Source organism: Massilia sp. H6 (assembly GCF_024802625.1).
Taxonomy (GTDB): Bacteria; Pseudomonadota; Gammaproteobacteria; order Burkholderiales; family Burkholderiaceae_D; genus Telluria.
On sequence record NZ_CP103371.1, the window covers coordinates 1,772,503 to 1,999,414 of the forward strand.

The following is a 226,912-nucleotide window of genomic DNA, read 5'->3' on the forward strand; positions in this document are numbered from 1 at the left end:
GCGGCCGAGAGCCGGGCCCATGCCGAATCGCGCGCGCGTACGCTGGCCGAGGAGCGCGCCGCGCTGGACGCGGCGGCCACCGCAGCGGCGCTGGCCAATGCGCAGGCATCCGAAGAAGCGATCGCCGCCAACCGCGAGCGGCTCGATTCGCTGCGCGCGGCGGCCCAGGCATCGAGCGAGCGGCTGGAGGCGATTCGCCAGGAAACCGCCGAGTTGCGCGCCCGCGTGCAGCGCGAGACCGAAACCCGCAAGGCCTGCGAAGCGCGTTCGCGGGTAGAAGACGAATCGCGCCGGCGCGCGGCGGCCCAGGTGGAGGCGCAGGCCGAAATGGCGGTGCAGGCCGAAAAGGCGGCCGATGAGTTGATGGTCCAGACCGAACGCGCGCGCCAGCAGGCGCTCGAGCGCATGGCGGCGGTGGAGGCGGCGCGCGAAGAAGTGCTGCACACCGCCAGCGCCGACGCGCGCGTGGCGATCCTGGCGCGCGAGCGCGAGCGCGCCGAGCACGGCGCCCGCCAGACCGCCGAAATGCTGGCCGAAGCCGAGGCCGAGGCGCTGGAACTGACGCTCCAGCGCGAGCGCGCCGACCAGGTGGCGCTGGCCTCGAGCTTCGCGCGGGCCGCAGCCGAGGCGCGCGCGCTGGAAGAGGCGCGCGCCATGGCCCACATCGAGCAGGAACGTGAAGCCATCGCGCTGGCCCAGGCCGAATCGGACCGGGTCGCGGCGCAGTCGATGCGCATGCGCATGCAGACCGAAAAAGAACTGCGTGACGCCGCTACCCACCGGCTACGCCTGGAACAGATGGCGGCCAGCGGGGCGCAGGCACGGCGCGACGCCGAGGCCCGCATCCTGGCGGCGACCGAGGCGCGCATCGAGGCCGACCGCCAGTTGCGCGAACTGGCCGGCGAACGCGCGCGCGCCGAAGAAGACGCCAGCGTCCAGGTGCAGGCGCGGCTGGAAGCCGAAGCGGCCGCCGCCGACCATGCGCGCGCGCGCGCCGCGGCCGACGAGGCGGCCGCGCAGGCTGCCCAGCGCGACGCCGCCGAACACGAGCGCGAACGGGCGCTGGCCCTCGAGCGCGCCGCCCTGCTGCAGACTGGTGCCAATGCCCGCGCCGCCGAAAACGCCGCGCAGGACGCGGCCTTGCAGGCCGAGCGCGAACTGGCCGCGGCGCAGCAGCAGGCGTTTGAGGCAGCCGAGCGCCGCAGCGAAGGGGCGCAGCGCCTGCTGCAGGCCGAGCGTGCGCGCGCGGCGGCCGAAGAAGCCGCACTGGCAAGCCAGCAAGAACAGGAACAGGCCGAGCACGCGCTGGCGCAGGCAGCGACCGCCCGCGCCACGGCGGCCCAGGCAGCGGCGGCCCAGCTGCGCGAGCAGGCCGAGGCCGAACGCCGCGCCGAGGCGGTCCAGGTGGCGATGTTCGAGGCACAACAGGAGCAGGCCCGCGCCGCCATCGACGAGGCCGAGCATGCCGAAGCGGCGGCGGCGGCCCAGCAGGCGCAGGCGCAGCGCGCGGCCGAACTGGCTGCGGAGCAAGCCGCGCGCGCAGCCGCCGAGCAGCAGCAACTGGCGCTGACCGAGGCGGCCATCGCGGCCGAACGCGCCGCCACCGAGGCTGCGCGCGAAGCGCTGGTGCTCATCGAGCGCAAGCTGGCCGCGCAGCGCCTGCAGGCGGCGGCCGATGCGCGCGCCAGCGAAGCGGCCAGCGCGCGCCTGGCCTCGGAGCAGGCGGCCGCACAGGCTGCGCTAGCCAGGGCGGCGGCCGAAGAAGAGCAGGCACGCCTGGCGCGCGAGCGCGAAGCGGCCGAGCAAGAAGGCTTGGCGGCAGCGGTGCACAAGCGCGAGGCCCAGCGTGCGCTGCTGGAACACGCGCAGCGCCACGCCGACATGCAGCACAAGGCAGCCGAGGCTACCGAGCGCATGGCCAAGGCGCGCAAGGTGCTGGCAGACCTGGAAACGCAGCGCTACGAAGATGGTTCGGCCGACCTGGCGGCGCTGGGTCGCGCCATTGGCTCGCGCACCGAGGAAGCCGAGCAGCGGGTGGCATCGGTCAATATCACGCGCGAAGTGCTGGGACGCTTCAAGCAAGCCGCACCGGCATCGGCCTCGCAGGCCGCCACCCGGCTGGCGGAGGTGATCCTGAACCAGCGCAAGAACGAACAGGAATAAGGCCGGGCGCGCTGCAACACGTCAGCCGCGCTGGCTATCCCCATGCTGTGATATCTCAGGCGTATCACAGCATGGGAATCAATATGAAATGTGTATTACTGCGCCGACGGCGCATCGCTAGGGGCTACCGGATTGACCGGCCCGGTACTGGCCCTGGTGGCGAAATACTCGGTCTCGCCGAAGCAGGAGCTGGGCACGCCACGGTGCTGTTCATAGGTTACCTGCACGCGCTGGCCCATCGCGGCGAGCAGCTGCTTGGCCACCGCGTCGTCGCGCACCGTGAACGAGAAGCGTTCAGGAATCGCTCCCGGCATGCTCGAGAGAAGGATTTCGCCTTCCCAGGTCTTGCACAGCCAGCCTTTTTTCGAGAACTTCTGCAGGTAGCCTGCGCGCTCGCCTTCGGAATAAGACCAGCTCAGCGTAAACCAGGTGTACAGCGCGAACAGCACCGTGACGGCGGCGATGGCCGCGAGCAGAAGGACGGAGGTACGTTTTGGCAGGGCGTTGGGCATGGGGCGGCTATCGTAAAAGTAAAGGTCGGATTAGAACTGGCTAGTGGGCGGGGACCGGGCACCGATGCGATGCTGGCCCGGCACAGCCGCGCCCATTCTGCCACGGCTTGGCAGAATAACAAAATGGCGCTGTCGGTTCAGGGCGCCGCGCTCTCGAGGCGGCGCCGGTAGCGGATCGAGGACCACAGCGACACCAGGATGAACGCCAGCCCCGACAGCCCGGTGAACCATTCGGGGATGTGATAGTGGACGCTGGCGAACATGATCAGCGCCAGGATGCCGATCGCGTAATGCGCGCCGTGCTCGAGAAAGACGAATTCTTCGAGCGTGCCCTTGTAGACCAGGAATACCGTCATCGAGCGCACGAACATGGCGCCGATCGCCAGGCCGAGCATGATGATGACCACGTCGTTGGTGATCGCAAATGCACCGATCACGCCATCGAAGCTGAACGAGGCGTCCAGCACTTCAAGGTAGAGAAAGCCGCCGATGCTGCCCTGCGAGAGCATCTTGCCGACCGCCGGCTCGTCTTCCTGGTGTTCGAGCAGGCCGCTGAGCCATTGCACCCCTATATAGATGAGCACGCCGGTAACGCCGGCCACCAGCACCGGCAGCTTGCGCGCAACCGGCATCAGCGACATCGCGCCGCACACCGCCGACAGGGTGATCAGGATGGCCAGGCCCTCGGTGCCATACTTGCCGACTTTTTCCTCGACCCAGCCGAGCCAGTGCAGCTGCTTTTCCTGGTCGAACAAAAAGTTCAGGAATACCAGCAACAGGAAGGCGCCCCCGAAAGAGGCGACCTCGGCATGCTTTTCGGTGAGGTGGCGCGAATATTCGCGTGGATTGTCGATGGCCAGTTGCCATACCTCGATCAGGCCGAGCCCGGTTGCGGCCGAGACGATCACGAGCGGGAACAGCAGCCGCATGCCGAACACGGCCACCAGGATGCCGACGGTGAGGAATAATTTGCGCCAGAACTCGTTCCAGCCGCGCAGCACCGAGGCGTTGACGACCGCGTTGTCGAAAGAAAGCGACACTTCGAGTACGCCCAGCACGGCGGTGATTCCGAGCGCGTGCAGCATGCCGGCGATGCCACGGTGCTCGTAACCCCACCAGCCGGCAAGGCCCATCAGGATGAGCGTGACCGCTATCGACAACCTGAAATGCCGCATCACGCCCCCTTGGCTGTGCATTCGCGTTGTATCAATAGTACCGTTCCGGGCACCGGGGTGGCGCGGGAATGCCGCCGCGACCGTTCGAATAGGTATCGGCTAAGGCTTGCATCTGAGATAATTCTGGCCGGCATCAATTCACCTGGACCGAGACATGGATCTTGTTTACCTTGTAACACCCGTGCTGACCTGGATGGTGGTCGGCCCGATCAAATTCTTGATTACCAGCCTGCGCCAGCGGCGCTGGGCATTCAACCTGGTGGGCAACGGCGGCTTTCCCAGCAACCATAGCTCCGTCGTTAGCAGCATGGCCACCCTGATTGCCTTGCGCGAGGGCCTGGACCATCCTGCCTTCGGGGTCGCCGTGACCTTGGCCTTTATTGTGATGATCGACGCCAACAGCTTGCGCCAGCACGTCGGCCGCCAGGCGGCGGCGATCAACCAGCTGGCGTGCGACACGGTCGGACACACGGTCCTGCGCGAGCGCATGGGCCATACCTTGGTAGAAATTACCGGCGGAATCGCCACCGGCATCGGCATGGGCTTTCTGATCCATGCGGTGTTGGGCGCCGCTTAAGCGGCGCGCAGCGCAGGCAGGGCGGGCCGGCTCGGTCCGCATTCTGGTGTTGTTGCCATGCATCCTGGTTGTCCAGAATGCAGCTCATCGCGAAATTCCGCAGTTCATCCCACGATTTCCGCGTTATGCAGAGTCGTCAATTGACGCTGCCCGGGCGCTAATCGATACTGCGCGCTGACTATCCATCTACGCATTTTTACAAGATTACCGAGTCCTTCTCTGGAGACCCACCATGCTGCGCACATCACTACTCGTTCTTGCCATCGCCACGGCGCTTGCCGCCTGCGGCAAGGATTCCAAGGATTCGGCCGAGTTCAAGGACAAGCGTCCGTCGCAGCTGAAGGTCGCTTCCGAAGATGTGCTGACCATCCAGAGCGGCACCCTCAATAGCGGTCCGGTGGTCACCGGCTCGATCCAGCCGGAGCGCAAGGCCGACCTGCGCGCCGAAGTGTCGGCCGTGGTCCTTGAGGTTCTGAAAGACAATGGCCAAGCGGTCAAGCGCGGCGACGTGCTGGTGCGCCTGGACGAGACCGCGATCCGCGACAGCCTGGTGTCGGCCGAAGCGGCCGTGCGCTCGTCTAGCCTGGCGCTGGACCAGGCCAAGCGCCAGCTCGAGCGCATGCAAACCCTGCGCGCCTCGGGCATGGCCACCGCCGTCGGCCTGGACGATGCCGAAGTGCGCCGCAACAATGCCCAGAGCGAATTGTCGGCCGCCAGGAGCCGCGCCGCGAGCGCGCGCCAGCTGCTCAGTCGCACCGTGGTGCGTGCGCCCTTCGACGGCATCGTCTCCGAGCGCAAGGTGTCGGCCGGCGACACCGCCAACATTGGCAAGGAACTGGTCAAGGTGATCGATCCGACCAGCATGCGTTTCGAAGCGCGCGTGTCGTCCGATGCGATCGCGACCCTGAAAGTCGGCCAGAAGGTCAATTTCCGCGTCAATGGCTATGGTGACCAGCAGTTTGCCGGCGTCATCAAGCGCATCGACCCGGCCGCCAATGCCATCACCCGCCAGGTCGAATTGCTGGTCGAGTTCGCCGACAAGGCACAGCCGCGCGTGGCCGGCCTGTACGCCGAAGGCCGGGTCGACGCCCAGAGCAGCACCGCCCTGATGCTGCCGGAAGCGGCGCTGGTGAAAGCCGGCGACAAGGCCTATACCTGGCGCATCAAGGACAAGACCCTGAACAAGGTTCCGCTGGTGGTCGGCGCGCGCGATCCGCGTACCGGCAATGTCGAGATCAAGCAGGGCCTGCTGGCCGGCGACGTGGTGCTGCGCTCGCCCACCTCGAACCTGAAAGACGGCCAGAAGGTCGAGATGCCGTCGGCGCGCATGGCCAGCGCCGCCAGCGCCACGCCAGTGCAAGGGAAATAAACCATGTTCCTGTCTAATTTCAGCGTCAAGAAGCCGGTCGCCACGGTCGTGGTGATCCTGGCGATGATGGCCATGGGCCTGCTTGCCCTGTCCAAGCTCAAGGTCAACCAGAATCCGGACGTCGAGGTGCCGGTCATCGTGGTCGACATCCCGTATCCGGGCGCTTCGCCCGAAACCGTCGAGCGCGAGATCACCAACCGCCTCGAAAAGCAGATGCTCGCGATCCAGGGCGTGACCGAGCTCAATTCCAACTCCTACGAAGGCGGCGTGTCGATCTGGATGGAATTCGACTTCGACCGCAATGTCATCGAAGCCTCGGACGACGTGCGCAACGCCATCGCAGCGGTGCGCTACAAGCTGCCGATCGAGATGCGCGAGCCGGTGCTGCGGCGCTGGGACCCGGCTTCGGAGCCGGTGATGCAGCTGGCGCTGTCCTCGAGCAGCCAGTCGCATGCCGAGATCTCGCGCTATGCCGAAGACGTGCTGGCCGATCGGTTCCGCGCCATCGAAGGGGTCTCGACCGTAAACGTGAACGGCGCGCTGCGCCGCGAACTGTCGGTCTTGCTGCGCGCCGAGCAGCTGCGCGAATTCAATGTGTCGGTGTCGGAAGTGACCAGCGCCCTGCGCACCCAGAACACCAATGCCCCGGTGGGCAAGCTGCGCAGCGAGCTCGACGAGAAGGGCATCCGCCTGGTCGGCCGCATCGAGCGTCCGGAAGACTTTTCGCAAATCGTGGTCAAGCGCAGCGGCGACCAGATCGTGCGGCTGGGCCAGGTGGCCGAGATCAAGGACGGCTTCGCCGATGTCAACAGCCTGTCGATTCGCAGCGGCAAGCCCAACGTCGGCCTGCAGATCGCCCGTTCGCGCGACGCCTCGACCGTATCGCTGGCCAAGAAAGTCCATCAGGTCGTCGAAGAAGCCAACAAGGAAATGCCCGAAGGCACCAAGCTGGACGTCGTGCGCGATGGCGGCGAAGAAGCGCAGAGCAGCCTGAACAATGTGATCGAATCGCTGGTGCTGGGCGCCGTGCTGACCGTCTTCGTGGTCTACGCTTTCCTCAACTCCTGGCGCTCGACCCTGATTACCGCGCTGTCGCTGCCGACCTCGGTGCTGGCCGCCTTTATCGCGGTCTGGCTGAGCGGCTTCACGCTCAACTTCATGACCCTGCTCGGCCTGTCGCTGGCGATCGGGGTGCTGATCGACGACGCGATCGTGGTGCGCGAGAACATCGTGCGCCACATGGAAAAAGGCTCCGACCGCCGCACCGCCGCGCTCGAAGGCACGGCCGAGATCGGCATGGCGGTAGCCGCCACCACGTTCTCGATCATGGCCGTGTTCGTGCCGGTGGCCTTCATGCCGGGCGTCTCCGGCGAATGGTTCCGGCCGTTCGCGCTGACCGTCACCTGCTCGGTGATCGTATCGCTGTTCATTTCGTTCACGCTCGACCCGATGCTGTCGGCTTACTGGGGCGACCCGGCCGACTACCACCACCAGCCGAAAAAAGGCCTGAGCCGCCAGCTCGAGCGCTTCAACGTCTGGTTCGACCACCAGGCCGACCGCTACGGCAACGTGATCGCCTGGGCGCTGCACCACCGCAAATGGATGGCCGTCATTGCGGTCGGCAGCCTGATCGGCGCGTTCACCTTGCACCATTTCTTTGGCGGCTCGAGCTTCCTGCCGAAATCCGACGGCGGTAACCTGATGGTCGAAGTACGTACCCCGGCCTCGTCGAGCGTCGAGTATGCGCGCCGCAAGATCGAAGCCGCCGCCGAGATCGCCCGTTCGATCCCGGAAACCAAGGACACCAACAGCTCGATCAACCCGAACGGCGGCCGCATCTATATCGACATCGGCAAGCGCGGCAGCCGCGAGCGCAGTGCGACCGAGATCGGCGCCGAACTGCGCAGCAAGATCGCGCCGCTGGTGGGCGCCGAATACGTCGTCATCGACGACCTCAGCGGCGGCGGCAAGCCGGTCCAGGTCGAGTTCACCGGCCCCGATTCGCGCAAGCTGATGGAACTGACCGCCGCCTACATGGAAAAGCTGCGCCAGGTGCCGGGCGCGGTCGACGTCACGCTGTCAGAGCAGGACCCGAAGAACGAGCTGCAGATCGTGCTCGACCGCGGGCTGGCCAACGCCATGGGCATCTCGGTCAACGACGCCGCCCAGGCGCTGCGGGTGGCCTTTGCCGGCATCGAGGTGGGCGACTGGGTCGACCCGACCAACGAGACCCGCGACGTCGCCGTGCGCCTGCATCCGGACGACCGGGTCAATACCGGGAACATCGAGCGCCTGCCGATCGCGGTGGCCGGCACCGGCATGATGGTGCCGCTCGAGCAGATCGCCACCATCACCATGGGCAAGGGCCCGGCCGGTATCCGCCACAAGGATGGCGAACGCATGATCACGGTGTCGGCCAACGCCCAGGGCCGCTCGGCCGGCGAAGTCACTGCCGACGCCATGAAGCTGGCCAAGACCTTTGATTTCCCGCCGGGCTATGGCCTGGCGCTGGGTGGCCAGGGTGAAGACCAGGCGGAGCTGTTCACCCAGATGCTGATCGCGCTCGGCTCCGGCATCGGCCTGATGTACCTGATCCTGGTGATGCAGTTCGGCTCGTTCACGGCGCCGCTGGGCGTGATGCTGTCGCTGCCGCTGTCGCTGATCGGGGTGGTGCTGGCCCTGATCCTGACCAAGAACACCCTCAACCTGATGAGCATGATCGGCGTGTTGATGCTGATGGGCCTGGTGGCGAAGAATGCCATCTTGCTGCTCGACGCCGCCCGCGTGCTCGAACACGAAGGCATGGACCGCGAAGAAGCATTGATGCAGGCCGGCCGCAAGCGCCTGCGTCCGATCCTGATGACCACGTTCGCCCTGATCGCCGGCATGTTGCCGGTGGCCCTGGCGCTGGGCGACGCCGGCCAGTTCTACCAGCCGCTGGCGATCGCGATCATCGGCGGCACGATCACCTCGACGCTGCTCACGCTGCTGGTGGTGCCGACCTTCTACGACAGCATCGAGATCGCCCGCGACCGGATGTTTGCCAAGTTCCAGCGCCGCGCCGCGCGCTACAACGTGTTGGCCGCGTTCTTCGTGACCTTTGTCGAGGCACTCCTGACCTTGCTGATGGTGCGCTTGCTCGTGCGTACCGTGGTGCGCATCGGACGCTACTTGACTGGCCGCGGCCGCGGCAAGGCGTTGCCAGCCTGACCCACGCCCGGGCATGAAAAAAGCCAGCCCGGCGGGGCTGGCTTGTGGCCGATGAGCTCTAGATGAGCTCTAGATCAGCTGTATCGGGCAGGAACCCTTTATTAGCCGATCACTGGCCACTCACTGGCCACTCACTGGCCACTCACCGGCGGCGTGGTGGTGCCGGTGGCGCTGTTGCCCACTGGCGGCGGTGCTGCCGGATCGGTTGGCGTGGTCATGGCCGGATCGGTCACGGTGCCAGTTGGCGTGGTCGCGGGATCGGTCATGGTGCCGGTGGTGCCAGTGGTGCCGGTGGCGCCGGTACCGGTAGCGCCAGTGCCGGTGTCACCCATGGTGCCGGTGGTGCCGCTGGTGCCCGAGGTGGTGCTGGGGACGGTGGCCGACATGTCGCCGGTGGTGGTGGCATCGGTGACCGGTTCGTTCTTGCGGCATGCGCCGAGCAGGGAAGCCAACACGGCAGCAGTCAGCAGGATTTTTGGTGCTTGGGTCAGTGCGTTCATTGTTTAACTCCTCGTTCACGTCTATCTTGTGCCGCGCGCACTCCGGATGGAGCCTTGGAGGCTTGCGGCGCCAGGGTTAGGTCCTCCGAGGGTCCATTGGAACCCAGCAGTGGAACCATCAGGGAACCGACGCAACACGCGGCCCCATCAGCGCACGATACGACGGTGAAACCTACTGGCGGCAGCTGTGCCAGTTCGCCGGATCGCAGGCCTCTTGCTTTTCTGCTTGTTGCTAACTACTTGCTGCTTGTTTCCGCGATGCAGGCTGCGGATCGGTCGGAGCATGGGTGTCAGCCACCCATTGCTCCATCCACCGGCTAAGACCGGATGGTTGCTGCGCCGCCGGCATCGGTGCCCGCGACCTGTTCCAGTAGCGCGGGGATTTCCTGAGAAATTTCCCGCGCGAGATAACCGAGCCTTCCCATGCGCGCCGCCAAGCGTTCGCCGGCGCGTGCGTGCAGTGCCACACCCCAGCACGCGGCTTGCGCGAGTTGCGCGCCGCGCGCCGCCAGCCCTGCGATGATCCCTGCCAGCACGTCGCCCGAACCAGAGACCGCCAGGCCGATATTGCCGCCCTCGTGCTGATACAACGTTCCATCCGGCGTTGCGATGACAGTGCGCGCACCTTTTAATGCGACTACCGCATTCCAGTCGTGCGCCGCAGTCCTGGCCGTGGTGTCGGGGGCGCTGCAGACAGCCTCCTTGCCGGTGCCGGTCAGGTGCGCCATCTCGCCCGCGTGCGGGGTGAGCACCACCGGCCGCGCGAAACGCCAGGGCGCGCCCGCAGCGTGGGCCGGGGGCGGATAGAGCAGGGCGCTCATGGCGCACGCATCGAGCACCACGGCAACGCCTGCCTCCATCAGGCGCGGCAGCAGCGCATGCACCAGTTCGGCGGTAGATGCTTCGTCTTGCATGCCGGGCCCGATCAGCACGGCGTCGACACGGTCGGCCAGCGGCAGCAGGCTGGCGACGGCGCTGATGCACAGGCCGGCACTGGCGTGCTCTGGCAAGCCGATCACGCGCGCCTCGGGCATGGCCAGCGCCACGAGCTGGGCCACGCTCTGGCCGGTGGCGATGGTCAGCTTGCCGGCGCCTGCACGCAGCGCGGCGGTGGCCGCCAGGATGATGGCGCCCGGCATCTCGCACGACCCGCCCAATACCAGCACGTGTCCGCGAATTTCCTTGTCGCCATCGACGCCAGGCATCGGCACAGGCCAGCTGCGCAGCAGGGTGCTATCAACGTTGTGAACGGCGGCGTCGCAGGCCAGGGCGCGGGCGCCCGAGTCAGTCAGGGTGTCCATGGCGGATACTAGGCCTTCGGAGCCGCCGGCAGATCCTTGCCGGCGGTAACTGGGGTGCCGCTCGCCTCGAGTGGCGCGACGAAATTCACGAGGCGCAGGGCAGGGTGGCCGCCCTTGCCGAGCGCGGGATCGAATTCGTAGGACGTCACTGAACAGTTCGGAACATCGCCGGCCCGGTCGGCATCGAGGATGGCCTTTTCACTGAGATGCTCGAACAGGTAGCGGAAGCAATTAACCGTGACCTGATGCGCGACGATCAGGACGCGCTCTTCGCGATATTCGCGATTGAGCGTGTCGATCACGCTGCGCAAACGCAGGATGACGTCGCACCAGCTTTCGCCGCCGGGAGGGCGAAAATAGAATTTGCCGACGTGCTGGCGCTGCTCGTACAGCTCGGGGAAGTGATGGGCAATGCCATGGGTGGTGAGCCGGTCGAGGACGCCGAACTCTTTCTCGCGCAGGCGTTCGTCGGATTCGACCACCAGCCGCTCGCGGCTGTCCTGATCGAGGCGCTGCATCATGATGTTGGCGGTGTCGGCAGCGCGAACATAGGGCGAGTGCAGCACCACGGTTGGCCGCTGCCCGGGCGGCAGCGCGGCGAACCACGCACCGAGCGCCTCGGCCTGTCGTTCGCCCAGCTCGGACAGCGGCACGTCGACGTCACGGTCGGCAATGTCGATATGGTGTCCGGCGGCGGCCTCGGCCAGGTCACGTGCGACGTTGCCGGCGCTTTGACCATGGCGAACCAGCCAGATTTCTTGAGGCCACTGCTGTTCCATTACCAGTCCGTCCACGATGTTGACATGAAGTCATCATAGACGGATTCGACGGCCCCAAAGCGCACGATTGGCGTCCTTGCGCGACGGCTCGCGGCGGCGTCGGCGGGTTCTTACACAGCGCCCGCCGGACCCTCAAGCGACCTGTTCGTCGCCGTCCAGATTGATCTCCGCGTCGTTCTCGAATACCCGCATGTCGGTCTGGCCGAGCACGCGGCTGGTGACGGTGCCGGCGGTGATCGAGCCGCTGACATTGAGCGCGGTACGGCCCATGTCGATCAGTGGCTCCACCGAAATCAACAGGCCCGCCAGCGCCACCGGCAGGTCCATCGCCGACAGTACGATCAGCGCCGCGAAGGTAGCGCCGCCGCCGACGCCGGCCACCCCGATCGAGCCGAAGGCAACCACCGCCAGCAGCGGCAGCAGGAAAGAAGCGGTCATCGGGTCGATGCCGACCGTGGGCGCGATCATCACCGCCAGCATCGCCGGATAGATGCCGGCGCAGCCGTTCTGGCCGATGGTGGCGCCGAACGAGGCGGCGAAATTGGCGATGCCCTCGGGCGTGCCCAGCCGCGAGGTCTGGGTGGCAACGCTCATCGGGATCGACCCGGCGCTGGTGCGCGAGCTGAACGCGAAGGCCAGTACCGGGAAGATCTTGCGCACATAGCGCAGCGGGTTCAGGCCGCTGCCGGCGATCAACAGCAGGTGCACGCAGAACATCAGCGCCAGCGCGCAATACGAGGCGACCACGAAGTTGGCCAGGCTGAGAATATCCTGCCAGCTCGAGCCGGCCACCATCTTGGCCATCAGCGCGAACACGCCGAACGGGGTCAGGCGCAGCACCAGCGTCACCATGCGCATCACGATCACGTGCGCTACATGGACGAAGTCGCTGAACGAGCGGAATACTTCGGGTTTCTTGCCGGCGATGCCGGTGGCCGAGATACCGATAAAGATCGCGAACACCACCACCGCGATGGTCGAGGTCTTGCGCGCGCCTGTCATGTCGAGAAAAGGATTGGCCGGAATGAACGACAGGATCATGCTCGGCATCGAGATGTCTTTCGCCGCCGCCAGGTTGCCCTGCAAGTATTCGCCGCGTGCAAGCTCGGCACTCGACGCGGTCAGCCCGACCGCGCTCAAGCCGAACAGCTTGGCCATCAGGATGCCGATCGTGGCCGCCACGATGGTGGTCAGGATCAGGATGCCGATCGTGAGTGTGCTGATGCTGCCGAGCGAGGCGGCGTCGCGCAGTTTCAGGATGGCCTGGACGATCGACACCATGATCAGCGGAATGATGATCATCTGCAGCAGCTTGACGTAGCCGCTGCCGATCACGTCCAGCCAGGCGTTCGTGGCCGCGATCTCGGGCGAGGTCGCGCCATAGATCGCCTGCAGGGCCGCGCCCAGCGCAATACCCAGGCCGAGTCCGGTGAAGACACGCTTGGTGAACGATGCATGGCTTGCCTGCATGCGGTAGAGCAGAGCGCAGCCAGCCAGCGCCACCGCCAGGTTGAGCAGAAGAGGAAAGTTCATTCGAGCCTTGGTGTCGAGCGGTGACGAATAGGTAATGCGCGAATAGGTAATGCGCGAATAGGTAATGCGCGAATAGGTAATGCGCTATAGAAATCTATCGCCAGCATTTTATAGGCAAATCGATATTGCCGCCCGGCGCGACACCAGCGCAGCGCCGGTGCTTACTCCATGGCGACGACCAGCGCTGCCACGCCGACGCCAAGGCCAAGGGCCACGCCCATGCGCTGGCGAAGGCGACGGCCCTTGGCGACGATGCCCCTGGCGAAGCTGCGCTTGGGCGCGGCCGGCTTGCTGCGGTCGATGGTGGCTGGATGGATGCTTTCGTGCGGATGGTCGGTATGCATGATCGGTTCCTGTCGCAGTCTCCAGCGGAGACTGCCTTGATGATGTGTTGGGTGCGAAGTATCGCGCCTTGTATGGGCGGCATGAATGTTGTCTATTTTACATGAATGATCAGCAAACTCGGCGCGCACGCTGCGTTACATGTGAGATAAGTTGCCTTAGATAAACAATATCCAGCCGTCAGTGGATAAAGTCAAGTCCGCAAGCGCCGCCAGCGGGCGCACTGGCTAATACGATACGAAAAATCGGCAGGAGCGCCAGCTTATGCATCATGTCGTCCCGATCTGACTTACGGCAGTTAGCTATCGTTTCGTGATGTGGACGATCAAGCCCTTGTGTACCACCAGCGCCGCCCTAGACTGGATCTACCGCCCCCGGCCACAAGACCGGGGTTGCGCTACCGTCCGGCAGGCATCGCCGCTATTGGCGCCAATGCCGCCAGTGCCCAAATTTTTGCGAAGGAGCTAACATGCGTTCCCTATCTTTGGCGGCTTGCGCCAGCGTGCTGGTACTGGCAGTCGATGCCAGCGCCCAGGCACCGAAATATCCGATCGCTGGCGACAGCGCCATGTCGAGCGTCCAGGTGATTGCCCCGGCGCGCCGCGTCTTCCAGGAAGACCTCGACACGGTGCGTGGCCAATATGCCCTGTCCAATGGTTGGCGCCTGAAGGTGGATTCGGCCGCCAACGGAATCAGGGCGACCATTGACAACCAGCGCCCGATCTATCTGGTCGCACTATCGAAGGATAAATTCGTCTCGCCCGATGGCAACGTCGACATGGTATTCAACCGCGGCGACTATGGCGAGGACATGGTGATGAGCTACGTTCCCGATCCGCGCTTGGCACAGGTCATCGTGGTCCGGGCCACCCTGGCACAACGCTGAACTGGCAAGGGCCTGCGCTGGTCAAAGCAGCAACGCCAACCCGCAGGTTGGCGTTGCTTGACCCCACCTGGCAAGAGCGCCGCGCCAGCTATTGGCTCTATTGGCCGACGCAGATAATCTTGGTCGCGTACTCCTGCGCATTGCCTTTTTTCGTGGTCGCCCACTGGACCACTTCTTGCGCCTGGGCCACGGTCATGATGGTCGCCTTGTCCTTGTTCCGGATAAACGACACGCCTTCGAACTTGCCTTCCTTGCTGCGCATTACCTTGGCGAACACGGGCGCCGTCTTGTCGCCGGCGAGCTTGTTTTGCTGGACGAGGTAGCGCTGGTCCTTGGTTTCCATACGGGTGACTGATCGATAAAAGAGGAAAGCCGTATTCTACGGTGTGTCGACAATTGACGCGAGGGCACGGTGACGCTGGAGCGGGTCGCAGCGCGCGCCGGATTCAGGTCTCGGGTAGTCGTTGCGCAGCCGAGCTGACGCGTGCGATTGTCTGGATCAGTTCTTCCGCCAGAACCGGCTTGACCAGGTGGGCAACAAAGCCTGCTTGCTGCGACAGTTGGCGATCCTGCTCCTGGCCGTAGCCGCTCACGGCAATGAGGGCGACACCTGTCATCCCCGGGAGCTGCTTCAAGGCCCTGGCCAGTTCATGCCCGCCCATGTCCGGCAAACCGATATCGAGCAGCATGACTTCGAACGTTTGCCGCTCGGCCGCCGCGAGCGCGGCGTGCGCCGTGTGTTCGGTGCTCACCAGATGCCCGGCGGTTTCGAGCATCATGGCAAGGGTAGTTGCAGCGTCGACATTGTCGTCGACGACCAGAATGCGCCCTGGCTGCGTGATGGATCGACTAGCGCCGGGGCCTGGGGCCGGGATTGGCGCAGGGGTACGGTCCAGGAGCGGCAGGCGCACCACGAAGGTGCTGCCCTGGCCCGCGCCGGCGCTGTGCGCCGCGACACTGCCCTCGTGCAATTCGACCAGTTTCCTGACCAAGGCCAGGCCGAGCCCGAGTCCGCCCTGGCTGCGATCGGGGGTGCGCTGGCCCTGGGTGAACAGGTCGAATACAACTGGCAGCAGGTCGCTTCCGATGCCAATGCCGGTGTCCTGCACCCGCAGGTTCACGTAGTCGCCCTGCGGGTGCAGGCTGGCGTGGAGTTCTCCGCCGTCGGGCGTGTACTTGGCCGCGTTATTGAGCAGATTGGCCGCCACCTGGATCAGCCGGGTCCGGTCTCCGCGAACATGCAGTTCGCCTGCCGGAATGTCCAGCCTCAGCCGGTGCCCACGGGCCTCGATTACCGGCGTCATCTGTTCCACCGCCTCGCGCAGTACGGCCCCGAGTTCGACGTCGGTCTTGTCGATGGTGACCAGGCCACGTGTCACGCGTGACACATCGAGAAGGTCATCTACAAGGTGCGTCATGTGCGTCACCTGACGCGAAATCACATCGCTGGCCTGCCTGATCCGGGGCTCGTTCGCGTAGAGCGCACGCAACAGCTGCGCAGCGCTGCTGATGGGAGCAAGCGGATTGCGCAGTTCATGCGCCAGCATGGCCAGAAACTCATCCTTGCGCTGATGCTCGCTCTGTAAATGTTCCTGCTGCCGATGGAGGCGGTCAAGCATCTGGTTGATGGACCGTGCAAGGGTGATCGTTTCGCTACTGCCTGCGAGTTCAGCACGATGCTCACTGATGCCTTCTTCGCCGAGTTTCCCCGCGAACTGCTCGAGCGTTCGCAGGTCCCGGGTCAGGCCAAGGGAGAGGCGCGAACCAAACAGGAAAACAAGCAAGGCAAGCAGGGCTGCAATGCCGCCAATGAGGCTGTACTGCGACCAGGGTGTCTTAAGGATCTGGCCCACCGCAGAGGTGTCCGATCGCAGGACCAGGCCGAGGTGCGCGAGTTGGGCAGGCGCGACGATCGGCGTCTCGAGGATCGCTTCGTTCAGCGCGGTCGGCGCTTTTCCTTTCCACGCCAGTCTCGCGGACGCCACCGGCCGCAGGTCGCGCAGATTGATCTTGTAGACCAGAGCGCCCTCGGGCGTATTGGTGCGCGAGTAGCGCAACAGGCTGACACCGACCAGTTCGGCTCCAAGGGGCCGGTCAAAAATGGCCGCGCTTTCCTGGCCCTGGTCGATACGCGCGCGTAACCAGGACAACTGATCCGGATCGAAGCGATCAATCCCATTGGTGGCGATGGGCTTGCCTTCGAAGTCGGTAAACAACACCTGGACGGGAATGCCATCGATCTGCCGGACACCATTGAGAAAGGGCGTCAGGTAGGTGTCTCGTCCAGCACTGTCGACCAGACCAGTGGCCAGGATTGGGCTGGACGCGACCTCGTCAACGCGTGCCACCAGTGTCGCAAGGGTGTCGCCGACCGTACGCGAGTTGAAAGTCGCCTCCCGTTGCTCGAGCAGTGTGACGGCCGCGTCATGTTGGCGAGTGACCAGCCAGAATGAGGTGCCCGCCACCAGCACGACGGCCAGGCCGGAGAGAATGGCGGACGCGATGGCGAAGCGACGCGAGAGACTGCCTGCCTGCAGTGGCGACCAGAAATTCATCACTCGCCGGTCGGCACAAGCACACCGTCTGCGCGGTAACGGGCGATGAGCAATTCATTCACGCCCAGCGCTTCGTGGCGGGCCGGCGTGAACGCAGGCACGTAGTTCTTGACCAGTCCGCGATGCTCGCGCACCTTTTCCATCGCATCTCGAACCTTCTTGCGGTCCGTGCTTCCTGCCAGGTTGATTGCCTTGGCCAGAATGTGCATCAAGTCGTAGGCATGCGCCACGCCCACCGGGCCATGGATGTCTTCAATCCGGCGAATGGGAGACACGAGCGCCAGATTTGCCATGAACCGTGCAAGTTGTGCCCGGTTCGCCTTGAAAAACGAAAAGGTCTGGATCACGGAAAAGTCGACCTGGCGCAGGGCCGGTCCAGCTTGCGCGGTGAACTCGCCGCCGGTCACGCCCCAATGGCTCAGGATGGGAATGCGCTGCGCTTCGGGCAGGGCAGCTACCTCGCGCACCAGGACCGCTGCCTCGTCGTCATTTGCGACCAGCACAATGGCCTGTGCTCCCGCATTGCGTAACGCCTGGTACTGGGCCACCAGGGTCTGGTCGCGCCAGTTGTACCAGGCTGTCTGCACGATCTTGACGTCCTTGTTACGGTCGGTGAATTTTTCCGCCGCAGCCAGGTTGCTGCGTCCCCAAGAGGTATTCGTCAGCAGCAGGCCAACCCGGGGCAGGCCGCGCTTGCGCGCCGTGCCCAGCAGCTTCGGCATGGCCAGGCTGTCGCGCAGGGACAGACGATAGACATAGTTGGGCGTCATGCCGTTGTCGACAATGCCATCGGCAGAAGACCACACGGCAAGGAACAAGGTTTTTGTCGCCTTCAAGGTCGGCAACTCTTCGATCACTACCGGGCTGAACCTCCCACCGAATACGGCGACCAGGTCGGGCATGCGCGCGAACTCTTCGACATTGCGGATGCCGCGGGCGGGAATGGATCGATGATCCCGGGTAACCAGTTCGAGGGGCCGGCCCCCCAGTACGCCGCCGGCCCGATTGATTTCGCCAATCGCGGTGCGCAGCCCCAGTTCGATCGCCTGGGCCGAGGTGCTGCGATCCAGGCCAAATTCGGCATCGAGACCGATGCGAACCGGCGTCGGCTCGGCCCTCAGATCAGTGCCGGCAATGCCGAGTGCGGCAATAACGAAGCCGGCGGCGAAGCGGGCAAATATTCTGCCAGGACGGGGGAAGATCAAGTTCAGCATATCAATCCAAGCGGGAACAAACGCGCATTCTAGCCGCTAAACGCCGGCGCACGCCGCTTATGCAGTCTGCGCGAAGCTATCGACCTGGATGACCTTGTCGAGGGCGACGAGAAATGCCAGCGCCTGGGGCGCGCTCGATTCGGCAGCGATCTCTTCGAACGGGCGACGCTGGCGGATCGCCTTGGCCAGCCGCTCGCTTTCTTGCTCGCCGATTTCCTGTGCCAGGAGCAGCAGGTCTCGGAGGTCGCGCATGCCGCCGCGGGCAGGCGCCTCGACTTCCGGACACAGCAGGGCAATGACCGGCGCCTGGCGCAACAGCGCGGCAATTTCCAGCTTGTCGTGGTCGCGAAGCGCATGCAGCGGGCGCAGTCCACCCAGCGCCACCTTGGCCGCTACCCGCAGCAGCGGGTTGTGCAGGTTGTCGAACAGGGCGTGCAGCGCCGAACTGGCAAGCCAGATCTGGCGCCGCGCCGCGGCGCGCGCAATCACGGCCATCTCTTCATTCTCGTGCTGGGCATAGCGCCACAGGCAGGCGCTGGCCATGTACAGATGCGACAAGACGTCTCCCAGGCGCGAAGAGATCAGTTCCATCCGTTTGAGTTTGCCGCCGAGCACACCCATGCACATGTCGCTGGCAAACGCGAATTTCGCGGCCAGGCTGGCAATGGTGCGCGCCTCGCGCTCGAGCGCGCGCGGCGGCTTGCCCACCAGCGGCGCCTTGACGATGCTGCGCCAGGCGTTGCGCGCCAGGTGGGCGCCGTGTCCGAGCAGGGCGCGGCCCAGCGCCGCACCGTCCTGGCGCTCCACCGCCTCGATTTCCGACAGCACGAACGGATGGCAGCGAATCGCCCCCTGGCCGAAAATGATCAGGGCGCGCGTGAGGATGTTGGCGCCTTCGACCGTGATCGCGATCGGCGTATTGCGGTAGGCCCCGGACAACAGGTTCGACGGCCCGGCGCAGATGGCCTTGCCGCCAAGGATATCCATGCCATGGTTGATCGCGCGGCGTCCCGCTTCGGTGACGTGGTATTTCAGGATGGCGCTGGCGACGCTGGGCTGCTCGCCCTGGTCAAGGATGCTCGCCGTCAGGCGCCGCGCCGAGTCGCTCGCATACAGGTCGACCGCCATCTCGGCCAGCAGGGCGGCAATATTGTGGAAGCGCTGGATCGGCAAGCCGAACTGGTTGCGCAGGCCGGCGTAGCCGTTCGCTACGTACAACGAGCTTTGCTGGAGCGCCGAACCGAGCGCCGGCAGCGAGATCGCACGCCCCGCGGCCAGGCACTGCATCAGCATGCTCCACCCTTTGCCGATATTGTCGGCCCCGCCGATGACCCAGTCGAGCGGAATGAACATGTCGCTCGCCTCTACCGGGCCGTTCATGAAGGCGCTGTCCATCGGGCGGTGGCGCGCGCCGATCACCAGGCCCGGATGCGGAACCGGAATTAGTGCACAGGTAATGCCCAGGTCTTGCCGGTCTGCGGGCAGGGCCGGATCGATGGCATTGAACGAGATGCCGACCACGGTGGCGACCGGCGCCAGCGTGATATAGCGTTTCTTGAACGTCAGCGCAAAGCCCCGCGTCATGACGCCATTCCATTCGCGTTCGACCAGCACGCCGACGTCGGTCATCGAGGCGGCGTCCGAGCCGGCGTAGGGCGAGGTCAGGGCGAAGCAGGGCAGTTCCTGGCCGCTGGCCAGGCGCGGCAGATAATGGTCTTTCTGCGCCTGCGTGCCATAGCGCAGCAGCAGTTCGGCCGGCCCCAGCGAGTTCGGCACCATCACCGTCACGGCGGCGGGAATGTTGACGCTGGCAATGCGCGTGACCACTTGCGCGTGGACCGTGTGACTGAACTCCAGGCCACCGTAGGCGCGCGGAATGATCATGCCGAAGAAACCATGCTGGCGCAGGTAATCCCAGACTTCTGCCGGCAGGTCGCCGGCCTGGTCGATCTCGAAATCGTCGAGCATGCGGCACAGGGCCGGCACCTGCTCGTCCAGAAACGCCTGCTCGTGCGCCTGCGGGCGCGCTGGCGCAATTGCCGCCAACGCCGAAAAATCGATCTTGCCTTCGAAAATACGGCCCTCGAATCCCACCGTCCCGGACTCGAGCGCGGCACGCTCGGTGGCGCCAATCGTCGGCAAGGCTTTCTTGAACACCGGTAACATCGTCCGTCCGAGCAGGGCTGCCAGCATAGTCATCTCCTTGTTAATCTATAAACATGATGATGAGGCCCATCTGGATCTATGGCAATGTTTTTCGATAGGCCCGCGAGCCCCCTAGCGCAAGCTCAGCGCAGCGATAAACGCAACGATCGCAGCCAGCGGCAGCGTCACCACCCATGACAACAGCACGTTTTTCAGGGTCGCGCGGTCGATCGTCGCGGCGCCCGTGCCAACGCCGGCAATGGCACCGACGGCCACATGGGTGGTCGATACCGGCAGCGCGACACTGCTGGCGAGCAGTACCATGCCAGCGGTGATCAGGTTGGCCGTGGTGCCCTGCGCATTGTCCAGGCGCGCCAGGCGCTTGCTCATGGTTTGTGCGACCCGGCGCGCGTACAGCAGGCCGCCGGCGGCCATCGCCACGGCAATGATGAGCATCGAGTCGCGCGCGCCAGTGACGCTGGCCGCCAGCAGCAGCGCGGCCAGCTTGGGCGTGTCGTTGACGCTGCGTGCAAAGCAGATCAGGGTCGCCGACGAGACATGCACCAGGTGGGCACCGGCGCGCAGCCCGATGCGCGCCGGTGCCGGCAGCGCGTCGCAGCTGCCTTGTTCGCCCATCACCAGTCTGGCCGGTGCCGGCAAGGCGCCCTGCATGGCGATGGCGCCGCCGGGTGCCGGCTGGGGCGCGCCCGGCACCAGGCACAGGCAGTCCTTGTCGGCCAGGCGGCGGCCAATGCCGCGGTAGGCCAGCAGCCCGAGTGCGGCGGCCAGCAGCGGACTGAGTAACAGTGGCAAGAAGAAGCTCGAGCCCAGGCGTGCCAGCGCAACCGCGCCTGCCGGCGCGGCCAGTCCGGCCCCGATCAGGCCGCCGATCAGCGCATGGGTTGTCGAGACCGGAAATCCGGCCCGGGTCGCCACCAGGATGGTCAGCGCCGCGCCTGCCGCGACACTCTGGATGAACCAGGGCGCCGCCGCGATCGCGTCCGGCACCAGCCCGCGTCCCGAGAATTGTTTCACCAGGCCGTCGGCGAGGTAAAGCGAGGCGATGCTGCCCGCGACGGTGGCCACCGTCGCCAGGGTCAGCGCCTGGCGATAAGTGAGCGTGTCGGCGCCCCAGACGGTGGCAAACCCCTTGAAGTTGTCGTTGGCGCCGTTGCCGAAGGCAAGCAAAACGACCACCAGAACGAAGGCGTACTCCATGGCGCTTAGCAGCAGGGCGCGGCGGAGGCCGCGTCCGGGCCGTCAAAGGGGAGTTCGCCGCCGCAGCCCGGGAACAGGCCGTAGTGCCGGCTGAAGTCGCCAATGAAATCGAAATGCCCGTGCAGGCGGGTGTCGTGCAGCATGCGCCAGGTGTTGCCGCATACCGGGAACACGCGCCCGGTCTCGATCCGGTGATGCTTGTCGAGTGTAAAGTGCTGCGCCTGGCCGGGAATGCTGCCACGGTAGACGACGGCCTGGCCATAGTCTTCGCAGGCAGGTTCCAGGCCGGCCAGCTTGAACAGGCGGTAGGTGGCCGAATAAAAGCCGACGCCGCCGGTCCGTTCGGCCAGCGCCGGATTGGTGACAACCAGGGGCCGGTCTTCGAGCAGGCGCGGATCGTCGAAGCCATGCTGCTTGGCCAGGGTGAGAAAATCGTTCCAGTACAGGGCGCCGCCCAGGCATTCGCCATACAGGAGCGGGTCGTCGCGTACCGCTGCCGGCACCCGGCGGTCGGCGTAGACGTCGGAAAAATAGAACTCGCCGCCGGGTTTGAGCAGGTGCTGCACGCCGCGCAGCACGGCCGCCTTGTCGGGCGAGAGGTTGACCACGCAGTTGGAAACAATCACGTCGAAGCTCGCCGCTTCCAGGCCGAGTTCGTCGAGGCGCTCGATATAGCCGTGCAGGAAGCGCACGTTGTCGTAGCCAACGCTGTCGCGGTGGTAACCGGTGTGGCGCTGGGCCACTGCCAGCTGCTCCTCGGTCATGTCGACCCCGACCACTTCGCCGCTGGCGCCGGCCAGCTGCGACAGCGCGTACACGTCGCGCCCCGAACCGCAGCCGAGGTCGAGGATGCGGCAGCCTTCGAGTAGCGGCGGGCATACCAGGCCGCAGCCGTAGTAGCGCTCCATGACTTCCGGGTGGATCCGCGCCAGCAGCGGTTTCAACCAGCCGGGCACGGCGCTGATATCGCAGCAGGCGCTGGTCTGGAGATCGGCAGTGGACTGCAGGGTGTGGCCGTAGTATTGCTGGACGATGTCGTGCATGTTGTCTCCTGTGTGATCATGCGGGCCGTGGCCCGCCGTTGTAACGGGCGAGGAAGCGGCGGTCGATCCGCTCCTTCCAGCGCCATACCCATTTTCCCTGCCATGCGAACGGCCCCCAGGCGGCGATCGCGTGGCGAGCGCCGGTGCCGAGCAAGAACAGGTTGCGCCGCTGCGGCCGGTAAGGCGCGAGCGGCAGCTCATGCAATGCTGCGTGCAGGTTGTGCGCCAGAACCGGCCCCATGCGTACGGCGAAGACGCCGGCTTTCGGCACCGGCGCCGGCAGCCCGGCGCAGTCGCCGGCGGCAAATATGTCCGGATGCGATACCGAGCGCAAGGTCGCATCGACACGGATGAAACCGGCTTCGTCGAGTGCTAGTCCGGCCGCGCCCGGCCAGGCGTGGGGCGCAGCGCCGGTGGCCCACAGCACGACGTCGGCGTCCAGCCGGCGGCCGTCGCATCCGCGCACCCCCATGGCGTCGACTTCAGCCGCTTCGAAGCCGCGCACGACCTCGATATCATGGGCGCGCAGGTGGCGCTGCACCAGCCTGGCCGCGCGTGCGGCCAGCGCCGGCAACAGGCCCGCGCCGCTGGTGGCCAGCACGCAGTCGAGACCGACCGCTGGCGCCCAGGCGGCCAGTTGGTGGCGCACGGCCAGCAAGGCTTCGATCCCCGCCGCGCCGGCGCCGACCATCACCACCCGCAACCGGGCGCCGGCCGGCAGCGCCTGCACCTGGTGGCGCAGCCTTTCCCAGTGCGCCTCGAGCCGCTCCAGCGGCCGCATCGCCACCAGCGGGGTGCCGGCGCCGGCCAGCGGCAGGGCGGTCGAGCCGATATCGAGCGACAGGAGGTCGTAGGGCAGGCGCGCGCCGTCGGCCAGTTGCACCGTCCGGGCGTCGGCGTCGATGGCGCTGGCCAGGCCGCGCACGAAGCGCGCGCCGGCGGCGCGGCACAGCTGTTCGGCGTCGATGCAGCACTCGTCCCAGTCGTAGTGCCCGGCCATCCATCCCGGCACCATGCCGGAATACGGGGCCAGGGACGCGGGCGACACCAGGGTGACCTCGAGATCGCTACTTGCGCGCGTGCACAGGTCGCGCAGCACTTGCGCATGCGCATGGCCAGCGCCGATGAGTAGCAGGCGCTTCATGGCGACGACGGGCCGGAGGCCGGCAAGAATTCGATATCGCCGAACCAGGCCAATGCCCGGCCCTTGGTGTTGTCGGTGTCGGTGGCCAGCGCCAGGCCGACCACATCGGGTGCTTCTTCGCCAAAGGCGGCGCGGAAATCGGCGCGCAGGTCGCGTGTCTCGGTGTGCCACTGTCCTTGTCCGGCGCTGCCGCTGCGTACCACCAGCATGCGTGCGCGGTCGGTATAGGCGTTGGCACGAATGGTGCCGACCGGCTGGCGGTTGTCCCAGACATAATTCAGGGCCGCTGTCGGGATCGACTGCCGATAGACCGATTCGGCCACCGCCATGCCGAGCCGGGTCGACAGCGACAGGCGCGCGCGCGGGTAGTCGAACAGCACATACACGCGCGCCGCGTAATCGTCGCCCGCCTTGCTGGTCATGTCGGCGCCGGCAACTGGCGCGGCAATTTTCCAGCGCCAGCGCAGCAAGGGGAAGCGGCGCGTGTCGACCCGCACTGTATAGGTCAGCGCCGACATGGCGTTGTCGGCCTCGGCCCGCAGTACCGGCGCGCCGCCATCGGCGACCAGGCTGTAGCGGGTGTCGGCCGCTTTCGGCGCGGGCCGCATCGGCCGCCAGTGCTCGATCGGGCCGCCCACGGTCATCTGCGAGAAGGGCGGCACGGCCGGCTGGGCGGCGGCGCCGGCCCCCACGCAGCACCCCAGCACCAGTGCCAGTGCCCTCGGCACGCGCATCATGGCAGCCACCCGGACGGTAGGTGCACCAGGTCGGCCGGTTCGTCGACATCGTGCAGCGTCGCCAGTTCGAGCAGGCGCAGGCCCAGGGTGTCGGCGCGGGCGCGGGTCTGCGCCATGACCGCGTCGGTGCTCCAGGCCACGTCGGCGAACAGTCCGGGCGCCGGCACCGACAAGCCGATGAGCACATAGCCGCCGTCGCTGGCCGGCGCGGCCACCACATCGTGGGTGCGCAGGCTGGCGCCGGCCTGGCGCAGCACGCCGGCGTCCAGGCCGGGCGCATCGGTGCCGATAAGGATCACCGAGCGGTGCCGTTCCAGGCCGCGTGCGCTCGCGCGCGCCATGCGCTGGCCAAGATCGCCTTCGCCCTGGTCGCTCAGGTGAACAGCATGGCGCTGGTGCGCCAGCGCAAACTGCGGATGCCCGGTATCCGGTGCGCAGCACAGCTCGATCGGGCCGAGCGCGGCGGCCCGCGCTGCCTCGAGCGTGTGCTCGAGCATGCGCGCGGCCAGGCGCGCCGCGCCGTCGGGACCGAGTCTTGCGGCCAGGCGCGTCTTGGCGTAGCCAGCCACAGGCGCCTTGGCGAAAATAATCAGGAGGCAGTCGGATGTCATCGGCGGTATCGTTGTGCAAGCAGTTCGGGGCTGGCGCCGAGCCAGTATTGCAGGCGCAGGCGCCACATCAGCAAGATGGTGCGCCACAGCCCATTGGTTTCCCATCGCCGTCCCGAGGTCGTCACGCGCGCGGCCAGGCACAGGGGGGAGGACAGCCGTTTCAGGCGTCGCGACAATTCGATGTCTTCCATCAGGGGTTGCGCCGGGAAACCGCCGGCGTCCTGGTAGGCGGCCCGGGTGGCGAACATGGCCTGGTCGCCGGTGGCGATGCCGCTCAGGCGCGAGCGCAGGTTAATGAAGGCGCCGACCACGCGCAGCATCGGCGCGCGCCCGCTGATGCGCACGTCGAAGCGCCCCCACACATGCGCGCCAGGCGCCAGGCCGTCGAGAATCAGGCGGTCGGCATTTTCTGGCAACAAGGTGTCGGCATGCAGGAACAGCAGCACGGCGCCGCGCGCGGCGCGCGCCCCGGCCTGCATCTGCAGCGCGCGCCCGCGCGCGCTGGCCAGCACCTGGTCGGCCAGCGGCGCGGCCAGCACGGCGGTGGCGTCGCTGCTGCCGCCGTCGGCGACGATCACCTCCACGCCGCGTTGGCGCAGCGGCGCCAGCGCTAGCAGGCAAGCTTCGATGCCAGCCGCTTCGTTCAGGGCCGGCACGATGATCGACAGGCGGGGTGCGTGCCTGGCACTCATGCGTCGCCGCCGAGTCCGTGACCACGGCGCCAGCTGTGGAAGCGCCGCGCCAGGGCCAGCAGGCGTTCGGGCGCATGGGCGCGCTTCCAGGCGCCCGCGGCGTATTTGTTGGCTTCCGACATGGTCGGGTAGACATGGATGGTGCCGAGGATCTTGTTCAGGCCGATGTTGTGCTTCATCGCCAGCACATATTCGGCCAGCATCTCGCCGGCGTGATCGGCCACGATGGCCACTCCCAGAATCTTGTCGCTACCCTTCTTGGTCAATACCTTGACGAAGCCGCGCTCGGCGCCGTCGGTGATTGCCCGATCGAGTTCGCCGATATCGTAGCGCGTCACCTCGACCTCGACCTCCTGCTCGCGCGCTTCGTCCTCGGACAAGCCGACCCGCGCCGCCTCGGGGGCAGTGAAGGTACACCACGGAATGACACGGTAATCGGCCTTGAATCGCTTGACCACGCCAAACAGGCTGTTAACGGCCGCATACCAGGCCTGGTGCGCGGCAGTGTGAGTGAACTGGTAAGGACCGGCCACATCGCCGCAGGCATAGATGTTCGGAAAGCGCGTCTGCAGGAACTCGTCGGTATCGACGGTTTTCTTCGCTGTCAGGGCGATACCGAGCGCTTCCAGCCCGAAGCCCTCGGTGCGGGCCACCCGGCCAACCGCGCACAGCAGGGCGTCGAAGGGCAGTTCGCTCTCGCCCTGGGCGTGGCGCACCAGCAGGCGCTTGCCGTTTTCATCCTGGATGCAGCGAACTGCTTCGTGACCGGGCAGGATGCGCACGCCATCGCCCTGCATGGCCGTGGCCACCGCCTGCGCCACATCCACGTCCTCGCGGGGCAGGATGCGCTCGCCGCGTTCGACCTGCATGACCGTCGAACCGAGGCGGGCAAAGGCCTGGGCCAGTTCGGAGCCGATCGGCCCGCCGCCGAGCACGATCAGCCGCTCGGGCAGGGCAGTGAGCTCCCACAGCGAGTCCGAAGTATAGAAACCGGTCTCTTTCAGGCCGGGAATCGGCGGCACCATGGCCTGGGCGCCGCTGGCGATCACGATCGAGCGGGTGCGCAGGCGGCGGCCATCGACCTCGACTTCCCATGGCGAGACGATGGTGGCCTTGCCCTGCACCACGTCGACCCCAAGCCCGGTATAGCGTGCGACCGAATCGTTGGGCGCGATGCGCGCGACAACGCGCTGCACGCGCGCCATGACGGCGCCGAAGTCGACCTGTGGGTCGAGCGCGCCAACGCCGAAGCTGTCGGCACGCCTGGCCTGGCTGACGAAGGCGGCGCTGCGGATCAGCGCCTTGGAAGGCACGCAGCCGGTATTGAGGCAGTCGCCACCCATCTTGCCCGCTTCGACCAGCGCTACCTTGGCTTTCACCGCAGCGCCAATGTAGGACGTAACCAGTCCGGCTGCGCCGGCGCCGATGACGACCAGGTTGTAGTCGAAGGCAGCGGGTTTCTTCCAGCCGCGGTAAAGCTTGCGCGTTCTGACCATGCCAAGCCCGAACTTGGCCACGATCGGCAGCAGCCCGAGCACGGCAAAAGAGGCGAGCACGGCGGGCGAAAGGATGCCGGCCAGGCTGTCGATACCGGCCAGCTGGGTGCCGGCGTTGACGTAGGCGATGGTGCCCGGCAGCATGCCGAGCTGGCTGACCCAGTAATAGGTCCAGGCCCGGATCGAGGTCAAGGCCACCACCAGGTTGGTCAGGAAAAACGGAAACAGTGGCACCAGGCGCAAGGTCAGCAGGTAAAAAGCGCCATCCCTGGCGACATTCTTGTCGATGGCGTCGGCCTGGCTGCGGAAATGTTGGCGCGTCCAGTCGCGCAGAAAGTAGCGCGACACAAAAAAGGCGAGCGTGGCGCCGATGGCAGAGGCGAAAGAGACGATCAGGGTGCCGGCGCCCAGGCCAAATAGTGCGCCGCCGGCCAGGGTCATGAGCGCCGCGCCTGGCAGCGAGAGCGCGGTCACGAGCACGTATAGCCCGAAAAAGACGCCGATGGCGCGCACCGGGTTGGCGTCGTAATAGGCCTGGAATGCCTGCTGGCGCGCTTTCAGGAACTCGAGCGTGAAATACTGGCCGAGATCGAAGGCGAAATAGGCGCCGATCGCGGCCACCAGCAAGGCAATGAAAATGAGTTGTTTGCGCCCGATCATGCCAGTGCACCGCCGCAGCTGCTGCCCTGGCCGGCCGTGCAGCCATAGCAATGGTCGGCGATGGCAATCGGCAAGCCCTCGACTTCCTCGCGCAGCAGATCGCGCAAGTGCGGGCGGCCCCCGGCGCCGATGGGCGCGCGCATGCCCAGCATCTGGTTGAAGTCGCAGTCGTACAAGAAGCCTTGCCAGTCGACGCTGACCAGGCTGCGGCACATGACGCTGTCCAGATTCTGTTCCAGGTAATTGGCCTTGAGCAAGTCCATATAGCCAGTAAACTGGCCTTTCGACACCAGGGTGGAGCCGAAGCGCTGGATCGGCATATTCACGATCACGAACAGTTCATTGAAGACGATGCCGAAATGCTCGGCAAGTTCTTGCTTGTAGGCCGCTTCGAGCTGCTGCTGGCCGGGCGGCAGCACTGCGCCCTGCGGATTGAAGACCAGGTTCAGCACCAAACCAGTGCCGGGCTTGCCATAGCCGAGCGCGTTAAGCGCCTGCAAGGCGCCAATGCTGCGCTCGAAAACGCCGTCGCCGCGCTGCTTGTCGACGTTTTCCTGTGAATAGCAGGGCAGCGAGGCGCATACCTCGACCCGGTTGGCCGCCAGGAAACCGGCCAGGTGCTCGTAGCCGGGTTCGGACAGGATGGTCAGGTTGCAGCGGTCGATCACCCGTACGCCGAGCGCGCGGGCCTGCTCCACCAGGTAGCCGAACAGCGGATTCATTTCCGGTGCGCCGCCGGTCAGGTCCAGGGTATGGAGTTTTTTCGCCGCCAGCACCGCCAGCACCGCGTCGATATTGTCGCGGTCCATCAGCTCCTTGCGGTTGGGCCCGGCGTTGACATGGCAATGCAGGCAGGACTGGTTGCACAAATAGCCCAGGTTCACCTGCAAGGTGTCGAGTGCGCGGCGCCGCAATGCCGGAAAATCAGTCTTGCGTAACAGTGGGTAGGTGGCGTGCATGATGGGTCCGATCGATGGAAACAGGGGAAGGATCAGCGGCGCAGCACCGACATCCAGGTGCGCTGCTCGTCAGAGAGCGCGCTATCGGGCGTGAGCATGGCATAGGCCAGTGCGCCCCGGATATCGGCCTCCTCGGCGGGACGCTGGTCGGCCAGCATGGCCTGCAGCAGGCGCTGGACGCGCGCCAGGCTGCTGCGATACAGGCCAAAGATCTCGGTGGCCTGCACATGCTTTGCCGGGTCGTCCATCCAGCAGTCGTAATCGGTGGCGATGCCAATCGTGGCGTAGCAGATCTGCGCCTCGCGCGCCAGGAACACTTCGGGCACATTCGTCATGCCGACCAGGTGGCAGCCGGCCTGGCGCAGGAAATGGCTCTCGGCCCGGGTGCCGAGCCGGGGGCCTTCGACGCAGGCATAGGTCACGCCGGTATGGAGCGCCATGTCGAGGGCGGCGGCGTGGCGCGCGATCCATTGCACCAGGTTGTCGCTGACCGGGTTGGCGGTCGACACGTGCACCGCGATGCCGTCGCCAAAGAAGGTCGGCGCGCGGCGTCCGCGGGTCCAGTCGAAATACTGGCTGGGAATGGCCAATTGGCCTGGTTCGATCGGTTCGGACAGGCTGCCGACGGCGGACACGCCGACGATCTGGGTGGCGCCGAGCGCCTTGAGGGCAAAGATGTTTGCGCGGTAATTGACTTCGTGCGGCAAGAACTGGTGCTGGGCGCCATGGCGCGACAAGAACAGCACGTCCTGGTTAGCCAGGCGCCCGTGCACGATGTCGGACGACGGTAGTCCGAACGGGGTCGCGGGCCGGCTGACGTGTGTCACTTCGAGCGCGTCGAGCGCTGCCAGTCCGGTGCCACCTATGATTGCAAGCATCTTTTGTTTCCTCAATAAACAGGTCGGTTGCTGCGCATGGCAGCGTCACCAGGCTTAGTCGTCTCCCATCCGCTTTTCTTACAACATTTTGCGAAAAAAGCAAAAATCGGGCGACTGCCGCCGGTGGCGCCGCCGCCATCAACATGGATGTATGCTTAATTTACACGCAATGTTGCGTTTAATCCTGGAGTCGTTGATGAAGAAAATATTGTTTGCACTTCTGCTGCTGACGTCGAACGCGACGGTCCTGGGCGCCGATAACGGTGTCATCTCAACTGCCAGCCGCTTCAGTACCGGCGACACCGTGGCGCGTCTCGAGGCGGCGCTCAAGGCAAAAGGGATGACGGTGTTCGCCAAGATCGATCATGCACAGCAGGCGCGCAAGGCCGGCTTGACGATGCGGCCAGCCCAGCTGCTGGTGTTTGGCAATCCGGTGTCGGGCACGCCAATCATGCAGGCCGCACCGCAGGCGGGCATCGACCTGCCACTCAAGGCGCTGGTGTGGGAAGATGCGGCTGGGAAAGTCTGGGTGAGCTACAACGATCCTGCCTGGCTGCAAGAGCGCTTCGGACTGAGCGATGAGCTCGTGAAACCGCTGGCCGGGGTGCGCACCCTGATGGAATCCGCCAGTCGTTGACAGCGGCCGGCCAGTCGCTTTTGCCAGTTGCTTATGCCAGTTACTTATTTCACCGCCGTGACGACATAGTTCGACCCGTCCTGGACCAGCGCCACGTCGACTTGCTTGCCCACGACGAGCTTGTCGAACAGGGATTTGTCCTTGACCAGGAAGGCCATCGTCATCGACGGCCATTGCAAGCTCTTGATTGGTCCGTGGGCAAGTGTGACCTTGCCGCTGTCGCGGTCGGCAGATTTCACCACGGCAGCGGTCTTGTGCAACACTTCGGTCTTGGCGCCTTGCGCGAGCGTGACGGTAGCTGGCGCTGCAAGGGCGGCGATGAGCATGAAGCGATAAAGAGGTTTCATGTGTGGCTTCCTTTATTGAAAGTATGCAAGTATTTGGCCGGCACCGGCCAGTCGATGGGGTCATTCTAGCGCTGCCCGTCTGACGCGGCGGTGACGGCTGAATGACAATCTGGTCATCTACAGCCGCCCGCGCCGGCGCTGGCAGGGCCGAACGATTTCCAGGGAACGAATGAAAATACTGATAGTCGAAGACGAGCCGCGTGCGGCCGAGTACCTGGCGCAGGGGCTGGTCGAGCATGGTTACAGCGTCGAGACCGCCTTGAACGGCATCGATGGGCTGCATCTTGCCGTCGAGGGCGACCATCAACTCGTGCTGCTCGATGTCATGCTGCCGGGCGTGGACGGCTTTGCGCTGCTGTCGGCCTTGCGCACGGTAAAACAGACCCCGGTGCTGATGCTCTCGGCCCGCGGCGAGACGCATGAGAAAGTCAAGGGTTTCGACCTTGGCGCCGACGATTACCTGGTCAAGCCGTTCCAGTTTCCGGAATTGCTGGCGCGCGTGCGCGCGCTGCTCAAGCGCGGACAGCCGATGTCGGCCGATCCGGTGCTGCGCGCGGCCGACCTTGAAGTCGATCCCATCCGGCACCGGGCCGTGCGTGCGGGCAATCCAGTTGACCTGTCGGCGAAGGAACTGGCACTGCTGGTATTCCTGATGCATCGTGGCGGCGAAGTGCTGTCGCGCACGCAAATTGCGTCCCAAGTGTGGGACATCAACTTTGATTCCGATACCAACATCATCGACGTCGCCATCAAGCGCCTGCGCGCCAAGATCGACGATCCCTATCCGGTCAAGCTGATTCATACCGTGCGCGGGGTGGGGTATGTGTTCGGGCTGCGCGCATGATCCTGCGCAGTCTCAGGTCGCAGCTGGCCTTGCTTGTCGGACTGCTCGGGCTGGTGCAGGCGGTGGCGATCCTGGCGTTTTCCTACTTTACTATCGCCAGCAAACTGGAACAGCAACGACGCCAGCAGCTCACCTCGACGCTGGCCGAGGCGCGCCAGGTGCTGGGCAATGCCGACAGCCTCGCGACGATCGGGCAGTCGGCCCACCGCCTCGCCGATCTGGTGGGCAGGCATGAAGGCATGCACGCCGCCGTGGCGCGGCCGGCAGACTACGCCGCGCTGGTCGCGTTCAGTCCGGTAAGCGTGCAATCGCTGGCGCGGCTGCGCAGCGATACCTGGGGCCCGGATGCCTTTCTTGACTGGAATAGCATGCCGGGCGGGGCGCCGATGTTATCCGTGGTCACCCTCAGTTCGGTGCGCAACGGCGACGATTACGTGCTCATGCTCACGGCCGATCGCAGCAGCGACGCCGAAGTATTGTCGAATTTCCTGCGCGTCGCCTTAAGCGCGGCGCCGTTCGCGCTGGCGCTGGTGTCGTTCGGCGCCTGGCTGATCGTCAACGTCGGGCTGCGCCCGCTGAACCGCCTGCGCGAGGCAGCCGTCGTGCTTTCGGCAAAAAACATTCCAAAGCGGATTGATCCTGCCGGCATGCCGCTCGAGCTGATGCCGCTATGCCAGGCATTCAACGGCATGCTCGATCGCCTGGAAGATGGCATCGAGCGCCTGTCGCAGTTTTCGGGCGACCTGGCGCACGAAATGCGTACCCCGCTGGCAACCTTGCTGGGGCGAACCCAATCGGTGCTATCCCAACCGCGCAGCCATGAACAACTGATCCAGCTGTTGGCAGACAATGTCGAGGAGCTCGAGCGCCTGACCCGGATCGTCGCCGACATGCTGTTCCTGGCGCAAGCGGACGCCCCCAGCGCGCAGCTGCACGCCGTCGCTGTCGACCTGACGCAGGAAGCGAAGAAAATCGCCGACTACATCGGGCTGCTGGCGCAAGAGCGCAACATGGTATTCCGAATCCAGGGCGAGGGCACGGTATGGGCCGATCTTGGCCTGGTGGACCGCGCCATCACGAACCTGCTGTCGAACGCGGTGCGCTACGGCGCGCCCGACAGCGTCGTCGATATCGTCGTCGGCAGCGTAGCCGATTGCGTCGAACTGCGGGTGATCAACTGCGGCCAGCCGATCCCGGCCGAGCACCTGCCACGCTTGTTCGACCGCTTCTACCGGGCCGATTCGGCACGTTCGCGAGAAGCGGGCGGGACCGGCCTGGGCCTGTCGATTGTCGCGGCCATCATGTCCCTGCACGGTGGACGGGCAGCCGTCGCCAGCGGCGTGGACGGGCGTACCATATTGACGCTGAGCTTTCCCCTGGCGCACGCGCGCCCTCGGCCTGGATGACAATTTCGTCATCCGGGCGTCAGAATCGTGAAAGCCGGCCTGTTGTACGATTGCCAGCTTCCCCCACCGGCATACCTGCCTCCAACCGAAGTTGACGCCGCCATGAAGAAGTCTTGTAGATTGCCGCTGCTGGTCCTGGCTGCCCTGGCGCTGGGCGGCCCCTCTCTGGCGCAAGCGGCGGGCGATCCTGTCCTGAGCTTGCAGGCGGCGCAGCAGCGCGCCGTTGACCGTTCGCGCCAGCTCGTGGCCAAGGATCATGCCGCCAGCGCGGCGCGCGACAGGGCAGTGGTCGCCGGGCAGCTGCCCGACCCGGTGCTCAAGTTCGGCATCGAGAGCTTGCCGGTCGACGGGCCGCAACGCTGGAGCCTGGGCGGCGACTTCATGACCATGCGCCGGATTGCTGTCATGCAAGAACTGCCGCGGGCCGAGAAGCGCCAGCTGCAGTCGCAGCGCTTCGAGCGCGAGGCCGAGCTTGCCGGTGTGGAAAAGACCGCGGTCGCAGCAGTGATCGCGCGCGATACCGCGCTGGCCTGGCTCGAGCGCTTCTACACTGAACGGATGGCGGCGCTGATCGCAGAGCAGGTGACGCTGGCAGCTGAGGAAATCAAGGCCGTCGAGGCTGGCTATCGTGGCGGACGCAACAAGCAAGCCGAGGTCTTGGGCGCCCACGCCAGCCTGGCGCTGCTCGAAGACCGCGCCAGCGATATCCGGGGCCGCGTGCGCGCGGCCACCATCGCCCTCGAACGCTGGATCGGCGCGTCAGCGCACCTGCCGCTGGGCGCCGCGCCGGACATGGCGGCAATCCCGTTCGACCTGGCGCGGCTGGAAACGCAAGTGCAGCGCTTGCCCGAGCTGGCGATACTGGACAAACAGATCGAGGTCGCCGCGCTTGAAACCGGGCTGGCGCGTGCCAACCGCAAAGCCGACTGGAGCGTCGAACTGGCTTTTTTGCAGCGCGGGTCGAACTATTCGAACATGGTATCGGTCGGCTTGTCGCTGCCGCTGCAGTGGAACCGTGGAAAGCGCCAGGATCGTGAACTCGCGGCGCGCCATGCCCAGCTCGACGGCCTGGGCGCCGAACGGGACGACGCCTTGCGTGCGCAGGTGGCCGCGGTACAAGACCTGGCCAATGAATGGACGACTTACCGCGAGCGCCTGGCGCGCTTCGAGACGGTGCTGGTGCCGCTGGCGCGCTCGCGCGTCGATGCAGAGATGGCGGCCTACCGCGGCGGCGCCAGCCGGCTCGACGCGGTGCTGGCGGCCAGCCGCGGCGCGACCGATGCCCGCCTGCAGGCGGTGCAGCTAGAACTCGAGGCGGCCAGGCTATGGGCGCAGCTTGCCTACCTGGTGCCGGCTACGCGCAAGGAGGGACGATGACCTCGAAGCAGCGGGTGCTGGCCTTGGGCCTGGCCGCCCTGGTTGCAGGGGGCGGCGCTGGATTATATTGGCTGGGCATGCACCGCGGGATGGGCATGGCGGCGCCTGCCGCCGAGCCGGGCGCCGCAGCTGGCGAGCGCAAGGTGCTGTACTGGCACGACCCCATGGTTCCCGGGCAGCGGTTCGACAAGCCAGGCAAGTCGCCCTTCATGGACATGCAGCTGGTTCCCGTATACGACGACGCTGCCGGCGATGGCAACAGCGGGACGGTGACGATCAGCCCGCATCTCCAGCAAAACCTCGGCATGCGCGTGGCCAAGGCGCGGATGGACAGCTTTGCGCCTGAACTTTCCGCCGTCGGCAGCGTCGCCTACAACGAGCGCGACGTCGCCCTGGTGCAAGCGCGCGCCAGCGGTTTTGTCGAACAGCTGTTCGTGCGCGCGCCGCTCGATCCGGTCAGGAAAGGCCAGGCGCTGGCGGCGCTGTACGTCCCGGACTGGGTGGCGGCGCAAGAAGAGTTCCTCGCTGCCAGGCGCATGGGCGATGGCGCTCCCGCGGGCCTGGTCGACGCGGCCCGACAACGCATGCGCCTGGCGGGGATGACCGACGCCCATATTCGCCAGGTCGAAGCACGCGGCCGGGTGCAGGCCCGCATCACCGTCACCGCACCGATCGCGGGCGTGATAGCGGAGTTGACAGCGCGCGAGGGGATGACGGTGAGCAACGGCGCCCCCCTGTTTCGCATCAATGGCTTGAGCACGGTCTGGATCGTTGCCGACATTCCAGAAACGCTGGCGGCCCAGGTGCAACCGGGCAACGCCGTGGAGGCGCGCGCGCCGGCCTTGCCTGACATGCTGTTCAAGGGAAAAGTCAGCACCCTCCTGCCACGGGTCGACCCGGCCACGCGCACCCTGCAGGCGCGCGTGGAAATAGCCAACCCAGGCCAGCGGCTGGTGCCGGGAATGTTCGCCAGCGTCCACTTTACGCCCGCGGCCCGGGCCGCCGTGCTGACCATCCCATCCGAAGCGCTGATCCAGACCGGCAAGCGCAGCGTCGTGATGCTGGCTTTGGGCGACGGCAAATTCCGGCCGGTCGAGGTCCGGGCCGGGGTCGAGGCCGATGGGCGCACCGAGATCCTGGAAGGCTTGCAGGAAGGTCAGGAAGTTGTAGTCTCCGGTCAGTTCTTGATCGACTCGGAAGCGAGCCTGCGCGCGACCCAGACGCGCGCCGCTCCGGCGCCGGCCGCGCCTGCGGACAAGGGCGCGACAACACATCGCGGCGAAGGCAAGATCGAGCGGATCGATCAGGACGAAGTCACTCTTTCCCACGGCCCGATCCCGAGCATGCAATGGCCGCCCATGACGATGGGGTTCAGCATTGGCGCCGCCACCTTGCCTGCGGGCCTGGCCGTTGGCGACACGGTCAGCTTCTCGTTCGAGCTTGCCAAGGACGGCACGTACAAGATCGTTGCCATCACCCCGATGCCGCCGGCACGGCCGGATGACAAGAAGGCGCCGCAATGATCGCCAGCATGATTCGCTGGTCGATCGTCAACCGTTTCCTGGTGCTGCTCGCTACCCTGGCCGTGACTGCCTGGGGCATCTGGTCGCTGCAGCGTACCGCGCTCGATGCATTGCCCGACTTGTCGGACGTTCAGGTGATCATCCGCACCCCGTTCCCCGGACAGGCGCCGCAGATCGTCGAAAACCAGGTGACCTACCCGCTCACGACGACCATGCTGTCGGTGCCGGGCGCCGTCACCGTGCGCGGCTACTCGTTTTTTGGCGACTCGTTCGTGTACATCCTGTTCGAGGATGGCACCGATCCTTATTGGGCCCGGTCGCGGGTGCTGGAATACCTGAACCAGGTACAGTCGAGGCTGCCAGACCAGGCCAAGCCGGCGCTGGGGCCAGACGCCAGCGGCGTCGGCTGGGTGTACGAATACGCCCTGGTCGATCGCAGCGGCAGGCACGACCTGTCGCAACTGCGCGCGCTGCAAGACTGGTTCCTCAAGTATGAACTCAAGACCGTGGCCAATGTGGCCGAAGTGGCCAGCCTGGGCGGCATGGTGCGGCAATACCAGATCGTGCTCGATCCGGACAAGATGCGCGCCTATCAGATCACGCACGCGATGGCGATCGAGGCGGTCGAGAACGCCAACCAGGAAGCCGGCGGCGGCGTACTCGAACTGGGCGAAGCCGAGTACATGGTGCGCGCCAGCGGCTTCTTGCAGTCGCTCGACGATTTTCGCAAGATTCCCTTGACGGTGTCAAACGCTGGGGTACCGGTGCTGCTGGGCGACGTGGCGCGCATCGGACTGGGGCCGGAAATGCGGCGCGGCATTGCGGAGCTTAATGGCGAAGGAGAAGTGGCAGGCGGCATTATCGTGATGCGCTCCGGGAAAAACGCGCTCGACACCATCGATGCGGTCAAGGCCAAGCTTCAGTTGCTCCAAAAAAGCTTGCCGGCAGGTGTAGAAATCGTGACCACCTACGACCGCTCGCGCCTGATCAAGGGTGCGGTAGCGAACCTGCGTAACAAGCTGATCGAAGAATTCATCGTCGTGGCCGTGGTTTGCGCGGTGTTCCTGTTCCATGTGCGCTCGGCACTGGTCGCGGTCGTGACTTTGCCAGTCGGTATTTTGATTTCTTTCATCGTCATGCACTATCAGGGTGTCAATGCCAACATCATGTCGCTGGGAGGAATTGCCATTGCCGTCGGCGCGATGGTCGATGCCGCCGTGGTCATGATCGAAAATGCACACAAGCACCTCGAAGCCTGGCATCGCGCCCATCCTGGCGAGCAGTTGCGCGGCGAGGCGCGCTGGCAGGTCATTGGCGAGGCCGCGGTCCAGGTCGGTCCGGCGCTGTTCTTCTCGCTCTTGATTATCGTGCTGTCTTTTATCCCGGTATTCACGCTCGAAGCCCAGGAGGGGCGGCTGTTCGCGCCGTTGGCATTTACCAAGACCTATGCCATGGCCGCGGCCGCGGTGCTCGCCGTGACGCTGATACCGGTTCTGATGGGTTACCTGATACGCGGGCGCATTCCTGCCGAGGAAAAAAACCCGCTCAATCGCTGGCTGATTGCCGCTTACCGGCCCCTGCTCGAGCGCGTGCTGCGGCACCCGAAACTGACCCTGGTGCTGGCTGCGCTGATCATCGCCATCACCATCGTGCCCATTACCCGCCTGGGCGGCGAATTCATGCCGCCGCTGGACGAAGGCGATCTGCTGTACATGCCTACCGCGCTGCCGGGCCTGGCGACCGGTAAAGTGGTGCAGTTGCTGCAGCAAACCGACCGCCTGATCAAGACGGTGCCCGAAGTGCACAGCGTATTCGGCAAGGCCGGGCGGGCCGATACCGCCACCGATCCGGCGCCGCTCGAAATGTTCGAGACCACCATCCAGTTCAAGCCGCGCGACCAGTGGCGAGCGGGCATGACGCCGGAGAAACTGGTCGAGGAACTCGACCGTGCAGTCCAGGTGCCGGGCTTGTCGAATATCTGGGTGCCGCCGATCCGCAACCGGATCGACATGCTCGCCACCGGCATCAAGAGTCCGGTGGGTGTAAAGGTCGCCGGCGCCGACCTGCAGACCATCGACCGCATCGCCAGCGACATCGAGCGCGTCGTCAAGTCTGTCCCGGGGGTCTCTTCGGCGCTGGCCGAGCGCCTTGGCGGCGGGCGCTACATCGACATCGACCTCGACCGCACCAGCGCGGCGCGCCATGGCCTGTCGATTCGCGCCCTGCAGGGCATCGTGTCGGCAGCGATCGGAGGCGACAACATCGGGGAAACCATCGAAGGCTTGCAGCGCTTCCCGATCAACCTGCGCTATCCGCGCGAATATCGGGACTCCGTGGAAAAACTGCGCCAGTTGCCGGTTCTGACGGCGCGCGGGACCCAGATCGTGCTGGGCGATGTGGCGCGTATCCGCATCAGCGACGGCCCGCCCATGCTACGCAGTGAAAATGCGCGCCTGTCCGGCTGGGTCTACGTTGACATCCGCGGACGCGATCTGCGTTCGGTGGTGCAGGAGATGCAGCGCGCGGTAGCGGCGCAAGTCGACCTGCCTGCCGCGTACTCGATTGCATGGTCCGGACAGTTCGAATACATGGAGCGCGCCACCAGCAGGCTCAAGGTCGTGGTGCCGGCAACGCTCTTGATCATTTTCGTGCTGCTGTACCTGACGTTCGGGCGTATCGACGAAGCCGCGCTCATCATGGCGACCCTGCCGTTTGCTTTGGTCGGCGGCATCTGGCTGCTGTGGGCGCTCGGCCACCATGTGTCGGTGGCCAGTGCCGTCGGCTTCGTCGCCCTGGCCGGCCTGGCGGCCGAGTTCGGGGTGATCATGCTGCTTTACCTGAAACATGCCTGGGACGAGCGGATCGCTGCCGGGCGTGTGTCGCAAGCCGACCTGGTCGAGGCGATCCGCGAGGGCGCGGTGCTGCGCGTGCGTCCGAAAGCGATGACGGTGGCCGTGATCGTCGCCGGCCTGGTGCCGGTATTGACCGCAAGCGGGCCCGGCTCCGAGATCATGCAGCGTATTGCCGCGCCTATGGTAGGCGGCATGATCACCGCGCCGCTGCTATCGCTGTTCGTGGTGCCGGCGGTGTATCTGCTCATGCGAAGAAAGGCTTGCCGGGAGCAGCAGGGCGCGGCGCTGCAAGATTGATACGGTAAGATCGACCGGCGCGGCATACGTACCGCCACGGCTTGGGGATGCCAGTCAGGGACGCTCACTTACTTTCAGGAGAACACCATGGATCAGCAATACGAAGACTGTATCGAGGCGTGCAACGATTGCGCCCTTGCCTGCGATGTGTGCGCCTCATCTTGCCTGCAAGAAGACGATGTCAAGGCGATGGCGCGCTGCATTGCCATGGACATTGATTGCGCGCAGTTGTGCAGGCTGGCGGCGGGCATGATGGCGCGTGGTAGCGAAGCGGCAGAACTGGTGTGCGAAGCCTGCGCCTCATTGTGCGACATGTGCGCGGATGAGTGCGGCAAGCACCAGATGCAGCATTGCCAGGACTGCGCCGCTGCCTGCCGCAAGTGCGCCGCCGCCTGCCGCCAGATGGTGCGCGCGTAAACCTGGCACGCCTTTCGTTCAATCGGGACTGGAGGCGCTGTCGCCGGCGTCTCCAGTCAGGCCCTGGCAGGCCTCGTGCAAGAACTGCAGGTTGTCCCGATAATTGGTGCAACCCTCGCATAGCATCAGGTGAAACCGCATCGACAGGCGTTCGCGGGTAGTGAGCTCACGGTCCAGGCTTTGCGAAATCAGGCCAGTCATCTGCTTGCAAGACATCATGTGTGTGCATCCTTTCCAAACCAGCGCTGCTGCAGGCATAGTCGAAGCTGCATGCGCGCACGATGCAGTATCACCCAGCAGTTAGACGCGCTGATGCCGAGTTCCTTACAGATGTCGTCGGCTTCGAGGCCGAGAAATTCGCGCATCGAGAAAACGCGCGCCATTGCCTCGGGCAAATTGTCCATGCAAGCTTCAAAGACGTCCCAGAACTGGCGGTCGGCCAGGGTCTGCTCAGGATTGCCCCAGGATGCCGGTTTCTCCTCGCGCCGCCAGTGCGCATCCTTGCGAAACAGAACATCGAAATCGTCCTCATCGGCATGCTCGGCCAGGTCGATCCTGTTCTTGTTCCAGCGATCCCTGAGCATATCCACGATCTTGTTCTTCAAGATAGAAAATACCCAGGTTTTCATCGACGCGCGGTGTTCGAAGCCGCCGCTGGCAGAAAATGCGGCCGCCAGTGCTTCCTGGACTGCATCCTCGGCCAGTTCATCGTTGCGCAGCTGGAGACGGGCAAAACGCAGCATGTCGCGGCGCAGTTGCACCATGCTGGCGTCGGACCAGGAAACCGGCGTTACGTCCGGCAGGGTGGTCGGGCTGGGTATCGGCATAAGCAAGCTCAAGGTAGGCAAGCGTCCGCTGCTCGCCCGTTGCGGGGAAACGCTATTTTAACCGGCGGCCGCAGGGGCACATCCTGGCCTCGATTCATGGGGGGGGCGCCGATGCATCCTATCGTGCAATGCACATCGGCGACACGGCATATGATGACAATCTTGAACTAAAAAAAAGGAGACCCCGATGTCGATTGCAAAAGGATTTGTCGCTGGCCTGGCCGCGACCGCGGTGCTGTCAGTGTTGATGGTCATGAAACAGGTAATGGGGATCATGCCCGAGCTAAACCTGCCGAAGATGATCGCCGGAATGATGGGAGCGCCCGACTCGCCGGCCATTGGCTGGCTGGTACACGTCATGATCGGCGTGCTGGGGTATGGCGCGGCGATCGCCCTGGTTGCCAGGCCGGCGCTCGGCAAGTCGGCCGTCAGTACCGGCCTGCTGATCGGCTTTATCGGCTGGATCATCATGATGGTCATGCTGATGCCGATGGCCGGTGCTGGGTTCTTTGGCATGAACATGGGCATCATGGCCCCGGTGATGACCCTGATCCTGCACCTGATATTCGGCGCCGTGCTGGGCTGGACCTATGACCGGCTGACCACGGCGGCGGCCAGAGGCCCTGCCGCAGTTCACTGAACCACATCTTGAAAGGATAAGCATGGCTTACAACAGTATCAATCCCTACAACGGCGAGACGCTCGGCAGTTTCGAAGAACTCGACGCCAAGCAGCTCGAAAGCACGGTACAGGCGGCGCAGCGCTGTTTCGAGCAGGACTGGCGCGCGCGCAGTTTTGGTGAGCGTGCCGCCGTCGTCAAGCGCGCCGCCGCGCTGATGCGTGAGCGCTCGGACGAGCTCGCTAAACTGATTACCCTCGAAATGGGCAAGCTGATCGCGCAAAGCGCCGGCGAAGTAGCGCTGAGCGCGGCCATTCTCGACTACTACGCCGACCATGCCGAGTCTTTCCTGGCGCCTGAGCCGCTGGAGTCGACCAATGGCAAGGCCGTCGTCGAAAGCTGCCCGGTTGGCGTCTTGCTCGGCATCGAGCCCTGGAACTATCCGTACTACCAGATCGCGCGCTTTGCCGCTCCTAATCTCATGGCCGGCAATGTTGTGATGGTCAAGCATTCTTCGAGTGTGCCGCAATGCGCGCTGGCGTTTGCACAATGCCTGGCCGACGCCGGCGCACCAGAAGGCGCGTACAGCAATCTGTTCATTTCCAAAGATCAGATCAGCCAGCTGATCGACGACCCGCGCATCCGCGGCGTCGCCCTCACCGGCAGCGAGGCGGCCGGGGCCGTGGTGGCAGCGCGCGCCGGAGAGAAACTCAAGAAGAGCACGCTCGAACTGGGCGGCAGCGATGCGTTCATCGTGCTCGACGATGCCAACCTCGAGAAGGCCGTCAAGAGCGCCGTAGCGGGGCGCATGGGCAATTCGGGCCAGGCCTGCACGGCATCGAAGCGCTTTATCGTGCTCGATGCACTGGCTGACCAATTCCTTGAAAAGTTCCAGCAAGCGCTAGGTAAGTTCAGTGCTGGCGATCCGCTCGATCCGGACACGACAATGGCGCCCCTGTCGTCGGCGCAAGCGCTGGATAATCTTGTCGAGCAGGTCGAGCGCGCCGTTGCCAGTGGTGCGCGCGTGGTCATCGGAGGCGAGCGCATCCCGGGCGAGGGCGCGTTCATGCAGCCGACCATCCTGACCGATATCGATCCATCCAATCCAGCTTACAAAGAAGAATTTTTCGGGCCGGTTGCCCTGTTCTTCCGGGTGGCGGACGAAGACGCGGCGGTGGCGCTGGCCAACGATTCGCCCTTCGGCCTGGGCGGCACGGTGTTCACCGAGGACATCGAGCGCGGCAAACGCCTGGCGCGCCGCATCGATACCGGCATGGTGTTCATCAACAGCGCGGCCGTATCGAAACCGGATCTGCCGTTTGGCGGCGTCAAGCATTCTGGCTACGGCCGAGAATTGTCGTGCGCCGGCATCCAGGAATTCGTCAATAAAAAACTGATCCGGGTTGCCTGACATGGCAGGGCAGGGCGCGCGCGCCGGTGGTGTGCGCCTGCCCTGCAGGTTTCAGCGTAAGCTAAGAAACATGTAGCAGTGACAACCTTGGCTGCTGCTTGCGATCATTATCAGCCGTTTAATTTACCTCAACAGGAGTTCTCATGAAGCATAAATTCTTAGTTCTGGCCGTCGCTGTACTGACTGCAAGCGGCGCGAGCATGGCGGCCCATCACGAAAAGTCCGATATGGCCATGGACAAAATGAAAATGATGGACACCAATGGCGACGGCATGATCTCGAAAGACGAGTTCATGAAGGCGCACGAAACGATGTACATGCAGATGAAAAAGAACGCGGCCGGGATGGTCGACGTCAAAGAAATGCACATGATGATGAAGAAAAAAATGGATAATAAGCACAAAGACATGCCGATGGGTCATCATGAAAAGATGAAATCTGACGGCATGGGCAAGTAAAACCAGCCGTCATCTTCGTGCCGGAGACACTCACCGGCGCAAGGCCTGGCACGGCTGCCCGGGCACGCGAACGGCTCGCCAGACAGGTGAGCCGTATCGCATTGAGCGTGCCACTCGGTCATTGATCCATCCACTCCCCGCCAACTGGGCATGCCAGCCGAGGCAAGGCCTGGTCCGGGTCCAGTCTTTAAAGAGAAATATATGCAAATGTTTTTGTCCGCAGGATTTATTCTGCTCATTGTGATTTGGGGAATTTTCTCTCCTGCGAGCATGGCGTCGGTCTTTGACTACCTGCTGGCGACGATTTCGCACAATTTCGGCTGGTTGTACTTGTGGGTCGTTCTCGGACTGGTGATCTGCGCCGGCATACTGGTGTTCAGCCGTTATGGTGGGCTCAGACTGGGTGGTGAAGACGAGGAGCCAGAATTCAAGCTCGGCAGCTGGTTCGCCATGCTGTTTGCCGCCGGCATGGGCATCGGCCTGGTGTTCTGGGGCGTGGCCGAGCCGATATCACACTACGGCACGCCGCCACCAGGTATCACGGCCGGCACGCCGGAGGCGGCCAATGCGGCGCTGCGTTATGTATTCTTCCACTGGGGCGTGCATCCCTGGGCCGTCTACAGCATCGTGGCCTTGTCGATTGCCTTCTTCCAGTACCGGCGCAATGGCGCGGCCCTGATCAGTACCGTGACCGAGGCATCGCCCTGGGCGCCGGTGCGGCGCATGTCCGGTCTGTTCAATGGATTGGCCGTGGTGGCGACCGCCTTCGGGGTGGCTGCTTCGCTCGGCATGGGGGCACTGCAAATCAACAACGGGCTGGGCGCCGTGTTCGGTGCCGAGGTGGGCGTGCCCTGGCAGGTCGGGATTATTGTCGTTACTGCCGCCGTCTTCATGATCTCGGCCGTGACCGGTGTTACCCGCGGCATTCGCTACTTATCCAACTTCAACATGGTGCTGGCTTGCATGCTTGCACTGGCAGTATTCATCCTGGGACCGACGGTAGCGATTATCGATACGCTGTCGAACACGCTGGGTAGCTACCTGAGCGACATCGTTCGCATGAGCTTGCGCGCCACGCCGTTCCGCGATAGTTCGTGGGTTGGCAACTGGACGGTCTTCTACTGGGCCTGGTGGATTTCCTGGTCGCCGTTCGTCGGTTTGTTCATCGCCCGCGTCTCGCGCGGACGCACGATCAGGGAGTTCATCCTCGGCACCGTACTGGCGCCATCGCTCGCGGCATTTATCTGGTTCTCGATCTTTGGCGGCACTGCGCTCTACATGGAAATCTGGCAGCAAGTGCCGATTGCGGCAGCAGTAAAAGCCGATGTGGCCACTGCCTTGTTCTCGATGTTCAGCGTCATGCCTTATGGCACGATCATGTCCATCGTCGCCACCGTGCTGGTGCTGGTCTTCTTTATCACCTCGGGCGATTCCGCGGTGCTGGTGCTGAGCATGATGAGCACGAAAGGCGATCCTAACCCGCCCAACAAGATCAAGCTGATCTGGGGAGCCTTGATTGCCGGCATTGCCATCAGTCTGCTCATCGCAGGCGGACTCAAGGCGGTTCAGACGGCGACGATTGTGTTTGCCCTGCCATTCGCCCTGGTGATCGTCTTGATGGTCGTCTCGCTGTGGCGCGGCTTGCGCGAGGACTGGGCCGTTGAAGTGCGCCGCGAGCGCGAACTGCGCCGGCGCATGCGAGAAATTGTCGGGGAAAAGTAAGATGACCGGCCGGTAGTAGTGGCCGGTAGCTTGAAGGCGAGGCCTGATTCAGATGTCAGGCCCCGCCGGTAGTGCGCAAGAGATCAGGCAGTGCCGCGAATGGGATACGATTTTCCGATAATAAACTGCAAGCCCTTGAGCAGCGACTCGAGATCTGGCCGGGCGAAGGGTGCGTTCGACACGTCGATGATCTGGGCTTCATTCTGCGGATTGATCACAAATAGCGCCGGTTCCGAAAACTGGCGATCGGTTTCTTCGGGCGAGCGTGGATCGGAGACATACAAGCCGAGTTCACGCATTTGCGGGATCGACAGGCCATAGCCGATTGGAAAGGTCCAGCCGCATTCTGCCGCCTGCTTCTCGGCTTTTTCCTGCGTATCGGCCGATACCGCGAAGACCGCCACGCCGGTATCCTTGAACTGGCCCTGCAGCTTTTCGAGCTGATCGAGATAACTCTTGCAGATTGGGCAGTGCTGGCCACGGTAGATGATCAGGGCGCGCCACCCCGACTGGCTCATCGGATCGACCTTGCCGCCACCAACGGCGTCCCATTGCATTTCTGGAAAAACTGCACCTGCACGCATTTTGGTATTACTCATCATTTTTACCTTTCAAATATCCGGAGCCGCGAATGTGCGTGACCGAGTAGGGATACCAGTTTCATGACAAAAGCCGCCATGGTCGGTGCGTATGCGAACGGATGCATATGATTGGCAAGTCGCTGCGAAACCACACATTCGCTTAATAAACTTCGCTGGCATTGACGTAACAGACACAACTCCCTAAGCTAATGTTGCCTTGCGTCAATTACTCGAGATTTATATGAAGTTTTATGGTGGTTTCTCTTCTTATCGTATGCTCGTGGCTTGCCTTGCCGGCATTGGCTTGCACGCTGCAGCGCGCGCAAACGAACCGCAAGACCTCACGGAAATTCCATTCGAGCAATTACTTAATCTGGAGGTCGTGACCGCATCGAGGATTCCGCAAAAATTAAGCGAAGCGCCAACCTCGGTCACCGTGATCACGGCGGAAGACATCAGGCATTTCGGTCACCGAACGCTGGCAGAAATCATGGAAAGCGTTCGCGGTATCTATGTCAGCTATGACCGTAACTATCACTATGTCGGTACCCGCGGGGTGGGGCGTCCCGGCGACTTCAATACCCGGTTGCTGGTCCTGATCGATGGCCAGCGGCTCAATGATGTGGTGTTTGACCAGGGCGCCGTCGGCACCGAGTTTCCGCTCGACGTCGACTCGATCGAACGGGTCGAATTTGTGGCCGGCCCCGGCTCGGCGCTGTACGGCAGTAGCGCCTTTTTCGGCGTGATCAACGTCATCACCAAAGGCATCGCCAGTTCCGGCACGGCCGTGAGTGCCGGTAGATCGAGTGCGGGGGGCAAGCAGGCGAGGGTGCATACAACCTGGCGTAGCGGCGACCTTGGCCTATTGCTGGCCGCCTCGCAATACAGCGCGGCGGGCAAGGACTTGTACTTCCCGGAATTCGATAGCCCGTCGAGCCATCATGGAATCGCGCAAGGCCTGGACGACCTGCGCTACCGGCGCCTGTTCACCAAACTCACTTTGCGTGGCCTGGCGGCGCAGGCCTGGTATTCGCGCCGCCTCAAAGGCACGCCTACCGCGTCGTATGGACAGGTATTTAACGACCCACGCAGCCGTATCGAGGACGCGTACATGGGGGCCAGGCTGTCGTACCAGGCCAAGCTGTCCGAGACGCTCGAGTTCTCTGGAAGCATAGGCGTGTCGCGTTACGATTACCTGGGCAGATATGTCTACGATCAGGGTGCGACGCTCAATATCGATAAAGGCGACAGCCAGACCACTAGCGCAGAACTACGCCTTCTGAGTACCGGCCTGCGCGGTCATAAACTGATCGCCGGAGCCGAATACTTGTGGGATAGCCGGCGGGCACTCAACAATTACGATGCCGGTTCCGACACTGCCCATCTGCGTGTCGACCGACCCAAGCATCGCGCTGGGGTGTACGTGCAAGACGAGATGCGGCTGGGCGAGCATGTCGTGCTCAACACCGGCCTGCGCCTTGACCACGACGCCGAAACTGGCAACATCGCCAGTCCACGCGCAGCATTGCTCTACAAAATGACTCCGGAACTCACCCTCAAGGGGGGGTATGGGGAGGCGTACCGTTCTCCCAATGCGTACGAGCGGTATTACGCTACTGGCTTCAATTACAAGCTCAACCCAGGATTGCGACCGGAACGAAACCGCACCTACGAGCTCATTGCCGAGTATTTTCCCATCGACCGGTTCCGTGCCAGCGCATCCGTCTACCAATATCGTTTCCGCGACTTGATTGCACTGACCACCGATCCGGACGATCTGTTGCTTTACTATTCGAATGTCGAAGCCGCACGCACCCGCGGTGCCGAGCTCGAGGCGGAGTGGCGCTACGACCATGGAGCGATGCTCAAGGCCAGCGCCAGCTTCCAGTCTGCACGCGATGGGCAGACGCGCGAGTGGCTCAGCAATTCGCCGCGGCGCATGCTGAAACTGCATTATTCTGCTCCGCTGGCCGGAGACCGCTTGCGCGGCGCATTCGAGTACCAGCTCACCAGTGATCGGCGCACCACACTTGATGAAGAGATTGGCGGTTTTGGTCTACTCAATGCGACGCTGCTCGGCGCACTGCCCGGCAATCGCCTGGAATTGTCGCTCGGTATCCGCAACCTGCTCGACAAGCGTTACGCCCATGTCGCCAGTGAAGAGCATTACGATGCCAGTAGCCCGGCGCGCCGCCTGCGAGCAATCGGGCAGGATGGTCGTAGCCTGCGCATGACGGTCACCGCCAGGTTCTGACCGTGTCTTGCTCTCGTTCGAAGTTCAAATGGATAAACCTGCTCGTTCTGAGCATGGCGGTGTTCATGGCCAGGCCGGCACAAGCACAGACAGTGTCGGAGTATGCAGCCAAGGCAGCCTTCATTTACAACGTGACCCGGTTCAGCAGCCTGACGCATGTGCATCCCGTCCTGCGGCTGTGCGTGTTCGGACGCGATCCGTTTGACGGCGCGCTGGACAGCCTCGAAGGCAGGAGCGTGGGGCAGTCGAAGTTGACGATCGCCTATCCACGTAGCGCCAAGCAAGCGCTCGAGCGCTGCCAGATCCTGTTCATCAGCGCGTCCGAAGAAGCCAGCATCGGCGAGCTGACCGAAGCCGCGGGCGCGGCCGCGCTGCTGACGATTTCCGACATCAAGGGCGCGGCGCGGCGCGGGGTGATGCTGGAACTGGCGTTGGAAAACAAACGCATTGCCTTCGAGTGCAATTGCAAGGCCATGCGCGCAGCCGGCATCGCCTTGAATGCAAGTGTCCTGCGGCTGGCGCGGGCCGTCTACTGAGCACAGCATAATGATCAACCGCATCGTCAGGTGGGCCGACCGGCAGACCCTCAGTACCCGGCTCAAATGGGTGAGCCTGGCGACAATTGCCAGTGTGACGCTTGCATACACGCTGCTGCTGATCGCGATCCAGGTGGGGTTTCTTACATCGTCGCTGTTGGCACAAAGCCAGGCGCAGGCAAGCGTGGTCAGCGAAAACCTGGCGGCGGCGCTGGTATTCGAAGACCACGACGGCGCCGCGGCGATCTTGACAGCCCTGCGTGTCGTCCCGGAAGTGGAATCGGCAACCGCCTACGATATGAAGCAGGCTGCGTTCGCCCATTTTGCGCGCACTCCCGGTGCGCCCGAAGCGTTCCTTGCCACGCCGGAGCGCCCCGACTACCTGCTCGACTGGCAGGCCATCCGGGTGTTCCAGCCGGTTTGGGTCGAGCAGCAACGGGTCGGCACCGTTGTCTTGCGCAGTTCGCTGGCGAGCGTGTATGCCAAGCTCGGGTTGAATCTGGCATTGACGGTTCCCTTGATGCTGCTGGCCATGGCCGCGGCCTGGGCGATACTGTCGCGGCTCCAGATCTTCGTGACCGCGCCGATCAATGCCCTGTCAAAAGTAAGCCAGGAAATATCCCTGCGCGGAGATTATTCCTTGCGCACGCGCGTGAGTCCGTCACCGGATATCGGCGCCCTGGCTACAGCCTTTAATGGCATGCTCGACCGGATCGAGCAGCGTGAGCGCGACCTGGAAGCTGAAATTGGCGAGCGCAAGCGTATTGAAGCCAGGCTCGACCGACTGGCGCATTTCGATCCAGTTACCAAATTGCACAACCGTCACTTTTTCAACGAACGGCTCCAGACGGCAATTTCGACAGCCCAGCAGACACGCCACTCGGCGGTGCTGATGTTTGTCGATCTGGACAATTTCAAGGCGGTCAATGACACGCTTGGCCACGACATCGGAGACGAGTTGTTGTGCCTGGTTGCACGCCGACTCGCGATCGAGCTGCGTTCGGACGACGTCATCTCGCGCATCGGCGGCGACGAGTTTGCGATTCTGCTGGAGAACGCGAGCGATCCTGAAGTCGGGCCCAGGATCGCGAAAAAATGCCTGGCTGCCCTTGGCGAGCCCATCAGTATCAATGGCAACGAGATCCACATCGGCGCCAGCATCGGCATGAGCATGTTTCCCGACCACGGGACCGACATCCATGCGCTGCTCAAGTACGCAGACATGGCCATGTACCAGGCTAAAACGAGCGGCAAGAATGCTTATCGTATTTTCACGCCCAGCATGCAAGACGAAGCGAAAAAGCGCTTTACGATCGATAACAACCTGCGCCGCGCGCTCGAGCGCGATGAATTCCTGCTGCTTTACCAGCCGCAGATCGACCCCTGCAGTGGCGAGATCGTCAGCGTGGAAGCGCTGATCCGCTGGCACCATCCTGAAGCAGGCATGATCAATCCGCTCGATTTCATTCCCATTGCCGAAGAGACCGGCATTATCGTGCCGATCGGTGAATGGGTGCTGCGCCAGGCATGCCATGACCTGAAATGCTGGCAAGCTCAAGGCTATGAGCTGGGAATCGCCGTTAACCTGTCCGGCCGCCAGCTTCGTGACGAAAGCTTCGTCGGCTCGGTCCTGGCAGTGTTGCAGGAAACCGGGATCGGTCCGCAATCGGTCGAGCTCGAGCTGACTGAAAGCATGCTGATGGATGCCGCTCCGGTCATCATGGAGCGGCTTCATGCGCTCAGAGCGCAAGGTATCGCGCTGGCGATCGACGACTTCGGCACCGGTTACTCGTCGATGAGTTACCTGAAGAACTTGCCGGTCGGGACACTGAAAATTGACCGCAGCTTTGTCAGCGGCCTGCCCGACCACGCCGAAGATGCAGCAATCGTGCGTGCGATCATCGCCCTGGCTGGAAGTTTGCAGATGGAGGTGGTTGCTGAAGGGATCGAGACCTTAGAGCAGGGGCAATTCCTTCAAACACTTGGCTGTAAAAAATTCCAGGGCTATTTCTATGGCAAGCCGCAATCCGCATCGCAGATTGGGCAATTGCTCGCGCAGCGAACCAGACCAAGTTCCGCTGGCCTTGTGCAAGCCTGAGTGCTGGCCTTACATTGACGCCATTCAATAGTGCGTCGACTAAGCCCATGCTTCGTGTACAGTCGATGCGTGAGGACTAGTGTCCTCCCCAGACACACGTGCCCCCCGTTTAAATTTTCATGAACACTTTGTCGTCGCGGCAGTGTTTTCTTTAGCCGATATGCAATCTCTCACTGGGGTTGAACGATGATGTACAAAGAATTTCGCCATTTACCTATACCGCACAGCATGGCCAAAGCTGCTGTTTCGCCGTGACGATCGAATTACTCGTTGCTTCGGCCAAAAGCTTCTTATTCGTGCTGGCGGCAATGCTGCCGATCTTGAATCCGGCCGCTACCGCACCAATTTTCCTGAGCCTGACCGATGGCGCATCGCCTGCTACCCGCATGTTGCTGGCGCGCCGTATCGCGCGCAATATGTTTTGGCTCATGGCCGGTTCCATGTTGGTTGGCTCGTATGTCCTGGATTTCTTCGGCATCTCGCTGCCGATTGTCCGGGTAGGGGGCGGCCTGCTGCTGGCTTCGGTCGCATGGCGCCTGCTGGGCGCAACGCCTACCACCCCTGACAGCCGGGCCGCGCTGGCCGAAACGTTCACGCCAGATCATGCGCACCGCCAGGCGTTCTATCCGCTAACCTTTCCGATCAGCTGTGGGCCGGCTTCCATTTCAGTAGCCATCACGGTTGGCGTGGCCCTGCACGATGTCGAGCTCGTTATATCGCTGGCACGCATGGGCGGGGCTTTAGTGGCGCTGGCAATCATCGGCATTCTTTTATATCTCGCCTTTCGCTATGGCGAACACTTCCTGCGGCTGATCGGTGAAGCCGGCACTGCCGTGTTTCTACGGCTGACTGCGTTCATTCTGCTCTGTCTGGGCGTGCAGATTGTCTGGGAAGGCATGCGCGAGCTACTGCTCGAAGTGACTTCTTTTTCTATGCACCCTGCGGTCATCCAGGCGCGCGTTCAATTTTCTAACAGGGAGATTTTCTTTGAATAACTTAACCGCCGCCACATCATTACGCTGTGCGCTTGCCGCAGCGGGCAGCCTGGTCAGCATGAGCGTTGCTGCACAAACCACGCCAACCGTCGATTTCTACGGCTCGCTACGCACGCAGATCGAGGCAGTCAGCCCCGATAACCAGGACCGGCTCGACTCGTACACGTCGGTACGCGACGCCTACTCGCGGCTGGGCGTGAAGATCGATTATCCGCTCAGCGCCGGACTCGCCCTGACTGGGCATCTGGAAATTCCGGTCGATTCGGCAAACTTGCGCTTGCGTGATTCCTACGACCAGGGAGATAGTGCGCGTCCCCACGGCCAGCGCGTCCGAATTGGTACGGTTGGCCTTCGTGGCAGTGCAGGATCGCTAGCTTATGGTCAGCAATGGATGCCTTATTACAATGCGATTGCGGCACCGGTGGATATGTTCAGCAGCTATTACAGCGGCTTTGCCACCTATACCGTGTTTCGGGTAGACCAGGCCATCGCGTACTCGACTCCGGAAATCGGGGGGCTGACACTGACGGCGGGTTATGCACCGAGCAGTGGCAACAAACGTTCTACCTCACGCATTGATGCATCGCGTAAACAGCTTGCTGCTGTCTATGCGTTTGGTGATACCCGCCTGGCAGCAAGCGTCGATGATCGCGGCAATGCGGGCTACGGCCGCAACCGGTTGTTTGGGCTATCGGCCAGTCACCAGATTGGCCCGGTTTATCTGGCGGCTAAATACGAGACATTTGACACAGGAAACCTCCGGCCGGGCGGCTTTTCGAGCGATGGCAACCAGGCTGTCAATCTGTTCGGCAGTTATACTGCCGGCGCCAATACGTTCAAGCTGATGCTCGCACGCGTCGAAAATTATGGCGACAATATTGTCCACCTTGGTATTGACCATCGCTTCACGGATAAATTCAAGTTGTTCGCGGAATACTATCGTGAAGGCGAAACGGCGGCCCTCACGCCGCGCCGGGGCGGCTTGAACGATTTCGATGCGAGTATCAGTGGCGGTCATGCAGTCGCTGTCGGCATTCGCCTCGATTTCTAAACGTTCGATCAGATGCCTCGCCATGTCGCGAGGCATGCATGCCATCACGAATGGACTTGATTGCGCCCCGCGTTCTTGGCGGTATAGACGCGGGCATCGGCAGTGGCGAGCAGGTCAGGCAAGGTTTGCTTGGGCATGAATGTGGCCACCCCGATCGATACGGTCACATGGATCACCGGCGCCTCCAGCAGGGGAGCTTGAGCCACGTTAACGCGCAAACGCTCTGCCACCTCGCGCGCTTCTATCATCGCTGTCCCTGGTAACACAACGACGAATTCTTCACCGCCGAAGCGCGCGCAAAAGTCTGTTGGTCGCAGGTACTCGACCATTCGTCGGGCGAAAACGCGTAGCACTTCGTCGCCGGTCATATGACCATGCCCATCGTTAATCGCCTTGAAAAAGTCGATATCCAGCATCAGGATAGAAAATGGTTTGCCACTGGAGCGATATAGCGACTCTTGTTGCTTGAGAAACTCCTCCAGTGCCCTGCGGTTCCCTTGCCCGGTCAGCGCGTCGGTGGCAGCATCGAGCTCCACCTTTTGCAAAGCCAGATGCAGTCGCTCGGCCAGCGAGGCATTGGCGCGTTGCAAGCGAAAGCCTTCGAGCAGGCGCTTCGACATCTCGTGCGTGTAATAGGCAATGAGCGTAATAAACACCGTCAAACCGGCCGCGTAATCCGTTGCACTCTTCTGGTTGGCAACATGTATCAGCAAGCCGACTACTGATACAGCCAGGATCGTGCAAATCTGACGGTAATACGCTACTGGATAGGTCGCATACGCCTGAGCATTGATCGCGATCACGCCGCACAGCAGCGCCATCAGCGTCGCGTCCAGCACCAGAGAGTGCCCCATCAGAAACCACGCCATCAATCCCCAGGCCAGCCCATCCAGGCCAGCAACGAGGTGAAGGCGCGTGCGATGACGCTCGAGTAGCGAGCCCTTCTTGATTACGTCTTGCAGGGTCCACAAGCTGAACGCCCACACCAGGGCAGCCGTACCGAGCCATCGAAAGAGTGCGGTGTTAGGAACGATATCCCAGCAAAACCACACGGCCAAGATCCAGCCGGCAGGCGTGGTCGTCAACGCGCGACGCAGCGTGATCACGCATTCCGAAAAGCCGGTGGCGCGTGCAAGGTCCAGGTCAGCCGCGCTATGTAACACCGCACTCATGCCATCCACGCGGATCGCGCGCTCATTGGAGCAGGCGACGTCAATATGCACATATCTTTGCGGGCGCGCTGGCGGCCTGGGCCTTTATTCAAGGTTTCACAGCAAATAGCGCGCGGCATGATTTGTATCCAGGGGGAAATAATTTCTATGGCGCGAGCTTACCGTAAAAACTCAGGATCATCAACGAGGGACGTTGTGAACACGCGTATTGACGCGGCTTGCCAGGCATAGCAGATGGATATCAATACGGCTTCGTTGCGCTTGCCTGGCATTGTAGAGAGCTAAAGGCCAAAGCTAGCGTGCTGCTTGCCGTGGCGGCCTTATTGCAGGGACTTTGTTGCTTTGGCACCGGCCTTTCCCGCTGCGAAGCGCCGATTCAATCGTGCTCCTTGAATCGAAATCTAGTCATTACAATCATGTCAACGCTGCTAATTAGCTAATTAGCTTATTGCTGTAGTGAATATTTCTCTGTCTGTACATGCAGATCCCATTCCTATAGACACGGAGGAATCATGTTCTTCGAAAGAGTAAAAACGGCAGGGCTGGGACATAACGCCTATATCCTCGGTTGCGGCGAAGGACTCGCTGTTGTCGTCGACCCGCGTCGCGATGTTGCCGAGTATCTCCAGATCGCCCGAGAAAACAACCTGAGCATTGCCTACTGCATCGAGACCCACCGCCAGGAAGACTTCGAATACGGCTCTGCCAGCCTGGCCGAGATCACGGGTGCAAAAATTTTGGCAGGAAAGCATCCGCTGTTTGGCCGCGCCGATGTGCGCCTTGGCGACGGCGAGGAAATCAAGATTGGCAGCACGCGCCTGGTCGCCCTGGCCACCCCGGGGCACACGCCCGAAAGCATGTGCTATGCGGTCTATCCGCAAGACGCGGGCGAGAATTGCTGGGGCGTGTTTACTGGCGATACCATTTTCGTCGGGGACACCGGCCGCACAGATTTGTCCGATCGGGAGCAGACTGCGGAAAACGCCGGGCTGCTCTACGATGGGGTGCATCAAAAACTGGCGCCGCTGGGCGACCAGGCGCTGATCCTTCCCGCACATGGTGCCGGCTCCGCATGCGGCGGCAACATTTCCGAACGCGACGATTCGACCATCGGGATCGAACGCGGGACAAATCCTGTTTTCAAGAAAAGTCGCGAAGCCTTCATGCAGCAGAAGGCCAGTGAGAACCTGCCGCGCCCACCGTATTTTTCGCACATGGAAGTGGTCAATCTCGAGGCCGGACGGCCCTTGCCGGCACCCGTCGGGGACCGCGTGCTGTCGCCTTCGGAATTCAAGAATCGCATGAAAGAAGGCATGGTGATCGATACGCGCTCGCCCGAAGCCTTCGCCGGCTCGCATATCCACGGTTCTTACAATGTCTGGCTGAAAGGACTATCGGCTTTCGGCGGCTGGATTGCAGATGACAAGAGCAGCATTTTCTTGATCGTCGACGAACCGGATCAGGCTCCGGTCGCGATCGCCTCGCTGGCCCGCATTGGTATCGACGGCGTCCAGGGTGTTCTGGTCAAAGGAGTGGAAGCCTGGCGCGAGGCGGGCTTCCCGATCGAAGCATTCGGTACGACCAGCGCCGAGGAAGCGTCGCAATGGATGAAGAATCGAGACATTCTTGTCCTGGATGTGCGCGACGATATGGAGTGGGAAGAAAAACATATTCCAGGCGCGCAGCATGTATTCGTCGGCGACCTTGAGGCAAACCTTCAGAAGCTTCCTAAAGACCGGACCATTGTCGCTCACTGCAGTGTCGGTCACCGCTCCGCCGTGGCGATGAGTATTCTGCGGCGAAATGGTTTTACCGACATATACAACATGTTGGGCGGCATCACCGCCTGGGAAAAACTTGGGCTACCCCTGAACAAGGGCGCCGCCAATTAACTGTCGAAGGAGACAAACATGAACCTTAGTAGCGGCGCATGGGATCCCTATCTGGTCGGCGCACTCATAGGTGTTCTGTCCATGGCAACATTTTATTTTTCGAACAAGCCGCTCGGCGTATCGACGGCTTATGCACGCGTCGCAGGCTTGCTTGGTTACATGGTGTCCAAGCCACATACAGACGCGCTTAAGTTTTATCAGGACAAAAGCCCGAAAGTCGAGTGGGAAGTCATGCTCTTGCTCGGCACCGTGCTGGGCGGTTTCATCGCCGCCTTTTCGGGCGGGGAGTTCAATGCGTCCTTCATTCCACCGATGTGGGCCGCCCAGTTCGGCAACGATTTTTCCTTGCGCCTGATCGTCGCCTTCGTCGGCGGTATCGTGATGGCCTTTGGCGCCAGGCTGGCAGGCGGCTGCACGAGTGGACACGGGATCAGCGGCACACTGCAGCTGTCTGTTGGTTCGTGGATCGCACTGGCCGCATTTTTTGCCGGCGGCGCCATAACGGCACGGGTGATGTATGGCTAAGAAGAGCGCACAGATGCCTGCAGAACCGCTTGCCGGAAAAGGGCAGGCCGGCGCCGATCATCCGGGCAAAGAGGCGGCCGACAGTGCCCCGGCGCCGCGGCAGCTGCTGCTTGGCCTCGTGTTCGGCATCATGTTCGGATTTTTGCTGCAAAAGGGCGGCGTAGCCAAATATGAGGTGCTGATGGGTGCATTGCTGCTGACAGATTTCACGGTCATGAAGATCATGCTCAGTGCGATCCTTGTCGGCATGATCGGCATTTTCGGCATGCACGCCCTTGGACTGGTAAAGCTCCATGTCAAGCCGACCAAATATGCGGCGAATATCATCGGCGGGCTGATCTTCGGCATCGGTTTCGCACTGATTGGCTATTGTCCGGGAACCGGTGCGGCAGCCTTGGGTCAGGGAAACCTCGATGCGATTCCCGGCATCGCTGGTTTGCTTGCGGGTAGCTACCTGTATGCGGAGTTCTCGAAGAAACTCAGCGCCACGGTGCTGACCTGGGGCGACCGCGGTTGCATCATGCTGCCAGAACTGATCGGGGTAGGGAGAACGGCCTTTTTGTTCGCTTTTGCACCGGCGATATTGGCAGTCCTGGCGGTGCTGTACTGGTTCGCACCCTAGCGCGATCGCGCGACAGGTCCTGGAAAGGACGCTGTACGCGCGACGTAAACATCAGGCGTCGATCAATGCGCGGACTTTCCTGGCAAGTGCGCTGATCTCGAACGGTTTGGTCAGCACCTCCATGCCAGCGTCGAGCTGGCCATTGCCGACAGCTGCCGTATCAGCATAGCCAGTAATGAACAGCACTTTGAGACCGGGGCGTTGCACGCGTGCGGCATCGGCGACCTGGCGGCCATTGAGGCCGCCGGGTAGCCCCACATCGGTCGCCAGCAAATCGATGCGTGTCTTGGAGTTGAGTATCTGCAAGCCCGTACGGCCATCCTGCGCGGTCAGCACGCGGTATCCAGCGTCGTGCAACACTTCTTCGATGATGTCACGCAAGGCACGCTCGTCCTCGATGAGTAGCACAGTCTCCCCTTGGCCTGATTCGACAGAAAACGCCTCGACAGGCTCATCGGCTAGTGCTTGACCGACATAGCGCGGCAGATAGATCGTCATGGTCGTGCCGGCGCCAACTTCGGACTCGACCCGCACTTGACCTCCGGACTGGCGCACGAAGCCATAGACCATCGACAGTCCCAATCCCGTACCTTCGCCCAAGGGCTTGGTGGTGTAGAACGGATCGAAAATCCGTTCCATGACTGTGGGGGACATTCCTGTGCCGGTATCGGAGACCCACAAGGTGACATACTGTCCTGGCGGCAGATCGCCGTCATTGCTGCGCTGATCGACGAGTTTATTGGTGGTTCCCAGGATCAGCTTGCCGCCGCCGGGCATCATCGCGTCGCGGGCGTTAATGCACAAGTTGAGCAGGGCATTTTCAAGCTGCGAGGAATCCACTTTCGTCAGCCAAAGATCGGGTGCCTTCACTACCGCGAGTTCCACCATGGGTCCGGCCGAGCGGCGCACCAACTCTTCCATGCTGGCAATCAGGCGGTTCACATCCGTGGGTTTGGGATCGAGCGTTTGCCTGCGCGAAAAGGCCAGCAAGCGCTGCGTGAGCGAGGCGGCCCGCCGCACCGAAGATTCCGCGATGTCGACATAATGCTCCAGCCCACTGTATTGGCCTCGCTGCAGTTTCAGCTTGAGCACCTGCAGGCCACCGCTGATGGACGCTAGCAGGTTGTTGAAGTCGTGCGCCAGTCCGCCGGTGAGCTGGCCGACCGCCTCCATCTTCTGCGACTGGCGCAAAGCTCCCCGCGCCGCCTCAAGTTCAGCCTCGCGCGCTTTGTTGACGCTAAGGTCGCGTCCCACGGCGATGAAGTTCGCGCCATCGAGTTCAGGAGTGACGGTCCACTCGATATACTTCCAATGCCCATCTTTTGTCGCGATACGGTTCTCGAACCGGGCCGGCTGGTGGGTCTCAGCCATGCGCGCGATCGCCTCCAGGGTCGGCGCCATGTCTTCCGGATGCATGAATTCGCCATAGGAACGTGTGAGCAGCTCCGTTTCGCTCCACCCCAGGACCTGGGTCCAGGCCGGGCTGACAGTCGACATTCTTCCTTCGTAGTTAGCCCGGGCCAGCATGTCCTGGGACAGATTCCAGAGCCGGTCGCGTTCCGCCGTGCGCGTTGCCAGATCCGCCTCACGCTCCTTTTCGCCCGTGATATCGCGGCCGGTCGCATAAATCATGTTGTTGGCCGGTGCCGCAGTCCAGGAAATCCAGCGGATCGAACCATTCTTGTGTCGGTAACGGTTTTCGATGGTGGGCCGCCCGCCCGACGCTGCCTTCTCGAACGTTTCAGCAGTCATGGCATGGTCGGCTTGTATCACGAACTCGTTGCTGTGTCGGCCGACGAGCTCCTCGGTCGCGTAACCAAGCAATACAGTCCAAGCCGGGTTCACCCGCCGGTAGTAGCCGTTGAAGTCGATCACGAGCATGAGGTCAGGAGACGTTTCCCACATACGGTCGCGCTCGGCCGTACGCTCCACGACCTGCGTTTCCAGTGTGTTATTGAGCTCTCGAAGATCCTGTTCTGCGCGCTGGCGAGCAGCGATATCCAGTGCTTGCTTGCGCTTGGCGAATACCTGTTTTGTCGTCTCGATGCAGGCACAGAACAAGCCGGCGACCCTGCCGCTCTCGTCGCGTACTGGCGTGTACGAGAACGAGAAGTGGGTCTCCTCGACGTAACCATTGCGCTCCATCAAGAGCTCGATGTCGTCCCAGTACAAGGGTTCACCCCGGTAGGCTTGCTCGACCAAGGGCACGAGGTCGCTCCTGATCTCGTGCCAGACCTCGAGAAAGTCCTTGCCGAGCGCGGGGTGTTTGCTGGCGAGTATCTCGACATAGCGATCGTTGTACAGCAGCGTACGTTCCGGCCCCCAGGCCAGGAATGACGGTTGCTCGGACACGAGCATCATGCCGACCACGGTTTTCAGTGATTGCGGCCACTCCTCGACTGGGCCAAGAGGGGAGGCTGACCAGTCATGGGCGCGGAACAGCGCGGCCATGTTGCCGGCTCCGGACAAGAAATCTGCCTGGGATTGACCCACCTCAGATGCGGGGAGCATGCAGCATCTCTACGAATGATGGGAGTGGCCAGATGACCTGACCGTCAAGTTGTCCAACGAGGACGTCGAACCGAGCTGGTCCGGGCCCGGACAGGATGTGACTGTGGCTGTATGAAACGATATTTTGCATGAAGATACATTGAAGCTAACTTGACTCATCTTACGGTTCGGGCCGAACCCAGGGAAGTATTGATTCATCGGCGCTCCAGCGCCTGCAGCGAGCTGAACTGCCACCCTGAATTATCGCATTTCCATCCGGTGGCACGCGTGAACGCACGCGTATTCAAAGATTGCCGCGGGTTCGCCGGCACCCCGAGGCAGCACAACCCAGCCGGTCGCCGTCGAGAATGGCGCGCACGATTGAGTAGCGCACAGAAGTTTCGTTTCATTGATGCTAATCTGCGGAAAAGGTGAGGAATCGTATAGAAATTGCAACTGTGCGATACCTGGAATCACCATTGCCGATTCGGACCCGATTGAACTTTTAACCCCTCACGGAGAACACCATGACCCAGAATTCATCGAACGACACCCAGAATCAACAAGCAGCTCCTGGCAGCGAGTCGGAAGCGGAAAAGGCCAAGCGCGAGGCCGGCGTCAACGTCGACAAGAGCAGCCACGACCACATGTCGCGCGACAAGGCCGGCAAAGAAGGTGGCGCAGGCGGCGGTGCCAAGCAAGAGCAGAAGCACTAAGTGTCAGTGGCGGCCAGCGCCTTGAGTTTGGCGCTGGCCGCATGTCCATGACCGCTGCCCAGAGGATCCCACGATGATGCAAGACAATCGCAGCATACGCGCGCATACGACTCCCGATCCGGGTGAAAAGCCCGAGCCAGTGCCGGTGCCGGACGATGTCCCGGCACCAGTGAACGCACCGGTGGAAGAGCCAACCCCGCCAGAAATTCCCATCAAGGCGAGCCGCGTGCATTGACACGGGCGTGCCCTTGGCGTGTTGAAACGGCCCCTTTCGAGGGGCCGTTGGCGTTTTTTGGCGTGTGTGTGACTTTGCGCGGCTATGGCTTCGCACCCGGGCTCGCTGGCGTGACCGGCGAGTTGGAAGAGACACGGCCCTGACCGGCGTCGCCGGACTGGCGCGAGCGATTGCTTTCGCGCTGGATCTGCCCGTGGCCGGCCTTGTCTCGTTCGGACGCCGTCTCGGCACCACGCTCAGCCTTCTCGACGGTGGGCGCGGGCGGCACCACCGGCGCGGCGCCGTCGGCCGGCGCTGGCGTATCCCTGGTGCCGGGTTCCGCGGGAGCGGATGGGCGGTTAATATCCTTGATGATATTGTCTGTTTCCACCTGACCGGGTGTGCGTTCGCCGCTGCCGACATCGGCTTCCTCGGCCGCGGTGCGTGAATGTGTCGGATGAGGTTCCGGTGTGCTGATCTGCATGATGTTCCCTCTCGTCTGGTCGACAGTCCTGGCATCCTAGCAGCGCTGCGTGGGAGGCGGCGCGCCGTTCGCCAGGAGGCGAGCCAATCACGCGGCGGTGGCAACATCGATGAGGCCGTCGATCAGACTTTGCCCGTGTTTTCAACGCGACCAGAGCGCAAAAAGCCCACGAACCGTAGTCGTGGGCTTCTTGTTTATTCGTGGTAGGCCGTGCGGGATTCGAACCTGCGACCAACGGATTAAAAGTCCGCTGCTCTACCAGCTGAGCTAACGACCCGAAGAAGCGAGATTATAAAGGGGCGGATGCCAGGCTGTCAATCCTGGCCCATACTGCCCCTCTCTCGGAAACTTATTTCAAGGAAGCGAGTCGGTCGCGCGCTGTCTTGGCCGCGCTCGAGTCCGGGTGCTTCGACACCAGCTGCTGCAGCGTTCGCTTGGCGTTCTTGCTGTCCTTGAGCAGGGCATAGCTGCTGGCGATGTTGAGCATCGCATCCGGCACCTTGCTGCTGCTGGCGTAGGTGGTCGTGAGGACTTCCTGGGCGGCGATCGCTTTCTTGTAGTCACCCAGCGCATACCACGCATTGCCGAGCCAGTACTGGGCGTTCGATGCATAGGCCGATTCGGGGTAGCGCCGCACGAAATCCTGCAGTGCGGTAGCGGCGCCCTTGTAGTCGCCCGACTGGAATTGGGCAGTGGCGCTCTCGTAGGCGGTTTTTTCCGAGGGCAGCACCTCGGCGGCCTGGCCGTCGATGGTTTCCTGTTGCGGCTCGATCTTCCTGATGCGCGCGTCGAGGTCGGCGTACAGCTGCTTCTGGCTGCTCTGGGCCTTGCTGATCTCATTGGCCAGCACTTCGACCTGGCCGCGCAAGCGCGCAATTTCGCGCATGGTTTGCTCGTGCTGGTTCAGCATGTCGAGCTGGGCTGTCTTGTCCGACTTGGTATCGATGCGGCTGTTCAGTTCGCGCGCGATCGTATCGACCTTGGTGCGCAGGTCGAGAATGGCCCGCCGCGCTTCCGCGTCATCGAGCAGGCCGGCGCTGGCCTGCAACGGCATCCAGGCCAGCAAAGCCAGGGCGCCAAGGCGGGATAGGGACAATTTCATCATGGCAGGAATCTTTCCGGTTGCAGAATAAAAACAGGGCGGATGCAGTCTGCACTGGCATCCGCCCCATTGTCAATCGGCATGGCCTAAGTACTTACCCACTCGGGTACCTGGCGCCGCATTGCGCGATTACTGATAAACGATATCGGCACGGCGGTTTTCAGCCCATGCCGCTTCGTTGCTGCCAGTGGCTTTCGGCTTTTCTTCGCCCAGCGACACGGCTTCCATCTGGTTGTCCGACACGCCCAGCGATGCCATCGAACGGCGCACGGCTTCGGCACGCTTCTGGCCCAGGGCCAGGTTGTACTCGGTGCCGCCGCGTTCATCGGTATTACCCTGGATCAGCACCTTGCGCGAACCGTTCTTGGTCAGGTAGCTCGAGTGGTTGGCGACGACCTGCTTGCCGTCTTCGCGCACGACGAAGCTGTCGTAGTCGAAGTAGACGCTGCGGTTAGCCAGCACGCCGCGTGGATCGTTCAGCGGATCGACACTGCCGGTTTCCACCGGACGAACGTCGCGCGGATCAGCCGCCTGTGCGACCGGGGTCGGGCTCCTCTCGACCACCGGGGTTTCGGCCAGTTTTGGCGACGAGCAAGCGGTCAGCAGGGCGGCCGAAGCGATAAGGGCTACTTTCTGAAAGTGGCGCATGGTTTTTCTCCTTGTCTAATAAAAAGTGAACTTCTTTACTGCATGAAAGGACCCCAGCTGGGCTCCCGGATGTTTCCCGCTTTTGTGGTCAGGCGCTGCTTTACCCGTCCATCCACCGACACCACGGCGAGCGCAACGCGGCCACCGGCCTTGGTTGCATACATGATGTACTTGCCGTTCGGCGAAAAACTCGGTTCGGTGGCCCCATCGGCCAGGCGCAGCTCCTGGCCACTGGCCAGGTCCATCGCATAAAGAGAGAAACTGCCGCCGCGCTGGGAAATCCATGCGAGGGTCTTGCCGTCCGAAGACACGCGCGGGCTGATGTTGTAGTTACCGTTGAACGTGACGCGGGTGGCATTGCCGCCCGCAACGCTCATCTTGTAGATTTGCGGACCGCCGCTGCGGTCGCTGGTGAAGTAAATGGTCTGGCCGTCGGCCGAAAATTGCGGCTCGGTGTCGATCGCCGCGTTGTTGGTCAGGCGGCGATGGCCGGTGCCGTCCGAACGTACGGTATAGACTTCGGTATTGCCATCTTTCGACAGGGCCACGGCCAGCGTATTGCCATCCGGTGCCCAGCTCGGTGCCGAGTTGTTGCCCTTGAGGTTGGAAATCACGTTGCGGCGGCCGGTCATCAGGTCTTGCAGGTACACCACGGGCTTGCGGTCTTCCATCGAGACATACGCGACCTTGCTGCCGTCCGGCGACCAGGCCGGCGAAATGATCGGCTCGCGGCCACGGGTGGCGATAATTTCGTTCTCGCCGTCGGCGTCGGCCACCGCCAGCGTGTAGTTGCGGCCGGCGCGGTCTTCCTTGACGTAGGCGATGCGGGTCGAAAAGATGCCGCGCGTGCCGGTCAGCTTTTCATAGACATCGTCGGCAATGCGGTGGGCCTGCAGGCGCGTGTACTTCGGCTGCACTTCGCCCCCTAACTGGGAGAGCTGGGTTCCGCTGACGGTGTCGTGCAGCTTGTAGCGCACGGCAAGACGGCCATCGGGCTGGCGTGTCACGCTGCCGACTACCAGTGCCTGGACACCGCGTGCCTTGAACGCCGCCAGGTCAATGTTCGCGCCGTCGCTGATGGCCTGGCCGGCATCGGTGACCTTGAACACGCCACTGCGCTCGAGATCGGCGCGGATGATGGCGGACACCTGTTCTGGAGCCACCGATTCGTCGGCGAAGGCCGCAACCGCTACGGGAATCTGGTTGCTGCCCACGCCGGCGATTTCAACCTTGAGCTGGGCCTGGGCAGTGCTTGCCAGGAGGGTCGCGCTAAACAGCAGGTAATGGAGTTTTTTCATAGTTGATCGTTTGATTGGACTAACCAGGTCAGTCGTAATCCTTCATCGAGAAATTAACGTCGAGTGTGCGTTCCACCGTCCCGTCCTTTTTGGTCGGGAGAGGAGATGATGCCTTGATGCCATTCTCCACTGCTCTGTCGAACTCAGGCACACCGCTGCTTTTTACCAGCCGCACCGACATGATGTCGCCGGTCGGCAGCTGTTCCACCTTGAACACGGCCTTCGGGTTACCCGGCATGGTGGTGCTGCCGGCATACGCGGTCTTGCTCTTGATCTTGGCAGTGATGGCGGCCACGTAGCCGGCATCGGCCTTGGGTGCGGTCGACTTGACGGCGCTGCCGCTGCTGCCCATGGCGCCGGCCATGCGTTTGAGGTCGTCGGCGCGGATCTTGGCGAGGCGCTCTTCGTCGGCCTTGGCCGCCTTGTCCTTGGCGGCCTTTTCGATTGCCAGTTTTTTCTCGGCGGCCTGCTTCTCGCGTTTCTTCTGGTCGTCGGCTTCTTTCTTGGCCAGTTCTTTTTCCTTGCGCTCGGCCTCGTCTTTTTTCTTCTGCTCGGCCAGTTCCTTGCGCTCGCGTTCGCGCTTTTCTTCGCGCTGCTCTTCGCGTTTCTTGGCCAGCTCGCGCTCGCGCGCTTCTTCCTTGAGCTGTTTCTCGCGTTGCAGCTTGATGTCCGACGGCGTGGGGGCGGGGCGCTCGACCGGCGGCGGCTCGGCCACGCGCGGCGGCGGCGGGGCAGGCTCGGGTTCTGGTTCGGGTTCAGGACGAGGCATCGGCTCCGGCGCAGGCGGGGGCGGCAGCTCGGGCGCAGCGGCGCTCTGGACCGACATGTCCCAGACTTCGGCCTCGACTGCTACCGGCTCGTTGTTCTGCCAGCTGATTCCGAACCACAAGAAACCCACCAGCACGGCGTGCACCGCCACCGCCAGCAAGAAAGCGGGCAAGCGGCTCGGCTCTGGCGGCACGCTGTAGGGCGCGCCGTTGGTGGCAGGACTCATGGCTGGCATCGCTGCATGGGAGTGGTCAATCCGGGCATCGTCACTTGGTGGCCAATCCCACCCGGTCGATGCCCAACTTCTTGGCTTCGGAAATCAGCTGGATGACATCGTCGTATTTGCTGTCACGGTCTGCCGCGATCAAGACCGGGTAGTCGGGATTTTCTTCGTGCAGCGCGCGCAGGCGCTCGAGCAGGGCGGTGCGATCGGCAACGTCGACGGACGCGACCTTCTGCTGGCCGCCGACGCCGATCGACAGCTTGTTCTCGGGCTGGATCGAAATCTGGATATAGGTGTCCGGCGGCAGCGCCGACCTGGTGGCGCTTGGCAGGTTGACGACGCTCGGCGCCTCATTGGCGGGGACCGCCATGAAGATAATGAGCAGCACCAGCATCACGTCGATATAGGGCACGACGTTGATCTCTGACTTGAAGCTGCGTTTGCGCCCGCTGCGCAGGCTGCTGGAAAAGGCCATTCGATCGTCTCCGCTACGCTCAGCGCGCCTGGCGCTGCAAAATGTTCGAGAATTCTTCGACGAAGCTCTCGAAACGGATTGCCAGGCGGTCGATGTCGTGGGTAAAGCGGTTATAGGCCACCACTGCGGGGATCGCGGCGAACAGGCCGATCGCGGTGGCGATCAGCGCTTCGGCGATGCCGGGTGCGACGATCGCGAGCGTGGCCTGCTGCACGCTGGCCAGGCCGCGGAAGGCGTTCATGATGCCCCACACGGTGCCCAGCAGGCCGATGTAGGGCGAGACCGAGCCAACCGATGCCAGGAAATTCAGGTGAATATCGAGGGCGTCGAGCTCGCGCTGGAAGGCCGCGCGCATGGCGCGGCGGGCGCCGTCGAGCGCCGGGCCCATGTCGGCGGCGTCGCGCGCGGCCTGCTTGCCCTTGATGAATTCGCCCATGCCGGCCTCGAAGATGCGGGCCAGCGGGCCGCTCTGGTCGCGCTGGCTGCTGGCGCTCTGGTGCAGGGTGTTGAGGTTGCCGCCGGCCCAGAAGCTGCGCTCGAACTGTTCGGTCTGGTTTCGTGCCGCTTTCAAGGCAAAGACCTTGCGGAAAATGTAAGTCCAGCTCACGACAGACAGGATCAACAGCAGGGCCATGATCAGCTGCACCAGGATATGGGCATTGCTGATCAGGTAAATAAACGACAGGTCTTGGGTTGCGGTCATCGGGTCTGTTCGGTTGTCGGGTTATTCAGTCGGTTGCAGCGTCATTGCATGATGCGCGCGCATTTTATCAGCGGCGCCGGCAGGAACCGGCCGCGGGCGCATCGTGGCGATATCGACGCAGCCAACCTTGACCGTGGCGCTGGTCAGGAGCAGCTCGCCTTTCCAGGCTTGCTGGGCGAATTCGATCGAGGCGCGCCCGAACTTTTCGACCGTGGTGCGGATCGTCAGCACGTCGTCAAGGCGGGCAGGTGCGTGGTAATCCAGGCTGGCGCGCTTGACGACAAAGCCGCTGCCGCCGGTGTCGAGCAGATCCTGCTGGCCCACCCCGGCCGCGCGCAGCCACTCGGTGCGGGCACGTTCGAAGAATTTCAGGTAATTCGCGTAAAACACGATGCCACCGGCGTCGGTGTCTTCGTAATAGACCCTGACTGTCCAGTCAAAAGCTGAAGGCATGTCTGCTGCCATTTAAGTGTAAATAAGAAACATTTTACGCGATTTCTGCTTTCCTTATGTACGCGAAAGAACATATGGCTCCGAAAGCTTGCCAGCAAAGCTGCCAGCTGGCGGCGGTAGTAGACGTGAAACAGTGTCGAAACGCCAATGACTGTAACACTTTCTCACAATTGCCGAGCGCGCGTTACCGGCGTAGCGGTTCAGCAACGCCGGGATGGCCGTGAGCGGTTGCAGCGTAAAAATTTATGAGCGCTTGATGGTGAACGGAGAAAATCCCTGGCAGGTTGGCATCAGTTCGATGTGATTGACATTCACGTGCGGCGGCAGCGTTGCAATCCAGTAGGCGGTATTGGCAATATCCTCGGCGCTCAGTGGTGTGGTGCCTTCGTATACCTTGGCCGCGGCCGCATCGTCGCCCTTGAAGCGCACGTTCGAAAATTCGGTGCCCCCGCACAGGCCCGGCGCCAGGTTGGTGGCGCGTACGCCGGTGCCGACCAGGTCGGCGCGCAGATTCAGGGTGAATTGTTCGACGAAGGCCTTGGTTGCACCGTAGACGTTTCCGCCGGGGTAGGGGTAGCGGCCCGCAACCGAGCCCAGGTTGATGACCAGGCCGCTGCCGCGCGCCACCATCGCGGGCAGCACGGCGCGCGTCATGCTGACCAGGCCCTGGCAGTTGGTGGCAATCATGGTGTCCCAATCGTCCAGCGGCACCTCGTGGGCGGGCAGGGTATTGAGCGCCAGTCCTGCATTGTTGATGAGCACGTCGATGTCGCGCCAGTGCGCGGGCAGGGCGGCCATGGCCGCATCGATCGACGCGCGGCTGGTCACGTCCAGCGTGAGCGGCAAGGCGGCCTCGCCCAGTTCGCTGGCGAGGCGGGCGATGCGGTCTTCGCGCCGCGCCGCGAGGATGACGCGGTGGCCATTGCCGGCGAAGGTGCGCGCTATCGCGGCGCCGAAGCCGGCCGAGGCGCCGGTGATGAAGACGATCATGGTCAGTCCTGTGGGCAGGTGGGGAGGAACTGAAAATTGTAGCCGAAACGGCCACAAGGCAGCAGACCTGCTCCCACTTGCAGTGGAGACAGCGGTTTCCTTGCCCTAAGGGGCTCGGATCACATACAATCTGAAGTCATTTACGTCTCACGTAACTGGCGAAACACCGTGCATGAAGCTTCGTGCCCTGCGCGGCAAAGGTGGGGTCCCACCGGGGAACGTGAGATCTCATCGCCGTTCGCCTGGGCAGCCATCAACTGGAGCGCGTCGTGTCACGTGTTGCCGGGCGGCTGCCTTGCGCCTGCCCGTCCGCACCCGAACGCCGGACCGGCCCGTTGCCTGGTATTTCTCTCGATTGGAGTTTTACATGTTTGCAAAAGATCACACGCTGGCTAACGTCGACCCGGATTTGTGGGATGCCATCCAGAAGGAAAACCAGCGCCAGCAAGACCACATCGAACTGATCGCGTCCGAGAACTACACCTCGCCGGCGGTCATGCAAGCGCAGGGTTCGCAGCTGACCAACAAGTATGCCGAAGGCTACCCGGGCAAGCGCTACTATGGCGGCTGTGAATTCGTCGACGTTGCCGAGCAGCTGGCGATCGACCGCCTGAAGCAGTTGTTTGGCGCGGAAGCGGCCAACGTGCAGCCGAACTCCGGCTCGCAGGCCAACCAGGGCGTGTTCTTCGCCATGCTCAAGCCAGGCGACACCATCATGGGCATGTCGCTGGCCGAGGGCGGCCACCTGACCCATGGCATGGCGCTGAACATGTCGGGCAAGTGGTTCAATGTCGTCTCCTACGGCCTCACGCCCGAAGAAGACATCGACTACGAGGCGATGGAAGCGCTGGCGCGCGAGCACAAGCCGAAGATGATCATCGCGGGCGCCTCCGCGTTCGCCCTGAAAATCGACTTCGAGCGCTTCGCACGCATCGCCAAGGAAGTCGGCGCCTATTTCATGGTCGACATGGCCCACTACGCCGGCCTGATCGCCGCCGGCGAATATCCGAACCCGGTGCCGCATGCCGATTTCGTGACGTCGACCACGCACAAGTCGCTGCGCGGTCCGCGCGGCGGCATCATCCTGATGAAGGCCGAGTTCGAGAAGCAGATCAATTCGGCGATCTTCCCTGGCATCCAGGGCGGTCCGCTGATGCACGTCATTGCCGGCAAGGCCGTGGCCTTCAAAGAGGCCCTCATGCCGGAATTCAAGACCTACCAGCAGCAGGTGGTCAAGAATGCCAAGGCGCTTGCCGATACCTTGACCGCGCGCGGGCTGCGCATTGTTTCGGGCCGCACCGAGTCGCACGTAATGCTGGTCGACCTGCGCTCGAAAGGCCTGACCGGCAAGGAAGCCGAAGCCATCCTCGGACAGGCGCACATGACCTGCAACAAGAATGGCATCCCGAACGACCCGCAGAAGCCCTTCGTCACCTCGGGCATCCGCCTCGGCAGCCCGGCCTTTACCACCCGCGGCTTCAAGGAAGACGATGCCGTCAAGGTGGGCCACCTGATCGCCGATGTGCTGGATAACCCGCACGACGCCGCGACCATCGAGCGTGTCAAGGCAGAAGTCAAGCAGCTGACCGACAAGTACCCGGTCTACGCCAAGTAAGCAACCCGGGGCCGCACGCGCCTGTGGCAAGCGCGGCCCCCTTTGAAGAACCCCCGGCGCCATGAAATGTCCGTTCTGCCAGCACGAAGATACCCAGGTCCTGGACACGCGCGTGTCCGAGGAAGGGGACGCCATTCGCCGGCGCCGGCGCTGCGGGAAATGCGACAAGCGCTTCACCACCTACGAGCGCATCGAATTGTCGATGCCGATCATCGTCAAGAAGAACGGCAGCCGTACCGAGTTCGCTTCGAACAAGCTGCGCGGCAGCCTGATGCTGGCGCTGCGCAAGCGGCCCGTGGCCGCCGAAGCGATCGATACCGCGGTCTCCACCATTGAAGAAAAGCTGCTGACCAGTGGCCGGCGCGAAGTCGACACCGGCTACGTCGGCGAGCTGGTAATGCAAGAGCTCAAGCGGCTCGACAAGATCGCCTATATCCGCTTCGCCTCGGTCTACAAGAACTTTGAAGACCTGGCCGAATTCCAGGAAGCGCTGGCCGAAGTCGGCCATCCGCGCAAGTAAGTCTCCCGGGCGTCAAGCACGCCGCTCATCGGTTCCCCAGTTACGATTGTGCCAGCTCACGGCTGGCAGATGCTCGCCTGATAAGGTCGCAGCTCGCAGATGTTTTCGATGCTGACCAGGGGAGGCAACCGTGCAGGCGCAGAGACAAACCCGCGGGTTCACGCTGGTCGAAGTGCTGGTAGCGCTGTTCGTGCTCGCGGTTGGCATCGCCGGCGCCGGCGCCACCCAGCTCACCGCGCAGCGCTTGCGCCAGCACGCGGCCCTGAGCTCGGAGGCCGCGCAGCTGGCCGCCTCGCTGGCGGCGCGCATGCGCGCCAATGCCACCATCGCCGGCTTGCCCGACGCCGTCAATCCCTATCTGGGCTTTCGCTACGATGCCGCCGACGGTGCGCCCAGTACGTCACTGCCGTGCTTTGGCAGCAGTAGCTGCACCCCTGCGCAACTGGCCGCATTCGACCTGCTTGAGCTACGCCGGGCGCTGCACGCGCAGTTTCCTGGCGGGCGCATCACGGTGTGCCGCGACGGCGCGCCCTGGGACAGTGCCGCCAGCCGCTTTCGCTGGAGCTGCGACAACGATGCCGGCGCGCTGCCGGTCGTCAAGCTGGGCTGGCACGGAACCTTGGGCGCCCCGGGCTATGTAACGGTGCTGCGATGAGCGTCGCCAGCCAGCACCAGCAAGGCATGACGCTGGCCGAACTGCTGGTCGCCATGACGGTTGGCCTGGGCGTGCTGCTGACCGCGGGCAGCTTGTTCATCTGGGCCACCCGCGCGTTCGCCGCCCAGGCCGACACGGCCGCCATGGACGACGCCGGACGTTACGCGCTCGAGGCGATGGCGCGCGCGGTGCGGCAATCGACCTTTGTCGACTGGGAGCGCGACATGGGCGGACCGGCAGCCGACGCCCCGGCGCGGCTGTCCGGCCTGGACGCGCGCAGGGTGGCGCAGACCGGATTCGCCATCGACCACCCGATCGCCAGCGCGGTGCACGGTAGCGACGTGCTGGCAGTGCGCTATCCCGGCAGCGGCGCGCCGCCCGCGGGCGATGGCAGCACGCTCGATTGCGCGGGCTTCTCGGTGCACCGCGATCGAGAAGGCTGGAGCGTTTTCTATGTTGCGCGAAATGCCCAGGGCCAGGCCGAATTGCGCTGCAAGTACCGCGGCGCCAGCAACTGGTCGGCCCATGCGGTGGTGGGGGCGGTGGACAGCTTCCAGGTGCTGTACGGGCTCGATCTCGACGCCGACGGCGCGCCGGAGCGCTATGTCAACGCCAGCACCCTGGCCGGGCTCGACGCCGCACTGCTGCTGGCCGGCGCCAGCGCGGCCGAGCGCGCCGCCGACCTGCGGCGCCGCACCCACTGGAAGAAACTCGCCAGCGTGCGGGTGGCCTTGCTGTTGCATGGGGCGCCGAGCCGGTTGGCGTCTACCGCCGGCCTGCGCTACGACCTGTTCGGGCCTGAATACGGCGACATGGCGGGCCTGGCCGATCCCGGAGTGCGCCTGCTCGAAACAACACTGGCCGGACGCCACGCGGCGCGCCAGCGCAAGGTTTTCGCCACCACCATCGCGCTGCCGGCGCGCACCGAGTGAAGACGGCATGCGCGCTCCTATCGGTTGCAGCGAGCAGGGCGGGGCCGTCCTGCTCACCGCCTTGTTGCTGATGCTGGCGATCCTGCTGAGCGCGATTGCCTCGGCGCGCAGCGCCCTGCATGGCGCGCTCGCCGCCAGCAACGAGCGCGACCGGTTGCTGGCCCTGCACAGCGCGATGGCGGCGCTGGCCGACGCCGAACACGACATCGAAGGCGGCGCCGAGCCGTCCTCGGCACGCGCCGCCGCACTGGCCGGCGCCAGCCCGGACGCCTTTGCCGATGGTTGCCGCGGCGGCACTCCCTACGACGGACTGTGCGCGCATCGCGCCGGCGGCGACGGCGTGATCCAGGCCGCGCTGGCGGACGACGACGGTCCCGGCGTCGTGTTCGGCGCATTTACTGGCGCCCTGATTCCGTCCGGGCAGGGCGCCCTGGCCGCGCAAGCGCCGCGCTACCTGATCGAACGCATGCCGTCGGCGCCGACGGCGCTGCTCTACCGGATCACGGCGCTGGGCTTTGGCAGCGCCGCTACTACCCAGGTCGCGCTCCAGGCCTATTACCGCAAGCCGCTGGCGCTGGAAGTCCCGGGTGCGGGCGTGGCCGCGCCTGGCCCCGGAATGCCGGGCGGAGCAGGCGTACGTGTCGGCTGGCGCGAAATCGCGAACTGGCACGACGCCGTAGCCATGACGACGGAGGAACAATGAAGCGAGCACAACTGCGTGCAGGGCGGATGGGTGGCCCTGGATTCACCCTGGTCGAACTGCTGGTCGTGATGGCGATCCTGGCAATCCTGGCCGCGATCGCGTATCCGAGCTACGCAAGCCACCTGGTCAGGATGCAGCGCGTGGAGGCGCAGCTGGCGCTGGTCGACGCCATGCAGCGCCAGGAGCAATACCGAGCCCAGCACCACACCTATGTCGCGTTTTCATCGGCATCTGACATTCCGCACGCCCGCCAGTTCCGCTGGTGGCTCGGGTCGCGGCCACAAGCGAGCGCATACGAGCTCGACGGCTACGCCTGCGACGGCCAGGATATCGGCCGATGCATCGTGCTGCGTGCCCGGCCGGGAACCGCAAATGTAGATACTGGCTTCGACGATCCGGATTGCGGCGTGCTGACCTTCGACAGTACCGGCGCGCAAGGGGCGAGCGGCAGCGGCGCGCGCTGCTGGCCATGAAACGGCGCTGGCGGCTAGCGGTACCGGCACCGACACCGGGCCGGCACCGCGGCGCCACGCTGGCCGAACTGGCGATCGTGCTGGGTATCTCGGCCATGGTGCTGGCGCTCGCCGCGCCCGATTTGCACGGCCTCGTTAGCGCGCAGCAGATGCGCACTGCCTCCGCTGAACTGCTCGATGCCATCGGCCACGCCCGGGCCCAGGCCATTGCGCGCGGCAGACTGGTCAAACTGATGCCGCGCGATTCGCCCGGCGCCGACTGGACCCAGGGCTGGACCATGTTCGTCGACCGCGACGGCGACGGCGAACCGGGGCCGGACGACGAGATCCTGTCGGTCCATGCCCCCTTGCCGTCCGGTATGCAGGTCGATTTTTCATTCACCGGGTCAGCGCCGCCGCATTACATCGCCTACAATGGCGCCGGGCGCAGCTGCAGCGACAGCAACGGCAATTCGGCGCGGCTCGGGACGCTGTCGCTGTTTCACGGCGCGCAGGTCCGGCGTATTAAAATCAACATGCTCGGGCGCGTACGGTTGTGCAATCCAGCGCGCGACCAGGGCTGCGAAGGCGCCCAGGCGCCCGACTAGGTAGCAGCGGCGCGAACCTTGCAAGCAGCGCGGCAACCTGCAACAGCGGAACACCACACTTGGCACACGACAGCGACCATATTCTCGACGACCCCAGCGGCATGGCCCTGGCCCTGACATGGGCCAGGCGCGGCATGTACATCACCGCGCCGAACCCGCGGGTCGGCTGCGTGATCGTGCGCGACGGCCTGGTAATTGGCGCCGGCCACACCCAGCCGGCCGGGCAGGCGCATGCGGAGATCGAGGCCTTGCGCGACGCGCGCGCGCGCGGCCACGACGTACGCGGCGCCACTGCCTATGTGACCCTGGAGCCGTGCAGCCATTACGGCCGCACGCCACCTTGCTCGAATGCGCTGGTCGCGGCGGGCCTGGGGCGCGTGGTGGCGGCGATGCTCGACCCCAACCCCTTGGTCGCGGGACGCGGCCTGGCCCAGCTCGAAGCCGCCGGCATTGCGGTCGTGTCGGGGGTGCTGGCCGAGGCCGCGCACGAATTGAACATCGGTTTTTTCTCGCGCATGCGGCGCGCGCTGCCCTGGGTGCGCCTGAAGGTCGCGGCCAGCCTGGATGGCACTACCGCACTGGACAGCGGCGAGAGCCAGTGGATCACCGGGCCGGACGCCCGGGCCGACGGTCATGCCTGGCGTGCCAGGGCGCAGGCGATCCTGACCGGCATCGGCACGGTCAAGGCCGACAACCCGCAGCTGAGCGTGCGCGGCATCGACACGCCGGTTCAACCACGCCGGGTGATTGTCGACAGCCGGCTCGAGATCGACCCGCAGGCGCGCATCTTGCAGGACGCACCGTGCTGGATCGTCGCCGCCGCCGAACTGCCGGACAAGGCGGCCGTGCTGCGGACCGCGGGCCACGAGGTGATCCTGCTGCCCAATGCCGGCGGCAAGGTCGACCTGCCGGCCCTGATGCGCGAACTGGGCCGGCGCGAGATCAACGAAGTGCACGTCGAGGCCGGCTCGAAACTGAATGCCTCGATGCTGCGTGAAGGCTGCGTCGACGAACTGCTGGTGTACCTGGCGCCGACCCTGGTCGGGCCGGGGCAGGGCATGTTCGATTTGCCGCCACTGGCGCAGCTGCGCGACAGGCGGCGGCTGCGCCTGCACGATGTGGCGCGGGTCGGCGACGACCTGCGCATCCTGGCAAGATTTACCCATACCGAGGAATAGAACCGTATGTTTACTGGAATCGTCGCCGCCGTCGGCAGAATCACCTCCGTCACTCCGCTCGAGGGCGGCTCGTTCGCGGGAGTGCGGCTGAACATCGACGCCGGACCGCTGCCGCTGGGCGACGTTGGCCTGGGCGACTCCATCGCGCTCAACGGCGCCTGCATGACCGTGGTGGACAAGACCGACACCTCGTTTAGCGTGGATGTGTCGCGCGAGAGCCTGAGCAAGACCGTGGGCCTCGATGCGGCGGGCGAAGTCAATCTGGAAAAGGCGCTCACGCTGGCCGAGCGGCTCGGTGGCCATCTGGTATCCGGCCACGTCGATGGCCTGGGCACCGTGCATAGCTTCGAGCCGGTGGGCGAATCGCGCGAACTGGTCATCGACGCGCCGCACGAGCTGGCAAAGTTCTTGGCGTACAAGGGGTCGGTCGTGGTCAATGGCGTGTCGCTCACCGTGAACCGGGTCGACGACCTGGAGCGGGCAGGCGACAAGCTGTGCCGTTTCTCGATCAACCTGATCCCGCACACGATCGAGGTCACGACGCTCAAGCACCTGGCAGCGGGCTCGAAGGTGAACCTGGAAATCGACCTGATCGCGCGTTATGTCGAGCGGATGCTGTCGGCAAGATAGCGCGGCCGGTCTGGACGCAGCAAGCGTGGCGCTTATCCGCCCGGCGCCATTGCCTTTGACTGCGACGCCGCCACCGCCTCAGGCGCCTCCGGGTTCAACACCACCTGTACATAGTTCTGATCGTTGAAATAGCGTTGCGCCGCGGTGCGGATTTCGTCCGCCGTCAGGGCCGCTACCTGCTTTTCAATCTTCAGGATCGAGTTCGGATTGGTCCCTTCGCTAAGCGCGGTCTGCAGGTGGCTCAGCCAATAGCCATTTTCGCGCAGCGAGCGGCGGTGGTTCTGGATCCAGTTGCTTTTTACTTTTTCCAGGTTGGCGGCGTCCGGACCCTGCGCCTGCAGGCGGCGAATTTCCGCGAAGACTGTGGCGATCACTTTCTCGACATGCTCCGGCCCGGTGGGCAGCGTCACGCCGATCGAATAATTTCCGTACGGGATCTTGCTCAGCACGCCATTGGCGCCGCCGCCATAGATCAGCGCCATCTGCTCGCGCAGCACCGCGATGATGCGCAGGTTGGTCACTTCCAGCAGGGCCGACAAACGCAGCTGCGCCGCTTCGGTGAACTCGGCCGGTCCGGTGAAGGTGAGCGAGATCGTGCTCTTCGGCTCCGAGCCGCTGCGCACTTCGCGCTTGACCACGCCGGTCGCCGGCCGCATGCCGACGTCGCGGTAGGCCACCGGCAGGTCCGGGGTCGGCAGGCTGCCGAGATAGGCGGCCAGCAGCGGTTCGATGGCGGCTGCATCGAACGAGCCGACCAGGATGAAGGTCAGGTCCTTCGCGCTTGAGAAACGCTGTTGGAAGATGTCGATACTACGGTCCAGGTCGATCTGCTCGTATTCTTCGGGGCGCAGCGTGCGCGGCGCGCGCGGATGGTTGTTGTACAGCGCCGCCATCACGGCGTCGCCGAAGTGTACGCCCGGCTGCGAGGTTTGGTTGCGGGCCTGCTCGGCCTGCTTACCGACATACGAGCGGAACAGGTCTTCGTCGCGCCGCACGCCGTGGAACTTCAGCCAGGCCAGCTGCAGCATGGTCTCGATGTCGGTTGCGCCCGAGGCGCCGACCACGACGTCGGTATAGTTGGCCAGGCCAACGTTAAGCTGGGCTGCCTTGCCGGCCAGGATCTTGCTGATGTCGAGCGGCGTGAAGTTCTTCACGCCCATGCTGGCCACGATCGCGTTGGCGAAGCGTGCATTGAGTACGTCCTGGTCGCTGAACAGGCTCTGGCCGCCGAAACGCGCCGCGCTCATCAACACCTGGTCGTTGCGGAAATCGGTTGGCTTGAGGATCACCTTGACGCCGTTCGACAGGGTCAGGTGGGTCAGGCCAAGTGCCTTGTCGCTCGACCGGGCGACGATGCTGCCCGGTCTTGACGGACGCTCCATCAGGCGCGCGGCCAGCGCTTTTTCATCGCGCGCGCGCACCTCGGCGCGCTGGGCGGCCGCCACCGTGGCCAGCAGCTTGGGACCGGCCGGGGTGTCCGGGCGGGTCATGCCCGTGTACAGGACCAGCTTGCCGGATTCAGCGGGAATAGTACGGCGGGCGTAGGCATTCATTTCTTCGAGCGTAATGCCCGGCACCAGTTGCTTAACGTAACTGTATTCGGTATCAATGCCGGGAATAGCTTCCTGCTGCAGGAAATTGCGGATGTATTCTGCGGCATAGGTGGCCGAATCGCTCTTGGCACGCTCGTTCCAGGCTTGCTCGTAGCTGCGCATCAGGTTTTTCTTCATCTGCTCGAGCTCGTTCGCACCGAAGCCATGGCGGCGCGCGCGCTCGTTTTCTTCGACCAGTGCGGTGAGGGCGGCCTCGGCCCCGCGCGGGCCGAGCGCGGCCGAGGCGTTGTAGGATCGGTAACGCGGGGTCAGCTTGCCAAGCGAGCTGCTGGCGCCCATGAAGGGCGGCTCGGGCAGCTGGGCCAGCTCCTGCAGGCGCTGGTTGAGCATGGCGGAGAACAGCGACTGCACCAGGTCGTCGCGGTAGGCGCGAATGGTGCCGGCCTCGCGCACCGGCTGGACCGGGTAGCGGATCAGGACCGCATTGTCGGTCGCTTCCGGATCGAGCACGACCAGCGCCTCGGTCGCCTGGCGCGCCGGAATCTCGGCGTAGTCGCGCGGGCGCGAAGGCTGCGGGTTCTTCAGGGCGGCGAAATGCTGCTTTACCAGTTGTTCGGCGCGCGCCGGTTCAATGTCGCCCACCACCACCACCGCCATCAGGTCCGGACGGTACCAGTCGCGGTAGAAGCGGCGCAGTGCCTCGGGCGTGAAATTGCGCAGCACATCCTCGGTGCCGATCGGCAGGCGCTCGGCATACTTCGAACCGTTGAAGATCTTCGGCATGATCTGCTTGCTCATGCGGTCCGATGCGCCTTTGCCCAGGCGCAGTTCTTCCAGCACGATGCCGCGCTCCTTGTCGATATCGGCCGGATCGAAACGCACTCCGTGCGCCCAGTCTTCGAGTACCTGGAACGCCTTGTCGACATGTTCCCGTTTGTCGGTCGGAATCGGCAGGATATAGACAGTTTCATCGAACGAGGTGTAGGCGTTCAGGTCGGCGCCGAAGCCGACGCCGATCGACTGCAGGTAAGACACCAGCTCGTGCTTGCGGAAATGCGTCGAGCCATTGAAAGCCATGTGCTCCACGAAATGGGCCAGACCGCGCTGGTCGTCGTCTTCCAGAATCGAGCCGGCCTTGACCACCAGCCGCAGCTCGAGCTTGCGCTCGGGGCGGGCATTGCGCTGGATGTAATATGTCAGCCCATTGGTCAGCTTGCCGACCTTGACCTGCGGTCCGACCGGGATCGTGTCGTCCAGGTGCAGCGGCTTGGCGGCAGCGGTGGCAGCGGCAGGTGCGCTCGGCGCCTGAGCAACAGCAGCCAGCGCTGGTGCGAACAGCATGGTAGCCATGCACAAGCTGCGCACGAAATTCTTGCTCATTGGGGGACTTTTTTATTGACGAGCACGCATTCTACCGCGCGTGACGGGCAAAATATGGCGCAGGCGCATGCCGGGAGCAGGCGTGTTGCTTACGGGCATCAAACTGTGATGGCGGGGTTTCAGATGGCGACATGTCCCTTGGCCAGCAATAGTGCGATCTCGTGCGCCGGAACCGGGCGGCAGTACAGGTAGCCCTGCATCACGTCGCAACCGAGCGAGCCCAGGAAATCGCGCTGGGCGGTCGTCTCCACGCCTTCTGCCACGACCTGCAACGACAGGCCCTGGGCCAGCGCAATGGTGGCCTGGGCAATGGCGGCGCTGCGCTGTTCGGTGGTGATGTTGCGCACGAAGGTCTGGTCGATCTTGAGTTTGTCGAGCGGGAACCGCGACAGGTAGCCGAGCGACGAATAGCCGGTGCCGAAGTCGTCGAGCGACAGCGACACACCCATGGCGCGCAACTCGCTCATCTGTGCCTCGGCGACGGCACTATCGCCCAGCATCACGCTTTCGGTGAGCTCAACCTCGAGATAACGCGGCGCCAGCGCGCTTTCGGCCAGCGCCGCACTTACGATGGTACTGACCGAACCCGACTTGAACTGGTCGGCCGACACATTGACCGCGACCCGCACCGGCGCCAGTCCGGCGTCCTGCCAGGCCTTGTTCTGGAGGCAGGCCTGCCGGATCACCCATTCGCCGATCGGGTGGATCAAGCCGGTATCTTCGGCCAGCGGGATAAAGTCGCATGGCGGTACTGTGCCGAATTCTTCGCTGTGCCAGCGCAGCAGGGCTTCGATGCCGACCACGCTGCCATCGAGGCGCGAAATCTGCGGCTGGTAATGCAAGGTCAGCTCGTTGCGCTCGATGGCGCGCCGCAAGCGCGTTTCCAACGCCAGCCAGCGCAGCGCCTGGGCGTTCATTTCACCCTTGAAGAAGCGAAAGCCATTGCGCCCGGAATCTTTCATGTCGCCCAGCGCCGCATCGGCCGACTTGAGCAGCTCGCCCGGCGCGTCGCCGTCGCGCGGGAATATGCTGATGCCAACGCTGCCGGTGACCACCACATCGTGCTCGCCGACCAGATGCGGCTGGGCGATAGCGTCGATCAGGCGGCGCGCGGCCAGGATGATGTCGTCGTTGTCGTGGCAAGCCGTCAGCAGCACGAACTCGTCGCCCGACAGGCGCGCCAGCGTATCGGTGGGACCGGCGATCTCGCCGACCCGGCGCGCCACCTCGCGCAGCACGGCGTCGCCCGCGGCGTGGCCGAGGCTGTCGTTAATGCGCGAGAGCCGGTCTACATTGAACAGTAACAACGCCAGCTGGCCATCGCACTGGCGCGCGGCTGCGATCGCCTGCTGCAGCCGGTCGTTGAACAGCGAGCGGTTCGGCAGCAGGGTCAACGCGTCATGATTGGTCAGGAAATTGAGCTGGTGGTAGGCCGCTTTCAGGGCCGACAAGTCGGTCGATACCGAGACATAGGCGGTCAGCTTGCCAGACTCGTCGCGCACGGCGCTGATGCTGGTGCGCTCGGGATAGACTTCACCGTTCTTGCGGCGGTTCCAGATTTCTCCGCGCCACTGGCCGTCGGTTTCCAGGCAGTGCCACATGCCGGCGTAGAACGCGGGATCATGCCGTCCAGAGCGCAGGACGCGCGGGTTCAAGCCGAGCACGTCTGCTTCGCGATAGCCGGTGATCTGTTCGAACGCCGGGTTGACCGCGACGATATTGGCGCAGGCATCGGTCATCAAGATGCCTTCCTGGGTGCTGCCGAACACCTGGCGGTTCAATTCCAGACGGTGCTGGCTTTCGCGCAGCGCCAGGTCGGCGTCGGCGCGGGCCAGCGCCTCGAGCTGGAGCTGGGCGGCGTGGCGCTGGATCACGTCGTACAGGTTCAGGTTCTCGTAGGCGACGGCCAGCTGTGCGGCCAGGATCGTGGCCCAGCGTTCTTCTTCTTCTGTAAAGGCAGGCGCGCCGGGGTGGCGCGCGCAGTACAGCCAGCCGTGCGGGTGCTGCAGGTCGTGCACCTGCAGCCCGAGGAAACTGCCCAGCCCCGGATGGCAGGATGGCAGGGTCGACAGGAAGCTGTCGCCTTCGACCAGGCGCAGTGGCGCGCGGGCCCGCAGCAGCATGCCCGGCAGTCGCGTTTCGTCCTGGGTATGGTTGCGCAGCAGGTCGGCATCGAGCGACCAGGTCTCGAGGTGGCGGACGTTGCGCTCGTCCCGGTCGAGCAGGCAGAGCGCGGCGCAGTCGGCATGCAGCACGCGCCGGGCGGCGTCGAGGAAAGAGGCGGCCAGCGTCTCGACGCGCCGTTCTCCGATCAGCCCCAGGCACATGCGCTCGAGTTCGGTCAGGCGTGCGCACAGGTCGAAGGGCAGGCCGCGGTCATGGTCGTGCATGACTGCCTGCGGCGGCAGCGGCGCGTCACCCTCGAGCACGCCGAGTTCGGTGTGGATGGCCTCGAGGATCTGGTGCGGGTCGGAAGGTTTGGGCAGCACCGTCGCCACGCCGCAGCGCGCCGCCATGGCCTGGGTCTCGCGTTCGGCATACACGGCCGAGAAGAAGATGATGCGGGTCGTGCACAGGTCGGCATCCTGGCGGATTCGCTGGACCAGCTCGTAGCCGTCCATGATCGGCATCAGGATGTCGGTAATGACCAGGTCGGGGTGGTGCTGCTGTGTCAAGGCCAATGCCTGGGCGCCGTCTTCGGCTTCGAGCAGGCGGTGCCCGGTGAATCCGAGCAGTGCACCAAGGAAGGCGCGGTTGCTGGGCCGGTCGTCGACGATCAGGATGGTCGCCATCAGTGGCGCCTTCGGAACAAGGCGTCACAGCGAGCGCAAGAAGGGGGAACCACCGCCATGGGTACTCCGTAGAGGTGGCCCATGATGCCGGAGAGGAAGCTCGGCGACACCACGGACCGCGATGTCTTAATCATAATCGAGGGGGGCGTCGGCACGCCATGTTGTTTCGTACAAGGAATGAGAAGCTTAACAATTAAGTTGGTGCAAATATACGCGGATTGTTGCATGTTGCATTTTGGCAACGGCTTTTCTGCGTACTTCTGCTTACTTGTATCGCCGCACAGATGGCCGAAGGGGCGAGGGAGTCAGGTTGAGTGGCGGTAAATCCTTTAAAATAACGGATTACGCAAAATCCCTCTCCCGTTTCAAGGAATCTGTATGTCTATCTCCAGCACCGAGGAAATCGTTGCCGAATTGCGCGCCGGGCGCATGGTCATTCTCGTCGACGAAGAAGACCGCGAAAACGAGGGCGACCTGGTGCTTGCCGCCGATTTCGTTACCCCGGAAGCAATCAACTTCATGATCCGCCACGCGCGCGGCCTGGTCTGCCTGACGCTGACCGAGGAGCGCTGCGATGAGCTGGCGCTGCCGATGATGACATCGAAGAACGGCACCTCGTTCGGCACCAACTTCACGGTCTCGATCGAAGCGGCCGAGGGAGTAACTACCGGGATTTCCGCGGCCGACCGCGCGCGCACGATCCAGGTCGCCGTGAACCAGGGCACCACGCCGGACGACCTGGTGCAGCCAGGCCATATCTTTCCGCTGCGCGCCCAGAACGGCGGCGTGCTGATGCGCGCCGGTCACACCGAAGCCGGTTGCGACCTGACCGCCATGGCCGGCCTGAGCCCGGCCTCGGTGATCTGCGAGATCATCAAGGAAGATGGCACCATGGCGCGTCTGCCCGACCTGATCGAATTCGCGCGGGAACACAGCTTAAAGATCGGCACCATCGCCGACCTGATCCATTACCGTAGCCAGAACGAAAGCCTGGTCGAACGCGTCGCCGAGCGCCAGCTCTCCACCGTACACGGCGAATTCAAGCTGGTCGCCTTCCGCGACAAGCCGAGCGGCGCGGCCCACCTGGCGCTGGTGCATGGCGAACTGTCGCCCGAGCGCGAAGCACTGGTGCGCGTGCACCAGCCGGTGTCGCTCCTCGACGTGCTTGGCAATTGCGCCTCGACCCACTCGTGGGACCTGGCCTCGGCCATGAAGGCGATCCAGGCCGGCGAGCGCGGCGCGATCGTGCTGCTCAACTGCGGCGAGACTGCCGACGAGCTGTTCGCGCAATTCGCGCCGCGCGATAGCGGCCCGCGCAGCGCGCGCGCGGCATCGATGGATCTGCGCACGTACGGCATCGGCGCGCAGATCCTGCGCAACCTTGGGGTTGGCAAGATGCAGTTGCTGGCCAATCCGCGCAAGATGCCTTCGATGACCGGCTTCGACCTGGAAGTGACAGGCTATCTGCCGCAGCCAGCGCCGCCCGCACCGAACACACACTAATATAGAACCAATCAAAGAGAAGAGGTCAGGCATGACGGTAGGAACATTTGAAAGCAATATGGCGGGCGAAGGCCTGCGCATCGGCATCGTGCAGGCACGCTTCAACGCCGATGTGGGCCACGGCCTGCTGTCGTCGTGCCTGGCTGAACTCAAGCGCCTTGGCGTGGCCGATGAGGATATCCTCCACATCACCGTGCCAGGCGCATTGGAAATTCCGCTGGCGCTGCAGAAAATGGCCGAAACCCAGCAGTTCGACGCACTGGTTGCTTTGGGCGCGGTGATCCGCGGCGAAACCTACCATTTCGAGCTGGTCTCGAACGAGTCGGGCGCCGGCATTACCCGCATCGGCCTGGACTACGGCATGCCGATCGCCAACGCCGTGCTCACCACTGAAAACGACGAGCAGGCCGAAGCCCGCATGGCCGAGAAGGGCCTGGAAGCGGCGCGTGTCGCGGTCGAGATGTCGAATCTGCTGTTCGCGCTGGAAGAACTGCAGGCTGAAGAAGAATAAGGAAGAAGCCCATGACTGAAAAGAACGCGCTCGCCAACCCGAGCAAGAACCGCACGCCGCGCCACCGCGCGCGCGAGTTTGCGCTGCAAGGGCTGTACCAATGGCTGCTCAACAACGAACCGGCACGCACGGTCGTCACCAATATCCGTGGTGCCCATGGTTTCGAGAAAGCGGACGGCGAATACTTCAGCGACCTGCTCAATGGCGCCATCAGCACCTCGGTCGAGCTGCGCGAATCGATCGCGCCGCTGATCGACCGCAATGTAGCTGAATTGTCGCCGATCGAACACGCCGTGCTGCTGCTCGGTGCCTACGAGCTCAAGAATCATCCGGAAATCCCATACCGCGTGGTCATCAACGAAGCGGTCGAGCTGACCAAGTCGTTTGGCGGCATCGATGGCCATAAATACGTCAACGGCGTACTCGACAAGCTGTCGTCGAAACTGCGCCCGGATGAAGTCGGGGCCGATACGCGCCGCTGATCTCTATATAGATAGATGCGACAAGCCACCTTGGCATGGCCGGGTGGCTTTTATGTTGCCGTTCAGCTGCAAACGACAAAAAAAGACCACCGCCGAAGCAGTGGTCTTTTGTCGAACAGGGCGCAGAAACTTACAGCGTCGCCAGCGTTTCCGCCGTGAGGCCCTCGGCCGGGGCCGGGGTTGGCGCAGGTGCCTGCTCGGGAACCGGGGCAGGCGCCGGGGCCGGGGCCCGCTTCACCACAATCGGCGCCGACGAGGGCGCGGTGCGGGTCGGCACCTTGTGGCCACGTGCAACCTGCTTGAGGCGGTGGTATTCGGCCAATACCTTGGAGCCATAGCCCTGGTCGGTAGCCATGTCGGCGGCGCCGACATAGGTCTTCAGGCCGCCTTCGACGGAACCGGTACGCTTGACGTAATCCTTCAGGATCAGGGCGCCGACACGGATGTTGGCGGCCGGGTCGAGGGCTGCTTTCTGGCCGCCGACTTTTTCGAACTTGTCGTGATGGACCTTGGCCATGACTTGCATCAAGCCCTTGGCACCCATCGCGCTTTCGGCAAATGGATTGAGTCCGGACTCGATGGCCATGACCGCCAGGATCAGGAGCGGATCGAGCTTGACCTCGTGGGCCGTCGTGTAGGCGGTCGAGACCAGCATGTTGGCGGCGTCGCTGGCCACCCGGTAGCGCTTGCTCAGCCAGGATGTGACGAATTGCTGTTGCTTGCTGTCGCCAGCCACTTGGCGGGTAACGACAGGCGCCGGTTCCGCAGCTACTACCTCGGCCACAGCAAGGGGCGCAGGCATGGCCGGGGCGATGGCAACGACGTCGGGCTGGGGGTCCAGCACATCCGAGACCTGCTTGGCGAGGTCGTCGTTGGTATAGAGCAGCCCAAGCATTGCGACTGCCGAGAAACCGAATACGGTCATGGTGTTACGTGCGGCATTTGCTGCGCCGCGTACTGCCTTGCCCATGGAAGACCAGCTCACCGGCTGGTTGGCCATGGATTGCACGAGCCTTGCGCCCGTGATGAAACGATGAATCATCGAATTCCCCTTGTCGCGGCAAAATAACTCCTGTCACAGCGTGTAAACAACGCGGTGTCGGGATTCGTCGCCGTGCATCAGAAATCGTAGGTCGCCGCGTTGCAGCTGACTAACGCCGTCATTGCCTTGCTTCAGCTGGCCGCCAGCCCAGTGGGGGGGGCAGGTCCAGTGGCTCAACAACTGTCTCGGGGAGCTTGGGCAGACGCCCAGTGAAAACACTCCTTAAAATGTCATGTGGGGCCCCGACCCCGTGAATGCATGAGAACAGGCTAAAATCATGTAGAAATACTGCCTGCCTCATCAAGTAGGTCGGATTGTATGGGCTCGCTTATACCAAGTCAACCCTAGCACGATCCGCGCTTATTACTTTTAGGTCTGATTGCCAAGTTGAAATGTTGAAAATGCTTGTCAAATCAGTCACTTGAGATGGTGCCTTGAACAACCTTCTACGGTCGAGATAACGATCAAAAACTTGATGAAATATTCAGATTTACGGGATTTTATGGCCCAGCTCGAGAAAATGGGCGAGCTCAAACGTGTTGGCCTACCGGTGTCGCCCCATCTCGAGATGACCGAAGTGTGCGACCGGACACTGCGCGCTGCCGGTCCGGCGCTGCTGTTCGAGCAGCCCACCGGGCATCGCATTCCGGTGCTGGCCAACCTGTTCGGTACACCGCGCCGGGTGGCGCTGGGCATGGGCGCTGACGACGTGAGCGAACTGCGCAAGATCGGACATGTCCTGGCGCGCCTGAAGGAACCCGAGCCGCCCAAGGGCTTCAAGGACATCATGGGCATGGGCTCGCTCGTGAAGGCGGTGTGGGACATGGCGCCGAAAGAAGTACGCGGCGCGCCCTGCCAGGAGATCGTCTGGGAAGGGCAGGACGTCGATCTCGGGCGTCTGCCGATCCAGCACTGCTGGCCGGGCGATATTGCGCCGCTCATTACCTGGGGCCTGGTAATCACCAAAGGGCCGAATAAAAAGCGCCAGAACCTGGGCATCTACCGCCAGCAGGTACTGGGACCGAACAAGGTGATCATGCGCTGGCTGGCGCACCGCGGGGGCGCGCTCGACTTCCGCGAACACGCCCTGGCCAATCCTGGCCAGCCTTATCCGGTTGCGGTGGCGCTCGGCGCCGACCCGGCGACGATCCTCGGCGCGGTCACGCCGGTGCCGGACAGTTTGTCCGAATACCAGTTTGCCGGCCTGCTGCGCGGCCAGCGCACCGTGCTGACCAAGGCCATCGGCAGCGAACTGCGGGTGCCCGCATCCGCCGAAATCGTATTAGAAGGAAATATCTATCCGGATGCAAACCATCCGTCCGGCTTCGAGCACGCGCTGGAAGGGCCGTACGGCGACCATACCGGCTACTACAACGAGCAGGACAGCTTCCCGGTGTTCACGATCGACCGCATCACGATGCGGCGCGACCCGGTCTACCACTCGACCTACACCGGCAAGCCGCCGGATGAACCGGCCGTGCTCGGGGTGGCGCTCAACGAGGTCTTCATCCCGCTGCTGCAAAAGCAGTTCAGCGAAATCACCGACTTTTATCTGCCGCCAGAAGGCTGCAGCTACCGGATGGCCGTGGTGCAAATGAAGAAGCAGTACGCCGGCCACGCCAAGCGCGTCATGTTCGGGGTGTGGAGCTTCCTGCGCCAGTTCATGTATACCAAGTTCATTGTGGTGGTGGACGAGGATGTTAATGTGCGCGACTGGAAAGAAGTCATCTGGGCCATCACGACCCGGGTCGATCCGACCCGCGATACGGTGATGGTCGACAACACGCCGATCGACTACCTCGACTTCGCTTCGCCGATCAGCGGCCTGGGCAGCAAGATGGGAATCGATGCCACCAACAAATGGCCGGGCGAGACCAACCGCGAGTGGGGTACGCCCATCGCGATGACGCCCGAGGTCAAGGCGCGGATCGATGGCTTGTGGGGGCAGCTGGGAATTTGAACCCACCCAGCGAAGGCGAGGACCCCATAACTGCCTGCGTGGGGTATAATTGTGGCTGGCGGGCCCCTGCGCATTGTGGCATGGTTAACCTGGTCAGGTCGGGAACGAAGCAGCCAAAGCCGTTCACCGCAAGTGCCGCAGATCAGGCTCGCCTCTTTCCTGTCTTCCGTTTTTCAGTTTCTTTTCTTCCCCTCCTGTTTTATCTGCGTGCCCTGTTTCGCCCGCACAGGCTGAATATTGCCTTCTGACAATCCGTCAATTCCGGTGATTTGTTGTCATGCGGACACATGACCCGCGCTTGTATCGATAAATCCGCCAATTTCCTTGGGGAAATTTTGTTTTGTGATTGAATATGCTCATTGCATTATTCATCGGGAGACAGGCGTGGAAAAGAAGAGTGTCGACGGGGTACTGAAGGCCAGCTACCGGCGGGCCGACCGTTTCATGTGCGCGGTGCTATGGGCGCTGTTCGTGATGGGGCTGGCGCTGTCTGGAATGCACGACACCATGGGGTGGGCGCTGGCAGTCGGCTTGCCGGCGGCGCTGGTGCCGACCCTGATTGCACTCGTCCATGGCGGCACCCGCTTGTCGCGCATGACGGTGGCGGTGGCGATGATGGTCTTCTGCGCACTGCATATCCATCAGGCGGCCGGGCTCACCGAGCTGCACTTCGGCATTTTCGTGCTGCTCGCCTTCTTGCTGTGTTACCGCGACTGGACGGTCATCGTCGCCGCGGCTGCGACCATCGCGCTGCACCACCTGTCCTTTAATTATCTGCAAGAACTCGGCTTCGGCGTGCGCTGCCTGACCAATGCTGGCCTGGTCATGGTGCTGGTGCACGCAGCCTATGTCGTCGCCGAAACGGTGGTGCTGTGTTTCCTGGCCCAGGTGCTGCGCCGCGATGCGCTGCAATCGGCCGAGCTCAGCGTAGGGGTGGCAACCATGGCCAACCAGGGCGGCCGGATCGACCTGCGGGCCGATGCACTGCCGTCCGGCAGCAGTAGCGGCCGCGCCCTGCGCGACATCGTGCGCCTGCTCGAAAAGGCGCTGGCAAGCGTGCAGCATAGCGTGCAGACGACCAGCGCAACCTCGGTCGAGATCGCCGCAGGCAATGCCGAGCTGGCCACCCGCACGAGCGCCCAGGCGGCATCGATCCAGGCCACGGTCCGCTCGATGGCCGACCTGACCGGCACCGTGCGCCAGAATGCCGACCGCGCAAGCGCGGCGAGCGAGCTGGCCGGTACTGCCGTCGAAGTCGCGGCGCGTGGCGGCGACGTGGTCAGCCGTGCGGTCGCCAGGATGGCGGCCATCGACGCGTCGTCGCGCAAGATCGCCGACATCATTGCCGTGATCGACGGCATTGCCTTCCAGACCAATATCCTGGCCCTGAACGCAGCGGTCGAGGCGGCCCGCGCCGGTGAGCAGGGGCGCGGATTTGCGGTAGTGGCGAGCGAAGTACGCAACCTGGCGCAGCGCTCGGCCACGGCGGCGCGCGAGATCAAGGCGCTGATCGGCGAATCCGTGTCCGAAGTCGAAGCCGGCAGCGCACTGGTGCGCCAGGCCGGCACCACGATGGAGCAGGTGGTGGACAGCGTGCGCCAGGTGTCGGCCTTGATTGCGGGCATCAGCAGTGCCAGCCGCGAGCAGGCCGGCGGCATCGCCGCGATCGGCGACGCGATCGAGGCGGTGGATGCCGCCACCCGCGACAATGCGCGCCTGGTGGAGCACGCGGCCAGCGCTGCCGACGACCTCGAAGGGCAGGCGCGCCACCTGGCCGAGGTGGTGGGCGTGTTCCAGGTGGGACAGCAGGCAGACCGTGCGGCGCTGGCGCTGCGTTGACGCCGCCTCGGCAATGGGGTGAGCAGATCGCGGGCGACTTGCCGGGCGCGCCGCGGTTTGTCCGCGGCGGCGGTCAACTGCGGTAAAATCGCGGCATGTCCTATCAAGTCCTCGCCCGCAAATACCGTCCCAAGAACTTCGAAACGCTGGTTGGCCAGGAGCACGTCGTGCGCGCCCTGACCCATGCGCTGAAAACCGGACGCCTGCATCACGCCTACTTGTTCACGGGCACGCGCGGGGTCGGCAAGACCACGCTGTCGCGCATCCTGGCCAAGTCGCTCAATTGCATCGGCCCGGACGGGCAGGGCGGTATCACGCCCGAGCCCTGTGGCGTTTGCGAAGCCTGCCGCGCGATCGATGCCGGGCGCTTTGTCGACTATATCGAAATGGACGCGGCGTCCAACCGCGGCGTCGACGAAATGGCACAGTTGCTGGAGCAGGCGGTGTATGCTCCGAGCAATGCGCGCTTCAAGGTCTACATGATCGACGAGGTGCACATGCTCACCAACCACGCGTTCAACGCGATGCTTAAAACGCTCGAAGAACCGCCGGCCCACGTCAAGTTCATCCTCGCCACCACCGACCCGCAAAAGATCCCGGTCACGGTGCTGTCGCGCTGCCTCCAGTTCAACCTCAAGCAAATGCCCCCTAGCCATATTGTGGGGCACCTCGACTACATCCTCGGGCAGGAAGGCGTGAGTTTCGAACAGCCCGCGCTGCGCCTGCTGGCGCAAGGCGCCCACGGCTCGATGCGCGACGCCCTGTCCCTCACCGACCAGGCAATCGCCTATGCTGCCGGCCAGGTCACGCTGGAAGCGGTGCAGGGCATGCTGGGCGCGCTCGACCAGTCCTACCTGGTACGCCTGCTCGATGCCCTGCTGGCACAAGACGGCGCCGACCTGATGGCGGTGGCCGACGACATGGCCAGCCGCAGCCTGTCGTACAACGCTGCGCTGCAAGACCTCGGCACCCTGCTGCACCGGATCGCACTGGCGCAGTCGGTCCCTGCGGCGGTGCCGCAAGACCTGCCCGAACTGGCCGATATCCTGCGCCTGGGCGCAGCGTTCGATCCGCAAGAGGTGCAGTTGTATTACCAGATCGCGGTCCACGGCCGCAACGAGATGGGCCTGGCACCCGACGAATACGCCGGCTTCACCATGACGCTACTGCGCATGCTGGCCTTCCGCCCGGGGCAGGGAGCTGCCGAGCCACCCGGCGCCGCCCGCCCTGACGCTGCGCCGGCACCGGCCGCGCGCGCCGCGGCAGTGGCTGCCGCCAGCCACGCCGCGGTAGCGCGTCCCGCGCCGCCGGCGCAACAGCGGCCGGCTCCTGCCTCGTTTGCACCATCGGCGGCGCCGGCAGCGGTTCGTGCGGCGCCATCGGCACCATCGCCGTCGGCCCCTGCGCCCGCCATGAGCTCGGCGCGCGCCGCGATCGATGCGGCGCTGGAAGCTGCCCGCGCGGCTTCCGGGCGCCCGGGCGGCGGGGGCGGCATGCGCCGTCCGGCGCCCGAGCCGTCTCGTGCGGCAGCTCCTGCGCCAGCCGTACCGGCGTCGGCTCCGCTGCCACCTGCGGCGCCTGGCCCGGCGGCCGCGCTGCCCCAGGTCCGGTCGCCAGCGGCGAGCCCGCCGTGGGATAACGGCCAGCCGCGCGCCCAGGACCGCATGGCAGGCGCCCCGGCCGATGATGAGCCGCCGTCCTGGGTGACCGGGTTTTCCGACGATACCGCGCTGGCTTCGGACGCGCCGGCCGTGGCCGCCGCCCCGGTGCAGGCCGCCAGCGCGCCGGTGCGGGCCCCGGCCGCGCCGCCGCATGCCTACGTGCTCACGCCGGTGCCGGCGCTCGGCTGGGATGGCAATTGGCCGGCCCTGGCCGCCGCTCTGCCGCTGCGTGGCGTGTCCCAGCAACTGGCGCTGCAGACCGAACTCATCGAATGCAAGATGCACGACCATGCCGCGACTTTCCGCCTGCGCGTGCCGGTCGATACGCTGCGTGCCAGCGGCAACAGCGAGAAGCTGACCGCTGCGCTGCAAGAACATTTCCCGCAGGTGCGGGTAAGCCTCGACACCGAGCTCGGCCCTACCTGGTACACGGCGGCGGCAGAAGCCAAGGCCAACCGCGAAGAGCGCCAGCGCCAGGCCGAGGCCGTGGTTGCGGGTGACCCCTTCGTGCAGGCCATGGAACAGGCATTCGGCGCGTTCGTCGTGCCCGGCTCGGTAAAGCCGTCCACACCGGCTGCCTGAGCTTATTGAACCCCCCATACAACCCATCCCGAACTTTTTGGAGACCCCAACCATGATGAAAAACCAGCTCGCAGGCTTGATGAAACAGGCGCAAGCCATGCAGGACAACATGAAGAAAGCCCAGGAGCAGTTGGCCCTGGTCGAAGTCGAAGGCCAATCGGGCGCTGGCCTGGTCAAGGTCGTCATGACCTGCAAGAACGACGTCAAGCGCGTCACCATCGACCCGTCGCTGCTGGGCGACGACCGCGACATGCTGGAAGACCTGGTGGCGGCCGCCTTCAACGACGCCGTGCGCAAGGCAGAGGCGACTTCGGCCGAGAAAATGAGCGGCCTGACTGCTGGCATGCCGATGCCGCCGGGCTTCAAGATGCCATTCTGAGCGAACGCGACATTTCATGTCCAAGTCGCTCGACTTCCTGACCGAGGCATTGCGGCGCCTGCCGGGCATCGGTCCGAAGTCGGCGCAGCGCATGGCCTTCCACCTGCTGCAGCATGACCGCGAAGGCGCGGCCATGCTCTCGCGCGCGCTCTACCAGGCCGTGGATACCGTGCACCACTGCGTCATGTGCAACACCTTTTCCGATACCGAAGTATGCGACCTGTGCGCCGACGATGCGCGCGAGCGCGCGCTGCTGTGCGTCGTCGAAACACCTGCCGATCAGCTCATGATCGAACAGACCATGACCTTCAAGGGCCTCTACTTCGTGCTGATGGGACGGCTTTCGCCGCTCGACGGCATCGGGCCACGCGACTTGCACCTCGATAAGCTGGTCGGGCGTGCCACCGATGGCGTCGTCGGAGAAGTGGTGCTAGCAACCAATTTCACCAACGAGGGTGAAGCCACCGCCCATTACATTAGCGAAATGCTCAAGGCGCGCGGCCTGAAAGTGAGCCGGCTGGCGCGCGGCGTGCCTGTCGGTGGCGAACTCGAGTACGTCGATGCCGGCACGATAGCGCGCGCCATGCTCGATCGCCGCAGCGCATAATTGTCCGCATGAAAAGCCGGTAGCAGGGGGCCACAGGTGCCTGTGCGTGCACGCAAGCCTGGTCCGCGGTCCGCTGCTATCGTGGCAGTTTCAGCGGACCGATCATGCATCTTGTCGACATCACGATGTTCTATGCGGCCGAAGGCGGCGGCGTCAGCACCTACCTCAATGCCAAGGCAGGCTGGCTGTCGCGTTATGGTTGGGCACGGCATACCATCCTCAGCCCCAATGTCGGCAGGCACGCCAGCCTTATTGCCGGGCTCGACTGCAGCGGCGCATGTGCCATGCCGCGCCTGGTGCGGGTACCGGCGGTGGCGCTGCCCGGCATGCACGGCTACCGCATGCCGGTGTCGGTGGCGGCGGCGGCTCGGCGCTTGTCCGCGGCCCGTCCCGACCTGATCGAAGCGGGCGACGCCGGCCACTGCGCATGGGCGGCGCTGCGCCTGCGCCAGCGGCTCGGCATTCCTGCGCTCGCCTTTTATCATTCCGACCTGCCGCGCCTGATCCTGAACCGCTTCGGCCGTACGGCGTCGCAGGGCAGCCGCAGCTACCTGGCCCACTTGTACCGCGAGTTCGACGCGGTACTGGCGCCAAGCCGGCTGATGGTGCGCGAGCTCAACGACATGGGCGTGACACAAGCCTTGCACCAGCCGCTCGGCATCGACAGCGACATCTTCCATCCCGGGCGGCGTCACGACACCCTGCGCGCCGCCCTCGGCCTGCCGCGACAGACGCGCTTGCTGGTGTACGCGGGGCGCTTTACCGCCGAAAAGAAACTGCCGCTGCTGCTGGCCGCCGTGCGCAAGCTCGGCCAACCCTACCACCTGCTGCTGGTCGGGGGTGGGGCTGCGCTGGCGCCGGATCGGCAGCTAAGCATCATGCCGTTCAAGCGCGACCAGCGCGAACTGGCGGGCGTGCTCGCCAGTTGCGACGTGCTGGTGCATCCGGGCGATTGCGAAACCTTCGGCCTGATCGTGCTCGAAGCCATGGCCTGCGGCCTGCCCGTGGTGGGCGCCGGCGCCGGCGGAGTGGCCGAACTGGTCGACGACGACACCGGCATCCTGGCCCGGCCCAACGATGTGGACAGTCTTTCGGGCGCGATCGAGGCACTCTACAGACGCGACCTGGCCAGGCTGGGCGCCAATGCGCGCCGCAAGGCCAGCGAACAGCATGACTGGAACCAGGTCTTTCCGCAGCTGATGGTTCGCTACGGCAGCTTGCTGAGCGCGCGCCCGGGAAGGGCGCGCGGCGTGGAGCGTGTCTGTGTCAGCGACTGACGACGCCCATGCAAATGCCGGAACGGGCCCGGTTGCTGGCTTGGATACGACTGTGCACCATGGGCCGGGGGCAGATGCGCATGCGCTGAGCGGTACCACCGGCAATGCCAGCGGCATGCGCGCGCTGTGCGTCTCGATCCACGATGTCGCGCCCGCTACCTGGGACGACTGCGCGCGCCTGGCCGATGCCATGCGCGACGTCGCCGGCGTTGCGCTGACCTGGCTGGTGGTGCCGCACTATCACCGCGCCGGGGGCGGGCTGGCACGGATGGAAGCCGGACTCGAACGGGCGCTGGCCGCCGGCGATGAACTGGCCCTGCACGGTTGGACGCATTTCGATACGGGGCCGCGCGCGCGCGGCATGGTCCAAGGTTTTCTGCGCGGCAGGTATAGTCACGAAGGCGAATTTGCCGCCCTGGACGCCGCTGAAGCGTCCCGGCGTATCGAGCTGGGGCTGGCGTGGTTCGCTGCGCGCGCCTGGCCGGTACGCGGCTTCGTGCCGCCGGCCTGGCTCATGGGTGAAGGCAGCTGGCAGGCCCTGCGCACTTTCGATTTCGATTACACCACGAGCTTTCGGCGCTTTTATTTGCTCGCTCATGCAGCGCAAGACGAGGCAGCGAGCGCACAAGCGCCGCCATTGCTGGCGGCGTCGCTGCGGCCCGCATCACTGCTCTCGCCTGCGTTGGTCTATGCCGCGCGCAACCGCAGTGGCCGACTGGCCTCGCCCTTGCTGGCCGATGTGCTGGCCCTGGCGCTGGCGGGGCAACCGCTCGTTCGCCTGGGCCTGCATCCGCCAGATGCGCACCATCGGCGCCTGCTGCGCCATGCACAGGCCATGCTTGAGCGGCTGCTGGTGGCGCGTACCGCCCTGACCAAGGCCGGGTTCGCGCAGGCTCTGCTTACCAGTACGGGCCCCAGTAACCGCCACCACGCCAGTGACGCGATCCGATTCCACCATAGAACGATGGACTGTTGCCGATCTGGCGCAGCTCTTCGCGGGTACTGAGCTGCAGCACGCACTGGCGCCACGGATCGCTGTTTGGCGCATACCCCAGGCCGGCACATGCAGGGCCATAGATCGCCATCATTTGTGCCATTTCTGCCTGCATGCGTTCAGCACGCTGTTGCGGCGTAGTACATGCCGCCAATGCCAGCGTCAATGCCAATACCGGAATGCTCGCTCGTCGCATGATTGCCTCCTTTGCCGCCGTGCTGGCAGCGCGACTCCAGTATAAAGCGGGCGCACGCAACCCGTGGCGGGTAAATCAATCGTGCACGGCCTCGGCGGGGGTGGCCAAGCTGTCCAGCAGCAAGATTTTCTGGCAAGATATTCCGCACAAAAACGAGGAGAACCGGCATGCGGCAGCGTCGATGGAGAACCTGGACCTTGCGTGCGCTGGCTGCCTTGCTGGCGCTGGCATTGCTGGCTGTGGGCGGCGCCTGGCTCTACCTGCGTGCCAGCCTGGCCCAGCTCGATGGCGAGCGGCGCGTCCCCGGCCTGGGGGCGCCGGTCACGATCGAGCGCGATGCCGTCGGCGTTCCCCTGATCAGTGGTGCCAGCCGCGCTGACGTGGCCTATGCCACCGGCTTCGTGCATGCGCAGGAGCGTTTCTTCCAGATGGACTTGTTGCGCCGCACGGCGGCCGGCGAACTGGCCGAGCTGTTCGGTCCGGGTGCCTTGCCGATGGATCGCCAGCACCGCCTGCATCGCTTCCGCGCCCGTGCCGGCGAGGTGCTGGCGCGCCTGCCGGTGGCCGAGCGTGAATTGCTGGAGCGCTATGTCGCCGGCGTCAATCATGGCGTGAAGGCCTTGCGCGCCAAGCCGTTCGAGTACGGCTTGAGCGGTACCGAAGCGCGCCCCTGGAGCGCGTCCGACTCGCTGCTGGTGATCTGGGCGATGTACCTCGACCTGCAGAACAACCAGGAACCGCGCGAGCTGGCCCGCGGCTGGCTGCGCGAGCACAGCGACGCGGCCCAGCTTGCCTTTTTGTTGCCGGAATCGAGCCGCTGGGACGCCCCCCTGGACGCCGCCAGTGCGCCAGCCCAGCCGGCGCCAGCCCTGCCGATCCCCGCCCGCGCACCGGCCTGGTGGGGCGCACCGTCCGGTGCGGGTGACGCGTCGCAGCACCGCGCCGGCGCCGACCATGTCGACGCGGTCGGCAGCAATAACACTGCAGTCGCCGGCAGCCGCAGCGCCAGCGGCGCGGCCATTGTGTCCGACGACATGCACCTGGGCCTGCAGCTGCCGAATATCTGGTACCGGGTCGCGCTGCGCTTCCCCGATGCGCAGGGCAGGCAGCGGCGCATCGTCGGTGTCAGCCTGGCGGGCGCGCCGCCCGCGATCATCGTCGGCAGCAACGGACAGGTGGCCTGGGCCTTCACCAACAGCTATGCCGACCTGGTCGACCTGGTGGCGCTCGGCAGCGACCCGGCGCGCCCCGGCCAGGTCCGTACTCCGGCCGGCTGGGAGACCCCGGCCAGCCATGTCGAGCTCATTGCGGTAAAGGGAGCGGCGCCGGAGCGCTTCGTGGTGCGCGACACTTCGCTTGGCCCGATCCGCACCATCGGCGGGCGCCAGTACGCGCTGCACTGGGTCGCGCACGACGCGGCGGCGATCAACCTCAAGCACCTGCAGCTGGAAACGGCGGCCACGCTCGAGCAGGCGCTCGCGATCGCGGCCATCGACGGCATTCCGGCCCAGAACTTCGTGGCGGGCGACGCCGCCGGCAACATCGGCTGGACGATCGCCGGCCCGCTGCCGCAGCGCACGGCCTCGCCCTGGGCCACCAGCTTCCCGATCGAGGCCGATGGCGCGGCGAGCACCTGGCAGGGCCTGCTGCCGGCCGAGCGCTACCCGCGCATCGTCAATCCCCAGGATGGCCAGATCACCACCGCCAACAGCCGCCAGCTATTGGGGAAAGACGCCGCGCTGCTAGGCGACGGCGGTTTCGACATCGGGGCCCGTAACAGCCAGCTGGCCGGGAGCCTGCGGGCGCTCGGGAACGGTACCGGCGTGCGCCAGGTGTACGAGGTGGCGCTCGACGACCGCGCGCTGTTCATGGCGCGCTGGCGTGAACGCGCGCTGGCGGCGCTTGACGCGCCAGCCCTGGCCGGCCATCCGCAGCGGGCCGACATGCGGCGCCTGCTTCAGTCAAGCTGGAATGGCCATGCCAGCGTCGATTCGGTCGGCTACCGGTTGGCGCGCGGCTATATGTGGGCGCTGCACGATTTGCTGTATGGCGGGGCGGGCAAGGCGATGCGGGAATTGGGCCCGCAGATCACGCCGGCCGGGGCATCGAGCCGCTGGCCGGAAGTGATCGCGCGCCTGCTCGACGAACGCCCGCCCGGCTGGCTGCCGCGCGGGTATGCCGACTGGCGCGCGCTGGAACTGGCGGCGTTGGACCGCGTCATCGGCGAGCTGACCCGCGACGGCAAGTCGCTGGCGCAGGCTAGCTGGGGTGCGCGCAACACCGCGGCCATCGCCCATCCGATCAGCATGGCGGTGCCGGCCTTGAAACCTTTCCTGGCTGCGCCCGCCGACCGCCTGCCGGGCGACGCCAACATGCCGCGCGTGGCTGGACCGGATTTTGGCCAGTCCGAGCGCATGACCGTCTCGCCGGGGCGCGAAGAGGAAGGCTTGTACAACATGCCGGGCGGGCAGAGCGGGCATCCGCTGTCGCCCTTCTTTCTGGCCGGGCATGCCGAATGGGCGGCGGGCGAGCCGGTGCCGCTGCTGCCGGGGGCGCCGCGCTACACGCTCAGGCTTGTTCCCTAGCGTGGACGCCAGCTGCGCCGTCCACGACCGCGTGCGAGCGACTTTGCCTGCTGCGCGAGCCAGCTATTTGACCGGCAGCGCCAGCCGCTCCGGCAGCACCAGCGGTGTGCGTAGCAGCCCGCTGATGTCGTCGGCGCTGGATGGGTGGCCCAGAAAATAACCTTGGACCATGTCGCACCCATACTGTTCGAGCATCAGCAGCTGCTCCCCGGTCTCGACACCCTCGGCCACCACCACCATCTTGAGCCCATGCGCCATCGCGATGATGGCACGCGTGATGGCGGCGTTCTCGGAGTCCTGCGGCAGGCCATTGATGAAGCTGCGGTCGATCTTCAGGGCCCGCACGTCGAAGCGCTTGAGGTAGTTCATCGACGAATAGCCGGTGCCGAAATCGTCGATCGACAGGTAGACGCCGATGCTGCGCAGCCGTTCCAGCGTGGCCAGGGTGGCGCGCGCATCGTCCATCAGCGTGCCTTCGGTCAGCTCCAGTTCCAGCAGGCGCGGTTCCAGTCCGGCCTCGAGCAGGGCCGAGTGCACCATCTGCGACAAATTCTCGTCCTTGAACTGGCGGGCCGAGAGATTCACCGCCATGCGCAGCGTGCGTAGCCCGTGGTGCTGCCAGGTGCGCGCCTGGCGGCAGGCGGTACGCAGCACCCATTCGCCGATCGGGACGATCAGGCCGGTCTCTTCGGCCAGCGGAATGAATTCGGTCGGCGGCACCAGCCCGCGTTCGGGATGGCGCCAGCGCACCAGTGCCTCGACTCCGACGATTTCCGAGGTGCGCACGTCGCGCTGCGGCTGGTAGACCAGGTACAGTTCGTCGTTCTGCAACGCCTTGCGCAGGCCGACTTCGAGCTTCACATGGCTCATGATCTGCATCGTCAGCGAAGAACTGTACAGCTTCGCATTATTCTTTCCGCAGTTCTTGGCGTGGTACATCGCGGTGTCGGCAAATTTCAGGAGCGAGCCGCAATCGTCGCCGTCTTCGGGGAACAGCGAGATACCGATGCTGGCGGTGACGAAAATCTCGTTGCTATCGATAAGGAAGGGCCTGCGCATGGCTTCCTTGACCCGGTGCGCCACGTTCAGCGCATGTTCGACCCGCTCCAGGTCGGGAATCAGGATAGTGAATTCGTCGCCACCCAGACGCGCCAGGTTGGCCGTGTTATCCGGGGCTTGGCTGGGCGGTGCGTTGGCGGCGCTGCTGCTTGCGCCGTCGCCGCGCGAAACCAGGTCGCTCGGACGGGTGGTCTCGCGCAGGCGATCGGACACCATCTTGAGCAGCGCGTCGCCAACGTCGTGGCCCAGCGTATCGTTGATGCGCTTGAAGGCGTCGAGGTCCATGAACAGCACCGCGAACTTGCGGTTGCCGACCTTGGAGCGCTGCAATTCACGCTCGAGCGTTTCCAAAAAGGCCTGGCGGTTCGGGATGCCGGTCAGGCTGTCGCAGTATGCGAGGCGCCGGATCTGCTCTTCGGCGCGCTTGCGTTCGCTGATGTCGCGTACCAGGCCGAGCACCTGCGAGGCGCTGGTGGCCACCAGCCTTGCCTCGAAGTGCTGGGTTTCGCCGCAGTGTTCCAGTGCATATTCGACCGAGCGCACCTGGCGGGTGGTGAGCACGGCGCGCATCTGTTCGAGCATGCGCGCGGCGATCTCGGTCGGCAGCACGTCGCCGATATGCTTGCCGACGCAGGCCTGGGGCTGCGAGCGCGCGGCCCTGCGGCCGCGGCCCGGCTTGTCCTGGCCCGGTTCGTAGTCGAGGTAGAAGCCGTCGCCATCGAGCCGGAAGAAAGTATCGGGAATTGCCGCCAGCACCGCGCGGTTCTGGGCGTCGGCGATGCGCAGGCGCGCGATCGCGTCGCTCGCGCGCAGCACGTACAGCACGCGGTGCCCAAGGATTGGCCAGTTGATCGGCTTGGAGATGAAATCGGTGGCGCCCATCTCGTAGGCGCGCGTCACCGCTTCCAGGTCGTCGCCGCCGGTGACCATCACGATTGGCACGCAGGCGCCATCGGCGGCCGCATTGCCCACCCCGGCCGCCTCGTTGCGGCGAATGGCCTCGCAGGCGGCGAAGCCGTCCATGCGCGGCATCTCGACGTCCATCAGGATCAGGTCGGGCGCGCGCTGCGCCGCCAGTTCGACCGCCGCCGCGCCATCGGCGGCCTCGATCGCATCGAGTCCGACCTGGGCCAGCATCTCGAGCATCAGCAAGCGCATCACCGGGTCGTCGTCCGCGACCAGCACCGTTCCACGCTTCATGGGAGAGGAGGTTCGCATCTCAGGTTTCCTTTTCAAGCATGGCGTGAAGCGAATGGCGTACCGACTGGAATTCGTGCTCCATGTCGGCCAGGATGCGGTCGGCGCCGATCACGGTATCGGCGCGCCCGAGCTGTTCGAGTTCTTTGCACAGCATCGCCAGGCGCGCCGCGCCAATGTTGGCGCTTGACGATTTCAGGCCGTGGGCAACGCGGCGCACGCTGCCGGCATCCATGCCCGTGACCGCGTGGCGCAGCCGCGCCAGGTGGCTCGGGGTGTCGCCGACATAGGCCGCAATCACCTTCTGCACCAGCGCGTCGCCGCCATCGCGGCTCAGGGCGCGGATGTTCTCGAGCGCCGCGCAATTGACCGCTTCGCGCTGGATCACCGCAACTGTCTCTGGCGGCAGCCGTGGCGCGACGTCCTTGTGGTGGGTGCTGGCCGCCAGCGGCACCGCGAGCCAGCGTCCGATGACGGCGGCTAGTTGCTGCTGGGTGAAGGGCTTGGACAGGTAGTCGTCCATGCCGGCGGCGAGGCAGGCCTCGCGGTCGCCCTGCAGGGCGTTGGCAGTGATCGCGATCACCGGCAACGTTCGCGCCCGGCCGGCTTCGCGTTCGTGGCGCCGGATCGCTGCGGTGGCGGCAAAGCCGTCCATGACCGGCATCTGGCAATCCATCAGCACCGCATCCCAGCTGCCGTCTTGCACGGCCCGCAACGCTTCCTGGCCGTTACGGGCGCAGTGCGCCTCCATGCCCAGGCTTTCCAGCATCGCTTTCGCCACTTCGACATTCACCGGGTTGTCCTCGGCCAGCAGCACGCGCCGTGCGCGTGCGCGCTGGAGCGGCGGCGCCGCCGCGCCGGCCTTGCCCGGGGCGTGGCAGGCAGCGGCCACGGCGCTGGCCCGCTCGGGTTGTGCGGCCGGCGCTGGTGCATTTGCCAGGGGCGGGGCCGCCGGCGCGTGCAGGCGTGCCGCGCAGGCGGCGAGGCAGGCATACAGGTCGGCGCCGCGCGCCGGCTTGACCAGCTGGTAAGCCACGCCGGCGGCGCGCCGCTGCACCGGGTCGGCCGCCAGCCGTTCGGGGCTGACCAGCACCAGGTGGGTGACGCGCGCCGCCGCATCGGCCTTGACCGAGGCCGCCAGTGCGAGGCCGCTGGTATGCGTCAGTTCCATGTCGAGCACCGCGGCGTCGTAGGGCCGGCCGGCCTTGGCCGCGCCGACCAGCAGCTCGTAGGCCGCCGCCGCGCTGGCCGCGCCTTCGGCCGTTGCGCGCCAGGCCTGCAGCTGCTGGACTACCTCGATGCGGCTGCTCGGATCTTCGTCGACGATCAGCACGCGCATGCTCTCCAGCGTATGCTGGCAATGGCCTGGGGCGTCGGGATCGACGCGGCGCTTGTCGAAGCTTAGCGAGAACCAGAAGATCGAGCCGCGCGTCGGCGCATTGTCGACGCCGATGGCGCCTTTCATGAGCTCTACCAGCTGCTTGGAAATGGCCAGGCCCAGGCCGGTACCGCCATAGCGCCGGGTGGTCGAGTCGTCGGCCTGCGAGAAAGCTTCGAACAGGCGCGCGCGCGCTTCGCGCGAGATGCCGATGCCGGTATCGTGCACTTCAAAGCGCAGCATGACCGACTGCGCATCTTCGCTGGCCACGCGCACCCGCGCCAGGATGCGGCCCTGGTCGGTGAACTTGATGGCATTGCCCAGCAGGTTGGCCATGATCTGGCGCAGCCGGTTCGGGTCGCCGCAGATCGCCACCGGAATATCGTTGGCGATGTCGAAGTCGAAGCCGATTCCCTTGGTGGCCGCCTGCGGGGTATAGACGTTATGGATGTCGTCCAGCAGGTCCCACAGGTTGAAGTTGATGTACTCGATGGTCAGCTTGCCCGCTTCGATCTTTGAAAAGTCGAGAATGTCGTTGATGATCACCAGCAGGTGCTCGCCCGAGCGCTTGACCAGTGTGGTGTAGTTGCGCTGGGTCTCGCTGAGGCCGGTCGCCAGCAGCATTTCGGTCATCCCCAGCACTCCGTTCATCGGGGTGCGGATCTCGTGGCTCATGGTGGCCAGAAAAGCGCTCTTGGCACGGCTGGCGGCTTCGGCGGCGTTCTTGGCTTTTTCCAGCTGCTCGGTGCGCACGCCGACCTGGCGTTCCAGCTCGTCACGGTGGTGCAGCAGCGCCGCGCCGCGGTCTTCGATCTGGGCCATCATGGTATTGAAGCTGTCGATCAGCTGCCCCAGCTCGTCGGTGCGCTGGTGGGCGATGCGCAGGCTGTAGTTCTGGCTGGTGGAGACCTTCTGCGCGGCCTGGATCAGCTTTGTCACCGGCTCGGCGATGGCGCGCTTGAAGCGGCCCGCCATCGCGATCGACACCAGCAGCGAGGCCAGCATGGCCAGGCCCATCACCGCCAGTCCTGCCAGGAGATCGATCCAGGCGGCGACCAGGTCGGTCTCGATCATGATCACGCCAACCTGCAGTTCGCCGTCGAGCACCGGCTGGTACAGGCGCATGGTGCGCGACACCGGGCGCTGGCGCTGGCTCTGGGTGGCGGCGGCCAGCGCGGCGTCGTCGATGCCAGATAGCGCCTCCGGCTCGGAGGCACCGTTCGCCGGGTGCCAGGCGAAGGGCTGGCCGTGCCGGTCGTACAGGACGGCCGACGAGATATCGCGCTTGGCCCCGAGCGCGGCGAGGGCCGCCGCTGCGCGCTTGCGATCGCGCAGCACCAGGTCGTCGGCGCTGGTAGCTCCGATTACCTTGGCAAAGGTGGCCATCTGCATGGCCTCGTCCTTCCGATGCTTGGCCACCGAGGTGCCGGCAAACGCGACGAACACGCACAGCAGCGCGGTCGCGGTCGAGAGCAGCGAGATGATGGTCAGCTTCTGGTTCAGGCTGGAGCGCTCGAAGTTCGGCATACTGATCCCGCAGGCACGGCGGAGCGGTCCTGCTTCGGACGAAACAGAACCTCCTTTGCGGAATGCAAATTCCCGCAAGAAAAAAATATACGGACAAGGGAGGAGGGGGGCGTTGAGGGAGGTCAAGGCGCAGGGATGCGGGGGAGTCCAGGCCTTGAAGACCTCAACAGCAAGTCGCCCGACTGCCCCCATACCTGGCCTCTTGCCGCTCGCGGAAGAACTCGTGGTAGCTCATCGGCGTCTGGTCTGGATGGGTATGTTCCATATGGGCCAGGTAGGTGTCGTATTCGGGCAGCCCGACCATCAGGCGCATGCTTTGTCCGAGATATTTGCCGGCCTGCACGCCGGCGTCGAGCAAGTCGCTGAACATCACGGCACCTGCGGCTTGGACATGGCGACGTAGGGGGTTTCCTTGGCGGTCGGGCCCAGGGTCGAGCGCGAAGCCAGCACGGTACGGATGCCGTAGAACAGTACCGCCAGCACCACGAACATGAACAAGCCTGCCAGCGTCGCGTTGACATAGTCGTTGAAAATAACGCGTTCCATCTGGCCGAGCGAGGTGGCCGGTGCCAGCAAGGTGCCGGCGTCGTGCGCCTCGCGGAACCGGTCGGCGTGCGCCAGGAAGCCGACCTTCGGGTTGTCGTCAAAGATCTTGAGCCAGCCAGCGCTCAGGGTGCAGGCAAGCAGCCACAAGGTCGGCACGACCGTGACCCAGGCATATTTCTCTCGCTTCATTTTGTAGAGCACGCAGGTGCCCAGCATCAGCGCGATACCGGCCAGCATCTGGTTGGCGATGCCGAACAGCGGCCACAAGGTGTTGATGCCACCGAGCGGATCGATCACGCCCTGATACAAGAAATAACCCCAGGCCGCAACGCACAGGCCGGTGGCCAGCAAGTTGGCCGGCAATGATTCGGTGCGCTTGAGCGAAGGGGAAAACGCACCCAGCAGGTCTTGCAGCATGAAGCGGCCGGCGCGGGTGCCGGCATCCACGGCGGTCAGGATGAACAGCGCCTCGAACAGGATCGCGAAGTGATACCAGAAGGCCATCATGGCCTGGCCGCCAATTACGTTCGACAGGATGTGGGCCATGCCCACGGCCAGGGTCGGTGCGCCGCCGGCGCGCGAGATGATGGTGTGCTCGCCGACGTCCCGGGCCATCTGCTCCAGCGTAGCGGGGGTGATCACGAAGCCCATCTGCGACACGGCCGCGGCGGCCGACTGCGCCGTGCTGCCCAGCACGGCGGCCGGACTGTTCATGGCGAAGTAGATGCCCGGGTCGATGGTCGCTGCGGCCACCAGTGCCATGATGGCGACGAACGATTCCATCAGCATGCCACCATAGCCGATCAGCCGGGCATGGATTTCGTTCTCGATCATCTTGGGCGTCGTGCCCGAGGAGATCAGCGCGTGGAAGCCCGACACGGCGCCGCAGGCAATGGTGATGAACAGGAAGGGGAACATGCTGCCCGACCAGACCGGGCCGGAGCCGTCGATGAACTTGGTAATGGCCGGCATGCGCAGGTCCGGGGCGACGATCAGGATGCCGATCGCCAGCGCCATGATGGTGCCGATCTTCAGGAAGGTGGACAGGTAGTCGCGCGGCGCCAGCAGCAGCCACACCGGGATCACCGAGGCCACGAAGCCGTAACCGATCAGCATCCAGGTCAGTTCGGTGCCGGTAAAGGTGAACATCGGACCCAGGGTGGGCGAGTCGTGCACCCACTGGCCGCCGACGATGGCCAGCATCAGCAGCACGAAGCCGATGATCGAAATTTCACCGATGCGTCCGACCCGTACGAAGCGGGAATACAGGCCCATGAACAGCGCGATCGGGATGGTCGCCATGACGGTGAAGGTGCCCCAGGGCGAGCCGGTGAGCGCCTTTACCACGATCAGCGCCAGCACCGCCAGGATGATTACCATGATCATGAAGGCGCCAAGCAGCGCAATCAGGCCCGGGACCTCGCCCATCTCTGACTTGATCAGGTCGCCGAGCGAACGGCCGTCGCGGCGCGTGGACATGAACAGCACGATGAAGTCCTGGACGGCGCCGGCGAACACGACGCCAGCCAGGATCCACATCATACTCGGCAGATAGCCCATCTGCGCCGCCAGCACGGGGCCGACCAGGGGGCCAGCCCCGGCAATGGCGGCGAAATGGTGGCCGAACAGCACATACTTGTTGGTCGGAACATAATCGAGGCCATCGTTGTACTTGTAGGCCGGGGTCTGGCGCGTAGCATCCAGCCCGAGCGCCCGGTAGGCAATGAAACGGCTGTAGAAACGGTAGGCAATCAGGTACACGCAGACGGCGGCGGCAACGATCCAGATCGCGTTGATGGTCTCACCGCGCTTGACCGCGATGTAACCGAGCGAAAAGGCGCCGGCAACCGCCAGCGCAAGCCAGCCGAGCATGCTCGAGATTCGTTTCATGGTGCGCCTCCGGCGATCGATGGTTAGCCGCTTGGCACCGGCATCGCGGTGCATCTGCTTGCCATGCGGCCCAGCGATTTTTTGACAGCGTCGCGCGACGCTTGGTGCCGGAGTAACACCATGTACGCATCAATACGCGAACGCTGCGTCGTGGTATCCACGCTGTCAGCGGCGTTACCGACGTACAGAAGGTGCTCGCCAGCCAGGGCGAACGAGGGATCGGGAGCCGAGGCAAACGCTCTTCGTGCTGGCGGCGGGCCCATAAAATTGATGAATTCGAACAAATATCTGGCGGCAACACCCAAAAGTGTGTCCGCATGGAAACAAAAGGTGTTGCTTTCCGATAAACGGTGCAATAAGATTGACTGAATATTACAGAGAGTCGCAACGATGTCCGAGCTGGACCCCCACCCATTTCCGCTGGTAGCAGTCGATCCGGTCGCCAATGGGCAGAACGAATGGGTCGCCCTGTGCCTGCGCATACAAGACAGCGAACCCGGTTTGTCCCATTGCCTGCCGCAGTCGCTCCAGGCCGTATTTGGCACCCCCGACATGCTCGCTGCGATCGCACCGCTCGACGCTCTCCTGATGCTCGACGATCCGTCGCCATTGACCCCCCCGGTGCTGGCAATGTTGCCGCCCGGCCGCATCGGCTTTGTCGTGGCGGCCAGCGCGCTGGGCGAGGACGGCGTGCGGCGCCGCCTGGCCGAGCTGCACGAAACCGGTTACCGTATCTGGCTCGACGGGGCGATGTCGCCTGACGTGATCCTGCCGACCGCACTGCGCAGCAGTGCCCGCGACTGCGGCCTGGACGCGCCGGCGGCCGGCCGCCTGGTGGCGCTGTTCGGACCGCACCTGGCGCGCCGCGTCGACAGTGCGCGACGCTTGAGCGACTGTGCAGCCGCCGGCTTCGACTGGTTCAGCGGCGACTATCCGTACGATCCGGCGCTGGCCGGCAACGACACGCAAGATGGCAGCTCGCGCCGCCGCATCCTGGCACTGCTTGGCCTGCTTTCGCGCGACGCCGATTCGCGCGAGCTCGAACTGCAGCTCAAGCAAGACCCGACCCTGTCGTTCCACCTGCTCAAGCTGGTCAATTCGGCCGCGTTCGCCGTCAATACCCAGATCACCAGTTTTAACCAGGCCATTACGCTGCTCGGGCGCCGCCAGTTGCAGCGCTGGCTGCAACTGCTGCTCTACGCACGCCAGCAGCCGGACGGCTTGCCGAACCTGCTGCTGCCGCTGGCCGCGCGCCGTGGCGCGCAGCTCGAAGCACTGAGCAGAATCGATGGCGGCCAACGCGACGATGGCGACCTGGCCTTCATGACCGGCGTCTTCTCGCTGCTCGACCGGCTGCTGCACATGCCGATGGACGAGATCGTCGCCGACCTGAACTTGCCGCCGCATGTCGCCGGCGCGCTGCTCGCGCGCAGCGGCAAGCTCGGCGCCTGGCTGCGCATGACCGAATCCCATCCCTCGGGGGGCGATCTGGCCGCGGCCGGCATCGCCCCCGCCGACTGGTGGAGCAGCCAGCTCAATGCCTATCAATGGGCGATCCAGGTGGGCCGCAATGTCTGAGCTGCACGCGCTCGCTCCGGTCGACGAACCGGTCGCCGAACCAGTGGCTGAACCGGTCGACTTTGTCGGCGCGTCGAACGCCGTTTGCGATGCGGTGCTGCGCCTGCGCGGTCCTGTGCTGCACGAGGCGCTGGGGCGCATTGCGTCGGCCATGCTGGCGAGCCCCCATGGACGCTTTTTGCCGGACGCCGGCGCGGCCGAACCAGACAGCGCCATCCCGGCGCTGCGCCAGGTGGTCGCTGGCGTGTCGGAGCAGTTCGGCGTCTACGAAGTGGCCGGGCGCCCCGGTTATTCGGCCCGCGACGCCCAGCTGCTGGCCGGACTGGCCCAGCTGACCGCGTCGCTGATGCAGGTGCATGCGCTGGCCCAGCGCTCTACCCACGCCTATGCACAGATGGAGGCGCAGCTGGCGCACCAGTCGCAGATCCTCGACCAGATTCACGAGTCGGTGCTGACGATGGACCAGATGGGCTATATCACCAGCTGGAACCAGGGCGCCGAAACCCTGTTCGGCTATACCGCGCTGGAAGCGGTCGGCCGCAATATCCTGTTCTTGTACGCCGACGAAGACGAAGGCTTTCAGGATGTGTTCGCCGAGCAGGGCGGGCGCATGATGGAAGTAAAGCGCCGCAAGAAGTCGGGCGAGGTATTCTGGGCCAGCCTGTCGCTGTCGCTGCTGCGCGACCTGGCCGAGCGCCCGATCGGCCTGATTGCCTATCTCACCGACATTACCGAACGCAAGCAGGCCGAAGAACAGTTGCATCACCTGGCCTATTACGACGAACTGACCGGCCTGCCGAACCGCACCCTGTTCGCACGCCTGGTCGACCAGGCCCTGATGGTCGCCCAGCGCAACGAAGCCGCCGGCTGCGTGCTGTTCGTCGACCTGAACCGCTTCAAGCGCATCAACGACACCCTGGGCCGCCGCATCGGCGACGAGCTGCTGCGCGAAGTGGCCCAGCGCCTGCGCGGCACGCTGCGCGACGAGGACGTGGTGGCGCGCCTGTCCGGCGACGAATTCGCGGTCGGCCTGTTCGACATCCGCCAGCACTTCGAGGCCACCACGGTGGCGCAAAAACTGCAAGCTTCGCTCGACGCACCCTTCATGATCGGCGGCCACGACCTGCGCGTGGGCGCCAGCATCGGCATCAGCGTCTATCCGCAGGACGGCAGCGATGCCGAGGCCCTGCTTGGCCTGGCCGACATCGCGATGGAACGCGCCAAGCAGGCCGCCGACAATCCGGACCGCAGCGTAGCCTTCTACAGCCAGGACATGAACCAGGGCATGCAGGAGCGCATGCGCATCGAGTCCGACCTGCGCCATGGGTTGGGTAACGGTGAACTGATCCTGTACTACCAGCCGAAGTTCGAGATCGGCAGCGGGCGCATCGTCGGCGCCGAAGCGCTGGTGCGCTGGCTGCACCCGGTGCGCGGCCTGGTGCCCCCGGGCGAATTCATTCCGCTGGCCGAATCCACGGGCCTGATCGTGCAGGTGGGCGAGTGGGTGCTGGAGCAGGCCTGCGCCCAGGCCGCGATCTGGCAACGCGCCGGCGTGCCGCCGCTGCGTCTGGCCGTGAACGTATCGGCGCGCGAATTCACCCCCACGCTACCGGCCCGCGTGGCCGACACGCTGATGCGCTACCAGCTCGACGCTTCCTGGCTCGAGCTCGAGATCACCGAAAGCACGCTGATGCACGACTTCGAGCGCGTGACCACCATCATGGACCGCATCACGGAGCTGGGCGTGTCGCTGTCGCTGGACGATTTCGGCACCGGTTACTCGAGCCTGTCGTACCTGAAGCGCTTCCCGATCCACACCCTGAAGATCGACCGCTCGTTCACCACCGGCATTCCGTCGGACCCGAGCGACTGCGCCATTGCCGGTACCATCATCAGCATGGCGCGCCAGCTGAATCTGCGGGTGATCGCGGAAGGGGTCGAGACGCTGGCGCAACTGGACTTTCTGCGCGCGGCCGGCTGCGACGAGGTGCAGGGCTATTTGTACAGCAAGCCGGTACCGGCGTTTGATTTCGAGCGCAGCCTGCGCGAGAACTGGTTGCTGGTGGTCTAAGGCCTGGAGACGCGCCCGCGGATTTGTCCTGCTTCGTGATGGTTTATGTATAATGCCGGTTCTGCAAGGAAGCGTGGCCGAGTGGTTGAAGGCAGCAGTCTTGAAAACTGCCGACGGGGGAACCCGTTCGTGAGTTCGAATCTCACCGCTTCCGCCAGGAAACAAAATAACCGCCCACGAGGCGGTTTTTTGTTTCCTGGCGGAAGCGAGCAGGGCGCCTGCGCGCCCTGCGTGTGAGATTCGAAGGGCTGGGCGTACCCGCCCAGCCCTCTCCGAATCGCCCATCTGCTGCCCGCCACGCGGGCAGCATGCGCGCCAGGGGCGCGCTGCGTCCATACTAATCAGCCTTTACCGATTTTCCGCAACAAGGCGATCAGCAGGGCGCCTGCGCGCCCTACGTGTGAGATTCAAAGGGCTGGGCGATTTCTTCAAGCCCAACCCTCTCCGACTCTGCCTTCTCAGTAGTAATAACAGCAGGAGAGCATAATCAACTCGTCCTCCCTCACCTCATAGACAAGACGGTTGGTCTCGTCGATCCGCCTCGACCAGCAGCCACTGAGGCTGTGCTTCAAGGCTTCAGGCTTGCCAATCCCGGCGAACGGATCTCGTTTGGCATCCTTGATCAGATCGTTAATGCGTCTGAGCGTCTTTTTGTCTTGCGTTAGCCAATAGACGTAGCTTTCCCAAGCCTCATCCGTGAACGTCAAGTTGCGCATGTTGCGGGTCCCCAGCGTCGGAAACGTCGATTAACTCGCGGTGCTTGGCCTGACCCGAGCGAGCCTGCGCGATGGATTTCGCCAAATGCGCCGCGTTTGCCGGCGAACTCAACAGGTGGACAGTCTCCATCAGGCCGCTGTAGTAATCGAAGGACATGACCACCGCATCTGGTGCATCGCGGCGCGAGATAACGGTGACGTCGGCATCCGCGACTACCTGGTCGATGACGGTCCGAAGGCTGTTGCGAGCATCAGAAAAGTTGATGATTCTCATTCGTCACTCCGGTTTGAATTACAAATTCAGGTGCATGGGCGTGTTGCGACTCGAAAACTGCAACCTGTACGATAAATTGTACATGTGTAGTGTGGTGTTGTCTGGGTACGGCGCAAGCGAGCCTGCAATACATACATGATTCTTTCGAATCGTCGTTGAGCCAAGTTCAACAAGCGCGATATTTCCACCCCGAGAATACCTATCAGAAACGCTGGATTGTCAAAATTCAGTTGCCCTATCTACACTAGCTGAGCCTTCGGGAAGCTGGCCAGCGCTCAAGGACCGGGTGCACGCGACAGGACAAAGCGCGGCATTTCCATATGTTCTATTTTTCGGAGAATCAGATGACCAAGCAAGTTGCGAATCATCTTCGCATGGGGGTAATTGCCGCCGCTGCCAGTATCCTGTGCAGCACGGCCAGCGCCGCGCCCGCCGACACTACCCGTGTCATCGTGGCGTTCAAGCCGGGTGCGAAAATGGCGCTGAAGTCGGTCGCTGCGGGCGCGAACGCCACGGTGAAAAAGGAGATCTTCGGCACCGATGCCGTCGCGATGGAAGTGCCACGGTCGGCTTTAAAGGGTCTGGAGAACAACCCGAACGTCGATTACATCGAAGAAGACCACAAACGCTATGCGATTGCCCTGACCACGCCATCGACCGGCAATCCTTACGCCACCGGCCAGGCCGTACCCTACGGCATCAAGCAAGTCCAGGCCGACCTGCTCAGCGATATCAACACCGGCAACCGCAAGGTCTGCATTATCGATTCCGGCTACGACCGCGCGCACGAAGACTTGTCGGGCAATGTCCACACCGGCGACTACGATGCGGGCACCGGCAACTGGTACACCGATGAAAACAGCCATGGTACCCACGTGGCCGGTACCATCGCCGCCATCAATAACAGCGGCGTGGGCGTGGTGGGCGTCAATGCCAATCGCCGCCTTCAGTTGCACATCGTAAAAGTGTTCAGCGCCAGCGGCTGGGCCTATTCGTCCGACCTGGCCAGCGCGGCCAACAAGTGCCGGGCGGCGGGGGCCAACATCATCAGCATGTCGCTTGGCGGCTCGGGCTCGAGCACGACTGAATCGAATGCCTTTGCCACCCTGGCCAGCGCCAACATCTTGAGCATTGCCGCGGCTGGCAATGCGGGCAATTCGTCGCTGTCCTATCCGGCCAGCTACAGCAGCGTGGTGTCGGTAGGCGCCGTCGACGAGTACAAGCAACGGGCCAGCTTCTCGCAGTACAACAGCCAGGTCGAACTGGTCGGGCCTGGCGTCAGCGTCTATTCGACCATTCCGGTGAGCAAGGGTAAGTACGGTTACAAGAGCGGCACTTCGATGGCGACCCCGCACGTGGCGGCCGTCGCGGCTCTGGTCTGGAGCTATTACCCGTCCTGTAGCGCCGCGCAGATCCGCAGCACGCTCGGCAAGAGCGCGCAAGACCTCGGCAGCGCCGGCCGCGATACCAGGTATGGTTACGGCCTGGTCCAGGCAAAAGCTGCGCGCGACCGGATCGCCTCGCTCGGCTGCGGTAATTAACCGCCGTTTGGGCGGCAGGAAAGGGCGCTTCGGCGTCCTTTTCTTGTTGCATCCTGCTATGCTGGGTTCGTCATTCTCTGCGACTGCCCCCGCACATGATCATTTCGTCCGCCACCGATTTTCGCGAAGCCGCGCGCCGCAGGCTTCCGCCATTCCTGTTTCACTACCTGGACGGCGGGGCGGGCGCCGAGCAGACGCTGCGCGCCAATGTCGACGACCTCCAGCAAGTCAAGCTGCGCCAGAAGGTATTGCGCGGATCCTCGCAACTGGACCTCACCACCTGCTGGTTCGGCCGGCATAGCGCGCTCCCGATCGCGCTCGCGCCGATCGGCCTGACCGGTATGTTCGCCCGCCGCGGCGAGGTGCAGGCCGTGCGCGCCGCCTGCAACAAGGGGATTCCCTTCATCCAGTCCACCGTCTCGGTCTGCTCCTTGGGCGAGGTCGCTGCCCAGGCATCGGCGCCGATCTGGTTCCAGCTATATGTCTTGAAAGACCGCGCGTTCATGCGCGACGTGATGCGGCGCGCCTGGGAACTCGGCGCCACCACCCTGGTGTTTACGGTCGACATGCCGGTGCCCGGCAACCGCTACCGCGACGCCCATAGCGGCATGAGCGGTCCGAACGGCCCGCTGCGGCGCATGGGGCAGGCGATGCGGCACCCGCGCTGGGCCTGGGATGTCGGCCTGCACGGGCGTCCCCACGATCTCGGCAATATCTCGGCCTACCGCGGCCATGCCACCGGCCTCGAAGACTACATCGGGTGGCTGGGTGCGAACTTCGACCCCGACATCGGCTGGCAAGACCTGCAATGGATCCGCGACGAGTGGCAGGGCACGCTCATCCTCAAGGGCATCCTCGACGCCGACGATGCCAACGCGGCGCTCGGATTTGGCGCCGACGGCATCGTGGTGTCCAACCACGGCGGCCGCCAGCTCGACGGCGCCTTGTCGAGCGCGCAGGCACTGCCTTCGATTGCCGATGCGGTCAAGGGCAAGATGACGATCTTCGCCGACGGCGGCGTTCGCACCGGCACCGACGTATTTCGCATGCTCGCGCTGGGCGCCGACGGGGTGCTGCTGGGACGGGCCTTCGTGTACGCGCTGGCGGCGCAGGGGCAGGCCGGGGTGGAGCGCCTGCTGGACATCCTCGAAAAGGACTTGCGTACCAACATGGTGCTCACCGGCGTGAAGTCGGTAGCGCAGATCGGACCGCATCTGCTGGCCTGACCGCCTTCATGCCACGAGAACCTGTCCCGCTTTTCTTGATGACTCATCACGTAAGCAATCCGTAAGGAAACAAGCACATTCTTCAGACGGATGTGTGGCGTCGTCTCGAGGAGCGTTATTTCTCGAAGCCAAAATTTATGCGCGGTTTGATTCAGTCGATGTAATTAAAACTAGACAGGAGACATAGCATGAAGAAGGGTGACAAGGAGTCGAATCAATCTCTACCTAATCGTCGCAAGTTCCTCGGAAGCGCGGCCGCCGGTACTGCCGGCGCCACGCTGGCTTTCCCCATGATTGCCAGTGCGCAAACGCCCAAGCAGATGCGCTTCCAGAGTACCTGGCCGAGCAAGGACATCTTCCACGAATACGCGCTTGATTTCGCCAAGAAGGTCAATGACATGACCGGCGGCGAACTCAAGATCGACGTACTGCCGGCCGGCGCCGTGGTGCCGGCCTTCGGCTTGCTCGATGCGGTCTCCAAGGGCACGCTCGACGGCGGCCATGGCGTGATGGGCTACAACTACGGCAAGCAGGCCGCGATCGCACTCTGGACCTCGGGCCCGGCCTATGGCATGGACGCCAACATGGTGCTGGCATGGCACAAGTACGGGGGCGGCAAGGAGTTGCTGGCCGAACTGTATAACGGCATCGGCGCGAATGTCGTTTCCTTCCTCACCGGACCGATGCCCACCCAGCCGCTGGGCTGGTTCAAGAAGCCGATCAGCAAGAAAGAAGACCTGAAGGGCATGAAGTTCCGCACCAACGGACTGGCGATCGACCTGTTCACAGCCATGGGCGCTGCGGTCAATGCGCTGCCGGGCGGCGAGATCGTGCCGGCCATGGATCGCGGCCTGCTCGATGGCGCCGAGTTCAACAACGCCAGCTCCGACCGGCTGCTCGGTTTCCCCGACGTATCCAAGATCTGCATGCTGCAAAGCTTCCACCAGAGCTCAGAGACCTTCGAGATCACCTTCAACAAGTCCAAGTACAACGCGCTGCCCGCCAAGCTCAAGGCGATCATCGAGAACGCGGTCGAGGCGGCGTCGTCCGACATGTCGTGGAAGGCGGTCGACCGCTATTCCAAGGACTACCGCGACATGCAGGCCAAGGATGGCGTCAAGTTCTACAAGACACCTGACTCGCTGCTGCAGGCGCAGCTGGCGCTCTGGGACGAGGTGGTCGCCAAGAAGGGCGCCGGCAATCCGCTGTTCAAGAAGGTCGAGGCGTCGATGCGCAGCTTCGCCGAGCGTGCGATGAAGTGGGACATGGACACCAACAATCCGCGCCGCATGGCCTACAACCACTACTTCGGTCGCAAGGCGCCGCCCAAGAAGGCATAAGCCTCGTCTTGAGCTTCATGCGCGCCACCCCCGTTCGAAAACGAGGGTGGCGCTTTTTTGGCGACCGGGAGCAGCTACATGCAGAACGTTTTGTTTTTCGTCGACCGGCTCAGCAGCCTGGTGGGCCAGGCTTTCTCCTGGCTGATCGTGGCGCTGACCTTCCTCATCAGTTGGGAAGTGTTTGCGCGCTATGCCCTGAATTCGCCCAACCCCTGGGCCTTCGACCTGATGATCATGATGTACGGCGCCGCCTTCATGATGGCCGGCGCCTATACCCTGGCCAAGAACGGCCACGTGCGCGGCGATGTGCTGTACAGCTTCTTCCCGCCGCGCCTCCAGGCCGGGCTCGACCTGCTGCTGTACTTCGTGTTCTTTATTCCCGGCGTGGTGGCATTGTGCTGGGCCGGCTACACCTACGCTGCCGAATCGTTCGCCATCCGCGAGCATTCCACGCTCACCGCCAACGGCCCGCCGCTCTATCCGTTCAAGATGGTCATTCCGTTCGCCGGCATCCTGCTGCTGCTGCAGGGCTGCGTGGAAATCGTGCGCTGCGTGATCTGCCTGCGCAATGGCGCATGGCCGGCGCGCGAAGCCGACGTCGAAGAAGTCGACGTCGACAAACTCAAGGCCATGGTGCACGCGGACGGAGGACCGGCAAAATGAGAAAAGAAATCTGGTTTGGCCTGTCGATCCTGCTGGCCATCGTCGTCAGCCTGTTCGTGCTGATGCCGGCCCCCGCCGACATGAGCAACGGCCACCTGGGCCTGTTGATGCTGGCGCTGGTGGTGGTGGCCATCATGCTCGGCTTCCCGACCGCCTTTACCCTGATGGGCATGGGCATGATGTTCGCCTGGTTCGCCTTTTATAGCAGCGACCCCGACCAGGCGGTGCAACTCACGCTCGACCTGATGGTGCAGCGCGCCTATTCGGTGATGGCCAACGACGTGCTGATCTCGATCCCGCTGTTCATCTTCATGGGCTACCTAGTCGAACGCGCCAACCTGATCGAGCGACTGTTCAAGAGCCTGCACCTCGCCATGGCGCGCATTCCGGGTTCGCTGGCGGTGGCCACCATCGTCACCTGCGCCATTTTTGCCACGGCTACCGGCATCGTGGGCGCGGTCGTTACGCTGATGGGGCTGCTCGCGCTGCCGGCCATGCTCAAGGCTGGCTACAGCACCCAGCTCTCGGCCGGTTGTATTACCGCAGGTGGCTGCCTGGGCATCCTGATTCCGCCCTCGGTGCTACTGATCGTGTATGGAGCGACGGCCGGCGTCTCGGTGGTGCAATTGTATGCGGGGGCCTTCTTCCCCGGAATCATGCTCGCCAGCCTGTATGTGGGCTATGTGCTGCTGATCGCCAAGCTCAAACCGTCCTGGGCGCCGCCGCTGCCGGCTGCCGAACGCGTCGTCGCGCTGCCGGCCTTCACCAAGGCGATTCCGGGAGCCTACAACAAGGGTGCGGTACCCGGCCTGGTGCGCGCGATCAAGGGCCCACTGGCCACGCAGGTCTCAAACCGTACCCTGTTGTCGAACCTGTTCGTGGCCTTGCTGCCGGCCCTGGCCTTTGCTGCCGTCATGGGAGTGAGCTACCGCATCGTCACCGCGCCCGATGCCGCGCCGACCGAGCTGGTCGAGATGGGCATGCAGCAGAATGTCGACAGCTACGCCAGCAGCAACGGCGGTGGCCTGGAAGAGCCGCCCGCCGAGGACACGCTGGCCGAGCCGCCGGTGGAGGGCGGCGCGCCAGCGCCTGCGCCGGCCGCGCCGGCCAACCCTGCCAGCCCCGAGACCATCCAGGCTGATTCTGCGACCCCCGGGCAGGTGCAACTTGCCAAGCCCGCTTCCGATACGTTCTGGACCGTATTCGCGGTTGGCGCGGCCGCCATGCTGCTCTTTTACGTGTTCTTCAGCTTTGCGCGGCTGGAAATTTTCAAGATGTTGCTCGGCTCACTGTTTCCACTGGCCTTCATGATCCTGGCGGTGCTCGGCAGCATCGTGTTTGGGCTGGCCACGCCGACCGAGGCAGCGGCGATGGGTGCGTTCGGGGGACTGATCCTGGCGATCGCCTACCGCCGGTTCAACTTCAACCTGCTGCGCGACTCGGCCCACCTGGCCACCAAGACCACGGCGATGGTGTGCTGGCTGTTCGTCGGCTCGAGTATCTTTTCGGCCGCATTCGCGCTGCTGGGCGGGCAGGAAATCATCAACGCCTGGGTGCTGGGAATGGACTTGACCCCGGTGCAGTTCATGATCCTGGCGCAGGTGGTGATTTTCCTGCTCGGCTGGCCGCTCGAATGGACCGAGATCATCGTCATCTTCATGCCAATCTTCGTGCCGCTGTTGGCGCACTTCAATATCGATCCGCTGTTCTTCGGCTTGCTGGTGGCCATGAACCTGCAGACCGCTTTCCTGTCGCCGCCGGTGGCAATGTCGGCCTTTTACCTGAAGGGAGTGGCGCCGCCGCACGTTACCCTGAACCAGATCTTCATGGGGATGCTGCCCTTCATGGGCATCCAGGTGCTGGGCATCGTGCTGCTGTATTCCTTCCCAGCAATCGGGCTGTGGCTGCCAAACGTATTGTATAAATAAGTCAATCAACCACCCGTAGGCGGCCATCTAACTGGCCTCCTGCGGGGTCCAGCTATGCCCAAGCCATGAATCCCCGCGACCTTGGCGTTGCTCGTTATTCGAATCATGAATGACTGACATATGGATTCGTCGTCTTACATTGCGCTGCAACATCGGTAATAATACGCAGCGTTACCCGGTAGTACCATCCACGTTCCCGTATGTTGTCGTCAACAGCGCCTGGTGTGGCACTGCGACGACCAGTTTTCGTTCCGAACCCCGAGGAAAATGACCCAAGATCTCCCGCCCGGCTTGCTGTCCCTCCCATGCGCCACGCATACCGTGCCTGCGCCTGTCTACGTGCGTGCAGGGGCATGGCAATGATGCAGGGAACGATGCCGTCCTCCGGCGTGCAGGCGAACGGCCCGGCCTCTGTCAAGCCGCATTCGATGCTGGACGATCTGTACGGAATCTGCGTGGGCGTGCTGTTTGTCGTCATGGGAGTGCTGCTGTTGCAGGCAGCTGGCTTGATCACGGGCGGCGTGGCGGGTATCTCGCTGCTGCTGTCGTACACCACCAGCTATTCGGTCGGCATGTTGTTCATGCTCATTAATCTGCCGTTCTTCCTGTTCGGCTACCTGTTCATGGGGGCGCGCTTTACCATCAAGTCGCTGGCCGTCAGTGTGCTGGTCATGGCCATGCTCAAGCTCGTGCCATACGGGCTGGTCATCGGGCATGTAAAGCCGATGCTGGCGGCGCTCGGTGGCGGCACCTTTTGCGGCATGGGTATTCTGGCGCTGGCGCGCCATGGCGCCGGCGTCGGCGGCACCGGTATCGTCACACTCTGGCTGCAAAAGCAGTATGGCATCAATGCCGGCCGCACCCAGGTACTGATTGACGCCGTGATCCTGCTGGCGGCGCTGCTGCTGGTCTCGCCGCAACTGGTGGGCTGGTCGTCGCTGAGCGCGATCGCCATGAGCAGCATGGTCATGGCCTGGCACCGTCCGGGTCGCTACTTCGGTAACTGAGCGCTACCGGCTCGATCGAGCCGGCAAGCGCGGTCTCATCCCGCTGTTTCCCCATCGTCATCGCCTCGGTTTCGCCCGGTAACGGGCGAGGCCCCACGGCTCGACCGCATCCCGTCTGCGGTTGCCTTCACATTCGCGCCTTGACGCGAATATCTTGTCGTTGCCCGTCTTGGCAGCTCTGCCATCCCAAGTAACTCCAACGCATCATGCCCAGCCACGGCGCGTCCCGGGTCCCCTGCACGGTTGATTAGTCCTTGTGTCCGATCGCTCTACGGTGTAGAACAAGTCATGGACGTAATCGTCGGGCACGCTCGCCAGGCAGCCCCGATTTTGGTCAGGCTGCAGATTTGTGTGCGGTATGAGACGGAACGGTTCGCCAAAGAAGCGGATAACTCTGTTTCAGAGAGGGAAGAACGCCATGAAGATGACTATCCTTGCATGTGCCGTGCTCGCATCAAGCGCGGTTTGTGCTTCGGCCCACGCTGGAGCGATTGACGCCGGCGGCGCGACCGTGCCCGAGCCGGGCAGGGCCGGTGCTGCGAAGCTTCCAAGCGACGCGCCGGCGATCTTCATGCTCGAAACCGTGGATGAAGCCGCGGCGCGCCAGCAAGCCGAAGCGGCCGCGCTGACGGTCGGGCGCCAGTACAACCTCGACTTCCAGGCCTTGAACGACGTCGGCGACCCTTTCCATGGCGGCATGGCCGGCAACGCCATCGGTGCCGCTGGCGCTACGCTGCAGGCCGACGACAGCGTCAGCTATCAGGGCCGGCACAACAATTTCATGGCGGGTTCGTCGTGGGGCAAGGGCGACATCGACGGTTCGCCGTCCGGGCGCGCCTGGGGCATGACGGTCGGTGTCAGCGCCGGCCTGTTCACATTGCGCGCCGCGCACCAGAACCGCAACGTGGCCAAGATCACCCGCTATAACCAGACTGGGATCACCATGGCGGCCAAGAACTCGATCATCGCCGCCAACCTGCGGCTCGGCTGGGGCACGGCGTACGCTGCCTACAGCGCCAATCGCGGCTGGGGCAGTTCGCCACTGTTCAATCCGGATAATCCTTATGGCGCTGGGGTCATCTCGACGACCCAGTCGACCAATAGCCGCGACGTGCTGGGCGGGGTGGCGGTGCCGCTCGGGCGTGCCACCACGCTGCTGGCGTCCTTTATCCGCAAGAACGACCGCGAAGTGGCCAACCGCGATGCGCGCCAGATCGCCATCGGCGCCACCTATGCGGTGTCGCGGCGGATGGATTTCTACGCCGCCTATTCGCATATCCGGCAAACCAACGGTTTTCCGAACACTGGCATGCGCCCGGGCGGCAGCGGCGCGATCAACGTCGGGATGCGGCGCGGTTTCTAGCGCGTGCCGGGCGTGCGCGGCGACGCGCTGTTGCAAAAAACGGTAGCCTGTCTTCATGGCATTTCAGCCCGGCTAATCAACGTTTTGGAGGCAACATGACAGGCATCAGCACACTTGATCCGGATAACTTCCCGGAAGGTCCGGACCGCAGTCTCGGCAAGGGCCATGGTATTGACGCCCTCGGCCCGAGCGATATCTCGGACACCGGCAGCGACGTCGTAGGCGGCCCTGGCTTTGCCGATGCGCTCGACCCCGACCAGATTCTCGACTTCGACGGCGGCACCACCTCCGACCTCGAAGCGAGCCACGCCGACGGCACCGCCGGTCCGGACGTTGGCGACGCCAATTTTTCGAGCGACAGCGACATGGGCGGCACCGGCGAACGCGCCACGGCTGGCCGCGATACGGTGTCCAGGGACGGTGCCGATATCGATACCGACCGCATCATTTCGATCCCCGATCTGCCGCTGACCGAAGACGACACCGACTTTCTCTCGAGCCAGCCTCCGGGCCAGACCAAGGGCGGCAAATAGGGTGTGATCGTCGACCAGCACGGCTATCAAAGAAGGCAATCGCAGCATTGGCATGGTTCAATGCTGCTCAAGCTGCCGGCCTGCGCGGCGGACATCGGTGAACCCAAGGCCGGCTTACTTTCCGGGTGCGTAGATCTGATCGAACAAGCCGCCATCGGCGAAGTGCAGCTTCTGTGCCTGCCGCCAACCGCCGAGTTCGGTGATTGGGAATAGCTTTATATTCGGGAACTGCGACGCAGGTTTCTGTGCCTGCCCATGCATCACGGGGCGGTAGTAGTTTCTGGCGATGATATGCTGGCCCTGGTCGCTGTACAGAAAGTCAAGATAGGCCTGCGCCAGCTGGCGAGTTCCGCGCTTGTCGACCGTTTTGTCGACGAGGGCGACTGGGGGCTCGGCCAGGATGCTCAGCGAAGGCGCGACGATGTGAAACTTGTCCGCTCCCAGCGCGCGCAGGGCGAGCAGGGCTTCATTCTCCCAGGCCAGCAAAACGTCGCCGATGCCGCGTTCGACGAAGGTAGTGGTGGCGCCGCGCGCGCCCGAATCGAGCACCGGAACATTCTTGTACAGCTTGCCAAGGAACTCCCGGGCACTCGCTGGCGAGCCAGCTGGCTGGCGCAGGGCGTAGCCATATGCCGCCAGATGGTTCCAGCGCGCGCCGCCAGAGGTTTTCGGGTTGGGCGTAATGACAGATACACCTGGCTTGACCAGGTCGCCCCAGTCACGGATATTTTTCGGGTTGCCCTTGCGGACCAGGAAAACAACGGTCGAGGTGTAAGGCGCGCTGCGGTGCGCCAGACGCCCCTGCCAGTTCGGCGCGATTAGCCCCTTTTCGCTGATGGCATCGATGTCGTAGGCAAGCGCTAACGTGACCACATCGGCCGGCAGGCCGTCGATGACTGCGCGCGCCTGCTTGCCGGAGCCGCCGTGCGACTGTTTAATCGTGACGCTGTCGCCGGTCTTGGCTTTCCAGTGGCGGGCAAATGCGGCATCGATGTCCTGATACAGTTCACGGGTCGGATCGTAGGACACGTTCAGCAGCGTGAGGTCTGCCGCAAACGCCGGCGCAGCTGCCAGGGGTGGAACCAGCAGCGCAGCTGCGGCTAGTACGGTCAAAAAATTTCTTCGAAACATATCGTTCTTTCAAGGGGCGAAGTCGAAGCCTTAGGCTACGACACGGGCTCCCCCTGAAGGAACGAATTAATTCGCCTAACGATATGTGTTTTTTTGCATAACGACAGCTTGCCGCGTGTCGGGCTCAGTGCGCCTTCGACAGGATCAGCAGCCAACGGCGGAATAAAAGGATTTCAACGTGGCCCGCTTCGACGCCGGTATCGCATTCGATGACCGGGTTGACCGCATAATAGCGCTTGCGGAAATCACGGGTGACGAGGAGTTCACGCTGGCCAATGCGCAGCATAAAAGGGACAGGGGCATATTCCAGGCCGAAGGAGCTGTTCAGGGTGGTCATGATGTGTTTTCCTTTTATTAAATTCGTTGGAGTAACTAAAGGATAGCACAACCACTGTATAAATCTACAGTTACTGTTCGGATGTACAGTGAAAATTTAATTCTGTAGTTTTTTCGCCAACTGCCCCCACCTTCATCTTCATGCCCAAGAAAACGCGTTCCCGGTTGCAACGTTTCACCGCCGAGCGCTTGTCTCCCGAGAGCGAATACGGACTGCACCTGACGCTGGGCGTGGCCATGCTCGTCATCGCCACCGCCGTGTTCGCCCACCTGGCCGGTGCCATGGTCGCCGGCGCCCCGATCACCCGACTCGACCTGGAACTGGCCCACTGGCTGCACGCGCATGCACGCGTCAACGGCGGTCTGCGTCAGTTCCTGATGGCCGTAACGCACCTCCATAGCACCCCAGGAATACTGGGGCTGGCGGCGCTGGCCGCTGGCTGCCTGTACCGGCGTGGCCAGCGTTACTGGTTGGTCGCACTGGCCAGCGCGGTCCCGGGCGGTCTGATATTGAACGTGCTTCTAAAGCATACGTTCGAGCGCGCCCGCCCGCATTTCGACGAACCCTTGCTGCAGCTGAGCACCTACAGTTTCCCGAGCGGACACACGATGGCCGCCACGGTGCTGTATGGTTTCATTGCCTGCTATGCCGCGCGCCATGCACGGTCGTGGCCGGGCAGGGTGCTGCCCCTGGTGCTGGCGCTGGCGATGGTGGCGACGGTCGCCTTCTCAAGGATGTATCTTGGAGTACATTATTTATCCGATGTGCTGGCGGCGGCCGTGGAAGGCTGCGGCTGGCTGGCTATCTGCATCGCCGGGGCCACCACGCTGGACCGCCGCGCGCGGGCGCGCGCACGGCGCGCAGGCGCTGCGGTCGCACCACAAGATAAGTGAATCCGATCACCATGGAACCGATTGACTAGGAATTATCGATGCGCACTCTTGTACACCTGTCGGACCTGCATTTCGGCCGCGTCGACCACACGTTGCTGGCGCCCTTGCGCGAGCGGATCGAGCACATCGCCCCGGATGTGGTGGTGGTGTCGGGCGACCTGACCCAGCGTGCCAAGTCGGAACAGTTCGAGCAAGCCCGGGCCTTCCTCGATACCCTGCCGGGGCCGCAGATCATCGTGCCCGGCAACCATGACATTTCACTGTACAACGTGTTCCGGCGCTTCGTGAAGCCGCTGGCGCGCTACAAGCGCTATATTACCGACGAGCTTGCACCGTTCTACCTGGACGACGAGATCGCGGTCGTCGGCGTGAATACGGCGCGTTCGCTGACCATCAAGGATGGCCGCGTCAGCCGTGAGCAGCTGGCGGCGATCCGGGCGCAGCTGGCAGCGGTGCCCGCCTCGGTCACGCGTATCGTGGTCGGCCACCATCCGTTCGACCTGCCCGACCATTTCGAGGACGGCGACCTGGTCAACCGTGCGCCGCGCGCGATGCAGTCTTTTGCGCAGAGCGGCGTGGATATCCTGATGGGAGGGCATATGCATGCCAGCCACACCGGCAGCACTGCGCAGCGTTACCAGATCTGCGAATACGCGGCACTGGTGGTGCAGGCCGGAACCGCCACCTCGACCCGCGGGCGCGGCGAGGTCAATTCATTCAACGTGGTCCGGGTCGAGTCGCAGAAAGTCGAGATCGACCGCTATGGGTGGGACGCGGTGCACCACCATTTCGAACTGGTCGCCACCGAAAAGTTCATCCGCGCGGGGAATATATGGACGGCGCAAAACGAGGGACTGATGGCGGCGATCTGATCGTGCGCTACGCACAGCGGCGCACGACCAGATCGTCTAGATCCAGTATTCAGCCAAACGGCCGGCCAGTTCCTTCAGGCGGTCTTTCCACGGGCGCTGGCGCCACTGCTCCAGCGTCACCTGCCTGGAGTGGCGCAAGTCCTCGTTGAAGGCACTCTCCATCTCGCGTGCGAAGGCCGGGTCCAGTACGACCACGTTGAGCTCGTAGTTGTGAATAAAGCTGCGGCGGTCGATGTTGGCCGAACCTATCGTCGACCAGATGCCGTCGATCACGGCCGTCTTGGCGTGCAGCACGGCCACCTGCAACTGGAAGATCTTGACGCCGCCGGCGAGCAGCTGCTCGTAGAAGGCATGGCCTGCATACTTGATCAGCTGGTGATCGGAGACGCCCGGCAGTACCAGCTTGACGTCGACACCGCGTTTGGCCGCCGCGATCAGGGAGTCGACGATCTGCTGGTCCGGGACGAAATAGGCCGAGGTAATGTGGATTGACTTGCTGGACTCGTTCATCGCGATCATCAGCGACTTGTAGATTTCCGAATCGCGGTCGGGCGAGGTGGCCAGTACGCGCATGACCTTGTCGCCGGCCGGGGCCAGGCGCGGGAAATAATCGACGCGCGGCAAATCGCCCGCATCCTGGCGCACCCAGTTGTCGATGAAGGCCCATTGCAGCGTCGCCACCGCCGGACCCTCGATGCGGATATGGGTGTCGCGCCAGCCGATTTTCGAGTGGTCGGCGGTGCTGGCCCGCTTCTTCGAGCGAAACAGCGAGCTGTTGGCATAGGTCTCGCTGATGTTGATGCCGCCAGTGAAGCCGATCTTGCCGTCCACGATCATGATCTTGCGGTGGTCCCGGTTGTTGAGCTGCCATTTTCCGGGACGCTTGGTGGGATCGACCGGATTAAAGATCAGCACATTGACGCCGGCCGCGCGCAGGCGCTCGAAGAATTCCTTGGGCGTGGCCAGGGTGCCGACGCCGTCGGCCATGATGTTGACCACCACGCCCTCGCGCCGCTTGGCAATCAGGACGTCGGCGAACTCGAGGCCGACCGGATCCTGGTCGAAAATATACGTTTCGAGGTTGATCGAGGTGGTGGCCGCGCGCGCCGCGTTCATCATGTCGCGCATCGTGGCGGGCCCGTCGAACAGCAGCGTCACCTTGTTGCCGGGGATGAGCGGTACACCAGTGGCCTGCTCCTCGAGCACCGCCAGCCCCTTGAGGTCGGCCGTTGCGTTCGACCAGCGCTTAGACAGCAGCTGCGAAGCCTGCTTGACGTCGAGCATGCCGCGCTGCGTCGCTACCGTGGGCGTGCGCTTGATGGGCGTATCGGGCAGCGATCCGGCATCGGGCAGGCTCTTGCAAGAGGCCACCACGCAAACGAAAGCCAGAAAGCCGATGAAGCTGGTCAGGCGCTTGTTGTTCATTTGGTTTCTCTCACGATGAGGTCGCTGCAGTGTTCGCTGCCAGGCAGCACGTGGTCCTTGGGAGTGTCTTTCGGACCGAGGAAGAAATCAATTGGCGCGGCAAGGAAACGGCGGCCCAGGGCCCGCATCAGCAGGATACCGCGCTTGAACTGGACTTTGCGCGAGCGCATCGCCACCCACAAGGCCAGGCCGAAGCTGACGAACAGGTTGACGGCGCCGATCAGCGCCACCCCGGCCGCGCCGTTGAGCACGGCTTCAAGTGGCAGCTGCTGGTCGAGCGCAACCAGTGCGGTGGCCAGGTTGGCGGTCGAGAAGGTGACATGGCGGATATCGAGCGGCAGGCCAAGCAGGTAGCCGACGGTGCCGGTCAGCCCGAGCATGAGGCCGAAAAAGAAGTTACCGGCCAGGCCGCCGAGGTTGTCTTCGATGTAGTTGGCAAAGCGGCCCAGGCGCTCGGTTCCCAGCAGACGCCGCAAACTGCGCAGCTGGCGTACGCGCTGGCCCATGCGGGTGTACAGGGCCTTGTTGTCGTAATAGCCCGAGATCAAGCCTGCCACGAACAGCCAGACGCCGGCGATGGCGGCGTAGAACAGTGCCAATCCATGGAAGGGGTCGATGTCCGCCAGCAGGTGGTAGGCCTTGACCGGGTCGACCATGTGGTTGCCGTTGATCGCCTTGTAGCCGACCGCAATCGCCCACGCCACCGGGAAGGCCAGCGCCATATTGCCCAGCACGGCGACGATCTGGGTCCGGAATACCTTGTTCACCAGCGTCGCCAGGCTGTCGACGTCGAGCCCGCGACCGTTGTCGGCCTTGTGCAACGACGCTGCGATATGCTGCGCCGTCATGGCCGGCTGCTTGGTGGCGACCGTGAAATGCAGCACGTAGATCAGGATGAAGCCGAGCGAGTAGTTCATGCTGAACAAGAAGGCTTCGACCAGCGGTGCGGTGCGCAGGTAGCCGAGCATGATCTTGAACATGGCCATGAAGCCAACGATGAAACCAGCGCCGGCGGCCGACAGGAACATGTGGCGCAGCGCGCGCCGGGTGTCCGCGACATAGTGCTCGCCGGTGCGGCTGGCGTTTTCGGTCACGTTACGCGCCAGCAGGTCGACGTTGTCGCGCAACAGGCCGCGTACCTTGTATTTGGTGTTGTGCGCCTCGATCAGTTCCTCGGCCAGCGCCACCGCCGCCAAGCGGCGTTCGCTCTCTACCGTCCCGGCAGGGGTGGCGACCGGGCTGGCCACGGCGTTACCGGTGGACGCGGACGGCAGCGCGCCGCTGACGTCCACCAGGTAGAGCAGCTTATGCAGGCGGTCGATACTCTGCTGCAGCGCCACCAGCAGATAGGTCAGGGCCACGCTGGTGCCGGTGCTGGCTCCGCCCCGGCGTATCTTGAGCACCACGTCCTGGCATTGATCCAGCATCACCAGCAGGTGGCGCGCCGGCTCCGGCGAGTCGAGCTTGCCTTCGAGATAGCGTCCGTACTCGTCGAGGTAGTGGTTGACCTCGATGTTCTGCATCAAGAAGGGCGAGTCGAAGTTTTCGATCTCGCTATAGCTATGCACCAGGCGCGGTTCCAGGCCCAGCGCGCAGATGCGGCACGACAGCGTGCGAATCGCGTCGAGGATGCCCATGACAGTGACATAGCGCGCACGTTCGGATGGAATCGGTGCGTCGATGTTCTCCAGCGGGGGCGGGGCATTGGCGATCACGTCGAACAGTTCCATCCATTCGGCCTTGGGCACCGCGCGGATCCATTCGTAGTCGGTTTCCGCGTATAGCACCTGGTTCAGCGCATCGGACAGATAGAGGTCGTTGAGTGCCGGCGGCAGGAAGCGGTAGCTGATACGGCGTTTGAGTTCGGTAACGAAGCCGTCGTTCGACAGGATGCCGATGTCGCTGTACAGGCTGGTATGGCGGCGACTCTCCAGCAGGGTCGTGATGTAGTGGTGCAGTTTCCACGCCTGGAGCGGGTTACCCTTCAGGAGCTGGGTCAGGGTGCGTACTGCCTGGAGCGGATCGTCCGATTTTTGCCACACCCAGCGGTGACGCGGGCGCAGGCAATCGACCAGGTCGACCAGCAGGTCGATGCGGTCGCTGTCGGGATCGATCCGTTCTAGAATGTCGAGCATGGGCAATGAAGGTGTTGAAAGCCGTAGTGTACGCGAGTCATCAGGGAAACATAGTTCGCCACCGAACAATAGATTGGTCGCTCGGTTACACTGGCGTGCTGCGTGATACACGAACCGACGGGAAATCCATGTACCTGACTTATTTCAACGGCAACTGGAACGAAGGCAATGTGCCGCTCTATGGCGCAATGGACCACAGCCTCTGGCTGGGCTCGTCGGTATTCGATGGCGCCCGCGCCCTTGGCGGCAAGCTGCCCGATCTGCGCCCGCACCTGGAACGCGTGATCGTGTCGGCCGAGAAGCTGGGCCTGCGTTGCCCGCTGTCGGTGGACGAGATGGAAGCGCTGGTGCGCGAAGGCGTGGCCAGGTTCCCGGCCGATGCCGAACTGTATATCCGCCCGCTGGTGTTCGGGACCGACGGCTTCCTGATCCCGGTGCCCGAGGGGAGCCGGTTCGCGCTGACCCTGTTCGACGCGCCGCTGCCGGCCTTTGCCGGGTTTTCGGCCTGCCTGTCGACCTTGCTACGCCCGCAGCCGAGCATGGCGCCGACCGATGCCAAGGCGTCAGCCTTGTACGCCAACTCGACGCGTGCCATGCGCGAGGCCAGCGCGCGCGGTTTCGACCAGGCGATCGTGCTCGATGCCGAAGGCATGGTGGCGGAATTCGCCACCTCGAACCTGTTCTTGGTGGCGCGCGACGGCGCCGTCGTCACGCCCAAGCTCAATGGCACCTTCTTGGCTGGCATTACCCGCGCCCGCGTGATTGCGCTGCTGGCGGCGCAAGGCGTGCCAGTACACGAACGCAGTGTGGCACCGGAAGAACTGTTGAGTGCGCGCGAGATCTTTAGCACCGGGAACTACGGCAAGGTGATGCCATGCACGCGCTTCGAAAGCTACGCCATGGAGGCAGGACCGGTGGCGCGCCGCGCGCGCGAACTGTACCTGGCGTTTACTGAGAAAAGCTGAGCGAGACGCGTAAGGGCATCGCGGGCCGGCCGCTAGGGCACGAACCCTTCGTCCACGAAAAAGGCCGGCAAAGCCGGCCTTTCAGTTACCACGTACGGTGCGGTTCGGGATCAGCCGCGCTCGGCGACGTAGATTTCGACGCGGCGGTTGCGTGCACGGCTCGATGCATCGTTGTTCGAGGCGATCGGCTCGCGTTCGCCGCGGCCTTCGATGGTGATGCGGTTCGGATTGACGCCGCGGTTCGCCAGGTAGTCACGGGTGCGCGCCGCGCGGTCCACCGACAGGGGCTGGTTGATGTCCGGCGAGCCGGTGCTGTCGGTGTGGCCGATGATGGTCACGGTGGTGGACGGATTCTCGTTGAGCGTGGTGGCAAAGCGCTGCAGCACCGGCTGGAAGTTGGACTTGATGTCCGAGCGGCCGGTATCGAACGACACGTCGCTTGGAATTTCCAGTTTCAGGCGGTTGTCGGAGGTTTGGCTGACCTGCACGCCGGTACCCCGGGTAGCTTGCTCCATGGCCTGCTTCTGGGCTTCCATGCGGTTGGACCAGATGTTGCCGGCGACTGCACCGAGCGCACCGCCGATGACGGCGCCGCGCGTGGCACGGCCACCGCCACCGCCGCTGGTGGTGGCGCCCAGGATGGCGCCCAGGCCGGCGCCGATACCGGCACCTTGCGCGGTGCCGCGCTGGGTGGCGCTCATATCGGCACAACCGGTGGCGGTCATCAGGACGATGGTGGCGGCGATGACCGATTTGCTCAGTTTGCTGATTTTCTTTTGCATGGTAAATCTCCTTGATTCAGAATCCGTTTCGCCGTCATACCCCCATGGGTAAGACCGCGAAACGGATCGGTTTTAACAAAAATACTGCGAAATTCTATATGCTTCGGCCGCTGATGAGGCGAACCAGGATCATGACGACGGCGACCACCAGCAGAATATGGATGAAGCCGCCGATGGTATATGACGTCACCAGGCCAAGCAGCCACAGGACGATCAGGATGACAGCGATTGTATAAAGCATGGGTGTCCTCGGTAGAAACACGCGCTCCGGCGTTGTCAAACCAGTATGGCAGGCCTGGCTATCGGCCTCTGTACGATGGCGAACGCACCGGCTATCAGGCGCAGTGCTTGTCTTTGCGCATGCCCGGGATCCAGCCCATGAAGCCGAACAGGCCAGTGATGCCGATCAGGCAGGTGATGATGCCGCCTGCCACCAGGAACACGACGTCGTGCGGCTGTACGGCGCCTGCCTGGACGTCGCTAGGGGCTGGGGCCGATAGCAAGCCAAAGCTTGCCAGGAGTAGTCCCCAGATGATGATGCCGATCCACGCCAGGCTGTTCATGATGCGTCCCTCCCAATGGTTATTGTCTGCACCGCACGCATTGTTCGCGTGATTCCATTGTCGGGTTAGCTCATCAATAAATCCGTGCGATGGCGCACATTGCTTCAAAGAAAACTATTCAGCTGCAATAAAGGCCGGGATGCTTGCGCAATCCCGGCCTTTCAGTCCATTACGACCTGGATCAGGCAACCGAGCGCAGACGACCCTTGACAATGCGGATGCGGTCGCCGCTACGCCACGCTGGCGGGTTGGTCTGGTTGAAGGTACGCACGGTACCGTCGTCCAGGCGCACCCGGATTTCGTACGTGGTGGTGGCCTTCATGTTGCCTTCGACCTGGTTGCCGACCACGGCGCCGCCGATGGCGCCGGCAGCGGTGGCGAGGGTGCGGCCGGTGCCGCCGCCGACCTGGTTGCCCAGCAGGCCGCCCAGCACGGCGCCGCCGGCGGCGCCAAGGCCGCTGCCCTCGGCGCGTTGCTTGATGGTGCGCACCGATTCCACGTTGCCGCAGTTCGAGCACCAGTTGCGGCCGGTATCGGCTGCCGCGACCTGCACGGCCTGCTTGCGCTCACGTGCCGGCTCTTCATAGTTACGTACCGCTGCCGGCAGCGTTTCACGTTGCTGGGCAGCAGGATAGGTGGGCGCCGGTGCGTAGGCTTGCGGCTGCACGGCTGCCCCTGCGGGGTAGCCAGCGGGCGCCTGCAGATAGCCAGACGCAGGCTGGCCACCCGGCGGCAGTGTCGACGCCAGTGCCATGCGGTCGGCATCGCTGAGCTGGCGTTCGCCGGTGCCGCCCACCGACGATGGAAGCCAGCCCAGGATGGCAGCTGTGCCTACCAGGCTGAACAATAGGACCGCAATTGCGGCCAGGATCATCAGGGGATGCAGGCGACCCCGTGCTGGAGGGGTAGGGGAGGTATTCATGTGGCGTCCTTTCGGGTTGGTCTTGTATGGGCCCTGCGTTGGTACGCCGGGCAGCCTGGTCATGACCCGATTGTCCTCAGGAACAACAAGGGGTTCCGTGCGTCACCGTACATACTCGCGCGTAGCGCCACGGTTACGCTGCCTAAAATTGTTTGCAAATGTATCCGATAACCGCCCCGCGGTTTGCATCCTGCACTCCACTACGAGAATCCAATGAATTTTGCCGTACCGCCGCCGTTTGCCGAGCACAACAGCAATCTGCTGCTGGCTGCGCTGCCGCCGCAAGAACTCGCCCAGGTATTGCCGCTACTGGACCCGGTTACCGTCGAGGTTGGCGATATCCTGTGCGAGGCGGGCGACCCGCTGCGCTACATTTATTTTCCCCACGACTGCCTGATCTCCCTGATGGGCGTGGCCGAAGGCCGCATGACGCTCGAAGTTGGCCTGGTCGGCCGCGAAGGCATGGTTGGCGCTACCGTCGCGCTTGGTCATGAAACTACCCAGGTGCGCGCCGTGGTGCAGCGCGCAGGCAGCGCCAGCCGGATGGATAGCGCCTGTTTCCGGACCGAAGTGGCGCGCAACGCGGCGCTGCAGCGGGTGTTGTACCGCTATACCGATACCCAGCTGGCGCAGGCCATCCAGATCGCGGTCTGCAGCCGATTCCATGTGCTCGAAGCGCGGCTGGCGCGCTCGCTGCTGGTCACCCGTGACCGGCTGCAATCGGACAAGTTTCACCTGACGCACGAGTTCCTCGCGCACGCCCTCGGCGTACGGCGCGTCGGCGTCACCAAGGCTGCCAGTGCGCTACAGCATCAAGGATTGATCATCTACAGCCGCGGCAACATCGAGATCCTCGATCCGGAAGGCCTGGCGGCGGCGTCGTGCACCTGCTATGAAATTGTCAGGGAGGTCGGCGCCCAGCCGGCGCTGAGCGTCATGTAGCCGGCAGATGGTGGGGGCGCAGGAGCTCGCCGCTTCGGAATCGGGCCAGGCGATGGGCTCCCCAAAACAAGAAAGCCCGGCTAGCCGGGCTTTCTTGTATCGCTCTCGAACAGCTTAGTTGGTCTTGTTGACCTGGTTGCCGATCACGCCGCCGACAGCTGCGCCGCCCACGGTGCCCACTGGGCTGCCACCGGTCAGGACGCCGCCGACGACCGCGCCGGCGCCAGCGCCGATCGCGGTGTTCTTGTCTTGCTGCGACATGCCGGCGCAGCCGGTCAGGCCGAGGGCCAGGGTTGCCAGCGAAGCGGTAACGACGAATTGTTTGATGGTTTTCATGTGTAAATCTCCTAAACGGTGGGTTATTTCAAGCGCAGGTCATTCCTGACCGATCGTACGCCTTTTACGGTCCGGGCAACCGATGCCACGGCCGCCACGCTATCTGCCGAGCCAACGAAGCCACTCAGCTTTACTACGCCCTGCTCGGTACCGACATCAATCTCGGTGGCCTTGAGTGCAGGATCGCGCACGATGGCGGCCTTGACACCTGCGGTAATGGTGGCGTCGTCCACGGCTTGCGCCGTTGGTCCGACGCTACCGGACATCGCACATCCTGCAAGCTGCCCCAGGAACAGCGCGGCGAGCAGGGCGGTTGTACCTAGTTGTTTCATCTTGCGAAGATGTTTGTCGAATCCATGAGACAAGAATATTTTTTTCGCTTCATCTGATCTGTTCGGCAACACACAGTAGTGCAAAATATACTTTCGTCTGGCTGCAGCCTGGAACGCGCCGGCCGTGGGCTCATGGCCGCCGGGTCTGGCCAGGGGGCGGTGCCTGAGGCTTCTCGCGTGCCTGCGCCAGCAGGCGGGCGCAGTCGGCGCTATCGCCAGGCCCGGTATTGATCAGGGGCAGCAGTGCCGCAAGTGGTGCCGCAATCGCGGCCAGCACGGCAGCGCCGCCAGCCTTCATCGCCAGCACGCCCTTGTCGACCGACACATCCGGATCGCTGAACGGCCCCCGCACATATAGCGGCGAACGCAGGGAGAACAGGCGCAGGGACTTGGTCTTGGGATCGATGCGCAGGTCCATCTGCTCGTCGGCCAGGTTAATGGCGCCCGCCACGGTAATCAGGGCTTCCTGCGTATCGACGACGAAGATGCGGGTCTTTGCGATGCCGTTGGTAACCGCGAAATCAGTGGCCAGGCAGTTGAGCTGCACCTGTTTATCGCCGAACAGCTTGGTAATGACGATATTCGCCACGTTCAATCCCATCGTTTCTAGCAGCATCTTGCTGACCTGGCCCTGGCTGATCAGCGTCTTGAACTCGCCGTTGGAGCCGGCCAGCAGGCTCGCGACCGAATTGCCCTGCGCAGTCAGGTTGGCTTCGCCATTCATCTTGCCGACGGTGGCTTTCATCTGTTCGATCTTGGGGAACAGCTTGGCGATGTCGATATTGCGCGCGGCCACCTTGGCCTGGGCCTTGATCGCCTCCGGACCTTTGCGGCCACGCCCGTCGAGGCGGATGTTCGAACGCACCGTGCCACCGGCCATGGCGAATTCGAGCGGTGCGAGCGTGAGCACGGCGTTGTGCATCTTCAGGTGGGTCGACAGCTTGCTGATCGGGAAGGCGGTATCGCGAATGATGCGGTCGGCGGCAAAGCGCACATCGGCATCGAGCTTGTTCCAGCGCTCGGTCTTGAACTGTTCAACCGGCAGCACCTTGCCCGACGGCTGGAGCACATCGGCATTGCGCTCGCGCTTGGCGGCATTGGAATCGGCACCGATCAGCGGCGCCAGGTCCTTGAAGACCAGTTGCTTCGAGCGCACATTGCCCGACAATCTTGGGCGCGGCGCGCCGGTCGCGTATTCGAGACGTCCGCGGATGTCGCTCGCGCCTACTTGCCCCTTGAAGTCGTCGTAGACCCAGTGGCTTTCTTCTCCGAGCGTTCCGGTCAGGCGGCCCGAGGTGGAGTAGGGGCCGGTGGTTGGCAGCACCACGCCGCTGAAATTGTATAGCTGGTCCATGCTGGGACCTGCGAGCTCGAGCTTGAGGTCGATCGCAGCCAGTTTCGACGGACGCGTCACCGTGCCTTCGACGGCAATGCGGGTGCGGCCCGAGCGCATCTCGGCCTGCACCGGATAAGGCGTGCCTTGCTGCTCCAGCGACAACACCGCGCCGCCCTTGCCGCCGCCGGTGACTTTGGCGCCGTTATAACTGCCATCGAGCGTCCAGCCGATGCCGTAACGCGGGTCCTGGTCGAGCGTGCGCACCAGCGCGGTGACGTCGGCCTTGGTGAGCGCATCCTTGATGTGCACCACCCCCTCGGTCAGTACCACGCGTTGGAGGTCGAGATTCCAGCGTGATCTCTCTTGGTTGCGCGTGAAGGTCCAGTTGTTGCGCTCGGTATCGAGGCGCAGCAGGTCGACGCGCGGGCCGTCGACACGCAGCAGCGGGATGCCGACCGTGCGCTGCAGCAGTGCGAACGGGTTGAGCGAGAACGAGAACTGGCGCACGCTGGCCATGTCCTGGGCCGGAAGGCCGGCCGGGTTGCCGACGTGGACATCATTGGCAATCAGGTGTGGCCAGGGAAGTTGGTCGCGCCAGGTGCGCTCGGCCGCGGTCATCGCCTGGGCGGGGCGCTCCCACTCGACGTCCAGGTTGCCGCGGATCGCGAACGGGCGGTCGATTGCGTCACTCACCCTGGCGTTGATCCAGGGCCGTGCGCGGTTCCAGTCGAAGCTCAGCACGAGCACGATCGCAATGACCGGCAGCGCTACCAGCAATCCGAGAAGGCTGAAGATGATCTTCTTGCGGCGCGCCGAATTCCCGGCCTGCGCCGCCGGCGGATTGGTGTCGGGCATGGCGGTCCTTCCCAGTATGAATGGTGATGTCGTTTAGTCTAGCTTAGCGCAGTGCACGGGATGATTGATGTGCGTTGCCGAACGCTCTGCGGTTGAGTATCAATCGTTCCGCGAACAATGTGCGGCAGCGAACCGAAGGAAGACGATAACAGGTTTATAACGTTATCTGGAACATTGCCTTGACCATAGAGCGTCATTTCACTTGATTTAATTGCAAGGAATGACGACATGGATTCTAGAACTCATCACAGGAGGAACGCGATGAAACAGAAACACCCGATGACCCACCTGGCGGCCGCTGCCGTCGCCCTGCTGGTCCTGGCCGGCTGCACCAGCCCGCAAAGAGCCCCGGCGACTGCCGATGTGGCCGTTTCGCGCAATGCCGTCGAAAACGCTGTCTCTGCCGGCGCTGCCGAACTGGCGCCAGCCGAGATCAACCTGGCGCGCGACAAAATGATCCGCGCCAACCAGGCGCTCGCCGCCAAGGACTACAAGCTGGCGCGCGAACTGGCGATCCAGGCCCAGGCCGATGCCAAGCTGGCGCAGAGCAAGGCAGCTACCGCCAAGTCTACCGCCGCGTCGAACGCCCTGAACGAAGACCTGCGCGTGCTGCAGCTGGAAGTTGACCGCGCCAATTCGCAGAACTGAGCGTTCACAAGCGCTAGCAGGGTAGCGGCGCCAAGCTGGCGGCTGCCTGTAGAAAAATAACACTCCATCACCGAAGGTCGCAACTTGCGGCATTCCCGGAAGAAAAGGACAAGCACATGAAAACACGTTCAACAATGTCGCTACTGGCCGCCGCCGTGCTCGCCACAGCCTGCGCTACCGCCCCGATGAGCACGCCGACGCTCGACCAGGCGCGTGCCGATTTTGTCTCTGCCAACAACAACCCGCTGGTGTCGCAATACGCGCCGCTCGAATTCAAGCAGGCCAGCGATGCGCTGAACCAGGCTAATGCCGCTGCCGCGCGCCGCGAAAGCCTGGGTGATGTCGACCGCCTGGCCTATCTGGCCAAGCAGCGCATTGCGACCGCGATGGAAGTTGCCAAAGGCAAGGCCGCGGAAGCCAATATCGCCGACGCCGGACGCCAGCGCACCGAAATGCGCCTGGAGGCGCGCACCGCCGAAGCCGACCGCGCCAAGCGCGAGGCCGAAGCCGCCCAGGCCCAGGCCGCCCAGGCCCAGATGCAGGCGCAGTCGGCCCAGCAACAGGCCGAAGCCGCGCGCCAGCAAGCCGCCAGCGCCCAGCAGCAAAATGCGGCGCTGCTCCAGCGCGCCGCCATGCTCGAAGCCACGCTGGTCGAACTGCAAGCCGTCAAGACCGAGCGCGGCTACGTCGTGACGATCGGCGACGTGCTGTTCGCCACCAACCAGGCGACCATGACGCCGAACGCCATGTCGACCTTGCGCAAGCTGGCCGACGTCATGACGCAGAACCCGAACCGCACCGTATTGGTCGAAGGGTTTACCGATAGCGTTGGCAGCTCTGCCTACAACATGGAACTGTCGCAGCGCAGGGCCGAGGCCGTGGCATCGGCACTGCACGGCATGGGCGTAGCGCGTGACCGCATCGCCATGAAGGCATACGGCGAAGCATTCCCTGTCGCCGCTAACGATACCGCCGGCAACCGCCAGCAAAACCGCCGTGTCGAGATCGTGTTGTCGAACGAGGGCGCGCAGATTCCGCCGCGCGCAGGCGCGCGCTGAGCGGATTCATTCAAGCTATAAGGAAACATCATGGAAGAAACAAAAAACCTGGCGCATGGCTTTGATATCGCGGCGATCCGCCGCGCGGCGGCCAACCTCGACGACGGCGCCGTCACCGAGGGCTACCAGGCCGACCGCGAAGCGGTCATCGCCATGCTCAACGATGCGCTCGCCACCGAGTTGCTGTGCGTGCTGCGCTACAAGCGCCACTACTTCACGGTGAGCGGCCCGAACACCGGCCATATCAAGGCCGAATTCCTCGAGCACGCGCAGCAAGAGCAAGACCATGCCGACCGCATTGCCGAACGCATCGTGCAGCTCAACGGCTCGCCGAACTTCAATCCGGCCACGCTGACCGCGCGCAGCCATGCCGAATACGACGATTCGGACGATGTGCAGGCGATGGTCCGTGCCGACCTGATCGCCGAACGCGTGGCGATTGAATCCTATCGCCAGATGATTCTGGCGATAGGCGACAAGGATCCAACCACGCGCGCCATGCTGGTCGACATCATGGCGGTCGAAGAAGAGCATGCCGACGACATGGCAGACCTGATGTCCTGACGGCCCGGCCGGTGTGCGGCCAACTGCCTGCGCAAACCGGCACCGCGTTTTTCCATGTATTTTGACTCATCCATTAATAACAACGGAGTAAACCATGTTCGATACCACCCGCACCATGAAATCCCAAGCCCACGCCCAATCGTTCGATAGCCATCTGTCGGATGCCCAGAGCGACACCAAGGCACTGGTACGCGACGCCCAGGCAATGCTGACCGCGGCCGCTTCGCTCACCGGCGTGAAAGCCGACGAACTGCGCGAGCGCGGCATGGAAATGCTTGACCGCGCGCTGGGTCGTGCCGGCCAGTATCAGGGCCAGGCCATGGCCAAGGGCCGCGAACTGGCGCACGAGGCCGACGTCTATGTCCAGGACAATCCATGGCGCACCGTGGCGGTCGCCGCCGGTGTCGGCGTGCTGCTCGGTGTGCTGCTGAGCCGTAAGCAATAATCGGCGCCGGGGGTTACCATGGAAAAAGACGAGAATCTCATGCATAACCCCGGCCTCATGGGCGGGATCTCCAGCCTGATGAAGAGCCTGTTCGGCCTGGTCGTGTCGCGGGTCGAACTGGCATCGCTCGAGCTGGCCGATGTGCGCAACCATGTCATCGAACTGGTCGCAATCTTCGGGGCTGCTCTGCTTGCCATCTGGTTCGCCATCGCCTACGGCACCGCGACCATCGTCGCGCTGGCCTGGGACGAGATGGGCTGGAAGATCCTGTTGATCCTGTTTCTCGTGTTTCTCGTCATTACCGGCGTGCTCGTGGCCAAGGGCCTGGCGCTGATCAAGCAGGATAAACTTGGTTTCCCTGCGACGATGAAAGAACTCAAGAACGACCGCGACATGCTGCGTTGAGCAGCGCCATGAAGGAGGGGAACGATGCACAAACATGAAGAAGGTACGACCGGTCTTGCCGGCCACAAGCACAGCACGGATCCAGTCATCCGCAAACAGGAACTGCTGCGCGAAGGCGAATTCTTTCGCAACAACGTGGCTCGTGCCAAGGCCCAGATCCGGCACAGCGCCCACCCCGAGGTGATGCTGCATGGCGTCATGGACCACGCGACCTCGGCGCTGCGGGAGCGCGCCGACGCCATGCTCAGGCCAACCGGCACGAGCGTGTCGGCCCTGATGCCCTACGCAATGGCAGCATACAACTTTGTCCGCCATCGCCGCATGGGCAGGCAGGTAGCGGGCGGCGCCCTGGTCCTGGGCGCCATCGGGTATTACCTGAACAAGCGCCGGAATCAGGCAGCGCAATAATCGTTTGGAGACGGCGGGATGACACCGCCGGCAAAGATATGGTGGGGCTTGAGCGGCGTCGCAGTTACTGGACGCCGTTTTTTTATGCCTGGGCTTGCGGGTCTGGTGGGCGCCGTGGTTCCGGGCATTACGGCGTCGGGTGCTGCTCGTCCAGACGTTGTTTCGCCTGCGCCAGATCGTTCTGATAGATCGTGCGGGCCCGCTTCATGCAGGCACTACGCTCGGCAGCAGGCCCCCGCTTGCAGGCATTGCTTGCTTCTCTGAGTGCCGCACCCATTTCCTTGTGTATGGTACGCAGCCGTGCTTCACGGGTCGCGTCCTCGCGGTACCAGCGCTGTGGGTCGCCCTGGGCGATTTCCCGTGCTTGCTGGCGTGCGGCAACTGGGTCGACAAGGGCGTCGCCATGGGGGTGGGCATGGGTCTGGGCGTGGGCAGCCAGGCTCCAGCCCAGCAGGCAGGCGCAGGCGCAGGCCGCGCGTAAAAGTTGAGTGTGGTATCGCATGCTATTCCTCCAACCAGATGAGCTACTGATAGGGCTGCTCGATGCAGCCAGGAGACTTGCTGGATAACCATGGCGCCCGGCCGGCATGCGGGCCGGAGGGGCCAGGGACCGGTTCCGGGGAGGGCCCCATGGGGGCGTTACCCCGGTCCGGACAACGAATCAATAACGGTAGACGCGGCCGTCGACGATACGCACGCGGTTGCCCACGCGCAGGTCGTACACGCTGTCCTGGGTTACGGCGCGGTATTCACCGTTATCCATGCGTACATTGATCTGATACTGCTCCTGGTCGCCGGCATTGCGGTTGCGCTCGACATTGTTTCCGATGGCCGCGCCGGCTACACCGCCTGCCACGGTCGCTGCCGTGCGGCCGCTGCCGCTGCCGACCTGGCTACCCGCCAGTGCGCCGACCACGCCGCCCAGGATGGCACCGGCGCCGCTGGTGCGGTTGGCGCCCTGGGTGACCTGGATCGATTCGATTGTGCCGTAGCCCATCGATGCGTTGTTATAACCACTGTTATAACCGCTGTTATATGGCTGCGAAGTGCTGGCGCAACCGGTGAGCAGGGCCGAAGCTGCGAGTACCGCAGCAGCAAAGGTACGGGATGCTTTCATGTTGTTCTCCTGACAAAAGTGTGAGTCCAGCATAGTCATCGCCACTGCCGGGGTCTGTGCGTTGCCTAACCGTCCTTGCTTGTCGTTCTACTTATAGGCAAACGCTTTTGGCGGACGTTCATTGTTGTGTAAAAGCTCATGTGTTCGCCAGCGAACAGAAGAGACGCGGCAGCCCGTGTAAAACGTCATTAGTGTGTTGACAAACGGAGAACAAAAAATGAGAACGACCCATGCATCCCTGCTGATCGGTGCTGTGCTGGCCTGGTCTGGCGCGGCGCAAGCCCAGGTCGCACCGGATTCGAAAGCGGTCTATAAACAGGCACGTGCCACCGCCGAGGCGAACTTCAAGGGCGCCCGTGCCCGCTGCGATTTAATAGCCGGCAATCCGCACGACCTGTGCATGGCTGAAGCCAATGCCGAGCGCGTCCGGGTCGACGAAGAAGCCCGGGCCGCCCACAAGAATACCCTGTCGGCGTATACCAAGGCGCGCATGCGGATTGCGTCGGCCAATTTCAAGCGCGACAAGGTCCGCTGCGCAGCCGTCACCGGCAACGACCGCGATGTGTGCCTGGAGCAGGCCAAGGCGACCCTGGTTGCCGCACAGGCTGATGCCAAGGCCGACCGCAAGAGCATCGAAGCGCGCCTCGATGCGCGCGAGGACAAGCTCGCCGCCGAATACCGTGTCGCGCTTGAAAAATGCGATGCCTACGCCGGTGCAGTCAAGGACCAGTGCGTCAGCTCTGCCAAGACGGCCTTCCGGAAATGAATTGCGGGCCGGCGTGCCGGCCCGCACCGCCCTCACGGGCTTGCTTTAGTAGTATTACCAGTAGTTATCATCCGCACGTAAAATCGCGGTTACCATTATCCTAGGAGCTATCATGAAAATTGCACAACACCTCGTTACCGCCTCTTTCGCTGCCGTCATCGCCATCACTTCGGTTGGTTGCGCTTCGACCCCGACCAGCACCAGCGCCGGCGAATACGTCGACGACGCCGTCATCACCACCAAGGTGAAGGCTGCCTTCGCTGCCGACCCAACCGTCAAGGCTACCGAAATCAACGTCGAAACCTTCAAAGGCGACGTCCAGCTGTCGGGCTTCGTCGCCCAGCCAGGCGATGCCCAGCGCGCTGTTGAAATTGCGCGTGGCGTCAAAGGTGTAAGCTCGGTCAAGAACGACATCCGCGTCAAGTAATTTAATGTCCCGGGGCGGCCCGGCTCCATTGTCAAGGTACCATCCATGCAGCTTGCACCATCCGATCCGGCACCATCTGCTGCGTTAGCGCCTGACAATACCGCCCCGGCGGCGCCGGCCCCTGGTGGGCCTGGCGTGGAGCCCCGCCCTGCGGGCGATGAGCTCACCATGCACGCAGGCGGCCTGCGGCTGCCGCTGCACGTCAATGCGCGTGGCCTGTCGCTCGGCATCCTCGCTACCATCGCCACCATCTTCGCACTGCAATGGGCGCAAAAGTTCTTTGTCCCGCTGCTGCTCGGCATCTTCATCGCGTATACCCTCAACCCGGTCGTCAGATGGCTTGAGCGCAGGCGTGTCAAGCGCGTCATCGGCGCGACCATGGTCACCGTGCTCATCCTTACTGCGATGGGTGGCACCCTGTACCGCCTGCAAGACGAATTCTTCAATATCATCGACGAGCTGCCCACGCTCACACACAAGGTCACGCGCATCCTGACCAGTAGCGGGCAGGCCGGCGAACGCTCGACCATCCGGCAAGTGCAGGCAGCCGCGGCCGAGATCGAGCGCGCGGCATCGGACGCCGGCGGCGGCGAAGAACGCCGCACCATCCAGAAGCGCACCCAGTCGGTGCCGCCGGTGCCAGACAGCGGCGCCCCGGGCATCCGCGTCATGGACTGGGTGCTTGCCGGATCGGTGAGCCTGGCGACCTTCCTGTCGCAGGCCACCATGGTGATCTTCCTGGTGTTCTTCCTGCTGCTGGCAGGCGATACCTTCAAGCGCAAGCTGGTCAAGCTGACCGGCCCTTCGCTCACGCGCAAGAAAGTCACCGTTCACATCCTGGACGACATCAATAGCTCGATCCAGAACTACATGTTCATGCTGCTGGTGACAAATACCATCCTGGCGCTGCTGACCTGGGCGGCGCTGCGCGCCATCGGCCTGGAAAACGCCGGCGCCTGGGCGGCATTTGCCGGTGTGGCCCACGTCATTCCTTACTTCGGCCCGCTCCTGATCACCATCGCCACCGGCGCCGTGGCCTTCTTCCAGTTCGAATCGCTGCGTATGGTGATCCTGGTCGCCGGCTCTTCGCTGGGCATCGCCACACTGGTCGGCATGGTCGTCACCACCTGGATGACTGGCAAGATCGCCAAGATGAATCCGGCTGCCGTATTCGTCAGCCTGCTGTTCTGGGGCTGGCTGTGGGGAATGTGGGGCTTGCTGCTCGGTATTCCTGTGGTAGTGGTGCTGAAAGTGATCTCGGAGCGGGTCGAGGGAATGGAAGTCGTCACAGAACTGCTGGGCGAGTAGGGGGGCTTCGTATGCCAGGCAGCCCGATCTGATATCGGGCCTGCCGGAATTGCCTGGCCCGGTTCCCTAAGCCCAGCTGGCACCATCGAGGTGCCTGAGGTGCCAGCTGAGGTGTCAGTTGATAAAGCGGGCCGATCGCGCCCAGCCTGCTGGCCTAACTGGCGCGACCATCCTTCCATTTCTTGGTCGGCAGCGGTGCTTTCTTCCCTGGCTTGTCGCGCGGAAGGTCGCCGGTTTCTTCCTTCGGCTTGTGCTTGAGGCTTCCCATCTTGAGCGCATACTGGCGCGCAAACTCGGCCCCAAGAAAGAAGATCTGGGCCGAGTAATACACCCACAGCAGCAAGGCAATCAAGGAGCCGGCCGCGCCGAAGCTGTCGGCGGCGCCACTGTTGCCGATGTACAGGCCAATCAGGAACTTTCCGAGAGAGAACATGGCTGCGGTGCCGAGTGCACCGATGATCACGTCATGCCATGACAGCCTGATCCGCGGCAGCAGCTTGTAGATCACGCCGAACAATACCGCGATGACCACGAAGCTGATGCCCCTGGCTACCCAGCCCATCACGAATGCCGCATCCTTCCACATGTCGCCGATATAGTTTTCGATCACGGCCAGGCCGGCACTGACCGCCAGCGAGACCAACAGCAGGAAACCCAGCACCAGGATCAGGCCGAACGACAGCAGGCGGGTACGTATCAGGTCCCAGAAGCCGGCGTCTTTCGGTGGCGGGACGCCCCAGATTTCGTCCAGGCTGTCCTTGAGTTCCGCGAACACAGTAGTGGCACCGATCAGCAGCAATACGCCGGCGACGATGGTCGCGAAGCGACCGTCCTCCTGGTTGCGTGCACCCGCCAGGATGGTCTGGATGGTCTCTGCGCCCTGGGCGCCGACCAGGCCGCGCAATTCGTCGAGCAATTGTCCTTGCGCTGCATCGTGTCCGTAGAACATGCCGGCGACGGCAATGACCAGCACCAGGATCGGCGCCAGCGAAAACAGCGTGTAGAAGGCCAGTGCGGCCCCCTTGCTGGCAGCGCGGTGCGCCAGCCATTCGGTGAAGGCGCAGCGCACGACGCCGATCAGGCCACGCGAATAGAGCTGCCACTTTTTTACATCCATCGTACTTCCTCCAAATGAAAAAGGGGGCCGAAGCCCCCTGTCAGCACAGCTGCAATGCCTGCTCTGGTAGCGCCGCGCGCGGCCCTGCCGAACGGGCATGCCAGCCGTTGATTACTGGACGCGCTTTTCGACGGTGATCTGCTCGACTTCGACGCGACGGTTAGGTTCGAGGCAATCGATCAGCGCCTTGCGGTTGGTCTCGCTGCACTGGACCAGTGGATTGGCTTCGCCCTTGCCATAGGCCTTCAGACGGTTGCCGTCGATGCCCTTGCTGACCAGGTAGTCACGCACGGCGTTGGCGCGGCGCTCGGACAGCGCCAGGTTGTATTGCTCGGAACCGAGGCGGTCGGTGTAGCCCACGATGTCGACGTCGGTGACGCTTGGATCGGCCTGCAGGGCGGCAGCGATTTCATCGAGCTTGGGCGACGGCATGATGATGTCGGCCTTGTCGAATTCGAACAGCTTGGTTGCTTCGAGCGTTACTTTCTCGAATCGCGCCTGCGGTGGTGCGACCGGTGCCGGTGCCGGTGCCGGGGCCGGTGCTTCAGCCATGGGCGCTGGGGCGGGGGCCGGTGCGGCGGCGACCGGCGGCGGATTGAACGCGTAGTTCAGGCCCAGGGTGAAGTATTTATTGTTGCTGCGCTCGAAACCGAACTGCTCGTCGTCGCGCAGGAAGCCGCGCACGCTGCGCAGGTCGGCCTGGAGCGACCATTGTGGGCTCAGCGACGCCTGGAAGCCGATACCCGCGGTCAGGTAGGGAGAGTTCTTGCCAACGTTACGCAGGAGATTCTGTACCTTGTCGCGCTCGAGGCCGAGACCGAACAGCACGAACGGGCGGAAGCGGTCGCGTGAGAACATCAGCAGGGCGTCGGCGCCCAGCAGCGTCTGGCGATAGCGCGCCGGACCCTCTTCGAAGCGTACCTGGCTCGCACCGAACTGGATGTCCCACATTGGCGACACGGCCTTGCCAAACTTGAGGCCGCCGCCCCATTCGCGGTCGCGCACGCCGAAGTCGACATCTGGTTTGACATGGATAACGTTAGGCTGGATGTACCACGATGGATTGATTTCCTGGGCCAGGGCGGTGCTAGCCGAGCACAGCATGGCTACGGCGAGGGCGATCTTCTTCGAATTAATCACAGGTAACTCCCATAAGGTGAAGGGTGGTTGACATCGCAAGCTGTACGGCAGATGTTGGATAAAGAATAACAGTGCAGGCTCCACCACCTCAGTGCGGTATCGCACTAATTAGTATAGTCGTGTGCGAAATTACAACAGTGACGAGAATACAACAGAATGTTCAGTCGTGCGCTCTTTGTCCGGGCATGCGTGTACCGTTGGGTCGCGTTGAAAGATAGTGGAGCGAGTACGCTCGTGAGAAATGCTTGTGGGAATGACTCCGAATGTTGGATGGCGCACAGACCATAAAGGCTGACGCAGGCAATCTTGAGGCTAGTTAAGCGGAACCGAGGTGTTGTCAGGGTGTCAAACGACACACAGCGACCCGGACCACACAGTCTCACTCTTTTATTGGAGCTCACCAATATGCATGCAACGACTCACCACAACGCGGTGCAAGGCGACATCGGCGTAGTACACACTTCCAGCAATTCGGCGCTGATCGAACGCGTTCCCCCGCAACCAACCGAACGTGCGCCGATTTCGCTGGCACCGATCGAACGTGTGCGTTCGACTTCGGCCACCCAGCGTCGGATCGAGAACATGCAAAAGCTGATCAACGAGCTCTCGACCCATGAAATGCTGGCGGACGAAATCGCCTGGTTCCTGAAGTTCTCGCCCTCCGGCGCCCGCAAATACATCCGCGACCTGCGCGAAGCCGGCGTGATCGAACTGGCCCGTTATATCGAAGGCACCGCTACCTACCTGGGCAAGGCCGTGTACCAGATCTGCCCTGACCAGGACCGCGTTAAGGCTTTCCTGGCTGCTATTTGCCAGCCAAAGCGCGAAGGAGCCGCCCCGCGCAAGGAACGTCCCGGGCTGCGCGAGCAGAACATGGCTGGCAGCGGCCGCCACTTCCACATCCTGGCCGACGATACCCACTATGCGATCCGTGTGAACCGTAATCCGGTTACCCGTGATCCACTGGTTGCCGCTCTGTTTGGTCCGCCGCCAGTGCAGAACGCCAAGTAAGCCGATCGAGCAACGCGCCGCCGTGCGCGCCCGGTCCACGCGGAAGAGACCCGCGCGGCAACCGGTCCGACGATCGCTGTCGTCCTTTATGCCGCGCCTTGTGCGCGGCTTTGTTTTACGTGCGTCGTTAATAACGGTTTATTTTTCAATTGCACAATTATTTACGGTCGGCGAATTGAAATTCCGTCAATAAGCCCGATGTCCGTTTCACCACGGCAGTGCAGGCCGTTCACAGTGAAGGAAATTCGATGTCGCAGACCGCCAACGCAGCCCCCCAACTTCCCAGCCCCGATACTCTCCAGGGCAGGCCTGTTCCGAGCGTTACCTTCAAGACGCGCTCCGGCGCAGAATGGAAAGACTTGAGCTCGGATGAGTTATTCAGTGGCAAGACCGTGGTGGTGTTCTCGCTGCCCGGCGCATTCACGCCGACGTGCTCTTCGAACCATTTGCCGCGATACAACGAACTGGCGCCGGTGCTGCGCGCAAACGGGGTCGACGATATCCTGTGCATGTCGGTCAATGACGCCTTCGTCATGAACCAGTGGAAGGCCGGTCAGGACGCCACCAATATCACCGTGATCCCGGATGGGAACGGTGATTTCACGAAAGGCATGAACATGCTGGTCGACAAGCGCGATCTCGGCTTCGGGCAGCGTTCCTGGCGCTATGCGATGCTGGTCAAGAATGGCGTGATCGACAAGATCTTCATCGAGCCCGAGCGCGAAGGCGACCCGTTCGAGGTGTCCGATGCCGATACCATGCTTCACTATATCAACCCTGAGGCACGGATTCCCGACGCAGTCGTGGTGTTCTCACGCCCGGGGTGCCCGCACTGTGCGCGTGCCAAAGCGGCATTGAAGGAGAATGACATCACGTTCACCGAAGTGTTGGAAGACCAGAAAATAACGGCCAATGTACTGCGTGCCATCACTGGCAGCATGACATGGCCCCAGGTCTTCGTCGGCGGCAAGCTCATCGGCGGGGCCGACGAGGTGCTCGATTACGTCAACCAGCAAGGACGCTAAATGGAAGGCATCATCGCCGGCCTCCTGGCAACTGGCCTGCTGGCGGCATGGCTGCTGCCGAAATGGCGCCTGCGCCGGGCGCTGGCGCGTCCACTCGCTCCGGCACTGGTTACTATTCTTGCGCGCAATGTCACCCAATACCCCGGCATGGACCAGGCCGGGCAGCTGCGGCTGCAAGCCCTGGTCCAGCAATTCCTGCATGAAAAAACCTTCGTCGGCTGCGCCGGACTGGACATGACCGACGAGATGCGCGTCACCATTGCCGGCCAGGCCTGCCTGCTGGTGCTGGGACGGGCCGGGGATGCGACCCCGGCCGAGGTCTATCCTTCGCTGCATGCGGTGCTAGTCTATCCCGGGGCGTTTCTGGCGCGGCGGCGCGAGGTCGATGCCGCCGGGGTAGTGTCCGAGCAGCCGCAGGACTTGCTGGGCGAGTCCTGGGGCGATGGCCGGGTAATCCTGTCCTGGGACCATGTGCGCCGTGCCGGCGTAGACGAGCCGGCCGGAAGCCATAATGTCGTGCTGCACGAATTTGCCCACCAGCTCGACAGCGAATCAGGCAGCACCAATGGGGCGCCTTACCTTGGCAGTACTGCGCGCTACCGCAGCTGGTCCGAAGTGTTGTCGCGCGACTTTGACCAACTGCGCCATGAAGCAATGTGGGGACACCAGGGCGTGCTCGACCATTACGGCGCAAGCAGCCCGGCCGAATTCTTCGCGGTGGCCACCGAAAGCTTTTTTGAACAGCCGCACCGGCTGGCGCGCCGCCATCCCGAGCTGTTCGGGGAGTTTCTTAAGTATTACCGGCTCGACCCGCGCGTGTGGATGGCGGAACCGGCCGACTCCCTGGACGAACCCGCCGACGGGCAGTTGGTCTACGGGCAATGGCGGTAAATTGCGTGCGTCTGCGTACAGAGGGCGCGCGGCGCAAGGCGCATAGTTGAGTTACAACGATCAAGGAGAAATCGCTATGTCCACCATTATTGCAGGGCGCTTCCAGCTTCAGGACGAGGTCGACCGTGCCCGCGAGGAGCTTGCCGCCGCTGGCTTCGACACCGACCGCATCAGCGCCTTCTACCTGAGCCAGCCAGGCCAGCACGACCAGACGCCGATTGGCGGCGACCACCTGTTGTCCCCGGGGGCCAAGGAAACGCCGGAAGGCGTGGTCAAGGGTGTGGCTGCCGGCGGCGCGGTGGGTGTTGCGATCGGCGCGGCTACCTCGCCGGTCACCGGGCCGCTCGGTCCAATCGTCGGCGGCCTGGTCGGCGGTCACGTCGGATCGCTGTTCAGCTTTACCAAGATGAAAGAACGCGGCGAGCCGGAAGAGGGCGGCGAGAATCGGATTCCCCCGCGCGAGGCGGGCATGCTGGTGGCGGTCGCCTTCGATGATGCGGACCAGGCCGATCGTGCCATCGATGTGTTGCGCCAGCTCGGCGCCCACCGCCTCGAACGGGCCGAGGGCAATATCGTCGACGGCGACTGGGCCGACTTCGATCCAGACAGCAATCCCCAGTACATCGCCTGAGTGCTGTCAGCCAGCCTTGGCGGGCGGCTTCGGTGCAAGCGCTTCGATCGCCTTGACTTGCTTGTGGATCTTCTCAAGGGCCAATAATACCGGAACCGCCTGCCCGGTAGCGGCGGCGCCTGCCAACGACAGCAAGCCCGCCACCAGGCCGCTCACTTCGCCGATCACGCCGATCCGGCGAATTTTCTCGGCAACGTCGGCGGTAAGCTTGACCAGTTGCGATTGAGGCTTGCCGAGTGCCTTGACAATAAAGCTGGCGGCATCGGCGTACAGCCCGTTGGCGCGCTGGCGCAGCAGTACTTCGTCTTCGAACAGGGCGCGGGCCGTGGCCTGTACCTGCTCGGGCACCGGAGCGCCGGCATGGGCGCGAATTTCGCGCATGACGCGTTCATGGATCTGGTCTGCACAGGCCGACAACTGGTCGGCCAGTTCGACGATCTGTGCGGGCGTGGCCAAGCCGCCTGGCGTGGGCGATGCCACGGGCGATGCCACGGGCGAGGCCACGGGCGATGCCACGGGTGGCGGCACGGTGTCGTCGAGGGCCGGTGCGCGGCGATCGGCGCCGGCAAGATTTCCGGGTGGGCGGGGTAGTTCGTTTGCCATGTGCACTCCTGTCATTCGCCGGACAACCCGTCGCGGATGGTACGCAGGTCGCGGCCATAATTTTCCAGCAGGCGCCGGAATTCGGCAGTAGACAGCTTGCCGAGGTTTTCGCGCATCTTCTGGTGCCCGAGCGCGACCTTGGTCAAGCCTTGCAGTGCCAGCTCGTAGCGACGGTCGATCAGTTTGTATTCACTGGCTTTGTTCAGGTAATGCACCTTGGCCAGCGTGACGAGCATGCGGTCGGAATTGCGGGTAGAGAACGGAATTTCTACATCGAAAATGCCGAGGATCGTTTTCTTTTCATTTTCATTGGTTTTGTAATACAACCGTGTCAGCCCAATCATTGCCTCGAGCAGCACCTGCACGTCGGCGTCGCCGTCGCGCACCATGGTTTCGACGCTGCGGTTCTGGTAGCCAGAGGCGATGACCCGCGTCAACAGCCGCGTCATCCCGGTGTAGGCGCTGATGTGGCGTTGCTGCAAGCCCGATTCGGTATTCGCCTTCAGTCCATTGCCAAGATCGTCGATACGGGCCGACAGGTCATAGCGCGTGTCCCCGGCCAGCAGGCTCAGGGTCTGCATGTAGAGCACCAGGGTCTTCTGGATGGCAATGAAGTCCTCGAACACGGCCTTGCGCTTGGCGTCGTTCTCGCGGCCCAGCCTGTCGGTGGAGGGGGAAAGGTAGGGCTGTTCGCGCTCATAGGTATCGCGATAGCGACGCGCCAGTTCGGCGTATCCGCCCAGCCTGGCCGAGGCGTCGGCGAATTCGCGCACTTCCTGCAGGCTGACCGGCCCGCCGGTAGAGGCGCAGCCGCCCAGCCAGCAGGCGCACAGCAAGATCAGGCAATTGGAGAAATGTCGGAGCATGGGGTCCTTCCTGGCCGCAGAGCAGCCCGAAAGGTCCATTGTTTCAAACTCCGCGCAGTGCAGTCTTGCTTATGGTCAATTACCTGACCTTGGATGGATCGAAGTGTGGATTCTGGATCACGCCGAACAAGTTACCGAAAGGATCACGCACGGTGGCAACGCGGATGCCGCCTCCGACATCGGTGACGGGCGCTTCGACAGCTGCTCCCAGACCAATCAGGCGCGCCAGCTCGGCATCGGCATCCTGGGTGCCCCAATAGGCGGTTGCGCCGCTCGTGCCCGGTTCGCCATCCGGGACCAGGCCAAGTTCAAATCCGCCCACCTCGAAGCCGACATAGAAGGCTTCATTGAAATAGGGCGCCTGGCCGACGACCTGTTGGTACCAGGCGGTGGCTGCGTGCAGATCGGTAACGGGGTAGACAACGGTGCGCATTCCCTGAATCATTGTGGCTCTCGGTCGGTGAAAGTCCCGATCTTGCCTCAAGGCTCAGGCGCTGTCCAGCTGACCGGCGCCTGCCTGCGCCGCGACTGAGCTGGCAGCCTTGCGCGCGGCGGCAAGCCAGTCGAGCGAATCGCACGTTGCGCCCTGTGGCTGGTACTCGCAGCCGATCCAGCCCGCATAGCCCAGCTCATCGATGAGGCGGAATAGGTAGGGGAAATTGATTTCTCCGGTACCGGGCTGGTGGCGGCCGGGAACGTCGGCCAGCTGCATGTGGCGGATCAGGGGCAGGAATTGGCGCAGGGTGCCGGCCAGCTCGCCTTCGCTGCGCTGTGCGTGGTAGATATCGTACTGCAGGAACAGGTTGTCGGCACCGCATTCGGCGATGATGGCTGCGGCCTGGCGTGTCCCGGTCAAGAAATAGCCCGGAATGTCGCGCGGATTGATCGGCTCGATCAGTAAATCGATGCCGTGCTGCGCGCATTGCGCGGCGGCATAGCGCAGGTTCTCGACGTAGGCGGCGTGGGCGCGCTCCGGCGCAGCGTTGGGCGCAAGCTTGCCGGCCGGGCAGTGCAACCGGCGCACACCAAGCTCAAGCGCGTATTCGAGGGCCAGGGCGACGCTGTCCCGGAACTGCGCCACACGGCGCGGGTCGCAGGCCATGCCGCGCTCGCCGGCTGCCCAGTCGCCGCCGGGCAAGTTGTGCAGAACCAGTTCCAGGCCGTAGCGCTGCAGGCGCTGGACAATCTGGCGCGGCTCGAAGGCATACGGAAACTGGAACTCGACAGCGTCGAAACCGGCCGCGCGGGCGAGGCCGAAGCGCTCCAGAAAAGCAGCTTCGGTAAACATCGTGCTGAGGTTGGCGGCAAACTTGGGCATCGCTGGTCGGGAAAGCAAACGGGCCCCCATCCTAAACCAAACCGCGACCCTCTGCCGACGCCATCTTCGGCGGCACGGCCGGCCACCGCTCAGATGCTGGCGCCCGGATTGGCCGCCATCTGTGCCAGCGCGACGTTAAGCGCGCCCAGTTCCGCGCGCACGCTGCCTACCAGGTTGCTGCTGACGATGTCCACCACCGACTCCGCATTACCGACCAGCTCGCTGCCGGCAGGCGTGATGATGGCGAACCCCACCCGCGCATCGCGCGGATCGCTCTCGCGGCCGACCAGCCCGATTTTCTCGAGCGGCAGCAGCGCCCGGGTCACGGCCGATGCAGTCAGGCCAAGACATTCAGCCAGGTCGACACGCCGCAGCCGGCCGCCGGGCGCCAGGTTCAGGTGCCGCAAAATCTGGTAATCGGAAAAACTGATTCCGTGGTGGCTACCGAGCGCCGAATCGAACCGGCGCACCAAGGCCGTCGTCACGCGCGCCATGCGCAGGCAGAATTCAGTCGCAGGAGGCAAGTTAGCAGTGCTCATCAACATCCTTTCGATGTACTATACAAATCATTGACCTTGCAACTATATCGCAGGATGCGCGCCACAGCTAGGGTCAGAGTGCAATTATTGGGAAACATCGCAATCTTTCCCAATAATTGCACTCTGACCCTCTTTAGTTTGTTGCAGGGGCAGTTGCAAAACAATGAGGGTCAGAGTCGAATTGCAGGAAACATTTGAAAGTTTCCGGCTAATTCGACTCTGACCCTAATGACGGGGTTCTGGTGAGAGCCTCGGGGAAGTGTTTAGCGGTCGCGGCCTGGGCGCGATGCGCTGGCTGGACGGGGTCCGCCGGGGCGCTTGGCGCCGGCTGCGGCGGGGGCGCCGCCTGGGGCGCGTGGCTTGCTGCCGCCACCGCTGCCGGCGCTGCGGTTGCCGCCACCGCCACCACCACCACCGGCACCGCGGTTGCCGGCCGGACGGCCGCCACCGCCGCCGCCACGGCCACCGTGACCGGGGGCGCCGCTACGCAGCTGGATCGGCTGGGCCTTGGCATTGAGGTCGGGCTCGAAGCCAGGGATGACCTGGCGTGGGAGGGTCTGCTTGATCAGCTTTTCGATGTCTTTCAACATCTGGTGCTCGTCCACGCAGACCAGCGAGACCGCTTCGCCGGTCGCGCCGGCACGGCCTGTACGGCCAATGCGGTGTACGTAGTCTTCCGGGATGTTCGGCAAGTCGTAGTTCACCACGTGCGGCAGCTGATCGATGTCGATGCCGCGCGCCGCGATGTCGGTGGCGACCAGCACTTGCAGGCTGCCGTCCTTGAATTCGGCCAGCGCCTTGGTACGCGCCGTCTGGCTCTTGTTGCCATGGATCGCCATCGCGCCGATGCCGTCCTTGCCCAGCTGTTCCACCAGTTTGTTGGCGCCGTGCTTGGTGCGCGTAAACACCAGCACCTGCTGCCAGTCGTTTTCCTTGATCAGGTGCGACAGCATCGGATGCTTCTTGTCGCGGTCGACCGGATGGATCTTCTGGGCGATGACTTCCACCGTCGAGTTGCGGCGGGCCACTTCGATCGAAGCCGGGTTGTCCAGCAGCTTGTCGGCCAGGGCCTTGATGTCGTCCGAGAAGGTGGCCGAGAACAGCAGGTTCTGGCGCTTTGGCGGCAGCAGCGCCAGCACTTTCTTGATGTCGTGGATGAAGCCCATGTCGAGCATGCGGTCGGCTTCGTCAAGAATCAGGATCTCGACCTTGCTCAGGTCGACAGTGCGCTGGCCGGCGTGGTCCAGCAGGCGGCCAGGCGTGGCGACCAGCACATCGACGCCATGCTTGAGCAGCTTGATCTGCGGGTTGATGCCGACGCCGCCGAAGATCACGGCCGAGTTCAGGTTGGTGTATTTGCCGTACAGGCGCACGCTTTCCTCGACCTGGGCCGCCAGTTCGCGGGTTGGAGTCAGTACCAGTGCGCGAATGGCGCGCGGGGCGGTCTTGCTGGCAAGCGCGGCGCCGACCTTGTCGCTCGACAGGCGCTGCAGGATAGGCAGGGTGAAGCCAGCGGTCTTGCCGGTGCCGGTCTGGGCGCCGGCCAGCAGGTCGCCGCCGTTGAGCACGGCGGGAATCGCCTGTGCCTGGATCGGGGTAGGCGTGGTGTAGCCTTGTTCAGTGACGGCGCGAACAATCGCGTCGGACAAACCGAGAGTAGAAAATGACATGAATTCTTTATGAAGAGTGGGCCGCATCCGCATGGCATTGCCAGCCGGTGAGATCCAGGAAAATCGGATTAGTCATTGCAGGCGGGACGCGATATACACCGCGGGAACGCCGGACGCTGCCGCACCTGTTAGCCAGGGGCGGTCAGCCGGGATTATAGAGAAATTGTTTCTCAGTGGAAAGTTTCTGACCGGGACTTTCCGTCCGGTGAAGCGGGGCATGCCCCGGAAGCACAGCGGGTATTTTACGCGAAAGGCGCGAGGTGCGGGATCATGGCGCCGAAAACCTTCGGCCCGGCAGCGATCACGTCGCCCTTGTGCAGGTAGTCCGACTCGCCGCTGAACTCGCCGACGATGCCGCCAGCTTCGGTCACCAGCAGGGCGCCAGCGGCGATATCCCACACTTTCAGGCCTTTTTCATAGAAACCGTCGATGCGGCCGGCGGCCACGTTGGCCAGCTCCAGCGCGGCCGAGCCGCTGCTGCGCACGCCATGGCAGCGCGAGGCGATCACTTCGTACATGCGCAAGTATTCGGCCAGCGCGCGCGGATCGGGGCCGTGGCCCGAGGCCAGGAGGGCCTTGCCGAGACGGTCGTTGTTGCGCACGCGGATGCGCTTGTCGTTCAGGTAGGAGCCGGCACCCTTGGTGGCGGTAAACAAGTCGTTGCGCACCGGGTCGTAGACGACGGCATTGGTGGTCACGCCGCGCTGTTGCAGGGCGATCGAGATGCAGTAGTTGGGGTAGCCGTGCAGGAAGTTGGTGGTGCCGTCGAGCGGGTCGATGATCCACACGAATTCTGACTCGTCGTTCAGGTTGCTCGAGGCGCCGCTTTCTTCCGCCAGGATGGCGTGGCCCGGATAGGCCTTGAGCAGCGTTTCCACGATCGCCTGCTCGGCGGCCTGGTCGATATCGGTGACAAAATCGTTATGTTGTTTTTCAGAAACGGTGATGCGGTCGATGTCGAAAGACGCCCGGTTGATGACGGTGGCGGCGCGGCGGGCGGCCTTGATGGCCGTGTTGAGCATGGGATGCATGGAGGCTTTCCGTGAAAAAACGCGAACGCCCACCACGCATGCAAGCGCCGTGAACGGTCAGCTAATTAGAGGGTAACAAAGAGCAAAGCGGTGTCGAACCCGTTAAAATCCATGACTTGAAGTCCATGTATTCCAACCGTCCGCACCGCGCGTTAGCGCTATTTTAAATGAACCCGACCGAAATCAACACGTCTCTTTTCAAACGACTGCGCATTGTGCTGGTCGAAACTAGCCGCGCCGGCAATCTCGGATCGGTGGCGCGGGCCATGAAGACCATGGGGTTCAGCGACCTGGTATTGGTCACGCCGCGCTGCGCGGATCCCCTGAACGACCCGGAAGCGGTGGCCTTCGCCAGCGGCGCGCTCGACGTGCTGCAAGGCGCGCGCATCGTCGGCAGCCTGCAGCAAGCCCTGGAAGGCTGCAATTTCGCCGCTGCGGTGTCGGCCCGCCTGCGTGAATTCTCGCCGCCGATCTGGACTCCGCGCGCCTTCGCCAGCCATGCGGCAGGGCAGCAAGACCTGCGCCCGGCCCTGATCCTCGGCAACGAGCGGGTCGGCCTGCCCAATACGATCGTCGAAGGCTGCAATGTGCTGATCAACATTCCGGCCAACCCTGAGTATTCGTCACTGAACCTGGCGCAGGCGGCGCAGGTGTTGGCCTATGAATGCCGGATGGCGGCCATTGGCGAGATGGGCGAGGCCGGCGGCGCGGTGCCCGAGCGCGGCGTGGGTTTCCATGGCGACGCCGCCAGCGTGGTCCAGGTCGACGGCATGTACGCGCACCTCGAACAGGCGCTGGTGGCGATTGGCTTCCTGGATGCGAATAATCCAAAGAAACTGATGCCGCGCCTGAAGCGCCTGTTTGCGCGCACCGGCCTCGAAACCGAAGAAGTCAACATTTTGCGCGGCATCGCCAGCGAGATCATCAAGCGCGTGCCGCCCGCGTAAGCCCGCATGGGAGCATCCCGACCACTATTTTCGAACGCCGCTGGCGTGAGCGCGCGCGGGCTGCTGCGCCTGGTCCTGGTGTTGCAGGCGCTGGCCGCGCTCGGGATCGGCGTGGCGGCCATCTCGGTATTCGGGGCCACGCGCTGGCAGGCTTTCGGCGCTGGCCTGGGGGGCGTGCTGCTGGTGCGCCTGCTCATCAATGCCAACAATTTCTTCATGAGCGCGCGCCATGCCAGCCCCACCCCGGCCGAGTTCGAGCTCGGCATCGCGGCGCGCCTGCGCATGTTCCTTGAGGAGTTTGCGGCCAGCATGCTGCAGTCGTCCTGGACCATGCCGCTGGCGCGCCCCCTGACACGCATTTATCGCGGCTCGGGCGCGCCGCCGGTATTGCTGCTGCATGGCTACGGCTGCAACAGCGGCTACTGGTCGCGCCTGACGCCCTTGCTCGATGCGGCGCGGATCAGCCATGCGGCGGTCGACCTCGAGCCACTGACGGGCGACATCGATGCCTATGCACCGCTGGTCGAGCAGGCAGTGGACGCGCTGCGGGCCGCGACCGGGGCGCAGCAAGTGGCGATCGTCGCCCACAGCATGGGCGGGCTGGTGGCGCGCGCCTGGATGCGGGCGTGCGGCACCGGCAAGGTGGCGCGCGTGATCACGCTTGGCACGCCGCACCATGGCACCTGCCTGGCCGCCTTCGGAATCGGCCTGAACGCCGCCCAGATGCGGCGCGCGCGACAGGACGAATTGCCCGAATGCGCCTGGCTGCGCGCGCTGGCCGCCAGCGAGGATGGCCCTAAACGCGCGCTGCTCACCTCGATCTACAGCCACCAAGACAACATCATCTCGCCGCAGACCTCGAGCGAACTGCCCGGCGCGCGCAATATTGCCTTCGGCGGAGTGGGCCATGTGGCGCTCGGACGCAACCGGCAGGTGCTCGAGCGCGTGATGCATGAACTCTCGGCCATGGGAGAAGGATAGGCATTCCTGTCCCTGCAGCGGCCATGCTACAGTGAGCACAACGCCGTAACCGGAGCGCCGACTTGGCCCGTATCCTGATCATCGAAGACAATCGCGCCAACGTCGAGCTGATGGCGTTTTTGCTCACCGCCTACGGCCATAGCGCGCAATCGGAACCCGACGGGGCACGCGGCATTGCCGCCGCCCGCGCCCGGCGCCCCGACCTGATCGCCTGCGACGTCAACCTGCCCGGCATGAATGGCTTCGCCGTGGTCGCGGCGCTCAAGGCCGACGCTGCACTGGCCGACGTGCCGGTACTGGCCGTGACTGCGCTGGCCATGGCCGGCGACCGCGAAAAAGTGCTGGCCGCCGGCTTCGACGGCTATATCGGCAAGCCCATCGAACCGGACAGTTTCGTGACCGAGCTCGAAGCCTTCCTGCCTGCCAGCGCTCCTGCGGCACCGCTGCCGCCGCCCGCACCGCATGCCGCACAGTACCCCACGCCGGCCCTGCAGCAAGAGTCGACCCCAACACCAGCTGCGCAACCGACCATCCTGCTGGTGGACGACGATCCTTTCATGCTGGCGGTGCTGGCCGAGATGCTCACGGACGAACCCTGGCGCGTACTGAGCGCGGCATCGGGTCCGGAGGCGCTGGCCCTGCTCGGGCGCGAGCCGGTCGAGGTAATCCTGTGTGATCAATCGATGCCTGGCATGAGCGGCACCGAGGTGCTGGCGCAGGTGGCGCGCGACTATCCGCGCACCGCGCGCCTGATGCTCACCGGCCAGCAAGACCTGGCCGACATCGACGCCGCCCTGCGCGCCGGCTTCGCCGATGCGCACTACGCCAAGCCGGTGTCGGCGAGCACGCTGCGAGCGAGCCTGCGCAAGGGGGTGGCCTTGCAGCGTGCTCGCGCAGCCGACTGAAAACGCGTGCGCAGGCAGGTTTAGAAGCCGGTTTCTATTGTGCGTGCCTACAATGGATGCACCAGCTACCAGAGAACACCGCCATGACCAAGAAACTCCCCGCGCCCGACGACGACGAGGCGCTGGCGCGCGCCGTGCGCGATTCGGCCCAGCAAATCTGGCAGGCCGGGCTTGGGGCCTTTGCCCGCGCACAAGAAGAAGGCGGCAGCGCGTTCACCCGCCTGGTACGCGACGGCAGTGTGCTGGCCAAGAGGGCGCGCGAAGTAGAAGACGCTACCGGCACCGTGGCGCGGGCGGCCGAGCGCGCCAGCCGGCGCAGCGGCGGCTCCTGGGGCAAGCTCGAACAGGTGTTCGAAGAGCGCGTGGCGCGGGCGCTGGCCACCATCGGAGTGCCGGCCGCCAGCGAGGTCGCCGCATTGCGCCGCCGGATCGACGATCTCGAAACAATGCTGGCCGAAATGGCCAGGCGCCTGCCTGCTGCGCAAGCCGCGCCGCGCACCCGGCGCAGCAAAAAAGGCACGAGCGTACCGGAAGATGCCAACGGCGCTTGAAAGGCGGACTCTTGTCATGCCGCAATGGCATCATTTGGTGTTATCCTCCGGGCTGGCACCTTAAACTTCGCCCTTCATGCAACAAAAAGCTCCGCGCCGGACCCGTGAACGCATCCTTGAGCTATCGCTCAGGCTGTTCAACGAGTTCGGCGAGCCGAACATCACGACCACGGTCATTGCCGAAGAGATGAATATCTCTCCCGGCAACCTCTACTATCACTTCCGTAACAAGGACGACATCGTCAATTCGATCTTCGTCCAGTTTGAAACCGAGATCGAGCGCATCCTGACGGTGCCGGCCGGACGCCGCTCGAACATGGAAGACGTCTGGCTCTACCTGCACCTGATGTTCGAACTGATCTGGCGCTACCGCTTCTTCTACCGCGACCTCAACGACCTGCTCTCGCGCAACCGCAAGCTCGAGCTGCACTTCAAGGCCATCCTGGCCCACAAGATCAAGGTCGCGCGCCAGTTGTGCGAAGACCTGCGCAGCGAAGGCTCGCTCGAGGCGCACGACCAGCAGATCGGCGCCATGGCGACCAATATGGTGGTGGTGGCGACGTATTGGCTGTCGTACGAATACGTGCGCAACCCGCGCAAGTACAGCGAGCAGCAAGCCATCGCCGACGCCCTGGCGCGCGGCTGCTACCAGGTGCTGTCGATGCTCGGCCCCTACCTGCGCGGCGACACCCGCCTGCTGTTCGAGAAGCTGTCCGAGGAATACCTCAAGAAACTGTCGGCCGAAGCCCGGCCCGGCGCCGATTTCCTGTAACCACAGAGCTACCCCGATGAAAACCCTGGCCGTCTACTGCGGCGCCTCGCCTGGCGTCAACCCCGTCTACGCCGACAGCGCGCGCCTGCTTGCGGGCGCGCTGGTCGAGCACAATATTGGTCTGGTCTACGGCGGCGGCAAGGTCGGGCTGATGGGTGTGATCGCCGACGAGGTGCTGCGCCTGGGCGGCGAAGCCACCGGCGTGATTCCCAAGGCGCTGCTCGAGCGCGAAGTCGGCCACGCCGGCCTGACCCGGCTGTTCGTGGTCAAGGACATGCACGAGCGTAAAGCCATGATGGCCGAGCTATCCGAAGGCTTCATCGCCATGCCGGGCGGGATGGGTACGCTCGAAGAGCTGTTCGAGATGCTCACCTGGTCCCAGCTCGGCATCCACGCCAAGCCGATCGGCCTGTTCAACACCAACGGCTTCTGGGACGGCCTGGTGCGCTTCGTGCGCCACCAGAGCGAGGAGGGCTTCGTCCGGCCCGAACACCTGGAACTGATGCAGGTCGACGCCGATGCCGATGGCCTGATCCGGCGCCTGCGCACGGCGGTGCTGCCGTCCGGATCGGGCGGTGCAGTCAGCGCGCCGGCAGAAACGCCGACACCTCGGCCCGGAAGCGCTGCGGCTGGTCCCACATGATGAAGTGGGCGCTGTCCGGAATGCGCTTGAGGGTCAGCTGCTTGAGCGGAGCGTAGGCGCTCTTGTAGACGCCATCGAACTGTTCCGGCGCCAGCGGTACGCTCTTGGGCTGCACGTACAGCACGGTCACCGGCACGCTGATCTTCTGCAGTTCGGGGATCATGTTGGTCACCAGCAGTTCGCGGAAGGCGCGGCTGCTGACATCGGCGTCGCTGGCCATGGAATCCTTGATGGCGACCGGGCGCATCGCCTCGGTATTGACCATGCCGGCGATGGTATCGTTGGCATTCCTGGTGCGCTGCTCCGGGGTGGCGGCGCGGATGCCGGCGCTGATCTGGTCGGCGACGGCTTGTACCCGGCTCGGGGTAGCGCCTGGGCCGGCGAAGAAGGTGCCGAGGTAGGGAAACATATCCACCACCATCAAGCGCGACAGGCGCTCGGGATGGCGGCTGGCCAGCATCAGGCCGATGGTACCGCCCAGCGAGTGACCGATCACGGACGGCTGCTTCAGTTTTTCTTGCGCGATGTAGCGGGCAATTTCGTCGGCCACCGGGGCGGCGATCGTTCCCTCCTTGTTCGCGCCGGCCGGTTGCCCGGCAAATCCGGCCACTTGCACCAGGTGGTAGCGGTAGCCCGGCAGCGCCTCGACGGTCGAGGCCCAGGTGCGCGGCGACGAATTCAAACCCGGAATCAAGACCACATCCGGGCCGCTCCCCTCGGTGCGCACGCTGATGCGCTCCGACGAAAAGGGCGCTGCCATCGCGCAGCTCAAGGGGAGGGCTGCCAACAGCGCTGCTGCGCGCAGCGAGAACATGCGGCGCGAGGTGGTAGTCGAATTCATCGTGGCTCCTGGAGTGGAAACCGATGAGTATAGTGAACAATGCGCGCCGCAGGCTTACCGAAAATCACCTCAGGCCAGGACAATCCGGTTGCGTCCGGCCTGTTTTGCCTGGTAGAGCGCCTTGTCGGCGCGGCTGATGGCGTCGGCAAAGGTCTCACCCGGGCCGCGCGTGGCCAGGCCGGCCGAAAAGCTGATGCGGCGGCCGTCAAGGCCCGGCATCGGCATCGCGTGCACGCTTTCGGCCATCCGTTCCAGCACGGCCCGCGCGGCGCCCGGCGCGGTAGCCGGCAGCAGCAGCAAAAATTCCTCGCCGCCCCAGCGCGCCAGCACGTCGCTGGCGCGCAGCGGCGCGCGCGCGGCCGCCGAGAAGCAGCGCAGCACGGCGTCGCCGGTGGCGTGGCCGTGCTGGTCGTTGACCTGCTTGAAAAAGTCGATATCGAGCAGCGCAATGCAGGTCGCCGGGCCGCTAAACGTCGCAGCCGTATGGCGTCGCTCTTCTTCCTCGAGCAATGCGTTCATGTGGCGGCGGTTTACCAGCGAGGTGAGTTCATCGACGGTGGCGAGAACGCGGATGGTGTCGAGGGCGTCGGTCAGCTCGCGCTTCTGGCGCTTCAGGCGCGAGCGCAGCTTGCTCATCTCGCCGCTCAGGACCGCGGTCGACAGCAGCGCCCCGGCCAGGTAGCCGAAGGTCAGTGCCTCGGTCACCGGTGGATAGCGGACCGGATCGTGCGCCTGGAGCCACCACATGGTCGCTCCCATGCCGGCAATGGCGCTGGCCGACAACAGCAGGGTCTGGCGAGGGCGCAGGGCGAACATGCAGAACACGATAATCACAACCGTCATGGTCAGCATGGCCGCGCGCAGCGGCCCGGAAATGGCATAGGCCCACATGCCGCAGACCAGCGAGAACACCGCCTGCGCGACCGCCAACTGGTCCGGCGCCAGTCTGAGCGTAGCGTGGGCGCGGATCAGGAAATAGAAAAGCAGGGCGCCACACCCGCCGAACATCATCAGGCCGCGCGCCGCGCCGGCCTGGCTCACGCCGGTATCTACCTGAACCTGCAGCAGCATGATGCACACGATGTAGAGCAGGCATGTGCCGGCCCAGTACTGGAGCGAGCGGCGCAGGCCGGGATCGGTGCCGCGCGCCAGGGCGGCGAGGCGGCGCAGCATGCTCATGCCAGTTGCGCGGCTGGTACCAGCATTGCCCCCGCGCCACCATCCGGGGCAAGCATGCCAGGGTCCGATGCCGTCGCCAGCATGGCGGTAATGTGGTCGGCCGGCACCGGGCGGCTGAACAGGTAGCCCTGCATCTCGTCGCAGTCATTGGCGCGCAGGAAGTCGCGCTGCTGTTCGGTTTCGACGCCTTCGGCGATCACCCGCAAATTGAGCTTGTGGCCAAGCGAGATCACGGCCATCGCGATGGCCTGGTCGTCAAGGTTGTCGGCCAGGTCGGACACGAAGCTCTTGTCGATCTTCAGACGGCTGATCGGGAACGACTTGAGTGCCGACAGGCTCGAGTAGCCGGTGCCGAAGTCGTCGATCGACAGCGACACTCCCATTGCCTCGATCTCGCGCATCTTTTCCACCGCGCGTGCCAGGTCGCGCATGATCGAGCTTTCGGTGACTTCGACTTCGAGCGCCTCGGGCGGCAGGCCGGTGTCGCGCAGGGCGCCGGCGATGCGCTCGACCAGGCGTTTCTCTTCGAACTGGCGGGCCGACACATTGACCGACACCACCAGGGGCGGCAGGCCAGCCGCGCGCCAGGCCATGGCCTGGGCGCAGGCTGTGCGCACAACCCATTCGCCGAGCGGCACGATCAAGCCGCTTTCCTCGGCCAGGCCGATGAAGCGCAGCGGCGAGATCAGGCCGTGTTCCGGGTGGTTCCATCGAATCAGCGCCTCGACACCGAATATCACGCCGGTGCGCAGGTCGACCTTGGGCTGGTACAGCAACTGGAACTGGCAATCTTGCGGACGGTCGCGGTGGATGATGCAGGCATCGAGCGCGCTGCGCAGGCCTTCGAGCAGCACCAGCTTTTCCTCGACGCAGGCGTTCATTTCGCTGGCATAGAACTGGAAGCTGTCCTTGTTTTCCTTGGCGCGGTACATGGCTGCGTCGGCATTCATCATCAAGGTGTTCGCATCGACTCCGTCGCGCGGATAGAGCACCACGCCCATGCTGCAGCTGACCTGTACTTCCTGGCCTTCGACCTCGACCGGCTCGGTGACGGCCTGGCGTACCTTTTCCAGCAGCGGCGTGATCGCCATCGGGTCACCCGACAGGTCGGGCAGCAGGATTACGAACTCGTCGCCGCCAAAGCGTGCCAGCGTGTCGTTGCGGCGCAGGCAGCGGCCCATGCGCGCGCCGACCACTTTCAGCAGTTCGTCGCCGGCATTGTGACCAAGACCATCGTTGATCAGCTTGAAACCGTCGAGATCGATGAAGGCCAGGCCTACGCTGCCACCCTTGCGCTGCGCGTCGCGGATGGCCTGGCCGAGTCGGTCGCGCAGCAGGCTGCGGTTGGGCAGGCCGGTCAGGTCGTCGTGGTGGGCCAGGTGGCGGATGCGCTGCTCGGTAAGCTTGCGTTCGGTGATGTCGCGCACGATGGCGACCACGCCGCCTTCAACCGGCACCATTTGGCGGTGCAGCCAGCGGTCCGGTCTTGGCGGGGGCTGCTGCGCCAGCCATTCGGCCTCGCGCGCGGTGCCATCGGTTGCCACGGCCGACAGGTCTTCGAAGATTCCGCCTCCAAGGTGAGCTGGCAGCAGCCTGGTCATCGACAGGCCTTGCATGCGATGCTTGGTCAAGCCGGTGAGTTCCTCGGCGCGGGAATTGGTGGTCTCGATGACGAAGTCGGCGGCCTTGCCGCCCAAGCCCGGCACGGTGCGCAGTACGAAGAACGCATCCAGGCTGGCCTCGGACGCGGCGGCATAGGTTTCCTGCGCCAGCCGCTCGCGCCGGCGCGACTTGGCCAGTTGCCACGACCACACACTGACCAGGAGGACCACGACCGCCAGCAGCGCGGTGATGCCGCTGGCCGCCAGCAGCCAGGTGCGGCGCTGCTGCCGGAACGGCGCCATCTGTTCCGACTCGGACAGGCCGACCATGGTCACCAGCGGGAAGCCGCTGAGCGGGCGCATGCTGCGGTAGCGCAGCTCGCCATCGGGCGCGCTGGCAGCGAGCACGATGGTGTCGGGTTCGTCGCTGGCCATGCGCTGGCCCCAGCTGACCGTGTCGCCAATGCGCAGCGCACGCACCACGCCGTCGCTGCCGGCCATGCCGAGCATGCCGCGCTGGCCCTGGCGTGAATATTCGTAGGAGCTGGTGAAGAAAGCAGGATCGACCGCTACCGTCGCCACCCCGGCGAAGCGGCCGTTGGCATGGTTGATGCGGCGCGAGAACACCACGTGCGGCTCATGCTGGCCGACGGCCTGGCTGACGTAGGGCGCATTGCCGCGATGGTCGCGGTGGAAGGTGAACCAGGAGTCGCGCGAGGCGTCGGTGCCGGCGTGCTCCGGCGGGTTGCTGGCCACGATGCGTCCGGCGTCGTTGGTGATGGCGACCCGGAAGACCAGCCCCGGTGGCAACAGGCCCTTGGCGCTCATCGTGCCCAGGGCCGCGTCGGCACCGTTCATGGCCACGGCGTACTGGACAACGCGCAGGGTCTGGTCAATGGCGCTCAGGCTGCGCGCAAGCTGCGCTTCGTAGGTGTCGACCAGTTCGCGGGTGGCTTCGCGCGCGGCCTCGCGCACGGCGCGCTCTTCGGTGCGGATCACATGGAAGGTGGCGAGCCACAAGGCCAACACCAGCAGCAGCGCAAACAGCGGCAGCGCAATATGGGTTTCCAGCCCACGCCCGAGCAGGCGCGCAAGGTTCCGGCGGCGCGCACGCTGCGGCGGCGTTGCCGGCGCTGGCGAAGCATTCGCTTGCCGGATCAGGGTGTCCATGGCATCAGCGCAACACCAGGACCGGACGCACGCTGGCATCGAGCGCGGCGCGGTCGATATAGCCGATCATCGCGGGGTTGTCGGCCACCATGCGGCGCACGGCGCCGTTGTCGGCCACCTCGCGCGGCGGCTGGCCGCGGCCGGTGAAGATCATCTTCGACCAGTGCGCCTTGAGCAGGGCCGGGGTCTTGCCCGTGACCTGCTGGTAGAACTGGATGCGTTCGTTCGAACCGATGCGCTGGTCGAGCGCGGCTACCTCGACGCCGTCGGGAAGGCTGCCCGCCTGGCCCAGGAAAATGGCGGCCACCTGGTCGCTCGAGAGCGTAGGGGCTACGCTGCGAGCCGAGACGATCACCACCAGTTCGGCCGAAGCGTTACCGGAGGCTGCCAGCGCCACGATGGCGGCGGCAAGAATGCTATGAATATGAATGCCCATGCTCTGTCTCAGAAAACGAAGTCGAGCGCGACGCTGGCCACATGGACCGTCTGCCCCGAGCGGAAATCGGCTTGTCGGTTGATCAGGGTCCCGCGCGAGCCGCCGGTCGGCCTTACCTGGTCGTACTGCGCCTTGAGCGCGGCGTTCTCGGCCAGGTCCCAGCGCAGTCCGGCGCTGGCGGTGCTTTGCACCGGGATCGTCGCCAGACCGGCGTTGAGCTCGGCATTGACCATGGCGGCGATTGGCTGCACCCGCGGCGGTAAAGCGGCGAGCGGCAGGCCAGGGTCGCTGGTGGCGCTGTTGGCGCGCACCTTGGCATACCCCAGGTAGGGCGTCAGCGCATCGAAGCGGTAGCCGCCGCCGATGTACATCGAGGTGGTCTGGCCCAGGATGGAGTGCGAGCGGGTGCGCCCGATTTCGGCAGTGGCGAACCACTGTCCCGGATCGTAGCTGATGCCGGCGCTGGCAATGGCCACGCGCTTGTTCTCGATCGCGTATTGCTCGGCCAGGGACACGCCGCGCGGTCCGAAGGCGCGCAGCGCATTGAATAATTCGGCGCCAACACCGGTGGTGAGCCTTGCGCGCAAGACCGACACGCGTGCGCTTAGCGGCCCCTGCTCGATGCTGTGCGAGAACCCGGCAACGCCAGTCGCGCGCAGGCGGTTGCCATCGTTGACGCGGGTATCGGTGTGGCCGTAAAAGAACTGGGTGGCGTTGCGCAGCGACCCGGCGCTCCAGCGCCAGGTGGCATCGATGCCGTCGCTGCTCGACAGCGGCAGGGCGCCATAGACTTCGACCGGGGTGCGTACCCAAGGCAGGATGTAGCCCACCTTGCGGTAGTCCGCAGCCAGGAATACCGGCAAGGCGATGCGCCCCAGGCGCAGCGCCAGGTCGGGCGTGACCTGGTATTTGATGTTGGCCCATTCGACCTGCGGCCGGTAGCTGCCCTCGATGCTCTGCTCGCTCACGAGCTGCAGCACGCCGGACCAGTCGCCCTGCGACACGTCGAGCTGGGCACCGAGACGGCTGTCCACGTGCGGGCTCCAGCGATCACTCGCGCCGGCGCCGGTGGCGCGCAGGATGGTCGAGGTGTAATCGGCACTGCGGATGCTGGCATGTACCGCGCCGAGCGTTCCGAAGCCGGAGAATTTCCAGGCCGGCAGCTCGCCCGCGTGGGCGCTGGCACCGGCTAACAGGGTCCAAGCGATCGCGCTGCTGCGCAGCACGGCCGGCACGAAGGTGCAGGCATGGTGGGTTTGGTACGTCATCGTGTTCTGGTAACGGCCGGGCGGCCGTGAAGTGCGGTGAGTTGCGCGACCGGGTGAGGGCACGAAGAAACAGACTTTACCGAAGAGCCCATTGAAAGTCGAGATATTTACCAAAAGCAACGAATTGTTTTGGCAAGTTGCGTTGTTAGATGGCAACGTCAGCCGCGCCAGCGGCCCATAGCCGCTTTCCGCCCAGGTCGAGCCAGGTCAGGTAGAGACGCAAGTCGAACTCCAGCTGATGGTACTGCGGCTCCATCCAGCAGCACAGTTTATAGAAAGCCTTGTCGTGCTGTTTTTCTTTCAGGTGCGCCAGCTCGTGCACGGCGATCATGCGCAGGAAGGGCAGCGGGGTATCGCGGAACACGCTGGCCACCCGGATCTCGTGCTTGGCCTTGAGGCGGCTGCCCTGTACCCGCGAGATCGCCGTGTGCAGCCCGAGCGCGTGCTGCACGACGTGGAGCTTGCTGTCGTAGGCGACCTTGGCCACCGGTTCGGCCTGGCGCAGGTAATTGTCTTTCAGGTCCTGGACATAGGTGTACAGCGCCTTGTCGGTGCGCAGGCCATGGGCCTCGGGGTAGCGTCGTAGCAGCACGTCGCCGAGTTGCCCGGCGTCGAGCAGGGCGCCAACCTGGGCGCGCAAGGACTCGGGATAGGCGGTGAGGTAGGGAAGCTTGTGCATAGGGGCCGCAATGTAACACGGCGCCCGGCGCCCCAGTCCCCGTACCACGGCGCCGGGCTGCGCGCCGTGGTGTGGATGCATCATGCGGTGGACTGCGCGTGAAGTGAAGGTTCGTTAAGCCTGCAGCAGCTGTTCGTGGTTGGGAGGGAAGTGTCAACCGCAGGTTTGATCAACTCTCCTTGCCGCCCTGGCGGTTGCCGGCATTCTTGGCCGCCAAGGCGGCGCGCTGGGCCGATTGCCGGCTTTCGCCACCCTTGCGGCCGATGTCGGCCATGTGGGCGCGGTTGCGGCTAACCGCTTCGCCGCCTTTCTGGCCGGCGCGGCGGGCTTCTTCGGAATCGAATTCGTGGGCGGTGCCTTTCTGGTGCGCGGCCTGTCCACCCTTGCTGGCAATTTCGCGCTGCTGGTTCTGGTCCATTGCCGCGAAACCGCGCTTGGCCGGCGTGCCGCTGCCAGCTGCCGTTTTCTGGGCGTTGCCGGACTGGCTGCCCGCGCCCTTGCCACTGTCTTTATTCGTCGCCATGTCGCTCTCCTTGTCTGCCTTGTGTGCCGTCGAAGTGGGAACCCGCGAGCGCTGTTATGGATGCGCTCGTGCCGTTTAGAGGCACGGCTGGGGCGTTAGTTCCTTGGTTCGGCAAGCGTTCTAGCGCGGCCGCGCACGCCGCTCGCGCAGCAGGCCCGGGGCGCCGCGCAGCAGGCCGCGCGGTTCGCTGCCGTCGATCGCGGACGGCTGCGCAGCAAGGTCGGTTTCGAGTTCGATGCGGCGCGCGCGCAGGCGCTGGCCCAGCGCGGCCTGGTCGATGCCGGCGCGTGCCAGCGCCGGGAACAGCACGGTCTCTTCGACCGCGACATGGTGCGCTACTTCTTCGGCCAGCACGGCCACGGTGGCCTCGAAGAAGTCGTCGTCCGGGAACAAGGTCTCGAGCTGGAGGATCAGTTCGCGCAGGCTGTCGTGCTCCAGCGCTGCGTTGTCGAGCAGGTGGTCGTCGACCAGCGCGCGCAGGGCAGGGTAGAACAACTCTTCTTCGAGCAGGGCGTGCAGCGCGAGTTCGTCGCACAGGTCGTCGACCAGGTACTCGCGCCGCTCAGCGTCGGTTTCGCTGTCGAGCATGGCGAATTCGTGGAACATGGCGCGCAGGCGCGCATGGTCGGCGCGCAGCAGGGCAAGGATGCCGCCGGGCGGCTCGGGCAGGTCGGTGGGATGCATGGCGCCTCCTAGCCAGGGACTGTTCTGGGGGCGGGGGGTGGGGATAGGAATGGGGACATGATCTCCTCGTCGGGACGTGGGCGCGCAGCGCCAGAGCGTTATAGACGCGCCCCGAAGAAGCAAGTTTAGAGCTTCAGAACTGCATATGCGATAAATCAAAAAGAGCGCCGAAAGTCCTTGAATTTCGGCGCACTATGCTCAAGCGTCGGCTAGCTTCAGCACTAGTTTGCCCAAGTTCTTGCCCTCGAAGAGCATCAACAGGGCTTCGGGGAAGCGCTCGAAGCCTTCGGTCACGTTTTCTATGCTCTTGATACTACCTTCTTGCATCCAGCCGGCCAGCGTCGCCACGCCTTCGGCATAGCGCGGCGCGTAGTCGAACACCACCATGCCTTCCATGCGCGCCCGGTTCACCAGCAGCGACAGGTAGTTGGCCGGTCCCTTGACCGGGCTGGTGGCGTTGTATTGCGAGATCGCGCCGCAGATGACGATGCGCGCCTTCAAGTTGATACGGGTGAGTACCGCATCGAGGATGTCGCCGCCGACGTTGTCGAAATAGACGTCCACGCCATTCGGGCAGTGCTGTTTCAGGCCGGCGTGGACCGGACCGGCCTTGTAGTCGATGCAGGCATCGAACCCGAGCTGCTCGACCACGTAACGGCATTTGTCTTCGCCGCCGGCGATGCCGACCACGCGGCACCCCATCTTCTTGGCCACCTGGCCGACGGTCATGCCGACCGCGCCGGCTGCGCCCGAGACCACCACCGTCTCGCCAGCCTTGGGCTGGCCGACTTCGCGCAGGCCGAAGAAGGCGGTCATGCCCGGCATGCCGAGGGTATTGAGCCAGGCGGTGGGCGGCGCCAGGGCCGGGTCGATCCGGGTGAACGCCGCGGTCTTGTCGTCGGCCGGCCCGGACCAGTAGCGCTGCACGCCGGTGCCGCCGACCACGTAATCGCCGATCGCGAAGCGCGGCGACTTCGAGGCGATGACGATCCCCAGGCCGCCCGCGCGCATGACTTCGCCGATTGCGACCGGGCGGATATACGATTTGCCTTCGTTCATCCAGCCACGCATGGCCGGATCGAGCGACAGGTAGAGCACCTTGACCACGATCCCGCCCTCGTCCGGCTCGGCCACGGCTTCTTCGTGGAACAGCCAGTCGTCGGGGCGCGGCATGCCGAGTGGGCGGGCGGCAAGGCGAAATTGCTGGTTCGGCGGGAATGCGTTGGGCATGCAGGTCTCCTGATCGTATTGGCAACGTGACTATACCGTCTTCGCCGCGCCCGCGTGCGGCGCGTGCGACAATAGCGGGCTCAGTTCCAGCTACCCGAACTCCCACGCTACCGAGCACGCATCATGGCTATCAAAGCAACCATCTACAAGGCCGACCTGTCGATTGCCGACATGGACCGCAACTACTACGGCGACCATACGCTGACCATCGCACGCCACCCGTCCGAGACCGACGAGCGCGTAATGATCCGCGTGCTGGCCTATGCGCTGTATGCCGACCCGGCCCTGGCCTTTACCAAGGACCTGTTCGACGTCGAAGAGCCGGCACTGTGGCTCAAGGACCTGACCGGCGCCATCGACCTGTGGATCGAAGTCGGCCAGCCGGACGAAAAACGCATCCTGAAGGCGGCCGGGCGCTCAAGCAAGGTGGTGGTGCTCAGCTATAGTGCCACCAGCGACATCTGGTTCAAGGGCATCGCCAACAAGATCGATCGCGCCCGCAACGTCTCGGTGATCAATATTCCGAGCGAGACCAGCACGCAGCTGGAGAAGATGGCCAAGCGCAACATGCAGCTGCAGTGCACGATCCAGGACAGCCAGATCTGGCTCACCGACGGCGTCGATACGGTGCTGGTCGAGCGTGAATACCTGCGCGGATCGCTGTAGGCCCCCGCGCCAAGGCTATAATTCTCGCTTCCCCTCATTTATGGTGCCGCACATGACCCGACAGCTTCTTGCCCTGCTTGCTGGTAACCTGCTTTGCGCTTGCGCGTTTGCCCAGGTCACGGTGTCCGATGCCTGGATCCGCGCCACCGTGCCGCAGCAGAAAGTCACCGGCGCCTTCATGCGCCTGCAGTCGGCCACGCCGGCCCGCTTGGTCGCCGTGCAGGCCGAAGTGGCCGGCCGCGCCGAACTGCACGAGATGGCGATGGATGGCCAGACCATGCGCATGCGCCGCCTCGACGCGGTCGAGCTCCCGGCCGGCAAGCCGGTCAACCTCGCCAGCGGCGGCTACCACATCATGCTGATGGACCTGAGACGCCAGGTAAAAGACGGCGAGACCGTCGCGCTGACACTGACCGTGCAAGACGGCGCCGGCAAGCGCCAGGACGTCAAGGTGTCGGTGCCGGTAAAGCCGCTGACGCACAGCGCCCATGCGGGGCACTGAATAACGCTGCCAGCAGGCCGGCCGGGCATGGCGCCCGGCGCGGCAGTGCTTATCTTGGGGCAGCCGCGATCCTGGTCACATTCCCCGATCCCACGATCGACTTGCTCACGCGCGGGTCGCCGTAATAATTGACGTCGCCCGAGCCGGCGATGTTCATGCTCAGCTCTTGCAGCGCCCACACGGTGACTTCGCCGGACCCGGCCACGCTGATGCTGGCGCGGTCTGACTCGACCCGGCCCATGTCCACCGTGCCGGAGCCGCCGATCGATATCGACAGCTTGCGCGCATTGCCGCTGGCAGCGCCAAAGTTGCCACTGCCGCCCAGGCTGAGCGCCACCGATTCGCTGTCGAGCTTTCCGATATTGATCGTGCCCGAGCCACCCAGGTCGATGTTCAGGCGCGGCGCGCGCAGCACGGCGGCATCGACCGTGCCAGAGCCGCCCACCGCCAGCCGTTCGATCTGGCGCGCCTGCACCACGATCTTGAGGTGTTTCGTCTTCAGGTTCAGGTTGCGCCTGGACGGACGGATCTTGAGGGTGCCATTCTCGACCACGGTCTCGACCAGTGGCAGCAGGTTGCCATCGGTCTCGATGGTGACCGATTCGGTTTCTCCCAGGCGCAGCTCGAGCTTGGCCGGTAGCTCCAGGGCCAGGCCGTTGAAATGCGCGACCTGGCGCACCTGGCGCTTGATGGCGCCGCTGCCTTGCACCTGTTCGCCGCTCCACGGCCAACCGCCGGCGGCAACGCCCGGGGCACTGGCGCAGGCGAGGGTCGCCGCCAGAGCGCCGGCGATCAGCCGGCCGCTCAGGCCGGTGGCGGGAAAGGTGGTCTTGTTCATGCTGGCTCCTCAAAAGGCGTTGTCGATGCTGGCATCCTGGGCAATTGATGGGCCCGGTGCATGGCGAATGCGACCAATCGCAGGGTCAAGGCCCCAGAATGCGGCTCGGCGCGACAGGCTGTCGCACCGTTGGTAACGTGCGTAGCTATCCCGAACGGCTCGATTGCACTAGAATCGTGCGCTTTTTGGCCCTGTAATGCCGGGCGGAGCAAGCATGAACCTGATTCTTTTTCTGTTGGCCTTTGGTGTCGGCGTGGCCATGTCGGTGCAGGCAGCCGTCAACACCCAGCTGGCCGCGTCGATCGGCGCCAATTCAGTGGTCGCCGCGCTGGTGTCGTTTGCCTGCGGCACGGTGGTGCTGGCGGGCGTGGCGCTGGCGCGCGGCGGCCTCGGGCCCACTGTCGCGGCACTGGCCGGTCAGCCGCTGTGGAAATTTGCTGGTGGTTTCCTGGGGGCGGCGTTTGTGTTCGGCACGGTCTTCCTGGCGCCCCGTATCGGTCTGCTGAGCCTGATCGTGCTGGTGATCGCCGGCCAGCTGTTGACGTCGATGGCGATCGATCACTTCGGCCTGGTTCAGATGGCGGCGCGCAAGGTGTCGCCGGCGCGCATCATCGGCGTTGTGGTCGTGGTGCTCGGGGTGGCGATCACCCTGTTTGGCGAGCGCATCGTTGCGAGTTTCACACGCTGACCCGCCGTTGAAATTTTAATTTCACTTTTGCAATCTTTCGGCGAGGCATGGTTCTATAATATCCGGCACCAGTCAACCTTCTCTTATGTGCCGGCCCAGATGGAACATCACCAGTCCTCGCAAATCCCCACCCTGACCTATGTCGAGAACGAAGACCATCCGGTATTCGGCACCCTGGTCGAGCAGATCCTGCACCTGCTTAATTCGCGCCTGGTGTTCTCGGACATCATCATTCACCAGAACAGCCCGCTGATGCTGCGCCAGCCCAAGGGCCTGGTGGCGGTCACCGATTCGCCGATCACCCGTGAAGAGCTGGAAGAATTCTTCGACGTCATCGAGCCGAACTGGAACGAGCGCATCGGGGCGCGGGCGTTCGACCGTTCGATCGACCTGCACACGGCGCGCATCCGCGCCAACTGCTTCAGCTTCCAGGGCAAGAAGCGTTTGGGCTGCGTGATCCGCCGCTTTCCGAAAGAGCCGCTGGCGCTGGCGGAGCTGGGCCTGTGGCCGCACGAGCAGGAATTTGCGCGCCTCAACAGCGGCCTGGTGCTGATCATCGGCGACACCTGCCAGGGCAAGTCGACCACGATCGCCTCGCTGATCGACGAGATCAACAAGCAGCGCTCGGGCCACATCATCACCATCGAAGACCCGGTCGAGACGCTCATCCCTCAGCGCAAATGCATCATCACCCAGCGCGAAGTGGGCGTCGACGGCGACGTCGAAAGTTATTACCTGGGCGCGCTCGACGCGCTGCGCGAGCGCCCGGACGTGATCGTGATCGGCGAGATCCGCGACGCCGAAACCGCCCAGGAAGCGCTGGCGCTGGCCGAATCCGGTCCGCTGGTGCTGGCCACCCTGCACGCGCGTTCCACCGAACTCGGCCTGCAAAAAATGCTGCGCCTGCTGGGCAATTCCGGCGCTCAGGCCCAGGCCCTGGCGCACGCGCTGCGCGGCGTACTGTGCCAGGCGCTGCTGCCCTCGCGCGAAGGCAACCGCTACTACCTCGCCACCGAATGCCTGAGCCCGAGCCCGGCCATCGTTCGCATGCTGGAAAGCGGCGACGTGGGCGGCATCCGCGCCCACATGAACGCCGGAGCAGATCCCGGCTGCCACACGATGAATGCCGCGCTCGAACTGCTGCTGGCAGGGCACAAGGTACGGGTGGAAGATGCGCGCAATGCCACCACCGACCGGGTGGGCTTTGCGGACATGGTGTAGGCGCCGCTAATCGAGCGGCACGCTCCGATACCGATTCACCTCGGGCACTGGCACCGGCGCCCCTGCATTGCCCCAGCTGGCCCGCACATAACTCAGCACCGCCGCCACCTGCGCGTCGTTCAGTTCATGGCCGAACGGCGGCATGCCGTAGGGCCGCGGATTGCCCTTTGTCCCCGGCGGGAAGCCGCCATTGAGCACGATCCGGATCGCATTCACCGCCGGCGTGAGCGTTACCGCGTGGTTGCCTGCCAGCGGCGGATAGGCGGGCGGCTTGCCCTTGCCCTGGGCGCCGTGGCAGTCCACGCAATAGCTGCCGTACAGGCGCTTGCCTTCGGCCAGCAACTGCTCGCCCGGGCGCGCGGGGCTGTCCTGCGCAGGCGCCGGGCTGGCCGGTAGCGACTTGAGATAGGTCGCCATTGCGCCGACGTCGCTCGTGGTCAGGTGCTGCAGACTGCGCGCCACCACCTCGGCCATTGGACCGCTGGCTGTGCCGCGCGCCGACACGCCAGTCTGCAACAACGCCACGATGTGTTCCTTGTCCCAATTGCCCAGACCGGCTCGCGCGCCGGCGCCTAGGGGCGGCGCATACCAGCCGCTGGTTGGCATCAGGCCGCCGGCCAGTGTGTCGCCGCTGGCGCCCAGCCGGTTGCGGGGGCTGTGGCAAGCGCTGCAGTGGCCCAGTCCCTCGACCAGGTAGGCGCCGCGATTCCATTCGGCGCCGCGCCGAGGGTCGGGCGTAAAGGTCCCCGGCTTGAAGTAAAGCAGGCGCCAGAGCGCGAGCAGGGCCTGCTGGTTGTACGGAAAGGCCAGCTCGTGCGGCTGGTTCGACCGGTGCGTGGCGGGCAGACTGCGGAAATAGGCGAACAGCGCATCCGAATCCGGGCGCGAGACCAGGGTGGTGTTGGTGTACGGGAAGGCCGGATAGAGCAGGCGGGCGTCGCGCGATCTACCGTTGTGCAGGGCGTTCCAGAAGTCGTCGGCGCTCCAGTGTCCGATGCCGGTGGCGCGGTCCGGCGTGAGGTTGGGGCCGTACAGGCGGCCGAAGGGCGTGTCGAGCGCGCGTCCGCCCGCGTATTCGGCGCCACCGCGCGCAGTGTGGCAGGCTACGCAATTGCCCGCCCGCGCCAGATAGGCCCCGCGCGCGATGTTCTCGGGGGTGGCGGCCCAGGCGGCGGGCGAGGCCGAAGGAATCATTTCGGCACGCGGCCAGGCGAGCGCTACCGCAGCCAGCGCAGCGGCCGTGCCGGCGGCTAGGGCGAACCAGGCAAGGCGCTTGCTCATGGCGCCCCCAGGGCGCTGCCGCAGGCGAGCGGTAGCGGGCGCGCAATCGACGCGGCCGGGCGCGGATCGGCCGGCACCGGCTGGGCGGCGAGCCAGCCTGAGATGGCGGCGACGTCTTCAAACGAGAGGCGTGCGGTGATGGCGGCCATGCAGTCGGGTGCGTGGGCGCGGCGCGCCTGGTTGCGCCAGGCGCCGAATTGCGCGTTGAGGTAGTCGCGCGGCAGGCCGAGCAGGCCGGGGATCGCCGGTTCGACACCGAGCAGGCGTGCGCCGTGGCAGGCGGCGCAGGCCGGCAGCTTGCGCGCCGCGTCGCCCTCGAACACCAGCTGGCGGCCGCGCTCGAGCGCTTGCGGCGTTACCTCGGGCGCGGCGGCAGGATGCGCACCTGGCGCCTGGGCCGCGAAGTGAGCGGCGATCTCGCGCAGGTAGGCATCGGGCAGGTGCTCCACCAGATAGGTCATGAGCGGATACTGGCGCCGGCCTTCGCGAAAGTTCAGCAGCTGGTGGTACAGGTAGCCGGCCGGCTTGCCGGCAATGCGCGGGAAATACGCGTCGTTCACCGGGTCGCCGCGGGCATCGACGCGCGCATGGCAAGAAGTGCAGGCGAGCAGGCGCTGGGCCAGCGTGTCCGGCACCGCTTGCAAGGGTGCGGCGTGGACTGCCAAGGCAGCAAGGAAGAGGCTCGAAGCGATGGCAGCGGCGAGCAGGCGCGCAGGACTCATGGGGTCACCGAAAAGCTGGGATGCCGGAATGATAACGCGGATCACGCTGGCGCGGTCCGCCCCTTGCTATAATCGCCCCCCTCTGGGCCAATCGGGCGCGGCATGGGTGCGAGGGTGGATGTGAGCTACACGGAAGGTGTATTCGGGGACAAGAATCCCATCAAGCGCTGGCTGCAGCGTCAGCGGCTGCGCAGTGCCCTCGGCTTGCCCCGGAAGGCGCGCGAGTCGGTGGGCTGCGTGCTCGATTTCGGCGCCGGCAGCGGAGAATTGTGCAAGGACCTGGTCCATGCCTATCCGAACGCCACCATCATCTGCTACGAGCCGTGCTCGGACCTGCTCGAAGAAGCCCGGCGCGAGCTGGCCGGGCTGCCCCGGATCGCGTTCTACGCCTCGTTCGAGGCGCTGCCGAAAGGGTGCGCCGACCTGCTGTTCTGCCTCGAGGTGTTCGAGCATATTCCGCTATCCATGCGCGTGCAGTCGCTGGGCGAAGTCGATGCGCTGCTCAAGGCCGATGCGCACGCGGTCTTCGGCGTGCCGGTCGAAGTCGGCCTGCCGGCCCTGTACAAGGGCATGTTCCGTATGAGCCGCCGTTATGGCGCGTTCGACGCGCGCCCGAAGAACGTGCTGCTGGCGGCGCTGGGCATACCGCCGAAGGAGCGACCGCTCGGACTCTTGCCACCGGACGTGCAGGTGCATCATGAGCACCTGGGATTTGACCATCGCGGGTTTCGCTCGGCCCTGGCCGAGAAATTCGTGCTGGTGACGGCCAGTGCCAGTCCGTTCCCGTGGCTGGGAACGGTGCTCAATCCGGAGGCGTATTTCGTGGTGAGCAAGCCTGCCCCGGAGTGAGGGGAGACATCGGGCAAGACGCTGCGATGCTGCTCGCCGGTGCTATTGCGCCGGGCCAGCCTTCCAGAAGCGGTAGATGCGCAGCGCCACGTGCGCATCGTCCGCCGCGTACAGCACCTGCTTGTCGCTCAGCTGCGGCAGGGCCCAGTTGGTGGTGGTGATGCGGCGCGACTTCTGCAGCTTCTGGCCGAAGAAGCGCGCGACCGCGGTCTTGGCTCCGAGCGTATTGCGTTCGCCGCGGCGGCGCAGGGCGGTCGACAGGTCGAGCACATTGTGCGTCTCGACGCCGAGCTTGGCGCGCAGCCGCTTGAGGTCGTCGCCCAGGCCGAAACCCACTTTCAGGATGGTTTCCGATTCCAGCACCGGCTTGAGCACGGTCAGCGCGGTCTGCGCACTGGCGGCGTTGCCGATCTGGAACAGGTAGGCCAGTTGGTCGGTTGCGAGCTGCACCAGGTGCGGGCCGGTCGAGACCTCGCCCTTGGCAAAGGTCGGCTTGGATTCGGTGTCGAAGCCGATCACGTCGGCCTGCGACAGCGCCGCCAGGGCGGCGGCGGCGTCGAGCTCGGTGCGCACCAGGCGCACGTCCGCCAGCCGGATGCCGTCGTAAGGCGGCAGCAGCTCCGGATCGGCGCTCACTGGCGCCGGCTCAGTTCTTGGAGAACTTGGAAGCAAGGGCTTTGAGCTTTTCCTGGCGCTGGCGGTTCGCTGCTTCTTCGGCGGCCGCGCTGGCCAGCGCGTCGCGCTCGGCCTTCTTGCGCTCGGCTTCTTTCTTGAAGCGCTGCTGCAACAGCTCCTTGGCATGCAGGCGGTGGGTATCGGTCACCTCGGCACCCGCGGCGCCGTCCAGGTCGTGCCGTACCTTGGCTTTTTCCATCGCGCGCAGATAGCGCATCGAGCCGGTGTGGATGCCCAGTGCGGCCCGCATGATCTTGCGGTCCAGGCCGGGCATGCGCGCCAGCAGCTGCTTGTCGATGCCGATGGCCAGCGGCAGGCAGTCGCGGAAGGCGACGAACTCTTGCTGCAGTTGCTTGAGCAGGGCACGTGCCGAGGTCGGCTGCGCTGTTGCCGTGGCCGGGGCAGCAGCAGCAGTAGCAGCAGCGGCAGCAGCAGCGTCAGTGGAATCCGCGCCGGCCGCGGGTGCGGCGTCTGCCGTTGCGTCGGCCGGGGCCGCCTCTGCCGGAGCAGCGGATGGCAAGGTGGCCTCGGCAGGCACGTCAGGGGTGGCGGGGGCGTTGGTGTCGACGGACTCTGCAGCGGTAATGGTATTCATTGACTTCATGGTAAGAACAGGAATGCGAAGGATAGCACGGCGCCCGGACGCCAGCGCGGCCGTATTGTACTTCTTCCATGAATCTTGCGGTCATAACCACATCGGGGCGGCGTGCGTGCGCGAAATCGTGTATCATCCGCCTCTTGCCTTGCGCGCGGCTTGCGCTGTCGCATACCTGCCGGGAAGTCGAAATCTGGTGTCATATTCAACGCGGTGATATCCCTCATGGGAACTATCAATTATCACCAATTCTTGCAATACGGCATAATCTCGCTTCCCTCTATGTTCACTGAACTATAGAAGCAAGCCCGTTTGAGCCGACGGGCTTTTTTTCGTGTCGACATACAAACCGTGATTTCAACGCCTGCTGATTGCCTGCCTGCCCGCTGCCGCGCCCCGATGAATGACGCCGGCTGCAGTCAATGCGGTCTTGAAACCGGCCTGTCCGCCCTCAGTTAGGGCCACTTCCGTTCCCCGAACCTGACCCGTGCGCGGGTCCCGCTGGATTATTGACTTCGCAGGCGCCCATCGCCGCGACTGGAGAGAGTTTTACTATGAAAAACACCGCCAAGACACTGACACTGACCGCCAAAAAAGCGCCCGCCAAGGCAACGGCGCAGCTGGCAGTGCCAAAAACCGCGACCTCCTACTTCCTCGAGACGGAAGCGGCGGCCAAGGTAACGGTGGTTAAGACCCGCTCGCGCCTGGCCTCGGTCAAGGCCGTGCCGGTCGCCGACGAGGTGCCGGCCGCCGACATTGCAATCGAGGCCGATGCGATGTCGGTGGACGCGGCGTGCGCGCCGGCGCTGAACGAGACGGCCACCGATACGGCGGCGACTGCGGGCGAAGACGTCCAGCCGGCGCCGGCGCCGGCGGCCGCGCCGGTCATCGTGCGCAAGCGCGCCTCGAAGCTGGCCGTGCTCAAGGATGCGACCCATGCCTCGCACGCCGAGGCGGCGCAGCCTCAGGCCGCGCCCGCCGCGCAAGCCGACCCGGTAGCCGATGCTGTTGATGCCGCACCGAAAGTCGTGCGCACCCGCCGCCGTACCGACGCGCCGGTGGCCGCCGTGCCGGTGTCGGCCGTCGGAACCGTGAGCTCGACCACCGACGCGGCCAAGCTGGCCGCCATCGACACGACCGGCTACTTGCTGCCACAGGTCAAGGTTCCTGGTCGCCGCGGCCGCAAGCCGAGCGAATTCGTGCCGGAAAACGACGAAGTCGCTGCACTGAACACGATCGAGCGTTCCGAACTGAAGGCCGCGTCCAAGCTGCGCGAGCGCCGCGCCAAGGGCTTGCCGAACGCTGTCGTTGCCGGTTTCTCGGAAGCGGAGCTGGAAAAGCGCCGCACGCAACTGAAAAACCTGATCAACATGGGCAAGGAGCGCGGCTACCTGACCCACGCCCAGATCAACGATCAGCTGCCGGAAAACATCGTCGATCCGGAAGCGATCGAAGGCATCATCGCGACCTTCAACGACATGGGCATCGCGATCTACGAGCGCGCCCCGGAAGCCGAAATGATGCTGCTGTCGGACAACGTGCCGACCGCGACCAGCGAAGACGAAGTCGAAGCCGCTGCCGCCACCGCGCTGTCGACCGTCGACTCGGACTTTGGCCGGACTACCGACCCGGTGCGCATGTACATGCGTGAAATGGGCGCGGTCTCGCTGCTGACCCGCGAAGGCGAGATCGAAATTGCCAAGCGCATCGAAGATGGCCTCAAAGACATGGTGCAGGCTATTTCGGCGTGCCCGACCACGATCTCGGAAATCATCGCGCTGTCGCACAAGATTGCCGCCGACGACATGAAGATCGACGACGTGGTGGATGGCTTCGTCGACCAGTACACGGCAGCCGCACCGGCGCCGGCCCCGGCCAGCCCTGCGGTGCGTAACGGCGACGACGAAGAAGAGGAAGAAGAAGAAGTCGAAGAAGAGGAAGAAGACGGCGCCGTCGGCGGCGGCGCGGCCGGCTATTCGACCGAGCAGCTGGTCCAGCTGCGCAAGAGCGCGCTGGAAAAGTTCGCGCTGATCGAGAAGCAGTTCGACCGCATGGGCCATGCCTTTAAAACAGTGGGCTACGGATCGAGCGAATACGAAGAAGCGCAGGCCATCATCTCGAGCGAGCTGCTGGGCATCCGGTTCACGGCCAAGATCGTGGAAAAGCTGTGCGACACGCTGCGCCACCAGATGGACGAGGTGCGCTCGATCGAACGCGCGGTGCTGGACATCTGCGTGAACCGCTGCGGCATGCCGCGCGCTCACTTCATCAAGGTCTTCCCGGGCAATGAAACCGACCTGGAATGGGGCGACCGCGAAGTCGACTGCGCCTATGCCTATAGCGCCGTGCTGAGCCGTAACCTGCCGGCAATCAAGGAATTGCAGCAGCGCATGATCGACCTGCAGGCGCGCGTCGCGCTGCCGCTGGCCGACCTGCGCAAGATCAACAAGCAGATGGCTGCGGGCGAAAAGCGCGCACGCCAGGCCAAGCGTGAAATGACCGTGGCCAACCTGCGCCTGGTGATCTCGATCGCGAAGAAATACATCAACCGCGGCCTGCAATTCCTCGACCTGATTCAAGAAGGCAATATCGGCCTGCTCAAGGCGGTCGACAAGTTCGAATACCGCCGCGGCTACAAGTTCTCGACGTATGCCACCTGGTGGATCCGCCAGGCGATCACGCGTTCGATCGCCGACATGGCGCGCACCATCCGCGTGCCGGTGCACATGATCGAGACCATCAACAAGATGAACCGTATCTCGCGCCAGATCATGCAGGAAACTGGCAGCGAGCCGGACTTGCCGACCCTGGCCCTGAAGATGGAAATGCCAGAGAACAAGGTTCGCGAGATCATGAAGATCGCAAAAGAGCCGATTTCCATGGAAACGCCGATGGGCGAGGATGGCGATTCGCAGCTGGGCGACTTTATCGAAGACAACACCACCCTGGCACCGCTGGACGCCGCGCTGCACGCCTCGATGCGCAACGTGATCAAGGAAGTGCTCGATTCGCTGACCCCGCGCGAAGCCAAGGTACTGCGCATGCGCTACGGCGTCGAGATGTCGAACGACCACACGCTGGAAGAAGTCGGCAAGCAGTTCGACGTCACGCGCGAGCGTATTCGCCAGATCGAAGCCAAGGCCATGAGCAAGCTGCGCCAGCCATCGCGTTCGGACAAGCTGAAGACTTTCCTGCACAACCATTAATAATTTTGCCAGTTGGCAAAAAACGCCGATCTGGACTGAACCCCAAAAGTTGGAGACCAACTTTTGGGGTTTTTTCTTGGCGCTCGCTAACCCGTATTTCTCAATCCCGCCGCGACCCCGTTGATCGACAGGTGTATCCCCCGGTGCACCCGTGGGTCCTGGTTGTCGCCCAGCAGGCGGCGCCGGTGGATCAGCTCGACCTGCAGGTGATTGAGCGGATCGAGGTAGGCAAAGCGGTTCTGGATCGAGCGTGCCAGCAGCGGGTTGCCGCTCAAGCGCTCGCTGCTGCCGGTGATCGACTCCAGGCAGCGCAGCGTCTCGCCATGCTCGGCCGTGATGCGGGTGAAGATCCGCTCGCGCAGTTCCACGTCCGCCACCAGTTCGGCATAGCGCGAAGCGATCGCCAGGTCGGTCTTGGCCAGCACCATGTCCATGTTCGACAGCAGGGTCGCGAAGAACGGCCATTGCTTGTGCATGGTTTGCAGCTGCGCCAGGCGCTCGGCATGGTCGCCGTCGGCCAGCCAGCCTTTGACCGCGGCGCCGAAGCCATACCAGCCCGGCAGCAGCAGGCGGCACTGGCCCCAGGAAAAGCCCCAGGGGATGGCGCGCAGGTCTTCGATGCGGCGGGTCGACTTGCGCGAGGCCGGGCGCGAACCGAGGTTCAGCTCGGCAATCTCGGCAATCGGGGTCGCTTCGAAGAAGTAATCGGTAAAGCCCGGGGTCTCGTAGACCAGGTTGCGGTAGGCGCGGTAGGCGCGTGCCGACAGTTCGGCCATCACGGCTTCGAACTGCGCCAGGCGCGCCGTGGTGGCGTCGTCCGCGGCGCGCGGGCTCAGGCTCGCTTCGAGCGTCGCGGCCACCAGCAGCTCCAGGTTGCGCCGGCCGATTTCGGCGTTCGAGAACTTCGAGGCGATGATCTCGCCCTGTTCGGTCAGGCGGATCTGGCCATTGACGGTGCCCGGCGGCTGGGCGCGGATCGCGTCGTAGCTGGGGCCGCCGCCGCGTCCGACCGTGCCACCGCGGCCATGGAACAGGCGCAGCTTGACCTTCCTGGCGGCGAACACATCGACCAGCTTGAGCTCGGCCTGGTACAGCTCCCAGTTCGAGGTCAGGAAACCACCATCCTTGTTCGAGTCCGAATAGCCGAGCATGACTTCCTGCAGGCGGCCCTGTTTCTCGATCACGGCCTCGACCAGCGGCAGCGACATCCACTCGTCCATGATGCCGGCCGCGCGCTGCAAATCGGGGATGGTCTCGAACAGCGGGATCACCATCACCTCGCTGCCCGCGCCCTGGCTGGACGGGCGCAGCAGGCCGGTCTCTTTTTGCAGCAGCAGCACTTCGAGCAGGTCGGACACGGTCTCGGTGTGCGAGATGATGTAATTGCGAATCGCGCGGCTGCCGTAGCGCAGGCGGATCTCGCGCGCGGTGCGCAGGATCGCCAGCTCGGAATTGGTCTCTTCCGAATAGCGCTCGTAGGGCGAATACAGGGGGCGCGGCTGGGCCAGTTCGGCCAGCAGCAGCGCGACCTTGTCTGCCTCGGGCAGGCCCGCGTAGTCGTCGGTGCCGCCGGCGCGCGCGAACAATTCGGACAGCACGCGTTCGTGCACGTCCGAGCTCTGGCGCATGTCGAGCGAGGCCAGGTGGAAGCCGAAGATGCGCGCGGCGCGTTTCAGGCCGGCCAGGCGCGGCTCGACCAGCACGGCGCCATGGTTGCTGCGCAGCGAATCGGCCAGCACCTCGAGGTCGGCCGCGAACAGGCCGGCATCGAGGTAGGGCGGTGCATGTCCGACTTCCTTGCGCAGGATGTGGTCGACCCCGAGCTCGCGCGCGGTGGCGGCCAGGCGCGCATAGATGCCGATCAGGGCGCGGCGGTAGGGCTCATCGCTGCGGTGGGGCGAAGCGTCGGTCGAGGCGTCGGCCAGCGCCTGCATCGCCGGCGTGACGTCGACGATCAAGGTGGAACTGGACAGTTCGGCGCCGAGCGCGTGCACTTCTTCGAGGTAGAAATCGAGGATGGTGGTGGACTGGCGCACCATCGCGTGGCACATGGTATCGGCATTGACGTTCGGATTGCCGTCGCGGTCGCCACCGATCCAGCTGCCCATCTGCAGGTAGAGCGCGTCGCCGATCTGCGTGGGGGTGCCGCCTTGCGCGCCGGCATAGCGGTTCGCAATCTCGGCTTCGATGTCGTCGTACAGCGCCGGTACTTCGCGCAGGAACGTAATGCGGTAGTAGGACAGGGCGTTGTCGATCTCGTCGGCCACGGTCAGCTTGGAGTAGCGCAGCATGCGGGTTTGCCACAGCGTGGCGATGCGCGCGTGCAGCAACTGCCCATTGCGCTGCATTTCCCTGGGCGTCAGGTCGCGGTCGCGTTCGGCCAGCAGGCGCGCGATGTCGTGCTCGGCGTCGAGGATGCTCTTGCGCTGGACTTCGGTCGGGTGGGCCGTGAGTACCGGCGAGATCAGGGCGTCCCTGAAGAAGCCTTCGACCTGATCTTGCGGCACGCCGGCCTCCACCAGTTTGCCGACCGCGAAGCCGACGCTGCCCTGCTGGGCGCCGGAGCCCTTGAGCATGTGGGCGCGGCGGCGGCGGATGTGGTGCTGGTCCTCGGCGATGTTGGCCAGGTGCGAAAAATACGAAAACGCGCGCACCACCGAGATGGTCTCGTCGCGCGTGAGCTGGTGCAGCAAGGTGGTGAGTTCCTTGCCGGCCGCGGGATCGTCGTGGCGGCGAAAGCGCACTGCGGTCTGGCGGATGGTTTCGACCACCTCGAACACGGCCTCGCCTTCCTGGGCCCGCAGCACGTCGCCGAGCAGGCGCCCGAGCAGGCGGATGTCTTCTTTTAGTGGCGCGTCCTTGTCGTCGGCGGCAGGGGGAGGGGAACCGGGGTTGACTGATGCAGCAGGGTTATCCATATCGACCATCTATAAATTGATTGTGCCATGGCGGTTGGCCATCGTCTGCAAGAGGGGCCCATGCTAAAATTTATGATCTCAAGCAAGGGCCAGGAACCGGCATCGTCCTGGTGGGCCCGATGACAGTGAAAGAATCCGTGTTGAATGCAACTGAAACGGCGCAGCAGGCGCCCGCGAAGCTGACGCCTCAAAAGCTTATTATCGCATCCCGCGAGAGCCGCTTGGCCATGTGGCAGGCCGAGCATGTGCAGGCCCGCCTCGTCGAATTATATCCGCAGTGTCACGTCGAGATTCTCGGCATGACGACACGCGGCGACCAGATCCTGGACCGTACGCTATCCAAGGTCGGCGGCAAGGGCCTGTTCGTCAAGGAGCTCGAGGTGGCAATGGCCGAGGGGCGCGCCGACCTGGCCGTGCATTCGCTCAAGGACGTGCCGATGGAGCTGCCGGAAGGCTTCGAGCTGGGCGCCGTGCTCGAGCGCGAAGACCCGCGCGATGCCTTCGTCTCGAACGACTATGCCAGCCTGGGCGAGCTGCCGCCGGGCGCCATCGTCGGCACCAGCAGCCTGCGCCGCCAGTCGCTGGTTGCGGCGCGCTACCCGCACCTGGTCATCAAGCCGCTGCGCGGCAACCTCGACACCCGCCTAGGCAAGCTCGACCGCGGCGAATATGCGGCCATCATCCTGGCCGCGGCCGGATTGAAGCGCCTCGGCCTGCCCGGGCGTATCCGCGCAGTGCTGGAGCCCGAAGAGAGCCTGCCGGCGGCCGGGCAGGGGGCGATGGCGATCGAGATCCTGGGCGCCGCGCGCAGCGACGGGGTCGACCTGCGCGCGCTGCTGGCGCCGCTGAACCACGACGCAACCGCACGCGCGGTCGCGGCCGAGCGCAAGGTATCGAAGATATTCGGCGGCAGCTGCCAGATTCCGCTGGCGGCGTTTGCCACGGTTGCGGGCAGTACCATGCGCCTGCGCGCCATGGTGGCGACCCCGGACGGCCTGCGCGTTGCCCGCGCCGAGGTGGCCGGCTCGTGGGAGCATCCGGAGTTCCTCGGCGAACAGGTGTCGATCCTGCTGGCCGACCAGGATGCGCACGCGATCCTGGAAGCGTGCAAGCAGTCGGCCGACGCCGACACCTCGCAGGATGCCTGAACGGCTGGTCGTGATCACGCGGCCGCGCGCCCAGGCCGCCGCGCTGGCGCAGGCCGTGACCGGCATCGGTCGCACGCCGGTCGTGCTGCCGCTGCTCGAGATCGCGCCGCTGCCCGACCAGAGCGCGCTGCGCGCCGCGCTGGCGCACCTGGCAGACTATGCCCTGGTCGCTTTCGTGTCGCCCAACGCGATCGATGCGGCGTTCGCCCACCTGGCCGGGTGGCCGGCGGCGGTGCCGATCGGCGTGGTCGGCGAAGGCAGTCGCGCGGCACTGGCGCGCCATGGCGTGGCCGCTGACCGGGTCACGATTTATTGCCCGCCAGATCCGGCCCAGGCCGACTCGGAACACCTGCTTGCCAGCCTCGACCTGACCCGGTTCAGCGGGCGCCGGGTGCTGATCGTGCGCGGAGAGAGCGGGCGCGAGCTGATGGCCGACACCTTGCGCGCGGCCGGGGCCGAGGTCGCTACCGTCGCGGCCTACCGGCGCAGCCTGCCGCTGCTCGACGCTGCGCTGGCGCGCCAGTTGTCGGCCTTGCTGGCCGCGCCGAACGACTGGATAATCACGAGTTCCGAAGCCTTGCGCGGGCTCGCCGCGCTGGTGCGCGAGCTCGATCCAGGCACCGGATTGACCCGCCTGCAGCAGCAGCACCTGGTGGTTCCGCATGCGCGGATTGCCGAAACGGCCCGCGCGCTGGGCTGCCAGCAAGTCACGCTGACCGGGTCTGGCGACGCACGTATAGTTTCCGCCCTTTTGCCGGGGTACAATCACTAGAATGAACGAATTGCCTAATACTCCAGAACCGCTTCCTCCTGCCAGCGTTGTCGAGCAGCAGGCGCCGCCGCGCCCGGCACCCGGCCCGGGCCTGCTGCAGACCATGCAGCGCCCCTTGCCGCTCGCGGTCGCCATCCTCACGGTGCTGCTCGCGCTGCAGGCCTGGAGCTCGCACAGCCGCATCAATTCATTGCGCCGCGACATGGCACAGAGCCTGCAGAAGGGTAATGCCGTGAACGCCTCGACCGCGGCGCTGGCGCGCGATGTCGCCGACACCGCCAAGGAACTGCAGATCAAGGTTGGGGTGCTGGAAAGCCGGCAGAGCGAAGCGCAGACCCAGACGCTGGCCCTCGAACAGCTCTACCAGGATTTGTCGAAGAACCGCGACGAGTGGGCGCTGACCGAGATCGAACAGGTGCTGACCACCGCCAGCCAGCAACTGCAGCTGGCCGGAAACGTGGAGGGCGCCCTGATCGCGCTGCAGAACGCCGACCGCTCGCTGTCGCGCTCGGACAAGCCGCAGTTCTTGAACATCCGCCGTGCGATCGGCGCCGACATCGAGCGCCTGCGCGCGATGCCGGCGCTCGACCTGGCCGGCGTGGCGCTGCGCCTGGACGGCGTGATTGGCCACGTCGACACGCTGCCGATGCTGTCGGACGAAAAGCCGCTGCTGCCAGCCGCGCCCGTGCGCGGCAGCCGCAAGCAGGCTGGCGACCGTGCCGCCAGCGATGCGCCGGCCGAAACGCTGACCCTGGTGCAGCGTGTCACCCAGACCTGGCGCAACTGGAGCCAGGAGATGTGGGACGACGTACGCCAGCTGGTGCGGGTGCGCAGCGTCGACACGCCGGAAGCACTGATGCTGTCGCCGAGCGAAGCATTCTTCGTGCGCGAGAACCTCAAGCTGCGCCTGCTCAACGCGCGCCTGGCGCTGCTGTCGCGCAACGAAGCGGCCTTCCATCGTGACCTGGCCAGCGCGCAGGACATCATGCTCAAGTATTTCGACACCCGCTCGCGTGTGACCCAGTCGGCGCAAAGCGCGCTGCGCCAGGTGCAGGCCAACAACCTGACCATCGAGATGCCTACGCTGTCCGAGAGCCTGAACGCGGTGCGCAACTACAAGGCGAAGGACTGAGATGCGGCTTCTTCTCTGGCTGGTCGCCCTGATGGCCGCGGCCATCGGCATCGCCGTGACGGCGCGCTTCAATCCCGGCAACGTGGTGCTGTTCTATCCGCCGCACCGGCTCGACATGTCGCTGAACCTGTTCGTGGTGCTGCTGGCGCTGCTGTTCCTGCTTGCATACGCCCTGGTGCGTGCATTCAACGCCACCCGCAGGATGCCGCAGCGGGTCGCGGCCTATCGCCAGCGCAAGCGCGAGCGCGAAGGCAACAAGGGCTTGCGCGATGCGCTCAAGGCCTTGTTCGAAGGACGCTTCGGCCATGCCGAAAAAGCCGCGATGCGCGCCGCCGAGCTTCCTGAAAATACCGGCCTGGCGGCCCTGATCGGGGCCCGCGCCGCCCACCGCATGCGCGAGCCAAGCCGGCGTGACGCCTGGCTGGCCGGCATCGCCCACGACACCAGCCTCAAGGTGGCGCGCCTGATGACCATCACCGAACTGCTGGTCGACGACCATCAGCCGGAAGCCGCGCTGGAAGCGGTGGCCGAGCTCAATGCCAGCGGCCAGCGTCACATCCACGCGCTGCAATGGTCGATGAAGGCCAACCAGCAGGCGCGCAACTGGCCTGAGGTGTTGCGTCTGGTGCGCATCCTGGACAAGCGCAAGGCATTGCATCCGGCGCTCTCGACCCGTCTGCGCGAACTGGCCTACGAAGCGCTGCTTGGCGCGCAGGGCCACGATGCCGAATCGGTCCGGCGCGTCTGGGCGGGCGTGCCGGCGGCCGACCGTACCGATCCGTACATCGCGGCGCATGCCGCGGCGGCCTTCAATGCGCGCGGCCTGCACGACGAGGCGCGCGCGATCGCCGAAGATGCGCTGCGCGCCAACTGGGACGACCGGGTGGTGCGGGCCTATCGCGAAGCGGCCGGGCCGGCCGGCTCGCCGACGCTGCTGCTGCAGATCGAGCATTGCGAGGCCTGGCTCAAGGAGCGCCCGCGCGACCCCGCATTGGCGCTCACGCTCGGCTCGCTTTGCCTGAGGCAGAAACTGTGGGGCAAGGCCCAGCGTCACCTGGAGGGCGCGCTGTCCGACGCCACCGAAGCGCCGATGGTGCGCGAGGCGCACCTGAAGCTGGCGCAGATGCACGAGGCGCTGGGCCAGGAGGCCGAAGCGGCGCACCATTACCGGCAGTGCGCTCTCGCCAGTATCATTTGATCGCTCGCAGGGCGTAGCGGGCCGGCCTGGCATGGCCGGCGGTCGCGACACGGCGATGCCCCTTTCGCTATAATGTCAAACTTTCACGAAATCCCAGCAACCGAGGAACATCCATGAGCCTGAATAACGTCCCAGCCGGCAAAGACGTGCCGAATGACTTCAACGTCATCATCGAAATCCCGATGAACGCCGATCCGGTCAAGTACGAGGTCGACAAGGACAGCGGCGCGATCTTCGTCGACCGTTTCATGGGTACCGCCATGCATTACCCGTGCAACTACGGCTATGTACCGCAGACCATCGCCGACGATGGCGACCCCTGTGACGTGCTGGTCATTACCCCGTTCCCGCTGCCGCCAGGCGTGGTCGTGCGTTGCCGCGCGCTGGGCGTGCTGAACATGACCGATGACGGCGGCGGCGACGCCAAGGTGATCGCGGTGCCGGTAGAAAAAGTGCTGCCGATGTACAAGAAGATCCAGTCGCTGGACGACGTGGAAGAACTGCGCCTGCAGCAGATCCAGCATTTCTTCGAACACTACAAGGACCTGGAGCCGGGCAAGTGGGTCAAGATCGAGGGCTGGGCCGGCAAGGAAGCCGCGCAGGCCGAAATCGTCGCTGGCGTTGCAGCTTTCAAGACCAAGGGCCAGGCGTAAGCCAAGCCCGGTAGCGTAAAAAAACGGCGGCCCCGATGGGGTCGCCGTTTTTTTTGCCTGCTCGTTGGCCTTACCAGCCGATATCCTGCAGCAGCGGCAGGCTCAGGTCGCGCGGCGGCGTGACTACCTGCTCGAGGTCGGGGTTGATCGACGGCTCCATCAACTGGTTCGGCTTGGCCTCGGTGCTGTAGTGCGACACCGAGGAGCCGGGCGAATAGATGCTCGGCGAGTACATCAACATGCGACGCTGGACATCGGTGCCGGCCAGCCGCGTGGGGTCAAGCGCGAGCGTGGCGATCACGCCCGACCTGGTGCGGGAGCGCTGCTGCAGCGCGGCCTTGATCGCCACGCCATCCGACTGGGTGATGCGCACCGCGGGAATCGTGATCGCCGGGTCGTCACCGCTGAGCCCGGTGACGTCGCCCGGAGCATTGTCCACCACCACCATGGCGATGGCGCCGGCGGCCTGTACATTGCGCGCCTTGGTCACGAAATTGCAGGCGCCACGATCGACCAGCGCGACATTGTTGCGCACCGCCAGCGCGTTGGCGGGGGTAAGCGGGGTGCAGGCCAGGCCCGTGCCGTTGGCCTGGTCGACGACCGGCATCAGCTGGCCGCTGACAGGCGTGGTGTCGAGCGGCGCGCCGAACGAGGCGTCGCCAACGTAGTAGTCGCCCCTGGCCGCGCCGGCGTTGGCCCCGCCGATATCCAGCTTCGAGCGCGGCGCCAGCACCTGGGGGATGGCCGCATTGACGTTGGGGCCGTCCCACGACAGTCCGCGCCACTTGAGCGCCGAAGCCGCGCGCTGGGCGTCGCTCAGCGCGACCCAGGGCGTATTGGTCCGGTTGTCCACCAGGTGGTAGTCCCAGACCGAGGGTATTCCGAGAAACAGTTCTCCGGTCTCGTCGTCGGTGATCGACAGGAACCCGAGCCCGTGCGCCATTTCGTGCAGCAGCACCGCGACCAGGTCGATCTGGCCGCCGGCATTGTTGTCCAGCCCAAGATAGAACGGGGAACCGGGCAGGCAGTCGGGGAACAGGCCGAGCCTTGAATTGAAGCGCGCGATGATGTGCGGGTCGGTTGGCGCGGTCAGGTCTTCGCCGGCCAGCTTGGCCGCCAGCGCGCCCACATACCAGGTGCCGGCGCGCGGCGCGTTGGGAAAGTCGCTCCAGACTTCGGTCGGCCCGGCCGAGCCGAGCACCGCGCCGCCAGCGCTGCATGACAGCGCAACAAAAGAGGCGCCGACCCGGATCGTCACGCTGCTGTCAAGCGAAGCGCCCCAGATCCCGGCGGCATGCTGGAATGCGATCAGGCGCTGTTCGCCCAGGGTAGTGCCGGTATTGCCGCCCACGGGCGCGGCCGGGGTCGGGTCGTTGAAGCCGATGCCCGGCGTGTTCAGGTTGACGATCACGATGTTGGCGGCGGCGTGGGCGGCGCCGACGCCGCCAAGCGCCAGCGCCAGCGTCGCGGCCAGGCGCGAGACGATGACGGCGGCCTTGCGGCACACGGACTTAACGGTTTTCATGGCGCGGCTCCTCGGGCGGGGTGGCGGGGGTGGCCGGGGTCGTGAGCGCCTGGCCGGCGGCGTGTTCGCCATGGATGCATCGGTCGCTGAGCTTGCCGTTGGCGTCGCGGGTCACCACCGAATACACCATGTGGCGCTCGCCGAGACGCACCGAGCGGCGGCCGCCTGGACCGACCACCATCCTGGGCGGGGCTGCCGCCGCGGCAGCCGCGCTGGTGCGGGGGCGCAGGGCGCGCGCCTCGAGCGGAGTGGGGGCGCGCAACTGGCCGGTCTCGGGGTCGCGCACGACGACCATGCCTGGTTCATCAGGGGGCGGCGGGACTTGCAATGGGACTTGCTGCGGAGCGGTGGCCGCCAGCGCAGCCAGCGGCAGCGCCAGGGGAAGGACGAGCATCAGCGATAATCTGGACATGGCATTCTCCTGAGGGCGGTTATTTGCGCAGGCGGCGGGCGGCCGCGCCGACCGCGCCCAGGCCGGCCAGCAGCATCAGCCAGGACGACGGTTCCGGCACGGCGGTCACCACCCGCACTGCATCGAGGCCGACGTAGTCGAGCGTGGCGGCGTCGCCAAGGTAGCGGAAAGCGAAGCGTCCCTGTCCTTGGACATCGAGGTTCGTGCTCCATCGCGTCCAGTCGGAAGGAAAAGCGACGTCGCCGCCGATGGTCAGCAGCAGCGTATCGAAGCCGTCGGCACTGGTATTGCTGCCCAGGCCAAAGCGCACCTCGAGCTGGTCGAAGAAACCCGGCTCGCCGCTGCGGTTGGTGTAGAACGACAGCGTGCTCAAACCATTGAGCATGAGGGTCGGGGTGATCAGCCAGTTGTCGACCACGCCCATGCCGTTCTGGGCGTTGAGGTAGTTGGCGGCGATATAGGCATTGTCCGGCCCGTTGTAGGCGGTGAATACGTCGGGGTTGCCCTGGAACCAGCCGGTACCGGGCGGCACGCTCCGGTTGATCTGGGCCCAGTCCGACAGCTTCGCCACATTGCGGAAACCTTCGTTGAGCACGACGATATCGGCCGCATGGCTGGGTAGTGGCACCGCGGCGGCGGCGGCAAGCAGCGCCGCCCCGGACAGTGAGGTGAGTCGGTTCATGATTGCCCTTTCTTACGAAGCCAGAAAAATGGCGGTCCGCTCGCGCCTGGCTGACGACGAGGCCATTGTTGTCTTTATCGTAAGATCAAGTTGGCAAGGAATCTTGATGTATGTTTAACGCTTGAGTACGAGCGCTGAGTCCGGCGCAAGGCTGCTGGGGGTAAAAAATCGTGGGGGAAATAAAAGGCGCTGTACCCGTTAGCTATGGCCCCGCAAGCGCTCCTGCTCACTGATTCGCACGCCGCCTACCGTGCGTTCGCCCGCCAGCGGGGCATCGCCCACCAGGCAGTCAATCTGCGCTCCGGCGAGCGGGTCCGGAGCGCGATCCATGTCCAGAACGTGAACGCCTACCACCGGCGCTTGCGCCAATGGCTGGCGCGGATCCACGGGGTTGCCTCGCGTTGGCTGCCCAAGTACCTGGGCTGGCATTGGGCACTTGATCGCGGGCGGGTCACTGCCGTCGAGCACTTGCTGCGCATCGCTTGTGGACTCATCCATAGCCAACGGTGACAGCGCCAAATAAAACGGCCTCCGGGAAGGGAGGCCGTGGGTGATGCAAAGGACGATCAAGCTCGGGGAGCGCACCTGGCGGCTATTTTCTCCCCGCCAGATACCTTCTTGCGCGCATCTTCCCCACGATCCCAACCGGGAAGAAATAGATCGACAAAATGAACAGCACGCCCAGCCACAGCATCCAGCGGTCCGGATGCAAGGCCGCCGCCAGCAACGGCACGCCGTCGAGGGCGGTGGAACCCGCGCCCATCAGCTCTTTCAGGTAATTCTGGGCGATGATGAACAGCGCTGCGCCAACAACCGCGCCATACATGGTGCCCATGCCGCCGATGACGACGATCAAGAGGATATCGGTCATGACTTCGAAGCCGAGCGAAGTCTTGGGACCCACGTAGCGCAGCCACAGCGCCATCAGCGCGCCCGCCAGTGCCGCCACCAGCGCGGCCAGGCAGTTGGCCCAGATGCGGTAGACCAGGGTGCGGTAGCCGAGCGCTTCGGCGCGGAACTCGTTTTCGCGGATCGCCTGCAACACCCGGCCAAAAGGTGAGTTGACCAGGCGCAGCAGGAACAGGAACAGCAGCAGGCAACCGAAGAACACCAGGTAATAGCTCAGCAGCTTGCCATCGATCGCGCGTCCGAACACCTCGTTCTCCATGAAGGTGTAACCGGGGGTGAGCACTTCGGGCACGCTGAAGGTGACGCCGTCTTCGCCGCCGGTGAAATCGGACAGCTGCGAGGCCAACACGGCAAACGAGGACGCCACCGCCAGCGTGATCATGGCGTAGAAGATGGCGCGCACGCGCAGTGCGAACAAGCCGACCACCAGTGCCAGTGCCAGCGCCACGACCAGCGCGATGGCCAGGCCGCCGAGCGCCGCGCCCCAGGTGGCGTCGTCGACCCGTGCCAGCCCCAGGCCGATGCCGTAGGCGCCGATCCCGTAGAACATCGTGTGGGCAAACGAGACGATGCCGGTATAACCCAGCAACAAGTCATAGGACGCCACCAGCACGATGTAGATGCAGATGGTGGCGGCGGTATTGAGCGGGCGCGCGCCCACGGTCAGGAAGGGCGCGAACGCCAGTCCCAGCAAGATGATGATGAGTACCGCGCCGAGCAGGCGGCTACGCGGCAGGTCGCCGGAAAGAAGTCGATGCAGCATGGGGTCAGCTCCGCGTTGTCGAGTAAAGGCCGCTGGGTCGCCACAGCAGGATCGCGATCATCAGGACGATGTTCGACACCAGCGCGACCTTCGGCGCGAGAAAGCCGGCATAGTTGGCCACCAGGGCCATGAGCAGGGCGCCAATGAAGCAGCCGCCCACCGATCCAAGCCCGCCGATGATGATGACGATGAAGATCATCACCATGATCTCGCCGCCCATCGCCGCGGTCAGGGTTTCCTTGTAGAGGCCCCACAGCACGCCGCCCAGGCCGGCCAGTGCCGAACCTGCCGCGAACACGGCCACGAACAGGCGGCTGATGCGATAGCCGAGGCTTTCCACCATTTCGCTGTTTTCGACGCCAGCGCGGATCAACAGGCCGATCTTGGTGCGGTTCAGGGTCAGGAACATGCCCACGAAGACCACCAGTCCGACCACCACCGCCACCAGGCGATACTTTTCGATGGCGGCGTCGCCCAGGAAGATCGCGCCGCGCAGCGCGGTCGGCAGCGGCAGCGCGATGGTCTCGGCGCCCCAGATCACGTGGATCAGCTGTTCGGCCACGATCATGCCGCCCATCGTGATCAGGATCTGCTTGAGGTGCTGGCCGTAGACCGGCTTGATGATGATGCGCTCGAAGGCCCAGCCCAGCAGGCCGGTGACCACCATCGCCAGCGTGATGGCCAGCGCCAGCACGCCGAGGTTGATCAGCAGCGAATCCATCTCGAGCCAGCCGCGCATCGGAATCAGGACCATGGTCGCGGCAAAGGCACCGACCGACACAAAAGCGCCGTGGCCGAAATTGAGCACGCTCATCAGGCCAAAGACCAGGGTCAGGCCGCTGGCCATGATGAAGATCATCATGCCCATCGCCAGCCCGGCAACGGTGAGCGTCACCCAGGTGGGGAAACTGCCAACCAATGGCAGCATCAGCAGCATCAGGGCGGGAACCAGCAGCAGCGGCGCGAGGTCGCGCGGCGCGCCGGGCAGCGGCGTGTCCGTGGCGGCAAGGGGTAGGGTAGCGCTCATGATCGTGGTTTCATTCCCTATTGGTGTGAATCGAGCGACAGGCCGAGCAGGCGCTGCTGCAGTTCATCGTTGTTGGCCAGTTCATCCATCGATCCGGCATGCACCACGCGGCCGTCGTCCATCACGCCAACGGTGTCGCCGAGCGAGCGCACGAAGTTGAAATTCTGTTCGACCAGCAGGATCGTGGTGTCGGTTTCCTTGAGCTCGCGGAAGGCCGCGATCAGGCTCTGGATGATGCTTGGCGCCAGGCCCTTGGTCGGTTCGTCGACCAGCAGCAGCTGGCGCGGCTCGACGATCGCGCGGGCGATCGCCACCATCTGCTTCTGACCACCCGAGAGGTTCCCTGCCGGGTAGTTCCAGAATTTCTTCAGGGCCGGGAAGAAGCTGCAGATCCAGTCGACCCTGGCCGCGTCGAGCGGCCCGCTGCGCGCGGCCAGGTACAGGTTTTCGCGCACGGTCAGGTCGGAAAATACGGCCATGCTCTCCGGGACATAGGCAATTCCCAGGCGGGCGATATCGGGCGTGGCCAGCCTGGTGATGTCGCGGCCGTCGAAGACGATGCTGCCGGCGCTGGCCTTCCACAGGCCCATGATGGTGCGCAGGGTCGTGGTCTTGCCGGCGCCGTTGCGGCCGAGCAGCACGGACAAACCGCCGCGCGGCACCACCAGGTCGACGCCCTGCAGGATGTGGTACTGGCCGATATGGGTGTGCACGCCCGACATCGTCAGGAGTGCGCTGGCCGGGCGCTGGGGTTCAAGCATGTTCGGTTTCGGGTGTTCCAAGATAGGCTTCCTGTACGATCTTCGATTGCATGACTTGCGCCGGATTGCCGTCGGCCACCAGTGTGCCGTTGTGCAGCACGATGATGCGGTCGGCCAGCGCCCGTACCACGTCCATCTTGTGCTCGACCAGCAGCACAGTCTTGTTGCGCTCGGCTTTCACCGACTGGATCAGGTCGAGCACCACCGGCACTTCGTCCACGCTCATGCCGGCGGTCGGTTCGTCGAACATCATGATGGACGGTTCCAGCGCCAGCAGGATCGCCACTTCGAGCTTGCGCTGGTCGCCGTGCGACAGGGTGCCGACCCAGGCGTCACGCTTGGCGGACAGGGACACGCGCTCCAGGTAGTGCTCGGCGCGCTCGATCAGGCCCTTGTGGCTGGACCAGATCGAAAAGAAATTCAGGCCCATGCCGGCGCGGCTTTGCACCGCCAGGCGCACGTTCTCGATGACCGACAGGTTCGGGAACAGGTTGGTGAGCTGGAAGGCGCGACCGATGCCCATGCGCGTGCGCCTGGCGGCGCCGGCGCGCGTGAGGTCCTGCCCGTTGACAAGGACCTGGCCCGAGCTGGCCGGCAACTGGCCCGACACCAGGTTGAAATAGGTGGTCTTGCCGGCGCCGTTGGGGCCGACGATGACCGTGAGCGTGCCTGGATAGAAGTCGGCCGTAACCCCGTTCACCGCGACGTGACCGCCGAAGCGGATGGTCAGGTCGCGGGTGGACAAGGAGGGCGCGTGGGTGCTGTTGCCTTGCATGTCAGCGCTTGTTACGGATCGGCAGCGGCATCTCGGATGCCGGGATTTCGCGCACCAGCTCCAGCAGGTCCCATTCGTGTTTCTGGTCCTTCTTGATGCGGAAGTGGTACATCGGCTGGATCGCCTGATGGTCTTCCTTGCGGAAGCTCATCGTGCCTTTCGGCGTTTCGAAGGCCATGCCTTCCATTGCCGCCACCAGAGCGTCGCCATTTTTTGCGTTCGGCGCCTTCGACAGGGCCGCATGCACTGCACTGGCGGCGGCCATGCCCCCTGCAGTGAACATATCGGGCGGCATCTTGTAGCGCTTCGTGTGTTCGCGCACCAGCCAGTCGTTCATCGGGTTCTTGGGGAAGCCGTGGTAATAATAGATCGTGCCTTCGGTGCCGGCGTAGGCCTTCCAGGTCTTCATGACCGGCAGAATGTTCCCGCCCGGGGCCAGCGAAATGCCGAAGCGCTCCGGTTTCATGTCCGCGATCTTGTTCATGGGGTTGGGGCCGGCCCAGACGATGGCCAGTACGCGCGGCTGCGGCTTGTTCTTGAGCGCGTCGAACAGGCGCTGCGTCGAGGCGGTGAAATCGGTGGTGGTGGCGGGCGCGTATTCTTCGTGGATCACGTTGGCCTTGCTGCCGGTAGTAGCCAGCGCCTGCTTGCCGGCCTTGACGGCGTCGCGTCCGAACGCATAATCCTGCGCCAGGAAACCGACGCTGCCGCCCTTGAGGGTGGTGGCGGCGGCCAGCGCATCCTGCATCGAGCTGCGCGCGGTGCGGAAGATGTACTTGTTCCACTTCTCGCCGGTGATCGCATCGGCCACCGCCGGCTCCACGATCAACACCTTCTTGTATTCTTTCGCCACCGGCAGCATGGCGATCGCCGAACCCGACGAAGTAGTGCCGACCGCGATGTCGACCTTGTCGTCGCCATAGGCTTCGGCCAGCAGGGTGCGGCCCAGGTCGGGCTTGGACTGGTCGTCCTTGACGATGACCTTGATTTTGCGGCCGTTGATGGCCATCGTGCCCTTGGTGAGGTATTCCAGGCCCATCATGAAGCCGGTCTCGGTTTCCTTGGCGTAGGCTTCGAGCGGGCCGGTCTTGCCGGCGATTAGGGCGATCTTCAGGTCCTTGCCCTGGGCCAGGGCGCCAGGTGCGGCGCCGGCCGCGAAAGCGGCAATCAGGGCGCCGCAGAGGGGTTTGATCAAGTGTTTCATGGAGTCTCCTTCTATGTTCCTCAGGGTACCCTGGCCAGAAACTGGCGGATCGCGTCCAGCGCTTCAGGCTCGGTGAGCATGGGCGCGTGGCCGACATCGGGTACTTCGGCGTACTGCAGTTCTGGGGCTGCCTTGCGCATCCAGCTGGCCTGTTCGGGTTCGACCAGGTCGGATAGCGCGCCGCGCACCAGCAGGGTAGGGCGGCGCCGTGCCAGGCGGCGAAACGCCATGCGCGCTGCCAGCGAGGTCGGGCGCAGCTTGCCCGTCTGGATCGCCGTGGCGATATTCGGATCGTAACGCAGGGCCAGCTGTCCGTCATCCTTCTCTTCAAATGCGCGGCGCGCCCATTTGGCCCATTCGGCGTCGCTGTTGGCAGGGAAGGCGCAGGCATTGATGTCGCGCAGGTAGCCGGCCGCCTCGTCCCAGCTGGCGAGCGTGCCGCAGCGGCCCGCGTAGCCGGCGATGCGCTCGAGCCCGCGCCGCGACATGACTGGCCCGATATCGTTGATGATGGCGGCGGCAATCAGGTCGAGGTGGCGCGCCGCCAGGGTCATGGTGATCAGGCCGCCCATCGAGGTACCCACGAAGACGGCGCGGGCGATCCCGAGGTCGTGCATCAGCTTGACGATGTCGCCGGCATAGACCACCGGGTTGTAGTTTTCCGGATTCGGGTCGCGCGCCGAATTGCCGCGCCCGCGCACGTCCACCGCGATCACGCGCCGGCCCATGTCCGCCAGCAGCGGCGCCAGCTCGTCGAAATCGCTCGAGTTGCGGGTCAGGCCGTGGATGCAGATCACGGGACATTTTGCCGGCAACCCGGTAGGCGCGGCACCTGCCGCGCAGGTTGCAGCATAGTCGCGTGCGTACAGCGCCAGCCCGTCGCTGCTGAGATAGCTCATTGGAGTGAATGTGGACACGCTGGCTTATCCTGTCAGTCGTTCGCGCTACGGTGGTTCGGGTGAAAAACAGGCTGCAACCGGCCCGGCCGGCGCGCTTTTCAGCGAAAAGGCGCCAGCCAGGCGGTGCTGCCTGGTAAAACGAAGGTTTAGAAACGGTACTCGAGCGTGGCCGAGACCTGGCGCGGGTTGCCGTAGAACGCGGTCAGGGTGCCCTCGTTGCCCAGGGTCGGGAACAGGTAGCCGCCGGTCTTGTAGCGCTTGTCGCCCAGGTTCTTGCCGTGCAGGCCAGCGCGGATCTTGCCATCGAGACGGGTCCAGACGATCGATGCGTCGTACAGCTTGTACGATTCCTGGTCGATCAGCGATGCGGTTTCGAACTGCGCGGTGGCGCCCTTGTGCGAAGCGCTGCCAATGAGCGAGAGCTTGCCTTCGCGGCCCATGACCGGCAGCGGGATATCGTAGTTCACGCGCAGGTTGGCCGAGTTCTTCGGGGTGTTCTGGAACTTGCGTGCGCCGGCCACGTTCACGCCAGCCACGAAGTATTCCTTGTACTCGGCATCGATGTAGCTATACATGCCGGCCACCATGAAGTTCGAGGTGAAGTTGGCCACCGCTTCGAGTTCGAGGCCCTTGATCTTGGCCTTGCCGGCATTGGTGGTCACGCCGGCGAAGCTGTCGTCGCGGCCGTCGCCGTTGGTGTCGATCGCCACCGAGCCCGGGATCTGCACGTCCTGGTAGTCGCTGTAGAACACCGCCGCGTTGGTCGTGATGCGGTTGCCATGGAAGGCCGACTTCAGGCCCAGTTCGTAGGTCTCGATGGTTTCCGGGGCATAACCGGCGCGCGCCACCGCCAGCGGAATGCGGGTGCCGACCACGTTCAGGCGTGGATCGAAGCCACCGCCCTTGAAGCCTTCGGAGTACGAGGCATACACGTTGTGGTCCGGGTTGATCTTGTAGTTCACGGCCACGCGCGGGGTGAACTTCTTGTCCTCGCGGCTCAGGACGCCGCCACGCAGGTCGGTGTCGGTGCGGAACAGGACCGCGCCTGGATTGCCCATTCCCGGGGTGCCGTTGGCACCGAAATAAATCTGGCGCAGCACTTCGGCGTCGCGCTGGTCGACGGTGTAGCGCCCGCCCAGCGACAGGCTCACCGCGTCGGTCAGCTGATAACTGCCGTCGGCATAGATGGCCCAGGCCTTGGTGTCGACGTCGCCGCTGGTGAAGGTCGACGTCGGCACGGCGCCGGCGAGCATGGTGTCGAACTTGTTGAAGGCGTTGGCGTCGATGTAGTAGATGCCGGCCACGCCCTGCAGGCGAGCACCCGTGTAGGTAAGGTTGAATTCCTGGCTGAACTGCTCGTTGGTGTACAGGGCCGGCACATGGAAGTCGGTCACGGCCAGCGAGTCGAAGTCGATCGGTGCGTACGACTTGTCCTTGCGCGAGGCCGTGATCGATTTTACCGACCACTCGTTGTTGATGGTGTACTCGACGGTAGCCGAGACGCCGTGCGCTGTCACTTCCTGGTCGCGCCCGAGCGCCTTGGTCAGATTGGCGCGGGTGTCGTAGACGTTGCCCAGGATCGGCGCGCCGCTGGTGCGGCCGACGATCAGGCGGTGGCCGTTCTTCGGGCTCGAGTCGTCCTGGGTGGCGTCGCCGGCGATGCGGATGAACAGGTCGGGCGTCGGGGTGAATTCGGCCGACAGGCGGGCGGCGGTGACGTCCTTGTCGTAGTTTTCGCCGCCGGTGGTCAGGTTCTTGCCGAAGCCGTCGCGCTTGAAGCGGGCGAAGGTGCCGCCGATGCGGGCGGTGCTTGATATCGGGGTGCTGGCGGTGGCGACGATTTCCTTCTGGCCGTATTCGCCGATGGTGGCGCGCAGGCGGGCGTCGGTGCGCGGGGCCAGTTTGCGGGTGACGTACTTGACGGCGCCGCCGATGGTGTTGCGCCCGTACAGCGTGCCCTGCGGGCCGCGCAGCACTTCGATGCGCTCGACGTCGTAAATATCGGCCACCGCCGCTTGCGGGCGCGCCAGGTAAATGTCGTCGATATAGATGCCCACGCCTGCCTCGAAGCCGGCCAGCGGGTCGGCCTGGCCGACGCCGCGAATAAAGGCGGTCAGGGTCGAATTGGTGGCGCGCGAAGCCTTCAGGGTGGTGTTCGGCAGCGCGGTTGCCAGGGCGGTAATGTCCGGCGTCGCCACTTTCGAGAGCTGGTCGGCGCTGAAGGCGGTCACCGAGACCGGCACGTCTTGCAGTGATTCTTCGCGGCGGCGCGCCGTCACGACCACCTTGGTCACGGCCTGGTCGGCGGATGCCTCCGGGGCGCCGGCGCCATCCTGGGCGTGGACCACGCTACCGCCCGACAGGACGAGCAGGGCCACGGCGGACTGTATTGCAGGGTTAAGCAGCTTCATTTTGTTCTTGGTCAGACGCATCGATGTCTCCTAATTTTTGATAGCGGCATGCGTTCAGGTTTTCGCATACCGAACAGTGTGCCTCGGTTGAGTTTGGTTCGATAGTCAACATTCGCCCACCCCTTTGTGCAAAAATGCACAGGCTACCCCGGTTGTGCTGTGCAAGCTTGCGCCTGGTGTTTTCGGGGAAGTGAGCGGGAACGGGCCGCCGCGTAGACGACTTGCGTGCGGCAGGGGCGGCTTGACTTCAAATGATTGCAGGGGGAATGTGCACTAGTGCACAATATGACTTCTTGATATTGAACAAGCGATCCGATGAATACGCTGCCCGAATGGACCGACCTGCGTTTCTTCCTGGAGCTGGCGCGCGCCGGCACCCTGTCGGGCGCCTCGCGCCGGCTCGAAGTGGAGCACACGACGGTGGCGCGCCGCATCGACCGGCTCGAGACCCAGCTCGAGACCACGCTGTTCGACCGCTCGCGCGAAGGCTACGAGCTGACCGAGGTCGGCCAGGCGCTGCTGCCGCATGCCGAAGCCATGGAAGGAGCGGCGCTGGCCGCGGCCGAGCAGATCGGCGGGGCCGAGGTCGCGGCCCATGGCGTGGTGCGCCTTGGCGTGCCGGAGGTGTTCGGGGTGCGCGTGGTGGCGCCGCTATTGGCCCCGCTGCTCGAACAGAATCCGGACCTGTCGATCGACCTGCTGGCGCTGCCCAGCTTTGCCAACCTGGCCAACCGCGAAGCCGACCTGGGCGTCATGATGGATGCGCCCACGACCGGGCGCTACATGGTGACGCGGCTGGCCTCGTTCCATTTTTATCTGTATGCCGCGCCGATCTACCTGGCCAAGCATGCGCCGATCCGTTCCCTGGCCGATCTCGCCAGCCACGACTTCGTCGACTACGTACAGGACCGGCTGGCCAGCCGCGAACTGTCCTACCTGAACGAACTGGGCTTCACGCCGCGCCGCCGCATGTGCTGTTCCGGCATGACCGCCCAGCTCGAGGCCGCCTCGCTCGGCATGGGCTTGATGATGGCGCCGCCCTATGCGGTGCCGGACAACGGCCGGCTGGTGCGGGTGCTGCCCGGCTTCCAGGCCGAGCGCTCGTTCTGGCTGGCCGCACCCACCGACCTGTACCGGCTGCGGCGCGTGAAAGTGGTGTGGGACTTGCTGCGCGAATGCGCCGAAAGCCATCCCGACCTGTTCGTGCAGGGCAAGGCTGTGCACCGCTGATCGGCCCGCGCCGCGCTTTCCGCGGCAGTTAGCCTGGTGCGCGGAACGGATTGCGCTCGTTGAGTTCATCGAGGTACGCGTCGATGCCGCCACTTTCGCGCTCCAGGAAGCGCTCGATCGCATCGGCGAACGACGGATGCGCCAGCCAGTGCGCCGACCAGGTGCGGGTCGGCAGGAAGCCGCGCGCCATCTTGTGCTCGCCCTGGGCGCCGCCTTCGAAGACCGCGATGCCCTGTTCGATGCAGAACTCGAGTGGCTGGTAATACGCCGCCTCGAAATGCAGGCAGGGTACGTGTTCGAGTTCGCCCCAGTAGCGCCCGAACAGCGTGGTCTCGTTGTGGATCACCAGCGAGGCGGCGATATCGCGCCCGTCGCGCTCGGCGATGACGAGCAGAATATTGTCCGGCATCGCAGTGCCGATGCGGCGGAAGAAATCCAGGTTGAGGTAGGGCGTCGAGTGGTGGGCCTGGTAGGTGTGCCGGTAGCAGCGGTTGAACAGCGCCCAGTCGGCATCAAGGGCATCGCGCCCGCGCACGCGGCGCATGCTCACGCCAGCTTCGCGCACCTTGCGCCGCTCGGCGCGGATGTTCTTGCGTTTTTTCGGTTCGAGCGTAGCCAGGAATTCGTCGAAGCTCGCATAGCCCCCGTTGAGCCAATGAAACTGCACCCCGCTGCGCAGCATGAAGCCGGCGTCTTGCAGCTGGCGCGCATGGGCTTCTGGCGGAAACAGGATGTGGGTGGACGAGACGTCGAGCGCGCGCTGCGCGGCCACCAGCACCGCGATCAGCGCGGCGCGCGCGGCATCGTCGATGGCCAGCAGGCGCGGCCCGGCCACCGGCGTGAACGGGATCGCCGCGAGCAGCTTGGGGTAGTAATCCAGGCCATGGCGCTGGTAGGCGTCGGCCCAGGCCCAGTCGAACACGTATTCGCCGTACGAGTGCTGCTTGACGTACAGGGGCAGCGCGGCCACCAGTTGCTCGCCGTCGAACAGCGCGATGTACTGCGGCTGCCAGCCGGTTTCCGGCGCGGCGCTGCCGGAGGCGTGCAGCGCGTGCAGGAAGGCATACGACAGGAAGGGGTTGGCATTGTCCTGCGCTGCCACCAGCGCATCCCAGCGGGCCTGCCCCAGCTCGGGCAGAGAAGAAACGATATGCGTGCGATAATTCAAATTGACTTCCGTAGCAAAACGAATGGATAGATTGCGACCCTGCGCACCCTTGCGATCGGCGAGCCCGGCGCCGGCCAGCGCGCACCAGACCCCACCATGACCAAGCGATTCTTCAACCTCTATACGCACCACTTTGCCCGCGTCGCCGTGGCCGTCCCGCGCTGCCGCGTTGCCGATCCGGGCTTTAATGTCGAGCAGACCATCGCGCTCGCGCGCCAGGCCGCCCTCGAGGGCGCCGTGCTGGTGGCCTTTCCCGAACTGGGACTGTCGGCCTACAGCTGCGACGACCTGTTCCACCAGCGCGCGCTGCTCGACGCCTGCCTCGACGGCTTGGCAAGCATTGTCGAGGCCTCGCAGGAATTGCCGCTGGCAATGGTAGTCGGCTTGCCGCTCGTGGTCGATCACCAGCTCTACAATTGCGCGGTAGTGGTGGCCGGTGGCCGCGTGCTCGGTGTGGTGCCAAAAAGCTTTTTGCCCAATTATGGCGAATTTTACGAATCCCGGCAGTTCAGTGCCGCCGATTGCGCGGCAGTCGATCAGGTCGACCTGTTCGGCGCCCCCGTGCCCTTCGGTCCGGCGCTGCTGTTCGAGGTCGAGAACCTGCCCCTGTTCCGGTTCCACGTCGAGATCTGCGAAGACCTCTGGGTGCCGGTTCCGCCATCGTCGTTCGCGGCCCTGGCCGGCGCCACGGTGCTGGTCAACCTGTCGGCCTCGAACGTGGTGGTGGGCAAGAGCGGCTATCGGCACCAGCTGGTCGGCCAGCAGTCGGCGCGCTGCCTGGCGGCCTACCTGTACACCTCGGCCGGGCGGGGCGAATCGACGACCGACATGGCCTGGGATGGCCAGTCGCTGATCTACGAAAGAGGCGATCTGCTGGCCGAGTCCGAGCGGTTCAGCGACGAGTCGCACCTGCTGTTCGCCGACATCGACCTCGAGCGCCTGTCCAACGAGCGCATGCGTACCACCACGTTTGCCCACTCGGTACGCCGGCATGCCACCGAGGTGTCGGCGTTCCGGCGGGTAGCGTTCCAGCTGGCGCTGCCCATCGAGCGCGAGCTGGCGCTGGCGCGCACCGTCGAACGCTTCCCGTATGTGCCGGCCGACCAGGCCCGGCGCGACGAGCGCTGCACCGAGGTCTACAACATCCAGGTGCAGGCCCTGATCCAGCGCCTCACCGCGAGCGGCATCAAGAAGGTCGTGCTGGGGGTGTCGGGCGGTCTCGATTCGACCCATGCGCTGCTGGTCTGCGCCCATGCGATGGACCGCCTCGGCCTGCCGCGCTCGAATATCCTGGCCTATACCATGCCCGGCTTTGCCACCAGCGAACGCACCCTCGAGCAAGCCAAGGACCTGATGGCGGCGGTGGGCTGCAGCGCCCAGCTGATCGATATCCGGCCAAGCTGCATCCAGATGCTCAAGGACCTGGGCCACCCGTACAGCGAGGGCAAGCTTGACTACGACATCACCTTCGAGAACGTGCAGGCGGGCGAACGCACCAACCACCTGTTCCGGCTGGCGAACTTCCACAACGCGATCGTGATCGGCACCGGCGACCTGTCCGAACTGGCGCTGGGCTGGTGCACCTATGGCGTGGGCGACCATATGTCGCACTACAACGTCAATGCGAGCGTGCCGAAGACCCTGATCTCTTACCTGGTGCGCTGGGTCGCCGAGACCGGCGCGGTGGTTCCGCACGGGGCCGGGGTGCTGCTCAAGATCCTGGACACCGAGATCAGTCCCGAGCTGGTGCCCGGGGCGGACGACGGCAAGCCGGCCCAGATCACCGAGAACGTCATCGGCCCCTACGAGCTGCAGGATTTCAACCTGTATTACATCCTGCGCTTCGGCTTCAAGCCGAGCAAGGTGGCTTTCCTGTCGTGGTCGGCCTGGCACGACCGCGAGCAGGGCAAGTGGCCCAACGCGGCCCTCGAACGCAACCAGTACGAGCTCGCCGCGATCAAGAAGAACCTGGGCATCTTCTTGTGGCGCTTCTTCAAGACCAGCCAGTTCAAGCGCTCGTGCGTGCCCAACGGGCCAAAGGTCGGCAACGGCGGCTCGCTGTCGCCGCGCGGCGACTGGCGCGCGCCGTCCGATTCCGAAGCCACCGTCTGGATGGATGACCTCGACAATATTCCCGATTAACCGTGGAGACCTCGATACACCTGCTGCGCATTGCTCTGTCGGCCTGCGATGCGCGCTACGGTTTCTCGAGGCCCCTTTCTTTGTTTAAGGAAAAAAATGAAACAGATAACCTGCGTGATCAAGCCGTTCAAGCTCGACGAAGTGCGCGAGGCCCTGGCCGATGTCAATGTTACCGGCCTGACCGTCACCGAGGTCAAGGGCTTCGGTCGCCAGAAGGGTCACACCGAGCTCTACCGCGGAGCCGAATACGTGGTCGACTTCTTGCCTAAGGTCAAGATCGAAGTGGTGGTCGACGATGCCATGGCCGATGGCGTGGTCGACGCCATCATCAAGGCTGCGCGCACCGGCAAGATTGGCGATGGCAAGATTTTCGTGCAGAACGTGGAACAGGTAATCCGTATCCGCACTGGCGAGACCGGGGCCGACGCCGTCTGAGCTCGCGGGGCGGGCACAGCATGCCGCCCGTACACCTTCTGTAGTCCTAGTCTGTCGCCGCAGGGGCCTGAACGCCGCTGCGGCCCCAGCTCAAGTTACGTTAAGATATCCGCATTGCTTTATTGACAAAATTGCGTGTTTCGAAGACCGCTCCCATTTCCATCTTATGAGAGTGAAAAGAACTTGAGCGATATCGAAAAAATCCCCACGGGCATCCCGGAGCTCGACCTTGTCTTGCGCGGCGGATTTCCCAAGAACCGCATCCACCTGATCGAAGGGCGGCCCGGCTCGGGCAAGACCACGCTGGGCCTGCGCTTCCTGATCGACGGCGCCGCCAAGGGCGAGCGCGGGATCTATGTCTCGCTGTCCGAAACCGCCGATGAACTGCGCGCCACCGCTGCCAGCCACGACTGGCCGCTCGACGGCATTGCACTGCACGAGGTCGTGCCGGCCGAAGCCCAGCTCGACCAGCAGCAAAGCGTATTGTTTCCCACCGAGGCAGAACTTGGCAAGACCATCGAGCTGATCACCGCAGCGATCCGCCAGGCCAGCCCCGCGCGCGTCGTGATCGATTCCATGTCCGAGCTGCGCATGGTCGCCAACGACTCGATGCGCTACCGGCGCCAGATCGTCGCTCTCAAGCAGTTCTTGCTCAAGCAGCAGTGCACCACCGTGCTGATGGACGACCTGACCGACGAGCCGCGCCAGTTCGACCTGCAAGGCACCGTGCATGGCGTGCTCACGCTCGAGCAGCGCGAGCGCGAATTCGGGGCCGCGCGGCGGCGCCTGCGCGTCGTGAAGATGCGCGGCGCCGATTTCCAGAGCGGCTGGCACGATTTTGCCATTACCGCGCGCGAAGTCTATGTGTTCCCGAGCCTGATTGCCGACGAGCATGCCAAGCAGCATGCACACGGCGCTTTTGCCAGCCAGATCCCGCAGCTCGACCAGATGCTCGGGGGCGGGCTGGCGCGTGGCACGGCAGTCATGATCCTGGGGCCGACCGGGGTCGGCAAGTCGTCGCTGGCGCTGCAGTACGCCAACGTGGCGGCCGAGCAGGGCGAGCACGTGGCCTGCTTTGCCTTCGATGAAAACAAGGAGACCCTGCTCGACCGCGCCACCGGCCTGTCGATGCGCGCCGCCGAGGCAATCGCCGATGGCCGGATTCATTGGGAGCGCATCAACCCTTCGCGTATTTCGCCAGGTGAGTTTGTCTGGAAAGTGCGGCGCCAGGTCGAGGATCAGCAGGCCGCCGTCGTGGTCATCGACAGCCTCAATTCCTATCTCGAGACCATGCACGAGGAAACCTCGCTGCTGCTCCAGATGCACGAATTGCTGAGCTACCTGTCGAACCGGGGCGTGCTCACCATGTTGATCGTCGGTCAATCGGGGCTGCTCGAGAACGTGCACGATCCGCTCGACGTCGGCTTCCTGAGCGATACCGTGGTCCTGCTGCGCTATTACGAGGCTGACGGCGCGGTGCGCAAGGCGATTTCCGTGGTCAAGAAGCGGCCCGGCCGGCACGAGACGGCCATCCGCGAATTTTCCATCACCGCCAGTGGCGTCAAGGTCGGGGCCCAGCTCGATGGCCTGGTCGGCGTGCTCAGCGGTGTCCCGCGCCTGACACGGGGGCAGCCGGGCCGGCACGATGACTGACCCGCGCAAGGCCGACTGGCCGATTAACGTGGCCGTATGCGCGCCCTTCGGCCATGACACGCCGGCGCTGGCACGCCTGTTCGAGTCCTGGGGGGCGAGCGTGCGCGGCTGCGACTGCGGCGTTGCGGTCACGGAAGCGGTGCGCGACGGCGACCTGACCTTGCTGGTGCTGACCGAAGAGGTACTCGAAGCGTTTGCGTCACCCTTGGTCGCGGCCTTGCAGGACCAGCCGCCCTGGTCGGACCTGCCCTTGATCGTCATGAGCGCCGAAGCCGCGCGCGGCGGCTCGGGTGTCCAATGGGATTTCCTGCGCCAGTTCGCGAACCTGACGATCCTGCACCGGCCCACCGCGCCCAACCTGCTGCGCGCCTCGTTCGACTCGGCCTGCCGCGCGCGGGCCTGGCAGTTCACGGTGCGCGACCAGATGCGCACCTTGTCGGCCGCAGCCACGCTGCTCGAGCAGCGCGTGCTGGAACGAACCTCGCAACTGGTGTCCGAAGTCGAGACGCGCAAGCGGGTCGAGAGCGCATTGAACGAATCGCGCAAGCTCGAAGCGATCGGACGACTCACCGGTGGCGTGGCCCACGATTTCAACAACCTGCTGCAGGTGGTGCAGGGGTCGGCTACCTTACTGCCCCTGGTCGAACCCGGCAGCGAACCGTTCCAGCGGGCGCTGCATGCGATCCAGCGCGCCGCCGCGCGCGGCGCCAGGCTGACCCACCAGCTACTGGCATTCGGCAGGCGCCAGGCGCTGGCATCGGGCGCGATCGATATTGCCCGCCAGCTCGACGAGATGGCTGACCTGTTGCAGCAATCGCTGCGTGAGCAGATCCCGCTCGGCTTCGAGATCGCCCCCGGGCTCTGGCTGGCCGATGCCGACCCGGGCCAGCTCGAGGTCGCGCTGCTGAACCTGGCGGTCAACGCCAAGGATGCGATGCCAGCCGGCGGCAAGCTGGTCATTGGTGCCCGCAACCTGAGCTTGCCTTCGCCGGAGCTGCACGGGCTCGGCGAGTTCCAGGGCGACTTCGTCCAGATCACGGTCACCGATACCGGCCGGGGGATGGCGCCGGACGTCAAGCAGCAAGCCTTCGATCCCTTCTTCACGACCAAGCCCGTCGGGTCCGGTAACGGCCTGGGCTTGAGCCAGGTGTACGGGTTCGCCTGCCAGTCCGGGGGCACGGCCTGGATCGATACCTCCGCGCAGGGCACGACCGTGTCGATCCTGCTGCCCCGCAGCAGGCAGGCCGCGACACCCGAGCCGGTGATCGTGGACCCGGTAGAAGGTGTGCGGCGCTTGTCCGGAACCCAGGTACTGTATGTCGAAGACGATCCCGAAGTTGCCGACGCGACCATGGCCATTCTCGACAATCTGGGCTGCGTGTCGACCCTGGCGCGCGACGCCGACGAGGCCCTGAACCAGCCACTCGGGCAGTTCGACCTGGTGTTTTCCGACGTCGTGATGCCTGGCAGGATGGATGGCATCGAGCTGGCGCGCGAACTAAGAAAACGCCTTCCAAACCTGCCGATATTGCTCGCCAGCGGCTATGTGATCGCGCCCGAGCGCCTGCACGGCCTGCAGCTGGGCGTGCTGGCCAAGCCCTACACGCAGGAAGTGCTGCGCAAGGCGCTGGCGCGCTTGCTCGGTACGCCTGCACTGCGGCAGGAAGCCTAGCGCCCCATGCGCAGATCGAACTTCCAGGTGACCAGGCGCAGCCCGCTGATGAACAGCGCGCTCGACCACAGCGCGAAATCGTGGCCGACGCCATACATGCCCATCAACAGGAACATCCAGTTGCCGAGAAAGGCGCACAGCGCATAGGGTTTGCCGTCACGGAAAACCATCGGCACCTCGTTGCAGACGATGTCGCGCATCACGCCGCCAAAGATGCCGGTAATGACGCCCATCATCGATGCGATGAAGATCGGCATGTCCGCGGCCAGCGCGGCCGACACGCCGGCGATCGAAAACAGCCCCAGGCCGACCGCATCGGCGATCACGATCAGGCGCTCGGAGACGATCTGGCGCAAAGTGCGGATCAGCGGCGAGGCCACCAGCGCCAGCACGAAGATCAGGATCGCGTATTCCTGGTGCGTTACCCAGAACAGCGGCCGCTTGTCGAGCAGGATGTCGCGCAAGGTGCCGCCGCCGAAAGCGGTAATAAAAGCTACCGTGAATACGCCCACCAGGTCCATGCGCTTGCGCCGGGCCTCGATGAAGCCGGAAAAAGCGCCGACCAGGATCGCCATGATTTCAATGAACTTGATTAGGGTCATGCGCAAGAGCTTAGGAGGAACTTTTATTAGACTACCATGCGGCTCACCATGAACGTAAGGGCATTCGTCCGCCCTAATGCGATATGTAATGTAGCTGGAGCAACCATGGTTAAGACCCATCCTTTCATCGCTCTCGCCGTCGTCATGCTGGCGACGGTCGGTGCCACGTTCGCCGCCGGCGCCGCCGCCGCTGGCGGCCTGGCGCATGCGCGCTACCAGCACCTCGACTGGGAGCTCTCGTGCGACAACACCCGTACCTGCTACGCCGCTGGCTACCACGTAGAAGAAGGCGAGCCGACGGCTGCTTCGGTGCTGCTGGTGCGCAAGGCCGGGCCCGGTGCGCCGGTTAGCGCGCGCTTCCAGGTCGGTACCTATGGCGAAGATGAAACCGCGGCGCGGCTATCGAAATCGAACCTGCTTACCATGCGCATCAACGGCCGCGTGGCAGGCACGGTGGCGGTCGACCGCGATACCATGATTGCCGACCTGAGCCGCAGGCAGGCCGAGGCGCTGGTGGCGGCACTAGCGGGCAAGGCGACGCTCGACTGGGAAGGGGGCGGCATGCACTGGAGCGTCTCCGGCAAGGGGGCTGCCGCAGTGCTGCTGAAAATGGACGAATTCCAGGGCCGGCTCGGCACGCCCGGCGCACTGGTGCGCAAGGGAGGCAGGCCCGAGGCGCTGGTGGCGCCAGCACTGGCGGCGCCGGTCGTCGAGGCCGCGCTGGTGCCGCCAGCTACCCCGCACAAGCTGCCGCGCGACCAGATGCGGCTCTTGCTCGGCGAGCTGTATTCGGCTACGGGAGGCGCAGAATGCGAAGACCTGGCCGACGTCGCCAATGGCGGCAATGCGCTGACGGTGGTGCGCCTGTCGCACGACCGGCTGCTGGTGTCGGCGCGCTGCTGGGCCGGGGCCTACAACGCCGGCGCCGGCTACTGGGTGGTCAATGCCGCGCCGCCCTATGCCCCGGTGCTGGTGACCACGCAGGGCACCGCTTACGCCGACGGCGTCATCAGCGCGACCCACAAGGGCCGCGGACTGGGAGACTGCCGCGCGTCGGACGAATGGGTGTGGGACGGCATGCGCTTCGTGCACAGCGCAGCGAGCACGGGCGGCATGTGCCGGCTGGTAGCACCAGGCGGAGCCTGGCACCTGCCGGTGCTGGTGACGAAGGTGCGCAGGTTCGGGGGCTAGCCAGAGCCCGAACCCGGGTCAGCAGTGCAGCGGCAGCCGCAGCGCAAACACCACCTGGCCGTCGGCATGGCGATACGCCAGTTGCCCCTGGTGCTCGCGCACGATCTGCTGCGCGATGTACAGGCCCAGGCCCATTCCGGTGCGGTTGCGCGGGTTGTGCAGCGAGGCGCGCTTGAAGGGATTGAACAGGGTCGCGACGACATCAAGCGGGATGGGCGCGCCGGCGTTGCTCACTTCGACCACGACTTCTTCGCCTTCGATCGCCACGCGCATGCGCACCGGTTGGCCCGGCGCACCGTGGTGGCGCGCATTGCTCAGCAAGTTCGACAGCACCTGGGCGATGCGTCCGCTGTCGGCAGGCACGGTTACGGGCGCTGGGCAATCGAGCTCGTATGCGATATCCGGATAGGAAACGCGCGCCTCGTCGATCAGGTCTTCGACCAGCGCGGCCAGATCCACCGGCTCGCGCGCGACGCCCAGGCCGATGCCGCCGTCGATGCGGCTCATGTCGAGCACCTGGCTGATCATGCGCTGCATGCGGCTGGTCGAAGACTGGATGCGCCGGCCCAGCACAGCCTGGCTGTTGCCCTTTTCAAGCACCATGCCGGCCATGTTGATCGAATGGAGCGGGTCGCGCAGGTCATGCCCCAGCATCGCCAGCAATTGCGCGCGGGTCGAATCGAGCTGGGCGCGGCGCGCATTCATTACACGCACCAGTTCCGCCAGTGTCAGCCTGGCGTTGGCCAGCACGGTCTGCTCCCATTCCAGTGCGCGGCCGCGCACGGTCTCGTACCAGGCGTCGAACGAGCCGCGCGGGGTCAGGCGTGCCCCCAGGGGGCCAGTCGCGATGCTCTTTTCGGGACGACCGGCCCAGGTCACCTGCTCGATCTGCTCGACCCGCAGCATGACAATCCAGCCGTCGGCGGCCGGTTCGTAGGGCAGGGCCAGCAGGCCGACCCACTTGCCCAGGCGCGCCTGCAGCGCCGAGGGCCAGTCATCGAGCGCTTCGCGCACCACCATGTCGTGGCCGCTCGCGGGCAGGGTGGCGATGATGGCTTCGGCAAGTCCGGGCGCGAGCTCGCCGCGCACCAATAGCTTGCCGTAATGGCTGGCAATCATGCCCTGGGCGGCGGCCGAGTCCATCAGCGCCTGCGCATGGCGTCGCAGCACGTCCAGCGGTTCTTCGTCGAGCAACAGGTCTTCGATCAGGGCGGTGCGGGCGCTCGACGAGCGTTCTACCAGATCGGACTGCTGGCGCGCTTCGATGCTGTGAATGGCCGAGGCCATGACCTGGGCCAGCACGTCGGCCGCCATGCGGATCGCATACGGGACCAGCCTGGGCGTCATGTGATGGCAGGCGATCAGCCCCCACAAGCGGCCGTTGATCACGATCGACACGCTCATCGACGCCGCGATGCCCATGTTCTTCAGGTATTCGATGTGTACCGGCGAGACGCTACGCAGTACCGCGTGACTCATGTCCAGCGCGATGGCGCCGGGTTCGCCGAGCAGCGGCACCGCGCCATAGCCGGTATCGACGATCATGCGCAGGGTGTTGAGCAGGTAGAGACGGCGCGCCTGCGCCGGAATGTCCGAGGCTGGATAGCGTTGTCCGAGATAGGGCACGAGATCGTCGCGCCGGCTTTCGGCGACCACCTCGCCGCTGTCGTCGGCGCGAAAGCGATAGGCCATCACGCGGTCGAAACCGGTGAATTCGCGGACCTGCTGCACCGCACTGGTCAAGAGGGCGTCGATGCTCTTTTGCCGCCGCAGGCGCTCGATCGAGCCATGTGCCTTGACGGCGAACAGCGCCACCTCGTTTGACGCCACGTCGCGCCGCTCGAATTCGGCAATGATGCGGCCCTCAGCGGCATGCACGATGCAGTCGTAGTCGGCACCGGCGACCGTCACCGCAACCACCGAGGGGGCGAGCTCGTCATCCGGCTCCGCGATGTACTCGCCAACCAGCTCGAGCGCCTCGGCCGGGAGCGCGAGCAGCGTATGAGGGCTGCCAAGTTGGGGTTCGATGCCGAGCCGCGCAGGGGCGTTCGCGCTCCAGCCTTCGAGCTTGCCGGCCGGCGTGAAGAAGAGCAGGGCGCCATGCGGCTGGATCGACCCCGGAATGTGAATCGGTTCGTCGGTACAAGAGAGCAGGTCGACCTGGCGGCCATGCACCATCGGAATCACGATTTTCTCTTCCACATGCGCCTTTCTCATCTCGAAGACCAGCACTTGCCGGCCTTGCAAATTCTACATCGATTGCCCATGTTCAGCCGCCAGCCATGCGCGTTTGACAAGCACTACTTATTCAGTCCCGGGCGTCGAGCGCGGCGCGCAGCAAGACCACCAGCGCGCCATGACCGCCATCCTTCTTGCCGGCCACGCAGAAGGCAACCACCTCGTCCATCTGCACCAGCCAGCTGTGCACGATCCCGCGCAGCACTGGCTGGCCTTTCGGCGAGCCATAGCCGATGCCGTGGACGATGCGCAGGCAGCGCACGCCGCGCCGGGTGGCACGCTGGAGAAAGTCGACCACGGCTGCGCGCGCCTGGTCGCGGTTCATGCCGTGCAGGTCGAGTTCGTCCTGGACCGGCCAGTGGCGCTTGCGCAGCTTGCGCACCACGTCCGGACCGACGCCGGCCTGGGCATAGCTCAGGGTCGGATCTTCGTCGAGCAGGCCGTCGACGTCGAACCCGTCCGACAGCGATTCGCGCAGCACCTCGGCGGTTTCCTCGGCTTCGGTCAGCGGGCGGCGGTCCTGGAAGGCGCGCTCGGAGGCGACATACACCGGACGGTACACATAGCGATCCGACTCGGGGATCTTGTTGACCCCCGCCATCGCGCCGCGAAATTCCACGGCGCGTTCGCGCGCCAGCGCCTCGCGCTTGTCGCGCGCGGCCCGCTCGATGGCGCGCAGGCGCTCGTCTTCCTTGAGCTGGTCGCGCAAGCCCTTGAGTTCAGAGAAGTCTTTCATGCCTAGCCTCGCCGCAAGCGGTGTTTGTCAGGCGCCGTTGCCGGCTTAGCCTTCCAGCTCGTCCAGGTAGCGCTGGGCATCGAGCGCGGCCATGCAGCCGGTGCCCGAGCTGGTGATTGCCTGGCGATACACGTGGTCTTGCACGTCCCCGGCCGCGAATACGCCCGGGGCGCTGGTGGCGGTGGCCATGCCTTCCAGGCCCGAACGGGTCTTGATATAGCCGTTGTGCATGTCGAGCTGGCCTTCGAAGATGCCGGTGTTGGGCTTGTGGCCGATTGCCACGAACAGGCCGTGCACGCTCAAGTCCTTGGTCACGCCGGTGTCGGTCGAGGTGATGCGCAGGCCGGTCACGCCGCTCTGGTCGCCGACGACTTCTTCGAGCGTGTGGTTATATTCCAACACGATCTTGCCTTCTTCTACCTTGCTCAGCAGGCGGTCGACCAGGATCGGTTCGGCGCGGAACTTGTCGCGGCGGTGGATCAGGGTGACCTTGTTGGCGATGTTCGACAGGTAGAGCGCCTCTTCGACCGCGGTGTTGCCGCCGCCGATGACCGCGACTTCCTGGTTGCGGTAGAAGAAGCCGTCGCAGGTGGCGCAGGCCGACACGCCCTTGCCCATGAAGGCTTGCTCCGACGGCAGGCCAAGGTACTGGGCCGAGGCGCCGGTGGCGATGATCAGGGCGTCGCAGGTGAACTCGAAGGAGTCGCCCACCAGCCGGATCGGCTTTTCGTTCAGGTAGGTGGTGTGGATGTGGTCGAATACGATCTCGGTATTGAAGCGCTCCGCGTGCTGCAGCAGGCGCTGCATCAGCTCCGGACCCTGCACGCCGAGCGGGTCGCCGGGCCAGTTCTCGACGTCGGTCGTGGTCATCAGCTGGCCTCCTTGTTCGACGCCGGTGACCAGCATTGGCTTGAGGTTGGCGCGCGCGGCGTAGACGGCTGCACTGTAACCGGCAGGACCGGAACCGAGAATCAGGACTTTGGCGTGTTTGGTAGTAGTCATCAAGGCTTCTTTAGATATGAACAGATGGAAACTGGGGGCGCTTGCCACAAGAATCAAGGCTAGTCGTGCAGCCTGCGATTATAAGCGATGATGCAGGCGAGCATGAATCGTGGTCGGCCCAGCCGTATATGGCTTAGAATGTCCGGATCGCCGATAGCGGACACTTCTGCAGAACACTTCAGCACTACCTCGCATGAGCAAGAATAGCCAAGCCAGCACCTCAGGATATACCCGCACCTCGCACACCACGGGCGGCGCCGCGCGCCGGCCGCTGCCGGGGCGTCTCTCGCGATTGCTGTCGGAAGCGCGCTGGATCGCGATGGCGGTCGTGTTCCTGTATTTCGTGCTGATCCTGATCAGCTATAACAAGGGCGATCCGGGCTGGTCGCATGCCAATGCGGTGGCCAAGGTCGCCAACCTGGGCGGGCGTGCCGGCGCCTGGCTGTCCGACCTGCTGCTGTTTATCTTTGGCTTTTCGGCCTGGTGGTGGGGCGTGATCTTCTTGCGCGGGGTCTGGATGGGCTGGCGCCGCCTGACCGACCGCCTGGACCCGCCGCAAGAGCCGCCGCACGCCGGCGAAATGTATGTGCGCTGGGCCGGCTTCGCCATCATGCTGGCCGGCAGCCTGGGTCTGGAATACCTGCGCATGTGGTCGTGGAATGTCGAGCTGCCGCGCGCGGCCGGCGGCGTGCTGGGCCAGCTGATCGGCCACGCCAGCCACGTCGCCTTTGGCTTCACCGGCGCTACGCTGCTGTTGCTGCTGCTGTTCGGCCTGGGTTTCTCGCTGTTCTTCCAGGTCTCCTGGCTGGCCGTGGCCGAGCGCATTGGTGGGGCGGTCGAGTCAAGCCTGGACTGGTTCCGCCTGCGCATCGAAGACCACGAAGACCGCAAGCAGGGCGAAGCCGCCGCCGTCAAGCGCGACGAAGTCGTGGTCCACGAACGCCAGAAATATACCGAGAAGCACCCGGCGCCGCCGGTGCTCAAAGCCGAACCGCAATTCGACGACGCCGACCTCGGTGCCGGCGCGCCGATCCGGCCGGTGGCCGCGGCGCCGGTGCCGGTGCCGGCCGTGACTACCGCATTGCCTTCGGCGCAGGCCGCCGCGCCGTCGATCAAGATCGAGCCGCAGATGGTGAACGTGCCCAAGTCCGAGCGCGCCCAGAAAGAAATGCAAACGCCGCTGTTCCACGAGCTGGCCTCGGATTCGCCGCTGCCGCCGCTGGCACTGCTCGACGAAGCGCCGCCGGCCCAGGAAACCGTGTCGATCGAGACGCTCGAATTCACCAGCCGCCTGATCGAAAAGAAGCTGTCCGATTTTGGCGTCGACGCCAAGGTAGTGGCAGCCTATCCGGGCCCGGTGGTCACGCGCTACGAAATCGAGCCGGCCACCGGCGTCAAGGGCAGCCAGATTGTCAACCTGGCGCGCGACCTGGCACGTTCGCTCTCGCTCACGTCGATCCGCGTGGTCGAAACGATCCCCGGCAAGAACTACATGGCGCTGGAACTGCCGAACCCGAAGCGCCAGATCGTGCGCCTGTCGGAAATCGTCGGCTCCAAGGTCTATGGCGACAGCGCATCGAGCCTGACGGTTGCACTGGGCAAGGACATCGCCGGCAAGCCGGTCTGCGCCGACCTGGCCAAGATGCCGCACCTGCTGGTGGCCGGCACCACCGGCTCGGGCAAATCGGTGGGCATCAACGCCACCATCCTGTCGCTGCTGTACAAGTCGGATCCGGCCGATGTGCGCCTGATCCTGATCGACCCGAAGATGCTGGAAATGTCGGTCTACGAAGGCATTCCGCACCTGCTCGCGCCGGTGGTCACCGACATGCGCCAGGCCGGGCATGCGCTGAACTGGGCGGTCAACGAGATGGAGCGCCGTTACAAGCTGATGAGCAAACTCGGCGTGCGTAACCTGGCCGGCTACAACACCAAGATCGTCGAGGCGGCCAAGCGCGAGGAGCATATCCCGAACCCGTTCTCGATCATGCCGGACAATCCGGAGCCGCTCGAGAAGCTGCCGACCATCGTCATCATCATCGACGAATTGGCTGACCTGATGATGGTGGTTGGTAAAAAAGTCGAAGAACTGATCGCCCGTATCGCGCAGAAGGCGCGCGCAGCCGGTATCCACCTGATCCTGGCGACCCAGCGTCCGTCGGTGGACGTGATCACGGGCCTGATCAAGGCCAACATCCCGACCCGGATCGCGTTCCAGGTATCGAGCAAGATCGACTCGCGCACGATTCTCGACCAGATGGGCGCCGAAGCGCTGCTGGGCATGGGCGACATGCTCTACATGCCGCCGGGGACCGGCCTGCCGATTCGGGTGCACGGCGCCTTCGTGTCCGACGAAGAAGTGCATCGAGTTGTAAAACACCTGCAATCGCAGGGCGAACCGAATTATATTGAAGGCATCCTGGAAGGCGGCACGCTGGAAGAAGGCAGTGCCGAAGGGGCGCCGAGCGGCGAGGGTGGCGGTGAATCCGACGCGCTCTACGACCAGGCCGTGGCCGTGGTGCTCAAGAACCGCCGCGCCTCGATCTCGCTGGTTCAGCGCCACCTGCGCATCGGCTACAACCGCGCTGCGCGCCTGCTGGAACAGATGGAGCAAAGCGGGGTGGTCTCGACGATGCAATCGAACGGCAACCGCGACATCCTGGTGCCGGCTGCCGCCGCCGAATAATTTTGCTGCCCGTGTTGACACGCAATGCACATCAAGGAATGCACATGACATTGACGACCTATCTCGGCGCCGTACTCATCGCCGCCACCTTGCCCCTGGCGGGCAGCGCGCAGGCCGGCGCGCTCGACCAGTTCAAGTCCTTCATCGCCGGCACCAAGGCCGCCAGGGGCGAATTCACCCAGCAGCAGCTGACCAAGTCCAGGAACGGCAAGGCGGCCCCGGTCTCGAGCGGCAGCTTCGTGTTCGCCCGGCCCGGAAAATTCATCTGGACCTATCAGAAGCCCTACGACCAGCTGCTGCAGGCCGACGGCGAGCAGCTCTACATCTACGACAAGGACCTGAACCAGGTCACGGTGCGTAAGCTGGGCAATGCCCTGGGTTCGTCGCCAGCCGCGATACTGTTCGGCAGCAACGACCTGGAGAAGAACTTCACCTTGTCCGAAGCGGGCGAACGTGACGGTGTCGAGTGGCTCACTGCCGTGCCGAAGACGAAAGACACGACCTTCGAGCAGATCGGCATTGGCCTCAAGGGCGGGGTGCCGGTGGCGATGGAGATGAAGGACCAGTTCGGGCAGGTGTCGGTGCTGAAGTTCTCGAATTTCCAGCGTAATCCGGCGCTCGGGGCGCAGCAGTTCAAGTTCGACGTGCCCAAGGGGGCGGACGTCGTAAAGCAATAAGCGTTGGCGCCGCTCGGCGAACCCGGGTCATGGTCTGCGCCTATCGTTTACACTAGGGGCATGCATACCCACCAGTTCTTCACATCGCGCGCATGGCGCGCCCGAGCGCGCCATGGATGACCTGTTCAAGACCGAACCTTCGCCTCCCCTGGCCGAAGCCATGCGTCCGCGTACCATCGACGACGTCATCGGCCAGAGCCACCTGCTCGGCCCCGGCAAGCCCTTGCGCCTGGTGTTCAAGTCCGGCAAGCCGCATTCAATGATCCTGTGGGGGCCGCCGGGCGTGGGCAAGACCACGCTGGCGCGCCTCACCGCCCATGCCTTCGAATGCGAATTCATTGCGCTGTCGGCAGTGCTCTCGGGCGTAAAGGATATCCGGGCGTCGGTCGAGCAGGCCGAACATTTCCTGCAGCAGGGCAAGCACACGATCCTGTTCATCGACGAGATTCACCGCTTCAACAAGTCGCAGCAGGATGCCTTGCTGCCCTTTGTCGAATCGGGCCTGGTGACCCTGATCGGCGCCACGACCGAGAACCCGTCGTTCGAGGTCAATTCGGCACTGCTGTCGCGCTCCCAGGTGTACGTGCTCAAGGCGCTGAGCGACGACGAGATGCGCCTGCTGCTCGAACGCGCGCGCGCGCGCGTGCTGCAGCACCTGCGCTTCGACGAGGTCGCGATCGATACCCTGGTCGGTTATGCCGACGGCGACGCGCGCCGTTTCCTGAACCTGCTGGAGCAGACCAAGACCTCGGCCGAGACCTCGGGCATGACGCACATTAGCGCCGAATTCGTCGAGAATGCGCTGACGCTCAACGCGCGCCGTTTCGACAAGGGCGGCGATAATTTCTACGACCAGATCTCGGCGCTGCACAAGTCGGTGCGCGGCTCGCATCCGGATGCGGCGCTGTACTGGCTGTGCCGCATGCTCGACGGCGGCGCCGACGCCAAATACCTGTCGCGCCGCATCGTGCGCATGGCCTGGGAAGACATTGGCCTGGCCGATCCGCGCGCGCTGCAGGTGGCTAACGACGCGGCCACCACCTACGAGCGTCTCGGCTCGCCCGAAGGCGAACTGGCGCTGGGACAGGCGGTCGTGTACCTGGCGATCGCGGCCAAGAGCAACGCCGGCTACAAGGCCTTCAATGCGGCCATGGCCTTTATCAAGAAAGACAAGTCGCGCGAGGTGCCCGTACATCTGCGCAATGCGCCGACCACGTTGATGAAAGAGCTGGGCTATGGTCACGCCTACCGCTATGCCCACGACGAGCCGCACGCCTATGCGGCGGGCGAGACCTACCTGCCGGATGGCATGCCGGAACCGGGCTGGTACCAGCCGGTGCCGCGCGGGGTAGAGGCGAAGATCGCGGAGAAACTCGCTTTCTTGCGCAGCCTGGACGACGACGCGCCCGGCTAGCGCGCCTTGGCAGCCTTGAGCATCAGGCCGGACAATTCGTCGAAATAGGCGAGGGCGGCCGGGGTCAGGTCGACCTGCTTGCGACGCGTGTCTTCGGTATCGCCCAGTACCAGCCAGCCTTTCTTGCGCATCGAGGTGATGCGCGCATGAATCGTGGCCGGTGCACCGAGCCCGTCCTGGCCCATCAGATCGCGCACGCTCAGGCGCTGCTCGAGCTGGCGCGCCCGACCCACCACGGCCAGGATGCGTTCCTCGAGCGGGTCGAGCGGCGGCAGCGACGGCAGGGCACGCAGCGCATCCATCAGATTCAGGAAGCGCAGGTAGATGTCGGCTGGGCGAGATGGCTTGCTCATGAAGCGGCGTGCCTATAGGAAAATTATATTGCTCGGTTAATAAGTGTACCTGATATAATCTTTTGATATATCAGTTCACCCTATTTTACCCTGCGTCCCATGTCTGGCATACCCTTGAAATTTGCAATGATCGGCGCCACGGCCGCGCTCTTTCTCGGCACGATCGCGCTCAATGAACTCCTGTTCGCCAGGATGGAGTTTGCCCAGGGGATCAGCTGGATCTACCTGCCGGCTGGCGTGCGCCTGCTGTGCATCCTGCTGTTCGCCGAAGCAGGTGCGATCGGCATCTTGCTGGCCTCGTGGCTGATCTGCTTCTTATATTTTTTTCCGAACGATGCGATCCGCTCTTTTGCTGGCGGCATCCTGGCCGCTCTGGCGCCTTATCTTACCTACCGCTGGCTCGTTGCCGGCCAGATCACGCAGTCGCTGGCCGGACTCGGGCCCTGGCGCCTGCTCGGCTGCGCGCTGGCCTTTTCGATCGCCAGTCCCTTGCTGCACCATATCTGGTTTGCTCTTCAGGGGCAGCGCGAAGGCTTGATCGACGGCTTCTTTGCAATGGCCAGCGGCGACCTGGTCGGCACGATCATCGTCCTGTATACCGCCAAGCTGATCCTTTTCTTGCATCAGCGCTAAGCCTGCCGGCTTGGTACAATTGTGGTTTCGATATAAGCAAGCCCATCCAGACATGATTGACATCCAACTTCTCCGCAAAGACATCGACAACGTCGCCGCACGCCTGGCCACCCGCAAGTTCGAGCTCGACGTGGCAGCCTTTGGCGCCCTCGAAGCCGAACGCAAGACGATCCAGACGCGTACCGAAGAACTGCAGGGCAAGCGCAATGCGCTGTCCAAGCAGATCGGCATGTTGAAGGGCAAGGGCGAAGACACCGCAGCGGTGATGGCGGACGTGGCCGGCCTGGGCGATGAGCTCAAGGCCAACGAAGCGGCGCTCGCCGCCGTGCAGGAACGGATGGCGCGCTTCATCGAAGCGGTGCCGAACCTGCCGCACGAGAGCGCGCCGCAAGGTAAAGACGAAACCGGCAACGTCGAAGTGCGCCGGGTTGGCGCTGCGCGCAGTTTCGACTTCGATGTGCGCGACCATGTCGACATTGGCGAGAAGTTGGGCCTGGACTTCGAGACCGCCACCAAGCTCACCGGTTCGCGTTTCTCGATGATGAAGGGCGGCATGGCGCGCCTGCACCGCGCACTGGCGCAGTACATGCTCGATACCCACACCGGCCAGCATGGCTATACCGAATGCTATACCCCCTACATGGTCAATGCCGATTCGCTGCGCGGCACCGGCCAGCTGCCGAAATTCGAAGCCGACCTGTTCTCGGTGAAGAAGGGCGGCGTCGAGGGCGAGGGCGAGACCTTCTACCTGATTCCGACCTCGGAAGTGTCGCTGACCAACGTGGTGCGCGACGAGATCGTGGCGCTGGACCAGCTGCCGCTGAAGATGACCGCGCACACCCCATGCTTCCGCTCCGAAGCCGGCAGCTATGGCCGCGACACCCGCGGCATGATCCGCCAGCACCAGTTCGACAAGGTCGAGCTGGTCCAGGTGGTGCATCCCGAGCAGTCGCACGCAGTGCTGGAAGAGATGGTCGGCCAGGCCGAATTCATCCTCACGTCGCTGGGCCTGCCGTATCGCGTGATGTTGCTGTGCACCGGCGACATGGGCTTTTCGGCCGCCAAGACCTATGACCTGGAAGTGTGGCTGCCGGCGCAGAACACTTATCGCGAAATCTCGTCGCTGTCGAACTGCGAAGCCTTCCAGTCGCGCCGCATGCAGGCCCGTTTCCGCAACGCGGCCGGCAAGCCGGAGCTGGTGCACACCCTGAACGGCTCCGGCCTGGCGGTGGGCCGCACGCTGGTGGCGGTGCTGGAGAATTACCAGCAGGCCGATGGCAGCGTCATCATTCCCGACGTGCTGCGGCCGTACATGGGTGGGCTGGAACGTTTGATGCCCGTGACCGCCTGAAATTGCTCTTCCGTTTTTGCAAGAGCCTCGCTATAATGCGTGTCTTGCAGCGACCGCAACACCGATTCTGGAGAGGTGGCAGAGTGGTCGAATGTACCTGACTCGAAATCAGGCGTACGTTAAATCGTACCGTGGGTTCGAATCCCACCCTCTCCGCCAGTAGTAATAAAAAAGCTCCCGCATGGGAGCTTTTTTATTACGTACGCGGAAGGAGGGAGCCATCTGCATGGCTCCCGCGCAGGATTCGAAGCTTGGCGCGTACTCGCGCCAAGGCGGCCTGCGGCACGTAGGCGAATCCCACCCTCTCCGCCAGTAGTAATAGAAAAGCTCCCGCATGGGAGCTTTTCTATTGCGTGCGCGGAAGGAGGGAGCCATCTGCATGGCTCCCGCGCAGGATTCGAAGCTTGGCGCGTATTGGCGCCAAGGCGGCCTGCGGCACGTAGGCGAATCCTACTCTCCCAACGCTCCGCTCGGAGCCTCGTTGCCTCTTTCGATAAGGTATGAAATATTCTTTCACCTTGCACATCCTAGTGAAATTTCCTTTCAAGCCAGATTAAGAGTCAGCACCAGAAAAATTTACGTGCTGTACTTTCTCTCTTCCACTCTCGTCGAACCTTCGCTATAATGCGGCCTCGCTTACAGCGACCGCAACACCGTTTCAGGAGAGGTGGCAGAGTGGTCGAATGTACCTGACTCGAAATCAGGCGTACGTTAAATCGTACCGTGGGTTCGAATCCCACCCTCTCCGCCAGTAGTAATAAAAAAGCTCCCGCATGGGAGCTTTTTTATTACGTACGCGGAAGGAGGGAGCCATCTGCATGGCTCCCGCGTAGGATTCGAAGCTTGGCGCGTACTCGCGCCAAGGCGGCCTGCGGCACGTAGGCGAATCCCACCCTCTCCGCCAGTAGTAATAAAAAAGCTCCCGCATGGGAGCTTTTTTATTGCGTACGCGGAAGGAGGGAGCCATCTGCATGGCTCCAGCGTGGCGCGAATGCGCAGCGCTGCATTGCGCCCCAGTTGAACGCTAGCACGCTTCAACTGGTGCGCGCCTGTCGTCGAATGTCCGTGCTACGCTACCGTACGAGCATTGAACCTGCCTGACCACATTTGCCGGTGTTGCCGGCACACCAATGGAGGCTGACATGTACAAGCGCATATTGTTGCCGACCGATGGTTCGGAGCCTTCCCAGCGCGCCATCCTGGCCGGCGTCGACTTCGCCAAGGAGATCGGGGCCGAGGTGGTCGCCATGACGGCCATTCCCGAATTCCGCACCTTTACTACCGATGCCGAGATGCTGGAGCAGACCCGCGACCAGTACGAGGCTGCCAGCAAGGAGCGCGGTCAGCGCCTGCTCGACGAGGTCGCTTCCGCGGCCCGCGACGCCGGCGTTGTCTGCACCCGCGTGCTGGCCGTCTCGGACAACCCGTACGATGCCATCATCACCAGTGCGCGCGATCACCAATGCGACCTGATCGTCATGGCCTCGCATGGCCATCGCGGACTCAAGGGGCTCTTGCTGGGCAGCGAAACCCAGAAGGTTCTGGTCCACAGCGCGATTCCCGTCATGGTGCACCGTTGAGTGCGCCCCTTTGCGAGGACAACCATGTATAAACGCATCCTGGTACCTACCGATGGCTCTGAGCTTTCCGAGCACGCCGTCACGGCCGCTATCGAATTCGCCCGTGCCTTTGGCAGCGAACTCATCGCACTGTCCGTGGCGGTGCCCGAGCCCGTGCTGCAGTCGCTCGACGGCGCCATGGTGCTCGATCCGGGCCAACATGTCGACGCGCTGCTCGAGCAGGCCTATGCTGCCGTCAGCGCGGTCGCCGCGCAGGCGCAAGCCGCTGGGCTGCAATGCACGCCGCTCACCCGCTTCGCGCTCGATCCGGGCGAGGCGATCGTCGAAGCCGTGCGCGAGCAGGGCTGCGACCTGGTCGTCATGGGCTCGCACGGCAGGCGTGGACTGAGCCGTCTGCTGGCGGGCAGCGTCACCCAGGCAGTGCTGGCGTACGCTCCGGTGCCGGTCATGGTCTTGCGGCCGGCGCCGGCAGGCGACGCCGCGCATGCGCCGTCACGTCCTGACCAGGGCGCCAGCAAGGGTTGAAGTCGGCCGCTTCCATCCAGCGGCCCTTGGCAACTCCAGGGGCGGTAATGGTGTGTTTGATGGGCATGCCGCGTACCCTGACGGGATGCCAAAGAACGAACACTTGGCACTTGCTACCCGCGGCCAAGTTCAAGCGGCACTCTCGAGCCGGAGCCGCATTGCCACCATGCCGTCTGCGGCTGCAGTCAGGTCGAACCCGAGCGCGCGGGCCAGTGCCTGCATGCGGGTGTTCTGGGCCAGGGCCAGGCCCTCGACGACGGCTACGCCGCGCGCGGCGCAGTAATCGAGCAGGCAATCCATCAGCAGTCGGCCCAGTCCGCGTCCCTTGAGGTCAGAGCGCACCGTAACGGCGAACTCGGCACGTTCGCCGTCCGGATCGGTGACGGCGCGTGCCACGCCCAGCGTCTCGGCGCCGCCGCCGGGTAGCGGCCGGGTGGCGATGAAGGCCATTTCACGCGCATAGTCGATCTGCGTGAAGCGCGCCAGCTGCTGCGGCGTCAGGGTGCGCATCTGGCCGAACATGCGCATGTGGACGTCTTCGGGTGTCAGGGCCTGGAAGAAGGCGACATGTGCCGCCGCGTCTTCGGGACGGATCGGGCGCAGCTTCAGCGGGCCGACGGCGCTGTGCATCTGGCGTTCGAGGTGATCGGGGTAGGGCAGGATCGCCAGCCGCGCGCTGCCCTCGCGTCCGGGCTCGACCTGTTGCAGCCGCATGCGGGCATCGAGCGCCACGACGCCGTCGGCATCGGCCAACAGCGGATTGATATCGAGTTCGACCAGCTCGGGCAGATCGGCCGCCAGCTGCCCGATACGAACCAGTACGTCGCATACAGCGTCCAGGTCGGCCGGGGGACGGCCGCGATAGCCGGCCAGCAAGCGCGCAACCCGCGTGCGGCTGACCAGGTCGGCCGCGAGCACCCGGTTCAGGGGCGGCAAGCCAATCGCCTGGTCGGCCGTGACCTCTACCGCGATGCCGCCATGACCGAACAGCACCACCGGTCCGAACACTGGGTCGGTACTGATACCGGCAATCAGTTCCAGTGCGTGCGGGCGGCGTGCCATGACCTGCACCGTGAACCCGTCCAGGCGCGCGGCCGGACACTGCTGCCGCAAGCGCGCCTGCATGGCGTCGAGCGCCGCCATCAGCGCGGCCTCGTCGGCCAGGTCGAGCGCAACGCCCCCGACATCGGTCTTGTGAACGATGTCCGGCGAGCGGATCTTGAGTGCTACCGGGTAGCCGAGGCGGCGCGCCGCCGCCAGCGCCGCGGCCGGGTCCGCGACCGCCTCGGTCGCCACCACGGGAATTCCGTAGGCCGCCAGCAAGGCCTTGGTAGCGTCTTCGCCGACGGCCTCGGCGCCCTGTGCCAGCAGGGTGGTGATGCGGGCGCGTGCGGCCGCGCGGTCGGGCGCGCCGAGTTCACCCGGCCCGGGCGCCTGCATCAACACGGCCTGGTTGCGCCGGTAATCGACCAGTTGCTGGAAGCCCTTGACGGCCTCTTCGGGAGTATCGAAGACCGGCAGGCCGGCGTCGATGCACAGGCGGCGTGCCTGCGCGACGCTGGGCCCGCCCATCCAGCAGCACAGCACCGGGCGGGTGGTGGCGGCAGCCAGCGGCAGCAGAACGCGCGCGATGTCTTCACTGGGTACGATGGCGGTCGGCGCATGGATCAGCAGTACGGCGTCGAGCCCGGGCGCAGCCAGCAGCACCTCGAGTGCGTGGCGGTAGCGCTCGGCCGGGGCGTCGCCGATGATGTCAACCGGGTTGGCGCGCGACCACAGCGCCGGCAGGCCCTGGCCGAGCCGGTCGAGGGTGACGCCATCGAGCGTGGCCAGGACGCCGCCGGCATCATCGAGGGCGTCGGCGGCCATCACGCCCGGGCCCCCGCCATTGGTCAGGATCGCCAGGCGCGCGCCTGCGGGCGGCCGGGTCCGGGCCAGCATCGAGACCGCGTCGAACAGCTCCGCGGTAGTGAACACCCGCAGCATGCCGGCGCGGCGCAGCGCCGCGTCGTAGACCAGGTCGGCGCCGGCCAGCGCGCCGGTATGGCTGAAGGCGGCGCGCGCCGCGCCGGCGCCGCGCCCGGCCTTGACCACCAGCGTGGGCTTGCCGCGTGCGGCGCCGCGCGCCGCGCTCATGAACTTGCGGGCCTGGCGCACGCTTTCGGCGTATAGCAAGATGGCATCGGTGCCCTCGTCGGCGGCCAGGTAGTCGAGCAGGTCGCCGAAATCGACGTCGGTGCCGTCGCCCAGCGAGACGAAGCACGAGAAACCGATGCGGCGCGCCGCTGCCCAGTCGAGCACGGCGGTGACTAGCGCCCCCGACTGCGCCACGAAGGCCAGCCGCCCCGGCAGCGCGGCGGCCGGGGCGAAGCTGGCATTGAGACCGATGCGCGGCACCAGCAAGCCGACGCAGTTCGGACCGAGTATGCGCAGCAGCCAGGGCCGGGCGGCATCGAGCATGGCCTGGCGCAGGCTGCGGCCGTCGCCCGCGCCGGCATCGAGGCCGGCGCTGATGACGATCGCCGCGCGGCAGCCGGCGGCGCCGAGGTCGCGCACCAGACCCGGTACCGTGGGGGCGGGGGTGCAGATTACCGCCAACTCTGGCGCCGCGGGCAGCTCGCCGATGCCGGCATAGGCGAGACAGCCGGCCACCCGCGCATGGCGCCGGTTGACTGGCCACAGCGCGCCCTGGAAGCCGCCGCTGGCGATGTTGCGCCAGACAGTCGCGCCGACACTGCCCGGACGGTCCGAGGCGCCGATCACGGCCACCGACGCCGGTGCGAACAGATGGTTCAGGTTACGTATGGTCATGCTGTCGGCTCCCTTGGGCGAAGCGCCCGCAATGTGTATGACCATCGGCCACCATGGAGCGCGGCAGGACGTGGGCGCCGAACTTAATTGACTTGACCTGCGTCAAACACAAGTGCGATGAAGCGGGGAGACTGGACGGGCCTCGCTCATCGTCAAGACAGGATTGCTGGTATGTTTTTTTCTTCACTAAAAGGGCAAGGTCCCCACAGCGCCGTCCGCGCAATGGCCCTGGTGCGCAAGCGCCTCTTGGTGCAGGTCGGCGCTGTCGCCGGCGAGCCGGACGAGCGTTTTCCGGCTGCCTTCATGCGTCTGGTAGCAGAGATCGAAGCGGCCTTGCGCAAGGAGGAAACGCTGATGGAAGCGGTGGGCTTTCCCAACTTGCGAGAGCAGCGCCGCGACAACGCCTTGCTGCTTGCGGGACTGCACCATGCGTTGGCACAGGTCGAGGGCGACCAGCCTGCCACGGGACGCGGCGCGCTGGCGGCGCTGCCCGACCTGCTGTCGCTGCACCGGTTCAGTGGCTTGGCGGTGCTGGCTGCGGCGCGCCACGGCGAGCGGGCGCGGCGCCGCGTTCGCGCGGCCGGTCCGGCACGTTCGAGCGGCGCGCGCGCACGCAGAGAGTGAGCTCCTATGGATCTACCCGCTAGAAGCATTGCGCTCACCACTGGCGGCGGCGACGCTCCCGGTCTGAATGCCGTGATTCGCGCCGTGGTGCTGGCGGCCGGCCGGCTGGGCTGGGAATGCTACGGCATCCGCGACGGATTCAATGGCTTGCTGGCGCCGGAACAGTGCCTGGGCGAGCCGGTCGTGCCGCTCACGGCGCATGCGGTGCACGGCATCGCCCATCTCGGCGGCACCATCCTGGGCAGTACCAACCGCGGCAACCCGTTGCGCTTTCCGGTACGCCAGGAAGACGGCAGCCTGGCGGAACAGGATCGCACCACGGAACTGGTGGCACTGTGCCGCCGGTATGGCTTCGATGCGCTGGTTGCCATCGGCGGCGACGGATCGATGGAAATTGCCGATTGCCTGCAGCGCAGGGGCTTGCCGATGGTGGGCGTGCCCAAGACCATCGACAACGATCTCGACCATACCATCCAGACCTTCGGCTTCGACAGCGCGGTCGGCTTTGCAACCGAATGCATCGACCGCCTGCACAGCACCGCCTGCAGCCAGCACCGCGTCATGGTGGTCGAAGTGATGGGCCGTTACGCAGGGTGGATCGCCCTGCATGCGGGCATGGCCGCGGGCGCGCATGCGATCCTGTTGCCTGAGATTGCCTTTGACATCGACACGGTGGCCGCAGCCATTGCCCGGCGCGATGCCAGTGGTCACCGCCATGCTATCGTGGTGGTGGCCGAGGGCGCGCAGCCGGCAGGCGGAGCACGCAGCGTGCAGGCCGCGGCCGGTATCGGGCATGCCGAGCGCCTGGGCGGGATCGGTGCCTGGGTCGTGCAGCAGCTGGCCGAACGCAGCGCCAAGGATTGCCGCGCCGTGGTGCTGGGCCACCTGCTGCGCGGCGGCAGTCCATCGGCGTTCGACCGCATCGTCGCCGCGCGCTTCGGGGCCGCCGCCGTGCGCGCACTGGCGCGCGGCGAGTCCGGCATCATGGTGACCCTGGCCGAGCACGGTATCGGCACGGTGCCGCTGGCCCAGGTAGCCGGCCGCAGCAGGCGAGTGGCGCTCGACGGCGACACAGTGCGCACCGCGCTCGAGCTCGGGATCTGCCTCGGCCAGGACGAGGGCGCCATCGGTTCAGGCATGCCGGCACTTGCGCCCAAGCGTGGCATCACGGCGCAAGCACATACTGCCCCGGCGCCAGGCCCAGGCCAGGCAGGTTCTGCGGCGGCCGGGTAAGCGGACCGGCGCGTGCCGCCAGCCACGCCTCCCACGCCGGCCACCAGCTGCCCGCATATTGCGGCGCCTCTTGCTGCCAGCGCTCCGGATCCATGTAGGGTGCGTCTGCGGCCGCGGTGGCAAGCTGGTAGCTGCGCCCTGCGTCGGCGGGCGGCGCCACGACTCCGGCATTGTGGCCGCCCGAGGTCAGCAGGAAGCTCACCTCGGTGTCGGTCAGCAGTCCGATCTTGTACACCGAACGCCACGGGGCGACATGGTCGGTGCGGGTGCCGACTGCAAATACCGGCACCTCGATGTCGGCCAGCGCGACCGGCTTGCCGTCGACCTGGTAGCGGGCGCTGGCCAGATCGTTGTTCAGGAACAGGCGGCGCAGGTATTCCGAGTGCATCCGGTAGGGCATGCGGGTGGCGTCGGCATTCCAGGACATCAGGTCGGTATGCCGTTCCGGTACGTCGAGCAGGTAGTGGCGCAGCCGCCGCGACCAGATCAGGTCGTTGGAGCGCAGCAGCTGGAAAGCGCCAGCCATCTGGCGGGTGTCGAGATAGCCGCGGCTCCACATCGACGCCTCCAGGAAACTGACCTCGCTTTCGTCGATGAACAGCGACAGCTCGCCCGGTTCGGTGAAATCGACCTGGGCCGCCAGCAGGCTCAGGCTCGCGAGGCGGCGGTCATGGTCGCGCGCCATGGCGCTGGCCGCGATCGCCAGCAGGCTGCCGCCGAGGCAATAGCCGCATGCATTGATTTGCGAGGCGCCGGTGTCGCGCACGATGGCGTCGAGCGCGTCCATGATGCCGAGCCTGCGGTAGTCGTCCAGGCCAAGGTCGCGGTCGTTTGCATCGGGATTCTTCCACGAGATGACGTAGACGGTGTGGCCGTGTTCGACCAGGTAACGCACCAGGGAATTGTGGGGCGACAGGTCGAGGATGTAATACTTCATGATCCAGGCGGGCACGATCAGCAGCGGCGCCGCATGCACCTCGGGCGTGACCGGATCGTAGCGCAGCAGCTCGGCCAGGCGATTGCGGAGCACGACCTTGCCCGGGGTACAGGCCACATCGCGGCCGGGCTGGAAGCTCGAGCGCTCCGGTACGCCGCTGACAGCGCGCCAGGCATCGCTGAGTGCACGCCTGGCGCCCCCTACCAGGTTGATACCGCCGCGTTCGAAGGTCGTGCGCAGTACGACCGGGTTGGTGGCGACGAAATTCGACGGGGCCACGCAGTCGAGCAGCTGGCGCGCGACGAAGGTGGTCACATCGGCATGATGACGTGACATGCCGCGCACGCTATGGGTGGCGCGGTGCCACCATTGTTGTTGCAGCAGGAAGCCCTGGTTGAGCACGTTATACGGCCACCGGTGCCAGTCGGGGTCGCTGAAGCGCTTGTCTTGTGCCAGGGGCTGTACCGGTTCGGCCGGGCTCGACACGGCGGCGCCGGCACAATACTGGAGCCAGCGCAGCGTTGCCGACGCCGCATGGATCGCCAGTTCGGCCTGTTTGTCGGGCGAAAGCAGCAGGTGGCTGCTCCAGTCGAACCAGGCCATCGCAAGCGCCGCTGGCGACAGGTTGCCGGTGAATTGGCCGAGCCAGGCATGCAGGGGCAGGTCGATCGCGGCATGGCCGATGTCGGATTCCGGGTAGTCGTGGTGCGTGCCCTGCCAGGCGCTGGCGTCGCGTTCGCGTATGACGGTGGAGGGAAAGCTGGGCTGCTTCATGGCTTGGCCTCAGTGCGCCAGCAGGACCGGCATCGCGGCGCGCTCGAGCAGCATCCGGGTGACGCCGCCGAGCAGGATTTCGCGGTAACGGCTGTGGCCGAACGCACCGGCAACCAGCAGTCCGGCGCCACTGGTGCGGGCAATGTCGAGCAGCGCAACGCCAGTGGCGGCCTGCGTGCGCTCGAGGACCACCTCGACCCGGACCCCGTGACGCGCGAGATACAGGGCCATGTCGGCGCCGGGTTCGTCGCCGTGCAGGCCCGATTCGCGGTCGGGGTTGACCAGCGTGAGGTGCACCCTGCCTGCCTGTACCAGCAGGGGAAGCGCGGCCTGGATCGCCCGGATCGCCTGCGCGCTGCCGTCCCAGCCGACGACGATGCGCTCGGACAGCGATGCGCCCGCATAGGTCGGCGGTACGACCAGCACCGGCCTGGGGCCATGTAGCGCCAGGTATTGCGGCAGTGCGCGCAGCGCGGCCGGCTCGCCGCTGTCCTGGCCCAGCACGGCCAGGTCGGCATAGCGCGACTGCAGCAGCAACGCGAAACGGTGATCTTCTTCGACCATGCGCTCTTCGATGGATTGCACGCCGAGGCGGCGCGCGCGTTCCGAAAACTGCTGCAGGCTGGCGCGCGCCGCGCTGCGCAGGGCATCGAAATCTTCGCGCGGCGCCAGGCGCATCGAGCCGGCCAGCATGACAAAGGCGGGCCAGGACAGGCCCGTCGCGGCGCTACCGACCAGATGCGCATCGTGCGCCTTGGCCAGCCAGGCGGCGGCCTGCAGGCGGGCATCCATCGCGGGGCTGTCGTCGACTTGCACGATGATGGTCTTGAACATGAAGATCCTTTCGTCTAGCCTTGCGGTCGATGGGCGGTTTGCATAGCGAGCTACGGCGAGCGGCGGTATTGCCGACTTTACGCCGGGTGCCGGGCGATGTCAGCGGCGCGGATGATCCTGATCAAAATCAATGCAGATTTTTTTGTGCCAATGGCGCACAATCAAGCCAGGTCCCCCGTGATCGTGACAAGCATCCGGTCGCGTGCGGTGGCAGGGGCCGCACTGCACGCGAGTGCGGTCAGCCGGGGGTGCCGCGCGCGCGCGCCGCCACCACGTCGAGCAGTTCTATCGGCAGCGGAAACACGATGGTCGAAGACTTGTCGCCCGCGATCGCGCCGAGCGTCTGCATGTAGCGCAGCTGCATGGCGCCCGGCTGCTGGGCCAGCACGAAGGCGGCCTGTTGCAGTTTTTCGGAAGCCTGCAGTTCGCCTTCGGCGTGGATCACTTTTGCCCGCCGCTCGCGCTCGGCCTCGGCCTGGCGGGCGATGGCGCGGACCATCGATTCGTCGAGGTCGACGTGCTTGATCTCGACATTGGCAACCTTGATGCCCCAGGCGTCGGTCTGGGCGTCGAGCACCTGCTGGATATCCAGGTTCAGGTTCTCGCGTTCGGCCAGCATCTGGTCGAGTTCGTGCTTGCCCAGCACGGAGCGCAGCGTGGTCTGGGCCAGCTGGCTGGTCGCCTCCATGAAATTGGCAACCTGGATAATGGCGCGTTCCGGGTCGACCACCCTGAAGTAGAGCACGGCATTGACCTTGACCGATACGTTGTCGCGCGAGATCACGTCTTGCGTCGGGACGTCGAGCACGATGGTGCGCAGGTCGACCCGCACCATCTGCTGCAGCAACGGAATGATGATCACCAGGCCCGGCCCCTTGACACCCCAGAAGCGACCCAGCTGGAACACGACGCCGCGTTCGTATTCGCGCAGCACCCGGATCGCCGAGACCAGCAAGGCCAGCAGCAGGAAGAACAGGCCGCCAAGGCCGATACCCATACCGGAAATCATGTTCGTTCTCCTTCTTGTTGAGCAAGGGGTACCACTTTCAGGGTCAGGCCGGCGCGGCCGACGACCTGCACCGTTTGCGCCGGCTGCAGCGGCGCGACGCTGACGACCCGCCACAGTTCGCCTTCGACGCGGACCCACCCTTCGCGGGTATTGGTCGCGGCCACAGTCTCGACCGCGCACAGCGAGCCGATCAGGCTGGCCGCGCCACTGGTCACCGGACGCCGCCGCGTTCGCAGGGCCAGGCGCACCGTAGCGAACAGGATCAGGGCGCTGCCCGCGGCGAGCGTGGCTACCAGGCCAGGCGGCACACCATAGCCGGGAAGTTCGGTGTCGATCAGCATCAGGCCGCCTGCGACGAAGGCCACGATGCCGCCGAGCCCGAGCATGCCGAAACTGGGCAGGAAGGCCTCGCCGACCATGAACGCCAGTCCGAGCAGGATCAGGGCCAGTCCCGCGTAGTTGACCGGCAGCAGCTGCAGGGCGTACAGCCCCAGCAGCAGGCAGATCGCGCCGATCACGCCCGGCGCCACCGCCCCCGGGCTCATGA

Annotated in this window: 207 protein-coding genes, 4 tRNA genes, 1 other RNA gene, 1 pseudogene and 1 riboswitch (2 of these 214 running past the window's edge); of the genes and pseudogenes, 110 read left to right on the forward strand and 103 right to left on the reverse strand. The window is 64.5% G+C overall.

The features are described 5' to 3' along the window. Positions 1-2,163 carry the 3' portion of a hypothetical protein gene (locus NRS07_RS07875; protein ID WP_259212335.1) on the forward strand. Its footprint begins 153 nt before the window's first position, so the window shows 2,163 of its 2,316 coding nt (coding positions 154-2,316); its start codon lies off the left edge, out of view; the stop codon is at positions 2,161-2,163. Positions 2,164-2,258: 95 nt separating this feature from the next. On the opposite strand, the gene NRS07_RS07880 is transcribed toward NRS07_RS07875, so the two are convergent. Then, complete coding sequence (locus NRS07_RS07880) at positions 2,259-2,675, reverse strand: hypothetical protein (RefSeq protein WP_259212337.1); 417 nt, start codon at positions 2,673-2,675, stop codon at positions 2,259-2,261. A gap of 137 nt (positions 2,676-2,812) precedes the next feature. Next, positions 2,813-3,850 carry a DUF475 domain-containing protein gene (locus NRS07_RS07885; protein WP_259212339.1) on the reverse strand — a complete coding sequence of 346 codons (1,038 nt, stop codon included), beginning with the start codon at positions 3,848-3,850 and terminating at the stop codon, positions 2,813-2,815. A 154-nt stretch (positions 3,851-4,004) separates the two neighbouring features. Here NRS07_RS07885 and NRS07_RS07890 point away from each other — a divergent pair, with 154 nt between their 5' ends. From NRS07_RS07890 to NRS07_RS07900, 3 genes are all read left to right on the forward strand, one after another. Beyond that, a complete protein-coding gene (locus tag NRS07_RS07890; protein ID WP_259212341.1) occupies positions 4,005-4,427 on the forward strand; it encodes a divergent PAP2 family protein in 423 nt (140 codons plus the stop codon). A 232-nt stretch (positions 4,428-4,659) separates the two neighbouring features. Then, on the forward strand, positions 4,660-5,796 hold the full coding sequence (locus NRS07_RS07895; RefSeq protein ID WP_259212342.1) for an efflux RND transporter periplasmic adaptor subunit: 1,137 nt from the start codon (positions 4,660-4,662) through the stop codon (positions 5,794-5,796). A gap of 3 nt (positions 5,797-5,799) precedes the next feature. Further along, positions 5,800-9,006: an efflux RND transporter permease subunit gene (locus tag NRS07_RS07900; RefSeq protein WP_259212343.1), complete on the forward strand. Its 3,207-nt coding sequence runs from the start codon at positions 5,800-5,802 to the stop codon at positions 9,004-9,006. 131 nt (positions 9,007-9,137) lie between these two features. Here NRS07_RS07900 and NRS07_RS07905 read toward each other — a convergent pair whose 3' ends face one another. From NRS07_RS07905 to NRS07_RS07925, 5 genes are all read right to left on the reverse strand, one after another. Beyond that, positions 9,138-9,506: a hypothetical protein gene (locus tag NRS07_RS07905; RefSeq protein WP_259212344.1), complete on the reverse strand. Its 369-nt coding sequence runs from the start codon at positions 9,504-9,506 to the stop codon at positions 9,138-9,140. A 317-nt stretch (positions 9,507-9,823) separates the two neighbouring features. After that, entirely contained in the window at positions 9,824-10,807 is a 984-nt protein-coding gene (locus NRS07_RS07910) for an NAD(P)H-hydrate dehydratase (protein WP_259212346.1), read from the reverse strand. Positions 10,808-10,815: 8 nt separating this feature from the next. Continuing rightward, the gene (locus NRS07_RS07915; RefSeq protein ID WP_259212347.1) at positions 10,816-11,586 is read right to left on the reverse strand and encodes a histidine phosphatase family protein; all 771 of its coding nucleotides are present in this window, start codon (positions 11,584-11,586) and stop codon (positions 10,816-10,818) included. A gap of 132 nt (positions 11,587-11,718) precedes the next feature. After that, complete coding sequence (locus tag NRS07_RS07920; protein WP_259212348.1) at positions 11,719-13,119, reverse strand: L-cystine transporter; 1,401 nt, start codon at positions 13,117-13,119, stop codon at positions 11,719-11,721. A 161-nt stretch (positions 13,120-13,280) separates the two neighbouring features. Beyond that, on the reverse strand, positions 13,281-13,463 hold the full coding sequence (locus tag NRS07_RS07925) for a hypothetical protein (protein ID WP_259212349.1): 183 nt from the start codon (positions 13,461-13,463) through the stop codon (positions 13,281-13,283). A gap of 467 nt (positions 13,464-13,930) precedes the next feature. On the opposite strand from NRS07_RS07925, the gene NRS07_RS07930 reads away from it, so the two are divergent. Continuing rightward, positions 13,931-14,347: a hypothetical protein gene (locus tag NRS07_RS07930; RefSeq protein WP_259212350.1), complete on the forward strand. Its 417-nt coding sequence runs from the start codon at positions 13,931-13,933 to the stop codon at positions 14,345-14,347. A 97-nt stretch (positions 14,348-14,444) separates the two neighbouring features. Here NRS07_RS07930 and NRS07_RS07935 read toward each other — a convergent pair whose 3' ends face one another. From NRS07_RS07935 to NRS07_RS07995, 13 genes are all read right to left on the reverse strand, one after another. Continuing rightward, positions 14,445-14,690: a hypothetical protein gene (locus NRS07_RS07935; RefSeq protein ID WP_259212353.1), complete on the reverse strand. Its 246-nt coding sequence runs from the start codon at positions 14,688-14,690 to the stop codon at positions 14,445-14,447. A 103-nt stretch (positions 14,691-14,793) separates the two neighbouring features. Next, positions 14,794-16,902 (reverse strand): ATP-binding protein, encoded by a 2,109-nt coding sequence (locus NRS07_RS07940; protein ID WP_259212354.1) that lies wholly within the window; start codon positions 16,900-16,902, stop codon positions 14,794-14,796. Beyond that, positions 16,902-18,116: an ABC transporter substrate-binding protein gene (locus tag NRS07_RS07945; RefSeq protein WP_259212355.1), complete on the reverse strand. Its 1,215-nt coding sequence runs from the start codon at positions 18,114-18,116 to the stop codon at positions 16,902-16,904. Before NRS07_RS07945 ends, NRS07_RS07940 begins: the two co-directional genes overlap by 1 nt. Positions 18,117-18,173: 57 nt before the next feature. Next, positions 18,174-20,309, reverse strand: a complete 2,136-nt coding sequence (locus NRS07_RS07950) for an acyl-CoA dehydrogenase (protein ID WP_259212356.1) — start codon at positions 20,307-20,309, stop codon at positions 18,174-18,176. 84 nt (positions 20,310-20,393) lie between these two features. Further along, positions 20,394-21,479 carry an inorganic phosphate transporter gene (locus NRS07_RS07955; RefSeq protein WP_259212357.1) on the reverse strand — a complete coding sequence of 362 codons (1,086 nt, stop codon included), beginning with the start codon at positions 21,477-21,479 and terminating at the stop codon, positions 20,394-20,396. A 5-nt stretch (positions 21,480-21,484) separates the two neighbouring features. Further along, positions 21,485-22,522: a methyltransferase domain-containing protein gene (locus tag NRS07_RS07960; protein ID WP_259212358.1), complete on the reverse strand. Its 1,038-nt coding sequence runs from the start codon at positions 22,520-22,522 to the stop codon at positions 21,485-21,487. A gap of 16 nt (positions 22,523-22,538) precedes the next feature. After that, positions 22,539-23,666 carry an FAD-dependent oxidoreductase gene (locus NRS07_RS07965; RefSeq protein ID WP_259212359.1) on the reverse strand — a complete coding sequence of 376 codons (1,128 nt, stop codon included), beginning with the start codon at positions 23,664-23,666 and terminating at the stop codon, positions 22,539-22,541. Continuing rightward, positions 23,663-24,403: a DUF3047 domain-containing protein gene (locus NRS07_RS07970; protein WP_259212360.1), complete on the reverse strand. Its 741-nt coding sequence runs from the start codon at positions 24,401-24,403 to the stop codon at positions 23,663-23,665. The genes NRS07_RS07965 and NRS07_RS07970 overlap by 4 nt, the downstream gene beginning before the upstream one ends. Further along, positions 24,400-25,014: a TIGR04282 family arsenosugar biosynthesis glycosyltransferase gene (locus NRS07_RS07975; protein WP_259212362.1), complete on the reverse strand. Its 615-nt coding sequence runs from the start codon at positions 25,012-25,014 to the stop codon at positions 24,400-24,402. Before NRS07_RS07975 ends, NRS07_RS07970 begins: the two co-directional genes overlap by 4 nt. Then, positions 25,011-25,706: a TIGR04283 family arsenosugar biosynthesis glycosyltransferase gene (locus NRS07_RS07980; protein ID WP_259212363.1), complete on the reverse strand. Its 696-nt coding sequence runs from the start codon at positions 25,704-25,706 to the stop codon at positions 25,011-25,013. The genes NRS07_RS07975 and NRS07_RS07980 overlap by 4 nt, the downstream gene beginning before the upstream one ends. Further along, entirely contained in the window at positions 25,703-27,862 is a 2,160-nt protein-coding gene (locus tag NRS07_RS07985; RefSeq protein ID WP_259212364.1) for an FAD-dependent oxidoreductase, read from the reverse strand. The genes NRS07_RS07980 and NRS07_RS07985 overlap by 4 nt, the downstream gene beginning before the upstream one ends. After that, the gene (arsS, locus tag NRS07_RS07990) at positions 27,859-28,821 is read right to left on the reverse strand and encodes an arsenosugar biosynthesis radical SAM (seleno)protein ArsS (protein WP_259212365.1); all 963 of its coding nucleotides are present in this window, start codon (positions 28,819-28,821) and stop codon (positions 27,859-27,861) included. The genes NRS07_RS07985 and arsS overlap by 4 nt, the downstream gene beginning before the upstream one ends. A 32-nt stretch (positions 28,822-28,853) precedes the next feature. Beyond that, the gene (locus NRS07_RS07995; protein WP_259212366.1) at positions 28,854-29,699 is read right to left on the reverse strand and encodes an MTAP family purine nucleoside phosphorylase; all 846 of its coding nucleotides are present in this window, start codon (positions 29,697-29,699) and stop codon (positions 28,854-28,856) included. Positions 29,700-29,895: 196 nt separating this feature from the next. Here NRS07_RS07995 and NRS07_RS08000 point away from each other — a divergent pair, with 196 nt between their 5' ends. Next, complete coding sequence (locus NRS07_RS08000) at positions 29,896-30,336, forward strand: DUF302 domain-containing protein (RefSeq protein WP_259212367.1); 441 nt, start codon at positions 29,896-29,898, stop codon at positions 30,334-30,336. 44 nt (positions 30,337-30,380) lie between these two features. Here the strand turns inward: NRS07_RS08000 and NRS07_RS08005 are convergent, their stop codons facing one another. Then, the gene (locus NRS07_RS08005) at positions 30,381-30,683 is read right to left on the reverse strand and encodes a copper-binding protein (RefSeq protein ID WP_259212368.1); all 303 of its coding nucleotides are present in this window, start codon (positions 30,681-30,683) and stop codon (positions 30,381-30,383) included. 169 nt (positions 30,684-30,852) lie between these two features. On the opposite strand from NRS07_RS08005, the gene NRS07_RS08010 reads away from it, so the two are divergent. The 6 genes from NRS07_RS08010 (at position 30,853) to NRS07_RS08035 (ending at position 39,399) form a co-directional block, all read left to right on the forward strand. Continuing rightward, on the forward strand, positions 30,853-31,527 hold the full coding sequence (locus tag NRS07_RS08010) for a heavy metal response regulator transcription factor (RefSeq protein WP_259212369.1): 675 nt from the start codon (positions 30,853-30,855) through the stop codon (positions 31,525-31,527). Next, a complete protein-coding gene (locus NRS07_RS08015; protein WP_259212370.1) occupies positions 31,524-32,933 on the forward strand; it encodes a heavy metal sensor histidine kinase in 1,410 nt (469 codons plus the stop codon). The genes NRS07_RS08010 and NRS07_RS08015 overlap by 4 nt, the downstream gene beginning before the upstream one ends. Positions 32,934-33,035: 102 nt before the next feature. After that, the gene (locus tag NRS07_RS08020; RefSeq protein WP_259212371.1) at positions 33,036-34,310 is read left to right on the forward strand and encodes a TolC family protein; all 1,275 of its coding nucleotides are present in this window, start codon (positions 33,036-33,038) and stop codon (positions 34,308-34,310) included. After that, positions 34,307-35,833: an efflux RND transporter periplasmic adaptor subunit gene (locus NRS07_RS08025; protein WP_259212372.1), complete on the forward strand. Its 1,527-nt coding sequence runs from the start codon at positions 34,307-34,309 to the stop codon at positions 35,831-35,833. The genes NRS07_RS08020 and NRS07_RS08025 overlap by 4 nt, the downstream gene beginning before the upstream one ends. Continuing rightward, a complete protein-coding gene (locus NRS07_RS08030) occupies positions 35,830-38,982 on the forward strand; it encodes an efflux RND transporter permease subunit (RefSeq protein ID WP_259212373.1) in 3,153 nt (1,050 codons plus the stop codon). The genes NRS07_RS08025 and NRS07_RS08030 overlap by 4 nt, the downstream gene beginning before the upstream one ends. An 87-nt stretch (positions 38,983-39,069) precedes the next feature. Further along, positions 39,070-39,399: a four-helix bundle copper-binding protein gene (locus NRS07_RS08035; protein ID WP_259212375.1), complete on the forward strand. Its 330-nt coding sequence runs from the start codon at positions 39,070-39,072 to the stop codon at positions 39,397-39,399. 18 nt (positions 39,400-39,417) lie between these two features. On the opposite strand, the gene NRS07_RS08040 is transcribed toward NRS07_RS08035, so the two are convergent. Both NRS07_RS08040 and NRS07_RS08045 read right to left on the reverse strand, forming a co-directional pair. Next, positions 39,418-39,618: a zf-HC2 domain-containing protein gene (locus tag NRS07_RS08040; RefSeq protein WP_259212377.1), complete on the reverse strand. Its 201-nt coding sequence runs from the start codon at positions 39,616-39,618 to the stop codon at positions 39,418-39,420. Further along, a complete protein-coding gene (locus tag NRS07_RS08045) occupies positions 39,615-40,163 on the reverse strand; it encodes a sigma-70 family RNA polymerase sigma factor (RefSeq protein WP_259213099.1) in 549 nt (182 codons plus the stop codon). The genes NRS07_RS08040 and NRS07_RS08045 overlap by 4 nt, the downstream gene beginning before the upstream one ends. Positions 40,164-40,413: 250 nt before the next feature. Here NRS07_RS08045 and NRS07_RS08050 point away from each other — a divergent pair, with 250 nt between their 5' ends. The 4 genes from NRS07_RS08050 to NRS07_RS08065 all read left to right on the forward strand — a co-directional run bounded on the left by NRS07_RS08050 (position 40,414) and on the right by NRS07_RS08065 (position 44,436). After that, positions 40,414-40,866, forward strand: coding sequence for a DUF6789 family protein (locus NRS07_RS08050; RefSeq protein ID WP_259212378.1), 453 nt, complete (start codon positions 40,414-40,416; stop codon positions 40,864-40,866). A gap of 22 nt (positions 40,867-40,888) precedes the next feature. Next, complete coding sequence (locus NRS07_RS08055) at positions 40,889-42,256, forward strand: NAD-dependent succinate-semialdehyde dehydrogenase (RefSeq protein ID WP_259212380.1); 1,368 nt, start codon at positions 40,889-40,891, stop codon at positions 42,254-42,256. A 143-nt stretch (positions 42,257-42,399) separates the two neighbouring features. After that, a complete protein-coding gene (locus NRS07_RS08060; RefSeq protein ID WP_259212382.1) occupies positions 42,400-42,714 on the forward strand; it encodes a hypothetical protein in 315 nt (104 codons plus the stop codon). Positions 42,715-42,915: 201 nt separating this feature from the next. Next, positions 42,916-44,436, forward strand: a complete 1,521-nt coding sequence (locus NRS07_RS08065; protein WP_259212384.1) for a BCCT family transporter — start codon at positions 42,916-42,918, stop codon at positions 44,434-44,436. A gap of 83 nt (positions 44,437-44,519) precedes the next feature. Here the strand turns inward: NRS07_RS08065 and NRS07_RS08070 are convergent, their stop codons facing one another. Next, positions 44,520-45,038 (reverse strand): peroxiredoxin, encoded by a 519-nt coding sequence (locus tag NRS07_RS08070; protein WP_259212385.1) that lies wholly within the window; start codon positions 45,036-45,038, stop codon positions 44,520-44,522. Positions 45,039-45,234: 196 nt separating this feature from the next. Between NRS07_RS08070 and NRS07_RS08075 the strand changes: the two genes are divergently transcribed. From NRS07_RS08075 to NRS07_RS08095, 5 genes are all read left to right on the forward strand, one after another. Beyond that, complete coding sequence (locus NRS07_RS08075) at positions 45,235-47,271, forward strand: TonB-dependent siderophore receptor (RefSeq protein ID WP_259212386.1); 2,037 nt, start codon at positions 45,235-45,237, stop codon at positions 47,269-47,271. Positions 47,272-47,336: 65 nt separating this feature from the next. Next, entirely contained in the window at positions 47,337-47,807 is a 471-nt protein-coding gene (locus NRS07_RS08080) for a YfiR family protein (RefSeq protein ID WP_259212387.1), read from the forward strand. A 10-nt stretch (positions 47,808-47,817) separates the two neighbouring features. After that, positions 47,818-49,905, forward strand: coding sequence for a bifunctional diguanylate cyclase/phosphodiesterase (locus NRS07_RS08085; protein WP_259212388.1), 2,088 nt, complete (start codon positions 47,818-47,820; stop codon positions 49,903-49,905). Positions 49,906-50,156: 251 nt separating this feature from the next. After that, the gene (locus tag NRS07_RS08090) at positions 50,157-50,900 is read left to right on the forward strand and encodes a MarC family protein (protein WP_259212390.1); all 744 of its coding nucleotides are present in this window, start codon (positions 50,157-50,159) and stop codon (positions 50,898-50,900) included. Beyond that, on the forward strand, positions 50,893-51,951 hold the full coding sequence (locus NRS07_RS08095; protein WP_259212392.1) for a porin: 1,059 nt from the start codon (positions 50,893-50,895) through the stop codon (positions 51,949-51,951). The genes NRS07_RS08090 and NRS07_RS08095 overlap by 8 nt, the downstream gene beginning before the upstream one ends. A 44-nt stretch (positions 51,952-51,995) precedes the next feature. Here NRS07_RS08095 and NRS07_RS08100 read toward each other — a convergent pair whose 3' ends face one another. Further along, positions 51,996-53,174 (reverse strand): diguanylate cyclase, encoded by a 1,179-nt coding sequence (locus NRS07_RS08100; protein ID WP_259212394.1) that lies wholly within the window; start codon positions 53,172-53,174, stop codon positions 51,996-51,998. 461 nt (positions 53,175-53,635) lie between these two features. Between NRS07_RS08100 and NRS07_RS08105 the strand changes: the two genes are divergently transcribed. The 3 genes from NRS07_RS08105 to NRS07_RS08115 are packed head-to-tail and all read left to right on the forward strand — an operon-like array spanning position 53,636 to position 56,162. Further along, positions 53,636-55,015, forward strand: a complete 1,380-nt coding sequence (locus tag NRS07_RS08105; RefSeq protein WP_259212397.1) for a rhodanese-like domain-containing protein — start codon at positions 53,636-53,638, stop codon at positions 55,013-55,015. Positions 55,016-55,033: 18 nt separating this feature from the next. Then, positions 55,034-55,540 (forward strand): YeeE/YedE family protein, encoded by a 507-nt coding sequence (locus NRS07_RS08110; RefSeq protein WP_259212398.1) that lies wholly within the window; start codon positions 55,034-55,036, stop codon positions 55,538-55,540. Then, complete coding sequence (locus NRS07_RS08115; protein WP_259212400.1) at positions 55,533-56,162, forward strand: YeeE/YedE thiosulfate transporter family protein; 630 nt, start codon at positions 55,533-55,535, stop codon at positions 56,160-56,162. Before NRS07_RS08110 ends, NRS07_RS08115 begins: the two co-directional genes overlap by 8 nt. A gap of 51 nt (positions 56,163-56,213) precedes the next feature. On the opposite strand, the gene NRS07_RS08120 is transcribed toward NRS07_RS08115, so the two are convergent. Beyond that, positions 56,214-58,613, reverse strand: coding sequence for a PAS domain S-box protein (locus tag NRS07_RS08120; RefSeq protein WP_259212401.1), 2,400 nt, complete (start codon positions 58,611-58,613; stop codon positions 56,214-56,216). A 566-nt stretch (positions 58,614-59,179) separates the two neighbouring features. Here NRS07_RS08120 and NRS07_RS08125 point away from each other — a divergent pair. After that, complete coding sequence (locus tag NRS07_RS08125; RefSeq protein WP_259212402.1) at positions 59,180-59,368, forward strand: hypothetical protein; 189 nt, start codon at positions 59,180-59,182, stop codon at positions 59,366-59,368. Positions 59,369-59,441: 73 nt separating this feature from the next. Beyond that, positions 59,442-59,603, forward strand: a complete 162-nt coding sequence (locus tag NRS07_RS08130; RefSeq protein WP_259212404.1) for a hypothetical protein — start codon at positions 59,442-59,444, stop codon at positions 59,601-59,603. A gap of 82 nt (positions 59,604-59,685) precedes the next feature. Here NRS07_RS08130 and NRS07_RS08135 read toward each other — a convergent pair whose 3' ends face one another. From NRS07_RS08135 to NRS07_RS08180, 10 genes are all read right to left on the reverse strand, one after another. Next, positions 59,686-60,066, reverse strand: a complete 381-nt coding sequence (locus NRS07_RS08135) for a hypothetical protein (protein WP_259212406.1) — start codon at positions 60,064-60,066, stop codon at positions 59,686-59,688. Between the two features lie 201 nt (positions 60,067-60,267). Beyond that, positions 60,268-60,343: transfer RNA gene (locus tag NRS07_RS08140), tRNA-Lys, on the reverse strand. Between the two features lie 72 nt (positions 60,344-60,415). Beyond that, the gene (gene ybgF, locus NRS07_RS08145; protein ID WP_259212408.1) at positions 60,416-61,171 is read right to left on the reverse strand and encodes a tol-pal system protein YbgF; all 756 of its coding nucleotides are present in this window, start codon (positions 61,169-61,171) and stop codon (positions 60,416-60,418) included. Positions 61,172-61,297: 126 nt separating this feature from the next. Next, entirely contained in the window at positions 61,298-61,816 is a 519-nt protein-coding gene (pal, locus tag NRS07_RS08150) for a peptidoglycan-associated lipoprotein Pal (RefSeq protein ID WP_259212411.1), read from the reverse strand. Positions 61,817-61,851: 35 nt separating this feature from the next. Continuing rightward, positions 61,852-63,114 (reverse strand): Tol-Pal system beta propeller repeat protein TolB, encoded by a 1,263-nt coding sequence (gene tolB / locus NRS07_RS08155; protein ID WP_259212412.1) that lies wholly within the window; start codon positions 63,112-63,114, stop codon positions 61,852-61,854. A gap of 28 nt (positions 63,115-63,142) precedes the next feature. Then, positions 63,143-64,108 carry a cell envelope integrity protein TolA gene (gene tolA / locus NRS07_RS08160; protein ID WP_259212413.1) on the reverse strand — a complete coding sequence of 322 codons (966 nt, stop codon included), beginning with the start codon at positions 64,106-64,108 and terminating at the stop codon, positions 63,143-63,145. Between the two features lie 40 nt (positions 64,109-64,148). Beyond that, positions 64,149-64,580: a biopolymer transporter ExbD gene (locus NRS07_RS08165; protein ID WP_259212414.1), complete on the reverse strand. Its 432-nt coding sequence runs from the start codon at positions 64,578-64,580 to the stop codon at positions 64,149-64,151. 19 nt (positions 64,581-64,599) lie between these two features. Next, on the reverse strand, positions 64,600-65,283 hold the full coding sequence (tolQ, locus tag NRS07_RS08170) for a protein TolQ (RefSeq protein ID WP_259212415.1): 684 nt from the start codon (positions 65,281-65,283) through the stop codon (positions 64,600-64,602). A 21-nt stretch (positions 65,284-65,304) separates the two neighbouring features. Further along, positions 65,305-65,736, reverse strand: a complete 432-nt coding sequence (gene ybgC / locus NRS07_RS08175) for a tol-pal system-associated acyl-CoA thioesterase (RefSeq protein WP_259212416.1) — start codon at positions 65,734-65,736, stop codon at positions 65,305-65,307. Positions 65,737-65,979: 243 nt separating this feature from the next. Beyond that, positions 65,980-66,726 carry an SDR family oxidoreductase gene (locus NRS07_RS08180; RefSeq protein ID WP_259212417.1) on the reverse strand — a complete coding sequence of 249 codons (747 nt, stop codon included), beginning with the start codon at positions 66,724-66,726 and terminating at the stop codon, positions 65,980-65,982. Positions 66,727-66,867: 141 nt separating this feature from the next. Next, a riboswitch (ZMP/ZTP riboswitch) is annotated at positions 66,868-66,981 on the forward strand. Positions 66,982-67,093: 112 nt separating this feature from the next. Between NRS07_RS08180 and glyA the strand changes: the two genes are divergently transcribed. The 9 genes from glyA (at position 67,094) to NRS07_RS08225 (ending at position 74,019) form a co-directional block, all read left to right on the forward strand. Further along, positions 67,094-68,341, forward strand: a complete 1,248-nt coding sequence (glyA, locus tag NRS07_RS08185; protein ID WP_259212418.1) for a serine hydroxymethyltransferase — start codon at positions 67,094-67,096, stop codon at positions 68,339-68,341. Between the two features lie 61 nt (positions 68,342-68,402). Further along, positions 68,403-68,861, forward strand: coding sequence for a transcriptional regulator NrdR (nrdR, locus tag NRS07_RS08190; protein WP_259212419.1), 459 nt, complete (start codon positions 68,403-68,405; stop codon positions 68,859-68,861). 130 nt (positions 68,862-68,991) lie between these two features. Next, the gene (pilV, locus tag NRS07_RS08195; RefSeq protein ID WP_259212420.1) at positions 68,992-69,516 is read left to right on the forward strand and encodes a type IV pilus modification protein PilV; all 525 of its coding nucleotides are present in this window, start codon (positions 68,992-68,994) and stop codon (positions 69,514-69,516) included. Continuing rightward, positions 69,513-70,448: a PilW family protein gene (locus NRS07_RS08200; protein ID WP_259212421.1), complete on the forward strand. Its 936-nt coding sequence runs from the start codon at positions 69,513-69,515 to the stop codon at positions 70,446-70,448. Before pilV ends, NRS07_RS08200 begins: the two co-directional genes overlap by 4 nt. Before the next feature lie 7 nt (positions 70,449-70,455). Further along, positions 70,456-71,151 (forward strand): hypothetical protein, encoded by a 696-nt coding sequence (locus NRS07_RS08205; protein ID WP_259212422.1) that lies wholly within the window; start codon positions 70,456-70,458, stop codon positions 71,149-71,151. Next, positions 71,148-71,624 carry a type IV pilin protein gene (locus NRS07_RS08210; protein ID WP_259212423.1) on the forward strand — a complete coding sequence of 159 codons (477 nt, stop codon included), beginning with the start codon at positions 71,148-71,150 and terminating at the stop codon, positions 71,622-71,624. The genes NRS07_RS08205 and NRS07_RS08210 overlap by 4 nt, the downstream gene beginning before the upstream one ends. After that, complete coding sequence (locus NRS07_RS08215; protein ID WP_259212424.1) at positions 71,621-72,211, forward strand: GspH/FimT family pseudopilin; 591 nt, start codon at positions 71,621-71,623, stop codon at positions 72,209-72,211. The genes NRS07_RS08210 and NRS07_RS08215 overlap by 4 nt, the downstream gene beginning before the upstream one ends. Before the next feature lie 101 nt (positions 72,212-72,312). Continuing rightward, entirely contained in the window at positions 72,313-73,389 is a 1,077-nt protein-coding gene (gene ribD, locus NRS07_RS08220) for a bifunctional diaminohydroxyphosphoribosylaminopyrimidine deaminase/5-amino-6-(5-phosphoribosylamino)uracil reductase RibD (RefSeq protein WP_259213101.1), read from the forward strand. A 6-nt stretch (positions 73,390-73,395) separates the two neighbouring features. Further along, entirely contained in the window at positions 73,396-74,019 is a 624-nt protein-coding gene (locus NRS07_RS08225) for a riboflavin synthase (RefSeq protein ID WP_259212425.1), read from the forward strand. Between the two features lie 32 nt (positions 74,020-74,051). Here NRS07_RS08225 and NRS07_RS08230 read toward each other — a convergent pair whose 3' ends face one another. Together NRS07_RS08230 and NRS07_RS08235 are read right to left on the reverse strand one after the other, a co-directional pair. After that, a complete protein-coding gene (locus NRS07_RS08230; RefSeq protein WP_259212427.1) occupies positions 74,052-76,952 on the reverse strand; it encodes a pitrilysin family protein in 2,901 nt (966 codons plus the stop codon). A 119-nt stretch (positions 76,953-77,071) separates the two neighbouring features. After that, positions 77,072-79,744 carry an EAL domain-containing protein gene (locus tag NRS07_RS08235; RefSeq protein WP_259212428.1) on the reverse strand — a complete coding sequence of 891 codons (2,673 nt, stop codon included), beginning with the start codon at positions 79,742-79,744 and terminating at the stop codon, positions 77,072-77,074. A gap of 378 nt (positions 79,745-80,122) precedes the next feature. Here NRS07_RS08235 and ribBA point away from each other — a divergent pair, with 378 nt between their 5' ends. From ribBA to nusB, 3 genes are read left to right on the forward strand one after another with little or no spacing between them, the layout of a single operon-like run. Beyond that, positions 80,123-81,247: a bifunctional 3,4-dihydroxy-2-butanone-4-phosphate synthase/GTP cyclohydrolase II gene (ribBA, locus tag NRS07_RS08240; protein WP_259212429.1), complete on the forward strand. Its 1,125-nt coding sequence runs from the start codon at positions 80,123-80,125 to the stop codon at positions 81,245-81,247. Positions 81,248-81,278: 31 nt separating this feature from the next. Further along, positions 81,279-81,758 (forward strand): 6,7-dimethyl-8-ribityllumazine synthase, encoded by a 480-nt coding sequence (ribH, locus tag NRS07_RS08245; RefSeq protein ID WP_259212430.1) that lies wholly within the window; start codon positions 81,279-81,281, stop codon positions 81,756-81,758. An 11-nt stretch (positions 81,759-81,769) separates the two neighbouring features. Then, positions 81,770-82,240: a transcription antitermination factor NusB gene (gene nusB / locus NRS07_RS08250; RefSeq protein ID WP_259212431.1), complete on the forward strand. Its 471-nt coding sequence runs from the start codon at positions 81,770-81,772 to the stop codon at positions 82,238-82,240. Positions 82,241-82,370: 130 nt separating this feature from the next. Here the strand turns inward: nusB and NRS07_RS08255 are convergent, their stop codons facing one another. Next, positions 82,371-83,282 carry a lytic transglycosylase domain-containing protein gene (locus NRS07_RS08255; protein ID WP_259212432.1) on the reverse strand — a complete coding sequence of 304 codons (912 nt, stop codon included), beginning with the start codon at positions 83,280-83,282 and terminating at the stop codon, positions 82,371-82,373. 475 nt (positions 83,283-83,757) lie between these two features. On the opposite strand from NRS07_RS08255, the gene ubiD reads away from it, so the two are divergent. The 9 genes from ubiD to NRS07_RS08300 all read left to right on the forward strand — a co-directional run bounded on the left by ubiD (position 83,758) and on the right by NRS07_RS08300 (position 95,362). After that, positions 83,758-85,242: a 4-hydroxy-3-polyprenylbenzoate decarboxylase gene (gene ubiD, locus NRS07_RS08260; protein WP_259212434.1), complete on the forward strand. Its 1,485-nt coding sequence runs from the start codon at positions 83,758-83,760 to the stop codon at positions 85,240-85,242. Between the two features lie 57 nt (positions 85,243-85,299). Next, positions 85,300-85,398: signal recognition particle sRNA small type (gene ffs, locus NRS07_RS08265), an RNA gene on the forward strand. Between the two features lie 228 nt (positions 85,399-85,626). After that, positions 85,627-87,081 (forward strand): methyl-accepting chemotaxis protein, encoded by a 1,455-nt coding sequence (locus NRS07_RS08270; RefSeq protein ID WP_259212436.1) that lies wholly within the window; start codon positions 85,627-85,629, stop codon positions 87,079-87,081. Between the two features lie 95 nt (positions 87,082-87,176). Then, the gene (locus NRS07_RS08275) at positions 87,177-89,324 is read left to right on the forward strand and encodes a DNA polymerase III subunit gamma/tau (protein WP_259212438.1); all 2,148 of its coding nucleotides are present in this window, start codon (positions 87,177-87,179) and stop codon (positions 89,322-89,324) included. 52 nt (positions 89,325-89,376) lie between these two features. After that, positions 89,377-89,703, forward strand: coding sequence for a YbaB/EbfC family nucleoid-associated protein (locus NRS07_RS08280; protein ID WP_259212439.1), 327 nt, complete (start codon positions 89,377-89,379; stop codon positions 89,701-89,703). 16 nt (positions 89,704-89,719) lie between these two features. Continuing rightward, positions 89,720-90,310 carry a recombination mediator RecR gene (recR, locus tag NRS07_RS08285; RefSeq protein ID WP_259212440.1) on the forward strand — a complete coding sequence of 197 codons (591 nt, stop codon included), beginning with the start codon at positions 89,720-89,722 and terminating at the stop codon, positions 90,308-90,310. Between the two features lie 104 nt (positions 90,311-90,414). Then, entirely contained in the window at positions 90,415-91,587 is a 1,173-nt protein-coding gene (locus tag NRS07_RS08290) for a glycosyltransferase (RefSeq protein WP_259212441.1), read from the forward strand. A 40-nt stretch (positions 91,588-91,627) separates the two neighbouring features. Beyond that, on the forward strand, positions 91,628-92,593 hold the full coding sequence (locus tag NRS07_RS08295) for a polysaccharide deacetylase family protein (protein ID WP_259212442.1): 966 nt from the start codon (positions 91,628-91,630) through the stop codon (positions 92,591-92,593). Between the two features lie 351 nt (positions 92,594-92,944). Beyond that, a complete protein-coding gene (locus tag NRS07_RS08300; protein WP_259212444.1) occupies positions 92,945-95,362 on the forward strand; it encodes a penicillin acylase family protein in 2,418 nt (805 codons plus the stop codon). A 63-nt stretch (positions 95,363-95,425) separates the two neighbouring features. On the opposite strand, the gene NRS07_RS08305 is transcribed toward NRS07_RS08300, so the two are convergent. The 4 genes from NRS07_RS08305 to NRS07_RS08320 all read right to left on the reverse strand — a co-directional run bounded on the left by NRS07_RS08305 (position 95,426) and on the right by NRS07_RS08320 (position 102,959). Next, positions 95,426-97,639 (reverse strand): bifunctional diguanylate cyclase/phosphodiesterase, encoded by a 2,214-nt coding sequence (locus NRS07_RS08305; RefSeq protein WP_259212446.1) that lies wholly within the window; start codon positions 97,637-97,639, stop codon positions 95,426-95,428. Between the two features lies 1 nt (position 97,640). Continuing rightward, the gene (locus tag NRS07_RS08310) at positions 97,641-100,523 is read right to left on the reverse strand and encodes a response regulator (RefSeq protein ID WP_259212448.1); all 2,883 of its coding nucleotides are present in this window, start codon (positions 100,521-100,523) and stop codon (positions 97,641-97,643) included. A 163-nt stretch (positions 100,524-100,686) separates the two neighbouring features. Further along, complete coding sequence (locus NRS07_RS08315; protein ID WP_259212450.1) at positions 100,687-100,893, reverse strand: YbdD/YjiX family protein; 207 nt, start codon at positions 100,891-100,893, stop codon at positions 100,687-100,689. Beyond that, positions 100,893-102,959 (reverse strand): carbon starvation CstA family protein, encoded by a 2,067-nt coding sequence (locus NRS07_RS08320; protein WP_259212453.1) that lies wholly within the window; start codon positions 102,957-102,959, stop codon positions 100,893-100,895. The genes NRS07_RS08315 and NRS07_RS08320 overlap by 1 nt, the downstream gene beginning before the upstream one ends. A 390-nt stretch (positions 102,960-103,349) precedes the next feature. On the opposite strand from NRS07_RS08320, the gene NRS07_RS08325 reads away from it, so the two are divergent. The 3 genes from NRS07_RS08325 (at position 103,350) to NRS07_RS08335 (ending at position 106,765) form a co-directional block, all read left to right on the forward strand. Continuing rightward, positions 103,350-104,537, forward strand: a complete 1,188-nt coding sequence (locus tag NRS07_RS08325) for an EAL and HDOD domain-containing protein (protein ID WP_259212455.1) — start codon at positions 103,350-103,352, stop codon at positions 104,535-104,537. Beyond that, a complete protein-coding gene (locus NRS07_RS08330; protein WP_259212458.1) occupies positions 104,530-106,608 on the forward strand; it encodes a bifunctional diguanylate cyclase/phosphodiesterase in 2,079 nt (692 codons plus the stop codon). Before NRS07_RS08325 ends, NRS07_RS08330 begins: the two co-directional genes overlap by 8 nt. Before the next feature lie 67 nt (positions 106,609-106,675). Further along, a tRNA-Ser gene (locus NRS07_RS08335) sits at positions 106,676-106,765 on the forward strand. Between the two features lie 301 nt (positions 106,766-107,066). On the opposite strand, the gene NRS07_RS08340 is transcribed toward NRS07_RS08335, so the two are convergent. Continuing rightward, positions 107,067-107,324 (reverse strand): Txe/YoeB family addiction module toxin, encoded by a 258-nt coding sequence (locus NRS07_RS08340; RefSeq protein ID WP_259212459.1) that lies wholly within the window; start codon positions 107,322-107,324, stop codon positions 107,067-107,069. Beyond that, a complete protein-coding gene (locus NRS07_RS08345; protein WP_259212460.1) occupies positions 107,299-107,598 on the reverse strand; it encodes a type II toxin-antitoxin system Phd/YefM family antitoxin in 300 nt (99 codons plus the stop codon). Before NRS07_RS08345 ends, NRS07_RS08340 begins: the two co-directional genes overlap by 26 nt. A 344-nt stretch (positions 107,599-107,942) precedes the next feature. On the opposite strand from NRS07_RS08345, the gene NRS07_RS08350 reads away from it, so the two are divergent. From NRS07_RS08350 to NRS07_RS08385, 8 genes are all read left to right on the forward strand, one after another. Next, positions 107,943-109,139 carry a S8 family peptidase gene (locus NRS07_RS08350; RefSeq protein WP_259212461.1) on the forward strand — a complete coding sequence of 399 codons (1,197 nt, stop codon included), beginning with the start codon at positions 107,943-107,945 and terminating at the stop codon, positions 109,137-109,139. Between the two features lie 95 nt (positions 109,140-109,234). Continuing rightward, on the forward strand, positions 109,235-110,365 hold the full coding sequence (gene lldD, locus NRS07_RS08355) for an FMN-dependent L-lactate dehydrogenase LldD (protein WP_259212463.1): 1,131 nt from the start codon (positions 109,235-109,237) through the stop codon (positions 110,363-110,365). 188 nt (positions 110,366-110,553) lie between these two features. Next, positions 110,554-111,705, forward strand: a complete 1,152-nt coding sequence (locus NRS07_RS08360) for a TRAP transporter substrate-binding protein (protein WP_259212464.1) — start codon at positions 110,554-110,556, stop codon at positions 111,703-111,705. A 78-nt stretch (positions 111,706-111,783) separates the two neighbouring features. Continuing rightward, entirely contained in the window at positions 111,784-112,368 is a 585-nt protein-coding gene (locus tag NRS07_RS08365) for a TRAP transporter small permease subunit (RefSeq protein ID WP_259212465.1), read from the forward strand. Continuing rightward, positions 112,365-114,296, forward strand: a complete 1,932-nt coding sequence (locus NRS07_RS08370; protein WP_259212466.1) for a TRAP transporter large permease subunit — start codon at positions 112,365-112,367, stop codon at positions 114,294-114,296. Before NRS07_RS08365 ends, NRS07_RS08370 begins: the two co-directional genes overlap by 4 nt. Positions 114,297-114,655: 359 nt before the next feature. Then, positions 114,656-115,303 (forward strand): YitT family protein, encoded by a 648-nt coding sequence (locus NRS07_RS08375; protein WP_259212469.1) that lies wholly within the window; start codon positions 114,656-114,658, stop codon positions 115,301-115,303. Positions 115,304-115,721: 418 nt separating this feature from the next. Next, positions 115,722-116,666, forward strand: a complete 945-nt coding sequence (locus tag NRS07_RS08380; RefSeq protein ID WP_259212471.1) for a porin — start codon at positions 115,722-115,724, stop codon at positions 116,664-116,666. 95 nt (positions 116,667-116,761) lie between these two features. After that, positions 116,762-117,199, forward strand: coding sequence for a hypothetical protein (locus NRS07_RS08385; RefSeq protein ID WP_259212472.1), 438 nt, complete (start codon positions 116,762-116,764; stop codon positions 117,197-117,199). A gap of 114 nt (positions 117,200-117,313) precedes the next feature. Here the strand turns inward: NRS07_RS08385 and NRS07_RS08390 are convergent, their stop codons facing one another. Next, the gene (locus NRS07_RS08390) at positions 117,314-118,330 is read right to left on the reverse strand and encodes a sulfate ABC transporter substrate-binding protein (protein ID WP_259212473.1); all 1,017 of its coding nucleotides are present in this window, start codon (positions 118,328-118,330) and stop codon (positions 117,314-117,316) included. Between the two features lie 124 nt (positions 118,331-118,454). After that, positions 118,455-118,667 carry a hypothetical protein gene (locus NRS07_RS08395; RefSeq protein WP_259212474.1) on the reverse strand — a complete coding sequence of 71 codons (213 nt, stop codon included), beginning with the start codon at positions 118,665-118,667 and terminating at the stop codon, positions 118,455-118,457. A 164-nt stretch (positions 118,668-118,831) separates the two neighbouring features. Here NRS07_RS08395 and NRS07_RS08400 point away from each other — a divergent pair, with 164 nt between their 5' ends. Next, positions 118,832-119,560, forward strand: a complete 729-nt coding sequence (locus tag NRS07_RS08400) for a phosphatase PAP2 family protein (RefSeq protein ID WP_259212475.1) — start codon at positions 118,832-118,834, stop codon at positions 119,558-119,560. A gap of 38 nt (positions 119,561-119,598) precedes the next feature. Next, complete coding sequence (locus NRS07_RS08405; protein ID WP_259212476.1) at positions 119,599-120,432, forward strand: metallophosphoesterase; 834 nt, start codon at positions 119,599-119,601, stop codon at positions 120,430-120,432. Between the two features lie 36 nt (positions 120,433-120,468). Here the strand turns inward: NRS07_RS08405 and cls are convergent, their stop codons facing one another. Both cls and NRS07_RS08415 read right to left on the reverse strand, forming a co-directional pair. Beyond that, the gene (gene cls / locus NRS07_RS08410; RefSeq protein ID WP_259212477.1) at positions 120,469-121,857 is read right to left on the reverse strand and encodes a cardiolipin synthase; all 1,389 of its coding nucleotides are present in this window, start codon (positions 121,855-121,857) and stop codon (positions 120,469-120,471) included. Further along, positions 121,854-123,992 carry a site-specific recombinase gene (locus tag NRS07_RS08415; RefSeq protein ID WP_259212479.1) on the reverse strand — a complete coding sequence of 713 codons (2,139 nt, stop codon included), beginning with the start codon at positions 123,990-123,992 and terminating at the stop codon, positions 121,854-121,856. Before NRS07_RS08415 ends, cls begins: the two co-directional genes overlap by 4 nt. A 128-nt stretch (positions 123,993-124,120) precedes the next feature. Between NRS07_RS08415 and NRS07_RS08420 the strand changes: the two genes are divergently transcribed. Next, a complete protein-coding gene (locus tag NRS07_RS08420) occupies positions 124,121-124,957 on the forward strand; it encodes a branched-chain amino acid aminotransferase (protein WP_259212480.1) in 837 nt (278 codons plus the stop codon). Between the two features lie 110 nt (positions 124,958-125,067). Here NRS07_RS08420 and NRS07_RS08425 read toward each other — a convergent pair whose 3' ends face one another. The 4 genes from NRS07_RS08425 to NRS07_RS08440 form a co-directional block, all read right to left on the reverse strand. Continuing rightward, entirely contained in the window at positions 125,068-125,739 is a 672-nt protein-coding gene (locus NRS07_RS08425) for an OmpA family protein (RefSeq protein WP_259212481.1), read from the reverse strand. A gap of 94 nt (positions 125,740-125,833) precedes the next feature. Further along, positions 125,834-125,980 (reverse strand): lmo0937 family membrane protein, encoded by a 147-nt coding sequence (locus NRS07_RS08430; protein WP_259212483.1) that lies wholly within the window; start codon positions 125,978-125,980, stop codon positions 125,834-125,836. 94 nt (positions 125,981-126,074) lie between these two features. Next, positions 126,075-126,302 (reverse strand): hypothetical protein, encoded by a 228-nt coding sequence (locus tag NRS07_RS08435; RefSeq protein ID WP_259212484.1) that lies wholly within the window; start codon positions 126,300-126,302, stop codon positions 126,075-126,077. A gap of 181 nt (positions 126,303-126,483) precedes the next feature. Then, complete coding sequence (locus NRS07_RS08440) at positions 126,484-127,224, reverse strand: glycine zipper 2TM domain-containing protein (RefSeq protein WP_259212485.1); 741 nt, start codon at positions 127,222-127,224, stop codon at positions 126,484-126,486. Positions 127,225-127,437: 213 nt separating this feature from the next. Between NRS07_RS08440 and NRS07_RS08445 the strand changes: the two genes are divergently transcribed. Continuing rightward, on the forward strand, positions 127,438-128,166 hold the full coding sequence (locus NRS07_RS08445) for a Crp/Fnr family transcriptional regulator (protein ID WP_259212486.1): 729 nt from the start codon (positions 127,438-127,440) through the stop codon (positions 128,164-128,166). 114 nt (positions 128,167-128,280) lie between these two features. On the opposite strand, the gene NRS07_RS08450 is transcribed toward NRS07_RS08445, so the two are convergent. Genes NRS07_RS08450 through NRS07_RS08460 form a run of 3 tightly spaced genes read right to left on the reverse strand, consistent with a single transcriptional unit; the run spans position 128,281 to position 131,025 of the window. Continuing rightward, positions 128,281-128,502, reverse strand: a complete 222-nt coding sequence (locus tag NRS07_RS08450) for a glycine zipper 2TM domain-containing protein (protein WP_259212487.1) — start codon at positions 128,500-128,502, stop codon at positions 128,281-128,283. Positions 128,503-128,525: 23 nt separating this feature from the next. Continuing rightward, positions 128,526-128,906: a BON domain-containing protein gene (locus tag NRS07_RS08455; protein ID WP_259212489.1), complete on the reverse strand. Its 381-nt coding sequence runs from the start codon at positions 128,904-128,906 to the stop codon at positions 128,526-128,528. Positions 128,907-128,964: 58 nt separating this feature from the next. Further along, entirely contained in the window at positions 128,965-131,025 is a 2,061-nt protein-coding gene (locus NRS07_RS08460) for an AsmA family protein (RefSeq protein ID WP_259212490.1), read from the reverse strand. A 261-nt stretch (positions 131,026-131,286) separates the two neighbouring features. On the opposite strand from NRS07_RS08460, the gene NRS07_RS08465 reads away from it, so the two are divergent. The 6 genes from NRS07_RS08465 (at position 131,287) to NRS07_RS08490 (ending at position 134,553) form a co-directional block, all read left to right on the forward strand. Next, complete coding sequence (locus NRS07_RS08465) at positions 131,287-131,673, forward strand: DUF4398 domain-containing protein (protein ID WP_259212491.1); 387 nt, start codon at positions 131,287-131,289, stop codon at positions 131,671-131,673. 116 nt (positions 131,674-131,789) lie between these two features. Beyond that, positions 131,790-132,731 carry an OmpA family protein gene (locus tag NRS07_RS08470; RefSeq protein WP_259212492.1) on the forward strand — a complete coding sequence of 314 codons (942 nt, stop codon included), beginning with the start codon at positions 131,790-131,792 and terminating at the stop codon, positions 132,729-132,731. A 30-nt stretch (positions 132,732-132,761) separates the two neighbouring features. After that, entirely contained in the window at positions 132,762-133,295 is a 534-nt protein-coding gene (locus NRS07_RS08475) for a bacterioferritin (protein WP_259212493.1), read from the forward strand. 94 nt (positions 133,296-133,389) lie between these two features. After that, complete coding sequence (locus tag NRS07_RS08480; RefSeq protein WP_259212494.1) at positions 133,390-133,740, forward strand: YqjD family protein; 351 nt, start codon at positions 133,390-133,392, stop codon at positions 133,738-133,740. A 39-nt stretch (positions 133,741-133,779) separates the two neighbouring features. Beyond that, positions 133,780-134,145 carry a phage holin family protein gene (locus tag NRS07_RS08485; RefSeq protein WP_259212496.1) on the forward strand — a complete coding sequence of 122 codons (366 nt, stop codon included), beginning with the start codon at positions 133,780-133,782 and terminating at the stop codon, positions 134,143-134,145. 24 nt (positions 134,146-134,169) lie between these two features. Continuing rightward, positions 134,170-134,553, forward strand: a complete 384-nt coding sequence (locus NRS07_RS08490; protein ID WP_259212497.1) for a hypothetical protein — start codon at positions 134,170-134,172, stop codon at positions 134,551-134,553. A 127-nt stretch (positions 134,554-134,680) separates the two neighbouring features. On the opposite strand, the gene NRS07_RS08495 is transcribed toward NRS07_RS08490, so the two are convergent. Together NRS07_RS08495 and NRS07_RS08500 are read right to left on the reverse strand one after the other, a co-directional pair. Then, positions 134,681-135,055 carry a hypothetical protein gene (locus NRS07_RS08495; protein WP_259212499.1) on the reverse strand — a complete coding sequence of 125 codons (375 nt, stop codon included), beginning with the start codon at positions 135,053-135,055 and terminating at the stop codon, positions 134,681-134,683. 159 nt (positions 135,056-135,214) lie between these two features. Beyond that, positions 135,215-135,670, reverse strand: a complete 456-nt coding sequence (locus NRS07_RS08500) for a glycine zipper 2TM domain-containing protein (RefSeq protein ID WP_259212501.1) — start codon at positions 135,668-135,670, stop codon at positions 135,215-135,217. Positions 135,671-135,887: 217 nt separating this feature from the next. Between NRS07_RS08500 and NRS07_RS08505 the strand changes: the two genes are divergently transcribed. The 3 genes from NRS07_RS08505 (at position 135,888) to NRS07_RS08515 (ending at position 138,171) form a co-directional block, all read left to right on the forward strand. Continuing rightward, positions 135,888-136,436: a hypothetical protein gene (locus tag NRS07_RS08505; RefSeq protein WP_259212503.1), complete on the forward strand. Its 549-nt coding sequence runs from the start codon at positions 135,888-135,890 to the stop codon at positions 136,434-136,436. Between the two features lie 112 nt (positions 136,437-136,548). Continuing rightward, the gene (locus NRS07_RS08510) at positions 136,549-136,863 is read left to right on the forward strand and encodes a BON domain-containing protein (RefSeq protein WP_259212504.1); all 315 of its coding nucleotides are present in this window, start codon (positions 136,549-136,551) and stop codon (positions 136,861-136,863) included. A gap of 45 nt (positions 136,864-136,908) precedes the next feature. Beyond that, complete coding sequence (locus NRS07_RS08515; RefSeq protein ID WP_259212505.1) at positions 136,909-138,171, forward strand: AI-2E family transporter; 1,263 nt, start codon at positions 136,909-136,911, stop codon at positions 138,169-138,171. Between the two features lie 154 nt (positions 138,172-138,325). Here NRS07_RS08515 and NRS07_RS08520 read toward each other — a convergent pair whose 3' ends face one another. Both NRS07_RS08520 and NRS07_RS08525 read right to left on the reverse strand, forming a co-directional pair. Beyond that, positions 138,326-139,288 (reverse strand): YihY/virulence factor BrkB family protein, encoded by a 963-nt coding sequence (locus tag NRS07_RS08520; RefSeq protein ID WP_259212506.1) that lies wholly within the window; start codon positions 139,286-139,288, stop codon positions 138,326-138,328. 111 nt (positions 139,289-139,399) lie between these two features. Next, on the reverse strand, positions 139,400-140,428 hold the full coding sequence (locus NRS07_RS08525) for an OmpA family protein (protein WP_259212507.1): 1,029 nt from the start codon (positions 140,426-140,428) through the stop codon (positions 139,400-139,402). Positions 140,429-140,833: 405 nt separating this feature from the next. Here NRS07_RS08525 and NRS07_RS08530 point away from each other — a divergent pair, with 405 nt between their 5' ends. The 4 genes from NRS07_RS08530 (at position 140,834) to NRS07_RS08545 (ending at position 143,986) form a co-directional block, all read left to right on the forward strand. Next, positions 140,834-141,439: a winged helix-turn-helix domain-containing protein gene (locus NRS07_RS08530; RefSeq protein WP_259212508.1), complete on the forward strand. Its 606-nt coding sequence runs from the start codon at positions 140,834-140,836 to the stop codon at positions 141,437-141,439. Positions 141,440-141,687: 248 nt separating this feature from the next. After that, entirely contained in the window at positions 141,688-142,464 is a 777-nt protein-coding gene (locus tag NRS07_RS08535) for a glutathione peroxidase (protein WP_259212509.1), read from the forward strand. Next, on the forward strand, positions 142,465-143,355 hold the full coding sequence (locus NRS07_RS08540) for a zinc-dependent peptidase (protein ID WP_259212510.1): 891 nt from the start codon (positions 142,465-142,467) through the stop codon (positions 143,353-143,355). A 76-nt stretch (positions 143,356-143,431) separates the two neighbouring features. Then, positions 143,432-143,986, forward strand: a complete 555-nt coding sequence (locus NRS07_RS08545) for a hypothetical protein (RefSeq protein ID WP_259212512.1) — start codon at positions 143,432-143,434, stop codon at positions 143,984-143,986. Positions 143,987-143,992: 6 nt separating this feature from the next. Here NRS07_RS08545 and NRS07_RS08550 read toward each other — a convergent pair whose 3' ends face one another. The 7 genes from NRS07_RS08550 to NRS07_RS08580 form a co-directional block, all read right to left on the reverse strand. Further along, on the reverse strand, positions 143,993-144,589 hold the full coding sequence (locus tag NRS07_RS08550) for a hypothetical protein (protein ID WP_259212514.1): 597 nt from the start codon (positions 144,587-144,589) through the stop codon (positions 143,993-143,995). Positions 144,590-144,600: 11 nt separating this feature from the next. Beyond that, complete coding sequence (locus NRS07_RS08555; RefSeq protein ID WP_259212516.1) at positions 144,601-145,455, reverse strand: hypothetical protein; 855 nt, start codon at positions 145,453-145,455, stop codon at positions 144,601-144,603. Between the two features lie 79 nt (positions 145,456-145,534). Continuing rightward, positions 145,535-145,888: a VOC family protein gene (locus tag NRS07_RS08560; RefSeq protein ID WP_259212517.1), complete on the reverse strand. Its 354-nt coding sequence runs from the start codon at positions 145,886-145,888 to the stop codon at positions 145,535-145,537. A 54-nt stretch (positions 145,889-145,942) separates the two neighbouring features. After that, entirely contained in the window at positions 145,943-146,773 is an 831-nt protein-coding gene (gene otnI / locus NRS07_RS08565) for a 2-oxo-tetronate isomerase (protein WP_259212519.1), read from the reverse strand. A gap of 89 nt (positions 146,774-146,862) precedes the next feature. Further along, on the reverse strand, positions 146,863-147,312 hold the full coding sequence (locus tag NRS07_RS08570; protein ID WP_259212520.1) for a MarR family winged helix-turn-helix transcriptional regulator: 450 nt from the start codon (positions 147,310-147,312) through the stop codon (positions 146,863-146,865). Between the two features lie 263 nt (positions 147,313-147,575). Beyond that, a complete protein-coding gene (locus NRS07_RS08575; protein WP_259212522.1) occupies positions 147,576-148,982 on the reverse strand; it encodes a DEAD/DEAH box helicase in 1,407 nt (468 codons plus the stop codon). 242 nt (positions 148,983-149,224) lie between these two features. Next, positions 149,225-150,004, reverse strand: coding sequence for an inositol monophosphatase family protein (locus NRS07_RS08580; protein ID WP_259213109.1), 780 nt, complete (start codon positions 150,002-150,004; stop codon positions 149,225-149,227). 176 nt (positions 150,005-150,180) lie between these two features. Here NRS07_RS08580 and NRS07_RS08585 point away from each other — a divergent pair, with 176 nt between their 5' ends. The 6 genes from NRS07_RS08585 (at position 150,181) to NRS07_RS08610 (ending at position 154,812) form a co-directional block, all read left to right on the forward strand. After that, positions 150,181-150,960 (forward strand): RNA methyltransferase, encoded by a 780-nt coding sequence (locus tag NRS07_RS08585; protein ID WP_259212523.1) that lies wholly within the window; start codon positions 150,181-150,183, stop codon positions 150,958-150,960. Positions 150,961-150,966: 6 nt separating this feature from the next. Then, positions 150,967-151,941 (forward strand): triacylglycerol lipase, encoded by a 975-nt coding sequence (locus tag NRS07_RS08590; RefSeq protein ID WP_259212527.1) that lies wholly within the window; start codon positions 150,967-150,969, stop codon positions 151,939-151,941. A gap of 62 nt (positions 151,942-152,003) precedes the next feature. Then, positions 152,004-152,846 (forward strand): response regulator, encoded by an 843-nt coding sequence (locus NRS07_RS08595; RefSeq protein ID WP_259212532.1) that lies wholly within the window; start codon positions 152,004-152,006, stop codon positions 152,844-152,846. 83 nt (positions 152,847-152,929) lie between these two features. Beyond that, complete coding sequence (locus NRS07_RS08600) at positions 152,930-153,397, forward strand: phasin family protein (protein WP_259212534.1); 468 nt, start codon at positions 152,930-152,932, stop codon at positions 153,395-153,397. 76 nt (positions 153,398-153,473) lie between these two features. Continuing rightward, positions 153,474-154,169, forward strand: a complete 696-nt coding sequence (locus NRS07_RS08605) for a TetR/AcrR family transcriptional regulator (RefSeq protein ID WP_259212536.1) — start codon at positions 153,474-153,476, stop codon at positions 154,167-154,169. Positions 154,170-154,185: 16 nt separating this feature from the next. Further along, positions 154,186-154,812, forward strand: a complete 627-nt coding sequence (locus NRS07_RS08610) for a TIGR00730 family Rossman fold protein (protein ID WP_259212540.1) — start codon at positions 154,186-154,188, stop codon at positions 154,810-154,812. On the opposite strand, the gene NRS07_RS08615 is transcribed toward NRS07_RS08610, so the two are convergent. The 9 genes from NRS07_RS08615 to NRS07_RS08655 all read right to left on the reverse strand — a co-directional run bounded on the left by NRS07_RS08615 (position 154,751) and on the right by NRS07_RS08655 (position 164,423). Continuing rightward, entirely contained in the window at positions 154,751-155,653 is a 903-nt protein-coding gene (locus NRS07_RS08615; protein WP_259212541.1) for an alpha/beta fold hydrolase, read from the reverse strand. The genes NRS07_RS08610 and NRS07_RS08615 overlap by 62 nt on opposite strands. Before the next feature lie 69 nt (positions 155,654-155,722). Further along, positions 155,723-156,832, reverse strand: coding sequence for a GGDEF domain-containing protein (locus tag NRS07_RS08620; RefSeq protein ID WP_259212543.1), 1,110 nt, complete (start codon positions 156,830-156,832; stop codon positions 155,723-155,725). Next, positions 156,829-159,603 carry an EAL domain-containing protein gene (locus NRS07_RS08625; protein ID WP_259212544.1) on the reverse strand — a complete coding sequence of 925 codons (2,775 nt, stop codon included), beginning with the start codon at positions 159,601-159,603 and terminating at the stop codon, positions 156,829-156,831. The genes NRS07_RS08620 and NRS07_RS08625 overlap by 4 nt, the downstream gene beginning before the upstream one ends. A gap of 4 nt (positions 159,604-159,607) precedes the next feature. Further along, positions 159,608-160,039: a phosphate ABC transporter substrate-binding protein gene (locus tag NRS07_RS08630; RefSeq protein WP_259212546.1), complete on the reverse strand. Its 432-nt coding sequence runs from the start codon at positions 160,037-160,039 to the stop codon at positions 159,608-159,610. Between the two features lie 8 nt (positions 160,040-160,047). Beyond that, entirely contained in the window at positions 160,048-161,307 is a 1,260-nt protein-coding gene (locus NRS07_RS08635) for a hypothetical protein (RefSeq protein ID WP_259212548.1), read from the reverse strand. Positions 161,308-161,452: 145 nt separating this feature from the next. After that, positions 161,453-161,986 carry a YgjP-like metallopeptidase domain-containing protein gene (locus NRS07_RS08640; protein WP_259213110.1) on the reverse strand — a complete coding sequence of 178 codons (534 nt, stop codon included), beginning with the start codon at positions 161,984-161,986 and terminating at the stop codon, positions 161,453-161,455. Positions 161,987-162,155: 169 nt separating this feature from the next. Next, complete coding sequence (locus NRS07_RS08645) at positions 162,156-162,509, reverse strand: KGG domain-containing protein (RefSeq protein WP_259212549.1); 354 nt, start codon at positions 162,507-162,509, stop codon at positions 162,156-162,158. A gap of 120 nt (positions 162,510-162,629) precedes the next feature. Next, entirely contained in the window at positions 162,630-163,193 is a 564-nt protein-coding gene (locus tag NRS07_RS08650; protein WP_259212550.1) for a hemerythrin domain-containing protein, read from the reverse strand. Positions 163,194-163,391: 198 nt separating this feature from the next. Next, positions 163,392-164,423: an NADP-dependent oxidoreductase gene (locus tag NRS07_RS08655; protein WP_259212552.1), complete on the reverse strand. Its 1,032-nt coding sequence runs from the start codon at positions 164,421-164,423 to the stop codon at positions 163,392-163,394. 123 nt (positions 164,424-164,546) lie between these two features. Here NRS07_RS08655 and NRS07_RS08660 point away from each other — a divergent pair, with 123 nt between their 5' ends. Both NRS07_RS08660 and NRS07_RS08665 read left to right on the forward strand, forming a co-directional pair. Further along, the gene (locus NRS07_RS08660; RefSeq protein ID WP_259212553.1) at positions 164,547-165,089 is read left to right on the forward strand and encodes a YaeQ family protein; all 543 of its coding nucleotides are present in this window, start codon (positions 164,547-164,549) and stop codon (positions 165,087-165,089) included. A gap of 52 nt (positions 165,090-165,141) precedes the next feature. Next, entirely contained in the window at positions 165,142-165,591 is a 450-nt protein-coding gene (locus NRS07_RS08665; protein WP_259212554.1) for a copper chaperone PCu(A)C, read from the forward strand. A gap of 49 nt (positions 165,592-165,640) precedes the next feature. On the opposite strand, the gene NRS07_RS08670 is transcribed toward NRS07_RS08665, so the two are convergent. Then, on the reverse strand, positions 165,641-166,429 hold the full coding sequence (locus tag NRS07_RS08670) for a head GIN domain-containing protein (protein WP_259212555.1): 789 nt from the start codon (positions 166,427-166,429) through the stop codon (positions 165,641-165,643). 214 nt (positions 166,430-166,643) lie between these two features. Here NRS07_RS08670 and NRS07_RS08675 point away from each other — a divergent pair, with 214 nt between their 5' ends. Together NRS07_RS08675 and NRS07_RS08680 are read left to right on the forward strand one after the other, a co-directional pair. After that, positions 166,644-167,117 (forward strand): DMT family transporter, encoded by a 474-nt coding sequence (locus NRS07_RS08675; RefSeq protein ID WP_259212556.1) that lies wholly within the window; start codon positions 166,644-166,646, stop codon positions 167,115-167,117. Positions 167,118-167,216: 99 nt separating this feature from the next. Next, the gene (locus NRS07_RS08680; protein ID WP_259212557.1) at positions 167,217-168,338 is read left to right on the forward strand and encodes a type IV pilus twitching motility protein PilT; all 1,122 of its coding nucleotides are present in this window, start codon (positions 167,217-167,219) and stop codon (positions 168,336-168,338) included. 6 nt (positions 168,339-168,344) lie between these two features. On the opposite strand, the gene NRS07_RS08685 is transcribed toward NRS07_RS08680, so the two are convergent. Continuing rightward, positions 168,345-169,619: a cytochrome c gene (locus tag NRS07_RS08685; RefSeq protein WP_259212560.1), complete on the reverse strand. Its 1,275-nt coding sequence runs from the start codon at positions 169,617-169,619 to the stop codon at positions 168,345-168,347. After that, a complete protein-coding gene (locus NRS07_RS08690; protein ID WP_259212561.1) occupies positions 169,616-170,341 on the reverse strand; it encodes a c-type cytochrome in 726 nt (241 codons plus the stop codon). The genes NRS07_RS08685 and NRS07_RS08690 overlap by 4 nt, the downstream gene beginning before the upstream one ends. Before the next feature lie 120 nt (positions 170,342-170,461). Between NRS07_RS08690 and NRS07_RS08695 the strand changes: the two genes are divergently transcribed. Continuing rightward, positions 170,462-171,190, forward strand: a complete 729-nt coding sequence (locus NRS07_RS08695; protein WP_259212564.1) for a class I SAM-dependent methyltransferase — start codon at positions 170,462-170,464, stop codon at positions 171,188-171,190. 42 nt (positions 171,191-171,232) lie between these two features. Here NRS07_RS08695 and NRS07_RS08700 read toward each other — a convergent pair whose 3' ends face one another. After that, positions 171,233-171,826 (reverse strand): 3'-5' exonuclease, encoded by a 594-nt coding sequence (locus tag NRS07_RS08700; protein ID WP_259212565.1) that lies wholly within the window; start codon positions 171,824-171,826, stop codon positions 171,233-171,235. Positions 171,827-171,836: 10 nt separating this feature from the next. Next, complete coding sequence (locus NRS07_RS08705; protein WP_259213112.1) at positions 171,837-172,226, reverse strand: ProQ/FinO family protein; 390 nt, start codon at positions 172,224-172,226, stop codon at positions 171,837-171,839. A 788-nt stretch (positions 172,227-173,014) separates the two neighbouring features. Here NRS07_RS08705 and rpoD point away from each other — a divergent pair. Next, positions 173,015-175,666: an RNA polymerase sigma factor RpoD gene (rpoD, locus tag NRS07_RS08710; protein WP_259212566.1), complete on the forward strand. Its 2,652-nt coding sequence runs from the start codon at positions 173,015-173,017 to the stop codon at positions 175,664-175,666. Between the two features lie 86 nt (positions 175,667-175,752). On the opposite strand, the gene ppc is transcribed toward rpoD, so the two are convergent. Further along, entirely contained in the window at positions 175,753-178,584 is a 2,832-nt protein-coding gene (gene ppc, locus NRS07_RS08715; protein ID WP_259212570.1) for a phosphoenolpyruvate carboxylase, read from the reverse strand. Positions 178,585-178,763: 179 nt separating this feature from the next. On the opposite strand from ppc, the gene hemC reads away from it, so the two are divergent. The 5 genes from hemC to ppa all read left to right on the forward strand — a co-directional run bounded on the left by hemC (position 178,764) and on the right by ppa (position 183,487). Next, positions 178,764-179,732: a hydroxymethylbilane synthase gene (gene hemC / locus NRS07_RS08720; protein ID WP_259213115.1), complete on the forward strand. Its 969-nt coding sequence runs from the start codon at positions 178,764-178,766 to the stop codon at positions 179,730-179,732. Continuing rightward, positions 179,725-180,504, forward strand: a complete 780-nt coding sequence (locus tag NRS07_RS08725; RefSeq protein WP_259212571.1) for a uroporphyrinogen-III synthase — start codon at positions 179,725-179,727, stop codon at positions 180,502-180,504. Before hemC ends, NRS07_RS08725 begins: the two co-directional genes overlap by 8 nt. 1 nt (position 180,505) lies before the next feature. Next, a complete protein-coding gene (locus NRS07_RS08730) occupies positions 180,506-181,636 on the forward strand; it encodes a uroporphyrinogen-III C-methyltransferase (RefSeq protein WP_259212573.1) in 1,131 nt (376 codons plus the stop codon). 1 nt (position 181,637) lies between these two features. Then, on the forward strand, positions 181,638-182,834 hold the full coding sequence (locus NRS07_RS08735) for a heme biosynthesis HemY N-terminal domain-containing protein (protein ID WP_259212574.1): 1,197 nt from the start codon (positions 181,638-181,640) through the stop codon (positions 182,832-182,834). Positions 182,835-182,947: 113 nt separating this feature from the next. Further along, the gene (gene ppa, locus NRS07_RS08740) at positions 182,948-183,487 is read left to right on the forward strand and encodes an inorganic diphosphatase (RefSeq protein WP_259212576.1); all 540 of its coding nucleotides are present in this window, start codon (positions 182,948-182,950) and stop codon (positions 183,485-183,487) included. 70 nt (positions 183,488-183,557) lie between these two features. Here ppa and NRS07_RS08745 read toward each other — a convergent pair whose 3' ends face one another. The 3 genes from NRS07_RS08745 to NRS07_RS08755 are packed head-to-tail and all read right to left on the reverse strand — an operon-like array spanning position 183,558 to position 186,106. Further along, entirely contained in the window at positions 183,558-185,012 is a 1,455-nt protein-coding gene (locus NRS07_RS08745; RefSeq protein WP_259212577.1) for a PA domain-containing protein, read from the reverse strand. Then, the gene (locus NRS07_RS08750; protein WP_259212579.1) at positions 184,999-185,424 is read right to left on the reverse strand and encodes a post-PEP-CTERM-1 domain-containing protein; all 426 of its coding nucleotides are present in this window, start codon (positions 185,422-185,424) and stop codon (positions 184,999-185,001) included. The genes NRS07_RS08745 and NRS07_RS08750 overlap by 14 nt, the downstream gene beginning before the upstream one ends. Positions 185,425-185,443: 19 nt before the next feature. Then, the gene (locus NRS07_RS08755) at positions 185,444-186,106 is read right to left on the reverse strand and encodes a choice-of-anchor J family PEP-CTERM protein (RefSeq protein WP_259212583.1); all 663 of its coding nucleotides are present in this window, start codon (positions 186,104-186,106) and stop codon (positions 185,444-185,446) included. A 219-nt stretch (positions 186,107-186,325) separates the two neighbouring features. Here NRS07_RS08755 and NRS07_RS08760 point away from each other — a divergent pair. Continuing rightward, positions 186,326-186,616: pseudogene (locus tag NRS07_RS08760) on the forward strand (IS1595 family transposase); the annotation flags it as partial. Positions 186,617-186,698: 82 nt separating this feature from the next. On the opposite strand, the gene NRS07_RS08765 reads toward NRS07_RS08760, so the two are convergent. The 7 genes from NRS07_RS08765 to NRS07_RS08795 form a co-directional block, all read right to left on the reverse strand. Next, positions 186,699-187,778 (reverse strand): branched-chain amino acid ABC transporter permease, encoded by a 1,080-nt coding sequence (locus NRS07_RS08765; protein WP_259212586.1) that lies wholly within the window; start codon positions 187,776-187,778, stop codon positions 186,699-186,701. Positions 187,779-187,782: 4 nt separating this feature from the next. Further along, the gene (locus tag NRS07_RS08770; RefSeq protein WP_259212588.1) at positions 187,783-188,805 is read right to left on the reverse strand and encodes a branched-chain amino acid ABC transporter permease; all 1,023 of its coding nucleotides are present in this window, start codon (positions 188,803-188,805) and stop codon (positions 187,783-187,785) included. Positions 188,806-188,822: 17 nt separating this feature from the next. Continuing rightward, positions 188,823-189,566, reverse strand: coding sequence for an ABC transporter ATP-binding protein (locus tag NRS07_RS08775; protein ID WP_259212590.1), 744 nt, complete (start codon positions 189,564-189,566; stop codon positions 188,823-188,825). Continuing rightward, positions 189,559-190,341 carry an ABC transporter ATP-binding protein gene (locus tag NRS07_RS08780; RefSeq protein WP_259212591.1) on the reverse strand — a complete coding sequence of 261 codons (783 nt, stop codon included), beginning with the start codon at positions 190,339-190,341 and terminating at the stop codon, positions 189,559-189,561. The genes NRS07_RS08775 and NRS07_RS08780 overlap by 8 nt, the downstream gene beginning before the upstream one ends. A 1-nt stretch (position 190,342) precedes the next feature. After that, positions 190,343-191,545 carry a substrate-binding domain-containing protein gene (locus tag NRS07_RS08785; RefSeq protein ID WP_259212592.1) on the reverse strand — a complete coding sequence of 401 codons (1,203 nt, stop codon included), beginning with the start codon at positions 191,543-191,545 and terminating at the stop codon, positions 190,343-190,345. A 20-nt stretch (positions 191,546-191,565) separates the two neighbouring features. Next, positions 191,566-192,462: an alpha/beta fold hydrolase gene (locus NRS07_RS08790; RefSeq protein WP_259212593.1), complete on the reverse strand. Its 897-nt coding sequence runs from the start codon at positions 192,460-192,462 to the stop codon at positions 191,566-191,568. Positions 192,463-192,590: 128 nt separating this feature from the next. Then, the gene (locus tag NRS07_RS08795) at positions 192,591-194,876 is read right to left on the reverse strand and encodes a TonB-dependent receptor (protein ID WP_259212595.1); all 2,286 of its coding nucleotides are present in this window, start codon (positions 194,874-194,876) and stop codon (positions 192,591-192,593) included. A gap of 294 nt (positions 194,877-195,170) precedes the next feature. On the opposite strand from NRS07_RS08795, the gene NRS07_RS08800 reads away from it, so the two are divergent. Beyond that, a complete protein-coding gene (locus tag NRS07_RS08800) occupies positions 195,171-196,085 on the forward strand; it encodes a LysR family transcriptional regulator (protein ID WP_259212597.1) in 915 nt (304 codons plus the stop codon). Between the two features lie 28 nt (positions 196,086-196,113). Here NRS07_RS08800 and NRS07_RS08805 read toward each other — a convergent pair whose 3' ends face one another. Beyond that, positions 196,114-197,253, reverse strand: coding sequence for a GNAT family N-acetyltransferase (locus tag NRS07_RS08805; RefSeq protein WP_259212598.1), 1,140 nt, complete (start codon positions 197,251-197,253; stop codon positions 196,114-196,116). A gap of 96 nt (positions 197,254-197,349) precedes the next feature. Between NRS07_RS08805 and NRS07_RS08810 the strand changes: the two genes are divergently transcribed. The 4 genes from NRS07_RS08810 to NRS07_RS08825 all read left to right on the forward strand — a co-directional run bounded on the left by NRS07_RS08810 (position 197,350) and on the right by NRS07_RS08825 (position 203,155). Then, positions 197,350-199,395: an NAD(+) synthase gene (locus tag NRS07_RS08810; RefSeq protein WP_259212599.1), complete on the forward strand. Its 2,046-nt coding sequence runs from the start codon at positions 197,350-197,352 to the stop codon at positions 199,393-199,395. Positions 199,396-199,491: 96 nt separating this feature from the next. Continuing rightward, the gene (locus tag NRS07_RS08815) at positions 199,492-199,830 is read left to right on the forward strand and encodes a P-II family nitrogen regulator (protein WP_259212600.1); all 339 of its coding nucleotides are present in this window, start codon (positions 199,492-199,494) and stop codon (positions 199,828-199,830) included. A 183-nt stretch (positions 199,831-200,013) separates the two neighbouring features. Continuing rightward, positions 200,014-201,483: an ATPase domain-containing protein gene (locus NRS07_RS08820; protein WP_259212602.1), complete on the forward strand. Its 1,470-nt coding sequence runs from the start codon at positions 200,014-200,016 to the stop codon at positions 201,481-201,483. Beyond that, entirely contained in the window at positions 201,476-203,155 is a 1,680-nt protein-coding gene (locus NRS07_RS08825; RefSeq protein ID WP_259212603.1) for an ATP-binding protein, read from the forward strand. Before NRS07_RS08820 ends, NRS07_RS08825 begins: the two co-directional genes overlap by 8 nt. On the opposite strand, the gene NRS07_RS08830 is transcribed toward NRS07_RS08825, so the two are convergent. Continuing rightward, positions 203,152-203,757: a trimeric intracellular cation channel family protein gene (locus NRS07_RS08830; RefSeq protein ID WP_259212605.1), complete on the reverse strand. Its 606-nt coding sequence runs from the start codon at positions 203,755-203,757 to the stop codon at positions 203,152-203,154. The two genes, NRS07_RS08825 and NRS07_RS08830, sit on opposite strands and share 4 nt — an antisense overlap. 105 nt (positions 203,758-203,862) lie before the next feature. Between NRS07_RS08830 and NRS07_RS08835 the strand changes: the two genes are divergently transcribed. Further along, positions 203,863-204,948 carry a DUF1176 domain-containing protein gene (locus tag NRS07_RS08835; protein WP_259212606.1) on the forward strand — a complete coding sequence of 362 codons (1,086 nt, stop codon included), beginning with the start codon at positions 203,863-203,865 and terminating at the stop codon, positions 204,946-204,948. Between the two features lie 18 nt (positions 204,949-204,966). Here the strand turns inward: NRS07_RS08835 and NRS07_RS08840 are convergent, their stop codons facing one another. From NRS07_RS08840 to trxB, 3 genes are all read right to left on the reverse strand, one after another. After that, a complete protein-coding gene (locus NRS07_RS08840; protein ID WP_259212607.1) occupies positions 204,967-207,165 on the reverse strand; it encodes an ATP-binding protein in 2,199 nt (732 codons plus the stop codon). 91 nt (positions 207,166-207,256) lie between these two features. Continuing rightward, a complete protein-coding gene (locus tag NRS07_RS08845; RefSeq protein ID WP_259212608.1) occupies positions 207,257-207,922 on the reverse strand; it encodes a Smr/MutS family protein in 666 nt (221 codons plus the stop codon). Positions 207,923-207,967: 45 nt separating this feature from the next. Next, on the reverse strand, positions 207,968-208,924 hold the full coding sequence (trxB, locus tag NRS07_RS08850) for a thioredoxin-disulfide reductase (protein ID WP_259212609.1): 957 nt from the start codon (positions 208,922-208,924) through the stop codon (positions 207,968-207,970). Positions 208,925-209,117: 193 nt separating this feature from the next. Between trxB and NRS07_RS08855 the strand changes: the two genes are divergently transcribed. From NRS07_RS08855 to NRS07_RS08865, 3 genes are all read left to right on the forward strand, one after another. Next, entirely contained in the window at positions 209,118-211,610 is a 2,493-nt protein-coding gene (locus NRS07_RS08855; protein ID WP_259212611.1) for a DNA translocase FtsK, read from the forward strand. A gap of 38 nt (positions 211,611-211,648) precedes the next feature. Further along, positions 211,649-212,287: an outer membrane lipoprotein chaperone LolA gene (gene lolA, locus NRS07_RS08860; protein WP_259212613.1), complete on the forward strand. Its 639-nt coding sequence runs from the start codon at positions 211,649-211,651 to the stop codon at positions 212,285-212,287. A gap of 112 nt (positions 212,288-212,399) precedes the next feature. Next, a complete protein-coding gene (locus tag NRS07_RS08865) occupies positions 212,400-213,701 on the forward strand; it encodes a replication-associated recombination protein A (RefSeq protein ID WP_259212615.1) in 1,302 nt (433 codons plus the stop codon). Here the strand turns inward: NRS07_RS08865 and NRS07_RS08870 are convergent. Next, positions 213,698-214,054, reverse strand: coding sequence for a winged helix-turn-helix domain-containing protein (locus NRS07_RS08870; protein ID WP_259212617.1), 357 nt, complete (start codon positions 214,052-214,054; stop codon positions 213,698-213,700). The two genes, NRS07_RS08865 and NRS07_RS08870, sit on opposite strands and share 4 nt — an antisense overlap. Before the next feature lie 114 nt (positions 214,055-214,168). Between NRS07_RS08870 and NRS07_RS08875 the strand changes: the two genes are divergently transcribed. From NRS07_RS08875 to NRS07_RS08900, 6 genes are all read left to right on the forward strand, one after another. Continuing rightward, the gene (locus tag NRS07_RS08875; RefSeq protein ID WP_259212619.1) at positions 214,169-214,687 is read left to right on the forward strand and encodes a hypothetical protein; all 519 of its coding nucleotides are present in this window, start codon (positions 214,169-214,171) and stop codon (positions 214,685-214,687) included. A gap of 52 nt (positions 214,688-214,739) precedes the next feature. Beyond that, entirely contained in the window at positions 214,740-216,038 is a 1,299-nt protein-coding gene (gene serS, locus NRS07_RS08880) for a serine--tRNA ligase (RefSeq protein WP_259212620.1), read from the forward strand. Positions 216,039-216,107: 69 nt separating this feature from the next. Further along, positions 216,108-216,197 (forward strand) — tRNA-Ser (locus tag NRS07_RS08885). Positions 216,198-216,699: 502 nt separating this feature from the next. After that, a tRNA-Ser gene (locus NRS07_RS08890) sits at positions 216,700-216,789 on the forward strand. Between the two features lie 391 nt (positions 216,790-217,180). Next, positions 217,181-217,618 carry a universal stress protein gene (locus NRS07_RS08895; RefSeq protein ID WP_259212621.1) on the forward strand — a complete coding sequence of 146 codons (438 nt, stop codon included), beginning with the start codon at positions 217,181-217,183 and terminating at the stop codon, positions 217,616-217,618. A gap of 24 nt (positions 217,619-217,642) precedes the next feature. Beyond that, positions 217,643-218,143 (forward strand): universal stress protein, encoded by a 501-nt coding sequence (locus NRS07_RS08900; RefSeq protein WP_259212629.1) that lies wholly within the window; start codon positions 217,643-217,645, stop codon positions 218,141-218,143. Positions 218,144-218,272: 129 nt separating this feature from the next. Here the strand turns inward: NRS07_RS08900 and NRS07_RS08905 are convergent, their stop codons facing one another. Beyond that, positions 218,273-220,954 carry a bifunctional acetate--CoA ligase family protein/GNAT family N-acetyltransferase gene (locus tag NRS07_RS08905; protein WP_259212635.1) on the reverse strand — a complete coding sequence of 894 codons (2,682 nt, stop codon included), beginning with the start codon at positions 220,952-220,954 and terminating at the stop codon, positions 218,273-218,275. Between the two features lie 171 nt (positions 220,955-221,125). Here NRS07_RS08905 and NRS07_RS08910 point away from each other — a divergent pair, with 171 nt between their 5' ends. Beyond that, positions 221,126-221,578, forward strand: a complete 453-nt coding sequence (locus NRS07_RS08910) for a hypothetical protein (protein ID WP_259212637.1) — start codon at positions 221,126-221,128, stop codon at positions 221,576-221,578. A gap of 6 nt (positions 221,579-221,584) precedes the next feature. Next, positions 221,585-222,811, forward strand: coding sequence for a 6-phosphofructokinase (locus tag NRS07_RS08915; protein ID WP_259212638.1), 1,227 nt, complete (start codon positions 221,585-221,587; stop codon positions 222,809-222,811). On the opposite strand, the gene NRS07_RS08920 is transcribed toward NRS07_RS08915, so the two are convergent. From NRS07_RS08920 to NRS07_RS08935, 4 genes are all read right to left on the reverse strand, one after another. Continuing rightward, positions 222,744-224,522 carry an alpha/beta hydrolase gene (locus tag NRS07_RS08920; protein WP_259212639.1) on the reverse strand — a complete coding sequence of 593 codons (1,779 nt, stop codon included), beginning with the start codon at positions 224,520-224,522 and terminating at the stop codon, positions 222,744-222,746. The genes NRS07_RS08915 and NRS07_RS08920 overlap by 68 nt on opposite strands. Before the next feature lie 9 nt (positions 224,523-224,531). Then, positions 224,532-225,356 (reverse strand): universal stress protein, encoded by an 825-nt coding sequence (locus tag NRS07_RS08925; protein WP_259212645.1) that lies wholly within the window; start codon positions 225,354-225,356, stop codon positions 224,532-224,534. Between the two features lie 238 nt (positions 225,357-225,594). Beyond that, positions 225,595-226,365, reverse strand: coding sequence for a slipin family protein (locus tag NRS07_RS08930; RefSeq protein WP_259212646.1), 771 nt, complete (start codon positions 226,363-226,365; stop codon positions 225,595-225,597). Continuing rightward, positions 226,362-226,912 carry the end of a nodulation protein NfeD gene (locus NRS07_RS08935; protein ID WP_373889870.1) on the reverse strand. The gene runs 928 nt beyond the window's last position, so 551 of the gene's 1,479 nt are visible here — the last part of the coding sequence; its start codon lies beyond the right edge, outside the window; it ends in the stop codon at positions 226,362-226,364. Before NRS07_RS08935 ends, NRS07_RS08930 begins: the two co-directional genes overlap by 4 nt.

Excerpts from the sequence above, each read along its gene's own strand:
- rpoD (WP_259212566.1), top strand. The coding sequence starts at position 173,015 with ATGAAAAACACCGCCAAGACACTGACACTGACCGCCAAAAAAGCGCCC.
- NRS07_RS08800 (WP_259212597.1), top strand. The coding sequence starts at position 195,171 with ATGAATACGCTGCCCGAATGGACCGACCTGCGTTTCTTCCTGGAGCTG.
- NRS07_RS08275 (WP_259212438.1), top strand. The coding sequence starts at position 87,177 with ATGTCCTATCAAGTCCTCGCCCGCAAATACCGTCCCAAGAACTTCGAA.
- NRS07_RS08320 (WP_259212453.1), bottom strand. The coding sequence starts at position 102,959 with ATGAAACGAATCTCGAGCATGCTCGGCTGGCTTGCGCTGGCGGTTGCC.
- NRS07_RS08445 (WP_259212486.1), top strand. The coding sequence starts at position 127,438 with ATGAATTTTGCCGTACCGCCGCCGTTTGCCGAGCACAACAGCAATCTG.
- NRS07_RS08680 (WP_259212557.1), top strand. The coding sequence starts at position 167,217 with ATGGAACATCACCAGTCCTCGCAAATCCCCACCCTGACCTATGTCGAG.
- NRS07_RS08570 (WP_259212520.1), bottom strand. The coding sequence starts at position 147,312 with ATGAGCACTGCTAACTTGCCTCCTGCGACTGAATTCTGCCTGCGCATG.
- NRS07_RS08205 (WP_259212422.1), top strand. The coding sequence starts at position 70,456 with ATGCGCGCTCCTATCGGTTGCAGCGAGCAGGGCGGGGCCGTCCTGCTC.
- arsS (WP_259212365.1), bottom strand. The coding sequence starts at position 28,821 with ATGCACGCCACCTACCCACTGTTACGCAAGACTGATTTTCCGGCATTG.
- NRS07_RS08895 (WP_259212621.1), top strand. The coding sequence starts at position 217,181 with ATGTACAAGCGCATATTGTTGCCGACCGATGGTTCGGAGCCTTCCCAG.
- NRS07_RS08460 (WP_259212490.1), bottom strand. The coding sequence starts at position 131,025 with ATGCCCGACACCAATCCGCCGGCGGCGCAGGCCGGGAATTCGGCGCGC.
- NRS07_RS08255 (WP_259212432.1), bottom strand. The coding sequence starts at position 83,282 with ATGATTCATCGTTTCATCACGGGCGCAAGGCTCGTGCAATCCATGGCC.
- NRS07_RS08420 (WP_259212480.1), top strand. The coding sequence starts at position 124,121 with ATGTACCTGACTTATTTCAACGGCAACTGGAACGAAGGCAATGTGCCG.
- NRS07_RS08290 (WP_259212441.1), top strand. The coding sequence starts at position 90,415 with ATGCATCTTGTCGACATCACGATGTTCTATGCGGCCGAAGGCGGCGGC.
- NRS07_RS08825 (WP_259212603.1), top strand. The coding sequence starts at position 201,476 with ATGACTGACCCGCGCAAGGCCGACTGGCCGATTAACGTGGCCGTATGC.
- NRS07_RS08560 (WP_259212517.1), bottom strand. The coding sequence starts at position 145,888 with ATGCGCACCGTTGTCTACCCCGTTACCGATCTGCACGCAGCCACCGCC.
- NRS07_RS08655 (WP_259212552.1), bottom strand. The coding sequence starts at position 164,423 with ATGCCCAACGCATTCCCGCCGAACCAGCAATTTCGCCTTGCCGCCCGC.
- NRS07_RS07975 (WP_259212362.1), bottom strand. The coding sequence starts at position 25,014 with ATGACATCCGACTGCCTCCTGATTATTTTCGCCAAGGCGCCTGTGGCT.
- NRS07_RS07890 (WP_259212341.1), top strand. The coding sequence starts at position 4,005 with ATGGATCTTGTTTACCTTGTAACACCCGTGCTGACCTGGATGGTGGTC.
- NRS07_RS08725 (WP_259212571.1), top strand. The coding sequence starts at position 179,725 with ATGCCTGAACGGCTGGTCGTGATCACGCGGCCGCGCGCCCAGGCCGCC.
- NRS07_RS08010 (WP_259212369.1), top strand. The coding sequence starts at position 30,853 with ATGAAAATACTGATAGTCGAAGACGAGCCGCGTGCGGCCGAGTACCTG.
- NRS07_RS07915 (WP_259212347.1), bottom strand. The coding sequence starts at position 11,586 with ATGGAACAGCAGTGGCCTCAAGAAATCTGGCTGGTTCGCCATGGTCAA.
- NRS07_RS08575 (WP_259212522.1), bottom strand. The coding sequence starts at position 148,982 with ATGTCATTTTCTACTCTCGGTTTGTCCGACGCGATTGTTCGCGCCGTC.
- NRS07_RS08300 (WP_259212444.1), top strand. The coding sequence starts at position 92,945 with ATGCGGCAGCGTCGATGGAGAACCTGGACCTTGCGTGCGCTGGCTGCC.
- lldD (WP_259212463.1), top strand. The coding sequence starts at position 109,235 with ATGATCATTTCGTCCGCCACCGATTTTCGCGAAGCCGCGCGCCGCAGG.
- NRS07_RS08280 (WP_259212439.1), top strand. The coding sequence starts at position 89,377 with ATGATGAAAAACCAGCTCGCAGGCTTGATGAAACAGGCGCAAGCCATG.
- NRS07_RS07995 (WP_259212366.1), bottom strand. The coding sequence starts at position 29,699 with ATGCTTGCAATCATAGGTGGCACCGGACTGGCAGCGCTCGACGCGCTC.
- NRS07_RS08750 (WP_259212579.1), bottom strand. The coding sequence starts at position 185,424 with ATGTCCAGATTATCGCTGATGCTCGTCCTTCCCCTGGCGCTGCCGCTG.
- NRS07_RS07950 (WP_259212356.1), bottom strand. The coding sequence starts at position 20,309 with ATGCTGGCAGCCCTGCTCGGACGGACGATGTTACCGGTGTTCAAGAAA.
- NRS07_RS08425 (WP_259212481.1), bottom strand. The coding sequence starts at position 125,739 with ATGCAAAAGAAAATCAGCAAACTGAGCAAATCGGTCATCGCCGCCACC.
- NRS07_RS07895 (WP_259212342.1), top strand. The coding sequence starts at position 4,660 with ATGCTGCGCACATCACTACTCGTTCTTGCCATCGCCACGGCGCTTGCC.
- NRS07_RS08105 (WP_259212397.1), top strand. The coding sequence starts at position 53,636 with ATGTTCTTCGAAAGAGTAAAAACGGCAGGGCTGGGACATAACGCCTAT.
- NRS07_RS08615 (WP_259212541.1), bottom strand. The coding sequence starts at position 155,653 with ATGAATTCGACTACCACCTCGCGCCGCATGTTCTCGCTGCGCGCAGCA.
- NRS07_RS07920 (WP_259212348.1), bottom strand. The coding sequence starts at position 13,119 with ATGAACTTTCCTCTTCTGCTCAACCTGGCGGTGGCGCTGGCTGGCTGC.
- NRS07_RS08670 (WP_259212555.1), bottom strand. The coding sequence starts at position 166,429 with ATGAACAAGACCACCTTTCCCGCCACCGGCCTGAGCGGCCGGCTGATC.
- NRS07_RS07935 (WP_259212353.1), bottom strand. The coding sequence starts at position 14,690 with ATGGAAACCAAGGACCAGCGCTACCTCGTCCAGCAAAACAAGCTCGCC.
- NRS07_RS08430 (WP_259212483.1), bottom strand. The coding sequence starts at position 125,980 with ATGCTTTATACAATCGCTGTCATCCTGATCGTCCTGTGGCTGCTTGGC.
- NRS07_RS08060 (WP_259212382.1), top strand. The coding sequence starts at position 42,400 with ATGAAGCATAAATTCTTAGTTCTGGCCGTCGCTGTACTGACTGCAAGC.
- NRS07_RS08050 (WP_259212378.1), top strand. The coding sequence starts at position 40,414 with ATGTCGATTGCAAAAGGATTTGTCGCTGGCCTGGCCGCGACCGCGGTG.
- NRS07_RS08470 (WP_259212492.1), top strand. The coding sequence starts at position 131,790 with ATGAAAACACGTTCAACAATGTCGCTACTGGCCGCCGCCGTGCTCGCC.
- NRS07_RS07945 (WP_259212355.1), bottom strand. The coding sequence starts at position 18,116 with ATGCTGAACTTGATCTTCCCCCGTCCTGGCAGAATATTTGCCCGCTTC.
- NRS07_RS08535 (WP_259212509.1), top strand. The coding sequence starts at position 141,688 with ATGTCGCAGACCGCCAACGCAGCCCCCCAACTTCCCAGCCCCGATACT.
- NRS07_RS08660 (WP_259212553.1), top strand. The coding sequence starts at position 164,547 with ATGGCTATCAAAGCAACCATCTACAAGGCCGACCTGTCGATTGCCGAC.
- ppa (WP_259212576.1), top strand. The coding sequence starts at position 182,948 with ATGAGCCTGAATAACGTCCCAGCCGGCAAAGACGTGCCGAATGACTTC.
- NRS07_RS08745 (WP_259212577.1), bottom strand. The coding sequence starts at position 185,012 with ATGAAAACCGTTAAGTCCGTGTGCCGCAAGGCCGCCGTCATCGTCTCG.
- NRS07_RS08440 (WP_259212485.1), bottom strand. The coding sequence starts at position 127,224 with ATGAATACCTCCCCTACCCCTCCAGCACGGGGTCGCCTGCATCCCCTG.
- NRS07_RS08505 (WP_259212503.1), top strand. The coding sequence starts at position 135,888 with ATGAGAACGACCCATGCATCCCTGCTGATCGGTGCTGTGCTGGCCTGG.
- NRS07_RS08085 (WP_259212388.1), top strand. The coding sequence starts at position 47,818 with ATGATCAACCGCATCGTCAGGTGGGCCGACCGGCAGACCCTCAGTACC.
- NRS07_RS08055 (WP_259212380.1), top strand. The coding sequence starts at position 40,889 with ATGGCTTACAACAGTATCAATCCCTACAACGGCGAGACGCTCGGCAGT.
- NRS07_RS08640 (WP_259213110.1), bottom strand. The coding sequence starts at position 161,986 with ATGCACAAGCTTCCCTACCTCACCGCCTATCCCGAGTCCTTGCGCGCC.
- NRS07_RS07930 (WP_259212350.1), top strand. The coding sequence starts at position 13,931 with ATGCGTTCCCTATCTTTGGCGGCTTGCGCCAGCGTGCTGGTACTGGCA.
- NRS07_RS08905 (WP_259212635.1), bottom strand. The coding sequence starts at position 220,954 with ATGACCATACGTAACCTGAACCATCTGTTCGCACCGGCGTCGGTGGCC.
- NRS07_RS08480 (WP_259212494.1), top strand. The coding sequence starts at position 133,390 with ATGTTCGATACCACCCGCACCATGAAATCCCAAGCCCACGCCCAATCG.
- NRS07_RS08020 (WP_259212371.1), top strand. The coding sequence starts at position 33,036 with ATGAAGAAGTCTTGTAGATTGCCGCTGCTGGTCCTGGCTGCCCTGGCG.
- NRS07_RS08730 (WP_259212573.1), top strand. The coding sequence starts at position 180,506 with ATGAACGAATTGCCTAATACTCCAGAACCGCTTCCTCCTGCCAGCGTT.
- NRS07_RS08365 (WP_259212465.1), top strand. The coding sequence starts at position 111,784 with ATGCAGAACGTTTTGTTTTTCGTCGACCGGCTCAGCAGCCTGGTGGGC.
- NRS07_RS08545 (WP_259212512.1), top strand. The coding sequence starts at position 143,432 with ATGTCCACCATTATTGCAGGGCGCTTCCAGCTTCAGGACGAGGTCGAC.
- NRS07_RS08520 (WP_259212506.1), bottom strand. The coding sequence starts at position 139,288 with ATGGATGTAAAAAAGTGGCAGCTCTATTCGCGTGGCCTGATCGGCGTC.
- NRS07_RS08450 (WP_259212487.1), bottom strand. The coding sequence starts at position 128,502 with ATGAAAACCATCAAACAATTCGTCGTTACCGCTTCGCTGGCAACCCTG.
- NRS07_RS08770 (WP_259212588.1), bottom strand. The coding sequence starts at position 188,805 with ATGAGCGCTACCCTACCCCTTGCCGCCACGGACACGCCGCTGCCCGGC.
- NRS07_RS08080 (WP_259212387.1), top strand. The coding sequence starts at position 47,337 with ATGGCCAGGCCGGCACAAGCACAGACAGTGTCGGAGTATGCAGCCAAG.
- nrdR (WP_259212419.1), top strand. The coding sequence starts at position 68,403 with ATGAAATGTCCGTTCTGCCAGCACGAAGATACCCAGGTCCTGGACACG.
- NRS07_RS08600 (WP_259212534.1), top strand. The coding sequence starts at position 152,930 with ATGACCAAGAAACTCCCCGCGCCCGACGACGACGAGGCGCTGGCGCGC.
- NRS07_RS08645 (WP_259212549.1), bottom strand. The coding sequence starts at position 162,509 with ATGGCGACGAATAAAGACAGTGGCAAGGGCGCGGGCAGCCAGTCCGGC.
- NRS07_RS08835 (WP_259212606.1), top strand. The coding sequence starts at position 203,863 with ATGGTTAAGACCCATCCTTTCATCGCTCTCGCCGTCGTCATGCTGGCG.
- NRS07_RS08225 (WP_259212425.1), top strand. The coding sequence starts at position 73,396 with ATGTTTACTGGAATCGTCGCCGCCGTCGGCAGAATCACCTCCGTCACT.
- NRS07_RS07905 (WP_259212344.1), bottom strand. The coding sequence starts at position 9,506 with ATGAACGCACTGACCCAAGCACCAAAAATCCTGCTGACTGCTGCCGTG.
- NRS07_RS07925 (WP_259212349.1), bottom strand. The coding sequence starts at position 13,463 with ATGCATACCGACCATCCGCACGAAAGCATCCATCCAGCCACCATCGAC.
- NRS07_RS07960 (WP_259212358.1), bottom strand. The coding sequence starts at position 22,522 with ATGCACGACATCGTCCAGCAATACTACGGCCACACCCTGCAGTCCACT.
- NRS07_RS08405 (WP_259212476.1), top strand. The coding sequence starts at position 119,599 with ATGCGCACTCTTGTACACCTGTCGGACCTGCATTTCGGCCGCGTCGAC.
- ribD (WP_259213101.1), top strand. The coding sequence starts at position 72,313 with ATGGCCCTGGCCCTGACATGGGCCAGGCGCGGCATGTACATCACCGCG.
- NRS07_RS08635 (WP_259212548.1), bottom strand. The coding sequence starts at position 161,307 with ATGACGTACCAAACCCACCATGCCTGCACCTTCGTGCCGGCCGTGCTG.
- tolA (WP_259212413.1), bottom strand. The coding sequence starts at position 64,108 with ATGAGTCCTGCCACCAACGGCGCGCCCTACAGCGTGCCGCCAGAGCCG.
- NRS07_RS07980 (WP_259212363.1), bottom strand. The coding sequence starts at position 25,706 with ATGAGTGCCAGGCACGCACCCCGCCTGTCGATCATCGTGCCGGCCCTG.
- NRS07_RS08310 (WP_259212448.1), bottom strand. The coding sequence starts at position 100,523 with ATGCCGAACTTCGAGCGCTCCAGCCTGAACCAGAAGCTGACCATCATC.
- NRS07_RS08815 (WP_259212600.1), top strand. The coding sequence starts at position 199,492 with ATGAAACAGATAACCTGCGTGATCAAGCCGTTCAAGCTCGACGAAGTG.
- NRS07_RS08350 (WP_259212461.1), top strand. The coding sequence starts at position 107,943 with ATGACCAAGCAAGTTGCGAATCATCTTCGCATGGGGGTAATTGCCGCC.
- NRS07_RS08130 (WP_259212404.1), top strand. The coding sequence starts at position 59,442 with ATGATGCAAGACAATCGCAGCATACGCGCGCATACGACTCCCGATCCG.
- NRS07_RS07940 (WP_259212354.1), bottom strand. The coding sequence starts at position 16,902 with ATGAATTTCTGGTCGCCACTGCAGGCAGGCAGTCTCTCGCGTCGCTTC.
- NRS07_RS08765 (WP_259212586.1), bottom strand. The coding sequence starts at position 187,778 with ATGCTGCATCGACTTCTTTCCGGCGACCTGCCGCGTAGCCGCCTGCTC.
- NRS07_RS08065 (WP_259212384.1), top strand. The coding sequence starts at position 42,916 with ATGCAAATGTTTTTGTCCGCAGGATTTATTCTGCTCATTGTGATTTGG.
- NRS07_RS08485 (WP_259212496.1), top strand. The coding sequence starts at position 133,780 with ATGCATAACCCCGGCCTCATGGGCGGGATCTCCAGCCTGATGAAGAGC.
- NRS07_RS08215 (WP_259212424.1), top strand. The coding sequence starts at position 71,621 with ATGAAACGGCGCTGGCGGCTAGCGGTACCGGCACCGACACCGGGCCGG.
- NRS07_RS07900 (WP_259212343.1), top strand. The coding sequence starts at position 5,800 with ATGTTCCTGTCTAATTTCAGCGTCAAGAAGCCGGTCGCCACGGTCGTG.
- NRS07_RS08330 (WP_259212458.1), top strand. The coding sequence starts at position 104,530 with ATGTCTGAGCTGCACGCGCTCGCTCCGGTCGACGAACCGGTCGCCGAA.
- NRS07_RS08845 (WP_259212608.1), bottom strand. The coding sequence starts at position 207,922 with ATGAAAGACTTCTCTGAACTCAAGGGCTTGCGCGACCAGCTCAAGGAA.
- NRS07_RS08210 (WP_259212423.1), top strand. The coding sequence starts at position 71,148 with ATGAAGCGAGCACAACTGCGTGCAGGGCGGATGGGTGGCCCTGGATTC.
- ribBA (WP_259212429.1), top strand. The coding sequence starts at position 80,123 with ATGTCTATCTCCAGCACCGAGGAAATCGTTGCCGAATTGCGCGCCGGG.
- NRS07_RS08110 (WP_259212398.1), top strand. The coding sequence starts at position 55,034 with ATGAACCTTAGTAGCGGCGCATGGGATCCCTATCTGGTCGGCGCACTC.
- ribH (WP_259212430.1), top strand. The coding sequence starts at position 81,279 with ATGACGGTAGGAACATTTGAAAGCAATATGGCGGGCGAAGGCCTGCGC.
- NRS07_RS08755 (WP_259212583.1), bottom strand. The coding sequence starts at position 186,106 with ATGAACCGACTCACCTCACTGTCCGGGGCGGCGCTGCTTGCCGCCGCC.
- NRS07_RS08045 (WP_259213099.1), bottom strand. The coding sequence starts at position 40,163 with ATGGTGCAACTGCGCCGCGACATGCTGCGTTTTGCCCGTCTCCAGCTG.
- NRS07_RS08530 (WP_259212508.1), top strand. The coding sequence starts at position 140,834 with ATGCATGCAACGACTCACCACAACGCGGTGCAAGGCGACATCGGCGTA.
- NRS07_RS08475 (WP_259212493.1), top strand. The coding sequence starts at position 132,762 with ATGGAAGAAACAAAAAACCTGGCGCATGGCTTTGATATCGCGGCGATC.
- NRS07_RS08690 (WP_259212561.1), bottom strand. The coding sequence starts at position 170,341 with ATGAGTCCTGCGCGCCTGCTCGCCGCTGCCATCGCTTCGAGCCTCTTC.
- NRS07_RS07955 (WP_259212357.1), bottom strand. The coding sequence starts at position 21,479 with ATGGAGTACGCCTTCGTTCTGGTGGTCGTTTTGCTTGCCTTCGGCAAC.
- NRS07_RS08775 (WP_259212590.1), bottom strand. The coding sequence starts at position 189,566 with ATGCTTGAACCCCAGCGCCCGGCCAGCGCACTCCTGACGATGTCGGGC.
- NRS07_RS08650 (WP_259212550.1), bottom strand. The coding sequence starts at position 163,193 with ATGCATCCCACCGACCTGCCCGAGCCGCCCGGCGGCATCCTTGCCCTG.
- NRS07_RS08900 (WP_259212629.1), top strand. The coding sequence starts at position 217,643 with ATGTATAAACGCATCCTGGTACCTACCGATGGCTCTGAGCTTTCCGAG.
- NRS07_RS08465 (WP_259212491.1), top strand. The coding sequence starts at position 131,287 with ATGAAACAGAAACACCCGATGACCCACCTGGCGGCCGCTGCCGTCGCC.
- NRS07_RS08005 (WP_259212368.1), bottom strand. The coding sequence starts at position 30,683 with ATGAAACCTCTTTATCGCTTCATGCTCATCGCCGCCCTTGCAGCGCCA.
- NRS07_RS08830 (WP_259212605.1), bottom strand. The coding sequence starts at position 203,757 with ATGACCCTAATCAAGTTCATTGAAATCATGGCGATCCTGGTCGGCGCT.
- NRS07_RS08495 (WP_259212499.1), bottom strand. The coding sequence starts at position 135,055 with ATGCGATACCACACTCAACTTTTACGCGCGGCCTGCGCCTGCGCCTGC.
- NRS07_RS08585 (WP_259212523.1), top strand. The coding sequence starts at position 150,181 with ATGAACCCGACCGAAATCAACACGTCTCTTTTCAAACGACTGCGCATT.
- NRS07_RS08920 (WP_259212639.1), bottom strand. The coding sequence starts at position 224,522 with ATGAAGCAGCCCAGCTTTCCCTCCACCGTCATACGCGAACGCGACGCC.
- NRS07_RS08675 (WP_259212556.1), top strand. The coding sequence starts at position 166,644 with ATGAACCTGATTCTTTTTCTGTTGGCCTTTGGTGTCGGCGTGGCCATG.
- NRS07_RS08230 (WP_259212427.1), bottom strand. The coding sequence starts at position 76,952 with ATGAGCAAGAATTTCGTGCGCAGCTTGTGCATGGCTACCATGCTGTTC.
- NRS07_RS08925 (WP_259212645.1), bottom strand. The coding sequence starts at position 225,356 with ATGTTCAAGACCATCATCGTGCAAGTCGACGACAGCCCCGCGATGGAT.
- NRS07_RS08540 (WP_259212510.1), top strand. The coding sequence starts at position 142,465 with ATGGAAGGCATCATCGCCGGCCTCCTGGCAACTGGCCTGCTGGCGGCA.
- NRS07_RS08235 (WP_259212428.1), bottom strand. The coding sequence starts at position 79,744 with ATGGCGACCATCCTGATCGTCGACGACCGGCCCAGCAACCGCGCCTTC.
- NRS07_RS08315 (WP_259212450.1), bottom strand. The coding sequence starts at position 100,893 with ATGTTCAGCGACTTGCTCGACGCCGGCGTGCAGGCCGGCAAATATCTC.
- NRS07_RS08840 (WP_259212607.1), bottom strand. The coding sequence starts at position 207,165 with ATGAGAAAGGCGCATGTGGAAGAGAAAATCGTGATTCCGATGGTGCAT.
- NRS07_RS07910 (WP_259212346.1), bottom strand. The coding sequence starts at position 10,807 with ATGGACACCCTGACTGACTCGGGCGCCCGCGCCCTGGCCTGCGACGCC.
- NRS07_RS08360 (WP_259212464.1), top strand. The coding sequence starts at position 110,554 with ATGAAGAAGGGTGACAAGGAGTCGAATCAATCTCTACCTAATCGTCGC.
- NRS07_RS08580 (WP_259213109.1), bottom strand. The coding sequence starts at position 150,004 with ATGCTCAACACGGCCATCAAGGCCGCCCGCCGCGCCGCCACCGTCATC.
- recR (WP_259212440.1), top strand. The coding sequence starts at position 89,720 with ATGTCCAAGTCGCTCGACTTCCTGACCGAGGCATTGCGGCGCCTGCCG.
- NRS07_RS08000 (WP_259212367.1), top strand. The coding sequence starts at position 29,896 with ATGAAGAAAATATTGTTTGCACTTCTGCTGCTGACGTCGAACGCGACG.
- NRS07_RS08555 (WP_259212516.1), bottom strand. The coding sequence starts at position 145,455 with ATGCTCCGACATTTCTCCAATTGCCTGATCTTGCTGTGCGCCTGCTGG.
- NRS07_RS08030 (WP_259212373.1), top strand. The coding sequence starts at position 35,830 with ATGATCGCCAGCATGATTCGCTGGTCGATCGTCAACCGTTTCCTGGTG.
- NRS07_RS08340 (WP_259212459.1), bottom strand. The coding sequence starts at position 107,324 with ATGCGCAACTTGACGTTCACGGATGAGGCTTGGGAAAGCTACGTCTAT.
- NRS07_RS08490 (WP_259212497.1), top strand. The coding sequence starts at position 134,170 with ATGCACAAACATGAAGAAGGTACGACCGGTCTTGCCGGCCACAAGCAC.
- glyA (WP_259212418.1), top strand. The coding sequence starts at position 67,094 with ATGTTTGCAAAAGATCACACGCTGGCTAACGTCGACCCGGATTTGTGG.
- NRS07_RS08435 (WP_259212484.1), bottom strand. The coding sequence starts at position 126,302 with ATGAACAGCCTGGCGTGGATCGGCATCATCATCTGGGGACTACTCCTG.
- NRS07_RS08325 (WP_259212455.1), top strand. The coding sequence starts at position 103,350 with ATGTCCGAGCTGGACCCCCACCCATTTCCGCTGGTAGCAGTCGATCCG.
- nusB (WP_259212431.1), top strand. The coding sequence starts at position 81,770 with ATGACTGAAAAGAACGCGCTCGCCAACCCGAGCAAGAACCGCACGCCG.
- NRS07_RS08415 (WP_259212479.1), bottom strand. The coding sequence starts at position 123,992 with ATGCTCGACATTCTAGAACGGATCGATCCCGACAGCGACCGCATCGAC.
- NRS07_RS08915 (WP_259212638.1), top strand. The coding sequence starts at position 221,585 with ATGGATCTACCCGCTAGAAGCATTGCGCTCACCACTGGCGGCGGCGAC.
- NRS07_RS08380 (WP_259212471.1), top strand. The coding sequence starts at position 115,722 with ATGAAGATGACTATCCTTGCATGTGCCGTGCTCGCATCAAGCGCGGTT.
- NRS07_RS08015 (WP_259212370.1), top strand. The coding sequence starts at position 31,524 with ATGATCCTGCGCAGTCTCAGGTCGCAGCTGGCCTTGCTTGTCGGACTG.
- NRS07_RS07985 (WP_259212364.1), bottom strand. The coding sequence starts at position 27,862 with ATGATCGGGCGCAAACAACTCATTTTCATTGCCTTGCTGGTGGCCGCG.
- trxB (WP_259212609.1), bottom strand. The coding sequence starts at position 208,924 with ATGACTACTACCAAACACGCCAAAGTCCTGATTCTCGGTTCCGGTCCT.
- NRS07_RS08395 (WP_259212474.1), bottom strand. The coding sequence starts at position 118,667 with ATGACCACCCTGAACAGCTCCTTCGGCCTGGAATATGCCCCTGTCCCT.
- NRS07_RS08610 (WP_259212540.1), top strand. The coding sequence starts at position 154,186 with ATGAAAACCCTGGCCGTCTACTGCGGCGCCTCGCCTGGCGTCAACCCC.
- NRS07_RS08070 (WP_259212385.1), bottom strand. The coding sequence starts at position 45,038 with ATGATGAGTAATACCAAAATGCGTGCAGGTGCAGTTTTTCCAGAAATG.
- ybgF (WP_259212408.1), bottom strand. The coding sequence starts at position 61,171 with ATGATGAAATTGTCCCTATCCCGCCTTGGCGCCCTGGCTTTGCTGGCC.
- NRS07_RS08605 (WP_259212536.1), top strand. The coding sequence starts at position 153,474 with ATGCAACAAAAAGCTCCGCGCCGGACCCGTGAACGCATCCTTGAGCTA.
- NRS07_RS08810 (WP_259212599.1), top strand. The coding sequence starts at position 197,350 with ATGACCAAGCGATTCTTCAACCTCTATACGCACCACTTTGCCCGCGTC.
- NRS07_RS08135 (WP_259212406.1), bottom strand. The coding sequence starts at position 60,066 with ATGCAGATCAGCACACCGGAACCTCATCCGACACATTCACGCACCGCG.
- NRS07_RS08385 (WP_259212472.1), top strand. The coding sequence starts at position 116,762 with ATGACAGGCATCAGCACACTTGATCCGGATAACTTCCCGGAAGGTCCG.
- otnI (WP_259212519.1), bottom strand. The coding sequence starts at position 146,773 with ATGCCCAAGTTTGCCGCCAACCTCAGCACGATGTTTACCGAAGCTGCT.
- NRS07_RS07885 (WP_259212339.1), bottom strand. The coding sequence starts at position 3,850 with ATGCGGCATTTCAGGTTGTCGATAGCGGTCACGCTCATCCTGATGGGC.
- serS (WP_259212620.1), top strand. The coding sequence starts at position 214,740 with ATGATTGACATCCAACTTCTCCGCAAAGACATCGACAACGTCGCCGCA.
- NRS07_RS08500 (WP_259212501.1), bottom strand. The coding sequence starts at position 135,670 with ATGAAAGCATCCCGTACCTTTGCTGCTGCGGTACTCGCAGCTTCGGCC.
- lolA (WP_259212613.1), top strand. The coding sequence starts at position 211,649 with ATGCACATGACATTGACGACCTATCTCGGCGCCGTACTCATCGCCGCC.
- NRS07_RS08515 (WP_259212505.1), top strand. The coding sequence starts at position 136,909 with ATGCAGCTTGCACCATCCGATCCGGCACCATCTGCTGCGTTAGCGCCT.
- cls (WP_259212477.1), bottom strand. The coding sequence starts at position 121,857 with ATGAACAACAAGCGCCTGACCAGCTTCATCGGCTTTCTGGCTTTCGTT.
- NRS07_RS08870 (WP_259212617.1), bottom strand. The coding sequence starts at position 214,054 with ATGAGCAAGCCATCTCGCCCAGCCGACATCTACCTGCGCTTCCTGAAT.
- NRS07_RS08620 (WP_259212543.1), bottom strand. The coding sequence starts at position 156,832 with ATGAGCATGCTGCGCCGCCTCGCCGCCCTGGCGCGCGGCACCGATCCC.
- NRS07_RS08165 (WP_259212414.1), bottom strand. The coding sequence starts at position 64,580 with ATGGCCTTTTCCAGCAGCCTGCGCAGCGGGCGCAAACGCAGCTTCAAG.
- ubiD (WP_259212434.1), top strand. The coding sequence starts at position 83,758 with ATGAAATATTCAGATTTACGGGATTTTATGGCCCAGCTCGAGAAAATG.
- NRS07_RS07965 (WP_259212359.1), bottom strand. The coding sequence starts at position 23,666 with ATGAAGCGCCTGCTACTCATCGGCGCTGGCCATGCGCATGCGCAAGTG.
- NRS07_RS08035 (WP_259212375.1), top strand. The coding sequence starts at position 39,070 with ATGGATCAGCAATACGAAGACTGTATCGAGGCGTGCAACGATTGCGCC.
- tolB (WP_259212412.1), bottom strand. The coding sequence starts at position 63,114 with ATGAAAAAACTCCATTACCTGCTGTTTAGCGCGACCCTCCTGGCAAGC.
- NRS07_RS08305 (WP_259212446.1), bottom strand. The coding sequence starts at position 97,639 with ATGCGAACCTCCTCTCCCATGAAGCGTGGAACGGTGCTGGTCGCGGAC.
- NRS07_RS08040 (WP_259212377.1), bottom strand. The coding sequence starts at position 39,618 with ATGATGTCTTGCAAGCAGATGACTGGCCTGATTTCGCAAAGCCTGGAC.
- NRS07_RS08200 (WP_259212421.1), top strand. The coding sequence starts at position 69,513 with ATGAGCGTCGCCAGCCAGCACCAGCAAGGCATGACGCTGGCCGAACTG.
- NRS07_RS07970 (WP_259212360.1), bottom strand. The coding sequence starts at position 24,403 with ATGATGCGCGTGCCGAGGGCACTGGCACTGGTGCTGGGGTGCTGCGTG.
- NRS07_RS07880 (WP_259212337.1), bottom strand. The coding sequence starts at position 2,675 with ATGCCCAACGCCCTGCCAAAACGTACCTCCGTCCTTCTGCTCGCGGCC.
- pal (WP_259212411.1), bottom strand. The coding sequence starts at position 61,816 with ATGCGCCACTTTCAGAAAGTAGCCCTTATCGCTTCGGCCGCCCTGCTG.
- ppc (WP_259212570.1), bottom strand. The coding sequence starts at position 178,584 with ATGGATAACCCTGCTGCATCAGTCAACCCCGGTTCCCCTCCCCCTGCC.
- NRS07_RS08665 (WP_259212554.1), top strand. The coding sequence starts at position 165,142 with ATGACCCGACAGCTTCTTGCCCTGCTTGCTGGTAACCTGCTTTGCGCT.
- NRS07_RS08370 (WP_259212466.1), top strand. The coding sequence starts at position 112,365 with ATGAGAAAAGAAATCTGGTTTGGCCTGTCGATCCTGCTGGCCATCGTC.
- NRS07_RS08930 (WP_259212646.1), bottom strand. The coding sequence starts at position 226,365 with ATGATTTCCGGTATGGGTATCGGCCTTGGCGGCCTGTTCTTCCTGCTG.
- NRS07_RS08780 (WP_259212591.1), bottom strand. The coding sequence starts at position 190,341 with ATGCAAGGCAACAGCACCCACGCGCCCTCCTTGTCCACCCGCGACCTG.
- NRS07_RS08345 (WP_259212460.1), bottom strand. The coding sequence starts at position 107,598 with ATGAGAATCATCAACTTTTCTGATGCTCGCAACAGCCTTCGGACCGTC.
- NRS07_RS08125 (WP_259212402.1), top strand. The coding sequence starts at position 59,180 with ATGACCCAGAATTCATCGAACGACACCCAGAATCAACAAGCAGCTCCT.
- NRS07_RS08795 (WP_259212595.1), bottom strand. The coding sequence starts at position 194,876 with ATGCGTCTGACCAAGAACAAAATGAAGCTGCTTAACCCTGCAATACAG.
- NRS07_RS08625 (WP_259212544.1), bottom strand. The coding sequence starts at position 159,603 with ATGGACACCCTGATCCGGCAAGCGAATGCTTCGCCAGCGCCGGCAACG.
- NRS07_RS08025 (WP_259212372.1), top strand. The coding sequence starts at position 34,307 with ATGACCTCGAAGCAGCGGGTGCTGGCCTTGGGCCTGGCCGCCCTGGTT.
- NRS07_RS08375 (WP_259212469.1), top strand. The coding sequence starts at position 114,656 with ATGATGCAGGGAACGATGCCGTCCTCCGGCGTGCAGGCGAACGGCCCG.
- NRS07_RS08115 (WP_259212400.1), top strand. The coding sequence starts at position 55,533 with ATGGCTAAGAAGAGCGCACAGATGCCTGCAGAACCGCTTGCCGGAAAA.
- NRS07_RS08910 (WP_259212637.1), top strand. The coding sequence starts at position 221,126 with ATGTTTTTTTCTTCACTAAAAGGGCAAGGTCCCCACAGCGCCGTCCGC.
- NRS07_RS08735 (WP_259212574.1), top strand. The coding sequence starts at position 181,638 with ATGCGGCTTCTTCTCTGGCTGGTCGCCCTGATGGCCGCGGCCATCGGC.
- NRS07_RS08865 (WP_259212615.1), top strand. The coding sequence starts at position 212,400 with ATGGATGACCTGTTCAAGACCGAACCTTCGCCTCCCCTGGCCGAAGCC.
- NRS07_RS08510 (WP_259212504.1), top strand. The coding sequence starts at position 136,549 with ATGAAAATTGCACAACACCTCGTTACCGCCTCTTTCGCTGCCGTCATC.
- NRS07_RS08590 (WP_259212527.1), top strand. The coding sequence starts at position 150,967 with ATGGGAGCATCCCGACCACTATTTTCGAACGCCGCTGGCGTGAGCGCG.
- ybgC (WP_259212416.1), bottom strand. The coding sequence starts at position 65,736 with ATGCCTTCAGCTTTTGACTGGACAGTCAGGGTCTATTACGAAGACACC.
- NRS07_RS08120 (WP_259212401.1), bottom strand. The coding sequence starts at position 58,613 with ATGGCCGCGCTGTTCCGCGCCCATGACTGGTCAGCCTCCCCTCTTGGC.
- NRS07_RS08180 (WP_259212417.1), bottom strand. The coding sequence starts at position 66,726 with ATGATCGTCTTCATCACCGGCGCCTCGGCCGGCTTCGGCGCCGCGATA.
- NRS07_RS08785 (WP_259212592.1), bottom strand. The coding sequence starts at position 191,545 with ATGAAACACTTGATCAAACCCCTCTGCGGCGCCCTGATTGCCGCTTTC.
- NRS07_RS08630 (WP_259212546.1), bottom strand. The coding sequence starts at position 160,039 with ATGGGCATTCATATTCATAGCATTCTTGCCGCCGCCATCGTGGCGCTG.
- NRS07_RS08855 (WP_259212611.1), top strand. The coding sequence starts at position 209,118 with ATGAGCAAGAATAGCCAAGCCAGCACCTCAGGATATACCCGCACCTCG.
- NRS07_RS08550 (WP_259212514.1), bottom strand. The coding sequence starts at position 144,589 with ATGGCAAACGAACTACCCCGCCCACCCGGAAATCTTGCCGGCGCCGAT.
- tolQ (WP_259212415.1), bottom strand. The coding sequence starts at position 65,283 with ATGACCGCAACCCAAGACCTGTCGTTTATTTACCTGATCAGCAATGCC.
- NRS07_RS08685 (WP_259212560.1), bottom strand. The coding sequence starts at position 169,619 with ATGAGCAAGCGCCTTGCCTGGTTCGCCCTAGCCGCCGGCACGGCCGCT.
- NRS07_RS08390 (WP_259212473.1), bottom strand. The coding sequence starts at position 118,330 with ATGTTTCGAAGAAATTTTTTGACCGTACTAGCCGCAGCTGCGCTGCTG.